190 protein-coding genes, 1 tRNA gene and 2 rRNA genes (1 of these 193 running past the window's edge) are annotated in these 189,723 nt (G+C 55.4%); 85 read left to right on the forward strand and 108 right to left on the reverse strand.

Annotated features, from left to right (window positions below; all coding sequences use genetic code 11):
* Positions 1–11: 11 nt before the first annotated feature.
* From lepA to AC0L7R_RS15280, 12 genes are all read right to left on the reverse strand, one after another.
* Positions 12–1,811 carry a translation elongation factor 4 gene (lepA, locus tag AC0L7R_RS15225; protein ID WP_348109060.1) on the reverse strand — a complete coding sequence of 600 codons (1,800 nt, stop codon included), beginning with the start codon at positions 1,809–1,811 and terminating at the stop codon, positions 12–14.
* 85 nt (positions 1,812–1,896) lie between these two features.
* On the reverse strand, positions 1,897–3,516 hold the full coding sequence (locus tag AC0L7R_RS15230) for a hypothetical protein (RefSeq protein ID WP_473657723.1): 1,620 nt from the start codon (positions 3,514–3,516) through the stop codon (positions 1,897–1,899).
* A gap of 84 nt (positions 3,517–3,600) precedes the next feature.
* Positions 3,601–5,028 carry an FAD-linked oxidase C-terminal domain-containing protein gene (locus tag AC0L7R_RS15235; RefSeq protein WP_473657724.1) on the reverse strand — a complete coding sequence of 476 codons (1,428 nt, stop codon included), beginning with the start codon at positions 5,026–5,028 and terminating at the stop codon, positions 3,601–3,603.
* A 1-nt stretch (position 5,029) separates the two neighbouring features.
* A complete protein-coding gene (locus tag AC0L7R_RS15240; RefSeq protein WP_473657725.1) occupies positions 5,030–5,725 on the reverse strand; it encodes an RraA family protein in 696 nt (231 codons plus the stop codon).
* A complete protein-coding gene (locus AC0L7R_RS15245) occupies positions 5,722–6,414 on the reverse strand; it encodes an alpha/beta fold hydrolase (RefSeq protein WP_473657726.1) in 693 nt (230 codons plus the stop codon). The genes AC0L7R_RS15240 and AC0L7R_RS15245 overlap by 4 nt, the downstream gene beginning before the upstream one ends.
* Positions 6,411–7,535: a cobalamin-independent methionine synthase II family protein gene (locus AC0L7R_RS15250; protein ID WP_473657727.1), complete on the reverse strand. Its 1,125-nt coding sequence runs from the start codon at positions 7,533–7,535 to the stop codon at positions 6,411–6,413. The genes AC0L7R_RS15245 and AC0L7R_RS15250 overlap by 4 nt, the downstream gene beginning before the upstream one ends.
* A 59-nt stretch (positions 7,536–7,594) precedes the next feature.
* The gene (locus AC0L7R_RS15255) at positions 7,595–8,560 is read right to left on the reverse strand and encodes a cupin domain-containing protein (RefSeq protein WP_473657728.1); all 966 of its coding nucleotides are present in this window, start codon (positions 8,558–8,560) and stop codon (positions 7,595–7,597) included.
* A gap of 50 nt (positions 8,561–8,610) precedes the next feature.
* Positions 8,611–9,594 carry an ester cyclase gene (locus AC0L7R_RS15260; RefSeq protein ID WP_473660437.1) on the reverse strand — a complete coding sequence of 328 codons (984 nt, stop codon included), beginning with the start codon at positions 9,592–9,594 and terminating at the stop codon, positions 8,611–8,613.
* Positions 9,594–10,613, reverse strand: coding sequence for a substrate-binding domain-containing protein (locus AC0L7R_RS15265; RefSeq protein ID WP_473657729.1), 1,020 nt, complete (start codon positions 10,611–10,613; stop codon positions 9,594–9,596). The genes AC0L7R_RS15260 and AC0L7R_RS15265 overlap by 1 nt, the downstream gene beginning before the upstream one ends.
* Positions 10,613–11,377 (reverse strand): SDR family oxidoreductase, encoded by a 765-nt coding sequence (locus AC0L7R_RS15270; RefSeq protein ID WP_473657730.1) that lies wholly within the window; start codon positions 11,375–11,377, stop codon positions 10,613–10,615. The genes AC0L7R_RS15265 and AC0L7R_RS15270 overlap by 1 nt, the downstream gene beginning before the upstream one ends.
* A 56-nt stretch (positions 11,378–11,433) precedes the next feature.
* On the reverse strand, positions 11,434–12,747 hold the full coding sequence (hisD, locus tag AC0L7R_RS15275) for a histidinol dehydrogenase (protein WP_473657732.1): 1,314 nt from the start codon (positions 12,745–12,747) through the stop codon (positions 11,434–11,436).
* On the reverse strand, positions 12,744–13,793 hold the full coding sequence (locus AC0L7R_RS15280) for a sn-glycerol-3-phosphate ABC transporter ATP-binding protein UgpC (protein ID WP_473657733.1): 1,050 nt from the start codon (positions 13,791–13,793) through the stop codon (positions 12,744–12,746). Before AC0L7R_RS15280 ends, hisD begins: the two co-directional genes overlap by 4 nt.
* Positions 13,794–14,061: 268 nt before the next feature.
* Between AC0L7R_RS15280 and AC0L7R_RS15285 the strand changes: the two genes are divergently transcribed.
* From AC0L7R_RS15285 to AC0L7R_RS15300, 4 genes are all read left to right on the forward strand, one after another.
* Positions 14,062–15,312: an extracellular solute-binding protein gene (locus tag AC0L7R_RS15285; RefSeq protein WP_473657734.1), complete on the forward strand. Its 1,251-nt coding sequence runs from the start codon at positions 14,062–14,064 to the stop codon at positions 15,310–15,312.
* Positions 15,313–15,390: 78 nt separating this feature from the next.
* Positions 15,391–16,413 carry an ABC transporter permease subunit gene (locus tag AC0L7R_RS15290; RefSeq protein ID WP_473657735.1) on the forward strand — a complete coding sequence of 341 codons (1,023 nt, stop codon included), beginning with the start codon at positions 15,391–15,393 and terminating at the stop codon, positions 16,411–16,413.
* 10 nt (positions 16,414–16,423) lie between these two features.
* Positions 16,424–17,302 carry an ABC transporter permease subunit gene (locus AC0L7R_RS15295; RefSeq protein ID WP_473657736.1) on the forward strand — a complete coding sequence of 293 codons (879 nt, stop codon included), beginning with the start codon at positions 16,424–16,426 and terminating at the stop codon, positions 17,300–17,302.
* A 3-nt stretch (positions 17,303–17,305) separates the two neighbouring features.
* Positions 17,306–18,325, forward strand: a complete 1,020-nt coding sequence (locus tag AC0L7R_RS15300) for an ester cyclase (RefSeq protein ID WP_473657738.1) — start codon at positions 17,306–17,308, stop codon at positions 18,323–18,325.
* Positions 18,326–18,400: 75 nt separating this feature from the next.
* Here AC0L7R_RS15300 and AC0L7R_RS15305 read toward each other — a convergent pair whose 3' ends face one another.
* The 10 genes from AC0L7R_RS15305 to coxB form a co-directional block, all read right to left on the reverse strand.
* Entirely contained in the window at positions 18,401–19,297 is an 897-nt protein-coding gene (locus tag AC0L7R_RS15305; RefSeq protein WP_473657739.1) for an alpha/beta fold hydrolase, read from the reverse strand.
* A 40-nt stretch (positions 19,298–19,337) separates the two neighbouring features.
* Positions 19,338–19,922: a GNAT family N-acetyltransferase gene (locus AC0L7R_RS15310; protein ID WP_348108631.1), complete on the reverse strand. Its 585-nt coding sequence runs from the start codon at positions 19,920–19,922 to the stop codon at positions 19,338–19,340.
* Complete coding sequence (locus tag AC0L7R_RS15315; RefSeq protein WP_247127422.1) at positions 19,922–21,190, reverse strand: M16 family metallopeptidase; 1,269 nt, start codon at positions 21,188–21,190, stop codon at positions 19,922–19,924. The genes AC0L7R_RS15310 and AC0L7R_RS15315 overlap by 1 nt, the downstream gene beginning before the upstream one ends.
* A complete protein-coding gene (gene thrC, locus AC0L7R_RS15320; protein WP_473657740.1) occupies positions 21,187–22,572 on the reverse strand; it encodes a threonine synthase in 1,386 nt (461 codons plus the stop codon). Before thrC ends, AC0L7R_RS15315 begins: the two co-directional genes overlap by 4 nt.
* A 1-nt stretch (position 22,573) precedes the next feature.
* Entirely contained in the window at positions 22,574–23,269 is a 696-nt protein-coding gene (locus AC0L7R_RS15325) for an SURF1 family cytochrome oxidase biogenesis protein (protein WP_473657741.1), read from the reverse strand.
* 91 nt (positions 23,270–23,360) lie between these two features.
* Positions 23,361–24,164 (reverse strand): cytochrome c oxidase subunit 3, encoded by an 804-nt coding sequence (locus tag AC0L7R_RS15330; protein WP_247127425.1) that lies wholly within the window; start codon positions 24,162–24,164, stop codon positions 23,361–23,363.
* 24 nt (positions 24,165–24,188) lie between these two features.
* Entirely contained in the window at positions 24,189–24,785 is a 597-nt protein-coding gene (locus tag AC0L7R_RS15335; protein ID WP_473657742.1) for a cytochrome c oxidase assembly protein, read from the reverse strand.
* On the reverse strand, positions 24,785–24,985 hold the full coding sequence (locus AC0L7R_RS15340; protein ID WP_473657743.1) for a hypothetical protein: 201 nt from the start codon (positions 24,983–24,985) through the stop codon (positions 24,785–24,787). The genes AC0L7R_RS15335 and AC0L7R_RS15340 overlap by 1 nt, the downstream gene beginning before the upstream one ends.
* The gene (gene cyoE, locus AC0L7R_RS15345) at positions 24,985–25,929 is read right to left on the reverse strand and encodes a heme o synthase (protein WP_473657744.1); all 945 of its coding nucleotides are present in this window, start codon (positions 25,927–25,929) and stop codon (positions 24,985–24,987) included. Before cyoE ends, AC0L7R_RS15340 begins: the two co-directional genes overlap by 1 nt.
* 66 nt (positions 25,930–25,995) lie before the next feature.
* Positions 25,996–26,826 (reverse strand): cytochrome c oxidase subunit II, encoded by an 831-nt coding sequence (coxB, locus tag AC0L7R_RS15350; protein ID WP_247127429.1) that lies wholly within the window; start codon positions 26,824–26,826, stop codon positions 25,996–25,998.
* A gap of 194 nt (positions 26,827–27,020) precedes the next feature.
* On the opposite strand from coxB, the gene tldD reads away from it, so the two are divergent.
* The 7 genes from tldD (at position 27,021) to AC0L7R_RS15385 (ending at position 35,024) form a co-directional block, all read left to right on the forward strand.
* The gene (gene tldD / locus AC0L7R_RS15355) at positions 27,021–28,442 is read left to right on the forward strand and encodes a metalloprotease TldD (protein WP_473657745.1); all 1,422 of its coding nucleotides are present in this window, start codon (positions 27,021–27,023) and stop codon (positions 28,440–28,442) included.
* Entirely contained in the window at positions 28,439–28,924 is a 486-nt protein-coding gene (locus AC0L7R_RS15360) for a hypothetical protein (protein WP_473657747.1), read from the forward strand. The genes tldD and AC0L7R_RS15360 overlap by 4 nt, the downstream gene beginning before the upstream one ends.
* Before the next feature lie 55 nt (positions 28,925–28,979).
* Complete coding sequence (gene dprA, locus AC0L7R_RS15365) at positions 28,980–30,140, forward strand: DNA-processing protein DprA (protein ID WP_473657748.1); 1,161 nt, start codon at positions 28,980–28,982, stop codon at positions 30,138–30,140.
* A 158-nt stretch (positions 30,141–30,298) separates the two neighbouring features.
* Positions 30,299–32,944, forward strand: coding sequence for a type I DNA topoisomerase (gene topA, locus AC0L7R_RS15370; RefSeq protein WP_348108640.1), 2,646 nt, complete (start codon positions 30,299–30,301; stop codon positions 32,942–32,944).
* Between the two features lie 110 nt (positions 32,945–33,054).
* Positions 33,055–33,597 carry a L,D-transpeptidase family protein gene (locus AC0L7R_RS15375; protein ID WP_473657749.1) on the forward strand — a complete coding sequence of 181 codons (543 nt, stop codon included), beginning with the start codon at positions 33,055–33,057 and terminating at the stop codon, positions 33,595–33,597.
* A 104-nt stretch (positions 33,598–33,701) separates the two neighbouring features.
* Positions 33,702–34,397 (forward strand): 3-oxoacid CoA-transferase subunit A, encoded by a 696-nt coding sequence (locus AC0L7R_RS15380; protein WP_473657751.1) that lies wholly within the window; start codon positions 33,702–33,704, stop codon positions 34,395–34,397.
* Between the two features lie 3 nt (positions 34,398–34,400).
* The gene (locus tag AC0L7R_RS15385; protein WP_473657752.1) at positions 34,401–35,024 is read left to right on the forward strand and encodes a 3-oxoacid CoA-transferase subunit B; all 624 of its coding nucleotides are present in this window, start codon (positions 34,401–34,403) and stop codon (positions 35,022–35,024) included.
* A 94-nt stretch (positions 35,025–35,118) separates the two neighbouring features.
* On the opposite strand, the gene AC0L7R_RS15390 is transcribed toward AC0L7R_RS15385, so the two are convergent.
* Entirely contained in the window at positions 35,119–35,940 is an 822-nt protein-coding gene (locus AC0L7R_RS15390) for a lytic transglycosylase domain-containing protein (RefSeq protein WP_247127437.1), read from the reverse strand.
* Positions 35,941–36,295: 355 nt separating this feature from the next.
* Here AC0L7R_RS15390 and AC0L7R_RS15395 point away from each other — a divergent pair, with 355 nt between their 5' ends.
* The 15 genes from AC0L7R_RS15395 to pdeM all read left to right on the forward strand — a co-directional run bounded on the left by AC0L7R_RS15395 (position 36,296) and on the right by pdeM (position 51,774).
* On the forward strand, positions 36,296–36,478 hold the full coding sequence (locus AC0L7R_RS15395; protein ID WP_247127438.1) for a Flp family type IVb pilin: 183 nt from the start codon (positions 36,296–36,298) through the stop codon (positions 36,476–36,478).
* 230 nt (positions 36,479–36,708) lie between these two features.
* Positions 36,709–36,873, forward strand: coding sequence for a hypothetical protein (locus tag AC0L7R_RS15400; RefSeq protein WP_473657753.1), 165 nt, complete (start codon positions 36,709–36,711; stop codon positions 36,871–36,873).
* A 95-nt stretch (positions 36,874–36,968) separates the two neighbouring features.
* A complete protein-coding gene (cpaB, locus tag AC0L7R_RS15405) occupies positions 36,969–37,841 on the forward strand; it encodes a Flp pilus assembly protein CpaB (protein WP_473657754.1) in 873 nt (290 codons plus the stop codon).
* A gap of 260 nt (positions 37,842–38,101) precedes the next feature.
* The gene (locus AC0L7R_RS15410) at positions 38,102–39,529 is read left to right on the forward strand and encodes a type II and III secretion system protein family protein (protein WP_247127441.1); all 1,428 of its coding nucleotides are present in this window, start codon (positions 38,102–38,104) and stop codon (positions 39,527–39,529) included.
* A 14-nt stretch (positions 39,530–39,543) separates the two neighbouring features.
* The gene (locus AC0L7R_RS15415) at positions 39,544–40,200 is read left to right on the forward strand and encodes an OmpA family protein (RefSeq protein WP_473657755.1); all 657 of its coding nucleotides are present in this window, start codon (positions 39,544–39,546) and stop codon (positions 40,198–40,200) included.
* Positions 40,201–40,476: 276 nt separating this feature from the next.
* Positions 40,477–41,724 carry a CpaE/TadZ family protein gene (locus AC0L7R_RS15420; RefSeq protein ID WP_247127443.1) on the forward strand — a complete coding sequence of 416 codons (1,248 nt, stop codon included), beginning with the start codon at positions 40,477–40,479 and terminating at the stop codon, positions 41,722–41,724.
* Between the two features lie 17 nt (positions 41,725–41,741).
* Positions 41,742–43,193, forward strand: a complete 1,452-nt coding sequence (locus AC0L7R_RS15425) for an ATPase, T2SS/T4P/T4SS family (protein WP_473657756.1) — start codon at positions 41,742–41,744, stop codon at positions 43,191–43,193.
* 5 nt (positions 43,194–43,198) lie between these two features.
* Entirely contained in the window at positions 43,199–44,164 is a 966-nt protein-coding gene (locus AC0L7R_RS15430; protein WP_247127445.1) for a type II secretion system F family protein, read from the forward strand.
* A 9-nt stretch (positions 44,165–44,173) separates the two neighbouring features.
* Positions 44,174–45,145 carry a type II secretion system F family protein gene (locus AC0L7R_RS15435; protein WP_247127446.1) on the forward strand — a complete coding sequence of 324 codons (972 nt, stop codon included), beginning with the start codon at positions 44,174–44,176 and terminating at the stop codon, positions 45,143–45,145.
* Between the two features lie 15 nt (positions 45,146–45,160).
* A complete protein-coding gene (locus tag AC0L7R_RS15440; protein ID WP_247127447.1) occupies positions 45,161–45,721 on the forward strand; it encodes a tetratricopeptide repeat protein in 561 nt (186 codons plus the stop codon).
* Between the two features lie 29 nt (positions 45,722–45,750).
* Positions 45,751–46,608: a tetratricopeptide repeat protein gene (locus AC0L7R_RS15445; RefSeq protein WP_473657757.1), complete on the forward strand. Its 858-nt coding sequence runs from the start codon at positions 45,751–45,753 to the stop codon at positions 46,606–46,608.
* Between the two features lie 12 nt (positions 46,609–46,620).
* Entirely contained in the window at positions 46,621–47,115 is a 495-nt protein-coding gene (locus AC0L7R_RS15450) for a prepilin peptidase (protein WP_473657758.1), read from the forward strand.
* A 125-nt stretch (positions 47,116–47,240) separates the two neighbouring features.
* Positions 47,241–48,551, forward strand: a complete 1,311-nt coding sequence (locus AC0L7R_RS15455; RefSeq protein WP_247127450.1) for a P-loop NTPase family protein — start codon at positions 47,241–47,243, stop codon at positions 48,549–48,551.
* A gap of 82 nt (positions 48,552–48,633) precedes the next feature.
* Positions 48,634–51,045, forward strand: coding sequence for a ligase-associated DNA damage response DEXH box helicase (locus AC0L7R_RS15460; protein ID WP_473657759.1), 2,412 nt, complete (start codon positions 48,634–48,636; stop codon positions 51,043–51,045).
* A gap of 39 nt (positions 51,046–51,084) precedes the next feature.
* Positions 51,085–51,774, forward strand: a complete 690-nt coding sequence (pdeM, locus tag AC0L7R_RS15465) for a ligase-associated DNA damage response endonuclease PdeM (RefSeq protein ID WP_473657760.1) — start codon at positions 51,085–51,087, stop codon at positions 51,772–51,774.
* Here the strand turns inward: pdeM and AC0L7R_RS15470 are convergent.
* The 17 genes from AC0L7R_RS15470 to ruvC form a co-directional block, all read right to left on the reverse strand.
* A complete protein-coding gene (locus tag AC0L7R_RS15470; RefSeq protein WP_473657762.1) occupies positions 51,689–52,369 on the reverse strand; it encodes a LytTR family transcriptional regulator DNA-binding domain-containing protein in 681 nt (226 codons plus the stop codon). The two genes, pdeM and AC0L7R_RS15470, sit on opposite strands and share 86 nt — an antisense overlap.
* 251 nt (positions 52,370–52,620) lie before the next feature.
* Positions 52,621–53,529 (reverse strand): bifunctional methylenetetrahydrofolate dehydrogenase/methenyltetrahydrofolate cyclohydrolase FolD, encoded by a 909-nt coding sequence (folD, locus tag AC0L7R_RS15475; protein ID WP_348394362.1) that lies wholly within the window; start codon positions 53,527–53,529, stop codon positions 52,621–52,623.
* A 117-nt stretch (positions 53,530–53,646) separates the two neighbouring features.
* On the reverse strand, positions 53,647–55,323 hold the full coding sequence (locus tag AC0L7R_RS15480) for a formate--tetrahydrofolate ligase (protein ID WP_473657763.1): 1,677 nt from the start codon (positions 55,321–55,323) through the stop codon (positions 53,647–53,649).
* Between the two features lie 139 nt (positions 55,324–55,462).
* Positions 55,463–56,065, reverse strand: a complete 603-nt coding sequence (locus tag AC0L7R_RS15485) for an MOSC domain-containing protein (RefSeq protein ID WP_473657764.1) — start codon at positions 56,063–56,065, stop codon at positions 55,463–55,465.
* Between the two features lie 98 nt (positions 56,066–56,163).
* Positions 56,164–58,083, reverse strand: coding sequence for an ATP-dependent zinc metalloprotease FtsH (gene ftsH / locus AC0L7R_RS15490; RefSeq protein WP_281501976.1), 1,920 nt, complete (start codon positions 58,081–58,083; stop codon positions 56,164–56,166).
* Positions 58,084–58,169: 86 nt separating this feature from the next.
* The gene (gene tilS / locus AC0L7R_RS15495; protein ID WP_473657765.1) at positions 58,170–59,396 is read right to left on the reverse strand and encodes a tRNA lysidine(34) synthetase TilS; all 1,227 of its coding nucleotides are present in this window, start codon (positions 59,394–59,396) and stop codon (positions 58,170–58,172) included.
* A 4-nt stretch (positions 59,397–59,400) separates the two neighbouring features.
* A complete protein-coding gene (locus tag AC0L7R_RS15500) occupies positions 59,401–60,219 on the reverse strand; it encodes a tol-pal system YbgF family protein (protein ID WP_473657766.1) in 819 nt (272 codons plus the stop codon).
* A gap of 10 nt (positions 60,220–60,229) precedes the next feature.
* Positions 60,230–60,769 carry a peptidoglycan-associated lipoprotein Pal gene (gene pal / locus AC0L7R_RS15505; RefSeq protein ID WP_473657767.1) on the reverse strand — a complete coding sequence of 180 codons (540 nt, stop codon included), beginning with the start codon at positions 60,767–60,769 and terminating at the stop codon, positions 60,230–60,232.
* 76 nt (positions 60,770–60,845) lie between these two features.
* On the reverse strand, positions 60,846–62,171 hold the full coding sequence (gene tolB / locus AC0L7R_RS15510) for a Tol-Pal system beta propeller repeat protein TolB (RefSeq protein ID WP_473657768.1): 1,326 nt from the start codon (positions 62,169–62,171) through the stop codon (positions 60,846–60,848).
* Between the two features lie 100 nt (positions 62,172–62,271).
* Positions 62,272–63,393 (reverse strand): energy transducer TonB, encoded by a 1,122-nt coding sequence (locus AC0L7R_RS15515; protein ID WP_473657769.1) that lies wholly within the window; start codon positions 63,391–63,393, stop codon positions 62,272–62,274.
* Between the two features lie 6 nt (positions 63,394–63,399).
* On the reverse strand, positions 63,400–63,867 hold the full coding sequence (locus AC0L7R_RS15520) for an ExbD/TolR family protein (RefSeq protein WP_247127462.1): 468 nt from the start codon (positions 63,865–63,867) through the stop codon (positions 63,400–63,402).
* A 1-nt stretch (position 63,868) separates the two neighbouring features.
* Positions 63,869–64,519 (reverse strand): protein TolQ, encoded by a 651-nt coding sequence (tolQ, locus tag AC0L7R_RS15525; protein ID WP_473660439.1) that lies wholly within the window; start codon positions 64,517–64,519, stop codon positions 63,869–63,871.
* 122 nt (positions 64,520–64,641) lie between these two features.
* Positions 64,642–65,028 carry a tol-pal system-associated acyl-CoA thioesterase gene (gene ybgC / locus AC0L7R_RS15530; RefSeq protein WP_473657770.1) on the reverse strand — a complete coding sequence of 129 codons (387 nt, stop codon included), beginning with the start codon at positions 65,026–65,028 and terminating at the stop codon, positions 64,642–64,644.
* Positions 65,025–65,648: a hypothetical protein gene (locus AC0L7R_RS15535; RefSeq protein ID WP_473657771.1), complete on the reverse strand. Its 624-nt coding sequence runs from the start codon at positions 65,646–65,648 to the stop codon at positions 65,025–65,027. Before AC0L7R_RS15535 ends, ybgC begins: the two co-directional genes overlap by 4 nt.
* A 72-nt stretch (positions 65,649–65,720) precedes the next feature.
* Entirely contained in the window at positions 65,721–66,740 is a 1,020-nt protein-coding gene (ruvB, locus tag AC0L7R_RS15540; RefSeq protein WP_247127466.1) for a Holliday junction branch migration DNA helicase RuvB, read from the reverse strand.
* A 9-nt stretch (positions 66,741–66,749) separates the two neighbouring features.
* Positions 66,750–67,409 carry a Holliday junction branch migration protein RuvA gene (ruvA, locus tag AC0L7R_RS15545; protein WP_473657772.1) on the reverse strand — a complete coding sequence of 220 codons (660 nt, stop codon included), beginning with the start codon at positions 67,407–67,409 and terminating at the stop codon, positions 66,750–66,752.
* Positions 67,406–67,912: a crossover junction endodeoxyribonuclease RuvC gene (gene ruvC / locus AC0L7R_RS15550; RefSeq protein WP_247127468.1), complete on the reverse strand. Its 507-nt coding sequence runs from the start codon at positions 67,910–67,912 to the stop codon at positions 67,406–67,408. Before ruvC ends, ruvA begins: the two co-directional genes overlap by 4 nt.
* Positions 67,913–68,258: 346 nt before the next feature.
* Here ruvC and AC0L7R_RS15555 point away from each other — a divergent pair, with 346 nt between their 5' ends.
* Positions 68,259–68,465, forward strand: coding sequence for a DUF1127 domain-containing protein (locus AC0L7R_RS15555; RefSeq protein ID WP_348394352.1), 207 nt, complete (start codon positions 68,259–68,261; stop codon positions 68,463–68,465).
* A gap of 120 nt (positions 68,466–68,585) precedes the next feature.
* Here AC0L7R_RS15555 and AC0L7R_RS15560 read toward each other — a convergent pair whose 3' ends face one another.
* The 5 genes from AC0L7R_RS15560 to AC0L7R_RS15580 all read right to left on the reverse strand — a co-directional run bounded on the left by AC0L7R_RS15560 (position 68,586) and on the right by AC0L7R_RS15580 (position 74,280).
* Positions 68,586–68,933, reverse strand: a complete 348-nt coding sequence (locus tag AC0L7R_RS15560) for a hypothetical protein (protein WP_247127470.1) — start codon at positions 68,931–68,933, stop codon at positions 68,586–68,588.
* Positions 68,934–69,033: 100 nt separating this feature from the next.
* A complete protein-coding gene (locus AC0L7R_RS15565) occupies positions 69,034–69,906 on the reverse strand; it encodes a 50S ribosomal protein L11 methyltransferase (RefSeq protein WP_473657773.1) in 873 nt (290 codons plus the stop codon).
* 108 nt (positions 69,907–70,014) lie between these two features.
* Positions 70,015–70,665 (reverse strand): peptide-methionine (S)-S-oxide reductase MsrA, encoded by a 651-nt coding sequence (msrA, locus tag AC0L7R_RS15570; RefSeq protein ID WP_473657775.1) that lies wholly within the window; start codon positions 70,663–70,665, stop codon positions 70,015–70,017.
* A 146-nt stretch (positions 70,666–70,811) separates the two neighbouring features.
* Complete coding sequence (locus AC0L7R_RS15575) at positions 70,812–72,038, reverse strand: MFS transporter (RefSeq protein ID WP_473657776.1); 1,227 nt, start codon at positions 72,036–72,038, stop codon at positions 70,812–70,814.
* A gap of 49 nt (positions 72,039–72,087) precedes the next feature.
* Complete coding sequence (locus AC0L7R_RS15580; protein ID WP_473657778.1) at positions 72,088–74,280, reverse strand: primosomal protein N'; 2,193 nt, start codon at positions 74,278–74,280, stop codon at positions 72,088–72,090.
* A 111-nt stretch (positions 74,281–74,391) separates the two neighbouring features.
* On the opposite strand from AC0L7R_RS15580, the gene fsa reads away from it, so the two are divergent.
* The 5 genes from fsa to AC0L7R_RS15605 all read left to right on the forward strand — a co-directional run bounded on the left by fsa (position 74,392) and on the right by AC0L7R_RS15605 (position 78,236).
* The gene (gene fsa / locus AC0L7R_RS15585; protein ID WP_247127475.1) at positions 74,392–75,045 is read left to right on the forward strand and encodes a fructose-6-phosphate aldolase; all 654 of its coding nucleotides are present in this window, start codon (positions 74,392–74,394) and stop codon (positions 75,043–75,045) included.
* Between the two features lie 71 nt (positions 75,046–75,116).
* Positions 75,117–75,665, forward strand: a complete 549-nt coding sequence (locus AC0L7R_RS15590; protein WP_473657780.1) for a histidine phosphatase family protein — start codon at positions 75,117–75,119, stop codon at positions 75,663–75,665.
* Between the two features lie 114 nt (positions 75,666–75,779).
* Positions 75,780–76,487 (forward strand): DUF484 family protein, encoded by a 708-nt coding sequence (locus AC0L7R_RS15595; RefSeq protein ID WP_247127477.1) that lies wholly within the window; start codon positions 75,780–75,782, stop codon positions 76,485–76,487.
* Positions 76,484–77,398, forward strand: a complete 915-nt coding sequence (locus AC0L7R_RS15600; RefSeq protein ID WP_473660441.1) for a tyrosine-type recombinase/integrase — start codon at positions 76,484–76,486, stop codon at positions 77,396–77,398. The genes AC0L7R_RS15595 and AC0L7R_RS15600 overlap by 4 nt, the downstream gene beginning before the upstream one ends.
* Before the next feature lie 142 nt (positions 77,399–77,540).
* Positions 77,541–78,236 carry a CDP-alcohol phosphatidyltransferase family protein gene (locus AC0L7R_RS15605; RefSeq protein ID WP_473657781.1) on the forward strand — a complete coding sequence of 232 codons (696 nt, stop codon included), beginning with the start codon at positions 77,541–77,543 and terminating at the stop codon, positions 78,234–78,236.
* A 40-nt stretch (positions 78,237–78,276) separates the two neighbouring features.
* Here AC0L7R_RS15605 and AC0L7R_RS15610 read toward each other — a convergent pair whose 3' ends face one another.
* Together AC0L7R_RS15610 and ileS are read right to left on the reverse strand one after the other, a co-directional pair.
* Complete coding sequence (locus AC0L7R_RS15610; RefSeq protein WP_473657783.1) at positions 78,277–78,717, reverse strand: methylated-DNA--[protein]-cysteine S-methyltransferase; 441 nt, start codon at positions 78,715–78,717, stop codon at positions 78,277–78,279.
* A gap of 22 nt (positions 78,718–78,739) precedes the next feature.
* The gene (gene ileS / locus AC0L7R_RS15615) at positions 78,740–81,730 is read right to left on the reverse strand and encodes an isoleucine--tRNA ligase (protein ID WP_473657785.1); all 2,991 of its coding nucleotides are present in this window, start codon (positions 81,728–81,730) and stop codon (positions 78,740–78,742) included.
* Between the two features lie 244 nt (positions 81,731–81,974).
* Between ileS and AC0L7R_RS15620 the strand changes: the two genes are divergently transcribed.
* On the forward strand, positions 81,975–83,174 hold the full coding sequence (locus AC0L7R_RS15620) for an FAD-dependent monooxygenase (protein WP_473657786.1): 1,200 nt from the start codon (positions 81,975–81,977) through the stop codon (positions 83,172–83,174).
* Here the strand turns inward: AC0L7R_RS15620 and AC0L7R_RS15625 are convergent.
* From AC0L7R_RS15625 to AC0L7R_RS15640, 4 genes are read right to left on the reverse strand one after another with little or no spacing between them, the layout of a single operon-like run.
* Positions 83,171–84,079: an extensin family protein gene (locus AC0L7R_RS15625; RefSeq protein ID WP_473657788.1), complete on the reverse strand. Its 909-nt coding sequence runs from the start codon at positions 84,077–84,079 to the stop codon at positions 83,171–83,173. The genes AC0L7R_RS15620 and AC0L7R_RS15625 overlap by 4 nt on opposite strands.
* The gene (locus AC0L7R_RS15630; RefSeq protein ID WP_473657789.1) at positions 84,076–84,999 is read right to left on the reverse strand and encodes a prephenate/arogenate dehydrogenase family protein; all 924 of its coding nucleotides are present in this window, start codon (positions 84,997–84,999) and stop codon (positions 84,076–84,078) included. The genes AC0L7R_RS15625 and AC0L7R_RS15630 overlap by 4 nt, the downstream gene beginning before the upstream one ends.
* Positions 84,999–86,084, reverse strand: coding sequence for a histidinol-phosphate transaminase (gene hisC / locus AC0L7R_RS15635; RefSeq protein ID WP_473657791.1), 1,086 nt, complete (start codon positions 86,082–86,084; stop codon positions 84,999–85,001). The genes AC0L7R_RS15630 and hisC overlap by 1 nt, the downstream gene beginning before the upstream one ends.
* 60 nt (positions 86,085–86,144) lie before the next feature.
* Positions 86,145–86,837: a rhomboid family intramembrane serine protease gene (locus AC0L7R_RS15640; RefSeq protein WP_247127485.1), complete on the reverse strand. Its 693-nt coding sequence runs from the start codon at positions 86,835–86,837 to the stop codon at positions 86,145–86,147.
* 91 nt (positions 86,838–86,928) lie between these two features.
* On the opposite strand from AC0L7R_RS15640, the gene trpS reads away from it, so the two are divergent.
* A complete protein-coding gene (gene trpS / locus AC0L7R_RS15645; RefSeq protein ID WP_247127486.1) occupies positions 86,929–87,951 on the forward strand; it encodes a tryptophan--tRNA ligase in 1,023 nt (340 codons plus the stop codon).
* Between the two features lie 64 nt (positions 87,952–88,015).
* Here the strand turns inward: trpS and AC0L7R_RS15650 are convergent, their stop codons facing one another.
* A complete protein-coding gene (locus AC0L7R_RS15650; protein ID WP_473657793.1) occupies positions 88,016–88,831 on the reverse strand; it encodes a PRC-barrel domain-containing protein in 816 nt (271 codons plus the stop codon).
* A 265-nt stretch (positions 88,832–89,096) separates the two neighbouring features.
* Between AC0L7R_RS15650 and AC0L7R_RS15655 the strand changes: the two genes are divergently transcribed.
* Positions 89,097–89,816 carry an SGNH/GDSL hydrolase family protein gene (locus tag AC0L7R_RS15655; protein WP_473657795.1) on the forward strand — a complete coding sequence of 240 codons (720 nt, stop codon included), beginning with the start codon at positions 89,097–89,099 and terminating at the stop codon, positions 89,814–89,816.
* Between the two features lie 17 nt (positions 89,817–89,833).
* Here the strand turns inward: AC0L7R_RS15655 and AC0L7R_RS15660 are convergent, their stop codons facing one another.
* Positions 89,834–90,289: a universal stress protein gene (locus AC0L7R_RS15660; RefSeq protein ID WP_247127489.1), complete on the reverse strand. Its 456-nt coding sequence runs from the start codon at positions 90,287–90,289 to the stop codon at positions 89,834–89,836.
* A 64-nt stretch (positions 90,290–90,353) separates the two neighbouring features.
* A complete protein-coding gene (locus AC0L7R_RS15665) occupies positions 90,354–91,211 on the reverse strand; it encodes a branched-chain amino acid aminotransferase (protein WP_473657796.1) in 858 nt (285 codons plus the stop codon).
* Between the two features lie 312 nt (positions 91,212–91,523).
* Between AC0L7R_RS15665 and AC0L7R_RS15670 the strand changes: the two genes are divergently transcribed.
* The 12 genes from AC0L7R_RS15670 (at position 91,524) to AC0L7R_RS15725 (ending at position 101,172) form a co-directional block, all read left to right on the forward strand.
* Positions 91,524–92,087 carry a NifU family protein gene (locus AC0L7R_RS15670; protein WP_247127491.1) on the forward strand — a complete coding sequence of 188 codons (564 nt, stop codon included), beginning with the start codon at positions 91,524–91,526 and terminating at the stop codon, positions 92,085–92,087.
* 3 nt (positions 92,088–92,090) lie between these two features.
* A complete protein-coding gene (locus AC0L7R_RS15675) occupies positions 92,091–92,372 on the forward strand; it encodes a DUF6958 family protein (protein ID WP_473657797.1) in 282 nt (93 codons plus the stop codon).
* Positions 92,369–92,953, forward strand: coding sequence for a tRNA (adenosine(37)-N6)-threonylcarbamoyltransferase complex dimerization subunit type 1 TsaB (tsaB, locus tag AC0L7R_RS15680; protein WP_473657799.1), 585 nt, complete (start codon positions 92,369–92,371; stop codon positions 92,951–92,953). The genes AC0L7R_RS15675 and tsaB overlap by 4 nt, the downstream gene beginning before the upstream one ends.
* A complete protein-coding gene (locus AC0L7R_RS15685) occupies positions 92,950–93,396 on the forward strand; it encodes a GNAT family N-acetyltransferase (RefSeq protein ID WP_473657800.1) in 447 nt (148 codons plus the stop codon). The genes tsaB and AC0L7R_RS15685 overlap by 4 nt, the downstream gene beginning before the upstream one ends.
* Before the next feature lie 155 nt (positions 93,397–93,551).
* A complete protein-coding gene (locus AC0L7R_RS15690; RefSeq protein ID WP_473657801.1) occupies positions 93,552–94,547 on the forward strand; it encodes a BMP family ABC transporter substrate-binding protein in 996 nt (331 codons plus the stop codon).
* A gap of 77 nt (positions 94,548–94,624) precedes the next feature.
* Entirely contained in the window at positions 94,625–94,978 is a 354-nt protein-coding gene (locus AC0L7R_RS15695) for a molecular chaperone GroEL (protein ID WP_247127496.1), read from the forward strand.
* Complete coding sequence (locus AC0L7R_RS15700) at positions 94,975–96,513, forward strand: ABC transporter ATP-binding protein (RefSeq protein WP_473657803.1); 1,539 nt, start codon at positions 94,975–94,977, stop codon at positions 96,511–96,513. The genes AC0L7R_RS15695 and AC0L7R_RS15700 overlap by 4 nt, the downstream gene beginning before the upstream one ends.
* Positions 96,513–97,613 carry an ABC transporter permease gene (locus AC0L7R_RS15705; RefSeq protein WP_348107844.1) on the forward strand — a complete coding sequence of 367 codons (1,101 nt, stop codon included), beginning with the start codon at positions 96,513–96,515 and terminating at the stop codon, positions 97,611–97,613. The genes AC0L7R_RS15700 and AC0L7R_RS15705 overlap by 1 nt, the downstream gene beginning before the upstream one ends.
* Before the next feature lie 3 nt (positions 97,614–97,616).
* Positions 97,617–98,585 carry an ABC transporter permease gene (locus tag AC0L7R_RS15710; RefSeq protein ID WP_247127499.1) on the forward strand — a complete coding sequence of 323 codons (969 nt, stop codon included), beginning with the start codon at positions 97,617–97,619 and terminating at the stop codon, positions 98,583–98,585.
* Complete coding sequence (locus tag AC0L7R_RS15715) at positions 98,569–99,378, forward strand: purine-nucleoside phosphorylase (protein ID WP_473657804.1); 810 nt, start codon at positions 98,569–98,571, stop codon at positions 99,376–99,378. Before AC0L7R_RS15710 ends, AC0L7R_RS15715 begins: the two co-directional genes overlap by 17 nt.
* Positions 99,379–99,505: 127 nt before the next feature.
* Complete coding sequence (locus AC0L7R_RS15720) at positions 99,506–100,420, forward strand: sulfite exporter TauE/SafE family protein (protein ID WP_473657805.1); 915 nt, start codon at positions 99,506–99,508, stop codon at positions 100,418–100,420.
* Between the two features lie 2 nt (positions 100,421–100,422).
* The gene (locus AC0L7R_RS15725) at positions 100,423–101,172 is read left to right on the forward strand and encodes a TIGR02186 family protein (protein WP_473660443.1); all 750 of its coding nucleotides are present in this window, start codon (positions 100,423–100,425) and stop codon (positions 101,170–101,172) included.
* A gap of 3 nt (positions 101,173–101,175) precedes the next feature.
* Here AC0L7R_RS15725 and AC0L7R_RS15730 read toward each other — a convergent pair whose 3' ends face one another.
* The 8 genes from AC0L7R_RS15730 to AC0L7R_RS15765 form a co-directional block, all read right to left on the reverse strand.
* Positions 101,176–101,892 (reverse strand): SDR family NAD(P)-dependent oxidoreductase, encoded by a 717-nt coding sequence (locus AC0L7R_RS15730; protein ID WP_473657806.1) that lies wholly within the window; start codon positions 101,890–101,892, stop codon positions 101,176–101,178.
* The gene (locus tag AC0L7R_RS15735; RefSeq protein WP_348107848.1) at positions 101,889–103,421 is read right to left on the reverse strand and encodes an ATP-dependent DNA helicase; all 1,533 of its coding nucleotides are present in this window, start codon (positions 103,419–103,421) and stop codon (positions 101,889–101,891) included. The genes AC0L7R_RS15730 and AC0L7R_RS15735 overlap by 4 nt, the downstream gene beginning before the upstream one ends.
* Before the next feature lie 39 nt (positions 103,422–103,460).
* On the reverse strand, positions 103,461–104,093 hold the full coding sequence (locus AC0L7R_RS15740; RefSeq protein ID WP_473657807.1) for an acyl-homoserine-lactone synthase: 633 nt from the start codon (positions 104,091–104,093) through the stop codon (positions 103,461–103,463).
* Positions 104,094–104,199: 106 nt separating this feature from the next.
* Positions 104,200–104,976 (reverse strand): helix-turn-helix transcriptional regulator, encoded by a 777-nt coding sequence (locus tag AC0L7R_RS15745; protein ID WP_247127505.1) that lies wholly within the window; start codon positions 104,974–104,976, stop codon positions 104,200–104,202.
* On the reverse strand, positions 104,936–105,133 hold the full coding sequence (locus tag AC0L7R_RS15750; RefSeq protein ID WP_247127506.1) for a hypothetical protein: 198 nt from the start codon (positions 105,131–105,133) through the stop codon (positions 104,936–104,938). Before AC0L7R_RS15750 ends, AC0L7R_RS15745 begins: the two co-directional genes overlap by 41 nt.
* A 189-nt stretch (positions 105,134–105,322) precedes the next feature.
* Positions 105,323–106,606, reverse strand: a complete 1,284-nt coding sequence (ccrA, locus tag AC0L7R_RS15755) for a crotonyl-CoA carboxylase/reductase (protein ID WP_473657808.1) — start codon at positions 106,604–106,606, stop codon at positions 105,323–105,325.
* A gap of 143 nt (positions 106,607–106,749) precedes the next feature.
* Entirely contained in the window at positions 106,750–107,115 is a 366-nt protein-coding gene (locus tag AC0L7R_RS15760; protein ID WP_247127508.1) for a hypothetical protein, read from the reverse strand.
* Positions 107,116–107,207: 92 nt separating this feature from the next.
* Positions 107,208–108,560, reverse strand: coding sequence for a 1-acyl-sn-glycerol-3-phosphate acyltransferase (locus AC0L7R_RS15765; protein WP_473657809.1), 1,353 nt, complete (start codon positions 108,558–108,560; stop codon positions 107,208–107,210).
* Between the two features lie 157 nt (positions 108,561–108,717).
* Here AC0L7R_RS15765 and AC0L7R_RS15770 point away from each other — a divergent pair, with 157 nt between their 5' ends.
* From AC0L7R_RS15770 to AC0L7R_RS15780, 3 genes are all read left to right on the forward strand, one after another.
* Positions 108,718–110,685: a methylmalonyl-CoA mutase family protein gene (locus AC0L7R_RS15770; protein WP_473657811.1), complete on the forward strand. Its 1,968-nt coding sequence runs from the start codon at positions 108,718–108,720 to the stop codon at positions 110,683–110,685.
* Between the two features lie 94 nt (positions 110,686–110,779).
* Positions 110,780–111,115, forward strand: coding sequence for an H-NS histone family protein (locus AC0L7R_RS15775; protein WP_247127511.1), 336 nt, complete (start codon positions 110,780–110,782; stop codon positions 111,113–111,115).
* 226 nt (positions 111,116–111,341) lie between these two features.
* Positions 111,342–111,926: a hypothetical protein gene (locus AC0L7R_RS15780; protein ID WP_473657813.1), complete on the forward strand. Its 585-nt coding sequence runs from the start codon at positions 111,342–111,344 to the stop codon at positions 111,924–111,926.
* On the opposite strand, the gene AC0L7R_RS15785 is transcribed toward AC0L7R_RS15780, so the two are convergent.
* The 11 genes from AC0L7R_RS15785 to AC0L7R_RS15835 all read right to left on the reverse strand — a co-directional run bounded on the left by AC0L7R_RS15785 (position 111,923) and on the right by AC0L7R_RS15835 (position 119,988).
* Complete coding sequence (locus AC0L7R_RS15785) at positions 111,923–112,771, reverse strand: DUF1989 domain-containing protein (protein ID WP_473657815.1); 849 nt, start codon at positions 112,769–112,771, stop codon at positions 111,923–111,925. The genes AC0L7R_RS15780 and AC0L7R_RS15785 overlap by 4 nt on opposite strands.
* Positions 112,772–112,874: 103 nt before the next feature.
* Positions 112,875–113,654, reverse strand: a complete 780-nt coding sequence (locus AC0L7R_RS15790) for a succinate dehydrogenase iron-sulfur subunit (RefSeq protein ID WP_348394345.1) — start codon at positions 113,652–113,654, stop codon at positions 112,875–112,877.
* A gap of 32 nt (positions 113,655–113,686) precedes the next feature.
* Positions 113,687–113,980, reverse strand: coding sequence for a hypothetical protein (locus tag AC0L7R_RS15795; RefSeq protein ID WP_473657816.1), 294 nt, complete (start codon positions 113,978–113,980; stop codon positions 113,687–113,689).
* Positions 113,977–114,402, reverse strand: a complete 426-nt coding sequence (locus tag AC0L7R_RS15800) for a hypothetical protein (protein ID WP_473657817.1) — start codon at positions 114,400–114,402, stop codon at positions 113,977–113,979. The genes AC0L7R_RS15795 and AC0L7R_RS15800 overlap by 4 nt, the downstream gene beginning before the upstream one ends.
* A gap of 155 nt (positions 114,403–114,557) precedes the next feature.
* A complete protein-coding gene (sdhA, locus tag AC0L7R_RS15805; protein ID WP_348109830.1) occupies positions 114,558–116,363 on the reverse strand; it encodes a succinate dehydrogenase flavoprotein subunit in 1,806 nt (601 codons plus the stop codon).
* Between the two features lie 18 nt (positions 116,364–116,381).
* Positions 116,382–116,753: a succinate dehydrogenase, hydrophobic membrane anchor protein gene (gene sdhD / locus AC0L7R_RS15810; RefSeq protein ID WP_473657819.1), complete on the reverse strand. Its 372-nt coding sequence runs from the start codon at positions 116,751–116,753 to the stop codon at positions 116,382–116,384.
* A 12-nt stretch (positions 116,754–116,765) separates the two neighbouring features.
* Positions 116,766–117,149, reverse strand: a complete 384-nt coding sequence (sdhC, locus tag AC0L7R_RS15815; RefSeq protein WP_247127519.1) for a succinate dehydrogenase, cytochrome b556 subunit — start codon at positions 117,147–117,149, stop codon at positions 116,766–116,768.
* Positions 117,150–117,368: 219 nt separating this feature from the next.
* Positions 117,369–118,397 (reverse strand): MaoC family dehydratase, encoded by a 1,029-nt coding sequence (locus tag AC0L7R_RS15820; protein WP_473657820.1) that lies wholly within the window; start codon positions 118,395–118,397, stop codon positions 117,369–117,371.
* Positions 118,397–118,600 carry a DUF1737 domain-containing protein gene (locus tag AC0L7R_RS15825; protein ID WP_348109826.1) on the reverse strand — a complete coding sequence of 68 codons (204 nt, stop codon included), beginning with the start codon at positions 118,598–118,600 and terminating at the stop codon, positions 118,397–118,399. Before AC0L7R_RS15825 ends, AC0L7R_RS15820 begins: the two co-directional genes overlap by 1 nt.
* A gap of 3 nt (positions 118,601–118,603) precedes the next feature.
* Positions 118,604–119,149, reverse strand: a complete 546-nt coding sequence (locus tag AC0L7R_RS15830) for an NnrU family protein (protein ID WP_473657821.1) — start codon at positions 119,147–119,149, stop codon at positions 118,604–118,606.
* Positions 119,146–119,988 (reverse strand): aldolase/citrate lyase family protein, encoded by an 843-nt coding sequence (locus tag AC0L7R_RS15835; protein ID WP_473657823.1) that lies wholly within the window; start codon positions 119,986–119,988, stop codon positions 119,146–119,148. The genes AC0L7R_RS15830 and AC0L7R_RS15835 overlap by 4 nt, the downstream gene beginning before the upstream one ends.
* 204 nt (positions 119,989–120,192) lie before the next feature.
* Here AC0L7R_RS15835 and AC0L7R_RS15840 point away from each other — a divergent pair, with 204 nt between their 5' ends.
* On the forward strand, positions 120,193–120,504 hold the full coding sequence (locus AC0L7R_RS15840) for a hypothetical protein (RefSeq protein ID WP_247127524.1): 312 nt from the start codon (positions 120,193–120,195) through the stop codon (positions 120,502–120,504).
* Here the strand turns inward: AC0L7R_RS15840 and AC0L7R_RS15845 are convergent.
* Positions 120,501–121,247: a TSUP family transporter gene (locus AC0L7R_RS15845; protein WP_473657824.1), complete on the reverse strand. Its 747-nt coding sequence runs from the start codon at positions 121,245–121,247 to the stop codon at positions 120,501–120,503. The genes AC0L7R_RS15840 and AC0L7R_RS15845 overlap by 4 nt on opposite strands.
* 99 nt (positions 121,248–121,346) lie before the next feature.
* On the opposite strand from AC0L7R_RS15845, the gene mdh reads away from it, so the two are divergent.
* The 12 genes from mdh to lpdA all read left to right on the forward strand — a co-directional run bounded on the left by mdh (position 121,347) and on the right by lpdA (position 133,049).
* Positions 121,347–122,309, forward strand: a complete 963-nt coding sequence (mdh, locus tag AC0L7R_RS15850; protein WP_348109818.1) for a malate dehydrogenase — start codon at positions 121,347–121,349, stop codon at positions 122,307–122,309.
* Between the two features lie 226 nt (positions 122,310–122,535).
* Positions 122,536–123,729, forward strand: a complete 1,194-nt coding sequence (gene sucC, locus AC0L7R_RS15855; RefSeq protein WP_247127527.1) for an ADP-forming succinate--CoA ligase subunit beta — start codon at positions 122,536–122,538, stop codon at positions 123,727–123,729.
* 115 nt (positions 123,730–123,844) lie between these two features.
* Positions 123,845–124,048 (forward strand): hypothetical protein, encoded by a 204-nt coding sequence (locus AC0L7R_RS15860; RefSeq protein WP_247127528.1) that lies wholly within the window; start codon positions 123,845–123,847, stop codon positions 124,046–124,048.
* Between the two features lie 155 nt (positions 124,049–124,203).
* Positions 124,204–124,410, forward strand: coding sequence for a hypothetical protein (locus tag AC0L7R_RS15865; RefSeq protein WP_348109816.1), 207 nt, complete (start codon positions 124,204–124,206; stop codon positions 124,408–124,410).
* 434 nt (positions 124,411–124,844) lie between these two features.
* Positions 124,845–125,036 carry a hypothetical protein gene (locus tag AC0L7R_RS15870; RefSeq protein ID WP_247127531.1) on the forward strand — a complete coding sequence of 64 codons (192 nt, stop codon included), beginning with the start codon at positions 124,845–124,847 and terminating at the stop codon, positions 125,034–125,036.
* On the forward strand, positions 125,033–125,533 hold the full coding sequence (locus tag AC0L7R_RS15875; RefSeq protein WP_473657826.1) for a hypothetical protein: 501 nt from the start codon (positions 125,033–125,035) through the stop codon (positions 125,531–125,533). The genes AC0L7R_RS15870 and AC0L7R_RS15875 overlap by 4 nt, the downstream gene beginning before the upstream one ends.
* 59 nt (positions 125,534–125,592) lie before the next feature.
* A complete protein-coding gene (sucD, locus tag AC0L7R_RS15880) occupies positions 125,593–126,477 on the forward strand; it encodes a succinate--CoA ligase subunit alpha (RefSeq protein WP_247127533.1) in 885 nt (294 codons plus the stop codon).
* 83 nt (positions 126,478–126,560) lie between these two features.
* The gene (locus tag AC0L7R_RS15885; RefSeq protein WP_473657827.1) at positions 126,561–129,521 is read left to right on the forward strand and encodes a 2-oxoglutarate dehydrogenase E1 component; all 2,961 of its coding nucleotides are present in this window, start codon (positions 126,561–126,563) and stop codon (positions 129,519–129,521) included.
* A complete protein-coding gene (odhB, locus tag AC0L7R_RS15890; protein ID WP_473657829.1) occupies positions 129,518–130,699 on the forward strand; it encodes a 2-oxoglutarate dehydrogenase complex dihydrolipoyllysine-residue succinyltransferase in 1,182 nt (393 codons plus the stop codon). Before AC0L7R_RS15885 ends, odhB begins: the two co-directional genes overlap by 4 nt.
* Positions 130,700–130,800: 101 nt before the next feature.
* On the forward strand, positions 130,801–131,193 hold the full coding sequence (locus AC0L7R_RS15895) for a hypothetical protein (RefSeq protein WP_473657830.1): 393 nt from the start codon (positions 130,801–130,803) through the stop codon (positions 131,191–131,193).
* 2 nt (positions 131,194–131,195) lie between these two features.
* Positions 131,196–131,588, forward strand: coding sequence for an MAPEG family protein (locus tag AC0L7R_RS15900; RefSeq protein ID WP_473657831.1), 393 nt, complete (start codon positions 131,196–131,198; stop codon positions 131,586–131,588).
* A gap of 72 nt (positions 131,589–131,660) precedes the next feature.
* Positions 131,661–133,049: a dihydrolipoyl dehydrogenase gene (gene lpdA, locus AC0L7R_RS15905; RefSeq protein WP_473657832.1), complete on the forward strand. Its 1,389-nt coding sequence runs from the start codon at positions 131,661–131,663 to the stop codon at positions 133,047–133,049.
* 1 nt (position 133,050) lies between these two features.
* Here the strand turns inward: lpdA and AC0L7R_RS15910 are convergent, their stop codons facing one another.
* Complete coding sequence (locus AC0L7R_RS15910; protein WP_473657833.1) at positions 133,051–134,076, reverse strand: sterol desaturase family protein; 1,026 nt, start codon at positions 134,074–134,076, stop codon at positions 133,051–133,053.
* Positions 134,077–134,256: 180 nt separating this feature from the next.
* Between AC0L7R_RS15910 and AC0L7R_RS15915 the strand changes: the two genes are divergently transcribed.
* Both AC0L7R_RS15915 and AC0L7R_RS15920 read left to right on the forward strand, forming a co-directional pair.
* Entirely contained in the window at positions 134,257–134,565 is a 309-nt protein-coding gene (locus AC0L7R_RS15915) for a hypothetical protein (RefSeq protein ID WP_473657835.1), read from the forward strand.
* A gap of 105 nt (positions 134,566–134,670) precedes the next feature.
* The gene (locus tag AC0L7R_RS15920) at positions 134,671–135,267 is read left to right on the forward strand and encodes a hypothetical protein (protein WP_473657836.1); all 597 of its coding nucleotides are present in this window, start codon (positions 134,671–134,673) and stop codon (positions 135,265–135,267) included.
* On the opposite strand, the gene AC0L7R_RS15925 is transcribed toward AC0L7R_RS15920, so the two are convergent.
* Complete coding sequence (locus tag AC0L7R_RS15925) at positions 135,264–135,911, reverse strand: GntR family transcriptional regulator (protein WP_348109839.1); 648 nt, start codon at positions 135,909–135,911, stop codon at positions 135,264–135,266. The genes AC0L7R_RS15920 and AC0L7R_RS15925 overlap by 4 nt on opposite strands.
* A 31-nt stretch (positions 135,912–135,942) precedes the next feature.
* Positions 135,943–136,632 carry a YgjP-like metallopeptidase domain-containing protein gene (locus tag AC0L7R_RS15930; RefSeq protein ID WP_473660445.1) on the reverse strand — a complete coding sequence of 230 codons (690 nt, stop codon included), beginning with the start codon at positions 136,630–136,632 and terminating at the stop codon, positions 135,943–135,945.
* 111 nt (positions 136,633–136,743) lie between these two features.
* On the opposite strand from AC0L7R_RS15930, the gene AC0L7R_RS15935 reads away from it, so the two are divergent.
* Both AC0L7R_RS15935 and AC0L7R_RS15940 read left to right on the forward strand, forming a co-directional pair.
* A complete protein-coding gene (locus tag AC0L7R_RS15935; RefSeq protein WP_247127542.1) occupies positions 136,744–137,082 on the forward strand; it encodes a TIGR02300 family protein in 339 nt (112 codons plus the stop codon).
* A gap of 118 nt (positions 137,083–137,200) precedes the next feature.
* Positions 137,201–137,276, forward strand: a tRNA-Ala gene (locus AC0L7R_RS15940).
* Positions 137,277–137,416: 140 nt separating this feature from the next.
* On the opposite strand, the gene AC0L7R_RS15945 is transcribed toward AC0L7R_RS15940, so the two are convergent.
* Both AC0L7R_RS15945 and AC0L7R_RS15950 read right to left on the reverse strand, forming a co-directional pair.
* Positions 137,417–138,520 carry a glycine cleavage T C-terminal barrel domain-containing protein gene (locus tag AC0L7R_RS15945; RefSeq protein WP_473657838.1) on the reverse strand — a complete coding sequence of 368 codons (1,104 nt, stop codon included), beginning with the start codon at positions 138,518–138,520 and terminating at the stop codon, positions 137,417–137,419.
* A 10-nt stretch (positions 138,521–138,530) separates the two neighbouring features.
* On the reverse strand, positions 138,531–139,004 hold the full coding sequence (locus AC0L7R_RS15950) for a MarR family transcriptional regulator (RefSeq protein ID WP_473657839.1): 474 nt from the start codon (positions 139,002–139,004) through the stop codon (positions 138,531–138,533).
* A 94-nt stretch (positions 139,005–139,098) separates the two neighbouring features.
* Between AC0L7R_RS15950 and panB the strand changes: the two genes are divergently transcribed.
* Together panB and AC0L7R_RS15960 are read left to right on the forward strand one after the other, a co-directional pair.
* Positions 139,099–139,965, forward strand: a complete 867-nt coding sequence (gene panB / locus AC0L7R_RS15955; RefSeq protein WP_473657841.1) for a 3-methyl-2-oxobutanoate hydroxymethyltransferase — start codon at positions 139,099–139,101, stop codon at positions 139,963–139,965.
* A complete protein-coding gene (locus AC0L7R_RS15960) occupies positions 139,962–141,050 on the forward strand; it encodes a Rieske 2Fe-2S domain-containing protein (RefSeq protein ID WP_473657842.1) in 1,089 nt (362 codons plus the stop codon). Before panB ends, AC0L7R_RS15960 begins: the two co-directional genes overlap by 4 nt.
* A 19-nt stretch (positions 141,051–141,069) precedes the next feature.
* Here AC0L7R_RS15960 and AC0L7R_RS15965 read toward each other — a convergent pair whose 3' ends face one another.
* Both AC0L7R_RS15965 and AC0L7R_RS15970 read right to left on the reverse strand, forming a co-directional pair.
* Entirely contained in the window at positions 141,070–141,507 is a 438-nt protein-coding gene (locus AC0L7R_RS15965; protein WP_473657843.1) for a PACE efflux transporter, read from the reverse strand.
* Positions 141,508–141,638: 131 nt separating this feature from the next.
* Positions 141,639–142,703, reverse strand: coding sequence for a pyridoxal-phosphate dependent enzyme (locus tag AC0L7R_RS15970; protein ID WP_473657844.1), 1,065 nt, complete (start codon positions 142,701–142,703; stop codon positions 141,639–141,641).
* 105 nt (positions 142,704–142,808) lie between these two features.
* On the opposite strand from AC0L7R_RS15970, the gene AC0L7R_RS15975 reads away from it, so the two are divergent.
* The gene (locus AC0L7R_RS15975; RefSeq protein WP_473657845.1) at positions 142,809–143,714 is read left to right on the forward strand and encodes a LysR substrate-binding domain-containing protein; all 906 of its coding nucleotides are present in this window, start codon (positions 142,809–142,811) and stop codon (positions 143,712–143,714) included.
* A gap of 25 nt (positions 143,715–143,739) precedes the next feature.
* Here the strand turns inward: AC0L7R_RS15975 and AC0L7R_RS15980 are convergent, their stop codons facing one another.
* Positions 143,740–144,111 carry a winged helix-turn-helix transcriptional regulator gene (locus tag AC0L7R_RS15980; protein WP_473657846.1) on the reverse strand — a complete coding sequence of 124 codons (372 nt, stop codon included), beginning with the start codon at positions 144,109–144,111 and terminating at the stop codon, positions 143,740–143,742.
* Between the two features lie 91 nt (positions 144,112–144,202).
* On the opposite strand from AC0L7R_RS15980, the gene AC0L7R_RS15985 reads away from it, so the two are divergent.
* Entirely contained in the window at positions 144,203–144,973 is a 771-nt protein-coding gene (locus tag AC0L7R_RS15985) for a nuclear transport factor 2 family protein (RefSeq protein WP_473657847.1), read from the forward strand.
* Between the two features lie 185 nt (positions 144,974–145,158).
* Here AC0L7R_RS15985 and rpsD read toward each other — a convergent pair whose 3' ends face one another.
* Positions 145,159–145,779 carry a 30S ribosomal protein S4 gene (gene rpsD, locus AC0L7R_RS15990; RefSeq protein WP_247127557.1) on the reverse strand — a complete coding sequence of 207 codons (621 nt, stop codon included), beginning with the start codon at positions 145,777–145,779 and terminating at the stop codon, positions 145,159–145,161.
* Between the two features lie 191 nt (positions 145,780–145,970).
* Between rpsD and AC0L7R_RS15995 the strand changes: the two genes are divergently transcribed.
* The 5 genes from AC0L7R_RS15995 to AC0L7R_RS16015 are packed head-to-tail and all read left to right on the forward strand — an operon-like array spanning position 145,971 to position 149,206.
* Positions 145,971–146,435: a DMT family transporter gene (locus AC0L7R_RS15995; protein WP_473657848.1), complete on the forward strand. Its 465-nt coding sequence runs from the start codon at positions 145,971–145,973 to the stop codon at positions 146,433–146,435.
* On the forward strand, positions 146,436–146,879 hold the full coding sequence (locus AC0L7R_RS16000; protein WP_473657849.1) for a DMT family transporter: 444 nt from the start codon (positions 146,436–146,438) through the stop codon (positions 146,877–146,879). It begins immediately after the preceding gene.
* 15 nt (positions 146,880–146,894) lie between these two features.
* The gene (gene ltnD / locus AC0L7R_RS16005) at positions 146,895–147,794 is read left to right on the forward strand and encodes an L-threonate dehydrogenase (RefSeq protein ID WP_473657850.1); all 900 of its coding nucleotides are present in this window, start codon (positions 146,895–146,897) and stop codon (positions 147,792–147,794) included.
* A gap of 3 nt (positions 147,795–147,797) precedes the next feature.
* The gene (otnC, locus tag AC0L7R_RS16010; RefSeq protein ID WP_473657851.1) at positions 147,798–148,445 is read left to right on the forward strand and encodes a 3-oxo-tetronate 4-phosphate decarboxylase; all 648 of its coding nucleotides are present in this window, start codon (positions 147,798–147,800) and stop codon (positions 148,443–148,445) included.
* A complete protein-coding gene (locus AC0L7R_RS16015; RefSeq protein ID WP_473657852.1) occupies positions 148,442–149,206 on the forward strand; it encodes a TIM barrel protein in 765 nt (254 codons plus the stop codon). The genes otnC and AC0L7R_RS16015 overlap by 4 nt, the downstream gene beginning before the upstream one ends.
* On the opposite strand, the gene AC0L7R_RS16020 is transcribed toward AC0L7R_RS16015, so the two are convergent.
* Genes AC0L7R_RS16020 through AC0L7R_RS16035 form a run of 4 tightly spaced genes read right to left on the reverse strand, consistent with a single transcriptional unit; the run spans position 149,180 to position 153,070 of the window.
* A complete protein-coding gene (locus AC0L7R_RS16020) occupies positions 149,180–149,989 on the reverse strand; it encodes an alpha/beta fold hydrolase (RefSeq protein ID WP_473657853.1) in 810 nt (269 codons plus the stop codon). The two genes, AC0L7R_RS16015 and AC0L7R_RS16020, sit on opposite strands and share 27 nt — an antisense overlap.
* Positions 149,964–150,560 carry an amino acid synthesis family protein gene (locus tag AC0L7R_RS16025; RefSeq protein ID WP_473657854.1) on the reverse strand — a complete coding sequence of 199 codons (597 nt, stop codon included), beginning with the start codon at positions 150,558–150,560 and terminating at the stop codon, positions 149,964–149,966. Before AC0L7R_RS16025 ends, AC0L7R_RS16020 begins: the two co-directional genes overlap by 26 nt.
* A gap of 1 nt (position 150,561) precedes the next feature.
* The gene (locus tag AC0L7R_RS16030; protein WP_473657855.1) at positions 150,562–151,596 is read right to left on the reverse strand and encodes an LLM class flavin-dependent oxidoreductase; all 1,035 of its coding nucleotides are present in this window, start codon (positions 151,594–151,596) and stop codon (positions 150,562–150,564) included.
* 4 nt (positions 151,597–151,600) lie between these two features.
* The gene (locus tag AC0L7R_RS16035) at positions 151,601–153,070 is read right to left on the reverse strand and encodes an aldehyde dehydrogenase family protein (RefSeq protein ID WP_473657856.1); all 1,470 of its coding nucleotides are present in this window, start codon (positions 153,068–153,070) and stop codon (positions 151,601–151,603) included.
* Positions 153,071–153,171: 101 nt separating this feature from the next.
* Here AC0L7R_RS16035 and AC0L7R_RS16040 point away from each other — a divergent pair, with 101 nt between their 5' ends.
* Positions 153,172–154,011, forward strand: a complete 840-nt coding sequence (locus AC0L7R_RS16040) for a LysR family transcriptional regulator (RefSeq protein ID WP_473657857.1) — start codon at positions 153,172–153,174, stop codon at positions 154,009–154,011.
* Between the two features lie 103 nt (positions 154,012–154,114).
* Positions 154,115–154,558, forward strand: a complete 444-nt coding sequence (locus AC0L7R_RS16045; protein WP_348109765.1) for a hypothetical protein — start codon at positions 154,115–154,117, stop codon at positions 154,556–154,558.
* Positions 154,559–154,594: 36 nt separating this feature from the next.
* On the opposite strand, the gene xylA is transcribed toward AC0L7R_RS16045, so the two are convergent.
* The 5 genes from xylA to xylF form a co-directional block, all read right to left on the reverse strand.
* Positions 154,595–155,896 (reverse strand): xylose isomerase, encoded by a 1,302-nt coding sequence (gene xylA / locus AC0L7R_RS16050; protein WP_473657859.1) that lies wholly within the window; start codon positions 155,894–155,896, stop codon positions 154,595–154,597.
* 2 nt (positions 155,897–155,898) lie between these two features.
* On the reverse strand, positions 155,899–157,335 hold the full coding sequence (gene xylB / locus AC0L7R_RS16055; protein WP_473657860.1) for a xylulokinase: 1,437 nt from the start codon (positions 157,333–157,335) through the stop codon (positions 155,899–155,901).
* Complete coding sequence (locus AC0L7R_RS16060; protein ID WP_247127571.1) at positions 157,332–158,078, reverse strand: ATP-binding cassette domain-containing protein; 747 nt, start codon at positions 158,076–158,078, stop codon at positions 157,332–157,334. The genes xylB and AC0L7R_RS16060 overlap by 4 nt, the downstream gene beginning before the upstream one ends.
* Positions 158,078–159,358, reverse strand: a complete 1,281-nt coding sequence (locus tag AC0L7R_RS16065) for an ABC transporter permease subunit (RefSeq protein ID WP_473657861.1) — start codon at positions 159,356–159,358, stop codon at positions 158,078–158,080. Before AC0L7R_RS16065 ends, AC0L7R_RS16060 begins: the two co-directional genes overlap by 1 nt.
* 127 nt (positions 159,359–159,485) lie before the next feature.
* Positions 159,486–160,520, reverse strand: coding sequence for a D-xylose ABC transporter substrate-binding protein (gene xylF, locus AC0L7R_RS16070; RefSeq protein ID WP_348109758.1), 1,035 nt, complete (start codon positions 160,518–160,520; stop codon positions 159,486–159,488).
* A gap of 220 nt (positions 160,521–160,740) precedes the next feature.
* Here xylF and AC0L7R_RS16075 point away from each other — a divergent pair, with 220 nt between their 5' ends.
* Both AC0L7R_RS16075 and AC0L7R_RS16080 read left to right on the forward strand, forming a co-directional pair.
* Positions 160,741–162,021 (forward strand): ROK family transcriptional regulator, encoded by a 1,281-nt coding sequence (locus AC0L7R_RS16075; protein WP_473657862.1) that lies wholly within the window; start codon positions 160,741–160,743, stop codon positions 162,019–162,021.
* Positions 162,018–163,493, forward strand: coding sequence for an FG-GAP-like repeat-containing protein (locus tag AC0L7R_RS16080; RefSeq protein WP_473657863.1), 1,476 nt, complete (start codon positions 162,018–162,020; stop codon positions 163,491–163,493). Before AC0L7R_RS16075 ends, AC0L7R_RS16080 begins: the two co-directional genes overlap by 4 nt.
* Here AC0L7R_RS16080 and AC0L7R_RS16085 read toward each other — a convergent pair.
* From AC0L7R_RS16085 to AC0L7R_RS16115, 7 genes are all read right to left on the reverse strand, one after another.
* Positions 163,490–164,818 (reverse strand): cytochrome c peroxidase, encoded by a 1,329-nt coding sequence (locus AC0L7R_RS16085; protein ID WP_473657864.1) that lies wholly within the window; start codon positions 164,816–164,818, stop codon positions 163,490–163,492. The genes AC0L7R_RS16080 and AC0L7R_RS16085 overlap by 4 nt on opposite strands.
* Positions 164,819–164,880: 62 nt before the next feature.
* Positions 164,881–165,720: an NAD-dependent epimerase/dehydratase family protein gene (locus AC0L7R_RS16090; protein WP_473657865.1), complete on the reverse strand. Its 840-nt coding sequence runs from the start codon at positions 165,718–165,720 to the stop codon at positions 164,881–164,883.
* Between the two features lie 11 nt (positions 165,721–165,731).
* The gene (locus AC0L7R_RS16095) at positions 165,732–166,508 is read right to left on the reverse strand and encodes an aldolase/citrate lyase family protein (protein WP_473657867.1); all 777 of its coding nucleotides are present in this window, start codon (positions 166,506–166,508) and stop codon (positions 165,732–165,734) included.
* On the reverse strand, positions 166,508–167,716 hold the full coding sequence (locus AC0L7R_RS16100) for an FAD-dependent oxidoreductase (RefSeq protein WP_473657868.1): 1,209 nt from the start codon (positions 167,714–167,716) through the stop codon (positions 166,508–166,510). Before AC0L7R_RS16100 ends, AC0L7R_RS16095 begins: the two co-directional genes overlap by 1 nt.
* Complete coding sequence (locus tag AC0L7R_RS16105; protein ID WP_473657869.1) at positions 167,716–169,422, reverse strand: hydantoinase B/oxoprolinase family protein; 1,707 nt, start codon at positions 169,420–169,422, stop codon at positions 167,716–167,718. The genes AC0L7R_RS16100 and AC0L7R_RS16105 overlap by 1 nt, the downstream gene beginning before the upstream one ends.
* A gap of 3 nt (positions 169,423–169,425) precedes the next feature.
* Entirely contained in the window at positions 169,426–171,498 is a 2,073-nt protein-coding gene (locus tag AC0L7R_RS16110; RefSeq protein WP_473657870.1) for a hydantoinase/oxoprolinase family protein, read from the reverse strand.
* A gap of 97 nt (positions 171,499–171,595) precedes the next feature.
* Positions 171,596–172,501 (reverse strand): LysR substrate-binding domain-containing protein, encoded by a 906-nt coding sequence (locus AC0L7R_RS16115; RefSeq protein WP_473657871.1) that lies wholly within the window; start codon positions 172,499–172,501, stop codon positions 171,596–171,598.
* A 324-nt stretch (positions 172,502–172,825) separates the two neighbouring features.
* Here AC0L7R_RS16115 and AC0L7R_RS16120 point away from each other — a divergent pair, with 324 nt between their 5' ends.
* From AC0L7R_RS16120 to AC0L7R_RS16130, 3 genes are read left to right on the forward strand one after another with little or no spacing between them, the layout of a single operon-like run.
* Complete coding sequence (locus AC0L7R_RS16120; protein WP_473657873.1) at positions 172,826–173,794, forward strand: NAD(P)-binding domain-containing protein; 969 nt, start codon at positions 172,826–172,828, stop codon at positions 173,792–173,794.
* A 17-nt stretch (positions 173,795–173,811) separates the two neighbouring features.
* Positions 173,812–174,540, forward strand: coding sequence for a class II aldolase/adducin family protein (locus AC0L7R_RS16125; RefSeq protein ID WP_473657874.1), 729 nt, complete (start codon positions 173,812–173,814; stop codon positions 174,538–174,540).
* Between the two features lie 30 nt (positions 174,541–174,570).
* Positions 174,571–175,680, forward strand: coding sequence for a TauD/TfdA family dioxygenase (locus AC0L7R_RS16130; protein WP_473657876.1), 1,110 nt, complete (start codon positions 174,571–174,573; stop codon positions 175,678–175,680).
* Positions 175,681–175,749: 69 nt separating this feature from the next.
* Here the strand turns inward: AC0L7R_RS16130 and AC0L7R_RS16135 are convergent, their stop codons facing one another.
* Genes AC0L7R_RS16135 through AC0L7R_RS16145 form a run of 3 tightly spaced genes read right to left on the reverse strand, consistent with a single transcriptional unit; the run spans position 175,750 to position 180,018 of the window.
* Positions 175,750–177,180, reverse strand: a complete 1,431-nt coding sequence (locus tag AC0L7R_RS16135; protein WP_473657877.1) for an aldehyde dehydrogenase family protein — start codon at positions 177,178–177,180, stop codon at positions 175,750–175,752.
* Positions 177,181–177,193: 13 nt separating this feature from the next.
* Positions 177,194–178,402, reverse strand: coding sequence for an enolase C-terminal domain-like protein (locus tag AC0L7R_RS16140; RefSeq protein WP_473657878.1), 1,209 nt, complete (start codon positions 178,400–178,402; stop codon positions 177,194–177,196).
* Positions 178,399–180,018, reverse strand: coding sequence for a GMC family oxidoreductase N-terminal domain-containing protein (locus tag AC0L7R_RS16145; protein WP_473657879.1), 1,620 nt, complete (start codon positions 180,016–180,018; stop codon positions 178,399–178,401). Before AC0L7R_RS16145 ends, AC0L7R_RS16140 begins: the two co-directional genes overlap by 4 nt.
* 161 nt (positions 180,019–180,179) lie before the next feature.
* On the opposite strand from AC0L7R_RS16145, the gene AC0L7R_RS16150 reads away from it, so the two are divergent.
* Complete coding sequence (locus tag AC0L7R_RS16150; RefSeq protein WP_473657880.1) at positions 180,180–181,055, forward strand: LysR substrate-binding domain-containing protein; 876 nt, start codon at positions 180,180–180,182, stop codon at positions 181,053–181,055.
* Positions 181,056–181,519: 464 nt separating this feature from the next.
* Here AC0L7R_RS16150 and AC0L7R_RS16155 read toward each other — a convergent pair whose 3' ends face one another.
* The 4 genes from AC0L7R_RS16155 to AC0L7R_RS16170 all read right to left on the reverse strand — a co-directional run bounded on the left by AC0L7R_RS16155 (position 181,520) and on the right by AC0L7R_RS16170 (position 185,495).
* On the reverse strand, positions 181,520–182,629 hold the full coding sequence (locus AC0L7R_RS16155) for a TniQ family protein (protein WP_473657881.1): 1,110 nt from the start codon (positions 182,627–182,629) through the stop codon (positions 181,520–181,522).
* A gap of 196 nt (positions 182,630–182,825) precedes the next feature.
* Positions 182,826–183,422: a TniB family NTP-binding protein gene (locus AC0L7R_RS16160; protein WP_473660447.1), complete on the reverse strand. Its 597-nt coding sequence runs from the start codon at positions 183,420–183,422 to the stop codon at positions 182,826–182,828.
* 177 nt (positions 183,423–183,599) lie between these two features.
* Entirely contained in the window at positions 183,600–184,271 is a 672-nt protein-coding gene (locus AC0L7R_RS16165; protein WP_473657882.1) for a hypothetical protein, read from the reverse strand.
* A gap of 94 nt (positions 184,272–184,365) precedes the next feature.
* Positions 184,366–185,495 (reverse strand): IS3 family transposase gene (locus tag AC0L7R_RS16170; protein WP_473660431.1). Its coding sequence is split into 2 segments (ribosomal slippage): positions 184,366–185,261 and positions 185,261–185,495, totalling 1,131 coding nucleotides; the frame shifts between segments, so codons are not numbered across the junction.
* Positions 185,496–185,632: 137 nt separating this feature from the next.
* On the opposite strand from AC0L7R_RS16170, the gene AC0L7R_RS16175 reads away from it, so the two are divergent.
* On the forward strand, positions 185,633–186,610 hold the full coding sequence (locus AC0L7R_RS16175) for a DUF2130 domain-containing protein (RefSeq protein WP_473657883.1): 978 nt from the start codon (positions 185,633–185,635) through the stop codon (positions 186,608–186,610).
* A 377-nt stretch (positions 186,611–186,987) separates the two neighbouring features.
* Here the strand turns inward: AC0L7R_RS16175 and rrf are convergent.
* Positions 186,988–187,102: ribosomal RNA gene (gene rrf / locus AC0L7R_RS16180) — 5S ribosomal RNA — on the reverse strand.
* A 101-nt stretch (positions 187,103–187,203) separates the two neighbouring features.
* Positions 187,204–189,723: ribosomal RNA gene (locus tag AC0L7R_RS16185) — 23S ribosomal RNA — on the reverse strand (it continues 320 nt past the right edge of the window).

Genomic DNA, 189,723 nt, shown 5'->3' on the forward strand with positions numbered 1-189,723 from the left:
ATAAACCCTCTTTAGCTATCCATCTTCAACGCAGAGATGAATGCCTCCTGTGGTATATCAACCTTACCGAATTGTCTCATCTTTTTCTTACCCGCCTTCTGTTTATCCAAAAGTTTACGTTTCCGCGATGCGTCGCCGCCGTAGCATTTGGCCGTCACGTCTTTGCGCAGCGCCGATAGGGTTTCGCGGGCGATGACTTTGCCGCCGATGGCCGCTTGGATCGGGATTTTGAACATGTGCCGCGGAATCAGGTCTTTGAGTTTCTCGACCATGGCCCGCCCACGCTGTTCCGCACGGTCGCGGTGCACCATCATGGACAGCGCGTCGACCGGTTCGTCGTTGACCAGAACGGACATTTTCACAAGGTTATCAGTCTCGTAGCCGGTGAGCACATAATCGAAGGACGCGTAACCTTTTGTTACCGATTTCAGGCGATCATAGAAGTCGAACACAACTTCATTGAGGGGCAGATCATAGACAACCATCGCACGCGACCCCGCGTAGGTCAGGTCCTGTTGGATGCCGCGCCGGTCTTGGCAGAGTTTCAGAACGTCCCCGAGGTAGTCGTCGGGCACGAGGATCGTCGCCTTGATCCGCGGTTCTTCGAGGTGATCGACTGTGGTGACGTCTGGCATATCAGCCGGATTGTGCAGATCGATCTGCGTCCCGTCCTTCATGTAGACGTGGTAGACAACTGACGGCGCAGTCGTGATCAGTTCGATGTCGTATTCACGCTCAATGCGGTCACGGATGACTTCGAGGTGCAGAAGCCCAAGGAAACCACAGCGGAAGCCGAAGCCGAGAGCGGCGGACGTTTCCATTTCGAACGAGAATGACGCGTCGTTAAGCGCGAGTTTGTCGATGGCGTCGCGCAGGTCTTCGAACTGGCTGCTGTCCACAGGGAACAGGCCACAGAACACGACAGGCTGCGCAGGCTGGAAGCCGGGCAGCGGTGTTTCGGTGCCTTTGCGTTCGGACGTGATGGTGTCACCCACCCGCGTGTCGCGCACCTGTTTGATGGACGCGGTGATAAAGCCGATTTCGCCGGGACCAAGCGTGTCGACGTTCTGCATTTCAGGCCGGAACACACCGATGCGGTCGATCTGGTGCAGGGTGTCATTGGACATGAAGCGGACTTTGTCGTTTTTCTTCATGCTGCCGTCGATGACGCGGACCAGAACGATGACGCCGAGGTAGCTGTCGTACCATGAATCGACGAGCATCGCCTTGAGCGGCGCATCTGGATCGCCTTTCGGCGCGGGCAGCTTTTGAACGATGGCTTCCAGCGTTTCGCGGATGCCGACGCCGGTCTTGGCGGAAACTTGGATCGCCTCAGATGCGTCCAACCCGATGACGTCTTCGATCTGCGTCGCGACCTTTTCGCATTCGGACGCTGGCAGGTCGATCTTGTTCAGGACGGGGACGATTTCATGATCCGCATCAAGGGCATGGTAGACGTTAGCCAGCGTCTGCGCCTCGACCCCTTGGGTGCTGTCCACGACCAGCAGCGACCCCTCAACCGCGCGCATGGACCGTGACACTTCGTAGGCGAAATCGACGTGGCCAGGCGTGTCGATCAGGTTCAGGACATAGTCCTGCCCGTCGTCCGCCGTGTAGTCGATGCGCACCGTGTTCGCCTTGATCGTAATGCCGCGTTCGCGTTCAATATCCATGCTGTCGAGCAGCTGGGCCTTCATATCGCGGGCAGCCACTGTGTTCGTCTCTTGGATGAGACGGTCAGCAAGCGTGGATTTGCCGTGGTCGATATGGGCAACAATTGAGAAATTGCGGATATTTTTCAGGTCGGTCATGGAGCGTCAGGCCTATCAAAGAGGGGTGGTTTTCCATGGCCTGTGATGGGGGAATTTGCAAGGGGGGATAAATGCGCTTCAGCCCCTATTCGGTCCCGAAAGTACGGTCAGGAATGACAAATTGGGACGTATCCACTGTAACCGGTTGATAAACCGTTTGTTCCAGCGTCGCGTTCGTACTTTGCTCACAAGACAGGCTTGATCTTTTTGCCATTTGCATGAAATCTTCGCCGATTTCGTCCAAATAGCTACCTAAACTATAGCTATCCGAGTATGGGGCGCATTCGTGTTTATAATGCTGCTGATCGTATTCGCAGAGGTGCTCATTCAGTCGCGCGACGCGTTTGGCTTCGCAAATCACTGTTGTGGTCACATCTTGATGTTCCGCCTCAGTGATTTCGTTCCGCGCCAGCTGAATATCCAAATTGCCAAGATACTGTCCCAATTGATTGACGTAGCCTGTCGATATCTCAGCGCGTTGCAAACCGTAGGCGATAGCGTTCGCCATGTAAGGTTGGCTTTCTTGAAATCCCTTGGCAATCAAGACTTGGGTTCCCAGATCAAACCACCGTTGGGCGTTATATGGTTGAGCGGCAACGCGACGTGCTTTCAAATCAAGGGTGTCCCGCTCTAGTTCGTCAGCTGGGCGGGCGCGACCAGACAAATTCGATGCCCTCTCGACCGCTTGCAGGAGCGTGTCATTGAACGGATCGTAAGCCAAATACGTGCTAGCCGTTTCACCTGCCTGTTTTATGATGTCCATCTCTAGCCAGCCCATTGGTGTGCCGCGAGTGTCAAAGACCCATCGCAGGTATCTCTGGGCCAATTCGGCATCTTTTGTAAATTTGGGTCCCTCTCTTTCTAGAAAAGCGCCGATTTCGTCCATGCGTTCGATGTGGTCTGCGGCAATGATCGCATTGTAGATTTCATATTCCAACTCGGGCGCTTCGATCTTAGACAAGACCCGCGCGGCCGCCATGCGGGAAGGTTCATCGAAAGAGTTGATCCAAATCAGCAGAGCGATGCATGTGTCAACTGTCAGCCATTCTTCAGCTGGGATTTGCGGAACATAGGTAATACACAGACGTTCGACACCTGATGTCCCCTCACCGCCCCATTGCGGCAAATGCATATATGCGGCACGCCTCACTGTTACAAAATTTGGCTCCAACGCCATTGTATTAGCAATAATTGCATCAATCTCTTCGGACCAGAATACTTGCATTGTACCGTTCAACATGATGACAGCATCAGACGCAGGCACATATCCCGGCGCCGCTGTGAACGCTTCATAGGCAAGGCGAAAGGCTTCTTCTCGGAGGTAATTGAAACGGGTTAGTGCCTCGGGATGAGTATTGATAGCAGTTCTCTCACCTCGAATTCCCCATGATAATTGTCTGATTTGGAAAGACACCACCACTTTCGCGTAGATGGATTCCGGCATCGCGTCCAACCAATCGTATGTAACCGCTAAGACCTCAGGATCCGAAACGATGAGCCAGGTGTTTAATGCCCGCAGGTGGTTCGGCCGCAATTCGCCGGATGAAACGCGCCGATGGGTCTGCGCAAACAAAGCTTCGAGACCCTCAATGTCGCCTTCGTGAACCAAATCCATCAATGCATCGCGTTCGAGAAATACAGGTTCAGATTCTTGAGCCAGACAAGGCGAAGCCAAAATCAAAAGGATGAACAATAGTCGCTTCATCAATACACCTCTTAGTTAAGGATAACTGTGATCGACTAGTGCGGCTTTTTTTCGACTAGACATCGTTGAATTTCGGGACGTGTTTTAGCCCTTATTGGGACCGTCTTGGGGCAAAACCGCCCCGGGATTCATGATGCCAACCGGGTCCAGCGCATTCTTGATGCTGCGCATCATTGCCAGCTTTACCGGATCACCATATTTTGCGAGGTCACCAACTTTTAACCGTCCTATGCCATGTTCGGCACTGACCGATCCGCCAAACGAATGGCACAGGTCATGGACGCAAGTTTTGACCGCCTCGCGGACATCTTCGTAGTCGGCACGGGTTTTCCCGGGCACAGGAAAGACGTTGTAATGCAGGTTGCCATCGCCCAAGTGGCCAAAGCAATTGATGCGGAAATCGCCGATCTTCGCGAGAGCAGGCGTGCCCTGATTGATAAAGTCGGGGATTGCTGAAAGGGGCACCGAGATATCATGCGAAGACACAGACCCAATCCGACGGTTTCCTTCCGGAATGTTTTCGCGGACGTCCCAAAACGCCTGCCGTTGTGCCGCTGATTGCGCGATGACACCGTCTGTGACCAGATCCTGCGCGAGCGCTGCTTCAAACAGGTTCATCAATGCATCATCAGGGGCCAGCCCTTTCGGCAGGCCGACGTCGATGAGCACCATCCAATCGGGTTGATCCGCGAACGGCGGCTTCACCTGCGGTCCGGTTTCCGACAAGAAATCAATCCCTTGGCGGTGAATCAGTTCAAACGCCGATAAGCCGTCACCAATGTGATCACCTGCCAACGCCAATAGATCAAGCGCGGCGGATGGGGAATTTACGGCCATAAATGCCGCCCCAGTCTGCGCCGGTTGCGGCACCATTTTGATCGCCGCGGCGGTGATGATCCCAAGCGTGCCTTCCGCCCCAATCAAAAGGTCGCGCAGATCGTAGCCAGTGTTATCTTTACGCAATCGCGTCAAACCGTGCCAGATTGATCCGTCCGGCCGCACGACTTCGAGCCCAAGACACAGCGCCCGCGCGTTCCCGTACCGCAAGACGTTCACACCACCCGCATTGGTCGCAAGCAGGCCACCGATCCTTGCGGAGCCTTCGGAAGCGAGCGACAACGGGAACAAGCGGCCCACGTCGTCGGCCGCCGCCTGAACATCGGCAAGGATGCAGCCCGCTTCGGCAATCAGGACGTTTTCGGTCGGGTAGTTCGCCCGAATCTTCGTCATCCGTTCAAGCGACAGAACAATCGGTGCCGGGCCTTCTTGCATCAATTGCCCGCCGACCAATCCGGTCCCGCCGCTATAGGGAACGACCCCGATGGCTGCGTCATTGCAAGCCTTGACGATATGCGCGACTTCTTCGGTCGTCGCTGGCGCCAGAACGATCCCCTGCCCTTTCCAACGTCCCCGCGGTTCGGTGAGATAGCTGTCAGATCCGTCTTTCACGGTCCCTTTTAAAAGGTTCAGGCTATCAACGAACGATTTGGTCGCGGGGTTTAGATTGGACATTTCAGGTGCGGGCCCTTTCGAAAGCCGCCCATGCGGCTTCAAACTTTTCAAAATCGAACCCGAGCTCTCTTGCGGGCCCAAGGACGAGGTGTTCCGTGTCCTGCATCTTTTGAATGGCATCGGCCAATTGATCAACCACTTCCGGCGGGATCACAACAGCACCGTGGCGATCCGCGTGGATCAAATCCCCCTGTTGCACGGTCAGTCCGAAGATGGTGACGGGCGTGCCAAGTTCAGTGACATGCACAAATCCGTGGCTAGGCCCGATGGACCCTGCGATGACGGGATAATCGTCCGCCATGTCCCCCAGATCCCGCATCACACCGTTAGTCAGCGTGCCTGATAGCCCAAATCCCTTGTGGATCGTCGTGTTCACTTCGCCCCAGAACGCGCCGATTGCATGTGGGAAATCAGTATCTTCAACGACAGCAACACTTGGCTTGCCGCCTTCCGCCATTGCTTTGTAGTACGCCATACGACGGGCCCGAATGACGTCCGGTGTCTCGGTTGGCGGTTTCACCGCTTGGATTTTTGCGGTGATGGCGTAGCCCACAATCGCAGGATCGTCGGGCGCAGAACTGATCATCGTTCCACGTGTAAAAGCGTTAAAGCCGCGTTGGCCCTGCGCCACTTCGATGGCGTTACAAACAGTGGGCGTGTCAACTGATCGCAGCAGGGTGAGAAGGTCGTCGTTCATGTATCCTCCAACCAGCGGCTCAACGCCGCCGTCGTTTCTTGGGGTTGTTCCAAAGTCGGCAAATGTCCTGCGTTTTCGATGACTTGCAGGACGCTGCTTGAGAGTAAGTCGTGCATAAGTTCATGTCTGTGGACCGGGCATAATGCATCTTCGCGTCCACACAGCACCAAAGCGGGGACTGACGCCGACCTTAGCGTTTCGGTTTGATCAGGACGCCTAGCAAGAGCCTTAGATTGGTTAATAAAGGTGGCGGGACCGAGAGACGCTGCCATGTCCATACACAGATCAAGGATTTTTGCGCGATGTGGACCGTTGGCCAGATAGTGCGGTTTCATCTCGTCACGTATGACGTCCAAAAGATGCCCGTCTTGTACTTTTTCAATCTGAAGCGCGCGTCGGGCGCGAATTGCATCCGCCTCTGCCAGCGGGTTGGTGTCGAGCAAGGCGATCCGGTCTACCCGAGACGGCGCCTGCCGCAGAACCTCCATCGCAACGATGCCGCCCATGGATAGGCCAGCTAGCGCGAACTTTTGCGGAGCCCCCTGTAAAATATGGGCCGCGCAGGCCGCGATGCTATCTGCAGAAAGAGGGGCCACGTGAACCGCGCGCTGCGCCGAGAATGTCGCGATTTGCCGCGCAAACAGCCGCGCATCGCACATCATTCCCGGCAGCAGCACAAGCGGCGTCATCCGACCAATGCCGCCCCATCTGACATTGCTTTCAGCTTTGCATAAGCGATATCTGGATCAATTGAACCAAACCCTGCGAATGTTCCAAATCCACAATCCGATCCGGCAATGACGCGATCAGACCCAACGATTTGTTGGAAACGTTCTAGGCGTTGCGCGACCAGTTCGGGATGTTCCACAAAGTTGGTCGTCGTATCGACCACACCCGGAACAAGGATTTTGGTGTCGGGGATGTCGGCCTTACGGTCGCGGAACGTCGTCCATTCGTGACCATGCCGCGGGTTGGACGTTTCGAACAAAACGTAATCGGCCTTCGCCGACATCAACGTGTCAAACATCGTATCCATCGGAATATCGCAAACGTGGGGACCTTCGTAATTGCCCCAACAGATGTGAATGCGGACCTTGTTGGACGGAATATCCTGCAGGGCATGATTCAGCGTTTCGACATGACCGGCCGCAATTTTTGTAAATTCCGCATCGGAAAGGTCGTTGAAAAGCATGTGCTTAGCAAGCGCGAGGTCAGGGCAATCAAGCTGCAGGTCGAGGCCCGACGCCACGATGGTTTCATATTCCGCCTTCATCGCATCGGCGAGCGCCGCCAAATAGGCTTCGCGAGACTTATAGTAATCATTTTGTAAGAAAAGAGAGATAACACCGGGGGATGCGGCGTTCATGAAGCCGCGATCGACGTTATGTTTCACCATCGCTGCTTTCAAGTTTGCAATATCTTTTTGAAGTTCGCCTTGCCCTTTTGATTTCACCTCCCCGACGCACATCGGTCGCGCATATTTCGGGGTCCCGCCATCGTCGGCGAGCCGTTTTAGGAATCCCGGAAATAGTTTGAGATCGCCTGGCGCATTGCGCGGACTGTCGCCGTCAAAACCCGTGTAGCGGTCTTTCACGTATGTCGCATAGCTGATCTTTGACGTCTCACCGTCGCTGACGATGTCGACGCCTGCTGCGACCTGCCGCGCAACTGTCGCGTCAACCGCTTCGGACATCGCCATATCGAACGCAGTTTGCTCGAATGGTTCGTTTTTTTCGCGCGCAAAAATGAAGTCTACCACTTTCTGGGTACGCGGTAGACTGCCAACGTGTGTCGTAAGAATACGAGCCATTTGTTATCCAAATATTTGTTATTGTTGCATTATAAATAGTGCATCGGTCAAAGCAGGTTCTACCCAAGCCATGTCGAACCGGCTGGATCGTCGTTCGAAAAAACACGGTACAAAGACGCCTCGCCTGTCATTGCCGGATACAAGGCATGTGGCGTGTTCGGTGGAATGGCGGCCGTATCGCCTGGATTTAGGCTGGTCGTACCACCCGCAAAATCCAAACGCCAATGCCCACGCATAGGCATCAAGACCGTGTGATGATGATGTGTTTGCAGTTCATCAGAAATCGAATTGCGCGACAACAGCTCTACCTCGAAACCAGGTTTGTCGGGCAATACGCCATCAGCGCCAATGACTTTGGCAGGTTGTTTGTCGGCGAACGCCATCAAATCCCAGTATCGCGCGACATGCCGCGGTACGACATCCAAGGTCGAAGGTTCGGGGAAATTGGCGAGCTCTGCCTCGGTCAAAACTGGCATCGGGTTTACACCATCGGGCAAAGACGCGCCTTTCTTGGTATCGTATAGCTGCCCGTTTTCGCCCAAGACGAGCCCATGTTCTGCTGCGTCTTCAATGACTTGCGGCGCCCATGTGACACCGCCGCCAGCGTCGTCGCCGCCAAGGATCGCCATTATCATCCCGTAGTCAGTCCCGATGTTTTCAAAACCTCTGAAAATACCGGTCGGAATGTTGATGATATCACCCTCTTCCAACACGACTTCGCCGGCTGTTCCCCAACGGCCCCAGAAGAACCGCCAACGGCCTTTCAGCACAAAAAACACCTCGGCCGTTGTATGGCTGTGCAAGGAATTGCGGCACTTTGGCGGCTGGCCAGCTGCACCGATATTGAAACCCGGCGTGTCCGCGATATGCACATGTTGGTCAGCGGATTCGGACACACCGCCGCCGATAATCGTGAAGTTTTCCTTCTGATCAGACCCCGGCGTGTGGGCGTCGATGAAGGCGGTCTTGCACGGGCGCAGATCGCCATAGCGCACGATGCGCGCTTCCATTTCAGCAGGCGTCATGATGTTTCCTCGCGACTATTTAATGAATGAAACCGTTTGAAAGTGTTCACTTACACGGACCCCATCAAAATTTGCTTCCAAATTGCAACTTCGTCATAAAGCGCAAACTCGCGGCGCAGCCCCACGCCATCCGTCCCGAATGGGCCAAACTCTGCGTGGCACATGCCCATGATATGAACTGGCGCGCCGGTCGGTTCGCCAAACGTCCCCCATCCGTCGTGGATGCCATCGAGCGACCACCGGACGGCTGCCCGTGGTGATAGCATGTCGGCGTCCATGCCGATCTGATGGTGGATTTTGAACGTCGCATTCGGGAAAGACGACCGCAGGCCAACCCAAAACGCGTCGCACCCTTCGCGCCCGATAGACGTCACAGCCCCGGCATATTCGCCGATCACAGCCCTGTCGTAATCCCTTGTAATCGTGTTGAAATCTTTATCCATGAGCCGTGTCAGGATGTCGGCGTAGCGTTGCCCCCAAGCGTTGTCATTTCCCGTGCCTTTGTAGTCACCAGCGATGTCGTTCGCAGGCGAAAAGACGGATCTCGCAAGGGCTGCGCCACCTTCTTTGTCGATCAAGCCTGCCGCAAAGGTTTTCGGATCGAACCCCAATTGACGGACCAAACCACCGTAATCGCGCACCAGCCATTCATCGTAGATCGTGTCATCTTTTGCTGCGCATTCCGCGATCACGCGCACAACCCATGATTTATTCGTGGCTTTCCCGAATTGGCCATCTCTTGTGTGCGTCGCCTTTGTCAAAAGCCTATGCGAAGACAGAAATCCGGCGTCTTCATCACCTGACCAGATCACATCTTCACCGAACAATTCGCGGTCAGGGAATTCATTGATCGTCGCCATTGTCGCGGCAATCGTCGCTTGGTTGCCCACTGATACGCCCATGGGCGTCCGTACTGGAATGTCGGGCGCGTAGTACCGATTGAGCGTTTCCACCCCGCGATCTTCCCAAATTTCTTTTGTTACACCAATGATATAATCGGGAAAATCTTTCCACTTGGCCTGAAAACCCTTCATCATATCGTTCCTTTTGGTGGGCGCGTTGTGCCGCGCTGAATAAGTGGGCCGTCAAAGACGATGCGGCTTGGCGCGATTTCACCTTCGCCGATTTGCCCGATGATCATTTCAACCGTTGCGTTGATCATACGGACCAAAGGTTGGCGGACCGTCGTCAAATTATAGGCCGGCCAAGCGGCAAGAGGCACGTCATCGAAACCGATGATTGCCACATCACGAGGCACGTCAAGGTTGAGTTCAAATCGACATGTATCAAGCACGGCAAAGGCCATATGATCGTTTCCGACAAAAATGGCATCGGGCGGTGTCGGGTTGTTCATCAGGTCGCGCGCTGCTTGTGCCGCAATCGCACGGTCGTATTTTCCGTCGATGATCGCCGTCGGTTCTAGATTGTAGCGCTGCAATCCTTCGATCAAGCCCTGTTGTCTATCGCGACCGGTCGATGACCCCGCCCAACCGGAAATGTGCGCGATGTTTTTATGGCCAGCCTCGACGAGGAAATCTGCAACTTTGCGCCCCGCTGCTACATTGTCCGATGTGACAGACCCAACGTCGGCGCCATCTTGGCTGCGGTTGAACATGACCACTGGAATGCCGGCAGCCTTGCAACGATCTGTTAAGTCGGACGACATGCCGACAGACGCGGTGATGATCCCATCTACCTGATAATCAAGCAGTTCTTGGATCACTTCATCAATTTCACGCTTGGTGTTCGAAGCTGTGAAGACAAGGACATGATAGCCCTGCTCCTGCAATGCATTGGACAGATGTTCCAACGCCAGCGGGTAAAATTGGTTATCAAGATACGCGACAACCAGACCGATGATGCGGCTTTTGCCGGTAATCATCGCGCGCGCCATCATGTTGGGTCTGTACCCCAATTCGACGGCTGCTTTCTTAACCTTTGCGACTGTTTTCGCGCTCGCCGATGCACCGGGGGTGAACACGCGGCTGACCGCTGATTGTGAAACGCCAGCCCGTTCTGCGACCTGTAAGGATGTGATCCGATCATGTTGCATCAGTCGGCTGTCCACCCGCCATCAATCAACAGATGCGTACCTGTCATCAACGCGGACGCGTCGGACGCCAAGTAAACAACGGGCCCCATGATATCTGTCACCTCACCTACGCGCCCTAATTTGATCTTTTCTTCCAGCCACTTAACCTTTTCCGGATCCTGAAACGTGGCTTCAGTCAAGGCCGTGCGGATAAACGTCGGACAGACGGTGTTCACGCGAATTCCCTTGGGGCCCCATTCAATCGCCATTGCTTTGGTGAAGCCTTCGACGCCGTGTTTTGTGCCGCAGTACACCGCCCGATCGATCCCACCGACATGCGCCATCTGCGATGTCACGTTAATCAATGACCCCGGCTTGCCCGCCGCGATAAGGCCTTTTGCGATGGCCTGCGTTAAGAAATACGCGCCCTTGAGGTTAAGCGCACTGACAGCATCAAAATCTTCTTCCGTCGTGTCGAGCGCTGGTCCGTGCCGCGCAAGTCCGGCCGAATTGACCAGAATATCAAATGGGCCGTGCTCTGCGACTTGGGCTTGTGTCGCGGGAATATCGGACACGTCCATCTTGAAGGATTGCGCGATTAGCCCTGCCGCTTGCATCGCCATAACCACGTTTTCAAGTTTATCGGTTGAACGGGCGGTCAATGTCACATCCGCGCCCGCCTGCCCCAGCGCCACCGCGCACGCCAATCCAATGCCGGACGACGCGCCAGCGACAAGCGCGCGCTTTCCAGAAAGGTTGAAAGATGGGGTCTGCGGCAGTTGCATGTCGTGATCCTTGTGTCGCTTTTGGCAAGACCACTGAAGGCCAGCACAAAGCAGAATTATTCGGCGGCGGTTCCGTACGGCACGTTTTTACCGCCATACCGACGGACGCGGACATTACATTGTTCCGCGTGCCCTACAAATCCTTCCAACATGCAGAGACGCGATCCGTAGGCACCAATTCGTGCTGCGGCTTCATCCGTCGTGATACGCTGGTAGCTGTGTGTTTTCAGGAACTTACCCACCCAAAGTCCGCCAGTGTATCGCCCCGCCTTTTTGGTGGGGAGCGTGTGGTTCGTTCCGATCACCTTGTCGCCGTTAGACACATTTGTGCGCGGCCCGAGGAACAAAGCACCGTAGCAGGTCATGTTATCGAGGAACCAATCGTCGCGATCCGTCATCACCTGAACATGTTCGGATGCGATGTCATCCGCGACGGCGAGCATTTCGTCGTAGGTGTCGCAGACGATCACCTCGCCATAGTCGTCCCACGATGTTTTTGCCGTTTCACGCGTTGGTAAGATTTCGAGGATACGGTCGATTTCAGCCAATGTGTCCTTGGCCAGTTTTTCAGAATTTGTGAGGAGAACAGCAGGTGAATTATACCCATGCTCCGCCTGCCCTAGCAGGTCAGTCGCGCAAAGTTCAGCGTCTGCGGCGGTTTCATCGGCAATAACCATGGTTTCGGTTGGTCCGGCGAACAGATCAATGCCTACGCGCCCGAAAAGCTGCCGCTTTGCTTCTGCGACGAAGGCATTTCCCGGCCCGACAATCATATGCACTGGATCAATGGTTTCCGTGCCAATGGCCATACCACCGACGGCCTGCATCCCACCTAGGACGTAGATTTCGTGCGCCCCGCCCATTTGCATGGCCGCGACAATCGCCGGATGGGGTGCGCCATTTTGCGGCGGCGCGGATGCCACGATCCGTGGGACACCCGCGACAGATGCTGTCAGAACCGACATATGGGCAGACGCGACCATTGGGAATTTGCCACCCGGCACGTAGCAACCCACTGATTGCACAGGGATATTCTTGTGCCCCAAGATGACACCCGGTTGGGTTTCAACTTCGATATCGGTCATGGATGCCCGTTGCGCTTCGGCGAAGGTACGGATTTGGGTTTGTGCGTATTTGATGTCCTCCATGTCGCGCGCGCTGACTTTGGACATCGCGGCTTCGATTTCGGATGGGGTCAAGCGGAACGAAGGGGGCGTGTAATTGTCGAACTTTGCCGACAGGTCACGAATGGCAGCGTCACCGCGCGTCTCGATATCCTTGAGCGTGGTTTCGACAATGCCCCGCACCTTTGCATCATCTTCTTGGCGTTCGGTTTCCGGCTTGCCCGTTTTTAGATTACGAATGGTCATGACAAACGGTCTCCTGTTGTCGCGTCGAACAAGTGACAGATTTCGGCAGGGATATTCGCGTGCACGGCATCGCCGATCTTTGTGCGGTAGTCCTTGCCAGATTTCACAGACAAGATTGTGCCGCCTGCCCGCATCGTGACCATTGTGGCTTCGCCCAACAGTTCGAGCGAATAAACCGTTGAATTTGCTTGTGCTTCGCCGTTGGCGACAGTCGCGTCCTCTGCACGGAAACCCAGTGTGACCGGACCCGAATGTTGCGGCGGCAGGCCCGTAATCACGACCTTATCCGCCGTAAATGTCCCGCCTTCCATAACGCCGTTGATCAGGTTCATCGCAGGTGATCCGATGAAGCCTGCGACGAATGTATTTGCGGGCTGATCGTAGATATCGGTCGGCGTGCCGACCTGTTGCACCACGCCTTTATTCATCACGACAACGCGGTCCGCGAGCGTCATCGCTTCGATCTGGTCGTGCGTCACGTAGATCGTCGTTGTTTTGAGTTCGTGGCTAAGGTTTTTGATCTGCGCCCGCGTCGACACCCGCAATTTGGCATCGAGGTTAGACAAGGGTTCGTCCATCAAAAACACGTTCGGTTCGCGCACAACGGCACGGGCAAGGGCCACGCGCTGTCGTTGACCGCCGGACAGTTCCGCAGGTTTGCGATGCAAGAATTCGTCAAGTTCAACCATGGCCGACGCGCGTTTGACCCGGTCGTCATGTTCGTTTTGTGGAATCCCGCGTACCTTCAACGGAAAGCGGATATTTTCGTAGACGTTCATATTCGGGTAAAGCGCATAAGATTGGAACACCATCGCCACGTCGCGATCTTTAGGTTCGAGATCATTGATCCGTTTGCCATCCACTAGGATATCGCCACCAGACGCGTCTTCTAATCCCGCGATCATCCGCATGGTCGTCGTCTTGCCGCAACCCGATGGCCCAAGCAGCACCAGAAACTCTTGATCGGCGATCGTCAGGTCAAATTCCTTCACGCCGACAAAGTCGCCCCAGCGCTTGGACACCTTTCGAAGTTGGATTTCTGCCATGATCGCCCCTCGCGATTGCATACGTTTGCAAAATCTTGGCGCGAATCTGGATGCGTGGCAAGACCCTTTTTTCATTGACGCAATTCTGCAGCGCGGCGAAACGAAATGTCTTGCCAAACCGCACATTGAGGAGGTTAACTTGCAAACGTATGCAATGCGGTCGCGATTCGATCACGGCCGATGACATATGACTTTGTGGTCGCACGGCCGCTTTTAAAATGCGCCGGACCAACCCGGCCACCACAGATCCAACCGGGAGTTTCTTGGAATGAAAATGTTAAAGACAGCACTGCTAGGGACCGCGATTGCCGCCGTCGCTGGTACATCTGCACTGGCCGACGGCCATGCCTGCGCCATTGATGCCGGACGCCTGAGCATCATCGGGAATGAATTCCCGGCCATCCAATCAGTATCCGCCGCCGCGCTTGAATGTGCCGCTGGCGCCGATGAAACCGCGTCCAACCTGACTGCAGACCACCAGACGCTGAACGTCGCTGGCATGTCTGGCAATCCGGCAGAATACACGTCTGCGATTGTAGCGAATTCGTCCATCGTGGCGCTGATCAACGAAGATGTCATTCAGCCGCTTGACGCATTGGTCGCTGAATACGGCGCAGATATCCCTGCCCATCAGTTGATCACAGTGGACGGCAAGATCATGGCCGTCGCATTTATGGCGAACGCCCAGCACCTTGTTTATCGCAAGGACGTGCTTGAGCAAATCGGCATGGACGCGCCCACATCTTACGAAGGCGTACTGGAAGCTGCCGAAAAAATCCGTGCCGAAGGCATCATGGAAAACCCTGTTGGGGGCGCATATGCGGCGGGTTGGAACCTCGCGCAGGAATTCACCAACATGTACATCGGAACCGGCGGTCAATTCTTTGAACCGGGCACCGCGAACGTATCCATCAACAACGCCCAAGGTGTTGAAGCGTTGGAAATGATGAAGGCGCTGACTGCCTACATGAACCCAGACTACCTGACGCACGATTCCAACGCGACATCCGCGGAATGGGAAGCGGGCAACGTGGCGTTGATGAACATGTGGGGCAGCCGGACAGGCGTTCTGATGGATGACGAAGGCGCGGAAGAAGTCGTTTATAGCAACACCGCTGTTGGCGGTCCGTTGACTGTTGGCGGCAGCGGCACGCCTGCGACGACACTGTGGTGGGACGGCTGGACTGTTGCAAAGAACATCAGCGACGCAGATGCGGCGGCCACGTTCCAAGCATTGGCACACGCCACATCACCTGCTTTGCTGAACGACGAAACCATGTCCCAAGCCGTATGGTTGATGGACGGATTTGAATCCCAGCCTGTGAACGAAGGCGTTTTGGCATCCGTTGCAGCTGGTTCAACACCGTACCCGATGGTGCCGTTCCAAGGTCTGCTGCACACAGCGCTTGGCGACAACATCGCTGATTTCTTGCAGGGCGACGAATCTGCAGAACAGACGCTTGCGGACATCGAAGCGGCCTACACAGCAGCTGCGACCGAGCAAGGTTTCTTGCAGTAAGACAATTCTCGTGGGGGGCTTTGCGGCCCCTCGCACACCTCATTTCCAAGATCATTTAGATGGCCGGGGGCCCTTGCCATGAAACATTCGTCTTTCTTCTGGTTTGTTTTGCCATCGGCCATCTTGATGCTCTTGTTTATCGCATCATCCGTCGTGTCCGTTGTGACCCAGTCACTTTATACGGCCCACGAACAGGTGATTATCGAGGTCGAAAACTGCGGCCCGTTTGGTTGCACCGTAGCCCAATCTGTAGACCAAGAGGCCACCCAAGCCCTGCGCGACGCTGAACCATTGGGCAAATGGGCAGGGCTCGACGTTTACAAGGACCGCAACCACCTTGCTGTCGAAGACGTAAAGACCGCGTGGATCGAATCCGACGGGTTGCCTGATTTCGCGAACGCCTTGATAAACCTGCCGTTCTACGACGCGCTGGCCTTCACCCTGACCTACACCGCCATTGTGACCCCGCTGACGTTGATCTTGGGCTTTGCCATCGCGGTTGCCATCAATTCGGTCGCAACAGCCCTGAAAGGCCCGACGATCTTTTTCTCGTTGTTGCCATTTATCGTGACCCCGCTGGTCGGGTCACTGGCGATCTTCTGGATGGTCGATGCGCGCGGTATTTTGGGCAGCGGGTTACAATGGCTGTCGGGTGATCCCACCCTATCGGTCAAGGCAAACACGACGCTGATGTGGATCATGTTGATGTTTTACGGGGTGTGGCATTCAGCGCCGTTCGCCTTTGTCGTCTACTACGCGGGCCTGCAAACGGTGAACCAAGACACCATCGAAGCCGCGATGATCGACGGGGCCAGCCGCTGGGAACGCATCCGCTACGTCGTGATCCCGCATCTGTTCCCGCTGACGACGTTCATTGCGTTGATCCAGTTGATGGACAATTTCAGGGTGTTCGAACCGATCATATCGTTCAGCGCTCAGGCCCACGCCCGATCACTTTCCATCGCGATTTTCAGCGACTTGGGGGGCGAAACACGATTGCTATCGTCCGCCGCGGCCACGTCTGTTTTGACGATCATTGGCGTTGCGATCCTGCTGTCGCCGGTGCTGGTCCGCACCTACCGCGACTTTGGCAAAGACTAAGGAGACGACCATGTCCACTGCAACCCGCCGTCCCCTGCCCGTCCAATTGATCGCGATGGGCTTCCTGATCATCTGGCTGATCATGGCCGCCTTCCCGTTCTTGTGGACCCTATGGGGATCATTCAAAGTCGAAGGTGATTTCTTTTCCAAGGCCGACTGGGCCCAATCGCTGACCGGTGAACTGACGCGGGTCGAAACTGGCGGGCCATTCACCGGCGACGGCTATCACGGGGCATGGGTGCAGGAAGAATTCTGGCGCGCCTCCTTTAACAGCCTGATCGTCTGTTTCTTTACGGTCACGATTTCGCTGACCTGCGGAACATTGGGCGGGTATGCCTTGTCGCGATCCACATATCGCTATGCGTTCTGGTTCCTATTGTTCGCGCTGATCTTTCGGGCGATGCCGCCGATCACGCTCGTGTCCGGCTACCTGCTGCCGTTTTTCGAATGGAACCTGTGGGGACGGTTATCGACAACCATCATCGTATTGGTCGCGATCAACCAGCCATTCACGCTGTGGATGCTGCATGCGTTCTTTAAAAACATCCCAAAGGATTTGGACGAATCTGCCATGGTGGACGGCTGTACACGGTTCCAAGCGTTCCGCCATGTCATCATCCCTGTCATGTGGCCGGGGGTCATTACAACGGGGCTGTTCAGCTTTTTGCTGGCCTATAACGACTTTGCCGTGACCTCTATGTTGCTGTCAAAAGAGAACCAAACGATGGTGCCGAAACTGGCGTCTTTCCTTGGGACAACCCAGACGAAGGGCAATGTCATGTTCGCAGTTGCGGCCGTTGTGTCGATCACCGCACCGCTGTTTGTGATGATCATGTTCTTCCAACGTCAGATCGTGTCCGGTTTGACCGCAGGCGCGGTGAAAGGCTGACCCATGTCGTTCCAAGAGACAAAGCAAGTCGTCCGCGACCACTACGCGGCGCTTGCATCCGCAACGCCCGAAACCGTCGCTGATCGACTGGCCGAGAACACGACGCCAGACTGGCACTGGCGCGGGATGCATCCATTTTACGAACATCACGGGGCCGCAGCAGTCGCTGCGAACTTCTATGAACCGTTTCTGTCCGCGATGACAAAGGTTCAACGGCGCGAAGACATCTTCTTCGCAGGCTTGAACATGATTGACGGGTACACATCCACATGGGTCACGTCGATGGGGCACCTGATGGGGCTTTTTGATGCGCCGTTTCTCGGGATACCGCCGACCCGCAAAATCGTCATGCTGCGCTACGCCGAATTCAACCGCGTCGAGAATGGCAAGATCGTCGAAACAGCGCTGTTTATTGACCTGCTACACCTGATGCAGCAGGCGGGCGTCTACCCACTGCCGCCGCAAACGGGCATGCACCTGATCCAACCCGGACCAATGACCCACGATGGTTTGCTATATGCCGACGCGCCGGAACAGGCTGGCAAGGACACGCTCGACCTGATCAATCGCATGATCGGTGATATCCAAGCCAATTCGAATAGCAAGGAAAATGCGGCACCTCGCGACGCGACCCCGCAGGAAGAACTAGCCCAATGCTGGCACGACGACATGCTGTGGTGGGGACCCGAAGGGATCGGTGCCACATACACGATCGACCGCTACATCGCACAGCACCAACGGCCTTTCCGCACCCAACTTGGGGAACGCGAATTCCACGGGCACATCGCGCGGCTGGCCGAGGGCAATTATGGCGGGTTCTTTGGATGGTCGAACCTGTCCGTGGTGCCGCTTGGCGGGTATATGGGCCTGCCCGGTGACGGCAAAACACGGGCGGAGATGCGGGTTGTCGATATCTATCGGCGCGACGGAGACAAATTGGCCGAGAACTGGATATTCATCGACATTCTGCATTTTCTTCATATGCAGGGGCTGAACGTCCTTGATCGCATGCAGACGGTGTAACTGCTTCTTTTGGTCATAAATATCTCGGGGGATTGGGGGCTGGCCCCCAAATCGATTTTTCACTAAAAATCGTAGCTACCGCACGACAGGTCGATCTTCGACAAAGGCACGCATGTCGTCAAAAACATCCGGTCGCGTAAAGAACAATAGATGCCCCTGTTCGGGATAGCCATAAATCGCGACGTCGCCGATTTTTTTGGAAAAATCGTAGGTCTGGCGCGTTGAAAAGACGCGGTCATTCAGACCAACAAAGAACGCGACGGGGATCCCGTTCAAATCCAAATCGTCGGGCACCTGAAATCCCGGCAGGCCCAAGGTATGCGCCAACGCCACTGCCGGATCGAGCTTGACGATGATCTTTTCGCCTGCCGCGATGTCGCGGGACAAGCGGTCTTCGAATGACGGATCGTCTAGGGCATCCGGGCCGTACAAAAGGCCCGCCCAGAACCGTTTCCACACAGTTTGCCGCCGTAGCGAACCAGTCGCGATCATCGCTTTGACAATATCTTCCACGCCGCGAAAAACGGTGCCCAACCCGCCGCCATGTTCCACAGCCGTCGACATCGCGGCCACGCGTACATCACGGTCGCCGGTAATCTGGGGCGCGGTTAACAAGGCGATTGGTCCGCCTGTCGAATACCCGATCAGCGCGACGTCCTTGTCTGGATAACTATTGGCAAATGCTGCGATCCGTTCTGCTACGGTCGCCGGATGGATCAAGTGATCGTTCGGCATCCCGTCCAACCCCGGAAAACGGTACATCGCGCGCGCATAACCTGCGTCATCCCAGCTTTCGGTCGCTTCAAAAATGTCGATCGACGCAAGCGCCCCTGGAATAAAGATCGCGATTTTGTCTGAACGGGCGATATCGTGGGCGTCGTACAAAAGCGGATCAATCGCGCTTTTGCGCGCTAAAGGCACCCCGCATGCGGTCACGCAGACCAACACCATCAAGATCAGGATCTTTTTCATGTCGCCACGCTACTCTTGTTCAGCAATTGGTCAACCACCCCTAACCGGCGTCGGTCTTCCCGCGCCGATCAAATCGCAGGTTCGCGTACAGAACATGGTTACGCCAGCGGCCGTTAATTTGAAGATAAGACTGCGCCACGCCTTCGTATTTGTATCCGCATTGTTCCAACAATGCGCGCGACGGCGTATTTTCGGGCAGGCATCCTGCTTCGATCCGGCTCAGATCGAGTGACACGAAGGCATAGTGCACCATCGCCTCAATCGCTTCGCGCATATAGCCCTGCCGCGCGAAGCGTTCTCCGATCCAGTATCCTGTGGTCCCTGCTTGCGCGGGCCCACGCCGGATATGATCCAGCGTAATCGCCCCCAGCAGCATCTGATCTTCGCGCCGTGTAATAAACATCGGGACCGCCGTGCCAGACGAGATTGACCTTTGCGCCCAATAGACACGGTTTGTGAAGGATTTGCGTGTCAGATGTTCAGGCGCCCACGTGGGTTCCCACGGCGTCAAAAAATCGCGGCTTTCCGCGCGCAATGCCGCCCATGGCCGAAAGTCGGCATGGGTCGGTGGGCGAAGTGTCAAACGCTCTGTCTCGAGCCGGACTTTCCGTTTGACGCCCAACATTACGCGGCAAGCCGTGCTTTGAGTGCCTCAAGCGTTGGTGCCGCTTCGGCGGGTCCATATAGCGCCATGGCCGCACCGGGGTTCGTGGCTAGATCACCTGCGAATGCTTTCACATCACCGGTTGTCACGCCGTCGATAAAGCCGATGGTTTCTTCCAAGGTCGGAATGCGATCCCAGATCGACATGAGCCGCGCCAGACGTTCTGCGCGGTTTGACGGGCTTTCGAGGCCCATCAAGAGGCCCGCTTTCATCTGCGCCCGTGCGCGCGCGACTTCTTCCGCGGTCATATCATCCGCTGCGCGTTTCATTTCGTCCATCGTGATATTGGCAAGCTGTTCGATTTGTTCGGCACTTGTGCCCGCGTAAATCGTGGTCAGGCCCGTATCTTCGTAGGCGCCTGCCTGCGCGAAGACCGTGTAGCACAGGCCCTGCTTTTCGCGCACCTCTTGGAACAGGCGCGATGACATACCGCCGCCCATCACCGATGAATAAATTTGTGCCGTGTAGATCGCGGGATCGCGGTAGTTCGGTCCTTCAAGCGCCAAAGCGAAGTGAACCTGTTCCAGATCTTTGATTTCACGCCGTTCACCGCCACCGAAGGCGGCCGGTTGGATCAGATTCGTGGGACGCTGGATTGGGGACAAGTGACCGAACAGCTGCTCTGCTTGCTTCACAATCGCGTCGTGATCAACGGCACCCGCCGCCGCGAGGATCATCTGGTTCGGTCCGTAATGTTCCCCGACAAAGGTATTCAAATCCTCGCGCGAGAAGCTAGAGACCCGTTCAGACGGCCCAAGGATCGTGCGACCCAGGGCCTGATCGGGATATGCCACCTCTTGCAGCCAATCGAAAACGATGTCGTCGGGCGTGTCGTAGGCTTGGCCGATTTCTTGCAGGATCACGCCGCGTTCGACTTCGATTTCAGATGGGTCGAAAACTGGGTTCAGCAGAATATCCGCGATCACATCCAGCCCAAGCGCCACGTCGTCTTCGAGAACACGCGCGTAATAGGCCGTCATTTCGCGCGACGTGTAAGCGTTGATGTAGCCGCCAACGTCTTCAATGGCTTCGGCAATTTGCAGGGCGCTGCGGGTTTTGGTCCCCTTGAACGCCATATGTTCCAGAAAATGCGCGATGCCGTTCTGTTCGATCCGTTCATGCCGCCCACCGGCTTGTACCCAAATCCCGATAGAGCTGGATTTCAGGCCCGGCATGCTTTCCGTGACGATCCGAAAACCGTTGGAAAGTGTGTGCAGTTCTATGCTCAAGATGTGATCCGTTCTTTGATGACCGCTTGCAGTGCGGAAAGGTCGTTGGCGCAACGTGTCACGCGTTCTGGGCGGTCATATAGGTCTGCCATGCGCGGCGGAAGGGGGGCCATCACGCCAGAGGCAGCTTTCACCGCATCGGGGAATTTCGCAGGATGCGCGGTGGCCAGTGTGATCATTGGTGTGGTGCCAAGATGGTCTTCGGCCACGTGGGTGCCGACAGCCGTGTGCGGGCACAACAATTCGCCGTGCTGCGCGAGGTATGTTTTGATCGTAGCGGAGGTTTCTTCTTCGGATGCGCGGCCCGATTTGAAGGTGTCTTTCAACATCTGATAGGCGCCTTGGCTGATCTGGAAACCACCCGTTTTCAGGTCTTCCATCTGGCCCGCAACGGCTGCGCCGTCTTGGTCGTAGGCGTAGAACAATGCGCGTTCAAAGTTCGACGACACTTGGATATCCATCGACGGGCTGATCGTCGGTTCAACGCCTTCTTTGGTGTAGCTGCCGGTTTCCAGCGTGCGGTGCAGGATATCGTTGCGGTTTGTCGCGACGACCAAGTCTTTGATCGGCAGGCCCATTTGTTGGGCGATGTAACCTGCAAAGATGTCGCCGAAGTTGCCTGTCGGCACGGTGAAGCTGATTTCACGGTGCGGCGCGCCAAGGGATACAGCGGAGGAGAAGTAGTAGACGACCTGCGCCAGAACGCGGCCCCAGTTGATGGAGTTCACGCCAGCCAGCTTCACGTCTTCGCGGAAAGCGAAATCGTTGAACATGTCTTTCACGGCGGCTTGGCAATCGTCGAAATCGCCATCGACGGCAATCGCATGAACGTTGGATTCCGACGGTGTTGTCATCTGCCGACGCTGCACTTCGGACACGCGTCCATGCGGGAACAGGATGAAGACGTCGACATTGTCGAGACCGCGGAACGCTTCGATTGCGGCTGAACCTGTGTCGCCAGACGTCGCACCCACGATGGTGACGCGGTCGCCCGAACGGGAAAGTGCGGCTTGGAACATTTGACCGATCAACTGCATCGCGAAGTCTTTGAACGCGAGCGTTGGACCGTGGAACAGTTCCAGCAGGAAGTGGTTCGGGGCGAGCTGGACCAACGGTGCTTTCGCGTCATGGCCAAAGCCCGCGTAAGCATTTTTGATCAGCTCGCGGAATTGATCGTCGCCGAATGTGTCGCCGATGAACGGGCGCATGACCGTATAGGCGATGTCTTCGTAAGATTGCCCGGCCATGTCTGCGATTTGGTCTGCCGTCAGCGTCGGGATGGTTTCGGGCAGATACAGCCCCCCATCACGGGCGAGGCCGGTCAACATGGCTTGTTCAAATGTCAGCACGGGCGCTGTGCCCCGTGTGGAAATATAACGCATTCTAGCGGTCCTCTTGGCGGATGCGGAAGATCAGATAGCCTGTCATGATGACCCAGACGAGGGCCAGCATGAACCATGTGATCGCGTAGTTCAGGTGGTCGTTCTTGATCACCCCAGAGTCAAGCGGAAGGGGCTGGAACGGATAGCTTTGCAGCGGCGTGACGAGATCGAGCAACTGCACGTCGCGCGCGACGATAAGGGTTTGTTCGGCGTTCAGGCCTGCAGCAATGGATGGCACGTCGCGGGTGAACCAAATGCCTTTAGGATCAGGGTCCGGCGTCCAGTCATCTTTGTCGTCGGGCCAATGCAGATTGCCAGTGACGTCGATCATATGGAATTTGGTGAACGGGTTGCCAAGTTGCGCAAGCGGCACCCATCCAAGGTCGACCATCACAGTGCGCCCGTCTTCGGTTTCCAGCGCGTCAACGTAACGATAGCCAGGTCCAAGTCCTTCGATGGTGACAAGAACATAAAGCGGCGTGCCTTTCAGGCGGCCTTGTGTCGAGACAGGTCGAAACTGATCTGTTGCGGGATCGGGATCAGCTGGGATCGCAACCGGATCGGATGCGATCGTGGCGTCAATCTCTGTCAGGATTCCCGTCTTCCACTGCAGTCGCTGCACCTGCCAGACACCAAGGCTAAGCAATATCGCGCACCCCGCGATGCCCAGTAGGATTGGAAAGAAAATCTTACGCAATTGTCAGCCTTTCAAAGCAAAACGCGCGAGGTGTGACCCCGCGCGTTTGTCTTATCTTTGATCGTGGTCGGGGTGAACCCCGATGTGGCGGTTAGCCGCCCCAGACGTAAACGGCTGCGAAGAGGAACAACCACACAACGTCAACGAAGTGCCAGTACCAAGCCGCGGCTTCGAACCCGAGGTGCTTTTCAGGAGTGAAGTGACCCTTTTGCAAGCGAACCAAGCAAACCAGCAGGAAGATCGTACCGATCAGAACGTGGAAGCCGTGGAAACCTGTCGCCATGAAGAAGTTCGCGCCGTAGATGTTGCCCGAGAAACCGAATGCCGCGTGGCTATATTCGTAGATCTGGAACACGGTGAAGATCGCGCCAAGAACAACGGCGAGGATCAAGCCCCACTTCATGTCTTCACGGTTGTTTTCATGGACCAAAGCGTGGTGTGCCCACGTCGCGGCCATACCGGAACACAGCAAGATCATCGTGTTGATCAACGGCAAATGCCAAGGGTCGAATGTTTCGATCCCGACTGGCGGCCAAACACCGTCAACGGCAGGCGACATCGGACCCATCGGGTACATCGCGTGTTTGAAGAAAGACCAGAACCACGCTGCAAAGAACATGACTTCGGACATGATGAACATGATCACGCCGTAACGCAGGCCAATGGCAACAACCGGCGTGTGATCAATGCCACCTTCGCCTTCGGCAACCACTTCGGACCACCATGCGTACATCACGTACAGAACAAGCGCGAGACCGATCAGGAACGCATATGGGCCGGAGCCGTGCATCCAAAAGACGCTGCCGCCCAACATGATGAAACCACCTACGCCGCCAAGCATTGGCCAGATAGAGGGGTTTAGAATGTGGTAATCGTGATTCTTTTCATGCGCCATGGCTGTCGTCCCTTGGGGTTCTTGCTAGTTCAATTCTATGGCGTCTTGCGCCGGTGTTGTCAAAGCTGCCTGTTCAAAAGTCTCAGGCAGATCAATCTGGTAAAAAGTGTAAGAAAGCGTGATCGTGTGGACATATTTGCCTTCACGGTCATCAACGATGGCCGGATCAACAAAGAAGCTGACCGGCATCATCACGGTTTCGCCCGGTTGCAGGACCTGTTCGGTGAAGCAGAAACATTCGATCTTGTCGAAAAATCCACCCGCTTCGTAAGGCGTCACGTTGTAGGCCGCCTGCCCCGCGATTGGCACGTCAAACGGGTTATGCGCTTCGTAGAAGGCCAGACCTGTTTCACCGATCCGAATTTCCATTTCACGTTGCGCGGGCTTGAATTCCCACGGCATGTCTTTTTCCAGTGACGCATCGAAACGGACTGTGATCGTTTGATCCAGAACGTCGCTTTGGTTGGCTTCGACAACATTCGTTGCGCCGCCAAAACCGGTCACACGGCAGAACCAATCGTAGAAAGGTACAGACGCCCAAGCGAGTGACCCCATCAGGATCACAACACCGCCAGCCTGAGCCGCCGTGCGTTGAGGACCTTTCAGCTTAGAAAATAACATTAATTACTCTCCTCTGCTGGGATGATCTGTGGCCGTGCCACGTGATCAAATTTCTCGAATTGTTTTGCGTCGCCCAACTGCAGGACTTTCACAACGGTCAGGCCAAAAACGATCGCAATCATACCGGCGAGCAACAGGCCAACGCCCATGTTGCGGCCTTTGCGGCGTTCGTGGATTTCGTGTTCGACTTTGATCGCCATCACACGCCACCAACGTTCAAACGCAGCGCCGCTTCAATCAGCAGGGCGACGAAGTGGGCAAAAAGGTAGTACAGCGACACCTTGAAGACCGACTTTTCAACCGCATAGTTGTCAGCGTCAGCCGCCACATCATCGCGTTTCCAGATGTCGTAGGCGCCTTTGAAGAACCACGCGTTCATGATCACCGCAACGGTCAAGTAGACCGGACCACCGATGGACGTGAAACCAAGACCAATCGCCACAGGTACCAGCAAAGCGGTGTAGGCAATCACATGTTTACGGGTGCTGTCGCGACCGTGTGTTTCGGTCAGCATAGGAACGCCCGCATCGCCGTAATCTGTCTTTACAAACAAGGCTAAGGCCCAGAAATGCGGTGGCGTCCACATGAAGATCAGCATGAACATCAGCACGGATTCGATGGTCACGGAACCAGTCGCAACCGCCCAGCCGATCATTGGAGGAAATGCGCCTGCAGCCCCGCCAATCACGATGTTCTGTGGTGTCGACCGTTTCAGCCACATTGAATAAACGACGGCGTAAAAGAAGATTGTGAAGGCCAGCAGACCAGCGGCAAGCGCGTTGGTCGCGAGCAACAGCAAGATGACGGAGAAGAAGGAAAGCGCGACGCCAATGCCCAGCGCTTCGCCCGGTGCGACTTTGCCAGCGGGAATCGGGCGTTTCGCTGTCCGTTTCATCACCGCGTCAATATCTGCGTCCCACCACATGTTCAGCGCGCCAGAGGCACCCGCCCCCACCGCGATGCACAACACACCGACAAATCCGATGAACGGATGCACCGGCACGGGCGACACCAGCAAACCGACCAATGCCGTGAAAACAACCAGCGACATGACACGCGGTTTCATCAAGGCATAGTAATCACCCATCGACGGCTCTTGGCTGGATGTGGTGTAGGTCGCTTCGTTCAGGCTCATGTCGCTCATGCGGATGTCCATTCAAAATTGCGATGTGGCGGGAAAGGTGCGCGACGGGCGCGCACCCGTTTTGATTTAAGCTGGGTTCTGTTCTTTCGCAGCAACCAACCATTCGTCGTAAGTTTCTTGGCTCACCACTTTGACAGTGATTGGCATGTACGCATGGTCTTTGCCGCACAGTTCGGAACACTGACCAAAGTAAATGCCTTCTTGTTCAGCAGCGAACCACAGCTGGGCCAGACGACCTGGAACCGCGTCTTGCTTCACGCCGAATGCCGGGATGGTCCAAGAATGGATCACGTCAGCACCAGTCACCTGCATCACAACAGTCGCGCCCACTGGCACAACAACGGCTGTGTCAGTCGCGAGAAGGTTTTGATCAGCGGTGTAACCATATTCTTCCAACTCGTCCTCGGCCAGCATGTAGCTGTCGAAGTAAACAGCTTCGTCAGTGTATTCGTAGCCCCAGTACCACTGGTAGCCTGTCACCTTGATGTTGATGTCCGCTGCAGGAATTTCCTGCTGCTTGAACAGAACAGGCAAAGAGAACGCACCGATGAAGACCAGAATGACAACTGGAATGATTGTCCATGCAACTTCCAAAGGAGAGTTATGTGTGAATGTAGACGGTGTCGGGTTTGATTTGCGGTTAAACCGGATGACGACCCACGCCAGCAGGCCCGTCACAAACAATGTGATGATCGTGATGATCACCAACAGCATGCCGTCCAACCACTGCAGATCGCGGGCCAATTCGGTTGCTGCTGGCTGGAAACCAGTCGCACCCGGCGTTGGCTGGCCGATGATGTCCAGTTCTTGAGTGACCTCTTGTGCAGAAGCCGCAGCACCCGCAAGAATCAGTCCTGCTGAGGCCCAAAGTGAAGTCGCGATAGTCTTCAGTCGCATGTCATGTCCTGTCTGTCTTGGCGCGCGTGGGCGCAATCGTCTAGCTCCGTCATGGGCGAACACCCTTAAGAAAGACGGAATCCCGTTGTAACCTGCCGCCCATGTCCCATATTTAAATGAACAACTCAAGAACCGCTGTTGCGGCAAACGGACGCTTTTGTCCTTTGATCCATCCACCGATAAGGAAAACCTGCATGTCCGCTGATCCGTTCCGCCCGTTTGATACAAATCTAGACCGCGACACTGCGCTTTCACTGCTACAAGACGCCACAGCTGGGGCTGACGACGGGGAACTGTTTCTGGAACGCCGACGGTCAGAGGTTCTGGCCTTTGACGATGGCCGCGTGAAAACCGCCAGTTTCGATGCATCCGAAGGATTCGGTCTGCGCGCCGTAAAAAGTGAAACCGCAGGCTATGCGCATTCCACCACGATTGACGAACACGCATTGAAGCGTGCGGTCAGCACTGCGCGGCTGGCGGTAGGCGATGGCGGCGGCACGATGGCCGATGGCCCTGTCGGCACCAATAAGAAGCTGTATTCTGACGAAGACCCGATGTTGCAGGCCACCTTCCCTGCGAAAATCGATGTCCTGCGCGAAATCGACGACTTTGCTCGCGCTTTGGACAAGCGCGTCGTGCAAGTGTCCGCCGTTCTGGCCGCGTCGCATCAGGAAGTTCTGATTCTGCGCCCTGATGGTGTGCTGGTCACTGATACACGCCCGATGTCGCGCCTGAATGTCAGCGTCATTGTCGAAGAAAACGGACAACGCGAAAGCGGCATGTCTGGTGGCGGTGGGCGTGCGGGCCTGATCGGCCTGATTTCCCGTGACAACTGGGAACCTGCCGTGCGTGAAGCGCTGCGGATCGCGCTTGTGAACCTTGACGCAGAGCCCGCCCCCGCTGGTGTTATGGATGTCGTGCTTGGGCCAGGTTGGCCCGGTATTTTGCTGCACGAAGCGATTGGTCACGGGTTAGAGGGCGATTTTAACCGCAAGGGATCAAGCGCCTTTGCAGGTCTTATGGGTCAGCAGATTGCATCCAAGGGCGTCACTGTGTTGGACGACGGGACAATTCCGGACCGGCGCGGGTCGATCACGGTCGACGACGAAGGCACGCCAAGTGCCAAGAACACGCTGATCGAAGACGGTGTTCTAGTTGGCTACATGCAGGACCGTCAAAATGCCCGCCTGATGGGGGTCGCCCCTACAGGGAATGGCCGTCGGGAAAGCTATGCCCACGCGCCAATGCCACGGATGACCAACACATATATGTTGTCCGGTCCCGACACGCCGGAATCGCTTGTCGCTGATTTGAAGGACGGGATTTACGCGGTCGGCTTTGGCGGTGGTCAGGTCGATATCACCAACGGCAAGTTCGTCTTTAGCTGCACCGAAGCCTATCGCGTTAAGAACGGCGTTGTCGGCGCACCAGTTAAGGGTGCCACGTTGATCGGTGACGGGGCGACAGCGTTGAAGCATATCCGCGGGATCGGCAACGACATGGCGCTTGATCCGGGTATCGGGAATTGCGGCAAAGCGGGCCAATGGGTGCCTGTTGGCGTTGGTCAACCAAGCCTGATGATTGGCGGGCTGACTGTTGGTGGCGCTGCGACGTGACCCAAATACGGGCTGCAAGCGCGCGTGAACCTGTGACGTGGGGCACGGTGCTGCTTGCAGCGCTGTTCACTTGGGTTGGGACGTCCGGCTGCGGGTGGGCGTTGATGACGATTGGATCGGCATTGGTCGAGCTTTTAGCGTTTGAGCCTGCGCAGGTCTCAGCGATCCTTCAAACCATTGATTTTGTGGCGGTCGTTGTCTTTGCTTTGATGTTGTCTGGCGTTGTCAGCTGGATACCGTTGATTGTCCTCACGCCAATTGTAAAAGCGCTGGCCAACGCCGATCATGATACACCGCTTGTCGGTGCTGGGATCGGGGTAGTGGCGGGTGCTGCGACAGCGCTTATCCTCTTTGGGAATGATTTTCCGGGAGATGAAATGGTTCTGCTCGGCATAGCAGTCGGGGCCATCATGGGGGCGACCAATATGGCGGTTTTGCGGTGGTTACGAAAGCGAACGACGAATGAGGCCCCCCAGAAATAGTGGGGCAAATTGCCTTAAATTGTTCATATCCCGTTAAGAAGTTGGCCGTAACACTATGGGTGTAGCAAACGGAGAACGGGACATTGGAGACGTGACACCTTCCACTCACCCCCCACTCCCACCCACCACGGAAGACGATTCTTTTCACCGTCTCCGTTTGCTGCGATCCCGACGCGTTGGCATCGCAACCTACCGCCGCCTGATCCGCGAACATGGCACGGCGGTGGACGCGTTACGGGCATTACCTGATGTCGCGCGTGCGGCAGGTGTGACGGATTACCAAATCTGCCCTGAAGGCGTGATCAACGCAGAACTGCGGGCGGGCAAAGCCGCAGGCGCCACGCTGTTAACGGAAGACCACCCTGATTACCCAGCCACGCTACTGGAAATCTCTGATGCGCCGCCGTTGTTATGGACGATCGGACAGACGGCGTTGCTACGGCGGCCGATGGTCGCACTTGTGGGCGCGCGCAACGCATCATCCTTGGGGACACGCATGGCCAAAGCGCTGGCAGCGGGGCTGTCTGAGGCGGGGATCGTTGTCGTTTCAGGGTTGGCGCGCGGCATCGACACCGCAGCGCACCTAAGCAGCTTACAGAACGGAACAATTGCGGTGCAGGCTGGCGGGGTCGATACAGTGTACCCCGTTGAGAACGCGAAACTCGCCAGCGACATCGCCAAAAAGGGGTTGCGGATTTCGGAAATGCCGATTGGCATGCAACCGCACGCCCGCCATTTCCCAACGCGAAACCGGATCATTTCCGGTTTATCGTCTGCTGTCGTAGTAGTCGAAGCCGCTGCAAAATCGGGCAGCTTGATCACCGCCCGCAATGCCTTGGATCAAGCGCGTGACGTTCTTGCGGTCCCCGGCCACCCTTTTGATGCGCGGGCGGCAGGGTGCAATATGTTGATCAGAGACGGTGCGCTTTTGGTACGATCGGCGCAAGATATCATTGACGCGATAGCAACGCTCGCCCCGCAGCAAGCAGATCTTCCGTTGGAAACGCCAATCGAAAAACCATCGCGCAGCTTGCGGGAAACAGCAGCGCTACATAGCCAAATCCTATCGCGTTTGGGACCATCGCCGGTCGCGGAAGATCAGCTTATCCGTGATCTTCAAACTGCGCCGACGACCATCGCACCCGTGATTATGGACCTCGAATTGGACGGCAAAATCACCCGTCATGCAGGCGGCCTTTTGGCACGTGTTGATTGACCTTCAGAATTCCCCCTAGATAAATTCAGCACTTTTCAACTACTTGATGGTCAAGAAAAAGGGATTGCGCTTGTCTCGAAACCTGCGCATTGACATTCAGTCATGCGCCCCCACATCTTGCGCAGACCTTGCGTAACTCGTTATTTGACAGGAATTTCATGCCAGTCGTCGTCGTCGAATCCCCTGCTAAGGCAAAGACAATCAACAAATATTTGGGCAACGACTATACCGTTCTTGCCTCTTTCGGGCATGTCCGTGACTTGCCGCCCAAAGACGGATCAGTCGATCCGGACGATGATTTTGCGATGAAATGGGAAATCGCAAGCGACAGCAAAAAGCATATTAAAGCGATTGTTGACGCGTTGAAGAACGACAACGAACTGATCCTCGCGACCGACCCCGACCGCGAAGGTGAAGCGATTTCGTGGCATTTGACCGAAGCGTTGACCGCAAAGAAAGCGATCAAAAAAGACACGCCAGTGTCCCGCGTTGTGTTTAACGCCATCACCAAAGCCGCCGTGACCGATGCGATGAAAAACCCGCGTCAGGTTGATGTACCTTTGGTCGACGCCTATCTCGCGCGCCGTGCTCTGGATTATTTGGTGGGCTTTAAGTTGTCGCCGGTATTGTGGCGCAAATTGCCAGGCGCAAAATCAGCGGGCCGCGTGCAATCTGTAACACTGCGGATCATCGTCGAACGCGAAATGGAAATCGAAGTTTTCCGCGCGCAAGAATACTGGTCTGTCAAAGCCGTGCTGCAAACGCCACGCGGTCAGACATTCGAAGCACGACTGACGACGCTTGCGGGCGACAAGCTCGATAAATTCTCGATTGAAAATGAAACGCAGGCGGAAATGGCCGTTCAGGCGATCAATTCACGCGATTTGGTCGTCAAATCTGTCGAGGCGAAACCCGGTTCGCGCAACCCGTCGCCCCCGTTTATGACGTCGACCTTGCAGCAAGAAGCGTCGCGCAAATTTGGCATGGGCGCCAAGCAAACGATGTCTGTTGCGCAACGTTTGTACGAGGCCGGTTTGATCACATACATGCGGACCGATGGCATCGACATGGCGCCCGAAGCGGTCGCTGGCGCACGCGACGCGATCAAGGCCAAATTCGGCGATAAATATCTACCCGAAAAGCCACGCGTCTATAAAAACAAAGCGAAGAACGCCCAAGAAGCGCACGAATGTGTGCGCCCGACTGATTTGATGGTCGACACGGCTGCTGCGAAAATCGTCGATTCGGATCAACGCAAGCTTTACGATCTGATCTATAAACGGACGATTGCGTCCCAGATGGAAGCCGCGAAATTCGAACGCACGGCGGTAGATATCGGCAGCGACGACGGTCAGGTTGTGCTGCGTGCCAACGGTCAAGTCATGGTGTTTGACGGGTTTATCGCCGTCTACGAAGAAGGTCGCGACGACGCGGTTGTCGATGATGATGACAAGCGTCTGCCGCAAATTCACGAAGGCGAAAAAGCTGTCAAAGAGACGGTCACGCCTGAGCAACATTTCACCCAACCGCCGCCCCGCTATACCGAGGCGACGCTGGTGAAGCGGATGGAAGAACTGGGTATCGGCCGCCCGTCGACTTACGCGTCCATTGTGACCACGATTCAGGATCGCGGGTATGTCGAGAAAGACAAGAACCGCCTGATTCCGCAGGATAAGGGGCGGTTGGTGACCGCGTTCCTATCGAACTATTTCCGCAAATATATCGGCTACGATTTCACCGCCGATCTGGAAAACCAGTTAGACGAGGTCAGCGCAGGCAACGGCGACTATAAGAAGGTTCTTGCGAACTTCTGGCGCGATTTCTCTGCCGCGATTGGCGAAACTTCAGAGCTGCGGATCACCGAAGTTCTTGAAAAAATTAATGAAGTTCTGGAACCGCATTTGTTCCCGCCTGAAGAAGACGGGTCCGATCCGCGTGCCTGTAAGAATTGCGGTGTTGGTCGGCTGTCGATGCGCACTGCGCGGTCGGGTGGTGCTTTCATCGGGTGTTCCAACTACCCCGAATGTCGTTACACACGTCCGTTTGGCCCGCCAAATCCGGAAGCAGAAGCATCCGCAATTCCGCCTGACGGGAAACTGTTGGGCGAAGATGCAGGTGATGAGATCCGTGTGTTTAAAGGCCGGTTTGGCCCGTATGTGCAGCGCGGTCCTGTGACCGAGGAGAACAAGAAACCGCCGCGGACAGGCGTGCCGGAGGGATGGAACCCCGAAGAGATCGACCTGGCAGACGCGGTAAAATTGCTGGAACTGCCCCGTTTGATCGGCGAACACCCTGAAGATGGCGTAAATGTATGGGCGAATTTAGGCCGGTACGGACCGTATCTGAAACATGCTGAAAACACGTCGTTTAGAGGCGGCACCAACGCAAATCTGCCCACGATTGACGACGTCTGGACTGTCGGCATGAACCACGCCGTGCAATTGTTGGCCGAAAAGAAAGCGTCACGTGGCAACCGCGGGAAAGCCGCGACACCGATCCGCGAGCTTGGCGATCACCCAGAGGCGGGCGGTCCGGTTAATATTTATGACGGCAAATACGGTCCTTACGTGAAATGGGAAAAGATCAACGCGACGATCCCTGACACGATTGATCCGGCTGATCTGACGTTGGCGCATGCGGTTGATTTGCTTGATGAACGGGCTGCGAAGTCTGGCAAAACCATCAAGAAGAAAGCCGCACCAAAAAAGAAGGCTGCTGCAAAGAAACCAGCCGCGAAGAAAAAGCCTGCAGCAAAAAAACCGGCGGCGAAGAAGCCCGCTGCGAAGAAAAAAGCAGCTGACTGAACATAAGGGGCCAGTGCGCTGGCCCCGCGCCTCTCGGGGATGTGACTGACAGTGCGTTGATCCTTTCCCGCGTTGTTCGTATCGCTTTGGAAAACAAAGCAGGATACAGCATGACCTCGACATTTTTGAACCGTCGCACGTTGATTGCCGGCGCTGCCGCTACACTGGCGACGCCCGCGTTGTCACAATCCGCGCCCCCAACGTCGCGCAATACCGCAAAATTCGTCGCGCAAAATTGGCAGGACCATTTTGATACGCTGGGTGTTGCGGCCATCGTTGCGGACACCCAAAGCCGCGCACTGCATTTCTGGAAGGGCGATGTATATCGTGTCTATCCAACGTCTGTTCCCGCCACGGATGAATTGACCAAACGCGGGTACACCGAAATCGTTCGCAAACGCGTAGGTCCGGATTGGACCCCGACAGCATCACAAAAGGAACGGTTCGGCTGGACATATATGCCGCCAGGTCCGGAAAACCCGCTGGGTACACATGCGATGTATCTGTCCTGGCCCGCCTATTTGATTCACGGGACACACGACACTCGCAAGATCGGTCGCCCGTCTTCTGACGGATGTATCGGACTATATAATGAACAAATCGCTGATCTTTTTGCAATTACGCCAGTTGGAACGCAGGTCCGCGTAATCTAGCCGGATTGCAACCGGTTGCAAAAATTTACGCTGCACCGCCGCATTTCATTGACTCCATGTTCACGTAACGGCATCAACGCTGTGAACAACGGGAGAGGCTTGGCATGAAGAAGATTTACCCCAACGCGGCGGCAGCCCTTGATGGGTTATTGCACGACGGGATGTTTATTGCGGCGGGCGGCTTTGGCCTTTGCGGTATTCCAGAACTGTTGCTTGATGCGATCAAAGACGCAGGCACGCAGGATTTGACGTTTGCGTCGAACAACGCGGGCGTTGATGATTTTGGCATCGGCATTCTGCTGCAGACCCGTCAGGTCAAGAAAATGATCTCGTCATACGTCGGTGAAAACGCCGAATTCATGCGTCAGTACTTGTCTGGCGAGCTTGAGCTAGAATTCAATCCGCAAGGCACATTGGCCGAACGGATGCGTGCCGGTGGCTGTGGAATTCCCGGGTTTTACACCAAGACTGGTGTGGGCACCGTGATTGCCGAGGGCAAAGAGCACAAAGACTTCAATGGTGAGACATACATCATGGAAAAAGGCATCTTTGCTGATCTGGCGATCGTCAAGGCATGGAAAGCGGACGAAACGGGGAACCTAATCTTCCGCAAGACTGCCCGCAACTTTAACCCGCCTGCTGCGATGTGCGGGAAAGTCTGCGTGGTTGAAGTCGAGGAAATCGTGCCAACCGGTTCGCTTGACCCCGATCACATCCATTTGCCGGGCATCTATGTGCACCGGATTATTCAGGGCGATCACGAAAAACGGATCGAACAACGTACAGTGCGGGAGGCTTGACCCATGTGGGATCGTAACCAAATGGCCGCACGCGCGGCACAAGAACTTGAAGACGGCACATATGTGAACCTTGGCATCGGGATTCCGACGCTGGTGTCCAATTACATCCCCGAGGGTGTCGAAGTGACGTTGCAGTCTGAAAACGGCATGCTGGGCATGGGCCCCTTTCCGTTGGAAGCTGATATCGACGCCGACCTGATTAACGCGGGTAAACAGACGATTACGGAACTGCCGCAAACGGCGTATTTCGATTCTTCGCAATCCTTTGGCATGATCCGCGGTGGCAAGATTGCGATGGCGATCTTGGGTGCGATGGAAGTTGCCGAGAACGGCGATCTTGCGAACTGGATGATTCCCGGCAAGCTGGTCAAAGGCATGGGCGGCGCGATGGATCTTGTTGCTGGCGTTGGTCGTGTTGTTGTTGTGATGGATCACACGAACAAACATGGTGACAGCAAGCTGCTGAAAGCTTGCTCCTTGCCGTTGACCGGCCAAGGCGTTGTTGATCGGATCATCACGAACCTTGGTGTGCTAGATGTTGTCGACGGCGGATTGCGGATCGTTGAATGCGCTGAAGGCGTAACAGAGGACGAACTTCGCGCCGCGACAGAAGCCGCCATCGTTTGAGACCTGTTATATAGTGACAAAGAAAAGGCCGGATCGCGTTATGTGATCCGGCCTTTTTTGCTTTCGGCGCAGTGCCAAACAGGTAAAGCCCTGTCTATCTGTTCGCGACCGCAAAGACGCATCCATCCGTCACAAGCTGCGGCGGCGTTTGACACAGCCCTTTTGCAACATTGAATGCGGCCAGCACCTTCGGCACGTAAGCCCGCGTTTCGGGATACGGCGGCACGCCGTTGTTATCGCGCACAGCGCCTTCGCCAGCGTTATATCCGGCAAGCACCAAAATCGGGTCTTTATCAAAGTGCTCCATGAGCCACGCAAGATACGCGACGCCTGCTTTGATATTTTCGGCTGGGTTCACGCGGTCTGTGACACCAAACCTTTCGGCCGTTGCTGGCATCAGCTGCATAAGACCAACGGCCCCAGCGTGGCTTTCTGCCTGCACCTTGCCCGCGCTTTCGATCGAAATGAGAGCAAGGACCAATGCAGGGGACACATCCGTTCCCACGGTTTCGCGCAAAATGGTTAAGCCGTGGGCCTGCGCGATGTCTTGTAATGTCTGCAAACGCGGGGCGGGCACGGAATTGCCGCCCGGAGGGTTGTTGATCAATTGCAGCGCAGGCTGCAAACGCCCCGGTCCGCTGTCAGAACGGGCAGGAGATATTGTCGACCAGAACCATTCCATCCCAGAACTGCGGGGCTGGGCCTGCGGTTGGGCCGATACGGCTGTGCCTGCCGCAGCAGGTGTCGTCGGCGCACGTGGTGTCACCTGTACCCGAATCCGGTTCGATGCACCTGCGGTTGGCACCGTGACACGGCGAAACGTAAAGTCTGGTTGTAGGCGCTTTATCTCAGCCACCACGGGCCCTGTCGCACAAACAAGTGCAAGCGCCGCTGCGAAAGCGGTTCGAATATACATTATGAATGTCCTGCCGACGTTTTTTATTCCTTCCAATCAAGCAACATTTGTTTTGTATTGCCAGCAAAACGCAAACAATTGCCTAATTCGATTTGGATTGGACGCAAATGCGCAACGAACGCGCAAGCGCAATACATAAAAATTGCCCTATAATTCGTATCAAAACATATACTTACGTATAAATCTCAAATTTTTTGGGGGCTGCGCAAAATTGCACCAACCAAGACAAACTCTCGCCGCATTCCAACGTCAAAACTTACTCATCCAAAGCGGGGATCGAGCCAACAAGAGGCCGGCAAGATACGATCCGCAGACGATAACTGAAAAACTAGCGACACCCTGAGGAGGGAATTTAATGCTTAACTTTATCAAGAACTTCCGCAACGACGAAGACGGCGCAGTAACAGTAGACTGGGTTGTTCTGACAGCTGCTATCGTTGCTCTCGGCCTGGTTGTCGGCAACGCAGTATCAACTGGCGCGTCTACAAAAGCGACTACAATCGTTTCTGAAATGACTTCTTCCGGTACAACTCCTTAATCTGGAGTTGACGTAGTCAGGGTCTACCTGACTTCGCCACAAGAATTGAGGCCACACTGCAATCGTAGTGTGGCCTTTCTTCGTTTTCAGGGGCTCCGTTTTTCCCAAAAATGTCGAAAATGCGAATGATTTCGAAACACCAAATCCCTGAAAATTCATAGGTTGGCCACGTTTGCGCCACATAAAGGGTTCAAGAAAGAAGCGGAAATTTAAGTGCGCGGAGCATCAAAATGTTAAAATCGATCAAATCCTTCTTGAGCAACGAAGACGGCGCAATTACTGTCGACTGGGTTGTTTTGACCGCAGCGGCTGTTGCGCTATGCTTGCTGGTATTGTCGACAATTCAAACCGGCGCACTGACGACTATCGCCGCTATGTGGGCAAGCGCCGGCTAACTTTACTGTCGGCTGCGCAGGTGACAAAACGCGCAAAGCGGGACTTCGGGCAAGAGTCCACTTTGTGATACAAATAAAACCTTGAGGTAAATGAAATGCGTGCAGTATTTGGTTTAGTCATGATCGTCGGGATGGGTCTCGCCGGTTTTGCTGTTTATATGGTGAACGGCTACGTCAGCGAAACGCAAAGCGAACGCGATCTGCTGTTGCAGCGTGCCGCTGAAGTTGTTCCGACCGTTGGCGTTTACGCAGTTACACGCCAAATGAAATATGGTGAGACGTTGACCGCTGATGACGTCGCCGTCATTCAATATGCAGAACCGTTCTTGCCTGAAGGCGTCTTTATGACCGAAGAAGAATTGTTCCCCGAAGGCGACGAAGAACTGCGTGTTGTGACCCGCCCGATGGAAATTAACGAACCCATTTTGGCTGTGAAAGTCACGGAACCAGGCGATATTGCAGGTATTACGTCCTTGTTGAGCCCCGGCATGCGCGCCTTTACGATCAGCGTTGATGTGCAGTCCGGTGTGTCCGGCTTCCTGCGTCCAGGCGACCGTGTTGACGTTTATTGGTCTGGCAGTCTGCGCACGGCTGGCGGTGAAAACGAAAACATCACGCAGCTGATCCTGTCATCTGTTGAACTGATCGCGATTGACCAGACATCCGATTCAAACCGCAGCGACGCTGCAATTGCCCGGACTGTGACTGTACAGGTTAGCCCTGCCAACGTGGCGGCCCTGACCCAAGCGAGCGCGACTGGTAAGCTGTCTTTGGCGCTGGTTGGTGCCGGTGATACGACGACGATCAGTTCCATTGCGATTGACCAAAGAACGCTACTTGGTGTCGAAGAGGAAGCACCCGAAGTTGTCGAAGAAGCACCTGTCGTAGTTGAAGCCCCAAAGCAGTGCTTCATCAAGCAACGCAGCGGTGGGCAGGTTGTCGAAGTCGAAATTCCTTGCACGAACTAAGCGCTGACGAGGACTAAAATTGACGGCGTCGCTGACATCAGCGGCGCCGTTTGCACATGAAATTCTGTGGCGCAGCGGCCACGATGCTTCGTTTTGGTGTAACAGACTAAAGGGTTTAACCCCATCTGTTGCCAGTTATCCACATAAGGACCAGCCTCCAACGCATTGATTATTGCAATAAATGCTCATCCAATGCATCGTCACACCACATCGGGCGCTAAGACCCATTTAACGAGGCGTGATCGGAGAGGCAGGTCACCATGACATATACGAACCTTATCAAGGCCGCGCTTGCGGGCTTGGCATTGTCGTTCGCGACAGTACCAACCTCAAGTGCAGCGGAAACACTACGCGTGTTGCGAGGAGCAACATCAAGTGCACTACAAGTGCCAATGAACCGCGCTGTGGTTGTAGAGAGCGACTCTGCATTTACCGAACTTTCTATCGCCAACCCCGGCATCGCGGACATCTCGTCCCTGTCGGACCGCACTATCTATGTGCTGGGCAAGGAACCGGGCCGCACGACATTGACACTATTGGGGGCCGATGGGCGCCTGATCACGAACGTCGAGGTCCACGTGACACCCGACATCGCAGAATTCAAAGAACGTCTGGAGCAAATCCTGCCCGGCGAACATATTGAAGTCCGCACAGCCAACGACGGCATTGTTCTTTCCGGCACCGTATCTTCGATTGCCCGTTTGGATCGCGCTCTTGAACTGGCGAACCGTTACGCACCAGAACGGGTTTCGAACCTGATGGTCGTTGGCGGCACACAACAGGTGATGTTGAAAGTCCGCTTTGCAGAAATGCAGCGGTCTGTATCCAAATCGCTTTCTTCGTCCCTCGCGGTTCAAGGCACGGGCCTTGGCGGTGATCTGGGCGTGTCAGCGGGTACAGGTAGCTTGAACAACTCTGGCGCAGTGGCCAGCACGTTCGGCGCGGCAATCCCTGCTGTGAACGAAAACAACGGGGCATTCCTGTTCGGGTTTAACGCAGGCGGCCTTGAAGTTGGCATTCTGCTGGAAGCCTTGGAAAGCCGCGGTGTTGTGCGCACATTGGCAGAACCAAACTTGACCGCACTCAGCGGCCAAGAGGCAAAGTTCCTTGCCGGTGGTGAGTATCCGGTTCCAACAACGCAGAGTGAAGGTGGCATCGCCGTTGAATATAAGCCGTTTGGTGTTGAACTGAACTTTATTCCACGGGTTATCGACCAAGACATCATCAACCTTGAATTGGTTGCCGCGGTATCTGCAATCGACCCATCAAACGGCGTTTCAGCTGGCGGGTTCTCGATCGACGCATTCACGCGCCGCGAGACATCAACAACTGTTGAAATGCGCGACGGCGAAAGCTTTGCCATCGCGGGTCTGTTGTCTGATGACTTTACCGATCTGAATGGTCAGGTGCCATGGCTGGGCGATGTGCCTGTGCTTGGGTCCCTGTTCCGGTCCGCAGAATATGCGCGCCGCCAAACAGAGCTGGTGATCATCGTGACGCCACATCTTGTGACACCAACACGCGGCGAAGCGCTTGCCTTGCCAACTGACCGTGTTCGCCCACCAACCGAGCGTGAATTGTTCCTGTTTGGCCGCGTTGCCGCAGGTGAAGCACCAACAGCCGGTGGCGCTGGTGAAGTTGCACGCCAAGACTTTAGCGGGTCTTACGGCTACGTGCTGGACGATTGAGAGGGAATGATCCAATGAAAATCTATCTGTCAGCCGTTGCAGCTCTCGCTTTGCTGGGTGCATGTGACCAAACATCAGGTGGGGCGTTTGATCGCCCGCTTGGATCCGAACTGGATAACGGCAACTTCGGTAATGCCACGATGAACAACCACCTGGTCCAAACAGGCCAGAACGGTTTGACCATCAACCTGCAGCGCCGCTTTGCGTCCGAAGTTGAATCAACTGTGAACTTTGCGTTCAATTCTGCCCAACTGGACGGTGCCGCACGTGCGACCCTGACCACGCAAGCAAACTGGATCAAACAGTTCCCAGAAGTCCGGTTTAAGGTCTTCGGCCACACCGATCTGGTTGGGTCTAACAGCTATAACCGTCGTCTTGGCTTGCGACGCGCACAAGCGGTTGTTTCGTTCCTTGCGTCACAGGGCATTAGCCGGTCTCGTTTGGAAGCTGTTGTATCCTTCGGTGAAGAACAGCCAGTTGTCGCGACACAAAGCATGGAACGTCGTAACCGTCGGACCATCACGGAAGTATCCGGTTTTGTTGACGGCGATGGCACAGAACTGAACGGCAAATACGCGCAGGTCATCTTCCGCGAATATGTCTCCAGTGCTGTCCCACCAACAGGCGTGACCGCAGCGCAATCCATCAGCGAAGGCGCCGACGGCGGCTAAACTGCGATCGCGACATACCAAATAGCCTCTCTATTTGATGATTTTTTGTTGGCGCGGCCCGTATGGGTCGCGTCAACAACGTTTAAAAATATCCATGATCGTTGCCAATTATCGCACAAAGGCGATCTTTTGGCCCAAATGTCGACACGTTTCGGGGCCAAAACCACATCATAGGGATTTCTCCGCATGCGATTTGTGCGGGCCGAATGATCAAGGGGGCCGGTACGAATCCTCCAAAGTCATCGGAAACATCCCGTAATGATGAGGATTTGAGTGATGAGCAGCGCAGTTTTGCAGCATGAACCACAGCCGATTGTTGCGTGTACAGTCAGCCGTGACGTCCAGATTTTCGATCTGCTGATCGAAGACATGGAAGCCGCACTGGGTGAACAATGGGGCGATCTGTCCTTTGACGACGCTATTCCTTTTCTGGCGCAGCCAGATGCCGCCTCCCTGAAATTTTTGACCATCGCGATGGACCACGAAGACGAGGACCGTCTCGCTTTGATCAGTCAGATTATTGCTGGCGCAAAGGCCCAAGGCATCAAGGTGATCCTCATCACCGAAGATGTGAGCCCTGCCGCATTGCACAATCTGCTGCGCGAAGGCGGCGACGAATTTGTCCCCTACCCGCTTCCTGAAAGCGAATTGGCCCGCGCGATTGAACGCGTCCTAACGCCAAAAGAAGTTATGGACGTTGATCCAGTTGAAGGCGAAGCGCCTCGCAAGAAGAAAATTGGCGGTGGCAAGAATGGTGTGATCATGCCGGTGCACGGATTGTCCGGTGGCATCGGCGCGACGACGATGGCCGTGAACCTTGCGTGGGAACTGGCGACGCTTGAAAAAGTGGATGCGCCAAAGGTCTGTTTGCTGGATTTCGATTTCCAGTTTGGCACAACAGCAACCTATCTCGACCTACCGCGCCGCGAGACCGTTGTGGAATTGCTGACCGATACAGAATCCATGGACAGCGAATCCTTCATGCAAGCGATGACGACATACGAAGACACGCTGCACGTTCTGACCGCCCCGTTCGACATGATCCCGCTTGATCTGGTTGGCCCAGAAGACATTCAACGCATCATGGATTTGGCGGCAAGCCACTTTGACTACGTTGTGATCGACATGCCATCGACGATGGTGGAATGGTCCCAGACTGTTCTGGATGCAGCCCACGTTTATTTCGGCATGATCGAATTGGACATGCGGTCTGCGCAGAACACCCTGCGTCTGAAGCGGGCCCTGCAGGCCGAAGATCTGCCGTTCGAAAAGATCCGCTTTGTGCTGAACCGCGCACCTGGATTTACCGATCTGAACGGTAAATCCCGGGTCAAACGTTTGGCCGACAGCCTTGGCATCAGCATCGAAGTTTTGATGCCCGATGGTGGCAAACCAGTTGCACAAAACGCGGACCACGGTCTGCCGTTGGGGGCTGGTCTTCCGAAGAATGCATTGCGCAAAGAAATCGCAAAACTCGCGAAATCGGTCCATGAAGTTGGTGCCGCCGAAGCCGTTGAAGGCTGAGGGGAAGGAACAAGACCATGTTTTCTAAGTATAAAAAACCAGGTGCAGGCGGCGATACCGCAAAGGCAGCAGCCAAACCGGCGCTCGCCGCAGTGCCTGATGCCGTTGTCGAAGAGGCACCTAAGAAGTCCTTAATGCGCGCCATGCCGATTAAGCCTGCGGGCGACGTCGTTGCTGCGGACAAAGAAAAGCGCCGCAAAGTACGGCTTGGTGAAATCAAGCTGGAATTGCACAAAGCGCTGCTTGATAACCTGAACCTTGCCGCGCTTGAAACCGCGTCCGAGGCCGATTTGCGTGCAGAGATTAACGCGATTGCGACTGAATCCCTTGAGGAAATGGGCATCGTTCTGAACCGTGAAGAACGCACAACCCTGTCGCAGGATTTGTTCTTTGAGGTGACGGGTCTTGGCCCGCTTGAAACGCTTCTGCAAGACGACACCGTGAACGATATTCTGGTGAACGGTCCGCAACAGGTGTTTGTGGAACGCGCTGGTAAGCTCGAATTGTCCGACGTGACCTTCAAAGATGAAAAGCACCTGCTGCGGATCATCGACAAAATCGTTTCTGCCGTTGGCCGTCGTGTTGATGAAAGTAACCCTTACGTCGATGCGCGTTTGCAGGACGGGTCGCGTTTCAACGCCATGGTCCCGCCAGTGGCCGTTGACGGGTCGCTCGTTTCCATTCGTAAGTTTAAGAAAGATAAGCTGGGCATTGACGATCTGGTCAAGTTCGGCGCCTTTACCGAAGAAATGGCCGCATATTTGCAGGCCGCTGTTGCCACACGTCTGAATGTGATCGTGTCAGGTGGTACGGGTTCCGGTAAAACGACGACGCTGAACGCGCTTTCATCTTTCATTGATAACAACGAACGTATCCTGACGATCGAGGATACTGCGGAACTTCAGCTGCAACAGACACACGTAGGTCGGATGGAATCCCGTCCGCCAAACGTTGAAGGCAAAGGCGAAGTGTCCCCGCGCGACTGTCTGAAAAACGCCCTTCGTATGCGTCCGGATCGGATCATCGTGGGTGAGACGCGTGGCGAAGAAGTTATCGACATGCTGCAGGCGATGAACACGGGCCACGACGGATCAATGACCACAATTCACGCCAACAACGCGCGCGATGGTATTTCCCGTCTGGAAAACATGATCGCGATGGCGGGTATCGAAATGCCGCTGAAAGCGGTGCGGTCCCAGATTTCATCTGCGGTGAACCTGATCGTGCAGGCGTCGCGTCTGCAAGATGGTTCGCGCCGGATGACATCCATCACAGAGATCACAGGCATGGAGGGCGACGTGATTTCTATGCAGGAAGTGTTCCGTTTCCAGCGTGTGGGTCTGACGCCCGATAACAAGATTATCGGCCACTTTACCGCGACCGGTGTGCGTTCCGCGTATTCCGACCGCTTTAAGCTGTGGGGCTACGATCTGCCGCCAGCTATCTTTGAACCCATGGTTGCGGAGTAAATCCAATGATTTCAGCACAACCCATTATCTATATCGTCATTTTCGCCGCTGTACTTTTCTTGGTGCAGGGTGCGTATCTGCTGATCTTCGGGAAATCCGTTCAACTGGATAACAAAGTGAACCGCCGTCTGGCTCTGCTTGAAAAAGGCGGCCAGCGCGAACAGGTGCTGGAACAGCTGCGTAAAGAAATGACGCAGCACATGAGATCGCAAAGCATCCCGCTTTATTCGATTTTGGCGTCCAAAGCCCAAAAAGCAAACATCGCGTTTTCACCGGTTCAGTTGATAATGGTGATGGCAGGCGCATCTGTCGCCGCATTTGTTGGCCTGACGTTCGCCACCGAAATCGAAACATTGACGCGAATCTTCGTGGCCGTCGGCATGGGTATCGGCGGGGTCTACATGTGGATCTCTAAAAAAGCGAACAAGCGCATGTCGATGATCGAAGAACAACTGCCGGAAGCAGTTGAGCTGATGGTCCGATCTTTGCGTGTTGGTCACCCGTTTTCCAGCGCGATCCAGATCGTTGCGAAAGAAATCGCTGATCCGCTTGGTACCGAAATGGGCATGATTTCCGATGAAGCGGCATATGGCCGCGACATGGGTGAAACGCTGAAAGCCATGGCAGAACGTCTGGACATGCAGGATATGCGCTTCCTCGCGGTTGCGGTGACGATCCAACAGCAATCCGGTGGTAACCTGGCTGAAATTCTGCACGGGTTGGCGCAGGTGATCCGCGCACGGTTCCGTCTGTTCCGCCGCGTGAAAGCGATTACGGCCGAGGCCCAATGGTCCGGCAAACTGCTATCCGCATTCCCGATTATGGCACTGATTGCGATCAACCTGATCAAGCCGGATTACTTTGACGAAGTGATGGAGACCGATGTGTTTATCCCTGCTTGTCTGATTGTTGCTGCGTTCTTGGTCACGAACATGATCGTGATGCGGGCGCTCGTGAATATTAAGGTCTGAGGTTACCCCATGGAATTCTTTAACAACGCCAAACTGATGGTTGAAGACATGCTCGGTCCATTTGGTCCGGTCATGCTGGTCGGTGCCCTTGGGTTCATGATGATCCTGATCACCCTGCCTATTCTGATGAAAAAGCAAGCCGACCCACTGGACCGACTAAAGGCCAACACGCGCACCGTGCAAAAGATGCCGGGCAAGCCTGAAAAGCTGCGTGCAGCGTCAGGTCGTGATAAACTGGAAAAGTACGCGAACTTCCTCGAACCACAGGACGAAGAAGAATTCAGCGCTGTGAAGCTGAAGCTGATGCAAGCCGGCTACCAAAGCAAAAACGCCGTGCGGATGTACCATTTTTCCCAGTTCGCACTGGGTGTGATCGGTCTGATCATCGGTGTGGTCTACGCCATGACCAATTCAGGCGACGAAACAACAACCCAAGATCTGTTGATCTGGGTTCTGATCCCGGGTGGTGCGTTCTACATGCTGCCAAAATACTGGGTCACACGCCGTCAAGCCATGCGCCACGAAGCAATCACCAACGGCTTTCCAGATAGTCTTGATATGATGCTGGTTTGCGTCGAAGCAGGCCAATCTTTGGATCAATCCATCATTCGCGTCGCCAACGAACTGAAGTCAGGCTTCCCTGATCTTGCTGGTGAATTCGAAGTGGTGAGCCACGAAATGAAAGCCGGTAAGGAAAAAGGCGCCGTGCTAAAAGACATGGCCGAACGGTGTGGTGTGCAGGATATCACCAGCTTTGTGACCGTGCTTGTGCAGTCCCAGCAGTTTGGTACGTCAATTGCCGACGCGTTGCGGGTCTATGCATCTGAAATGCGGGACAAACGTGTGATGCGTGCGGAAGAAGCCGCAAACAAACTGCCAACAAAGATGACATTGGCCACGATGATGTTGACGGTGCCGCCGCTTCTGGTCATTTTGATCGGACCATCGATCTACGGCATCTCCCAGAACTTGGGCGGCTAACTAAGGCAGGCACGCATGCACATCATAAAGGCCCTACTCATTTCGGGCTTAAGTTTTACAGCCGCCTGCACGTCAGGCGGCTTTGAACGTTCAGACGGCGACCCGTTTGCGCCGGGTGTTGCGGGTGAATCCGATATCGACGGGCTGATCGTCGGACACCGTTTGATGGCAGCCGGGCAGTTCGAACTGGCGCTGAACGCCTACACCCGCGCAGCAGCCCAACAAGGGTTGAACCCCGATACATTGTCCGCCCTTGGATCCGCGAACCTGCGATTGGGCCGACTTGGCCAAGCCGAACGGTGGCTACGCCGTGCCACCATCGAAGCACCTGAATTCGCGCCAGCATGGAACAATCTGGGCGTTATTCTGATGGAACAGGGCAAAACAGGCGAAGCAAGCGAGGCATTCCGTCGCGCTTTTGCCACGGATAACGGAAATTCGGACCAAATTCGGGACAACCTGCGCGCGGCGCTCGCAAAGTTAAACGACCCTTTCTATGCTCAATCACAAGAAAACCAACAATTTGAATTGGTGCGACGGGGTACAGGCGATTTCGCTCTCACAGCACCACTTTGAGGTAAGAGCAGTAAAAAGGACGCAAAAACATGCGCCACCCTATTCTTTTTCCGATGTGTATTGCCGCAATCGTGGCGCTGTCTGCGTGTGAAAAATCCGGCGATGCCGAAGTTCAACGCGCTTTGCAGGACCTGAACGTCGTTGACGAAACCAATTTGAACGATGTCTTCCTGACAGTCAGCGACCCCGACGAGGCGGTCAGCTACTTTTCCCGCGCCAACGAAAACGATCCGGGCCGGATTGATCTGATGCGTGGTCTTGCCAAATCTTACATCCGTGCGAAGCGCAGTTCTGAAGCCGTTTCTGCATGGGAAGCCGTGACAAGCCACGCTGACGCAGGCAACGAAGACCGCGTTGAGCTGGCTGATGCCTATATCCGCACAAACCAGTGGGACAAGGCAGCCGCCACGCTGAATTCTATTCCGCCGACCCACGAGACGTTCAAACGCTACCGTCTTGAAGCGATCATCGCTGACAGCAACGAACAGTGGGAAAAAGCGGACAGCTTTTATCAGACGGCCGTTGGCCTGACGACGACCCCTGCAAGTGTTTACAACAACTGGGGTTATTCCAACCTGACACGTGGATCTTACCGTGATGCGGAACGTCTGTTCACAGATGCCCTGCGTCATGATCCACAACTGTTTACCGCCAAAAACAACATCGTTCTGGCCCGCGGCGCACAGCGCAATTATGATCTACCTGTGATCCCGATGACCCAGACCGAACGTGCGCAATTGCTGCACACAATGGCGCTGACCGCGATCAAACAGAACGACATCACCATCGGCAAAGGCCTGTTGCGTGAAGCGATCGACACCCATCCACAGCACTTCGAGGAAGCAACGCGTGCCCTGCGCGCCCTCGAAGATAACGTCGCCAACTAAGGTTTTCACGACGTGGACGGTTTATCATCTTGGGCAGCGGCGTGGTTTCTCCTCGCCGCTGTTCCTATTTCAGGCTTTGTGATTTTCAGCGATCTGGCGCGGATGAAGATCCCGAACGTGGCCGTTGGCGCGCTCGTCGCTAGCTACGCCGTGCTTGGGCTGATTGCATTGCCGTTTGATCAATATCTTTGGCATTGGACCCATTTGCCCGTTCTTTTGCTGATCGGGATTATCTTGAACGCAGCGGGTGCTATGGGTGCTGGTGACGCGAAATTCATCGCAGCCGCTGGCCCGTTTATCGCCACAGCCGACATCCAGCTGATGATCCCACTGTTTTCGGCCTGCTTACTGGCAGGGTTCTTTGCGCACCGTTTGGCACGCATGTCCCCGATCCGCAAAGCGGTGCCCCATTGGGAAAGCTGGACAACTGGCAAACGGTTTCCGATGGGTTTTCCGCTGGGCATGACGCTAGTCATTTATCTGCTGATGGTGCTGGTCTTGCGCTAAGCAATCACAAATGCCACCGAAAACCAGTCATTTGTTCATCATTTCGCCATAATACCCGTGTTGTTTGAACCCTAATTCACCCCGCCCAAACGGGGTGTTTCGTGCAGTCAGACAGCAGGCCCATTATGAACGTACATACCCAATCCGTTATGGCACCCCCCGCCCCCAAAGGGCTGGCAGGGATGCAATTGCCCATGTCGATGATGCGCGACATCCTGATCAAGACCATGTTCCGGATGAACCTGAATCAGGTCAGCGAACTGAGCCCTGTGATCTGCTTGCCGATCCCGGTTGTGCAAGAACTGGTCGATATGGCGCGGTCCCAACTGCTGCTGGAAGCGACAGGCACCATGTCTGCCACCGCCGGCAACGAAATGGGGTATCAGCTGACGGATGCCGGTAAATCCCGCGCACTGGATGCGCTGTCGCAGTCTGAATATTTTGGCGCGATGCCTGTTCCGCTGGAAGTGTACCGCGATCAGGTGCAACGCCAATCCATTCGGAACATTCAGGTATCGCGTGACCGTCTGACGTCCGCGATGGGCCATCTGATCCTGCCTGACGCCTTGCTAGACCAACTTGGGCCAGCGGTTGGTGCGGGACGTTCCGTGCTGATGTACGGACCACCGGGCAACGGTAAGTCATCAATTTCAAACGGTATTCGGGATGCGCTTGGCGACAAGATCTACGTGCCGCGCGCCATCGAATATTCAGGTCAGGTGATCACTGTTTACGATCCCATCGTGCATAATGCCGCCGAAGACGATGCAGACGATCCGAATTCGCTGCGCCGGACATCGGGGCGTTTTGATACCCGCTACGTCAAATGCGAACGGCCTACCGTGATCACGGGTGGTGAACTTTCACTATCGATGCTCGATCTCGTCTATAATTCGACCGCGCGGACCTATCAGGCGCCTTTGCAGCTGAAATCCAGCGGCGGCATTTTCATCGTGGACGACCTTGGCCGTCAGGCTGAACCGCCGCAGGCATTGATTAACCGTTGGATCGTTCCGCTCGAAGAAAACAAAGATATTCTGGCCCTGCAATCCGGAGAAAAGTTCGAGGTGCCATTCGACACGCTCGTGATTTTCTCGACCAACTTCCACCCGAACAAGATCTTCGATAAAGCGGCTTTGCGCCGGATTTTCTATAAGATCAAAATCGACGGGCCGGATCAGGCGGATTTCTTGAAAATCTTCGCGATGGTCGCGCGTAAGCGTCGGATGCCGTTGGATGAAGACACGTTGATCCACCTGCTCAACAACCGCTATCCGGAAATCGGCAACGCCTATGCGAACTACCAGCCGATCTTCCTCATCGACCAGATGATCGCGATTTGTGACTTTGAAGGTATTCCTTATCAGATGACACCAAAACTGGTGGATCGTGCATGGGAAAACATGTTCGTCAAAGAAGAAGACATCATCCACTAACGACACGTCTTCATTTCGCGAAAACAATGCATTCCAGCGGCCGCCCCATTGCAGCCGCTGGCGTTTGCCATACCTTAAGCGCATGAGCGCACTGCCCCCCCAATTCACCAACTGGTTCGCGCAACGCGGTTGGTCGATCCATCCGCATCAGCAAGACATGTTGGACCGCAAAGACCTGCCCGCGTTAATGCTGATTGCCCCCACTGGCGGCGGCAAAACACTTGCCGGTTTCCTGCCCACTTTGGTGGAATTAGCGGACGGCGGGCACGACGGGTTGCACACGTTGTATGTGTCACCGTTGAAAGCCTTAGCCGCTGATATCAAACGTAATTTGCGCACGCCCGTTGATGAAATGGACCTGCCGATCCGCATTGAGGATCGGACGGGCGACACGTCTTACACGCAAAAGCGCAGGCAGCGCGCTGACCCGCCACATATCCTGTTAACCACGCCGGAAAGCCTTGCGCTGCTGACATCCTACGAAGATGCGCCGCGCATGTTTAAGGGTGTCCAACGCATTATCGTGGACGAAATTCACGCGCTCGCGGAAAGCAAACGCGGCGATCAACTGATGCTTGCCCTCTCCCGATTGCAAGCCATGTCGCCCGATCTGCGCCGCGTTGGTCTGTCCGCGACGGTCGAAGACCCTGCCGCGATTGCGCATGAACTGGCCTGCCATCCTGATCCCTGCCCCATCTTGCATGCTGATCCCGGCCCTGCCCCTGACATCCAGATGCTTGTCACCGAAGAACAACCCCCATGGACCGGTGGTGGCGGCAAATATGCGATCCCTGCCGTCTTGGATCAGGTCAAAAAACACAACACGACGCTGATCTTTCACAACACCCGCGCGCAGGCCGAAATCTTTTTCCACAATCTTTGGCTTGCGAATGAAGAGGCGCTACCGATTGGTATCCATCACGGATCATTGGATAAATCCCAACGCGAAAAGGTCGAAGCGGCCATGGTTGCCGGTAATTTGAAGGCGATTGTCTGCACCGGATCACTTGATCTGGGCATTGACTGGGGCGACGTCGATCTGGTGATCCAAGTTGGTGCGCCTAAGAATGTGAAACGTCTGGTGCAGCGGATCGGACGGGCCAACCACCGCTATAATGCGCCGTCCAAGGCGCTGCTTGTGCCCGCCAACAGGTTCGAAGTGGTTGAATGCGTTGCCGCGTTAGAGGCCGTGCACGCCCACGATCTGGACGGTGATCCAAAGGGCCCCGGTCCACGCGATGTTCTGTGCCAGCACATTCTGATCATCGCCTGTGCAGGGCCGTTCGATGTTGATGACCTGTACGCTGAGGTGAGGACCGTCGGCGCGTTTTCGGGCCTTTCGCGTCCCGATTTCGATGCCTGTTTCGATTTTTGCGCGACCGGCGGGTATGCACTGCGGGCCTACGACAAATGGCAGCGGCTGATGCAGCGGCCCGACGGCTTGTGGCAATTGCGCGATCCGCGTGCGGCACAGCGCATCCGCATGAACATCGGGACCATTCAGGATACCGAAACGCTGAAGGTCAAACTCAAAGGAAATTTCAAAGCGTTAGGCGAGATCGAAGAAAGCTTTGCCGCCACGCTAACACCCGGTGATACGTTCCTGATCGGCGGGCAGATTGTACGCTATGACAGTCTGAAAGAACTGACCGTGCAGGTCACACGCGACGCCGCCAAAACCCCCAAGATCGCGACATTCATGGGCACCAAATTCGCGACATCGACCCAATTGCAGGCCCGCATTCTGCGCATGTTTCAGCAGGAAAGTTGGCCACAGCTGCCCCTGCACACCGCCGAATGGCTGCATCTACAACGCGACATTTCCAAACTGCCCGAGGCGGATCGGATTCTGGTCGAAAGCATGTTTTTCGATGACCGCCACTATACATGTGTCTACGGTTTTGCGGGACGCAATGCGCAACAAACGCTTGGTCTGCTTCTGACGCAACGGATGGAACAGCTGGGTCTGCACCCCATGGGGTTTGTGGCGACCGATTATGCGACGCTGTTTTGGGGGCTTGATCCGGTCACCGACCCTGCCCCGCTGTTTGAGACGACGGCCATCACTGACGGGTTTGAAACGTGGCTGGGCGGCAATGCGGTGATGAAAAAAACGTTTCGCGGGGCCGCGACGATTGCTGGGCTGATCGAACGTAACCTGCCGCAAAAACGCAAAACTGGCAGGCAGGCGACCTTTTCCAGCGATATCCTGTATGACACGCTTTATAAGTACGACCCTGACCACCTGATCCTGCAAATCACACGGGAAGAGGCGCTGCGCGGGCTTGTCGATTTTGGCCGGATCGCCGAGATGATGGAAAGGACTGCGGGCCGCATTGACCATGTCATTCTGGATCGTGTGTCGCCATTGTCCGCGCCCATGTTGCTGGAACGGGGCAAGGTGATGGTCGCAGGTAGTGCGCAGGATAAGCTGTTGGAAGACACTGCCGCATTGCTGATGGAAAGCGCGGGGTTAAGCCAACTGCCCCAATAACGCTTGCCAATCGCACGCCAGCGCGGCACTTCCATCGCTATGACCGCCCATGTTTTCAACTTCGCTGACCTGACGTTCCATGCCGAAGCCACCGGTGCGCTCTGGATCCCTGACCATCGTACCTTGGTTGTCTCTGACCTGCATTTGGGTAAATCGGACAGGATCGCGCGCAGAACTGGCACTTTGATCCCGCCGTACGAAAACTTTGAAACGCTCAATCGGCTGGAAGCTGAGATCAACCGTCTTGATCCGCAGCAGATCGTTTGTTTGGGCGATAGTTTTGATGATCTTCTTGGGGTTGATGCGCTGGATGAGGTGAATCAAGCGACGCTGCTGCGCCTACAAGCGGGACGCACGTGGGTGTGGATCGAAGGGAACCACGATCCGGGGCCCGTGGATCTAGGCGGTAGCCATCTAAGCGAAATGACTATCGGCACGGTGGCTTTTCGCCATATCGCCAGCGACGCGGTGCCCGAAGTATCCGGCCACTATCACCCAAAACACGGTGTCCCGGGAATGGGGCGGCTGAGGCCCTGTTTCGTCTACGATACCCAGCGTCTGATCCTGCCCGCTTTTGGGGCATACACCGGTGGGCTAAAGGTGTCAGATGCCGCGATACGTCAGCTGTTTAGCAAACAGGCGATCACTGTGTTAACTGGGTCTCGCGCTGTTCCCGTGCCTCTGGGATTAGGCCGGCGGCAACAAGGACGGGGCGGTAGGTCCGGCTAATCGGAACGCGCACACCTGTTGTCAATTCCAACAATTCGCGGCGACCTTCGTAGATAATGCCTTTGACGTGCGCCTGACTGACCCAATGGGACCGGTGGGTGATATAGCCCATGACATCATCCATTTCGGCAATTGCGTCTGATAACCGCATCAATAGGCGCTGCTCGCTGCCGTCGGACAGGCCGACAAGCACATAATGATCGTTCACGGTGAGGCGGGTGATAGCGAATTCGTTCGAACAAATCCCTAACCGACTGAATAAACGTGGTGGCAGCGGGGCTTCTTCAACAGGTTCATCACGTGGATCAACAAAGACAGGTTCCGGATTAATCAGCGCAAACAGGGCTGTGCATGTCCCCGTGGTCAGCAAAACCCAAGACGACAAAATGGCCAGCGAAATATCGTCTGCGCCCCATGATACGGGACCCAAATTCAAAAAGGTGAAAAGAATGGGGGAAAAGACGCCGCTAAAAATGAGAAAATCAATTGTACGACTTTCGGCCAAAGACCGTCCTTCAAAGAAAGTCGCCGTCAAACTGTGGGTAACTGCTTTCGTGATATAAGCGCCGACAAAAACGGGGCCCCAAAAAAGCATTCGGGCCCCGACGCTTAAGTCCGAGAAACTGCCAAACGGTCCCGCGAATGAAAAGAAAATGCACCCGAAAACGACCATCGAAAAAATACGACCGTTCGTCAAAACTTTGGCAACTTGCCTTCCGAAATTTCGCAACACCTACCCCGTAACTAAAAAATCATACTGCACAATTATTGGTCACTAGGTTAAGTTCTCGTTTGACGATCTCCAAGTCTAAATAATGTTAGTCGCCAAATTATCGTTACGTAACTTTACGCAGTCAAACCTTCAGGCTCTGCTAAACCATTGGCACGACAGCATGCCGTCACGGTATTGGCCAGCAAACATGCGATCGTCATTGGTCCAACACCGCCCGGAACCGGCGTAATTGCACCTGCCACCGCAGCGCAGCTTTCGTAGTCAGCATCGCCAACCAAACGCGTCTTTGGTGTGCCATCGTCCTTAAGACCTGCATCAATACGGTTAATTCCAACGTCAATAACGGTTGCACCTTCCTTGATCCAATCACCCGGCACCATTTCAGGACGTCCGACCGCTGCGACAACAATGTCCGCCTGCTTTACAGTGCCGGCCAAATCTTTCGTGCGGCTGTGGGCGATGGTCACAGTGCAGCTATCATTCAGCAACAATTGCGCCATTGGTTTCCCGACAATATTTGACCGCCCGATGACAACAGCATTCAAACCGGACAAAGAACCGTGATGTTCGCGCAACATCATCAAGCAACCCAATGGCGTGCAAGGCACCATTGATTTCTGACCAGTACCAAGCAGACCAACATTTGAAATGTGAAAACCATCGACATCTTTTGCAGGATCAATTGAATTAATCACCAAATCACTGTCGAGGTGATCAGGCAAAGGCAATTGTACCAGAATACCGTGGACCGCTGGATCAGCATTCAAATCAGCAATCACTTTGAGCAGCGCTTCTTCCGTCGTATCGACATCCAATTTATGCTCGTAAGAATTCATCCCGACCTCAACGGTCATTTTGCCCTTTGAACGGACGTAGACTTGGCTAGCGGGATCTTCGCCAACCAGTACCACAGCCAGACCCGGCGTGATCCCGTTCACTTCTTTCAGGCGGGCAACATGCTCGCCTACTTGGCCGCGGACTTTGGCCGCAAAGGCTTTTCCGTCGATTACAGTCGCAGTCATGTCATACCTCAGTCTTAGGAAATGTAAGGCGCTTTTGGGGGATGTTTACCACGGTCGCAAGCACCTTTGGGATGGTGGGTGGGGCGTCGGCGCAGCCGCGCGTCGCCCCACCATTTTTTAAAACAGGCCTTCGATTTGGCCGTCAGCGTTCAAGTGAATCGCCTCCGCAGATGGAACACGTGGCAAGCCAGGCATCGTCATAATCTCACCGCAGATCACAACCACAAATCCCGCACCCGCACTCAAACGTACTTCGCGAACAGGAACAGAATGCCCGGTGGGCGCGCCGCGCACGGTCGGGTCTGTGGTGAATGAATACTGTGTTTTCGCCATGCAAATCGGCAGGTTACCGTATCCTTGATCTTCCCAGTCCTTCAACTGCGTCCTCAATTTTTGATCCATCAACACTTCATCGGCATGATAGATACGCTTTGCAATCGTATCGATTTTATCAAAAAGGCTCATGTCATCTGGGTAGATCGGCGCGAAATTCGAAATACCGGCCTCGGCGACCTCAGCAACCTTTTTCGCAAGGTCTTCAGACCCCTTTGATCCAAACTCCCAGTGCTGTGACAGCACCGCTTCGGACCCTTGTGTCGCGACATAGTCTTTGACGGCTTGGACTTCCGCATCCGTATCCGTGACAAAGTGGTTAATCGCGACAACAACCGGCACGCCGAACGATTTCAGGTTTCCGATATGGCGGCCAAGGTTGGCACACCCCGACTTCACTGCCTCAACATTCTCAGCGCCCAAATCTGCCTTTGCGACGCCGCCATTCATCTTCATGGCCCGGACCGTTGCAACAAGAACCACGCAATCCGGCGAAAGTCCCGCTTTGCGGCATTTGATGTTCAGGAATTTTTCTGCGCCCAAATCCGCGCCAAAGCCTGCTTCAGTCACAACGTAATCAGCAATTTTCAACGCCGTAGTCGTCGCCGTAACCGAATTGCAGCCATGTGCGATATTCGCAAACGGGCCACCGTGGACAAAAGCAGGATTATTCTCGAGCGTTTGCACAAGGTTTGGCTGCATTGCGTTTTTCAACAGGACAGTCATCGCCCCGTCAGCCTTGATATCACGACAGAAAACCGGAGATCGATCCCGACGATAGGCCACAATCATATCGCCCAAACGGTTTTGCAAATCTTCAAGGTTTTTGGCCAAGCACAAGATCGCCATCACTTCTGATGCAACCGTGATGTCAAACCCGCCTTCACGTGGGAAACCGTTTGCAACACCGCCAAGGTTTACGTTGATCTGACGCAGGGCCCGATCGTTCATGTCCAATACGCGACGCCAAGCAACGCGGCGAATGTCGATTTCTAGCGAATTGCCCCAGTAAACGTGGTTATCGAGCATCGCGGCCAACAGGTTATGTGCCGACGTAATCGCGTGGAAATCACCTGTAAAATGCAGGTTCATGTCTTCCATAGGGACGACCTGCGCCATCCCACCGCCAGCAGCCCCACCTTTCATACCAAAGTTTGGCCCAAGCGACGCCTCGCGGATACAGACAGCGGCCTTTTTGCCGATCCGGTTTAACCCATCTCCCAACCCGACAGTCGTCGTCGTCTTACCTTCGCCCGCAGGGGTCGGATTGATCGCGGTCACGAGGACAAGTTTACCGTTTGGCCGATCTTGGACGGAATCGATGAACGATTGACTAACTTTCGCTTTGTCGTGGCCGTAGGGCAGCAGATCGTCGCTGCTAATGCCTAACTTCGCGCCGATTTCTTGAATCGGTTGTTTGACTGCTTCGCGTGCAATCTCGATATCCGTCTTATAAGCCATGGTGCCTCCCTGATGCGCGGGCGACTGCCCGTGTTCTAAATCGCTTCTATCGATCGGCAAAGAAGATCAGCACCGCGATTGCGACATAACGCCTGCCGGAATCGTCGGTTTCATGGAGGATCGTTTCGGATTGGAAACCTTAGCCTTCAAAAAGGTCCGGTTGGGCCATCCACGCGCGTTGATCCGGGACATGTAAGGTCAACGTGTCGCCCAACCACAATGTGCCCTCGCGTTCGACCCAAGCCGTCACCCCGCGCATACCAGCAGCGGCCGCTTTGAACGCTTTCCCATGGCCCGGTTTCGCCGCCTCAATTGTCTTGGCGGGAAAGATGCAGGGCCTGTTTTGCATGTCGACGGTCAGGGTCACCCCGTCTTGCGACTGCAATCGTGATGATGGCGGCACATGCGAAAAATCCGGTATGCCGTCCACCACGATTGATGCGCCCAACCAAGCGGGATCAATCGCATCCAAACCCAACGCCGCTGCGATCTTTGCTAGTTCTGACGCGCACACGATGCTGATTTGACGGGTATTCCGGATTTCGGTGTCACGCGGGTATTGCGACAAAACACGACTGCACGATGGACGGGTTAACCCTGCATGAACTTCGTTCTCCGCACCGGCAAAGGTCAACGGCATGTCTTGCCGCGCGTTGGTTTGGATCTCCGGCGTTGCACGATTGGGCACCGACCCGAGCCACGTAATTTCACCTGAAAAAGATGTTGGGGTCAGTGCTGGCATTTGCTGTCTCCATTTTCGGACATGAAGACCAAGCCACTCAGAAAACACAACCCTTAGAAATGAAAACCCCGCCACTGGGGCGGGGTCAATTCGTTTGCTTAGACTGATGGTTCAGGTTCCATACCACCGTCGTTCGACTTTGGCTTTTTCGGCTTCGTCTTTGGAATTGCCGTCACTGAATTACCGTCACTTGGCGGCGTATCATCCGCATCATCACCGCGATTCAGCGCCTCACCAGCGATCACGCGTGTGATTTCATTGCCAGTAAGTGTTTCATATTCCAGCAGACCTTGCGCCAGCCGTTCCAGATCATCCGCTTTTTCAGTCAGGATCCGTTTTGCAGTTTCGTAGCCTTCATCGATAAAGCGGCGCACCTCTTCATCGATTGTCTTTTGGGTTTCGGCAGAATGGCTTGTCGCGCCTGCATAATTCCCAAGATGGCTTTGCTGTTCATTTGCGTAATCGATATGACCGATTTTTTCAGAGAACCCGAATTGGGTCACCATCGCACGGGCGATCTTTGACACCTGCTGGATGTCAGACGTCGCGCCGGACGTGACATTTTCCGGTCCAAAGATCAGTTCTTCTGCAACTTTACCGCCCATCGCCATCGCAATTTTGGAGGTGTATTTGGTGTAACTGACAGACAGCTGATCGCGCTCAGGCAATGACAACACCAAGCCCAACGCACGACCGCGTGGAATGATCGTGGCTTTGTGGATCGGGTCGTGCTGCGGAACGTTCAACCCGACAATCGCGTGTCCGGCTTCGTGGTATGCCGTCAATTTCTTTTCGTCTTCCGTCATGACCATCGACCGACGCTCTGCGCCCATCATGACCTTATCTTTGGCGGATTCGAAGTCGATCATTGTGACAAAGCGGCGACCGACACGCGCCGCCATCAAAGCGGATTCGTTGACCAGGTTCGCAAGATCAGCACCAGAGAAACCAGGCGTCCCCCGCGCAATGATGCGCAGATCAACGTCAGGACCAAGCGGAACCTTGCGAGCATGCACGCCCAAAATCTTTTCGCGACCTTTGATATCAGGGTTGGGTACCTGTACCTGACGGTCAAAACGGCCCGGACGCAGCAACGCCGGATCAAGAACATCAGGACGGTTGGTCGCCGCGACAATGATGATGCCTTCGTTTGCTTCGAACCCATCCATCTCCACCAGCAACTGGTTCAATGTCTGTTCACGTTCATCGTTTCCGCCGCCGTAACCAGCGCCACGGGACCGGCCAACCGCATCAATTTCGTCAATAAACACGATGCAAGGAGCGTTCTTTTTGCCCTGTTCGAACATGTCACGGACACGAGACGCACCCACACCAACGAACATTTCGACAAAGTCGGAACCAGAAATGGTGAAGAAAGGTACCCCAGCTTCGCCCGCAATTGCGCGCGCCAGCAGCGTTTTACCAGTCCCCGGAGGGCCCACCAGCAGCGCCCCCTTTGGAATTTTGCCGCCCAAACGAGAGAATTTCTGTGGATTGCGCAGGAATTCTACGATTTCTTCCAGCTCTTCTTTCGCTTCATCAATACCGGCAACATCGTCAAACGTGACGCGACCATGCTTCTCTGTCAGCAGCTTTGCCTTGGATTTCCCGAAACCCATCGCCCCGCCTTTGCCGCCACCTTGCATGCGATTCATGAAATAAATCCACACACCGATCAGCAAAGCAAAAGGCAACAAACCAATCAGGAAAGACTGAAGGCCTGACTGTTCCTGCGCCCGCGCGGCAACAGGAATATCGTTGGCGATCAGGAGGTCAGTAACCTCTGCGTCGCGCGGCATTATGGCCACATATTCCTGACCGTTCGTGCCACGGTAGCGGATTTGTTCACCATCAAGCGTGACCTGCGCCACAGAACCGCCTTCGACGGATGTGACAAATTCTGAATAGCTCTTCGTATTCGACATGCTTGAACTTTGCCCACCGGAAAACAGGCTAAACAAAGCCATCACCAGCAGAAAAAGAACGACCCAGAATACAAGATTGCGTGCGTTGCCCAAGGCGACACTCCTTACAAATCGGAAAATCGGCACCGACAGAGTCGGGCCTAAGCGTTAAAGGTAAAATAGACGTTCACGCCGAGACTTCAATGACCTGACCCCGAACTTGGCAAATCAGCGACAATCTGTAACGACCACGCATTCGAAAAACCCGCCAACGGGGCCGAAACAAGCGTGTCGCCGCGCCAAATCGCAGGGCTAGACCGCAACGATGCCCTTGGAAGGCGGGTTTGACGCCAGTTTGGGCAATCATCGACGGCATCACCCAACGCTGCGATGTGGATGTCGTCTGCATGTGGCCCGTCCAGCCGCCACCGACCGTCCCAGATTTCGTCCGTTTTAGCGACACGATGCTGCACTGCACGATATTCGCGCGCAAATCGGACCATGCCCCAGCCATATGATAGCTTGCAGCCCGCAACGGTCGCATCCTCACCGCGCTGCAGTCGCCGCAAAGCTTCGATTTGTTCAGTGCGGCGCGGCGCGGCTTCGCCACCGTTGAGTGTGCGCATGATAGCGAGCACCAATCGCCGCGCACCTTCTCGCCCAATCTTGGCGAGCACATCCTGCCGCAACAGGTAGTCCCCTTGATCCTCGATGACATGTTCCGTCAAAAGATCACGTGTCGAAAGATCCAGCATTTCCGTCGTTTGCGCCATGTTTTCAGCAACTTGTGAAAACGCGGTTAGCGGAATACCGGCTTCTTCCAATGGCCTAAGAAGTTGCCGGACCCTAATCCGTTGAAAACGGGGATCTTCGTTAGACGGATCATCAATCCAATTCTGGCCAGCGGTTCTTAATCCTTCTCGCAGTGAATCCCGCGACGTCCCCAAGAATGGCCGCAGGAACACAACGCCATGTTTGACGGTTCGCAATGGCATGCCTGACAGACCTTCGGGGCCTGCGCCGCGACCAAGCGCCATGAGAATCGTCTCGGACTGATCATCCAACGTATGTCCTAACAAAACGTGTTGAATGTCCTGTGACTGCGCCCAATCGGCCAACAGCCTATAGCGGGCATCGCGAGCGGCGGCTTGAAGGTTGCCAACTGCGCCCGCCCCCTGCCACGACAACGTCGTGTGATGGATACTTCGCGCGGCACACAACGTCGCGACGAATTCGCATTCGCTTGTCGCTTCTTTTCTTAGACCATGGTTAACCGACGCGGCATATATCCGCGTGGTGCTGTCTGAAAAAGCGGCATGCACCGCCAACAAAAGTGCAACGGAATCGCCCCCGCCCGAAACAGCGACGCCGATTTTCGGCAATTTCGAAAGAAGCTTTACGGTTTCTTCAGGAAGTTCAGGCAGCATGCCGTCACGAGCAACCCAAATTGCGCATTGCCGATTGTGATTCAAGGACGCTTGGATCGCCGGGGAAGCGCACACCAACCTCAGCGAGTGTTATGCAACCATCTTGAACCTGCCCCACAGCACCCAAAGCAACACCAAGCTTTAGCAACGCTTCAGGCGCGTATTGCCCCTGTGGATTACCAGAAAATGCCTGCAAATATGCACGTGCAGCGGCGGTCGTGTCACCAAGACCGTCAAGCGCTTTACCACGCAGCAATTCGGCTTGCTGACTTACTGGGCTGCCCGGGTAGGTCGCGCTGAAGGTCGCAAGGAGGTCAGCGGCGCTGCGAAAGTCACCTTGAGCGAGCGCCTCCTGCGCCCGCTCAAAATCAGCCTGTTCGCCAACTGCCAAAGCAGGGCCACCTGTCGCAGGGGCCGGTGTCGCCGCCGGAACATTCGCCCCGTTATCAACGCCACCCAAGGATGGCGTGTCGCCTAACTGCCCGATATCGCAACCTTCTTCGAGTTCACACAGACGAAATTCAAGATCACCGATGCGATTGGTCCCATCGACCGTAATACGGTTAACGCGAAATTCGAGTTCTTCGGTTTTGGACGTCAGACGCTGCAATTCCGCTTCGATTGCGTTCAGGCGATCAAGCGGAGTATTCCCTGCGATACCAGTCGTCAGGGCACCTGTCGTCGACAGTTCCCCTTTCAAGCCGTTGATATCGCTATAAAGCACAGAAAGTTGCTGGCGAATGTCCGCCAATGTCCCATCCTGTGCGAAAGCCGTCAAAGGCGCGATAGCAATAACAGTCGCGATAGTCAGAAAACGCCGCATTTTCTTTTCCTTAACTCGTGCCGCCAGCTGCGATCACAGTCACAGCACGGCGGTTCTGAGAATAACAGGCCTCGGATGCGCAAACCTCAATCGGGCGCTCTTTCCCGTAGGAAATCACCCGCAGGCGCGTCGATGGAACGCCTTGCGACACAAGGTATTCACGCACCGCGTTTGCACGACGGTTGCCAAGCGCAAGGTTATATTCCCGCGTGCCCTGCTCATCGGCGTGGCCTTCAATAATCGCCTGATAATCCGCGTTTGTTTTCAACCAGTTCGCTTGACCGTTCAATGTCTGCTGTCCAGCCGCAGTCAAGGTAGAGCTATCCACGACGAACAACACGCGATCGCCAATTGTCTGTGTAAAGTACAGCGGGCTCTGCGGATCATTCGCGCCGGTTGGCGCAACGGGTGCGACCAATGGCCCGCCCGCGTTTACACCCGCACCAGCGCCCGCATCCGCACCACCGTTGCCGCCAAAGCGATCAGGGTTCGTACATGCCGCAGTAGCCAAAATCAGCGTCGCCAGCGCAGCCTTCTTCAAAAATACCATATGCCCGTTCCTATTATTCTTGGTTTGTTGGCGCGATCTTAACATGTGTTTCGCATCATGTGAATCACGCTTTGTTTTATGGCTGTAATGGACCCCAGGTCGGGTCAGATGCGCCGCCTTGGACTGGTACGGCTTGTAAATTGCGTCCTGAAACATCGACAGAATACAGGGACGACGTGCCCCCGGCGCCTAATGTTTCGCGGAAGAACATGATAACGCGCCCGTTCGGTGACCATGTGGGGCCTTCGTCCAAAGGTGATGCGGTCAAAAGGCGTTCTTCGCTGCCGTCAGTACGCATCACGCCAATGTGGAACCGGCCTGCGTTTTGTTTTGTAAATGCGATCAGATCACCGCGTGGGGACCAAACGGGTGTGCCATAGCGGCCTTCACCAAAGGAAATACGCTGTGCGTCACCGCCGTTTGCGGACATGATATACAGCTGCGGCGCACCGGAACGGTCACTTTCAAACACGATCTGGCTGCCGTCGGGGCTGAACGACGGTGCCGTTTCAATCGACGGGGCAGAGGTCAAACGCGTGTGCGCGCCGCTGGCCAAATCCGTCCGGTAGAGATCCGTGTTGCCGCCATTCGCGAGACTGTAGATCACTTGTGTCCCGTCACGCGAAAAACGCGGCGAAAACGCCATTTCGCCTTCAGCGGTCGGAAGCTGCCGTTTTCCAACATTCGCTACGTCCAAAACGTTAATGCGCGGGAAGCCGGATTCGTAGGATGTATACAGGACCCGATCGCCTGTCGGACTGAAACGTGGCGCCAAAACAATCGCGCTGCTGTCCGTTAAGAATTGAACGTTCGCACCGTCATAATCCATGATCGCGAGCCGTTTGGCACGGTTATCTTTTGGCCCTGCTTCGGCCACATAAACCACGCGACTGTCGAAATATCCGCCTTCACCGGTGATACGCGAATAGGCTGCATCGGCCACTTTGTGGGCCATGCGCCGCCAGCCGGGCACGGTGCCTGCGAACTGCAATCCGCCGCCCAATTCAGCACCAGAGAACACATCATAAAGCCGGAATTTCACCGTCAGGTTCTGTCCGCTGACCGTCACAGCCCCTTTAATCAAGGCCTGCGCGTTGATGGCGCGCCAATCAGGATAAGACACAGGCTGCGAAAACGAAGCTTCCTGCGCGATAAAGGCAGACGACGGAATTTCGCGGAACAGACCCGTCCCGGTCAAGTCAGTCGCAACAAGGCGCGTGATATCTGCGGCGACTTGTGCGGCCTCCGGGTTTTCGGCCTCGAACGCGGGGACTGCGAACGGCAACGGCTCGATCACACCATCGGTAATGGTTAATCGCAACGGGCCATCTTGCGCCACAACGGGGGCCGCTAGCCCGCCGGACAAGGCCGCCGCTAGCAAGATGGTCAATAGTCGTTTCATGCTCTCGCCTCATTTTCGATAGGTGCGCCTGCACCTTCGTCTTAACTATTACACGCGTCACGGGGAAAAGGTTCCTGCCCCCCTGCGCAATTTCTTGCCGTTACCTTAATCGCATCCCTGAAGGGTCAAAGGTAATTTCAACATCTTTCCATTGGCCGTATTTGTCCGCTGGCAACTGGTATCCATTTGGATTTTGGCACCGCAGGATGGCACGCCGCGCCGCCTGAAATGCCGTGCTTTGTGCTGAACCATCACCACCGGACGCGGAAATCTGACGCACGTCGCCCTGAACCTTGCCCGCTTGATCAAGGCTGAATCCGACTACAAGCGTCACTCGTGCCGCCACTGATCCCGGGTCCACGTTCCAGCAACGGTTCACCGCGACACGGAAACCTTCACGTTCTGATCCGGTCATGGGCGGCCCCTGCGGGATATTCGGCGCGTCGCTGCTGCTGGCCGCATCCGCGAGCGCCGCTGCAACCGCATCATCCACTTCGGTCGCCACGTTGTCGCTTGATGCTGTCGATGTCTCTGCTGGTGTCACAGGCGCGGGCGTCGGACGGTTCGGGCGCACGTTGGGTCGCACGGATGTCTCGACCGCACCTGATGGCACGGCGTCCTCCAACACGATTTCTGTCGCGGCTTCCTCCGGTGCCGTTTCTTCGACCGCTTCTTCGACGACCTCTTCGGGTGTTTCTTGTTCGGGCGCTGCGCTTTCGGTTGCGACCTCTGCTACAGCCACGTCTTCCGGCGGCGGCGCAACCTGCGTTGGTGCGATGCGGTCCGCCTGACGCTGTTGCGGGCGTGGCGATGACGTCAAATCCGGCGCACCGGGTGGTGGCGTGTCTGGCACAGGCGGCAGTTCCGGGATCGCGTCGCTGACTACGGCGGGTTCAGCGGCAGGAACAGGTGCAGGCGGTGGTCTATCTTCAGCCGGTGTTTCCACGGCTTCAGGCTGGGCAGGCAGAGGGGCCGGATCATCGACCGCTTCGGGAGTCGGGGCTGCATCGTCGACCTCTGGCACCGGTGGCGCGGACGGGTCTGCGGTGCCCGGTTGCGGCGTCGTGGCCGCTACGATCTGCGCATATTCCTCGCCAGAAACGACCGACACCTCTGATACCTCGAAAGGCAAAGGTTCGGCGTTGAAGCCCCAACCGACTATCAGCCAGATCAGAAGTCCCGCGTGCCCTACGCCTGAAATGATGGTGCCCGGTGTCGCCATTTTGGCTTACTCGCTCGCGCCTGTTTGGGCCATGTCAGTCACCAAGCCGATGTTGGAAAAGCCACCCGCGTTCAAATCGCCCATGATTTCCGCGACCGCATTCCACGAATTCGCGCCATCGGCCCGCAGGAAGATGCGGTCAGATGTGCGTTCTGCGGCAATCGCAGACAATTTCGCGATCAATTCAGCGCGCGGCGTTTCCGTCGTCTGGATCAACGTGCGCCCATCCGCAGTGATTGTAACGGTCAGCGGTTCTTCGTCGTCGGACGGCAAAGCGTTCGCACTGGTTTCCGGCAATTCCACAGGAATACCTACCGTCATCAACGGGGCGGCCACCATAAAGATGATCAAAAGAACCAGCATCACATCCACAAAAGGCGTGATGTTGATCTCGGCCATCGGCTGGCCACGCGATGACCGGCGACGCCGTCTGCGGCCCCCGCCATCATCTGATTTCATGACACCAGCACCCATATCAGGAATCCAACTGACGGCTTAGGATCGTCGCGAATTCGTCAGCGAAGGCTTCGTAGCCAGCAGTGATCCGGTCGGCATCGGCACTGAGCTTGTTATAATAAATCACGGCAGGGATCGCGGCGAGCAGGCCAAGGCCAGTGGCCAAAAGCGCCTCTGCGATACCGGGTGCTACAACGGCAAGGTTCGTCGTTTGGGCTTCTGCGATTTCGATGAACGCGTTCATGATCCCCCAAACGGTCCCGAACAGGCCAACAAACGGGGCGGTCGATCCGGTCGTTGCAAGAACCGGCAGGCCCTTTGTCAGCTTTGCGGATTCTTTCGCAATCGCCACATCCATCGACCGGTCAATCCGCGCCTGAGCGCCCGCGATCAGGTTGCCGTCCTGCTTGTGCGATCTGCGCCATTCCAACATGCCAGCGGCAAAAATCTTTTCGCTTTGGCCGCGCGGGTTCGCACCGATCTGATCAAAAAGGGTATCCAGCGGTTCACCCGACCAGAACGCGCGGTCAAAAACCTCTGCTTCGCGCCGCGCTTTACGGTATTGAATGATCTTGTCCACGATCACAGCCCAGCACCACAAAGATGCGGCAATCAGCATGATCATAACCAATTTGACGGTAATCGTCGCGCGCGCAAACAGCGCCCACATTGTGAAGTCGTGTTCCATATACCTGCTCTGCCCTTAGGCCCGTTGTCGGGCTCTGTTGCAGATAGTGTTAGCGCATCGCGAAAACAAAATCCACGACGCAATTGATCACGAATTGTTGGCGTTTATGCCAATTGTGCGCGAAGTTCCGCCGGAAGCCGTACGGGACGTCCTTCATTTGTCATGCAAACGGCCGTGACATCCGCCTTGAACAGACATTGGTCGCCGCGCCAGACCGTCTGATCGAACACCCACCGCAGCGGGGATGTCGCCTTATGCGTGGTTTTGACTTCCAATCGGTCGCCAAGTTTCGCAGGCGCCAGATAGTCGGCCACCACGCGGGTCACGACGAAAACGTATCCGTCGGCCTTTAAGACATTTTGATCTACGCCCAACTCTTCGACGATTTCGGATCGGGCGCGTTCGATGAATTTGAGGTAGTTGGCATAGTAGACAACCCCACCCATATCCGTGTCTTCGTAGTAGACTTTGACAGGCAAAACATGGGTCATTGCACCATTCCAATTCTGGCGGACAGGCGCAAAGCATGGGACGGATCATGCGCAACGGCAGGCATAACCGGATCGTAGACCGCGCGGATGACGTTTGCGATTTCAGGACGCAGAACAGTTTGGTCATTCAGAACGGCCAAAGGCGATGTTTCCCGGAACGCCTGATCGGACCATAAAACAATGGTTTGAACCGCCTGCGAAAGTGCCAACGTATCGGCCGACACCTGTTCAAGATGCGCATCCATCCGCAGGAAAACAAAGGCCGCGCGAATGGCGCCGGCTTCGTCAAAGCGGAAAATCCGGTATTGGTTGGCGTCCGCCGCCTTCAGCCGCTCCACCAGCGGCACCAAATCCGGCACCAGCTTTTCCAGATGCGGCACCTCTGGCATCTCGTCCCAATCGCGACAGAAGAACACCATCAGGTTTGCACCCAATTCCATGTCCGTTTCATCCATCTTGTGGTTGGCAAGCGTCACGACAGCTTCGATCGCGCCTTTGAAAACGGCAAGCGTCGCGTCATCAACGCCAAACACCACTGGCACAATCGGACGGCCCCACCGCGCGCACAGATAGGTGTCATCAGCACGCGTAAACAACGCAGCAACTTGATCAGGTTCCATTTTCATCTGTCCTTAACAATTCTCGCTGGAGGGTCTTGGGTTTCGATTTTTCCAGAAAAACCGCGCATCCCGCTACCCGAACATATCCGTCTGCCCTTTGGGTGCATCTAGCCCTAAATGACGCCACGCGGCCTGCGCCAGCATCCGCCCGCGCGGGGTCCGTTGGATCAACCCTTTTTGCAGCAGATATGGTTCAATCACGTCTTCCAAACTATCGCGGCTTTCGCTTAACGCCGCCGATAGGGTTTCGACACCCACGGGGCCACCGCCATAGCTTTCCGCGATCAATCGCAGGTACCGACGGTCCGCGCTATCAAGGCCCAGGTTATCCACGCCAAGCCGTGTCAGCGCCATATCCGCGATTTCCTGCGTGACCGTTCCGTCGCCATCCACAACAGCGAAATCAACGACGCGGCGCAGTAGACGCCCCGCAATCCGCGGCGTGCCCCGCGCTCGTTTCGCGATCTCGCGCGCACCCAGATCCGCCGCAGGTGCGCCCATCAGGCGGGCACCACGCGTGACGATTTCGTGCAGTTCATCTTCGGTGTAAAATTCGAGCCGCGTCGGAATACCAAAACGATCCCGCAAAGGCGTCGTCAGCAGGCCCATCCGCGTTGTCGCACCGACCAGCGTAAAGGGCTGCAATTCGATCCGTACTGTCCGCGCAGCTGGTCCTTCGCCGATCACGAGATCAAGCTCGAAGTCCTCCAACGCTGGATAAAGCACCTCTTCAACAGCAGGATTGAGACGATGGATTTCGTCGATAAACAACACGTCGCGGGCTTCCAGATTGGTCAGGATCGCCGCCAAATCACCCGCCTTGGCCAAAACAGGGCCAGAGGTCATGCGGAAATTCACGCCTAATTCACGCGCCATAATCTGCGCGAGCGTCGTTTTCCCAAGGCCCGGCGGCCCATGAAACAACGCGTGATCCATCGCTTCGCCACGTTTCTTAGCGCTCTCGATAAACACCTTCAGGTTCGCGCGGGCATCACGCTGTCCGATGAATTCATCAAGCGTTTGCGGACGCAACGCGCGATCCGCATCTTCGGGCTGGCGGTCAGGGCGTAATGTGGGGTCCGGTTCTTGCATGGACACCCTTTACTCCTTCGGGGCCAGCAGCTTCAAGGCGGCGCGGATCAATCCAGCCGTCTGTAGATCAGGTTCAGCACCTAATGCCTCAGCGACCGCACTTGCCGCATCACCGGGCGCATAACCAAGATTGCCGAGCGCCGATAGCGCCTCTGGCTGTGCGGGATTTGCCTTTGGCGGTGCTGCCCGTTTCTTTTTCGGCGCCTCGACAGGCTCCAAAACCGCGTCGTCCAGATTTTCGGCCAAGGTGCCGCCCATTGCCATCACTGACGGCGCTTTGTCCTTCAAATCAAGGATCACCTTTTGCGCGGTCTTTGGGCCAACGCCCTTGGCCTTTGCAATCGCATTCCAATCGCCCAGCGCAATGGCGCGACTAACGCCTTCATCACCCAAGGTGCCCAAAATCGCCATCGACGCTTTCGCACCAATTCCTTGCACTGACATCAGCAGGCGGTGCCATTCCTTTTCTACCAGTGACGTAAAGCCGAAAAGTTGCAAATTCGTTTCTTGCACCAGTAGATCGGTGAACAACGCCACCGCTTCGCCATTCGCGGGCAATCCGGCTTTCACGCGGTCCGACACATAGACAACATAGCCCACGCCGCGCACGTCGATCAGCACGTGGTCCGCACCGCGATAGTCGATAATCCCTGAAATTTTCCCGATCATGCTGTGGCCTTTGCAATCGCGCGTGACAAATGGTTCGCCGATTGTTGATGGTGCGCGTGGCAAATGGCAATTGCCAATGCGTCAGCCGCATCGGGGCCAGCCAATTCGACCCCCGGCAATTGCAGGCGGACCATATGGTCAATCTGCGCCTTTGCAGCGTGGCCCACGCCAACAACGGCTTTCTTAACCGCGTTGGGGGCATATTCGCCAATCTCGAGCCCGGCCTTCGACGGAACCAACATCGCGATCCCGCGCGCTTGGCCCAGTTTCAGCGTGCCCACCGCGTCTTTGTTCACAAACGTCTGTTCAACGGCGGCAGTTTCTGGGCCGTAAGTGTGAATAACGTCCGTTAATTGTTCGTACAGCGACAACAACCGAAATCCCAAATCCTTGCCCGTCGAATGGGCAATTCCGTTGGCGACATGGGTCATGCGGCTGCCAGCCACGTCGATAATCCCCCAGCCCATGTTCCGCAGACCCGGATCAATCCCCAATACGCGCATCTGATTTCCTCATCCTGCTCGGTTTTTTGTTGTTTTTTCACCGATAGCACAAAAGGCGAACATATACCAAGCGGGAACTGAATTGACCAAATCCGACATGAGTTATGTCGCAATTGCAGCATGACCCATTTTGAAGATCAAAATGCGCCATCAGATTGCCAAAAAACGACATCAGCCGCTGCCCCATTTCGCCTTATTTCAAAGGGCGTAATGGCGAAACCTCGGGTATTCTGAAAACGCATATGACCTATGCAATAAAAGTCCCTAGTCAGACTCGGATAAGACTCCTAAGTGCGGCTTATCAGACATCACCGCTGCAACGCAGCACCAGCTAAGGAGCATGGCCATGGCCGCTTTTGACACCACCCGCCCAGTCGCCGTCCTGAACGCAGGCCGCTTTTCTAACATCTTCGCCTCCGTAATAGGCACTTTGGCAACTTGGAACGACGCGCGTATCACACGCAAAGCGCTGTCCAAACTGTCAGCACGTGAACTCGAAGATATCGGCCTGACTTACGCTGATCTGGACACTATTTCGACGATCACGCGCTAATTTCCCAACACTTGGGACAAGCAAAAAGGCCGGTTAGAGAAATCTAACCGGCCTTTCGTATGTGGGTGTTCAAAACAATGAACAGACTCGATACTGGCGGCATGCGCTGCCGGCCAGAAATTACCCGATAAACTTGTTAAGCAGCTCTGAAATCGCCAACGTCATAGGATCGGCAAACATGGCAAGTCCCCCGACTTGCTCAAACACTGTCCCTTCGGACAGGGCCGAAATGCGTTGGTTAAAATCAGCTTCCCCCAGCGCGTAATGCACGTACCCCTTAAACACAAACACCGCAAAAGTGAGCAGAACTAAACCACGCCACGGAAAACGGGGCGCGTAAAGCCGTGGCTTGGCAACAACCAACCCATCCGATTGCATCTTATGAACTACGCCAGCATTCGCCATGCGGTTATTCGTGCGCACAATTTTGCGCAGGCGTTTCTCAAATGGTGCATTAACATAAGCCATTACGACCTCACTCAAACATTAATCCCACCCTAATGGGTATACTCAAAAATTGACTCTGAAATGTGGCAACAATGGGGCAAAGCCCTGATTTACGAAGAAATTAAGTCTTTTTGGTGAACGTTAGCGTCGTCCATTCAACAATCACATCACGATGCAAAAGACTGTATCCATTTCCTTCATAAACGTTAACCACGTCATCAGCTTGTTCGTTCAAAATACCGGACAGAATCACATGTCCACCTGCGATTGTCGCTTTTGCCATGTCGGCAGAAAGGCCGATTAGTGGCCCTTTTAAGATGTTGGCGAAGATCAAATCGAACGGGGCCGCGTCTTTCAGCACCGGAGTTTCGAAACCGGGGGCCGTAACACAGTTCACCTGACCGTCCAGTTTGTTCGCCCGCACGTTCACTTCGGCTACATCAACGGCGACCGGATCGATGTCCGTGGCGATCACAACTTCTGGTACGACAGTTGCTGCGGCCATTGCCAAAACGGCGGTCCCACACCCGATGTCCGCGACCTTGCCAGATGTGAACCCTGCGTTGACCAGTCGGTCGAACGCCCGCAGACAGCCCAATGTCGTGCCGTGGTGCCCCGTGCCAAAAGCCATCGCCGCTTCGATCAGCAATGGCGTACAATCATCAGGCACTTTGTCCGCGTCATGTGACCCGTAGACGAAGAACCGGCCTGCGACGACCGGTGCCAGTTCGCGCCGCACATGTGCAACCCAATCGGTGTCGGGAACTTCGGACACGACAAACGGCTTCACGTCATACATCGTGGTTAACACAGCCATGCCAGCGACATCAGGTTGGTCGTCGAAATACGCGCCGACTTCCCATAGCCCGGACCCATCTTCGACCTCGAAAACGCCCACACCAGTTGGTTCAGGTGTCAGTGCTTCAAGCGCGTCGCCCAGTTTCGTCGCAAGCTCTTCGCCCATCAGTGTCGTTAGTGCAGAATAAGTGGTCATATTAGGTGCCCTTTGCGGTTTGCCCTCCGGTATGCCGTGGCGACAGGCAGGTCAAAACAAAAAAGCCTTCCCCGCAGGGAAGGCTTGTGATCGCTTATTGTGTTTTGCTTAGACCGCGACGCCAATTGGACAGGTCACGCCAGTGCCACCGATGCCACAATACCCGTCTGGGTTCTTTGACAAATACTGCTGGTGATAATCCTCAGCAAAATAGAATGTGGGTGCCGGCGTAATCTCTGTTGTGATCGCACCAAACCCTGCTTTGGATAGGCGCGGGGCAAAATCGGCCTTGCTGGCCTCTGCCGCTTTGGCCTGCGCATCAGTATAAGTGTAGATGCCTGACCGATATTGCGTGCCGCGATCATTACCTTGGCGCATCCCTTGGGTCGGATCATGGCCTTCCCAGAACACCTGCAACAACTGATCATATGAAATCACCGATGGATCATAGACAACCCGAACCACTTCGTTATGGCCGGTTTTGCCGGAACACACTTCTTCATAGGTCGCATTCGGGGTGAACCCGCCTGCGTAGCCCACCATCGTCGACGTCACGCCATCCAGCTGCCAGAACATCCGCTCAACGCCCCAGAAACAGCCCATGCCAAACATCGCGACCTCTTGGCCTTCTGGCACATCAGGTGTGATCGGCGTGCCAAAAACATGGTGCGCTTCAGCAGTCGGGATTGGCATCGCACGCCCCAGCAGGGCCGCATCAGCAGAGATCATTTCGGATTTGTCGCGGGTCATAAAGAACATGGCAATCTCCTGTTCGGGTTCGGGTAGTATATAGTGCGCGGTAGGCGACCTTTCCAGCAGCACACACAAGGGCGTGAATTTCAGCTTAAGACGCCGTGCGGAACTACGTTAAAAATCATTTAAAAACAACAGCTTCTCCGCGAAACTTAGGCAACGCGCGCCAAAGGTGTCTGCAACCGCGTCTCGTACCCCGGCACTGGATGGCGCGGGATCAACAATGCCAGCGCAAACGAAACGCTCGCCATGCAAGCCGCCAACACGAAAACCGCCGTTGGTGACGTCAGCCACAGATAGCCCAACGCTGCAGGCAGAAACACCGCCGCGATGTGGTTGATCGTAAACGCAACGGCTGCTGTCGGCGCAATGTCTTGGGGGTCCGCGATCTTTTGGAAATAGGTCTTTAACGCCAAGGCGAGCGCGAAAAAGATGTGATCCACAACGTAAAGCCCCGCCGCGACGATGACGCCCCAGCCAAAGTAGTAGACGCCGCCATAGGCCAAAAACACCACGATCAGTCCCGCATATTCGAACAATAGCGCACGGCGTTCGCCAAACACGCTGACCAAACGGCCCATCAACGGGGCAAAGACGATGTTGACCACAAGATTGATCAAATACAGTTGCGTGATCTCATGGACCTCTAGCCCGAAAAGCTCGACCATCATAAAGCCCGCGAAAACCACGAAAATTTGACGGCGCGCGCCCGACATGAACTGCAGCGCGTAATAAAGCCAGTAGCGGCGACGCAGGACGAAAGTCTTCAACTGCGGATGCGGGCTTTCGAATTGAGGATACGCGAAAAAGGCGAAAACCGCGACAAACGTAGTAAACCCGCCAGCGGCCATGTAAACAAAAGCGTAGCTTAGGTCGTAGGTCTTCCACGTGCCCACAATTAACAGATAGGCCACAAGCGTCGCGCCCGACCCAGCTGCGGTCAGCCAGCCCAACATCTGCGGTGCGCGTTTGATGTCGATCCATTGCAATTGCAGCGATTGGTTCACGGTTTCAAAATAGTGAAATCCGATCGACGACAGCATCGTGATCGTCAGAATCCCCGCCATCGACGGAAAATAGGCCGTGATCGCAGTCGCAACGCCCAACATCACAAGGGCCACAATCCCCAACACCTGTTCGCGCATGAACATGATCAACGCGATCACGCCAATCGCAAAGAAGCCAGGAATTTCGCGGACTGTGTGCAGCCAACCAATGTCAGAGCCGTCGAAATTCGCGACCTCAATGACAAAATTGTTCAGCAATGCAGACCATGTCGCAAAAGCAACCGGCAGCGCCATCGCAAACAGAAATAGCAGCGTCACAGGCCGCTGCCAGAATGGCAGGTGCCGGGCATCTTCAAGGCGGACGATATTCATGAGGCAGGCTTACGCCCCTTATACGGGATTGGAAAGCGCGGCTTACGCGTCAGTAAAAGCTTTGCGGATCGATATCTATGGCCATCCGCAATTCGCCGCGCAGTTTGAACTGACCAGCCCATTGCGCCAGTGCTTGTTGCAGCGGGGCGCTTTTCTCCGCCTTGACCAACAGCCGAACACGGTGCCGTCCGCGCACCCGTGCGATGGGTGCGGGCGCGGGGCCAAAAACCTGCGCGCCAATCCGGCGCAATGGCCCGTCTTGGCGTGCCATCGCGTTCCCCAGATCAAACACCTCTTCCGCCGTTGTGCCGCTAAGGATGATCCCCGCCATGCGTCCATATGGTGGCACGCCTGCGTCTTTGCGTTCATGCGCCTCGGCCGACCAGAATGCTTCTTCGTCGCCCGCCAAAATCGCACGGATGACGCCGTGTTCAGGCTGATACGTTTGCAGCAACGCCTCACCGGGGGTTTCGGCCCGTCCAGCACGCCCTGCAACCTGTCGCATCAGTTGGAACGTACGTTCGGCGGCACGCAGATCAGAACCTTGCAATCCAAGATCCGCATCAATGACCCCCACAAGCGTAAGCTTTGGAAAGTTATGGCCTTTTGCCACCAATTGCGTCCCGATGATGATGTCGGTGCCGCCCTGCGCGATTTCTTCGATATGCGCTTTCATGGCGCGGGCAGAGCCGTACAAATCAGACGACAAAATAGCGACGCGGGCATCCGGAAACAGGTCCGTAATTTCTTCGCCCATGCGTTCAACACCGGGGCCAACTGCGCTAAGTTTATCCTCAGCTTCGCAATGCGGACAGACGTTTGGCATCGGTTTGGTTTCACCACATTGGTGGCACATTAAGCGCTTGAGAAAGCGGTGTTCGACCATCCGCGCATCGCAATGATCGCAGCCAATTTGATGCCCGCAAGCACGGCACAGCGTGATTGGCGCGTAACCACGGCGGTTCAGGAAAACAAGCGATTGTTCCCCTTTTTCAATGCGTTGCGCAATGGCTTGGCGCAACGAAGGGGACACCCATTTGCCGCCTGGCAGGTCTTCGACACGCATGTCGATCGCGGACATTTTTGGCATGATCGCCGGGCCGTAACGCGATTTTAACTCAAACCGCTTATATTTGCCCTGATCCGCATTCGCCCAGCTTTCCAGACTTGGTGTGGCCGACGCCAAGACAACCTGCGCCCCGTTAATCGCCGCCCGCAAAACGGTCATATCGCGGGCATTATAAAGGACACCATCCTCTTGTTTGTATGACGTATCATGTTCTTCATCGACGACGATGAGACCCAGATTTTGGAACGGCAGGAACAACGCGGATCGCGCGCCCACGATCAGCTGTGCGTCCCCCTGCCCGACCATCCGCCAGCAGCGGCGGCGTTCGGTCATCGTCACACCGGAATGCCATTCGGCGGGTTTCATGCCGAACCGCGCTTCGACCCTGTTAATGAATTCGCCAGATAGCGCGATTTCGGGCAACAGCACCAATGCCTGACGCCCCATGCGCAGGCATTCGGCAACCGCTTCGAGGTAGACTTCGGTTTTGCCGGATCCTGTCACGCCCTTTAGTAGCGTCGTGCCATATTTATCGCTTCGCAGATCGGCGCGTAACGCATCCGCGCCTGCCACCTGATCGGGGCTCAATTCTTTGCCGCCGTAGTCCGGATCAAGCATCGGATAGGGCATGTCGCGAGGGGCGTCGACTTCGGCGACCGCACCCAATTTCACCAGCCCCTTCACCACAGAGGACCCAACACCCGCCATGTCGGCCAGTTCTTTTAGGGTAAACGACAGGCCACCATAATCGCGCAGAACTTCTAGCACCTTGGTGCGGGCCGCCGTCACGCGGTCGGGTTCTTGGTCGCCAAGACGGTAAACTTTACGCATCGACGGGGCATCACCCAATCCCGGTGCGCGGGTCGCGAGCCGCAGCATCGCGTGCAGCGGTGTCAGCGTGTAGTCGGCGGCGCGCGTCAGGAACTGCCGCATCTCGTCACGCATAGGCGCGACATCCAGCACCCGAATGACCGACCTTACCTTATTGTAATCAAAGTCACCCTTGCCCGGCCCCCAGACAACACCCAGCACTTTGCGCGGCCCCAACGGGACTTCAACGAATGCACCAAGGTGACAGCCACCTTCGGTCGCCTTGTAATCAAGGAACCTGTCCAGCGGCTGGGCCGTCAAAACGGCGACCAATTCACCTTCGTGGAAGAATTCTTGGCTCAAGCGTGATCCCCTTCGGGCGATTGGCAGTTGCGGTATGGGCTTTTCGCCCTGTCCGTTCTGAGGTAAACGCTGGCGCAACAAACGCCAACCCATTCCCCGGAGGGATTACAGATGAAGTTTTTCGTAGATACGGCTGAAATTGACGAGATCAAGGAACTGCACGCCCTTGGCATGGTTGACGGCGTGACAACCAACCCGTCCTTGATCGCCAAATCAGGCCGCGACATTCTGGAAGTCACGAAAGAGATTTGTGACATCGTATCTGGTCCTGTGTCCGCCGAGGTGGTCGCATTGGACGCGGAAACGATGCTGGCCGAAGGCCGCAAGTTGGCCAAAATCGCTGACAACATCGCCGTCAAAGTGCCACTGACATGGGCCGGTTTGCAGACTTGTAAGGCGCTGTCCGACGAAGGCACGATGGTTAACGTGACGCTGTGCTTCTCAGCGAACCAAGCGCTTTTGGCCGCCAAAGCCGGTGCGACATTCATCAGCCCATTCATCGGCCGCTTGGATGACATCAACTTAGACGGTCTCGAATTGATCGAAGATATTCGGACAATTTACGACAACTACGGCTTTGACACACAGATTCTTGCCGCCTCTATCCGGTCGGCGAACCATATGTCCGAATGCGCGAAAATTGGTGCGGATGTCTGCACTGCGCCTCCTAAAGTGATCAAAGCGATGGCAAACCACGTTCTGACGGACAAAGGATTGGCCGGTTTCATGGCTGATATCGAAAAAGCAGGTATCACAATCCTTTAAGAAATTGCCGATTTATGGTAAACGAATGGCGGCCTAAGGGTCGCCATTTTCGTTTTACCGGGGCCAAGTTGGTGTCAGCGCATATCTATCTTTATCGTCATGCTGCTGTCGATTTTGACAACACGGAACGCGTTGCGTTTCGTGATTTTCGCGCCTTGGTTGATGCATATAACGCGGCCCCTTTGGTCGCGTTCCTACCGACGCAACCGACCCCGCGTTGCGATTATATTTTCACCAGCAGTCTCAGACGCAGTCCGGATACCGCGATGGAAGTCTTTGGGTTCATGGATGTGAACGATCCGGTTTTCCGTGAAGCCGAATTGCCTGACCTTCCGGCGCTTCCGTTTAGTGCGAAGCCCAAAACCCTGTTTGCGATCTCACGTGTTCTTTGGTTTCTTGGTCGGCGCAAGAATTGCGAAAGCCGCGACCGGTTCTTTGCGCGTGTCGACCGCGCTGCAAAGCTAATGGTCAGGGCCACTGGCGATCATCCTTGTGTCGCGCTCATTGGTCATGGGGTTCTGAACCATTTTATGTCCCGCGCATTGCGCAAGCATAATTTCCGCTCGGACAAGCCTCTATCCCGAAGCTATGGTCACTATACCTTATTTGCCAGCGTCTAGCTGCGTATGTTGCACCGATACCCCGCTTTGTGCCGCAGTGTGAAAAAACCTATCCCAAGGCATCTTCGCTCTGCTATGTCTAAAAGAAAATAATACCGTAGCGAGCAGGTTCTAATGACAAGCATTCCCCTGATGGACGCGGATATCCGCGCCAAGATTATTTCCGATCCTGAAGCATTGCTTGAGGACAAAGACATCATGAGCGCCCTCGTGGCCGCAAACGAACAGACCATGGGCGGCAATATTGTCGATCTGCGTGGTATTGCGATGGAACGTCTTGAGGCCCGTCTGGATCGTCTTGAGGACACCCACCGTTCAGTGATCGCCGCCGCATATGAAAACCTGGCAGGCACAAACCAAATCCATCGCGCAGTTCTGCGGATGATGGACGCCACTGAATTCGAAGCCTTTTTGCAGGATTTGTCCGGTGACGTTGCCGATACATTGCGTGTTGATGTGATGCGTCTGGTGTTGGAAAGCGAAGATGCCGAACCGAACGCTGCCGTCGCCAAAGTTGGCGAAGTTTTGCAGGTCGTGCCTGTTGGTGAGATCGACGAATATATCACCCATGGCCGCAACATGTCCGTGCGCCAAGTGACCCTGCGCCAAGTGACGGCGGACGACACCAGCCTGTTTGGCGACAAAGCCAGCTACATCCGGTCAGAAGCCTGTTTGAAACTTGATTTTGGCCCGAACCGCCTGCCCGGCATGCTGGTGATGGGATCAGAAGATCCACATCAGTTCACCCCACAGCAGGGCACCGATTTGCTGACATTCTTTGGTGGCGTGTTCGAACGCGCGATGCGCCGGTGGCTGGCCTGATTTCGCCAGCTCTGTCACATGCGCTTGCGGCGTGGTTGGACCACTGCCGCGCCCTGAATGATGCCGCCGACAATACGCTAAAAGCCTATCAAACCGACGTGATGGGTTTTCTGGCATTCATGACGCAGCACAACGGCGAGACCCAAGGTCTTGGGCCACTTGCGAAGATCAGCGTCACCGATATGCGGGCGTGGATGGCGCATGAACGCAGCCGCGGTGTCGGTGCGAGGTCACTGGCGCGAGCGTTATCGGCCGTCAAAACCTTCTATCGATGGCTTGCGGAACGCGAAGGTTTTGAACCGACAGCCGTGCTATCCACCCGCAGCCCGAAATTCACCAAGAAACTGCCGCGTCCTTTGGCGATTGATGCCGCCTCTGCGATGATCGATACCGTCGAATTGCAGGCCAAAGACAGCTGGGTGGCAGCGCGCGACATGGCCGTTGTGACGCTGATGTACGGGTGCGGATTACGGATTTCCGAAGCCTTGGGCCTGACAGGTGCGTCGGTCCCACTGCCGGATACTTTGATGATCAAAGGCAAAGGCGGCAAGGAACGCATCGTGCCCGTGATTGATGCGGCAAAGGACGCAGTCGACACCTACCTGCGTTTGTCGCCTCACCCGATTGAACCAAGCGGCCCGTTGTTTCGCGGCACCCGAGGTGGCGCGCTTAATCCGCGTATCGTCCAAAAGGTTATGGAAAAGGCACGCCTGCAATTGGGTTTACCCGCAAGTGCGACGCCCCACGCGATGCGCCATAGCTTCGCAACCCATTTGCTTACTGCAGGTGGTGATTTGCGCGCCATTCAAGAACTGCTGGGCCACGCAAGCCTGTCGACCACCCAAGCCTATACGGCTGTCGATACCGCCCATCTGATGGACGTCTACAACCGCGCCCACCCGAAAGCCTGATACCTTTTCTTTTGGCCTTAAATATCTCGGGGGTATGGGGGCTGGCCCCCATGCAAACGCACTACACAGGAACTGACCATCTTGTTGTTCCTTATGCGGTCTTATTGTTGCCCCGACACAGAATTTCCTTCATGAACGCGGGATGACACTTTCACAAAAAGCTTTGGGCGTTCATTTACTGACGGCCTCCGGTGCGGTTTTCGCGATGCTTGCGATGCTCGCCGCTGTTGATCTGGACTGGTCGATGATGTTCCTGTGGCTCGTCGTGGCCTTTTTTGTGGACGGGATCGATGGTCCGCTGGCCCGCAAATACGACGTGAAGACCAACGCGCCTATCTTTGACGGCGTCTTATTGGATCTAATCATCGATTATCTGACTTATGTGTTTGTGCCCGCCTACGCGCTGTTTAAATCGGGGCTGCTGCCCGGCTGGACCGGTTGGGTGGCGATCATTGTCATCACATTTGCATCGGCCCTCTATTTTGCTGACACGCGCATGAAAACAAAAGACTATTCCTTTTCCGGCTTCCCCGGATGCTGGAACATGGTGGTTCTTGTTCTGTTTGCGATCCAGCCCAATTTCTACGTGAGCCTCGTGCTGGTTGCCGTCTTAGCCGCCGCAATGTTTTTTCCGGTCAAGTTTGTCCATCCGGTCCGCACTGCCCGTTGGCGTGTGGTCACCTTACCTGTGGCGATGGCGTGGACGGTGTTTGCCGGTTGGGCCGCATGGGTCAATTTCGACCCTGCGTCTTTGGCGCATTATGGTCTGATGCTGACGTCGATTTATCTGCTTGGGGCTGGTGCCATGCAGCAGGTGATCCACGGCAAAGACGGTTAAAAACCGCCGAGGTTCTGCTGCGGTCGATACGTGGCCTTTGCTACAAAAGAAGCGAACCGGCCCCTTCAAGTTGCAACAGCTTCACCTTTGTCTCGACCCCGCCTGCCCCTGAATATCCACCAAGACCTGTCGACGACAGAACGCGGTGGCAAGGGATTAGGATAGCGATCGGGTTCGCCCCGCAGGCTTGACCGATGGCCTGCGCCGGACGGTCGAGCTGTTTGGCAAGGTCGCCATAGGTCCGCGTTTCACCGTATGGGATGTCGCAAAGGGCTTGGCCGAATATCTTTTGGAAGTCAGAGACCTGCGGCGCAAAGGGTAAATCAAAATCCTGCCGTTTGCCGTCAAAATATTTGCTAAGTTGATCCAATGCCGCGATCAGCACCGGATGATCGTCATCGCGCAATGGTTTCACCCAATCAAGCGCCACAACAGCGTCGTTTTCCACGACAATAGTCAGCGGGCCGACCGGCGATTGCATGCCGGCCCGCAATTGATTTGCCTTACGCAAGTGCTGCGTCGCAGCGTCCGCAGACACCTGCGTGGCTGTGCGTGCCCACGTCTGGCAGGATTTTCCAGCAGCGTTGGCATTTGTCGCCGTCCGCCCGCGCGAACACGACTGCGACATCCGCTACATCGTCGTTTGTGAACGCATCCGCAGGGGCCGCATCGGTGCTGACCGTGATACCGGACGTGATGCACAGATCGTCAAAGGTCACTGTTTCCAGCACCTTAGCGACGTCTGCTGTCACATAGACGGTCGGCGCGGCCTCGAGCGATGCGCCGATGACTTTGTTGGTCCGTTCGACCTCTAGCGCGCCGGTCACAACGCGGCGCACTTGGCGCACAGTTGCCCACTTTTCAGCAAGTGCCGCGTCACGCCACGCCATTGGTGTTTCCGGCATGTCGGTTAGGTGGATTGAGACATCGTCGCCTTTGTGACGTTCCAGCCAGACCTCTTCCATCGTGAAGACAAGGATAGGTGCCAGCCATGTAGTCAGGCGGTGAAACAGGATGTCGAGCACGGTGCGTGATGCACGGCGGCGGTCTGTATCTCCATCGCAGTACAGCGCATCTTTGCGAACGTCGAAGTAGAACGCTGACAATTCAACCGTTGCGAAGGCGAAGACCGCTTGGAAAACACCTTGGAAATCGTAGGCGGCGTAGCCTTTGCGCACGGTCTCATCCAGTTCGGACAGACGGTGCAGCACCCAGCGTTCCAGCTCCGGCATATCCGCCGGTTCAACCCGATCCGCGTCGGTGAAATCGTTGAGCGATCCGAGCAAGAAGCGCATCGTGTTGCGCAAGCGGCGGTAGCTGTCGGACACCCCTTTCAGGATTTCATCACCGATCCGTTGGTCGTTTTCGTAGTCAACCTGCGCCACCCAAAGACGCAGGATATCCGCGCCATATTGGTCTGCCACAGTTTTGGGCGCAATGATGTTACCCAAGGATTTTGACATCTTCATGCCCTTGGAATCCAAGGTAAATCCGCAGGTCATCACACCGCGATATGGCGCACGACCAATCGTTCCGCAGCCTTGCAAGAGCGACGAATGGAACCAGCCACGGTGTTGGTCTGTGCCTTCGAGATACAGATCAGCAAGCCCGTCTTCGGACCCGTCTTCGCGGTCGCGCAGGGTGAAGGCGTGGGTTGAACCGGAATCGAACCACACGTCGAGCACGTCCATGACCTGATTGTAGTCATCAGGGTTCACGGTGCCGTCCAAGAACCGTTCTTTCGCCCCGTCCATGTACCACGCGTCTGCGCCTTCGTCTTCGAATGCGGCGGTGATGCGGCTGTTGACCTCATCGCTACGCAACAAGAAATCCGCGTCGGTCGGCAGCGCACCCTTTTTGGTGAAGCATGTCAGCGGCACACCCCATGCGCGTTGCCGCGACAGCACCCAGTCGGGACGATCAGAGATCATCGCATGCAGGCGGTTGCGTCCTTTTGGCGGTGTCCATGTCACCAGTTCGTCGATGGACCGCAACGCGCGCTCGCGGATCGTGGTGCCGTATGTGTCCTGACCGTCGCCAACCGTTTTATCCACGGCGGCAAACCATTGCGGCGTGTTGCGGTAGATGATCGGCGCTTTGGACCGCCATGAATGCGGGTAGCTGTGTTTGATTTTGCCACGCGCGAGCAGTCCGCCAACGGATGCCAGCTTCGAGATGACAGCGCCGTTTGCGTCGCCTTCCCAATCGCCCTTTTTAGCCTTGGCGCGCAGGATGCGTTTACCGCCGAAGAATGGCAGATCTTCGCGGAAAGATCCGTCGTCCATCACGTTATAGGTGATCATCTGCTCCAGCATGCCGAGGTCGCGGTAGAGTTCGAATTCCTCCATCCCGTGCGATGGTGCACAATGCACAAAACCGGTGCCTTCTTCATCGGTCACAAAGTCAGCAGCGCGGAAATCGCGCGGTTGGTCCCATTCGCCATTGCCGCCTTCGACGCCGTTCAGCGGGTGGCGTAGGGAAATCGTTGCAAGCTCTGCCGCATCAACGGACCGGATGCGCCGCCACATGTTTTCTTCCAGCCGTGCTTTGGTAAGCACGCCTGCAGCCAGCTTGTCAGCGAGGATGAACTTTTCGCCGATGGTGCACCAGCTTTCCTCGGGTGTGCCGATGACCTCGTAAAGGCCATAATCATAGTCGGCACCGTAAACGACCGCTTTGTTTGACGGGATCGTCCAAGGCGTGGTGGTCCAGATCACAACGCTGGTGTTCAGCAAATCCTCGGCGAGGTTCTGTTGAGTGCCTTCGAAATCGCCCGCTTCATCCAGCAGGGCCATATCGACGCCTTCGCCTTTGGCGCGGACAGCGAATTTCACCCAAATCGCGTGGCTTTCTTTGTCGTGGTATTCGACCTCAGCTTCGGCCAATGCCGTTTGCTCAACCGGCGACCACATGACGGGCTTGGAACCTTGGTACAGCGTCCCGTTCATCAAGAATTTCTGGAATTCTTCCGCGATCACACGTTCGGCGTGGAAATCCATCGTCAGATACGGGTTTTCCCATTTACCGGTGACGCCAAGGCGTTTGAATTCTTCGCGTTGGATGTCGACCCAACCCGCAGCGAAATCGCGGCATTCTTGGCGGAATTCAACGACAGGTACATCGTCCTTGTCGCGGCCTTTTTCGCGGTATTTTTCTTCGATCTTCCATTCGATTGGCAGGCCGTGGCAATCCCAACCGGGGATATAGCGTGCGTCTTTGCCCATCATCTGCTGGGATCGCACCACAAAGTCCTTGAGGATTTTGTTCAGCGCGTGACCGATGTGCAGGTGACCGTTCGCATACGGCGGGCCGTCGTGCAGGGTGAATGGTTCGCGTGTTTCTGCCTTCGCTTTGTCGCGCAGGCGGTCGTAAACGCCGATGGTGTTCCAGCGATCAAGCCATTCTGGTTCACGCTTTGGCAGACCAGCCCGCATCGGGAAGTCCGTTTTGGGCAGGTTCAGGGTCGATTTGTATTCAGGGGTGTCGGCGCACATGGGTGGCGTCCTTTGGATCATATCACGTCATAGGATGAGGGTCGGCGCGCGGTCGCAACACCTGAAGCCCGGCTCGTCTGGTGGTCAGACAGCCGGGTGAATAATTCGTATCTGGATCATCATGTGATGTCTCATAAAGCGGCTTATAAGGCGCTGTCCCGCGCGGGTAAAGAGGCGGCTTTGCCCCATGGTTTGCGCGGATTTATGCGGTTAGTGTGCCCGAAAGTCAGGTTAGAGGGTCACGATGAGTTCTGTTCAAAAGATTGCGGTTGTTGGTGCGGGGATCGGCGGGTTGGCGGCAGCGTCGATGTTGGCGGATCAGGGCCATGATGTGACGGTCTTTGACCAATTTGATACGCCGCGCCCAGTTGGGTCGGGTCTGGTGATCCAGCCGATTGGTCAGGCTGTGCTGGATTGTGTTGGTGCGGGTGATCTGGCGCGTGCGAAGGGCAATTTCATCAGCCGGATGTTGGGCCACGTGGAACCATCGGGGCGACGGGTGCTGGATGTTCATTACGATGCCAAACACAGGCTGCAGCGCGGTTTGGCCATCCACCGCGCGAGCCTGTTTGATGCGTTGTTTCAGGCCGCAAAGACCCGCGATATCGCATTGCAAAGCAGCGCCGAGATCAAGTCAGCCTCTGCTGGCGTTTTGACCACCGCCGATGGGCAACAATTTGGACCGTTTGATCTGGTTGTGGATAGCGCCGGTGCAGGATCCCCTTTGTCGCCGATTGTGTCGCGCCCCTTGGCTTATGGCGCGATTTGGGGCACCGTGGATTGGCCGGAAACGGATTTGCCGAACGATTACCTGAGCCAGTGCTATCGCCGCGCAGACCGGATGGTGGGTGTCTTGCCAATTGGGACATTACCGGGTGACGACAGCCCGAAGGCTGCGATTTTTTGGTCAATGCCGTCCGGCGCGCATGCCGATTGGGCGACGGGCGGCGTCGATGCATGGCGCGATGAGGCGACGACGTTGTGGCCTGCCTTTGCCCCTTTTGCCGCTCAGATCACGCAGACCGATCAAATGACGATGGCCCGCTACACTCATGGGACTTTGCGCAAACCCTACGGCAACGGTATCGTCCACATTGGTGATGCCGCGCACCGTGCCAGCCCGCAGTTGGGCCAAGGGGCGAATATGGCGTTGCTGGATGCTGTTGCCTTGGCCAAAGCCGTTTCCGTCGCAGGTGTTGCTGCCGCCCCTGCCCTATATGCAAAGGCCCGTCGTTGGCATGTTTGGGCGTTTCAGGCGATGTCGGCCGCGTTTACCCCGCAGTATCAATCGGACAGTACGTTCCTGCCGAAGTTGCGCGACCACGTGATGTTTCCGGTGTCACAAATTTGGTCAGCGCCGCATGTGTTGACGCAGATTGTGCGCGGGACGATCCTGCCGCCGATGGGCCGGCTCAGCCATGTCGGCAAGCCGGACTTTCGTTAACGGCAGTACGACCCAGATCGGTAGCTTGCAGTGTCAAAATGGAAATGGTCGCGGTGAAACCGATTTGCGTTGGGGCCAAGCACGGTGCCGAACGGCCCGCAGGCCGCTTGCCACATACGTCGCAAAGCATTGGAATCGCGTGATGAATTCCAACCTGTCAAAACAGTAATCTCGCGACCGCTTTTGAGACCGATACCCGCGATGTCGATTGCTTTGCCGAATGCATGTTCGGACAAACGGCCTGTTGAGGCCGCATTGCGATTACGGCAAGCGTAGTGCGAGACCACGCGCAAAGACGACGCCTGCCCGCCTGTCGCGGGTTGCGCGCCCGTCGTCACCCAGCGTTTCAGCGCTGATGCCGTGCGACAATCGATGGTCGCGGCTGGTTGCAAGGTCACACCAGCTACCGATCGCACGCGCACAGCGTTATCGATGCCACACCGTCCCCGACCGTTCACACGCCCGATAGCTTCGCCTTGGATCGCGGGGTCGCCGCAGACTTGACCGCGCCGGATGGCCGCGGCGCGTTGTTGCGCGGCACGTTCAATCGCAGCTGGGCGTTGCGTCGGGCGTTCGGACAAGGCGGGTGCCGTGGGGCTAAATGCAAAGAGATCTTGTTCCGCCCGCAATTGTGGATCAGTCGCAGCACCATGCGCTAAATCAGGGCGTTCATAGGGGCGCGCTGCCGGGCGTAACTCAGCGGATGGGACCGTGAGGCGCGGGGCCATGGCGATTACAGCGGGCGTGCGGGACAAGGGCCGGATGGCCGATAGATCAGGTTGAACAGGTGCTACAGGTGCAGTCGTTTGCGCTGTGGGCCGCGCGTTCGGGCGTTGCGTTGCGTCTTGCGCTAAGGCCGCGCTGCACCCGAGCGTGCACAGCAAAAGAGCCGCGCGAAAAATCAATCTTTCGTGCCCGGTGTCCGGCCAAAGTTCGGCTCTGACGTGTCTTGGCCCGCTTCAATAATCCCGCGCCGGATCGCCCGTGTGCGCGTGAAATAATCGTGCAGATGGTCGCCGTCGCCTTGCCGGATGGCCCGTTGTAATGCGAATAGCTCTTCGGTGAAGCGGCCCAGAATTTCCAGCGTCGCGTCTTTGTTCGTCAGAAACACATCCCGCCACATCGTTGGATCGGATGCTGCGATACGGGTGAAATCTCGAAAACCAGCCGCCGAAAATTTCACAACTTCGCTCTCGGTGACGCGGGCCAGATCGTCGGCGACGCCAACCATTGTGTAGGCGATCAGGTGGGGCGTGTGGCTGGTGACGGCCAAAACCAGATCGTGGTGGTCCGGCGTCATGGTTTCAACGTTTGCGCCTAGCGCTTCCCAGTATTGTGTGAGCTGGTCGACCTTGGCCGGATCGGAATTTTCGAGCGGTACAAGGATGTTCCAGCGGTTGTCAAACAACGTCGCAAAACCGGAATGCGGACCGGAATGTTCGGTCCCTGCCAGCGGGTGACCGGGTATAAAGTGAACACCGTCAGGGACATGCGGGTTCACAATGTCGATCACCGCTTGTTTGACCGACCCGACATCTGTCAGCGTCGCACCCTGTTTCAGATGCGGTCCGATGTCGGCCATAACGGCTTCCATCGCCCCAACGGGCACACACAGCACGACCAGATCAGCGTCTTTCACAGCTTCGATAGCCGTTTCAGTGATCCGGTCACACAGGTTTATTTCGCTCGCAATTGCGCGTGTTTCGGCGGACCGCGCGGTACCAACAATTTCGGTCACACATTTCGCGCGGCGCATCGCATGCGCCATTGATCCCGCGATCAGGCCAAGGCCGATCAGCGCGACCCGTTCGAAGATGACGGCCATTACCGCGCCCCTTTGTATTGCGCGATGCCGTGCACGACACGGCGGCAGGCGCTTTCATCGCCGACAGTGATCCGCAAGCAGTGCGGCAGTTTATACCCCGCGACACGGCGCACAAGGATGCCTTCGGATTTGAGGTGGTCGTCGCAAGCGTTGGCTTCCTGTTCGGACCCGAAACGCGCCAGAACAAAGTTGGCTGTGGATGTGTCACACGGCACGCCGATTTCGGCCAATGCGTTGGCCAGCCAATCGCGCCATTTGGCGTTCTCTGTCCGACATTTTTCGAGATAGTCGAGGTCGCGCACTGATGCTTCCGCCGCCGCAAGTGCCGCAGAAGACAGGTTGAACGGGCCGCGGATGCGGTTGAGCACGTCGATGATTTCTTTTGGGCCGTAACCCCAGCCAACGCGCAATCCGCCAAGGCCGTAAATCTTGGAAAACGTGCGGGTCATCACGACGTTGTCGCGGGCTTCGATAATGGATGCACCGCCATCATAGCCATCGACGAATTCTGCGTAGGCACCGTCGAGCACGAGGATGGTATGATCAGGCACGCCGTCAGCCAACCGCATCAGGTCGCCTTCGCCGATCATGGTGCTGGTCGGGTTGTTCGGGTTCGCGATGAAAACGATTTTGGTGTTTGCGTTACAGGCGTCAAGGATCGCATCCACGTCGGTCACGCGGTCGTTTTCTTTCACCTCAACCGGTGTCGCACCTGCCGCAAGCGTTGAAATGCGGTACATGGCAAAGCCGTGTTCGGTGTGGATGACTTCATCCCCCGGACCGGCGTAGCATTGGCACAGGAAGTGGATGATTTCGTCCGATCCGACGCCGCAAATCACGCGATCAGGGTCCACTTTCCAGGTCTCGCCAATCGCGCGACGCAGCGGGCCGTGGTCGGTGGACGGGTAGCGGTGCATGTCGTGGACCGACCGCGCCACTGCTTCTTTGGCAGCCGCTGATGGTCCAAGCGGGTTTTCGTTCGACGACAGTTTCAGCACGTTGGTCTGCCCGTCCACATGGGACGCACCGCCTACGTATAAAGCGATGTCCATAATCCCGCGCTTGGGCTTAATCTGGCTAGCCATTGTCGTTTTCCCCATTTCGTCTGGTGTTATTTAGCTGGCCTGCACGGCCCTGACCAGAGCTTATCCCCGCTGGCGCAGACGTGCGACCAACGCGCCCCAACCGCCCGGTACAAGGATGGTCGCGACGGCAAAGCCAAAGACGAAGCCGGCGAGTTCCGCGATCCACGACTGCCCGCCGCCAAACAACAGACCAAAGACCAATTGCAGCCCCAAAAGGAAGCCGATCAAACGGAAGGCCGTCAGTTGGTTCTGGCCCGTTTGGCCAAGGCGAAGCCACAAGATGTACGTGTATGATCCGATCAGCGCGAAGATCGCAGGATATGCCCCGAACAGCGGACTGGAATCGCGGGCGAGCAGGCAGAATATGACTGCCCCGAAGATCGATCCGCCAAAGAAGACGACCAGCGTTTTGATTGATCCGAACGCGTCCCCAACGAATTTGCCCAGCGCAAGCAAAAGCGCGATCGCAAACAACGCGTGGGTAAAGTCACCATGAACGAAGGGATAGGTCACAAAGCGCTGCACCAGATCGCGGCCGTAATCGCCACGGGTCGTGATCACTTCGAGCACGAGTGGCGAAATGCCGTAGTCCTGCAACGCGCCGATCCGCCAGCCGATGCCCGTAGGCCCACCGATGATGCCAGCAGCCGCAAGCGACAACGCCCCTTCGACGACAACCATGATCAAGGCCAGCACGATAATCGCTGGCGGTAACGGGTTCACGGGCGGTTCAAAATCCGGATCGCTATGCATGGTCGTCGTTCCCCAAGGCCTGTTGAAAGTCGTGTATCTGTCTGGCATGGGTATGCGACCTCATTTCAGATGGCCAGAGTGGACCCGTCACATGACACAAACACAATTCACACCCCGCGTTTTTTCGGGAATTAAACCGTCCGGCGGCCTTACGCTGGGCAATTACCTTGGCGCGATCAAACGGTTCGTGGGTATGCAAGGCGATATGCAGACGATTTACTGCGTTGTGGACATGCATGCGATTACCGTCTGGCAAGACCCTGCAGAGCTGGCAAATGCCACACGTGAAGTCGCGGCTGGTTATCTGGCGTCCGGTCTTGATCCGGCGCAATCGATCCTGTTCAATCAGTCAGCTGTGGCCGCCCACGCTGAATTAGGCTGGATTTTCAATTGCGTGGCCCGCGTCGGCTGGATGAACCGGATGACACAGTTCAAGGACAAGGCGGGTGCGAACGCTGAGAAGGTTTCGCTTGGCCTGTACGCATACCCTGCCCTGATGGCCGCCGATATTCTGTTGTATCACGCCACACATGTGCCGGTTGGTGAAGACCAGAAGCAGCATGTAGAATTGACACGCGATATTGCGAAGAAGTTTAACCACGACTTCAAAAACGACTTCTTCCCTGAGACAACCCCAGTGATCGAAGGCCCAGCCACACGGATCATGAACCTGCGCGATGGTACCAAGAAGATGTCGAAGTCCGGTGAATCGGACATGGAACGCATCAACATGACGGATGGCGCGGACCTGATCGCGAAGAAGTTCAAGAAAGCACGGACCGATCCTGATGCTTTGCCAGACACAATGGACGGTCTGAAAGACCGGCCCGAGGCAAAGAACCTCGTCGAGATTTACGCCGCTTTGGATGACCGTAGCGCCGATGATGTGATCACCGAATATGCAGGCGCCGGTTGGGGTAAATTCAAACCTGCGCTGGCGGATCTGGCTGTTGAAAAACTCAGCCCGATTTCCGGCGAAATGGCCCGTCTGATGGATGATCCAGCAGAGATCGACCGGATTTTGGCGGATGGCGCTGTAAAGGCGCGCGAAATCGCAGAGCCTATTTTACAGCAAACCTATGACATCGTCGGGCTGTTGCGGCCACAGCGCTAAGCTGGACACAAAAAACGGGGTGGGAGTTTCCCCCCACCCCGATCAGTTCACAATTCAGAAGGCATTACCCGTCGTATTCTGGCTGTGCTTCCAGCGCTTCTTGGGTGCTGTCGATATAGACGCGGAAGTCGTCACCGTCGTCAGAACGCGTGATGTTCAGCTCTTCCAGCGTCACCGCAACTGGGCGTTCGCCCATGCCAAGGAAACCACCAACGTCGATCACCGCGCGGCCAATCGTGCCGTCGTCGTTCAGGATCAGTTCGCTGATTTCACCCACATCTTCGTCGTTCAAGCCGTAAACGCGTGCACCTGTCAGGTCTTCCGTGGTCAGATCTTCGTTGCTAACGCGTGTGTACCCGTCACGTTCGATGTCCGGTGCCATCAGCATCGGACGGTCTGCGTCGTCCGTCATTGCGGCTTGGTCATCCGTCATTGTATCTTCATCGGCATCGCTACCGATGTAGGCTGGCGCGTCTTCGATTCCCGCAACGCTGGACTGTACGACAACAAAGTATTCATCGGCTTCTTCACCGTCACTGATAAACTTCAGCTCATCCATGCTGATTGAGACGTCTTTTTCGCCAATGCCGATAAAGCCACCGACGCCAACGATCACGTTTTGAACGTCACCAGCGCGGGACAGTACGATTTCATTGATCTCGCCAATGTCGTCCCATTCTTTTTCGCCGTCTGCTTCGACGGTCATTTCGGCGTTCACCTCGTTTTCGGATGCGTAAACACGTGCACCGATCAGATCAGAGGCATTGAGGTTGATAGCGGAGTCGAACTCCATGTCAGAAAACACGGCTGTCTGTCCGTCGGCGTATGCAGTCGTTCCAAGTACAAGTGCTGCGGCGGTCGTTGTAAGAAAGCGTTTCATCGTATTCTCCTCAGTAGTTATCCGCTGAATTCGTCAGCGGTTACGGCTAAGCAACGACAAGCCCGGCAGATCGTTCCAAGAAAATTTCATGATTTTTCGCGGAACCCAGAAACGCAAAATTTCCGTTTTCTCTGGCACCCTTAGTATATCGTGAACCCCATTTTCCGGCGCAATTGGCCCCGCATTTGCGCAGCTTTTCGGGAACCCAATCGCCGTTCTGAAGTTGCTCTTGCGAACCTACGAAACACTGCCTTGGAGAGAGAAGATGCTTGATGTCGTTGCCCGCTGTGCGCTGTCGCCTTACCTTGCTTGGCAGGCGTACAACGTCAGGAAATCCGCGCTGAAATTGCCGGATGCGTCGGGTGAACGGTCAGGCAAACGCGGCACTGGCCCTGATCTGCGGCTTTTAATTGTCGGTGACAGTTCAGCTGCGGGTGTCGGCGCCTCCCATCAGGAAGAAGCGTTATTGGGTCATATGCTGCGCCGATTAACGCAGACCAACACGGTAACATGGGCCGTGAACGCAAAGACAGGATCAACCACACCGGAAACGATGGACCGCGTGCGCGACATGCCTTCCGGGAAATACGATCTAATTTCGGTGTCATTGGGCGTGAACGACATCACAAGCCTCACCCCCGTTCATATTTGGATACGACGCTACGCAGAACTGTTGGCCCTGCTGGAAGAAAAGTTCGCGCCCGACGTGTTGTGCATCAATGGCATCCCAAAAATGCAGTACTTTCCGCTATTGCCGCAGCCGCTGCGCTGGATCGTTGGCGCCCAAGCCGCCCGTTATGATCGTGCGCTGCGCAAGATGGTGCAGCATCGTAGCAACTGTCGTTATGTAGAATTGGATTTTGAACCGGAGCCAAGCCTGATGAGCCCTGACGGCTACCACCCCGGTCCAAAGATTTACGCCGAATGGGGGCGCAAAGTGTACCGTTCGATCAGGAATGATGTGCGTCAGATGACGATCAACTGAGCTTCATCGCAGACGGCTTATGTGATGGCTTCCAGACGTTCTTTTGACATCTCGCCCGGGACGATCGTTAGCGGAACGGGCAAATCGCCCGCTTGGCGCGATAGCGACGTCACCAACGGACCCGGACCCTTTTTGTCCGCCCCCGCGCCAAGAACCAACACACCGACTTCCGAATCTTCGTTAATATAATCCAGCAATTCGTTGATCGGTTCACCTTCGCGGATGACCAATTCGGGGTCTACGTTTTGTTTGTCACGCATCCATTTGGCGAAGACTTCGAAATGGACTTCGATCCGTTCGCGTGCTTCGGCCCGCATGATTTCACCAACCCCGATCCAGTGGTTGAATTCATCAGGTGGAATGATTGACAGGACAGTAACGCCGCCGCCGGTATTTGCGGCCCGCATCGCTGCAAACCGCATTGCATTCAGACATTCACGGCTGTCGTCGAGCACCACTAAGAATTTCCGCATTGATGCCTCCCTCATGCGCCTTTGGTCAGAGTGTGCCGTAACCAAACCGCGCTGGCAATCGGTATCAGGCGGTTGCCGCCCAGTCCCAATACATATCTCTGACTTGTCGTGTGATCGGCCCTTGCTGGTATTGGACGTCATCAAAGGTGGTGACGGGGGTGACTTTGGACATATTGCCCGAGATGAAAACTTCGTCTGCAGCGCGGAAATCGTCGAAAGTCAGGATCGTTTCATACACTTCCATGCCCGCATCCCGCATATTAGACAGGTGTCGCGCCCGCGTAATGCCAGCTAGGAACGTTCCGTTGGGAATCGGCGTAAACGTGACCCCGTCGCGCACCATAAAGATGTTTGCCGTTGCTGTTTCTGCGACATTGCCCATGGCGTCCGCGACCAGCGCGTTTCCGAACCCTTTTGCCCGCGCTTCCATCAACATACGTGCGTTGTTGGGGTAAAGGCAGCCCGCTTTGGCGTTAACCACCGCGTTTTCCATAACCGGTCTGCGGAAGCGGGTGGTCGTGAGTGTCGTTGTGGCATTTGCGTGAAAGGGGATTTCTTCGAGGCAGATTGCGAAACCTGTCGCCCCTGGCGCTGGTGCAACGGCTGTCGGCCCACCATCCAGCGCCCAATACATTGGCCGGATATAGACCGCGGCGTCGGGCGCGAACATTTTCAGCCCTTCGCGCACGATTTGCACCATGTCGTCCGCTTGGACAGTTGGTGTGATCAATAGCGCCTCTGCTGATCGGTTCACCCGTGCGCAATGTGGTTCTAAATCCGGCGTTAACCCATTCACCAGCCGCGCCCCGTCGAACACAGTCGTCCCAAGCCACGACCCGTGGTCCGCCGCCCGCATGATCGGCACATCGCCATCATGCCATTGGCCTTCGAAGTAGGTTTTGATGTTGGTTCCGGTCGCCATGTTCTGCCCCTGTTTGTGCCAAAGCAGAGCGTAGGATGCAGATTGCGGTCGGTAAAGCCGAGACTTGTCACCGATACAAACGCGCCCGGCGGGGGAGCGCCGGGCGCAAATGGTCTGCTGCGATGTTTGTTGGGACGGGGTCGCAGCGGCCGACTATGGGGTATCGGTTGGATTAAGTGTCGCTGATTCTCATGACGGTTCTGTGAAACAGCCGGAATTGCCGCCGTCCTACCAACTTAGAATGATTCCAAACCCTTGACACATTGGCGGGTCGGGCGCATATCTGTGGTCCAACCGAAGGGACCGCACCTCATGTTTATTCAAACCGAATCCACACCGAACCCAGCCACGCTGAAGTTCTTGCCGGGTCAGTCCGTTCTCGAAGTTGGCACCGCTGATTTCCCAACACCCGAAGCCGGTGAAGCATCGCCGTTGGCCAAGCGCATTTTTGCGACTGGTGGCGTGACGGGTGTTTTCTTTGGTATGGACTTCGTGACTGTCACGAAAGCCGATGACGTTGAATGGGACCACATCAAACCCGGCATTCTGGGCGCGATCATGGAACATTACCAGTCTGGCGCATCTGTGATGGGGGCCGATCATCAGGTCACGTCCGGCCACGCCGAGCACACTGGTGAAGACGGTGAAATCGTTGGTCAGATCAAGGAATTGCTTGATACGCGCGTGCGCCCTGCTGTGGCCCAAGATGGTGGCGACATCACATTCCACGGTTTTGAACGCGGGATCGTGTACCTTCACATGCAAGGCGCCTGTGCCGGTTGCCCGTCATCCACACTGACGTTGAAGATGGGGATCGAGAACCTGTTGCGTCACTATATTCCTGAAGTCATCGAAGTTCGTCCAGTCGCGGCCTAAGCCATGACAAAGATCGCCGTCGAAAACGTCAATGTCCCCGGTCAAGTGACCAATGTGGATGCGGCCAAGTACACGGCGATGAAAGACGCAATGATGCGGGTGATGTCCAGCGATCCGATGACAGCCGCCCAAATTAAAGACGCGGCTAAGGCCCATTTACCAGACGATTTGTTTCCCGCCGGGGCCACATCTGGCTGGTGGGTGAAATGCGTGCAGCTTGATTTGGAAGCGAAATCTGTGCTGACGCGTCATGCCACCAAACCTTTGACGTGGTCGATCACATGACAACGCGGGTTCTGGCGTTTGATACGGCCAGTGCACATTGTGCTGCCTGCCTGATCGATGGTGACACAGTGGTTGTGCGTGTTGATCCGATGGCCAAAGGCCAAGCCGAACATCTGATGCCAATGCTCGAACAGGTTTTGTCGGAAAACGGGCTGACTTGGCAGGATCTCGACGCGATTGGTGTGGGCACTGGTCCGGGCAATTTTACGGGTATCCGGATTTCTGTATCTGCTGCGCGTGGATTGGCTTTGGGGCTTGGTATTCCTGCTGTGGGTGTGACCCATCTTGAGGCACAGGTGCATGGATTGCCCCGCCCCGTGGTCGCGCAAGTCAGCGCACCGCGTGATCAAGTTTACGTCCAAACCTTTGCCGATCTAATCAGCACGGCAGTTCTGGTCCCTGCAACGTCAGATATCGCGCAGGCCGCCTCGCCTATTGTGGCACCCGAGGCCATGATCAAGAACATCGCGTTGATTGCCCGCGACCGCGTACCAGACACAACCGATCGCCCCGCACCTTATTATGTCCGTGCCGCAGACGCGGCCCCGCCGCGCGACGCAGCCCCTGTTCTATTGCCATGACGCCCGGTGACCTGGCGCGTGTGCATGCAGCGGCCTTTACCCAAAGCCGCCCATGGACCGCGAAAGAGTTCGCGAGCCTGCTTGATTCCACGGGAGTGATTCTGCTGGGTGACGTGCGGTCATTTTTGCTAGGGCGGTTGATCGCCGGCGAAGCAGAGGTTCTGACCATCGCAACAGACCCTGATTTTCACCGCCAAGGCCACGCCCAGCGCAACCTTGCCACATTTTTGGACGACCTGCGCAGACAACAGGCGACGTCGGTCTTTCTAGAAGTCGCCGAAGACAATATTGCAGCTAAGACACTGTATGAAAACAATAGTTTCGAAAACGTCGGGATGCGCCCAAAATACTACGCCCGCCCCGATGGACATGCCGTTGCAGCATTGGTACTGCGCCGCACGCTGATTGGTGATCATTCCGCAAATGGTCTGATTAAAAATTGACCGGTTGGTCAAAAAAACATCCCTCGAATTGAAAAACCGGTTGACCCTAGCGGGCTGGCAATGCCTTATCGTGCGATAAACCAGCACAGACTGGTTTGACTTTTGGGGGAAAGTCGTTGGCCTTCCCTCCTCACAACGACTTGGGAGACACCATTATGACCCTTACAACGAAATTCTTGGGTGCTACGGCCGCTTTGGCACTGTCCGCTGGCGCAGTTTCTGCTGACCCAGCTGTTCTGTTCGATCTTGGCGGCAAGTTCGACAAATCCTTCAACGAATCTGCTTACAACGGCGCACAGCGCTGGGCCGAAGAAACCGGCGGTTCATACGCCGAAGTTGAAATTCAGTCCGACGCACAGCGCGAACAAGCGATCCGTCGTTTCGCTGAAACTGGCGCAAACCCAATCGTTATGGCTGGTTTCGCATGGGCATCCGCCCTTGGTGAAGTTGCTGGCGACTACCCAGACACCAAATTCCAAATCATCGATATGGTTGTAGACGCGCCAAACGTCCGTTCCATCGTGTTCGCTGAAGAGCAGGGTTCATACCTTGTTGGTATGCTGGCTGCGATGGCGTCCGAGACTGACACTGTTGGTTTCATCGGCGGCATGGACATCCCGTTGATCCGTAACTTCGCATGTGGCTACGCACAGGGCGTAAAAGCGGTTAACGCTGACGCGACTGTTGTTGCGAACATGACAGGTACAACACCTGCAGCATGGAATGACCCGGTTAAGGGTTCCGAGCTGACAAAAGCGCAAATCTCTCAGGGTGCTGACGTCGTTTACGCAGCCGCTGGCGGTACTGGCGTTGGTGTTCTGCAAACAGCTGCAGACGAAAACATCCTGTCCATCGGTGTTGATGCGAACCAGAACTACCTGCACTCCGGTCAGGTTCTGACATCCATGCTGAAGCGCGTTGATAACGCGGTTTATGACGCGATGACCGCTGGTACTGATCTTGAGCCAGGTTTCAACGTAATGGACTTGTCCAACGGTGGCGTTGGCTACGCAGTTGACGAGCATAACGAAGCGCTCATCACAGCAGAAATGACTGCAGCACTTGACGCGGCACAAGCTGCGATCGTGGCCGGCGAAATTTCTGTCCACAACTATAACTCTGACGAGACGTGCCCTGCGCTTGACTTCTAAGTCAGCCAAATAGGCCAAACGATTAGGGCCGCACCGTTTGATTATGGTGCGGCCCATCTCATTTCAGGAATATGCCGATGATCCCCCAAATAGATGCCTTTTTCACCGCATGGTCGATTGCCGACGATGCAACCAGAGACGCGCAGGTCGCGGATTCTCTTTCGGATGAAATTGTCTATGCGGACCCGCGCACGGCTGACCCTTTGACGACAGTAGCTGCCGTTCAGGCCTATGTCGGACAGTTTTCCAAGATGGCTCCGGGCATGCCTGTTGCCGTCATCAACACATCAACAACCCTGACTTACGCCCGTGCGACGGTCCAATTTGGTGAGGGCGATCAGTCCCAATTGGGTCAGTACACAGTTGATCTGGCCCCCGACGGCAAGATCACACGCATGGTAGGATTTGTAGGGATGGGGGCACCCGCATGACAAACGTAGCACCAGCCATTGAGCTGAAAGGCATTTCCAAGGCCTTTGGTCCCGTTCAAGCGAACAAAGACATTTCGATCAGCGTGATGCCCGGCACGGTCCACGGCATCATTGGCGAAAACGGCGCAGGGAAATCGACGCTGATGTCGATCCTGTTCGGGTTTTACAAAGCAGACGCTGGCGAGATTTTCATCAGCGGTACAAAAACCGCAATCCCTGACAGCCAAGCCGCGATTGCCGCTGGTATCGGGATGGTGTTCCAGCACTTTAAACTGGTCGAGAATTTCACGGTTCTAGAGAACGTGATTTTGGGTGCCGAGGATTCCGGACTGCTGAAACCGTCCCTGAACCGCGCCCGCAAAGAGCTGAAAGACCTCGCTGACGAATACGGTCTGAACGTCGAAGTAGACGCGTTGATCCAAGATATTGGCGTGGGCATGCAGCAGCGTGTCGAAATCCTGAAGGCCCTGTACCGCAAGGCAGACATCCTGATTTTGGACGAACCTACAGGCGTTTTGACCCCGGCTGAGGCCGATCAGTTGTTCCGTATTCTGGAGCGTCTGAAAGCCGAAGGTAAAACGATCATTCTGATCACGCACAAACTGCGCGAGATTATGGATACGACGGATACAGTGTCCGTGATGCGCCGTGGTGAAATGACCGCAACAGTGAAGACGTCTGAAACATCCCCGCAGGAACTGGCTGAATTGATGGTCGGCCGTAAGGTGTTGTTGCAGGTTGATAAGGTCCCTGCCCAACCGGGTGCAAATATCCTAGAGGTTAAGAACCTGAACGTGACCGACGATAAGGGCGTTCACCGCGTGAAAGACGTCAGTTTCAACGTCGCGGCGGGTGAAATCCTTGGGATCGCTGGTGTTGCAGGCAACGGTCAGTCCGAATTGCTTGAAGTGCTAGGCGGCTATGAAAAGGCTACTGGATCAATCACCGTGAACGGTGTCGAACTGGACCTGACAGGATCGAAATCTGACGGTCGGTCCCGCCGTGCACGTGGTATTGCCCACGTGCCAGAAGACCGCCAGCGCGAAGGTCTGATCATGGATTACGCCGCGTGGGAAAACACCGCGTTTGGCTATCATCACGACGAGAAATACCAGCGCTCTGGTCTGTTCATGGACAACAATGCGATCAAACAGGACACCATCGAAAAGATGGAACGGTTTGACGTGCGTCCACCTGATCCGAAACTGGCGGCCAAGAACTTCTCCGGCGGCAACCAACAGAAGATCGTTCTGGCCCGCGAGATTGAGCGCAATCCGGACCTGTTGCTGATCGGTCAACCCACGCGTGGTGTCGATATCGGCGCAATTGAATTTATTCACCAACAGATCGTTGCCCTGCGTGATCAGGGAAAGGCGATTTTGCTGGTGTCCGTAGAACTGGAAGAAATTCTGTCCCTGTCCGACCGCGTGGCCGTGATGTTTGACGGGATGATCATGGGCGAACGTTTGCCCGCTGAAACTGACGAAAAAGAACTGGGCCTGTTGATGGCCGGTATGACTGGGGATGTTGCGTAATGGATGTGATGCCAAAATGGGCCGAAGTGGTCCTTGTCCCGCTCATTTCATTGATTTTGGCCGCCTTTTTGTCGGCTTTGGTGATCCTCGCGATTGGTGAAAGCCCACTGGCTGCGCTGAAACTGATGATCGATGGCGCGTTGGGGTCGACTTATGGCTGGGGTTATACGTTGTATTACGCCACCAACTTTATGTTCACTGGTCTGGCCGTCGCCGTGGCGTTTCATGCCCGCATGTTCAACATTGGTGGTGAAGGTCAGGCTGTTCTGGGTGGCTTGGGCGTAGCACTTGTCTGCCTCTATATCCCGTGGCCACATTGGTCGATTGCACTGGTGGGTGCCAGCCTTGGTGCAGCCCTGTTTGGCGCCGCTTGGGCCGCGATCCCTGCGTTCTTGCAGGCGAAGCGCGGTAGCCACATCGTGATTACAACGATCATGTTCAACTTCATCGCGGCTGCGTTGCTGAACTACCTGTTGATTGGCGCGTTGAAGGTGAAAGGGTCGATGGAACCTGCAACGGCGAAGTTCGCCGAAAGCGCCCATCTGCCGTCATTCCAAGACATGTTCAGCTTTGGCGAAACAACCCTATTCCGTGGTGCGCCTGCGAACGTTTCATTCTTTGTCGCTGTTGCTGCGTGTTTCGCTGTCTGGGCGCTGATTTGGAAAACCCGTTTGGGTTATGAAATTCGTGCGTTTGGTCATTCAGAAAGTGCTGCGAAATACGCAGGGATCAGCCCGACGAAAATCATCATGGTTTCAATGATGATTTCCGGTGGTCTGGCTGGCATGATGGCGATCAACAACGTGATGGGTGAGGCCGAACGCCTTGTTCTGAATGCTGTCGAAGGTGCCGGTTTCATCGGGATCGCTGTGGCGTTGATGGGCCGGTCCCATCCGTTTGGCGTGTTCCTTGCTGCGATCCTGTTCGGGTTCTTGTACCAAGGCGGCGCAGAACTGGCTCTGTGGACATCGATCCCACGCGAATTGATCGTTGTGATCCAAGCGCTTGTGATCCTGTTTACCGGTGCGCTGGACAATATGGTCCGCAGCCCGCTTGAGAAAATGTTCCTCGCCATGCGGCGCAATAAGGCGGAGGCATAAGCCATGGATCTGTTAACTCTTCTTCAAATCCTCGATTCGACGATGCGCCTGTCCACGCCTTTGTTGCTGGCCTGTCTTGCGGGTCTGTTTTCCGAACGTGCGGGTATCTTTGACATTGGCCTTGAAGGCAAAATGCTGGCCGCCGCGTTCCTGTCTGCTGCTGTCGCCTATGTCAGCGGGTCGGTCTGGGTCGGCTTGTTGGCTGGTATCGCCGCATCCTTGGTGCTGTCTGCGATCCACGGCCTTGCGTCGATTACATTCCGTGGGAACCAGTTGATTTCCGGCGTTGCGATTAACTTCCTTGCCGCTGGTCTGACCGTTGTTGTCGCCCAAAGCTGGTTCAAACAAGGTGGCCGGACACCACAATTGACGGACGGCGCACGGTTTGAACCGATCACACTGCCATTCGCGGACGCGTTGCGTGACGTGCCCGTGCTTGGCCCCATCTATTACGAACTGATCTCTGGCCACACTGTGTTGGTCTACATCGCCCTGCTTTGCGTCCCTGCCACGTGGTGGTTGCTGTATCGCACCCGTTTTGGTCTGCGTCTGCGCGCTGTGGGTGAAAACCCTGCGGCTGTGGACACGGCTGGTGTGTCGGTTGTTGGTCTGCGTTATGCAGCTGTTGCGATCTGTGGCGTGCTGTGCGGCATTGCGGGTGCTTATTTGGCGACCGCGCTGCAAGCTGGCTTTGTGAAGGACATGAGCGCTGGTCGCGGGTATATCGCGCTGGCTGCGTTGATCTTCGCGAAATGGCGTCCATGGTATGCGCTTTATGCGACGTTGCTGTTCGGCTTCTTGCAGGCGTTGGCGCTGCGTCCTGACCTCATCGAAAGCATCCTGTCGTTCAAGGTGAACGGTCAGCTGCTGGACGTGCTGCCTTACATCCTTACCGTGATCATCCTTGCCGGTTTTGTCGGCAAAGCGATCCCACCTCGCGCTGGCGGAGAACCTTATGTCAAAGAACGCTAAATCCGTCGCGGACGTGATCCGCGCAAAGGCGGGCGACGCCCCTGTCAGCGTTGGCCTGATCCTTGGGTCAGGTCTGGCGCATATCGCTGATGAAGTGGACGGGGTTGCGATCCCTTACGCGGAACTGGACGGGTTTCCGCATGCGGGCGTGTCTGGTCACAAGGCCAGCCTGACTGTGGGCGATCTGGACGGTGTCCGTGTCGCTGTTTTCGGCGGGCGGTCGCACTATTACGAAAGCGGTCGCGGCGATGCGATGCGTCATCCATTAGAGGTTCTGAAGGAATTGGGCGCTGACACCTTGGTCGCAACCAACGCGGCCGGTTCCATGCATCAGGAAATGCCGACAGGGTCGATCATGTCGTTGTCGGATCACATCAACTTTTCCGGCCTGAACCCGTTGATCGGTGAACCGACTGACGCGCGATTTGTCCCGATGAAAGACGCCTACGACCCAAGCATCCGTGCGGCCATGCGCCATGCGGCCGACGCTGAAGGTGTGGATATGCATAGCGGCGTCTATGCGTGGTATTCGGGTCCATCATTTGAGACCGTGGCGGAAATTAAAGCGATCAAGATGCTGGGTGCCGATGCTGTTGGGATGTCTACCGTACCTGAGGTGATCCTTGCGCGGTTCTTGGGACTAAAGGCCGCTGCAATTTCGTGCATCACGAACATGGCCGCTGGCATGTCCGATGAAAACATCAGCCACGAACACACAAAAGCGATGGCGCCGATTGGCGCTGCAAAACTTGAAAAAGTGTTGCGCCGCTGGCTGCATGACAAGGCCAATTAGGCTGCACGATTAGGTCCAATCCCCTGCCAATGCCGCGTTTGCACAAAAATGTGTCGCGGGGGGTTTGACTTAATCCACCTAGTCGGGTCATGTGAATGCAGCGGACTTAAACGCTCGGAACAGCCCAATGCAAATATACCTTCCTATCGCCGAGGTTTCGGTGAACGCCTTCCTATTACTTGGACTAGGCGGCATTGTGGGTATTTTGTCGGGAATGTTCGGCGTTGGCGGCGGGTTCTTGATGACCCCCTTGCTGTTTTTCATTGGCATTCCTCCTGCTGTGGCCGTCGCCACAGAGGCGAACCAAATCGTTGCCTCATCGTTTTCGGGGGTGCTTGCCCATTTCAAGCGAAAGACCGTGGACCTCAGGATGGGGACGGTGCTGCTGATCGGTGGTTTGATTGGCGCAGCACTTGGTATCGTGGTGTTCAACTACCTGCGATCGCTCGGACAAGTCGATTTGCTGGTGCAGCTTTGCTACGTGGTTTTCCTTGGCATGATCGGGTCGCTGATGTTTGTCGAAAGCCTACGGGCGATCCGCAAATCCGGCAAAGGTGCCCCGCCAACGCGTCGTAAACACACATGGATTCATAACCTGCCATTCAAGATGAAGTTCCGGGTATCCGGGCTTTATATCTCTGTTATTCCGCCGCTTTTGGTTGGGATCACCGTTGGTATTCTTGCCGCGATTATGGGTGTTGGCGGTGGTTTCATCATGGTTCCGGCGATGATTTATCTGCTTGGCATGCCGACCAAAGTGGTTGTCGGCACATCCCTGTTTCAGATCATTTTTGTGACCGCGTTCACGACAATGCTGCACGCTACAACCAACTATACGGTTGATGTTGTTCTGGCCGTATTGCTGTTGGTCGGCGGCGTTGTTGGCGCGCAGATCGGCACGCGGATCGGCGTAAAGATGAAAGCCGAACAATTGCGTATTCTGCTGGCTATCATGGTGCTGTTGGTCTGCGGCAAGCTGGCCTTTGATTTGCTCGTCCAACCGTCAGAACTGTATTCTATTGGCGGCGGGGGTGGTCACTGATGCTGATCCGCCTACTGTCCTTGCTTTGCCTGCTATCCATGCCTGCCAAAGCCGAAGAAATCGTTCTGGGCCTGAGCCGCGATGAAGTCGCGATTACCGCGAATTTCGACGGATCAGACATCCTGATCTTTGGCGCGATCAAACGCGATGCACCTGCACCATCTGACGAAAAACTGGGTGTCATTATCACCGTTGCAGGGCCCGACGGCCCGGTCACTGTGCGCCGCAAGGCACGCAGGCTTGGTATCTGGGTAAACACGGATTCTGTGAATGTTGCAGTTGCGCCATCGTTCTATGCGGTCGCCACGAACATGCCATTGGCCGACGTTTTGAACGCTGAGGTCGATAGCAAAGCCCGTATCAGCATTGCGAATGCAATCCGGACATACGGGCAGATGGATGGCAAAGAAGTTGATTTCGAGGATGCGTTGATCCGCATTCGGGAAGATCAGCGTCTTTACCAAACACTGCCGGACGCCGTACTCGTCGAAGACGAAACCCTTTTCCGCACCAATATTTCGATGCCTGCAAACCTGACAGAAGGCGACTACCGCGCCGAGATTTACCTGACCCGTGGTGGCGATATCGTCGATGTTTATGTGACGGATATTCCGGTGAAGAAGGTCGGGCTGGAACGTTGGTTGTATAATCTCGCGCATGACAACGCGCTTCTGTACGGCTTGATGTCGCTGGCGATTGCGATCGCTGCTGGTTGGGGTGCCTCTGCCGTGTTTTCCGTGTTCAAACGGTAAAAACTATCCCCGACCGATGTAGGGCATCTTCGTCGCCATCAGCGTTTGGAACTGCACGTTTGCCTCGGGCGGCAACATCGCCATGTGATAGATCGCTGTGGCCACATCTTCCACGGCCATGCTTGGTAACGGATCAAGCCCCTCAGCCGCCCGCTTTTCTTCAAGCTGCTGCACAAGGTCGGTCCGCGCATTGCCAATATCGATTTGCCCGCACGCAATGTCATAAGGCCGCCCATCAAGGCTCAGCGTTTTGGTGAGCCCCGTGACCCCGTGTTTTGTCGTCGTGTAGCAGATCGACCCTTCACGCGGGCTATGCGCTGAGATCGAGCCGTTGTTGATGATCCGACCACCTTGCGGCATTTGCTTGCGCATCTGCCGGAAAGCCGCGCGCGCGCACAGAAACATGCCAGTGAGGTTCACATCGACCACGGACTGCCAATCGGCGAGGCTGATCTCGTCGATCGAGGTTTGTTTGCCGAACATGCCCGCATTATTGAACAACACATCAACCTGCCCGAAGGCGTCAAAAGCGGCGTCAACATCCGCCTCTTTTGTGACGTCACAGGGCAGCGCGACGGCGCTGTCGTAGGCCGCAGCAAGATCTTCCAGCGGTTCTGCGCGACGCGCGATCATGCCAACACGCCAGCCTTCGTCGAGAAACTTTTCAGCGGTCGCTTTGCCGATACCGCTGCTTGCGCCCGTGATAATGATGCTTTTCATGGTTCTCCCCCGCCCGTCAGTTCCAATGGTGCCGCTGGTGCGCGTAAGTCGTCCACACGCAGTTCACCCGATGGCTTGGCAAGACGGTTACGCACCACCCAGCGCAACTGGTTCTCCGCCCGCGTAATTGCAACGTATGTCAGGCGTTTCCAAAGCGGTTGGCCCGCCTCGACCCGTCCCATGCGGGCGGCAATTTCGATGTCGGGTGCGAAGACTTGCACCGTGTCCCATTGCGACCCCTGCGCTTTGTGGATCGTGACAGCCGCGCCGTGCAGGAACGTCGCCCCCATGCGTGCCGCGAACGGGATAAACGGTTCTTCGTCGCCCTCCTGTTCGATTTTCACGATAGACGCCGCCGAAATTTGCGGCTCTTCCGCCCCCATCACGTGCAAGCGCGAAAAGCCGGGTTTACGACCTGGCCCAAGATAAACGACCTGCGCGCCTTTGATCAGCCCGCGTGCTTCGAGGTCCAGCCGCTTCTTGCGGTGCTTCATCGGCAGTTCGATACCGTCACAGATCAGCGGCTCGCCTTCCAGCAGTTCGTCGCTGGGCGCGCCATATGCGGCGCGAAACGCGTGGATCAACCGGATGCGGGTTTTGTTGGTCCAGACCAGCACGGGCGACCGCGCCATCAGATCGGATTCAACCCGTTGGGCCATGACAACCCGTTCGTCTTTTTGCGCGGCTTCCGCGACCATTTTTTCGAAATGATAGAAATCCAGCATCGGGTCGGCCAGCGCATGTGCCAGATCAAGGATCGGGTTGCCTGCCGTCTGTCGATGGACCCGTTCAAGGCTTTTGACCTTCTTTTCGGGGAGCGTTTCGAACACCATACCGCCGGAGGATTGCACCGGTGGCAACTGTGCGGGATCGCCGAACAAGACGAGCGTCGGGAAAATCTCTTGCAGGTCTTCGAATTGTTTGGCGTCCAGCATCGAACTTTCGTCGATGAACCCGATATCGAGCGGTTCTTCGCGACGTTTCCAACCCGTGATGAAATCCGATCCGCGCAATCCGGCGGCAGCAAGCGCTGCTGGCACCGATTTGTTTGCCTCAAACGACGCAAAGGCACGGTCTAATGCGACGTCTGTCAGACCTTCAATTTCGGGTTTTTCGCCCGATCCAGCCAGCCATTCGGCGACCTTTTCGTATTCTGGGTCATAGACCGGTGTGTAAAGAATACGGTGAATTGTTGTCGCAGGCACACCGCGATTGCGCAAAACGGACGCGGCTTTGTTGGTCGGCGCGAGAATTGCCAACGTTCTGCGATCTTTGCGCTTTTTGCCTTCCCAGTCGCCTGAAATGACATCAACACCTGCCTCTTCCAACGCTTTGTAGAGCTTGGCCAACAACAGCGTTTTACCCGACCCTGCCTTGCCGATCACAGCCATCACAGATGACTTATCGGATGCAGGCGGCATCAGCAGGCTATCGTCCAGATGCACCCCCGATTGACGAAGGGTCTGAGCAACGGCATCCCAGGCTTCGGCCTGATCTTCTGAGAAGGTGACTTGGGTCGGCATATTCATGCGCCGACCCTATATGGCACGCGGCAAAGGTGCCAGCGATCAAGCGGCTTTCGGAAGGATTACGGGACGCCCCATCGACCGATGGAACCAGTGTTCGGACACGCCCGACGACACTGCCGCGCGGCGCAACACATGCACCCGATCAATCGGCCTGTATTGCCACAGCCCGACGCTGATCTGGTCGCGCCCTACGCCGCTTGACCCCAAGACTTCGGGACTAGACCCGATCATGCGATAAATGCGGATCATACGCGCATCAAAGACACCAAGCAGGTGCGTCAAATGAAACGCGCGCATCAATTCGCCACCGCCAAGCATAAGTGCCGCTGCAACACGTGACGGCACGCCATCGCGCAAGCAATATCGCGTGCATTCCCAAATCAGCGGGTCGTCGATCACGCGATCCCCCAGCAGGTCGCTAAAGTGGTCATTTACCATCGTCTGGCCGGACGATGGAATAAACCGCATAGACCCGCCATGCGTCCCGTCGGGCATCACCCAAATCACATACAGGGTATCGTCACGGTCGTATTCGTCGATTTCCCAGCCACGGTCATCAACGGTAACTTCCCATCCAAGACGTCGCTTAAATTGGTCCGCACGATCGCGGTGCATTGACGCCTGTAATTTGGCGTCCAGACCGATGTCCCGTCCATAAATATATCGCAGCATCTGCCGCATCCTAACCTGTCTATAAAAAGATGGTTAAGATTGCGACGTGCGGGTCTAGGAAGGATTACGGCACCGTACGCTGGTCGTTAAGAAATCATTGACGGCATTAATGACCGGAGTGCGTATCACGCCCCGGCCAACCGCCCACGGAATCGCGCGCAGCACCACCGACGATGATGTGCCCGTCTGCCAGCGCCTTGGCGACAGCGTGGATCGTATTGGACGCCCCGAGCTTGAACCGCGCGCTTTCGATATAGGCCCGCAACGTGTGTTCAGAGATCGACAGCATGTCCGCAACCTGCGCACGGCCATACCCCATCGCAAGGAACGTCAAGGCATCTACCTCGCGGGGGGAAAGAGGGCGGGTTGCTTCTGGCACGCGATTTTTCTCTAACTCCAACGCTTTTTGGTTCAAGAAATATGCGATCAAAACCAGATCGCGTTGATGTTCTGCGGTAAATGCTTCCCAGACGTCGTCCGAACAAGTGTGGGACACGCTAAACACCGCAAACTGTCCATTTGGCCCGCGCAGCGGGATCGAATACCCTTGGTTCCCAATACCGTGGGCGATTGCATCTACTTGGAATTGCCGGGCGGCTTTGCTCCGCCAGTCAAGGCGCTTCCAATTGACTGGATGAGCGCCCTGAAAACAGCCTATGACGACCGGATCGATACGAAGATATTCCTTATCTACGTAGTGTTGAACCCATTTGGGCGGATACGTCCCGAACCCATATTGATCACCATCAGCACTGACCCAGTGGTAAACCACATGGTCGATTTTGTAGTGATCACGTAAACCTAATGTCAGCCCATGAATTTCTTCAAGAGCCGTAACCTTCTCAAGCTTGCGTAAGAATTCGTCTAGGTTCAGTTTCTTCACTTCGTGCCAAATGCGGCACGCCCCTCTTGTCCGGGTCTATTTCAGCTTCTGCCACGACCGCGACCCGATCCAATTCTTCGGCTAGGTCGGGCAATTCGTTCTGCTGAGCAAAACTTTTCAAATCAACAATGACGTCAAGAATCCATTGGTGTCCCATGTTACAGCCTTTGCATTTAAGGTTAACAAATCGCTAACCCACAATACTTACCATCTTCAGGGCCCCCGCATCACCGGCGGTTTCGGCACCCCCATAAATAGCGGGCCGACTATCAAACAAGTATTTGAAAACATTAAGGGCGCAACCAAAATGGATGCGCCCCCTTTCGATTAACACAACTTATAGTTGTTATTCGGGTGCAATGCAATCCTCAAAGGTGCGCAGCCCCATTTTGGGAGATTGAACCAGCACGGCCATATTGCCGGGCTTGTGTTCATTCTTGCGCATCTTCGTATGAGCGGCCGGAATTTCGTTCCACTCAAAGCATTCAGACATACATGGATCCAGTCGACGTTCGACCATCAGGTGGTTCGCGGCGGACGCCTGCTTGAGGTTTGCGAAGTGGCTCCCCTGCAGGCGCTTCTGGTGCATCCACATGTATCTAACATCAAACGTACAATTGTACCCAGAAGTTCCCGCACAAATGACAACCATGCCACCTTTTTTTACAACGAGGCTCGAAACTGGGAAAGTTGCTTCGCCCGGATGTTCAAAAACCATGTCCACATTCACGCCTTTTCCGGTGATATCCCAGATGGCTTTGCCGAACTTACGCGCAGCTTTGAGCCATCCGTCATATTCGGGTGTGTTCACGGTAGGCAGTTGCCCCCAGCAATCGAAATCGTTCCGGTTGATCACACCTTTCGCCCCGAGCGACATCACAAAGTCACGTTTGCTTTCGTCGCTGATCACGCCGATTGCATTGGCCCCGGCCGTGTTGATCAACTGGATCGCATAGGACCCCAGACCGCCGGACGCGCCCCAAACCAGAACGTTCTGACCCGGTTTCAGGTCATGTGGTTCGTGACCGAACAACATCCGGTAAGCTGTCGCGAGCGTCAGTGTGTAGCACGCCGCTTCTTCCCACGTCAGGTGCTTGGGACGCGGCATCAGTTGCTGCGCTTGCACACATGTGAACTGTGCAAATGACCCGTCAGGGGTTTCATAGCCCCAAATCCGCTGAGACGGGGAATACATCGGGTCGCCACCGTTACAGTGTTCGTCGTCGCCGTCGTCTTGGTTGCAATGGATCACAACTTCATCGCCGACTTTCCAGCGCTTCACCTTGTCACCCACAGCCCAGACGATGCCAGAGGCATCCGAACCGGCGATGTGGTATTCCGCTTTGTGAACATCGAAAGGGCTAAGGGGTACGCCCAAACCAGCCCAAACACCGTTGTAATTAACGCCAGCGGCCATCACCATAACCAGCACTTCGTGGCTATCGGGCTTTGGTGTTGCGACTGTTTCGATTTCAAACGCTTTGTCTGGTTCGCCGTGACGTTCACGACGGATTGTCCATGCCTGCATCTGCTCTGGGACATGGCCCAAAGGTGGCATTTCACCGACTTCGTAAAGGTCTTTTTTCGGGGCTGCGTAGGCGTCTGCGCCTGCTGTCAAATCAAGGGCCATGGTGCGCTCCATCTCGCTTTATTCCTGTGTCAATGCCGCGCCGCAGAATCGGGCGTCTGACCTAGCAATAAGATCGGTAGCGAAACAAAGCAACACCATGGATGCATTTTTTGTAATTTAATTACTGCCGCATCGCAGAAACGTTAGGGAAACGAGACCAGCGATACGGTACAAACGTCGATATTGTTCTTCACAATGCTTGTTCCGTCTTGGAATTCGGCCCGCATATCGTAACCGCAGCTTGTCCGGCCATCTGCAAAATCAATGTTGCGCGACGTGCCCGCAGGGAACACTTCGGATCCCAGAATGTCTTCTTCCCAGCTGTTGGTCGTTGTCGGAGACCCGTAGAACCGCCAAATGGTCCGCCCTGTGTTGTTGCTCACCGTGACGACTTTGTTCGCGAGAATAACCGCCTGGCTGCCACCGCCGCCTGAAGAAACGTCTGCACATCCTGCAAGACCGCCCGCCACGATCCCAGCCGCAACCAATGATTTGAAATGAAACGCCATTAATGGGCCCTTTCTAAGATAATAAAATGTATACGTTATTAGGCACATTAACCCGGTTTCAGGCAAGACTGGATTCCCGTACCTGACGCGGTTCAGGACGGGAAATGGTGCTTAATTGAATTCGCGTAGTAGCCAAGCACATCAGCGCCATCAGCCTTAACGCGAACCCCGTCAGCATCACGTTCCAGCAAGTTGCGCAACACAAACCGCCCGAGTGTTTCATCCACAATCGCCGCGACATTCCGCTTCGGCAACGGCATCCGCTTTTCCTTCAATCCGTCCAGCATCCTGCCAACGGACGCTTCGAGATCGGAAATTGACGTAGCACCTTCCACAACGATGGCCCGCGCAACAAGGGGTGCTGCCAGAACTGGCACCACGGCCCTGATCCGAGACATCAGTTCTTGCGCGACTTCGCTGGTCAAATCCGATTGAACATCGAATTTCGACAGCGTCAGCGGTGCGCCAAATGCGACGGACGCTGTCCCGAAACCTTTGAATTGCCCCGTCAGGCGGCGCCAGAAGTAGGTCGAAACGCTGCTGATAACCGTCCATAGCGGCGGCCGAAAGCGGCGATTGCCCCCCTTGCCGGCCTTAATCAGGAACCGGTCTTCGAGAACTTGGTCGTAATTCAAGGCCACAGGAACGAAAATCACGTCCCGGTCCCCGTCTTCAAAACTTTCGACGATGTAGTTCAACAGGCCCAGCTTCGGATTACCGACCTCGCCGGTCAGGCTTAGCCCGCCTTCGGGGAACATTGCTTGGGTCACGCCACCATCGGTCGCCAGCTGGACGTATCTTGCAAGAACGCGACGGTACAAAGCCGTGCGTGACCGGCGGCGGATAAAGTATGCCCCCATCATGCGGATCACACCGGACAACGGCCAAACCCGCGCCCATTCGCCCACCGCATAAGACAACGCAGAGGCCCTGCTGACCAGATAAGTCACCAGAACATAGTCCATATTACTGCGATGGTTCATGACAAAGATCACTGTCGCGTCTTTATCCAAAGACTGTAGCGCGTCGCGGTCAAACGACCCAAGGCGGACCCGATACAACATGCGCGATAGCCATTTAGCGATGCGCATCCCGAAGGTAAAATAGACTGTCGCAGAGAAAGACGGAACGATTTCGCGGGCGTAATGCCGTGCTTTTTCAAAGGCCACGTTTTCCGGTACGTTATTTTCGCGAGCGTGGTCCACGATAGCTTGGGTAATCTCTGGATCGTACAGCAAACGCTGGATCATGTCGTAGCGTCGCGCCAGTTTGAAAGGCTCAATCGGACGTTCAAGCCGCGTGTTCAACTGCGCTATCAGCTTTTCGGCCCTGCGCCGGAAAAACCAACGCACAGATGGAAACAGGAAATGCGACGCAAACGTCACTGCGGCGAAAAGCACGATCAGAATGAACGCCCAAAGGGGCAGCGTCACAGGTTGCGTCATTGCGGGACATTGCCACGGGCGGCGGCCTAGGTAAATCCCACCGGTTCCTCAAGAAAAACGGGGATGCCGCAACGCAGCGAATTGACAGCGCCACAAAATGTCTCATATTAACCCCACAGCGAAACAATATTACCTGACCTGATTCCGGAGTAGCCTTATGTCGCAGACGCAGAAAACGAGACCATGGTTGTTCCGGACCTATGCAGGGCATTCGACAGCGGCGGCGTCTAATGCGCTTTATCGTGGCAATCTGGCGAAGGGCCAAACCGGTCTTTCGGTTGCTTTCGATCTACCGACACAAACCGGCTATGACAGCGATCACATTCTGGCAAAGGGCGAAGTTGGTAAGGTCGGCGTTCCTGTTTCCCATCTCGGGGACATGCGCGCGTTGTTCGACAATATCCCGCTCGAGCAAATGAATACGTCCATGACAATTAATGCGACCGCCCCTTGGTTGTTGTCGCTTTATATTGCGGTCGCTGAAGAACAGGGTGCGGATGTGTCTGCCCTGCAAGGCACCGTTCAGAACGATATCATCAAGGAATACCTGTCGCGCGGCACATATATTTGCCCGCCAGAACCATCCTTGCGGATGATTACCGATGTCGCGGCATATACCCGTGAACATTTGCCGAAATGGAACCCAATGAATGTGTGTTCCTATCATTTGCAAGAAGCAGGGGCGACGCCGGAAGAAGAATTGGCTTTCGCATTGGCAACCGCAACTGCCGTCTTGGATGATTTGAAAGACAAAGTTCCCGCAGAACATTTTCCAGCGATGGTTGGTCGCATTTCGTTTTTCGTGAACGCAGGCATTCGTTTTGTGACCGAGCTATGTAAAATGCGCGCATTTGTCGAACTGTGGGACGAGATTTGTCAGAAACGTTACGGCGTCGAAGATCCGAAATTCCGCCGTTTCCGTTATGGCGTGCAGGTCAATTCACTTGGCCTGACTGAACAGCAGCCTGAAAATAACGTTTACCGCATTCTGATCGAAATGCTTGCAGTGACCCTATCTAAGAACGCCCGTGCGCGTGCAGTTCAATTGCCCGCATGGAACGAAGCGCTTGGGCTACCCCGTCCATGGGACCAACAATGGTCGCTGCGCATGCAGCAGATTTTGGCGTATGAGACTGATTTGCTCGAATACGATGATCTGTTTGACGGTAATCCTGCAATTGATCGCAAAGTGAATGCGCTAAAAGACGGCGCACGTGCCGAACTGAAACAGATTGACGGTATGGGCGGCGCAGTAGGCGCAATTGGTTATATGAAATCCCGCCTCGTCGAATCCAATGCAACCCGTATTGGTGGAATTGAAACGGGTGATACAACCGTTGTGGGCGTCAATAAATGGCAGGCCGGTGAACCGTCACCGCTCACCGCTGGTGATGACGCAATTATGGTGTCCGATCCAAAAGCCGAAGCGGATCAACTTGCGCGTTTGGCCAAATGGAAATCAGATCGTGATGCAAATGCTGTTGATCAATCGCTTGCCGCTTTGCGCGCCGCCGCAATTGACGGCACGAATATCATGGGCCCTTCAATTGCCTGCGCAAAAGCCGGTGTCACAACGGGCGAATGGGCGGATGTCGTGCGCGACGTATTCGGCCAATACCGTGCACCTACAGGCGTCAGCAGCAATCCGTCAAATCGGACCGAAGGGTTAGATGACATTCGCGAACAGGTCGATTTGGTCAGCGCGGCACTTGGTCGTCGGATGAAGTTTCTTGTTGGAAAACCGGGACTTGACGGTCATTCAAACGGCGCCGAACAAATCGCTACCCGTGCGCGCGATTGCGGTATGGATATTGCCTACGACGGTATTCGCCTGACACCCGAAGACATTGTGTCAGCGGCCCGATCTGAAGACGCACATGTTATTGGGCTGTCGATCCTATCTGGATCTCATTTGCCATTGATTGCCGAAGTCATCTCACAATTAAAAGCTGCTGGCTTGGATCATATTCCAGTGATTGCGGGCGGAATTATTCCCGACGACGATGGGCTTAAATTGAAAGCAATTGGCGTCGCCAGAGTCTACACACCAAAGGATTTTGAATTAAACAAAATCATGTTCGATATCGTTGCTTTGGTCGACCCACGCAAAATTGCAGCGGAATAGACAACAGACATATTTTTCGTGTATGGCGGAAAGACATGTGTAAACCCCACGGGAGTCGGGGCGATTTATGCATGAATTTCTAACGGAGCTACCGATGAAAATTAACCTAAAGGGTATGTCTCGTAAGGAGCTCGAAAAGCTCCAAAAAGACGTGGACAAAGCGCTTGCGCGTATTGGTGACAAAGAACTGAAAGCGGTTCGGGACGAAGCCGCAAAACTTGCGGCCAAGCACGGCTATACGCTTGCTGACATAACGGGTGATGCACCTGTGAAAAAAGCACGTAAAGCAGCGGGGCCAAAAACAAAGGCACCTGCAAAATACGCGAACCCGTCTGATAAATCTCAGACATGGACCGGCAAAGGGCGTCAGCCTGTTTGGTACAAAGAAGCCGTTTCATCAGGCACTGCGCCTGAAGCTATGGAAATTTAAGTCTCGACAATATTACGAGTATTTTTCTGATAGGGTGGCTTGCGAGCCACCCTTTTCTTTTGCGCTCTCTGCACCTTTTGCGATTAGATCACAGCATGGCTTGAGCTTGCGAACAAAAAAACGCATCTTCGCGCCACGGTTCATCGCGGGGTCGGGCGGATCACTATGCGTCTTCGTCATACTGGCCCATGTTTGTGTAATTCATGTATGTAAGATTGATCTCGTTATGCGTTTTGCCAGATGGCCAGTTCTTACGACAGTTTTCATTGCGTCGTCATGCGGCCCCGCCGCCCAAAAAGGCGCATCAGACGGTTTCGAAACACCTGCCCCAAATGGTCAATTCCCCGTCGCTTTAGTCGAAACACAGTCAACCGTTTTGGATGACACCGTTTCATTGATTGCCGGCCGCGAAGAAGGCGTCGGGTTGCGCGCCTATGCCGGCATTATCCCCGACCAGCCAGTTCAATCCGACCTGACAGGAAATGCGACGTTCACTGGTCCCTATGCCGTCGCGTTTATTGAAGATATTGCGATTACCGACAATTTTGTCCGTGGCCGCAATTCTCTTTTGCGCGGAACGATCACATTAGATGCTGATCTGTCGACCCTTAGTTTTAGTGGCACCGATCAGGTGCTAACCGTCGATGCCCAGATCAAGGATGACAACGTTTTGGAAGGTCAGGTCACCGTACTCGGCGTCGCTGGAACGTTGCAGGGCGAGATCGGCGAAGATCGCGCATTCGGTGCATTTCATGGGGCGGATGAGACCCATTTGATGTCCGGCGGATTTGTCAGCTACCCCGCGCCTTAACGTCCGTGGCTGCGGTCATATCCGTTCTGTTCAGGTGAACTCCATTGCGATAGCGCTCCGTCAAGCGGCGCGATCACATCCATTTGCAACGGATAGCACGCTGCCGTGTCTGACGAATGTTCGGCGCTGCAATCGCCACCCGGACACGTGCTAAGCACGGCAAGCAGATCAATTTCCGCGAATAGATCAAGGTGGTCACCTGGTCGCACTGGGCTGGCCTTCATAAAATATTGCCCCGTGTCGCGCGTGAACCCCGTGCACATGAAGACGTTGAGAACATCGTGCACAAAAGGTTCCGCTTCACGCAGAGACATCCCAGTCGCATCCGCCAAGGCACGCGTCAGATTGGAATGGCAGCAATGGTGATACTGCGTCCCGTTCAGCAGGTTACCGGTATAAGGATCACAACGTGTTCCGATGACATCGTGCACGGACCCGCCGAAATCATCGACGCCGTACCAATCAAGCGTGTCATTGATCACAGTGGCCATGGGCCGCAATTGCGGGAAACTGGACCAAAGCCGGTCACCTGTGCTGACATGCGTGCCGTGCAATGCACGCGTTTTCCCCGAATAAAACCGCTCATTCAGGTCGTTGGCGTTGAAAAGATTCAAATCACCCACCTGCGGTCCATCCACGCTCGTGATCCGCAACATATGTCCTGCGGGCACACGAATTGCAGCGGCGTCGCGCGGGGCTGCGGTTTCGGTCGTGATAACAGGCGCCCCCGTGAAGGCCGCCTGATAATCGGCCAGTGGCGGTGGTGCCAGCGCATCCACAGGATAGCAGATCACGGGTTTGACGGCGCGACGCGTTTGGGCGTCAGATGGTGGGGTATGTGTCATGTGGTCAATCAATCGTACTCCGCGAACGTTAGCAATCGCAGATGATCCCACAAACAAAAAAGGCCCACCAAACTGGCGGGCCCTTCAAGACTATTTCGAAAAATTAGACGACGCGTTCGACCATCATGCCTTTGATGCTTGCAATCGCTTTGGCTGGGTTCAGACCCTTCGGGCAGGTCTTTGCGCAGTTCATGATCGTGTGGCAACGGTAGAGTTTGAACGGATCTTCCAATTCATCCAGACGTTCGCCAGTTGCTTCGTCACGGCTGTCGATGATCCAGCGGTAAGCATGCAACAGCGCTGCTGGCCCAAGATACCGATCGCCGTTCCACCAGTAAGATGGGCAGGATGTCGAACAACATGCGCACATCACGCATTCATACAGTCCATCCAGTTTTTCGCGGTCTTCAACAGACTGCTTCCATTCCTTCGCAGGACGGTTCGTCTTCGTTTCCAGCCACGGCATGATAGATGCATGCTGTGCATAGAAGTGGGTTAGATCGGGGATCAAATCCTTGATCACAGGCATGTGTGGCAACGGATAAATCTTCACGTCGCCTTCAACGTCATCCATGCCGTAGATGCAGGCCAGCGTGTTGATCCCGTCGATGTTCATCGCACAAGATCCGCAAATGCCTTCGCGGCAGGACCGGCGGAACGTCAGTGTCGGATCAATCTCGTTCTTGATCTTGATCAGTGCGTCCAGAACCATTGGACCGCATGTGTCCATATCCACGAAATACGTGTCCAAAGACGGGTTTTTGCCGTCCTCTTCGTTCCAACGATAAATCTGCACTTTGCGCAGGTTCGTCGCACCTTCAGGTTTTGGCCAAGTCTTGCCAGTCACCATGCGGCTGTTCTTAGGGAGTGTCAGTTGTACCATGTCTTCTCTCCTTCTGGGGCAGGCCCAGTCTTTTATCTATTGCGCAGAACAGGTGGCCGGATCGGCAATTCACCCGTGCGCTGAAACACACATCTTTCGTAGACCGCAACTGGGTCCAATCCACGCAGGAAATCAGACGTGACCCCTACGCTTGCATCTGCAAAACCGCCGGAACGGTTATTAAAACCAACTGTAGCTTCACCAGTCGGTCCTTGGGCATCGCGCGCCCTTTGTTCACACTGATCCGCGACAAGCGCCGGATCGGGCGGTGGCAATGCGCATCCTGCAAGTAAAGCGATCGATATGATGGACAACCGAAACTTCATCTGCCGACACAATACCCCGCACCGCCATACAGAACTGACGCGCCCGGTGGGCAATGTGCAGGTCTGCGCGGCGGCAGTGGTTCCAGACGTGGGCCAGTCTGGCCCAATTCCCTATTTTGCGCCGAATACGCATCGACGTTCGTGACACCCAACCGTTCCAAACAGGACCGATACCGCGCGTCAGCAACACCAGGCGCCGTTGTGAACGCTGCGAAGCTATACAAGAACCGCAGCATCAGCTCTTCAAAATCGACGGCCTCTTGGACGGTGCCCGTCTGGTTCGATTGACGTTCCCTTAGCCAGTCAGAATGGCATTCGGCCCGTGTTTGCGCCGGTGCGCCGCGCATGTCCGCCACCGAACACCCAGACAATATCAACGCAGCACAAACCGCACTAACTGTTCCAATTTGTGTAACGCCCATCACGCTATCCCCCCAGATATGGTGTGGTAATAAAGAAACTACACCATTCCTGTGGCAATACCGCCTGTGGGTCAAGCTGGAGGCCAACCTTACACATCATTAAAACGAACAATCCTTTACCTGATCACGTAAAACACACGCCGCCTGCGCGGGTATTAATATACCCGTGCTTTTGGTGCGATTTTCTTAAGGTCGATCCCACCTTCGTCGTGGTTTGTCAGCGGATCAAGGTGCACGGGACGTGTTGTCAGTGTGGTTTTCGCCCCATCGACAACGGCCAATGAGTGAACGCGCCAGTTCTTGTCGTCACGATCAGGGTAATCCTCGTGGGCATGCGCCCCGCGACTTTCCTTACGTGCTTCAGCAGCCACAATCGTCGCCAATGCGTTTGGCATCAGGTTCGTCAGCTCAAGCGTTTCCATCAAGTCAGAGTTCCACACAAGCGACCGGTCGGTCACTTTAATGTCGTCCATCTTGCCTGCGATACCTTCCATCGCGGTCACACCTTCGGCCAGCGTTTTGTCTGTCCGGAACACAGCCGCGTCTTTTTGCATCGCTTTTTGCATCTCAAGCCGCAGTTCGGCGGTCGATGTTTCGCCTTTCGCGTGGCGTAGCCCATCGAAACGGTCGAATGCGTAGTCCACGGATGCTTGGTTCAGCGTCGGGTTGGCAGAGTTCGGATCAACAACTTCACCAGCGCGGATCGCGGCGGCACGGCCAAAGACCACGAGGTCAATCAAAGAGTTAGACCCAAGACGGTTCGCACCATGCACAGATGCACAGCCCGCTTCACCAACAGCCATCAAGCCCGGCACGATTGCGTCGGGGTTGTCTTTGGTCGGGTTCAGCACCTCACCCATATAGTTCGTTGGAATACCGCCCATGTTATAGTGCACGGTCGGCAGAACAGGGATTGGTTCCTTCGTCAGATCAACACCAGCAAAAATGCGTGCAGATTCTGAAATACCCGGCAGACGCAGATCCAGCGTTTCTTTCGGCAGGTGGTTCAGGTGCAGGTGGATATGGTCACCATCTGCGCCAACACCGCGGCCTTCACGAATTTCCATCGTCATACAGCGGGACACAACATCGCGTGACGCGAGGTCTTTATATGTCGGTGCATAACGTTCCATGAAACGTTCGCCTTCGGAGTTGGTCAGATAACCCCCCTCGCCACGCGCACCTTCGGTGATCAAACAGCCAGCGCCATAAATCCCAGTCGGGTGGAACTGAACGAATTCCATATCCTGCAACGGTAGACCCTGACGGGCCACCATACCACCGCCATCACCCGTACAGGTGTGGGCAGAGGTCGCAGAGAAATAAGCACGGCCATAGCCACCAGTCGCCAGAACAACAGTCTTCGCGTTGAAGACGTGCATCGTGCCGTCGTCAAGTTTCCAAGCGATGACGCCTTGGCAGACGCCGTCTTCGGACATGATCAGGTCCATCGCGAAATATTCGATGTAGAACTCAGCCTGTTGCTTCAAAGACTGACCATACAATGTGTGCAAGATCGCGTGACCAGTCCGGTCAGCCGCAGCACAAGTACGTTGTACAGGTGGGCCTTCACCAAATTCAGTTGTGTGGCCACCAAATGGACGCTGGTAAATTTCGCCCTTTTCGGTCCGCGAGAATGGCACACCGTAGTGCTCCAACTCGTAAACAGCCTTCGGGGCTTCACGGGCGAGGTATTCCATCGCATCCGTATCGCCCAGCCAGTCAGACCCTTTCACAGTGTCATACATGTGCCATTGCCAGCTATCGGGGCCCATGTTGCCCAGCGACGCAGCGATCCCGCCTTGCGCCGCAACAGTGTGCGACCGCGTTGGGAAGACTTTGGAAATACAGGCCGTTTTCAGACCCTGTTCAGCAAGACCCAATGTCGCGCGCAGACCAGCACCACCGGCACCAACCACAATCGCGTCATAGTAATGGGTTTCATATTCGTAAGCAGCCATCAAAAATCTCCGGCAGAATTAAAGGGCAAGGCGCAGGATGGCGATCACGCCAAGCGCTGCGGCACCATAAGACAGACAAATCATCGCGATGATCAGCGCCTTGCGGGCGATACCATGGACGTAGTCTTCGATCAGGGTTTGAACACCTTTGCGGAAGTGGAAAAAGCTAACCACAAACGTCAGCGCTGCAATCGCGGCAGGCACGGGACGGGCGTAGTAGGCCACGACTTCCTCGTAGGTCGACCCCAAGGTCGCGCCAAAGGTGAAGATAAAGAGCGGGATCAGCACCACAAGCGCCACAGAGGACACCATCATTTTCCAGTGGTGGTCTGTGCCTGTTTTGGCAGAGCCCATGCCCACGACGCGTTTACGATCAGTTACAAATGCCATGTCAGTGATCCCTTACAATACGACGGCGCAGAAGATGGTCATCAGGACAGAGCCGATGATCATCAAGATGCCCATGGTTTCGGACTTTTCGACCTCAAGGCCATAGCCCATGTCCCAGATCAAGTGACGTATGCCGCCAAATGTGTGGTACCAGATCGCCCATGTGGACAGGAACAAGACCAGATCGCCGAACCAGCTGGTGACGAAACCGTTCGCGGTCGCAAAGGCCTCTGGCCCTGCTGCGGCGGCAACGAACCACCATGTGATCATCAACGCCGCGACGATGACGGCGTTGCCGGTCAAGCGGACGAAGATAGAGGTCATAGAAGTCATTTGCGGACGATAAATCGTCAAATGCGGTGACAGAGGGCGATTACCCCGGTTCACATCGGCCATGGCTGTTCCCTTTTGTGGCTAGCGCAGGCGGACTGCGCACAGGCTTTGAGGTGTTCTAGCAAGAATCTTAGCGCGGAGTCACGCAGAGGTATCCAAAGAAACTGTGAATAATTGTCCCATGCGGTGACTTTTTTCGATCTTGTGATCACAGCGGCAAAAAGTGTGATCACAAAATGGGACGGTGGGTGGGGCGTCGCTGAAAGCGCGCGTCACCAAACGTCACACCGGCATCAGCGCCCAATAATCCAGATCAAGCAGGACATCAGGCAGATATTTGCCGTCCTCGCCTTTCAATTCTCCCACTGCTCCTTTCGTCGCAACAAGCCGCAACCGGATTGCACCCACGCCAGGCGCGGATGTTTCGGCAGTATCAAGCACTTCGGACCAAGCCCGCACAGTGTCACCTGCAAAACAAGGATTCGCATGTGCACCACCATTCAGCGCCACGATCATCTGCGCATTCGCCAGCCCATTGAACGACAGCGCCCGCGCGAGCGAGATCACGTGACCGCCGTACATCAATCGCTGGCCATCAGGGCGGAATGTCGCGTCAAAATGCACTTTCGCTGTATTTTGCCACAACCGCGTCGCCATCATGTGTTCGGCTTCTTCAATCGTGACGCCGTCCACGTGGTCGATAATTTCGCCGACTTCATAGTCGCTTAGCTTATGTGGCTCACCCGCCAAGGCATAGTTATACCCCGTGAAATCAAGGCCCTTGGGGATGATCAAATCCGCAGGATCAACAACTTTCGTAAGCTCCGGGATGACCGCCGCGGGCGCTTCACCTTCGCCCCGCTTGCGCACCATGACCCAACGCACATAGGACAGCAGCAGTTCGTCATGCTGATTCCGCCCTTCGGTGCGCACCCAAACAACACCGGATTTCCCGTTAGAGTTCTGCTTGATCCCGATGACCTCTGACGTGGCTGTCACAGTATCGCCGGGCCACAAGGATGTGTGCCAGCGGCCTTCAGCATAGCCCAAGTTCGCGACCGCATTCAGAGACACGTCAGGCACTGTTTTCCCAAAAACCGTATGAAACGTGATCAGATCATCCAACGGGCTGAACGGCAGCCCGCAGTCCTGCGCGAACTTATCAGACGAATGCAGCGCATGCCGCGCGGGGTAAAGCGCGTGATACAGCGCCCTTTCACCCATCTTGATGGTGCGTGGTACCGCATGTGTGATCACATCACCAACGGCATAATCTTCGAAAAAGCGGCCTGCGTTCGTCTTGGGTGCCATTATTGCTGACCTAACTTCATATCTGGGCTGTAAGGCGTATCGACATCTTTGGTCACCGCCTGTCCGCAGCGCATGACGCCGTTGGCATGGTCGTAGGCATAGGTCGGGTCACCGTACAGTTCCCATCCTTTGGACAAGGCCAGTGATACTTTGTGACAAAATTCGGAACTGTCGTCTTCGGTGAGCAGGCGGTAGATTTTCATGTCTTATCCAAACGGGTTGTAGCCAAGAAGAATATGGATGGTCGCAACAACCAAGAAAACGACCACTGTGGCAATAACGGCGGTGATTTCTTTCTTGATCGGCACTTCGTGATACGGTCCGCGCGGTCCTTCTGCGCGGTTGATCACAAGCATTTCGGCAATTGCCCAAGCGGCCATGCCACCAAACAACAGGAAAGACGGGCTATCCCCGTTCACGAGGATATGCGCCACAGACCAGACCACGATGGCGGTCAATTGCGGATGCCTGATCGCCTTGGTGACGCGGGTTTTTGCACCTGACGCTGCGAACAGGTAGAAGGCGAAGAGCATCAGCAGGTTGTTGATACCCGTCATCGCCGCACTGCGGCCCCAGTAGAAGGTGCCATCGGCGACCTTATATCCGATCACCATCAATATAATGCCCACGACAGACCCCAAGGCGACAATGCCTTTGCCCTTGTCGCCAAATTTCGCCCGTTCTTTCGGGGCGATGCGTTTCCAGAAGTGAACACCTGACCAAAGGATCAGACCGGCAAGTATATAGATCATGAATTTTCCAACGTGGCGATTGCTGCGGCTTTCGCCAGCGTCGCCCGTGCGGTCACAACATGCAAGTTCTCGACGATCTTTCCGTCGACAACGGCGACCCCCTGCCCTTCGGCCTCTGCGGTCTCGAACGCGGCAATCTGGCGTTCGGCCAATGCGATTTCGTCCTGCGATGGCCCAAATGCCGCGTTGCAAATCGCAACTTGCGCCGGATGGATCAGCGTTTTGCCGTCAAAGCCCATGTCGCGCCCTTCGGCGCATTCGATCGCCAAGCCGTCGTCGTCTTTGAACGCGTTATAGACCCCATCAAGCGCAGTGATTCGATTTGCACGCGCCGCAAGCAGACAATGCTGCAGCGCCGTCATCATGGCCGGACGGGTGCGCGCATTCAGGTCCTTCGCAAGATCGTTTGTCCCCATAACAAAGCCCGCAAGGCGCGGATGTGCCGCAATGCTTTGTGCGTTCAGGATACCCAGCGGTGTTTCCATCATCGCCCAAATTGGCAGGTCCGGAATAAGCGCAGCCAGCGCATCTAGATCAGCGGGGCTATCGACCTTAGGCAGCAGCACAGCATCGCAATCCATATGCGCGACAGCGGCTGCATCGTCAGCCCCCCACTGCGTATCTAGCCCATTGATCCGAACAATCTTTTGACGCGGCCCGTACCCGCCCGCAGCCAAGGCGTTGGTTAGTGTTTCGCGCGCACCGACCTTCGCATCGGGCGCCACCGCGTCTTCGAGATCGAAGAGAATGATATCAACAGGCAGGCCCCGCGCCTTGTCCAAGGCGCGATCCTTTGATCCGGGAATATAGAGGGCGGAACGGGCTGGGCGGGTTTCCATCGAATCTTCCTTCGCAATAATGTTGCGCAAACATGACCGCAAACCACACAATCATTCAACCCGAAATGCGCCGCAGTGCAGCAAAAACTGTTGCGCAATGCACCGTCACGGAGAATTAACCCTTTCCGGTCATAGTTATCTCAATACTTCATCATTGCCGGACGCAGGGTTTGCGTCCCTCTCCCAGCATACAAGGTGAATACTATGAAACGTCATTTCTACCTGCTCTCATTTGGCATCGGCGCCATGATTTTAGCCACGGCGCAAGCCCATTCAGCACCCGCATGTGCGGACCACGCAGCCGTCGTATCACGGCTAGAAACCCTCTACGGCGAAGGTCGCCAAGCGATGGGGCTTGGGGCGAACAACACGGTCGTTGAGGTCTACGCATCTGCTGAAACTGGCAGTTGGACAATCACCGTGACCCAACCCGGTGGTCCGACGTGCCTTGTTGCAGCAGGTGAATCGTTTCAGCTTGAAACACCCGAACTGATTATCGACGGGAACGACGCTTAAATCCGCGTGAAGCCATCCCAGATCAACTTGATCGAAAGAAACAACAACGCCCAGATGATGATCCGGAAGAACAACTTTTCGGGCATCACCTTGACCAGTCGGAAACCGACAAACACCCCGATAATGGCAGGGATCATAAGACCGAATGCCATCTTTAGGTTATCGAGCGATAGCTGACCCAACGCATAATAAGGGATCAGTTTCACAATATTGATGTAGGCAAACGCCACGGTCACGGTGCCCGCGTATGTGATTTTATCCATACCCAACGGCAGCGCGTAGATCTGATAAGGCGTTGATCCTGAATGGCTGACGAAACTGGTAAAACCTGTAATCGTCCCCCAAAACAAACCTGGCTTCCATCGTGGTTCGACCGGTTCTGATGAGATCGGTTTGCGCAGAATCATGTTCAACGCAAACGACGCGCCGATGAGCCCGATCAGGATTGTGACTACGCCTTCCGACACATAAGCGGATGTCGCCCAGCCGATCAAAACGCCGATTGGCATCGCAACCATCATTATTTTCAGAACACGTGGATGAAACATCCGGCGATAGGCATAAAGCCCGCCCATGTCCGCCGCGATAAACACCGGCAGCAACAAACCCGCAGCTAGAATCGGCGACATAACAAGGGACATAAGCGGCACTGCCATGGCCGTAATGACCGGCACACCGCCTTTTCCCAACCCAACGCAAAAAGCGGCAAAAGTGGCCATGAACCAAAATGTTAACCCATCCATGTGACACCTGCTTTGGATTGCTGCACCGCCGCACACTTGCACCGCGCCGCGCAAAAGACTAGGCATCTCGCCAAATTCACACCTCAGAGGATACCTCTCATGGCTAGACCTAAAATTGCCCTTATCGGCGCTGGACAAATCGGCGGCACGCTTGCGCACCTCGCTGCGGTAAAAGAATTGGGCGACGTCGTCCTGTTCGACATCGCCGAAGGCGCACCACAAGGTAAAGCGCTCGACATTTCCGAATCTGGACCTGCGGGCAAGTTCGACGGGTCTTTCAAAGGGTCCAATGATTACGCTGACATCGCGGGCGCAGACGTCTGCATCGTGACTGCTGGTGTTGCACGTAAGCCGGGCATGTCCCGTGACGACCTGCTGGGCATCAACCTGAAGGTAATGAAATCCGTTGGCGAAGGCATCGCAGCCCACGCGCCGAACGCTTTCGTTATCTGCATCACGAACCCGCTTGATGCGATGGTTTGGGCGCTGCGCGAATTTTCCGGCCTGCCACACAACATGGTTTGCGGCATGGCAGGTGTGCTCGATTCCGCACGCTTCCGTCACTTCCTTGCCGAAGAATTCAACGTATCCATGCGCGACGTGACTGCGTTCGTTCTGGGCGGCCACGGCGACACGATGGTTCCGCTGACACGCTATTCCACAGTTGCGGGTATTCCATTGCCTGATCTGGTGGACATGGGTTGGACGACACAAGACAAACTGGACGCGATCGTTCAGCGGACACGCGATGGCGGTGCTGAAATCGTTGGCCTGTTGAAGACAGGTTCCGCGTTCTACGCGCCTGCGACATCCGGCATCGAAATGGCCGAAGCATACCTGAAAGACCAAAAGCGTCTGTTGCCATGCGCGGCAAACGTTGACGGCGCATACGGCCTGAACGGCATGTACGTTGGTGTGCCAACAGTGATCGGCGCTGGCGGCATCGAACGCGTCGTTGAGATCAAGATGAACAAAGAAGAGCAGGCGATGTTCGACAAATCTGTCGACGCCGTAAAAGGCTTGGTCGCTGCATGTAAAGGCATCGACGATTCGCTTGCTTAAGGGCTCGCACTAAAGAATTGATAAGGCGCCCCATCGTGGGCGCCTTTTTTTATGACCATTGCCAAAGCGAATCGGTTCGCTTCATTCATTCTTGGATTTGTGATCACACCCAAAAAGACTGTGATCACAAATGTCGCTTTTTTAGCGCTATCATTGTTTTGGCAGTTTTTTATTAAACAATCATGTGTTTCAGTCGGTCCAAACTCACCCCAACCGAGGGACAGACATGAACATCCACGAATACCAAGCCAAAGCCCTGCTGAAATCTTTTGGCGCACCCGTCAGTGACGGTCGTCCGGTTTTGAAAGCCGAAGATGCCAAAACAGCCGCTGGCGAACTGGATGGCCCGCTTTGGGTTGTTAAGGCACAAATCCACGCAGGTGGCCGCGGCAAGGGTTCGTTTAAAGAAGCCGACGCTGGCGACAAAGGCGGTGTACGCCTGACGAAATCTGCGACGGAAGCTGCAGAAGAAGCGAAGAAGATGCTCGGCCGCACATTGGTCACGCACCAGACTGGCCCAGCCGGTAAGCAAGTGAACCGCATCTACATCGAAGACGGTTCTGGCATTGAAACAGAAATGTACCTTGCCCTGCTCGTCGATCGTCAGACATCGCGCATCGGTTTTGTTGTATCGACCGAAGGCGGCATGGACATCGAAGAAGTTGCCGAAAACACACCTGAAAAGATCCTGAACTTCACAGTTGATCCTGCAACGGGCTACCAAGCCTACCACGGCCGTCGCGTCGCGTTTGCGCTGGGTTTGACTGGTCAGCAGGTCAAACAATGTGTTGGCCTGATGGGCATCCTTTACAAAGCATTTGTCGAAAAAGACATGGAAATGCTTGAGATCAACCCACTGATCGTCACTGACAAGGGCGACCTGAAAGTGCTGGACGCGAAGGTATCGTTCGACGGTAACGCTGTTTATCGCCACCAAGACATCGCTGCCCTGCGCGACGAAACAGAAGAAGATCCAAAAGAACTGGCCGCTTCTAAGTACGACCTGAACTACATCGCATTGGACGGTGAAATTGGGTGCATGGTGAACGGCGCGGGTCTTGCGATGGCCACAATGGACATCATCAAACTCTACGGCGCTGAACCTGCCAACTTCCTGGACGTTGGTGGCGGCGCGACAAAAGAAAAAGTAACTGAAGCGTTCAAGATCATCACATCCGATCCAAACGTCAAAGGCATCCTTGTGAACATCTTCGGCGGCATCATGCGCTGTGATGTGATCGCTGAAGGCGTTGTCGCCGCGGTGAAAGAAGTTGGCTTGAAAGTGCCACTGGTTGTCCGTCTTGAAGGGACAAACGTGGAAGAAGGCAAAGCGATCATCAACAATTCAGACGTTGATGTAATTGCGGCTGACGACCTGAAAGACGGGGCACAAAAAATCGTGTCTGCCGTCAAAGGCTGAGGCAGGATCAGGCAAGATCCAGAGCGGTGATCAGGGTGGGGCCTGATGTGACACGACGGTGTCAAAATATGATCAGATGCGGGACCCTAAACCGCACGACTTGGGAAGTCTTACGATGAAGTACATTTGCATATTCACCATGCTTACCGCTCTTGCTGCCTGTGATGCAGGTTTTGGCGCGAGCCGGATTGGCGACACAATTCTTGAAACCGGCACACTGAACTGCACAGAGGGATCACCTCAGGAGCAAGCTCTTGTGGTTGGTACGGAAGCTGATCCAGTGCGCTGCGGACCACAAACACAGCCAATCGTTCAATAAGTCTAAAAGTCTGTCTTTTAGACATTCAATCAAACTGAATAGGAGTGGATTTTAACCGAATTGAGACTGCAACATCTCGTCAACTTTTGAACCGTAGTCCCGTTTACAAGGCACAATACTGTGCCACTGGATCACGACTTCAAAGGAAGATTGTCATGTTAAAGCCAATGCTCGCACTGCTCACCCTCGCCGCAACAACCGCTTGTATGGATGTCGATGGCGCGGATGTATCCCGGAACTACACTGGCAGCTTGAATGGCTGCCCAGGATTGACCGGAATTAGCGCGCAGTATTCCCAATCCGTTGCAGGCATGCCTGTACGGTGCGGTCCGCAGTCCGCTTCGCCAGTGACTTTCCGCTAAATACACAACGTTCCGGCGCGCCGATAGCGCCGGAACAACCACCAAAAAGCAGCTTAGGCAGCACGACTAAAAACGAAAGGACAAGAAAAAACCAGAATTGGGCCAAAGTTTGGCTACATCGCCCCACCATTTCAATTTTAAGACAAAATCGAAACGAATGGTGGATGTAATCATGATCAAGCAATCAATTCTTGTTCTTTCAGCTCTAACTTTGACCGCATGCGTCGGGTCAGGAACAGAAACAGCAAACTTCGACAAACCAAGCACACAAGCTGCTTGCCCAGGTTTGACCGGCGTTAGCGCACAATATTCGGTCCAAATTGCAGGCATGCCTGTACGTTGTGGTCCACAAACAGAGAGCCCGGTTACCTTTCGATAAGGTTCGGGCCCCTTTGCCGCAAACCGCGGCGAGGGACGAACCAGAAGGGTGAAACATGCGGGGCACACCGATTAAACTGTTGGCGACAGGCTTCATGGCCTGTGGCCTTTTCGCATGCTCCAGCCCCGAACTCGTCGAACTACCAGTTCGTTCATCCCCCCAAGACCAAGCCCCCTATTCCCCTGACGTCGGCGATGCACCTTTGCGTGGCACTGCTGTGGCCATCGCATTGGCACCGGGAGAATGATGATGGTGCGCACATTTTCAATCACTTTGTTGATGGGATTGTCGAGCACTGCTTTCGCGCAGGACCTCGCAAACGCACCATGGACAGCCGACGAATTGAAGACGGTGTTCCATACCGCCTGCGTCGCGTCACAACCCGCTTTACTGGAACGCCGCACTGAAGACATGGCCGCATCCCTTGGGTATGCCACGGTCGACGGCGACGCTGATCTGACTGTGACGTCGGCCGATGCTGCGTTGACTATTTCCGTTGACGGCAACCCGATAGAAGCATCCTGCACGATGACCCTACCCGTCAACGCACATACGACTGATCCCGTTCAGATGCACGGCGCCCTTGGTGCGTTGTTTGCAGAACTGAACGCGGACGAACGCCCCAACGAAGAAATGATCAGCTCTGGTTTCAATTGGAACTGGGCATCTGACGACACTTACTACGACGCAATTCTCACACAAGATCAGGATCAATTGACCGTTTCCTTGACGGTCAGCCGCTAACCAAACCTGCGCCGGAAACGGGGCAATATCGATGACGACATAACAATTCGGAGGGCCCAATGGCCATTCTCGTAGACGAAAACACCAAAGTTATCTGCCAAGGCCTGACAGGGTCTCAGGGGACATTCCACTCCGAGCAAGCGATTGCATACGGCACCAAAATGGTTGGCGGCGTGACGCCAGGCAAAGGTGGTCAGACGCATCTGGACCTGCCGATCTTCAATTCTGTGCACGAAGCCAAATCCGTGACCGAAGCAAACGCGTCCGTAATCTACGTACCGCCGCCCTTCGCTGCGGATTCCATCCTCGAAGCGATCGACGCGGAAATGGAACTGATCATCTGTATCACTGAAGGCATTCCAGTGCTGGACATGATGCGTGTGAAACGTGCCCTTGAAGGCTCTGCCTCCCGTCTGATCGGGCCAAACTGCCCGGGCATCATCACACCTGACGCCTGCAAAATCGGCATTATGCCCGGCCACATTCACAAACGCGGGAGCGTGGGTGTTGTGTCCCGGTCCGGCACGCTAACTTACGAAGCAGTGAAACAGACATCTGACAGCGGTTTGGGCCAATCGACGGCCGTAGGCATCGGTGGTGACCCGATCAAAGGGACCGAGCATATCGATGTGCTCGACATGTTCCTCGACGATGATGAAACACACTCCATGATCATGATCGGTGAAATCGGCGGTTCTGCAGAAGAAGAAGCAGCCGAATTCCTGGCCGAGCAGCGCAAGAAGGGCCGCTGGAAACCAACCGCTGGCTTCATCGCTGGCCGCACAGCGCCTCCGGGCCGCCGTATGGGTCACGCTGGTGCGATTGTTGCCGGTGGTAAAGGCGACGCAGAAAGCAAGATCGAAGCGATGAAATCCGCAGGGATCGTCGTCGCAGACAGCCCGGCCACGCTTGGCGAAGCTGTGCTGGAAGCGATTGCGAAGTAAAAAAACGCAGGCGGGGGCAACCCCGCCTCACCCCTTTTCGAAGGGAACACCATGCCCGACCTAACCCCCAATGAGGTCCCCTCATGAACGACCAATCCCCCAACGACGTTTTCCACGCCTCTTCCTTCATGCAAGGGCATAACGCGGAATATATCGAACAGCTTTATGCCCGCTATGCCGACAATCCCGGTGCTGTCGACGAAAGCTGGCAGGCTTTCTTCCGGTCGCTTGGCGACGCACCTGCGGATGCCAAGGCAGAGGCCGCTGGCCCGTCTTGGGGTCGCACCGATTGGCCGCCCGTGCCAAACGACGATCTGACAGCAGCGCTCGACGGCCAATGGGCCGCCGAACCAGAGGCCGCTGGCAAAAAGATCAAAGGCAAAGCTGCCGAAAAGGGCGTTGGTCTGTCCGAAGAACAGGTGCGTTCCGCCGTTCTGGATTCCATCCGCGCGTTGATGATCATCCGCGCATACCGTATTCGCGGCCACCTCATTGCCGACCTCGACCCACTTGGCATGCGCGATAATGACCCGCATCCGGAACTTGATCCGGCGTCTTACGGTTTCACCGCCGCTGACATGGACCGCCCGATTTTTATCGACAATGTGCTGGGCCTTGAAATCGCGACGATGAACGAAATCATCGCGATTGTCCGCCGCACCTATTGCGGCACATTTGCCCTGCAGTACATGCATATTTCGAACCCTGATGAAGCGGGCTGGTTGAAAGAACGCATCGAAGGTTTGGGCAAGGAAATCAGCTTTACCCAAAACGGCCGGAAAGCGATCTTGAATTCCTTGGTGGAAGCCGAAGGTTTTGAAAAGTTCCTGCACGTCAAATACATGGGCACGAAGCGTTTTGGTCTGGATGGCGGCGAAAGCCTGATCCCTGCGATGGAACAGATCATCAAACGCGGTGGTCAATTGGGTCTCGAAGACATCGTGATCGGCATGCCGCACCGCGGTCGTTTGTCGGTCCTCGCCAATGTGATGGAAAAGCCGTACCGCGCGATTTTCAACGAATTCCAAGGTGGGTCCTTCAAACCTGAGGATGTCGATGGATCCGGCGATGTGAAGTACCACCTTGGTGCGTCATCTGATCGGTCTTTTGACGACAACACGGTCCACCTGTCCCTGACCGCGAACCCGTCCCACCTTGAGGCCGTGAACCCTGTTGTTCTCGGGAAAGTCCGCGCCAAGCAGGACCAAAAGAACGACGAAGACCGCACAAAAGTTATGGCGATCTTGCTGCACGGTGACGCGGCCTTTGCTGGCCAAGGTGTTGTCGCCGAAGGTTTCGGTTTGTCTGGTCTGAAAGGTCACAAAACCGGCGGCACGATGCATATCGTTGTGAACAACCAAATCGGTTTTACAACTGCTCCGCATTTCAGCCGGTCCAGCCCGTATCCGACAGACATCGCGCTGATGGTCGAAGCCCCGATTTTCCACGTGAACGGGGACGATCCAGAGGCAGTTGTGCACGCGGCCCGCGTCGCGACCGAATTCCGTCAGAAGTTCCACAAAGACGTCGTTCTCGACATCATCTGCTACCGCCGCTTTGGTCACAACGAAGGCGATGAGCCGATGTTCACCAACCCGGTGATGTACAAGAAGATCAAAAAGCAGAAGACCACGCTGACTTTGTATACCGAGCGTTTGGTCAAGGACGGCCTGATCCCGGAAGGCGAAATTGAAGACATGAAGGCCGCGTTCCAAGCGCACCTAAATGCCGAATTTGAAGCTGGCAAGGAATACAAACCGAACAAGGCCGATTGGCTCGACGGGAAATGGTCGCATCTCGATCGTCACAAAGACGACTACCAGCGCGGCGTGACCGCGATTGATGAGGCGACGTTTAAGGCTGTTGGTAAGGCGCTATCGACCGCACCGGAAAACTTCCCGCTGCATAAAACGGTTGCCCGTCTGCTGGATTCAAAAGCGAAAATGTTTGAGACCGGCGAAAACATTGACTGGGCCACCGGCGAAGCCTTGGCTTTCGGGTCGCTCCAGACCGAAGGCTACCCTGTTCGCTTGTCCGGTCAGGATTGTACGCGCGGCACGTTCAGCCACCGTCATTCCGGCCTGATCAATCAGGACAACGAAGATCGGTACTACCCGCTGAACAACATCCGCAAGGGTCAAGCCCAGTATGAAGTCATCGATTCCATGCTGTCGGAATACGCGGTGCTTGGGTTCGAATACGGCTATTCGCTGGCTGAACCAAATGCGCTGACGCTCTGGGAAGCCCAATTTGGTGATTTCGCCAACGGTGCACAGATCATGTTTGACCAGTTCATCAGTTCTGGTGAAAGCAAATGGTTGCGGATGTCCGGGCTCGTTTGTCTGTTACCACATGGATACGAAGGCCAAGGGCCCGAACATTCAAGCGCCCGTCTGGAACGTTTCCTGACGATGTGTGGTGGTGACAACTGGATCGTTGCGAACTGTACAACGCCTGCGAACTACTTTCACCTGCTGCGCCGCCAGCTGCACCGGACTTTCCGTAAGCCACTGATCTTGATGACACCAAAATCCTTGCTGCGTCACAAGTTGGCTGTTTCCAAAGCCGAAGAATTCACCACCGGATCATCGTTCCACCGTGTTCTTTGGGATGATGCCCAGCAGGGCAATTCGGACACGGAACTGGTTGCGGACGACAAGATCAAGAAGGTCGTGATGTGTTCCGGTAAGGTCTACTATGACCTGCTGGAAGAACGCGACGCGCGTGGCATCAAGGACGTTTATATCCTCCGGTTCGAACAGTTCTATCCGTTCCCTGCGCAGTCCGCGGTGAATGAACTCGAACGGTTCAAGAATGCCGAAATGGTTTGGTGTCAGGAAGAACCAAAGAACCAAGGTGCTTGGTCCTTTATGGAACCAAACATCGAATGGGTTCTGACCCGTATCAAAGCGAAAAACACCCGTCCGGCTTATGCCGGTCGTGCCGCCGCCGCATCCCCTGCGACCGGTTTGGCCAGCCAACACAAAGCACAGCAAACAGCCCTCGTTGACGATGCGCTGACGATTAAAGGATCAAAGAAATGAGCACCGAAGTTCGCGTCCCAACACTGGGTGAATCCGTGACAGAAGCCACGGTCGCCACATGGTTCAAACAACCCGGCGACACTGTCGCAGTTGATGAAATGCTGTGTGAATTGGAAACAGACAAGGTGACCGTTGAGGTGCCATCACCCATCGCCGGTACGTTGTCTGAAATCGTCGCTGCAGAAGGCGAAACTGTAGGCGTCGACGCCCTGCTGGCACAAATCAGCGAAGGCGACGCAGCCCCAGCGCCCGCTGCCAAGAAAGAAGAACCAAAGGCAGAAGCCGCACCAGCCCCGGCTGCTGCAACAAAAGACGTTGAAGACGCGCCATCCGCGAAAAAACTGATGGCCGAAAACAACCTGACAGACGTGCAGGGCACTGGCAAAGACGGCCGCGTGATGAAAGGCGACGTGCTGAACGCGCTGGCCACGCCTGCCCCTGCCGCCGCCCCACGTGCGTCAGTTGCTGCAGATCAGGCTGCGCGCGAAGAACGTGTGAAAATGACACGCCTGCGCCAGACCATCGCAAAGCGTCTGAAAGACAGCCAAAACACCGCCGCGATGCTGACCACCTACAACGAGGTCGACATGACCGAGGTGATGGCGCTGCGCAACGAATACAAAGACCTGTTCTTGAAGAAACACGGTGTGAAGCTTGGCTTCATGTCCTTCTTCACGAAGGCCTGCATTCACGCGCTGAACGAAGTGCCCGAAGTGAACGCTGAGATTGACGGCACCGACGTAGTCTACAAAAACTACGTCAACATGGGCATCGCCGCAGGTACGCCAACGGGTCTTGTTGTCCCAGTGATCAACGATGCCGATCAGATGTCCTTTGCGGGTATCGAAAAGGCAATCGGTGCGATGGGCGCAAAAGCCCGTGACGGCAAACTGTCCATGGCGGAAATGCAAGGCGGGACCTTCACGATCTCGAATGGCGGTGTCTACGGGTCGCTCATGTCGTCCCCAATCCTGAACCCACCACAGTCCGGCATCCTCGGCATGCACAAAATCCAGGACCGCCCGATGGCGATCAACGGTCAGGTCGTGATCCGTCCGATGATGTATCTGGCCCTGTCCTACGACCACCGGATCGTTGACGGCAAAGGTGCGGTGACGTTCCTTGTACGCGTGAAAGAAGCGCTTGAAGATCCACGACGTTTGTTGATGGATCTTTGATTGCCATATTCCAGAAGATTATTTTCTAATGATTAACGGCCCGGGTAGTTTCGATTACCCTGGCCAATTTCAAATAGAGTCCAGCACCGAAGGAGAAGTAAATGAATGCTCTTGAACGGAACGCTGTGGTAATTTCTGCGATTCTAAAGAAGTTGCTTGAATTGGGTATAAACTCAGAATTTGTAGTAGATACGGAATTCGATCTTTCTGATGATCTACGCAGAAATGTCACCCCATGTATGGAGTGGCTTTCAAATGAAGGACTTGTGCTTTGGGCAAATGAAGCGTGCACAGATAGCGCAGGTGCATGGATTGGTCCAAGTTTAACTAGTCGAGGAATCGCAATCATGGGCGCACAGATGAAAGTCGAAGACCAGACCGTTTCGGTTGCAGACTTTGTTAACGAGCCTAAGAACTTTGGCGGAAACTACTCAGCTATTGGGGACTTTTTGGGAAGTGCGCTCGGCGGCTTCACCAAGTCTATTGCATCTTAACCATGACCCCCGAACTCACCGTCCTCGCCCTTGCCGCCCTCCTACAAGCCGGGCAATTCATGCTCTATTCCGTCTTCGCGAATCTGCAGGTCGGCCCGAAAACGGCGATGGGTCCGCGTGATACGCATATTACGCTGACAGGCACCGCTGGTCGTTTGCAGCGCGCCATGAACAACCATTTCGAAGGGTTGATCTTTTTCACCATCGCCGTCGTTGTTGTCGTGCTTGGCGACAAGGCGACCGCATTCTCCGCAATTTGCGCGTGGACCTATCTGGGTGCCCGCGTCCTCTATGTTCCTGCCTACATATTTGGATGGGCCCCTTGGCGGTCGCTCATTTGGTTCGTAGGCTTCACCGCAACCATGCTGATGATCCTGTCAGCGCTTTTGTTCTAACATCGCGGTGCACGCGTTGTGCACGTATTGTGCACGCGTGTCACAGCCCAATTTCGCCCTAGGAGATCCCCCATGGCTAACTACGACGTCATCATCATCGGTTCAGGTCCCGGCGGCTATGTCTCCGCCATCCGTTGCGCCCAACTTGGTCTGAAAACGGCCATCGTCGAAGGTCGCGAAACGCTTGGCGGGACCTGCCTGAACATCGGCTGTATCCCATCCAAAGCATTGCTGCACGCCACCCACATGCTGCACGAAGCCGAACATAACTTCGGCGAAATGGGCCTGAAGGGCAAAGCCCCGTCTGTGGATTGGAAACAGATGCAGACCTACAAAGCCAACGTCATCGGTCAGAATACCGGCGGGGTTGAATTCCTGATGAAGAAGAACAAAATCGACTGGTTGAAAGGCTGGGGATCAATCCCTGAGGCGGGCAAGGTTAAAGTCGGTGACGACGTCCACGAGGCGAAAAACATCATCGTCGCCACAGGCTCTGAACCATCCACCCTGCCCGGTATCGAGGTCGATGAAAAGACTGTCGTGACATCTACCGGCGCGCTTGAGCTTGGCAAAATTCCAAAGAAATTGGTCGTGATCGGCGCGGGTGTCATCGGGCTGGAACTTGGGTCTGTTTATGCCCGCCTTGGTGCCGAAGTGACTGTAATCGAGTTCCTTGATGCGATCACACCGGGTATGGATTCCGAGGTTGCGAAGACATTCCAGAAACTGCTGATGAAGCAGGGTCTGAAGTTCACGCTGGGCGCTGCTGTTCAAGGTGTTGAGACCAAGAACACCAAAGCCAAAGTGACGTATAAACTGCGCAAAGACGATTCCGAGCACACAGTTGACGCTGACACCGTGCTGGTCGCCACAGGCCGTAAACCCTACACAACCGGTTTGGGACTGGATACGCTTGGCGTTGCGATGTCCGACCGTGGCCAGATCAAAACGGACGCGAAATATGCGACCAATGTGGCTGGTATCTATGCGATTGGCGATGCGATCGACGGTCCAATGTTGGCCCACAAAGCCGAAGACGAAGGCATGGCCGTGGCGGAAGGCATTGCTGGCCAAAAGCCCCATGTGAACTACGACGTAATCCCGGGCGTGATCTACACGCACCCAGAGGTTGGCAGCGTCGGCAAAACCGAAGAACAGCTGAAGGAAGAAGGCCGCGCGTACAAAGTCGGCAAATTCCCGTTCTTGGGCAACGGCCGCGCCAAGGCGAACTTTGCAGGCGACGGTTTTGTGAAAATGTTGGTGGATGCGTCATCCGACCGGATTTTGGGCGCCCATATCATCGGCCCGATGGCGGGCGATTTGATCCATGAAATCTGCGTTGCGATGGAATTTGGCGCGGCTGCCGAAGATATCGCACGCACATGCCACGCGCACCCAACTTATTCCGAAGCGGTGCGTGAAGCCGCCCTCGCCTGTGGCGACGGCGCGATCCACATGTAAATCAGTCTTTGCTGGCCCTTTTTGTGGGGCCAGCAACGCCCACATGTTTGCGCCACAAATCGCGAAACGGCAGCGTGTAAATCTTCCAAACGGATGTATATTCCGTTTCTTCCACACCATAGAGCCCGAATTTCACGTCCCGATCATCGTCGGGCATGTGGTAGGTTTTGAACAGCACGTCCCAGATCGGGAACATGAACGCGAAGTTCTTGTCGAGGTGATCAGGATGGCAGCTGTGGTGCACGTGATGGTGCGCGGGCGACGGGAACACCTTTGACCAGTTCCCTTTCCACCGTAGCCAGACATGCGAATGACGCAGGTGGTAGCCGCCGACGTTAAACAAGAAGAAGAACAGAGGCACGCCCAGCACCTCTGGCGGGCGCGGCACATATCCGAAGACAAGGGCGACGACGCCCATCAAAACGCCGTAACCAGCGCCGATTCCGATGCCATAAGCGATGTTATCAATCGGGTGTTCGCGGAAATTCGACAGCGGATGCATGACCTCTGGGCTATGGTGTACCTTGTGAAAATTCCACAAAAATGGGATCTTATGCTGCAGGTAATGGATAAAAAACCCGATGAAGTCCCCGACCGCGATCGCGATGATCAGGTAAGCCAACGAAATCGACATGCCCTTGACCGTCAGCACTTCGTTCCAATTGAAAGCGACCAGTTCGTTTGATCCGGTGATCAGCTGAAACGTGAACGCCAATGTGCCGGCTAGCAGTCCGATGTGGATCAATTTCATCGTCAGTTCGTTGATCACGAAGAAACGAAGATCAAGCCACGCCGATGCGTTGCTCCAGACTTTTTTCGGGAACAGGAACGCAAGGAACGACGGTGTATTGTCGCCATTGCGAGGCCATGTCTTGCGGTAGACGAACAGCGCAAACAAAGCGCTGGTCATCAGGTAAACCCAAAACAGACGGTGATCCGAGCTTGTTGGGTAAGCGATCACAGCCCAGAAGCGATCCGACAACGTCGTCGAAATCCGCTCGTACAATGCGAGTAGTGTGTCTGTCATGCCCTATGACCTGCTTTTGATATTTCTTCTTTTGTCATTAGAATCTTAAAAAATGGGCTCAAATACAACGAAAATGGGTCGATACCGCGCCAGCTCATAGATATGCGACCCATCAGACACGCACTGGCGCGATCGCATTGCATTTCATATCTATGATATGCCCAACGAAGGAACCTTGATGTGTCTCCCGAAGCTACCATTCTGATCATCAACGCGGCTTTGTTGGCCTTCGCATATCTGTGGGCCTACCCGAGCTTGCCGCACAAGAGCTGGAATGCCATCATGTGGCGCGACGTTGTTATTTCAGTCGCGGCCTTGGTTCTGGCTGGCGCATTATTTCTAGGGCGCGGTCTGGCTTTTGATATGATCCTATTCAGTACGAATTGGTTCATATTTTCTTTTGTGACCATGAGCTTAATGGAAATACCGTTGTTCATCTGGTTTGCCCGTAAACATGGTTTGCGTTTTGATGAAACGGATGAATCCTAACAGACAAGCGGGCAGAATTTGTCATACTCATGTCCGACTGCAACCACACGTTAACCACATTGCCGCGCTAACCTTGCTCAACTTAAACCTTTGTTGGACAGGCAAATGCAGCGTTTATTGATGGCTCTCCCGATCCTTATGCTCGTGGCAACACCTGCGTCTGCGGCAACTTTGACGACGCTTTGGGTGGTGACGAAATACGGCGGAATCGTTTTGGGGATCGTTCTGATTTTGTTTGTTGCGATGCGCAAACGCCCCCGTAAAGAGACAAAAATCGAAGTTCCATCACTGCCTGAAACACCAATGTTCTCGGAAACATTGCTTACGATGATGTTCCACACCGCGCGGCTGAGCGGCGACATCAGCCAGAACACGCTTCAGGTGTTGTTGCGGTCCTACAAACATTTGACCGGCAATACTGTCGGTCAGAAGATGATCACTGCGAAATATGCACAGACAACAGAAGCTGACGAACTGCTCGGAATTGTCGCGCCATTTTCCCGGATTGAGCGTGATACGATTATGAGAGCCTGCGTTGACGTCGCTGCCGCCGACGGTGCGTTGACGAGCGCCGAGCACGATTTTTTGATGGCGCTCAGCACGGCCTTGGGCCATGACGCTGCCGTCTTCCGTGATCAAATTCGCATGGCTTTGCATACCGATAGACCACGGACCATCGTCCCGACCGCGATGCCTGCTTAGGCTTTTAACATCCGCAGGCCTTGTGTTGCGTCTGTCCGGACTGACAATCGCAAACCGGGTTCATCCCCGGCCTTTAGTGCCGCAAGGATCAGTTTGTGGTGATAAGGCGGTTCCGTCCGATTGAGCCGCCCGTAAAGGGCACGCATCGTCGGGCCAAGTTGCAGCCACACTGTTTCCATCACCGCCAACATCGCGGGCGCTTGGGCCCGCAGGTAAAGCGTGCGGTGGAATTCGAGGTTCATGCGGATGTAACCGGATGCATCGTGCCGCGCGACCATCTGACTGACACCTTGGTTGATCGCCTCAAGCCGTTCGATCAGCGCGAAATGCGCCCGTGGCAAGGCACGACTGGCCAATTCCGGTTCGATCATCGCGCGCAGGGTCGCCAGTTCTTCGATCCGGTCGTTGGATAGTTCGGGTGTTGTTACACGCCCCGATGACGATAGCGACAAAGCCCCTTCCGCCACCAAACGCCGCACGGCTTCGCGCGCAGGCGTCATGGAGACATCAAAATCCTTCCCGATCCCCCGCAACGTCAGCGCCGCCCCAGGATCAATTTCACCGTGCATGATTTGGGTACGCAAAGCGCGATACACACGTTCGTGGGCAGCAGCGGTTGGATCTAGGGGACGTGGCGCAATCATGTGATCTTTGTGATCACAAAACCGGATCAGGTCAATCGCCGAACTGTACCCGATGCAATTGATCACCGTTTTCACGTAACCAGCGACGTGCCGGCATGTGATCCCCATACAGCCGTTCCACGACGGCCCAGAACGCAGGAGAGTGGTTCATCTCGGCCAAATGCGCGACTTCATGGGCGGCGACGTAATCCAGCACCTCTGGCGGGGCCATAATCAGCCGCCATGAATACATCAGCGTTCCCTTGGACGAACACGACCCCCACCGCGACCGCGTATCACGCAGCGATAATCGGGCGTAGGTTTTACCAATCTGCGCCGCATAACGATCCGACGCGGAGGCTAGCACATCACGCGCCTGCGCTTTTAACAGCGCTTGGGCTTTCTGGCCCGCAGTCTGTTCATTCGGGACATGCAATGCATCTTCGGTCAGCATCGCACGCTTGCTGCGCCCTACCACGACGGGGATCAACCGACCGGCAAAAGGGACCGTGCCGCCTGCTTCAACCACGTGTAATTCGCGGACTCGGGACAGATGCCCGCGCAGCCACGATTCGCGTTCTTCGAGGAATGCGACCGCCTCTGGCACCCGCGCGCGCTTGGGAATCGTCAGTGTGACGCGCCCATCCAGCCGCGACACCCGTAAAGACAGGCGCTTGGCGGTAGATGACCGGCGTAAAGCGACCTCAATCGGGGGGTTGCCATGCAGGGTATGGTGGCCCATATCCATAGTTCCGTTGTTGACCTGTGCCAAAGGCTTTGACACCACTCATTGCTTATGGCAGTTGGCAGCGATCCGCTGCAAGAGCACGACCAGATTTATAAGGAATAGCCAATGCCTAAGGAAGAGTGGGGCACGAAGCGCCTCTGCCCCGAGACCGGCAAACGCTTCTACGATTTGAACGCCACGCCGGTGATCAGCCCGTACACAGGGAAAGAAGTCCCTGTTGAGACTGGCAAGACACGGACGATGGTTGCTGATGCCGAAGATGCGCAGACCAAGAAAATGAACGCCAAAGACGCGGATCAAGACGATGATCTGGTGTTGGACGACGAAGACGCGGACGACGATGATGATGTCGATCTGGGCGATGACGTTCTGGAAGATGATGACGATGATACCGTATCATTGGAAGAATTGGCTGATGTAGCCACTGGCGACGACGACGATTAATTCGTCTCAGAAGATTTTCGTGATGGGCGAGATTTTTGATCTTGATCTCGCCCGCCACGCTGCATAGACAGCAGCACGCGACGCAAGTCGTTCCCATGTGGAAATATCCACATCTGATGGGGCCTTAGCTCAGCTGGGAGAGCGCCTGCATGGCATGCAGGAGGTCAGCGGTTCGATCCCGCTAGGCTCCACCAACATCCTCAAAATATGCGCGAACTTTGGTTGCCTTCGGGCAGAATAGCTTTGCCTTTTGCCGGACTGAATCAAGTCGGTAGCCGATGGCGGCCATTTGCAGGCCGCCGATTGGTTCGCGGGAAGAATCCCGTTCAGGACGCTAGAAAAACGGTAATTCGCAGAGCCTCGCGCGGTCGACGTACCCGCCACGCACGACGTCAACCTCATCACCGACGGTAAGGTCCGTATGGACCAATCCAAATCCGATCATCGCCCCCGCACGTGGCGACCATGCCCCGCAGGTCATGTGCCCAACACCCCTATCGCCCTGCTGAACCGCGTACCAAATCGCATGGCCGGGTCGGCGTTCGGGGTTATCGAAGACGATGCCTACCTGCTGGCGTTTAACACCTTCGGCCTTAATTCGCCGCAGCGCCTGTATACCGACCACCTCGTCATCAAGATCCAGATCAACATATTTGCCAAGGCGGACCTCGAACGGGTTGGTCTGGTCATCTGTGTCGCCACCGTAGGACAACAGCCCGCTTTCGATCCGTTCGATGGGGCTCGGGTTTCCGGGGCCGATCCCCCATGGTTCACCAGCTTCCTTGATGATGTTCCACAGATCGGTCCCGCGCGTGCCGTCGCGCAGATAGATTTCAAACCCGCCCTGTTTGGAATAGCCCGAACGCTGGATGATCAGCGGGATGCCGTTGATTTCTGCCGGGGCGAACCAGAAATATTTCAGCGCCCGCACCCAATCACCAAAGACGGACGCGACCACATATTCGGCTTTGGGGCCCTGAACCGCCATCGGAGAGACATCAGGCTCGCAAATGTCGACGGTTAACCCGCGTTCGGCTGCAATGGCCCGCGCCCACATGAGGATGTTGTTGTCCCCAATAGACAGCCAGAACCGGCCGTCTTCGTGTTTAAGCACAACGGGATCGTTAATCAGCACCCCGCGATGATCGCACATCGGCACATATTTGCCCTTTCCGACTTCGATCTTGGACAGGTCCCGCACTGACAAAAGTTGGACCAATCGGGCAGCATCTGGCCCTATGATTTCCACCTGCCGTTCGACGCTGACGTCCCATTGCGACACCCCGTTCATCAGACGGTCATATTCGGCATCTGCGTCGCCGTAGGACACCGGCATGAGCATGTTGTTGTAGGGGGAAAAGGCAGTCACGCCTTCCCCAATCGTCGCTTCGTAGAACGGTGACACGCGTAGACGGGTGTTTGGTCCGATTTCAGCCATTGAGGATGCCTCAGTCGTCAAGTTTTGCGGAATTAAGGGCCGCTTTTTTCAGGAGCGCCCCAAGGGTTGCGCGTTCGTCGGCGCTAAGCGCCGCCAAAACGTCATCTTGCCGGCGGCTCAAATAGCCGCTGATCTTTTCATGCAAAGCCCGACCGTTTGGGGTGATCTTGAGCTTTGATTGCCGTCCGTCCGACGGGTCAGGGGCGCGGTCCAAATATCCATCGTGCAACATGCGATGCACTGCACGACTGATCGTGTTGCGCGGGCGGCGTGATATGCGGGCCACGTCTTGTGCCGTGAGAACGTCAAAGTGCGATAGGCAAGCCAGCAGAATGTATTCAGCACGCACGAGGCCAAAGTCCCGTTTGATCTCGGCGTAGGCCGGGAACACGATGGCATTAGCCAAATAGGTGATGCGGTACGCCTCGGGATATTCGATCGTGTCGAATATCCGCGTCAGGTCTGTGTCGTTTGATCTATCCATGATCGGTTGCCCATTGCCAGTTACGCCTGTCCTAGCGCATATTGTTCCAAATGGAACAACAAATGCGACGATTCCATAGTCGCAAAAGGCTGAAATGACGCAGGACCGCAAAAAACTGACCTTACCGGAACTGGCCGAGAAGAAGGCTGCAGGCGAACGGTTGGTCATGGTCGCGGTTGGCGAAGTACTGACGGCCACGTGGGCCGGACGTGCCGGCGTTGATATTGTTGGTGTCGGCGACAGTCTGGGCATGACTTTGCATGGCCATGAAAATACGCTGGCGATGACCGTTGATCAGATGATCATGCACACGCAAGCCGTGCGGCGGGGTGCGCCAAACACCCTGTGTCTCGTGTCGATGCCCTATGGGTCCTACGCGACGCCTGACCTCGCCGTGACAAATGCCGTACGGATGATGAAGGAAAGCGGCGCGGACGCGTTGAAGCTGCAGTTGGGCCGTGAAGGCGCACACATTATCCGCGCGGTCGCCGATGCAGGCGTTCCGGTGATGAGCCATGTTGGACTGCTGCCCCACAAGGTTCATCAAATGGGCGGTTTTAAGATGCAGGGCCGGACGGCTGAGGCGGCGATGGACATTGTTGCGGATGCCCGCGCGATCGAGGCTGCCGGTGCGATAGGGCTTGAGATTGAGGCGATGCCTTATGAGGTCGGCAAGGCTGTGGATGACGCCGTGGACATCTTCACCTTTTCGATTGGTGCGGGCGCTGCTGGCACATGCCAGCTTCTGAACGGCTACGATCTGCTGGGTGCGTTCGATACGTTTAAGCCCAAGTTCGCCAAACGCTATGCCAACCTTGCCCAAGACGCGACCGATGCCTTCGCGGCTTATGCTGACGATGTGCGATCTGGCCGCTTTCCAGATGCCGATCACAGCTACCAAATGAAACCCGACGAAATCGCGCGTTTTGAGACGCTTTTGAATAGCGAGGATGCGACATGAAAGACGATGCCAACCGGACCAACGGCCAAACGATTCCCAACGGGATGCTTGAGGACAACTATCCCCGCAACATGTGGTGGGTGGCGGCGCACCGCGATGAGGTGACGACGAAACCGCTGGCGCGATGGCTGCTGGAAACACCTGTGGTGCTTTACCGGCTAGAGGATGGCACGCCCGCAGCGCTTTACGATCGCTGCCCGCATCGTTGGGCTCCGCTGTCTGAAGGACATGTTCGTGACGACAAGATCGTCTGCCCTTACCACGGGATGGAGTTCAATACCGCAGGGCGCTGCACCAAAGCACCGACGCAGCACATGAAACCCAAAACCGCCGAAATTCCGTCTTTTGCAGTGCGCGATGCCGGGGCTTATGTCTGGATTTGGCTGGGCGATCAGGATGCCATTGATTGTGACCCGCCAGAAGTCGGCTATCAGACAGACCCCGACTGGACGCCAGTGCATGGGTATTACGAGGTCGCAGCCAACTGGGTGCTGATCCGCGAGAATGTTTTGGACCTGACGCACATCGCCTTTCTGCATAAGAACACCTTCAAGCAGGACGATTGGATCACGGCGCCCGACACCTACATGGACGGCGAGACAATTTGCTACGAACAGGAATTCGACCTTGCGCCGCTGTCACCGCTGTTCTGCGCAGGCATGGGGCTGCCCGAAGACAAGCCGATCAAGCGGGTGCAAAAGGGACGAATGCCGTCACTGGCCATTTCGTTTTCGGACTGGAATGTGCATGACCCTAACCCAGATGCGGGCAAACGGTCCGATTTTATCGTGCGTGGCTGCCATATCGTGACACCTGCGCAGCGCGGTAAAACGCACTATTTCTGGATGGCCGCGTTTGACGTACCTTCGCTGACAGATGAGGTTGCCGAAAAGACACGCGCGAGCGTGACTGCCGCGTTTGACGAAGACAAACACCTGCTTGAAAAACTGCAAGCCAGCGTTGCCGCCGATCCACGCGGGCTCGACTTCTTAGAAGTGACGCTGGGGGCTGATGGCGCGGGGATCAAGGTTCGGCAAATCCTGAACAAAAAGCTTAAGGCCGAAGGGCGGTCGCTTTCGCGTTGATTGGGTGCGTAGCGCGCATTTAACGGGATCCAACCGGGAACTTCCGATCATAGACCAGCGAAAAGACATAGGTGTACCCAACGACGAAGGTTGTGACGACGATGTCCGTCGATATCGCCTGCAACATGCTGAAATCGAACCACCACATGTAGATCGGAATCGAAGTGATCAGCAGCGACATTTCGAAACCGACGGCATGCAGGATTCGGCCCATGGTCGAACGGTCGGACGCAACGCGGCCCGATTTGGCGTCAAACCTGTCAAAGAACCAATTATAGATCAGCCCCATCACCATTGCCTTTAGCACAAGAATGCACCCAAGCACGCCAACTTCGGCGATGCTCTTATCCAAGAGCAAGGCACCAGCGGGCACGAGAATTGCCATGAGGATAACTTCAAAGGCCACCGTGTATTGAACGCGTTCGCGCCCACTGCGCAAAGCCGTATTGTTAGCCATTTGCCTAGCTCCTGTTTTGTATTTCCACCCGCAACATGTCTGGCACGGCCCGCTGGTAGTTCAGTTGATCGCCGTTTGCGATCAAAGCGTCTTTGTCCGATGTGATTTGTGTCGTAGGGCGGTCGTTGTCGTTATTTTGTGTTGAATGGCGTCAGGGCGATGTCGCCGAATTGGCCCGCATAGGCATGAACCGCAGGCGAACCGCCAAGATGCATCAGCAGGATTTTCGCGTCCGACGCGAACCGGTTCTGTGCGGCCAGATCCAGAAGACCGCGGATCGCGCGGCCTTCGTAAACCGGATCGGCGATGAGCCCTTCTTTGGTAGCCATCAGGCGAATACCCTCTTTGATCCCATCATCGGCATAGCCGTAGTCGGCATCGTTTGAAGCAATCACCGTGACATCATTTTCCTCGACCAGCTCGGGCAATTCTAAGACCGCGAGGGCTTCGTTCGCTAACTCGCGGACCCGCCGCGTTTTGATTGCTGTCTCGCCGTCATCGGCGATCCCGATAATCTTGGTTGGGACGCCGAGCGCCTTGAAACCTGCAACCAGACCCGCCTGCGTGCTGCTCGATCCCGTCGTATGAACCAAGTGGTCGAAGAACACGCCCGTCTGCTGCATTTGCATCGCTAGTTCGATGGCGCAGTTCATGTACCCCATACTGCCAAGGGGGTGTTCCGATGCACCCCCAGGTATCAGGTAGGGTCGATGACCCTGCGCGCGTAAATGAGCCATGAATTCTTCCAGCGGTCCCTGATCTTCGATCGGGCGTTCGGTTTCGTCGATATACAGCTCTGCCCCCAACATATGGCTCAGCAGTATGTTGCCCACATGACGGTAGTTCGGGCCTGCGTCCTTGGTCCAAGCGCAATGCAGCAACGCGCATTTCATGCCCGCTTTGGCGGCTGCCGCTGCAGTCTGGCGGGTGTGGTTGGACTGGATTGCACCAACAGTCACCAGCATATCGCACCCTTTGCCCAGCGCGTCCCCTGTCAGAAATTCGAGTTTACGCGTTTTGTTTCCACCCCCTTCAAGTCCGGACAGATCATCGCGTTTCATCCACAATTCAGGACCGTTCAGCAGTTGGTCAAAATTGCGCAGTGGGTGCAACGGCGTTGGCAGTTGCGCCAACGCGAACCTAGGAAGGCCGGACAGGCGTGTAGTTAGATCAAGGATAAGGGATTCATCGAACATATCGAAACCTTTGGCCAGCATGAAGGGTGGTGCATTCCAAATTTTACTATCTGTTTTTCTGCTGCGATCCAGTTAGTATCTGTCTGAAAATCAGACAGGTTAAACATGCCAAATACAGGAACCCTTCGTGCTTTTGTCCATGCGGCTGACCTTGGATCGTTTTCAGCTGCGGCGCGGCGACTGGGCAAAGCCCATTCAGCAGTTTCGACCGCGATTGCGAATCTTGAAATTGATTGTGGCGTTCCGCTTTTTGATCGCAGCGGCCGCAGCCCTGTCCTGACACCTCAAGGACAGGCGCTATTGCCGCATGCACGCGGCGTTCTGCTGGGTACGACCGAATTCATAGCGATGGCAAATTCCATGGCCGAAGGGATCGAGACCCACGTGTCCCTTTCGGTCGAAAAAGGCATTAGTACAGAACCGCTTATGCCCTTGCTGCGTGCGTTCACAGAGCGGTTCAGTTCGGTTTCACTGGAAGTCACGACGCCCAGCTCCAACGATTCAGCCGACATGCTACGCAACGGCAGAACAGATATTGGCCTTATGGCGGAACAAGAGGGTTACCCGACTGGCCTGCAATTTCGCGGACTTGGCTATTCTAAACTGATCCCGGTCTGCGCACCTGACCATGCGTTGGCGCAGAACATTGACGCCTCTTATCGTGACCTACGGCGCCATAGACAAATCCTGCGCCACAAAGATCCGGTCAAAGGAACATCACAGCAAAACGAAAAGAAGAGCGCCGCAGTTTGGCACGTGGAAGATCCCGATTTGATCATCGACTTTGTCCGTGCCGGATTTGGTTGGGCCGAATTGCCACTATCGCTCGTCAAGCAACCGATTGAACGCAAAGAACTCGTTCGGCTCAATTATGCGTTTCAGCAAAACGACCTACTGGAAGGCATTGATCTGGTTTGGACAGAACGACGGGCATTGGGGGTCGCTGGGCAATGGCTGCGGGATGAAATGCTAAAGTTTCCTCAAACGACTTGGTTGGAAGAACCGTTCTAAGGCCCGCCGCTTCTAACCGCCGCATCTATTGTTTCGCGTCGAAGATCTCGCGCGAGGCTTGAACGTCTACATGGCGATGTGCCGCCCATTCGGTCAGGCCGCGCAGCAATGGCAATAGTTCTTCTCCGAGGTCGGTCAGTGTGTAACGCACCGCAACAGGTGGTCCCGGATCGACATCACGGCGCAGGTAGCCGTCGCGTTCCAAACTGCGCAGGTTCTCGGTCAGGACGCGCTGTGTGACGTCGCCAATCGTGCGTTTCAACTCACCGAAACGGAGCGTCCCGTCTTCCAAGGCTAGGACAATCAGCACCTGCCATTTGCCCGTGACTTTCGACAGCACCTGCCGGACCGGACAATTCGCAGCATCATCTTTGGTCAGCGCGGTTACGTTAAGCATACTTGGTTCCTAAATAGTGCGTAATTGATACTAGGTGCGAATTTGATACCAACATTTGCATAACGAATCAATTGTCATAAAGGAACAGAAAATGACACCTACAGACCTAGTTCTGGCTGCCGTCGCAGCTATCTTCGTAGACGCAGATGTTGATGCCGCCCGCGCGCTTGTTGCGCCTGACTATATTCAACACAACGTCGCCGTGCCGACTGGTGCGGACCCGATCCTTGGCTTCATTCCCGCATTGGAAGAAAGCGGGATCGCACTGACGACCCACCGCGTGATCACCGAGGGTGACATGGTTGTTTTGCACAACACTTACGATAACGCTCAGGCGCTTGGGGCTGAAACTATGGTGGCGTTTGATGTCTTCCGCGTGGCTGACGGCCAAGTGGTTGAACACTGGGACAATCTTCAGGTGCCCCCCGCCGCAACGGTTTCAGGACGTTCGATGACCGATGGACCGACCGAGGTCGTTGACCTTGAACAGACAGCTGCGAACAAGGCGCTGGTCGAAGGGTTTGTGAAGGATGTGCTGCAAGGTGGCGCGCCGGAACGCATTACGGACTATGTTTCGACCGAAACCTATTTGCAGCATAACCCAATGGTTGGTGACGGACTTGATGGTCTTGGTGCGGCCCTTGCGGCGATGGCAGAGGCCGGACAGGCAATGGCCTATGCGGAAACGCATATCGTGGTGGCGGAAGGCAACTTTGTCTTCGCGGCATCAGAAGGCACGATCGGCGAAACACCGACCGCGTTCTTTGATCTGTTCCGCGTCGAGAATGGCCTAATCGTGGAACATTGGGACACGGTTTCCGAAATTCCAGCAGATATGCCCCACGACAACGGCAAGTTCTGAATCACGACGGATGTGGCTTCGGATTTCCGGGGCCGCATCTGCCAAAGAAGATAGGTCAAGGATCAGACGACCTGCCTGATTTCGAAATAAAACGTCCCCAAGCAAAGGCGCGCTGGACCAGTCCCCCCAAACAAAAAAGGCCGTAGCGGATGCTACGGCCTTTCCAGAAATCGTATGAAGAACGATTAGTTCTTCGCGTAGAATTCGACCACGAGGTTTGGCTCCATCGCAACTGGGTAAGGAACGTCGCCCAGTGTTGGTGTGCGTGTGAATTCACAAGTCATTTTGTTGTGGTCAACAGCCATGTAATCAGGCACGTCGCGCTCTGGCAATTGGGATGCCACGAGAACGATTTCCAACTGACGGGACTTGTCGCGCACTGCGATCACGTCGCCTTCGGACACACGGTAAGAAGCAATGTTCACTTTCTTGCCGTTCACTGTCACGTGGCCGTGGTTCACGAACTGACGTGCTGCGAAGATTGTTGGAACAAACTTGGCGCGGTACACAACAGCGTCCAAACGACGCTCAAGCAAACCGATCAAGTTTTCACCAGTGTCGCCTTTTACACGCTCAGCTTCGGCGTAGATGCGGCGGAATTGCTTCTCTGTCAGGTCGCCGTAGTAACCTTTCAGTTTTTGCTTAGCACGCAGCTGGATACCGAAGTCGGACAATTTGCCCTTACGGCGCTGACCGTGCTGGCCGGGGCCGTATTCGCGACGGTTCACTGGGGACTTAGGACGACCCCAGATGTTTTCGCCCATACGGCGGTCAATTTTGTACTTGGCAGCGGTACGTTTAGTCATACGCTGATCTCCTTCGTTATATGCGCCCCGAAAGGCATGAAGGGCGTTGTCCTTTTTGCGGATTTTGCCGCAATGACAGGGTTCCTCTTGCGAGGTCCACCAACACCAATGAATGGGCGGCTTATAGAGGTGCGCCAGACAGAGTCAACGGCTACTTGCGCCCATCTGAAATTAGCGTCAGGTGTGGCGCCATGACTGACCAGAACACCCCCCGATTACTAGATTTTATTGGTGCATTTGCCACAGGCGGCCTGCTGACCTTGATGGTCTGGTTCAACGGCACATTGGCGGTCACCGGATCGCTTCTGTTTGCGTCTTGGGTCCCCCATGTGACCGGATCACTTTTGGCCATTATTGTATTGCTGGCGATGCGTCCGAAGAAGGCGAAACCAACGACCAAAGTTCCATGGTGGGCTTATCTTGGTGGCATATCGGGTGCTGTCACTGTCATGCTGACATCGGCCACGATGAATTCGGCACTGGCGATTTCGGGCACGATTGCTTTGGGTTTGGCTGGGCAGATGGTCTTTAGCCTTGTGGCTGACAAATGGGGAATGATGGGTCTGCCGCAGCGCAATCCGACCGCCCGCGACATGCTGGCGCTAGGGTTGATCATGGCTGGATCGGTCATTCTTATCTTCTTCGGGGGCGTATAGATGCTTGGTTTCGCAGCACTCGCCGTCTTGGGTGGCGCATTGGTATCGTTGAGCCGTCAGATCAACGGCAGCTTGTCGATGTACACATCCGCCCTGCATTCATCATATTGGAACCACGTGGTTGGGTTTGCCTTTATCACTGCAGTTGGGATCGCCTTTGGCGGCTTGTTCACGGGTGATCCGTGGGGTGCGCCATGGTGGGCCTATCTTGGCGGTCCGATCGGTTTTGTGTTCATCGCCGCATCCAGCTGGGCTGTGCTTAAGATTGGCGCTGCGCAAACGGCGATGTTGATTATTGCAGGTCAGATGATTTCCGGCGTCGCTGTCGATATCGCATTAGGCAGCGCGGGTAACACGACCACACGGATTATCGGGGTTGCACTTATTCTTGCGGGTATGCTTGTCGCCCGATCTGGTGCTAAACCTAAAGCCAATGGGACATAACGACGGAATACAACGATGATAGACACAACGGTTGCCGTGATCGGATTGGGGTCCATGGGATATGGCATCGCATCATCCGCCCGTAAAGCTGGCCTTCAAGTACACGGCTTTGACGTCAACGAAGCCCAAGTCGCAAGGTTCCAATCAGAAGGCGGCGCACCAGGCACGCTTGCCGAAGTGGCCCCGACCCTATCCGCTGCTGTGATTGTCGTCCTGAATGCCGCCCAAACCGAAACCGTCTTGTTCGGCGACGAAGGCATTGTGTCTAAAATGCAAGCGGGCAGCGTTGTGATCGCATGTGCGACTGTTCCTCCTGCCTTTGCCCGCGACATGGCCAAACGGTGTGCCGGACACAGTGTTCATTATCTGGACGCCCCGATTTCCGGTGGCTCTGTCAAAGCCGCGAACGGGGCGCTAAGCGTGATGGCCTCTGGCACGCCTGACGCTTTCCTGAGCGCAGCCCCCATTCTTGATGCGACCGCTGAAAAGGTCTTTCGTCTTGGTGATACCGCTGGCGCAGGTTCTGCGATGAAAGCGGTGAACCAGCTTCTGGCGGGTGTTCATATCGCCGCGATGGCCGAGGCCATGACGTTCGGGATAAGCCAAGGGGTCAGCGCCGAAGACTTCATGCAGGTGATCCCCGAATGTGCAGGTACGTCATGGATGCTGGAAAACCGTGGGCCGCATATTGTCGACGGCGATTACACGCCTCATTCCAGCGTGAACATTTGGCCAAAGGATCTGGGCATCGTGCTGGATATTGCGAAGGAAACGAGCTTTGACGCGCCAATTACCACTGCGGCACTGAAACAGTTCGCCGCAGCAGCGGAAGCAGGACTAGGTGGCGAAGATGACGCCGCAGTCGCCAAAGTTTACGCAGCCCAAGCCGGCCTTGATCTGCCGAAGGGCGGTTAAGCGATGTCGGACACCCAGCTTCGCGAACAGATGTGTCTGCTCGCCAAATCGCTATTTGACCGTGGTCTCACCGGCGGCAGTACGGGCAACATTTCGGCCCGCACCGACGACGGCGGACTCTTGGTATCCCCGACGGGCACCAGTTTTGGCAGACTTGATCCCGGTCAGTTGTCACGTTTCGACGCTAAGGGCGTCCTGATTGCGGGCGATCAACCAACCAAAGAAATGTCGCTGCACAGTGCGTTCTACGATACCCGCAGCAGCGCTGGTGCCGTTGTTCATTTGCATGCCTGTCATTCGGTTGCGTGGTCGATGATGCCTGATGCGGACCCCGATAATTTCCTGCCACCACTGACCCCTTACGCGATCATGAAGTTGGGGAAAGTAAAACTACTCCCGTTCTTTATGCCCGGTGATCCGGCGATGGGTGATGCAGTTCGCGGACTCGCAGGTAAACGGTCAGCGGTCATGCTGGCCAACCACGGCCCCGTCGTGGCTGGCAAAGACGTTGAGGCGGCGTGCAACGCGATTGAGGAACTCGAAGATACGGCAAGGCTGGCGATGATGATGCGCGGCATACCTGCGCGCGCGTTGACAGATGCCCAAGTCAAAGACCTTGTGACAAAGTTTGATGTGGAGTGGGACGATTGACGCAGTTTTCAGCGAACCTTGGCTTTCTGTGGACCGACCTCGCGCTTCCCGATGCTATTCACGCAGCGAAGGCTGCAGGATTTGACGCGGTTGAGTGCCATTGGCCTTATGCGGTTGATCCTGCGGATGTGAAAACAGCGCTTGATGCCACAGGTCTGCGGATGCTGGGTATAAATACGGATCGCGGCGACGTGGCAGGTGGTGACAACGGGTTGTCCGCCCTGCCCGACCGCATCCATGAAGCCCGCGCCGCGATTGATCAGGCGATTGCTTACGCCGTACAAATTGGATGCGGTGCCGTGCACGTCATGGCCGGATTTGCGGCCGGGAGCCCGGCACACGATTGCTTTGTGGCGAACCTGAAATACGCGGCGACACAGGCGGCAGCCCATGACATCACGATCCTGATTGAGCCGCTTAATCGCTATGATGCACCCGGCTATTTCCTGACTACCACGACGCAGGCGATAGCGATTATTGACGCTGTGAACGCACCCAATCTTAAGCTGATGTTCGACTGCTATCATGTTCAGTTGATGGAAGGTGATTTGACGCATCGACTGGCGTCCCTGTTGCCCAAGATCGGGCATATCCAATTCGCGGGCGTGCCCGCGCGTGGCAGACCGGATGAAGGTGAAGTCGCCTATAAACACGTGTTCAAGGCCATCGCGGACCTGGGATACACCGCGCCGCTGGGGGCAGAATACAAACCCGGTGGCGATACCGATCAAACCTTAGGTTGGATGGCTACGCTGCGCTAAAAATGCGCAAAGCGGGGCCGTAAATGCGGCTGGATCTTCCATTAGACCAAGGTGCTGAAGGCGCGGCACAATAATTGTCTGCGCGCCCGCAATTTCCGCCGCAATGTCGCGCGCCATCTGCGGGGTACTGCCGCTATCGTTTTCGCAGGTCATCACCAAAGCAGGCGCCGTGATCGGCGGCTTTGGGGCAATCAGTTCACGAACACCATTGGCCAGTACCCAAGCAGTTTGCGCATAGCATTCAGCGTCCACCTGTTCGCGCCAGTCACGCACATTTCGGGTTCCTTCCCCTGTCACCAGATAATCGGGCGTGAACCACCGCTTCAGCGCGGCGTCAAAGGTCGCAAACGCCCCTTGTTCGCGCACGGCTTTGGCCCGCGCTTCTACCGCATCCTGCGCTGCCGCACCCCGATTATGGGGCGAATTCATGATCACGAGCGACGCTATTTTGTCGGGAAAATCCAACGCATAGCGTCGATTGATCATGCCACCAATGGAAAACCCTACGATATGCGCTTGGGCCATCCCGACATGATCCATCAGATCCGCCAATTGTTGCGCAAACACCCGCAATGAAAGCGGTTCTTTCGCAGATCTGCTTTCACCGTGACCGTAAAGATCGTAGCGCAACACGCGACAGCCTGTCAGGGCTGGCAAGTGGCTGTCCCACAGTCGCCGCGATAGGCCAAGACCGTGGATCAACACGACTGTAGGCCCTTCGCCGCTTAGATCGAAAGCAGTTCCATCTGGCGCGACCTCAGACACCCGCCGGGTTCTCCACATCGCCGCCCATTTCCGCGATATCTTGATAGCGATTGCCGATCCGATGGTTCGGGTGCCCTCCAATCGACGCGCCAAGCGCCATGATGATTTCATCCTCTGCGGGCGCGTCCTGCACTGACACATGGATCGTTTGGTAATGCGACCGCTGCCCCCCATCATCCTTGTGCATCAGTGGAATCATCAACGACGTCCCAGCCGCCCCTCGCGTGTTCGAAAAGACCAAATAGGACTGCGCATTGACCGCGCGCCGGTAGGCATTCCCGAACCAAAGCGTGTGCGTTAACGCTTGGGCGTGTTCCAGTTCACCGCCCATACCAACGACGGACGCCTTCCCGTACCCTTCGACTTTGTCGCCTGCCACGTCCAGAATCATGTCTGTCAGAAGTTGCCCCATTTCCGGACCGACATCACGAATGACGGGGCGCAAATCTTCGACATGACCCTGCCCGAACCACGGGTTCTTGATGATTGCCATGGCGGTGATCAATTTTGTTGGAACAGGTGGCGCCTTCCAACCTTCAATGAATGTGGTCTGGATATTCGTAATGGTACGGCGAATTTCAGCGGGCATGTTATGCGAACTCCGGCATGACGTGATTGATAAACAGGTCCATGGATCGTTTCTGACGGTCCATATCGAGCCCCATGGAGGCGTAATAGATGAAGGAATCGACGCCTAGCGCCTCGTAAGCCTTCAGCTTGGCGATGACCTGTTCGGGCGTCCCCAACATCAGGTTCTCTTCGAGCATATCAGGATCAACCCGCACGTTTCCTTCCAATGCGGACAGCGGGACTTCTTCAGGGAAGCCGTTCACGACCTCGCCTTTTTGCATCATCAGGTTGCCGAACCGCCCCAAGACACGGCGCACTGCGTCCAAGGTGACCTGACGGTCGACGTCGTTATCGTAAAGCGCAGTATGGCGCATCAATGCAAAGGTTCCGAACCACGAACCGCCCGCCGCGGCGATGCTTTCATCAAGCTGCTGTTTATATTTCTCGGCCTCCGCCATGGGCAAGGTGAATGGCCAGCACATCACGTTGCAGTCGTTCGTAACGGCATAATCGAACGTGCCCGGCGACCGCGCGGCAACCCACATCGGAACGGAATCTTGCAAAGGCTTCGGACACGACGTTGCCGCCGGAAAATGCCAATGCGCGCCATTGTGGGTGACATCGCCTTTCCACAATTCCCGAACAAGCGGCAGCATTTCTTGTAGGTATTTGTGCCCGTCCTTTTGGCTGACACCCGGCTTCATTCGGTCAAATTCACGCTGATAGGCACCGGACCCAAGGCCCAATTCCAGCCGACCACCTGACAGCAGATCAACCATTGCCGCCTCTCCGGCCAGATTGATCGGATGCCAATAGGTCGCGTTCGCCACACCACATCCCAGCCGGATGTTTTCAGTGTGATCCGCCCACCATGTCATGATCTGGAACGGATTGGGCGCGATCGTCATTTCAAGCGCGTGGTGTTCGGCGGCCCATGCCACCTCGAACCCAGCCTGATCTGCCATTTTTACCATTTCAAGCGTATGATCCCGCACCGTCGTGATCGGTGTGTCTTCGGACATACGTTCGAGGTTGATTGCTAAATGAAACTTCATGGGGTCACCTCATTTTGAAAGGGTTGGCAATGGGATCGTCTGACAGGTTCATCCAGACTGTTTTGGGACGGGTGTAGGCGTAGACGGCTTGCATGCCTGCCTCGCGCCCGTAACCGCTTGACTTCACGCCACCAAAAGCCGCAATCGGACTAATCGCGCGATAGGTATTCACCCAAACGATCCCCGCCTTCACACGCTTGGACATGCGAATGGAACGGGCGCTGTCGCGTGTGAAAATACCCGCAGCAAGACCGTGCACCGTATCGTTGGCCATCGCGACGACCTGATCTTCGGATTTAAAGCGCTGCACGGTGAGAACCGGACCAAACAGTTCCGTATCGAGAATGGTCATCTCGGGGCTTGGGCACGCGATGATCGTGGGTTCAAAATAGAGCCCTGCCAAATCTGCGGGCTTGCCACCCGTTAGAACCTGTCCGCCTTGTTCAATCGCCAAAGCAATCTGGCGCTGGATGTGATCCATCTGGCCTTGGGTACAAAGCGGGCCCATTTCGGTGGCATCATCTTGCGGGTCACCGATGCAGATATTCTGCGCGATATGCACCAGTTTTTCGAGGAACTCGTCCGCGATATCATCATGTACAAACAGCCGTGATCCCGCGACGCAAGACTGCCCTGTCGCGCCGAAAATGCCGGCCACGCAGCCATTTACAGCATTTTCAATATTCGCGTCGTCAAATACGATGAACGGCGATTTACCACCAAGTTCCAGAGACACTTCTGCGAAATTTTCAGCCGAGTTACGCACGACTTGACGGGCTGCATTCGGCCCGCCTGTAAAAGCGATTTTTGCGACCTGTGGATGCGATGTCAGCGCTTTGCCGCAGGTTGCACCACCGGTCACGATGTTTACGACGCCATTGGGGATGCCGGCCTGCGCGACTAATTTGCCGAATTCCAACAAAGGCGCAGAGGCATGTTCAGACGCCTTAAGCACAATCGTATTTCCCGCCGCCAATGCGGGACCGATCTTGACCGCGCTGAGAAACATCTGACTGTTCCAAGGCACTACAGCAGCAATTACACCGATGGGTTCGCGTTCGGTGAAAACAAACATGTCTGGCTTATCAATAGGCAGCGTTTCGCCGTGAATTTTGTCCGCAGCGCCTGCGTAGAAGTGCAAATACTCAGCGATATAGGTCGCTTGCCATGCTGTTTCTTTGAACATCTTGCCGGTATCGGTTGTTTCGACCCGCCCGATAGATTCAGAATTTTCGGCCAATAGATCGCCCAACCGCCGCAAGCATTTCCCCCGTTCGGTCGCGGTCATTTGCCCCCAAGGCCCGTCCAATGCGGCGTCTGCGGCTTGCACTGCGAGGTCAACGTCCCGCGCCGTCGCTTCGGGTACGTTTGACCACACGTCGCCTGTCGCAGGATTTACGCTGTCGAACCGCGCGCCGTCAGCCGCATCACACCACGCGCCGTCAATTAGCATCTGATAAGTCGATATCGCCATCGCACAGTCCTTTTTTGAATTGGGCAAAGGCTATCCGAAGAAATGAAACCAAGATAACGAATAAATATGGACATTAAGTTCGAAAAATTCGAACTTAAGTGATGAACTTACAAGAATTACGCACCTTCCTGACCATCGTCGAAACCGGCAGCCTTGTCCGCGCATCAGAGGTGCTGAACGTCACGCAATCCACCGTGACCGCTCGTCTCAAGACGCTGGAAGATGCATTGGGACAAACCCTTTTGATCCGCAGTAAATCAGGGGCAACGCTGACGGCGGCTGGCCAACGGCTTTTTCGCTATGCCGACACGATCACCGAACTTTGGCAGCAGGCCCGACAAGAGGTGTCGTTACCCGCAGGGATGGCTGGCGTTTGCAATCTGGTATGCGATCACGACCTTTGGCCACATCTCGGGGATACGCTTTTTCGGCAGATTAAAGACACTGTACCTGATTTTGCGTTGACCGTTTGGCTGGGTAGTCAGGCGGATATCGCGGCATGGTTGGACAGTGGGAAGGCCGATTTGGCGTTGACCTACGGATCAGCCACATCAGCGCGGCAGGACCAAATCGCCTTATCGCCGGACCAGATCAAGCTTTTTGAAACACCACACGGCATCGCATCGGATTACGTCTTTGTTGAGGCAGGCACGGTTTTTGGACGCGATCACGCCGCAGCCTTTCCCGGTGACATCGGCACAAGGATCAGCTTCGGCAATGCGAACACAGGGCTTGATTATATCTTGCGCGAAGGCGGAAGCGCTTATTTGCCAGAGAGACTAGCAATGCCGTTCGTCGCGTCCGGTACGCTGACCCTGTCAGCCGATGCACCGATCTTCCAACGCGATATCTACCTGTCTTTCAACAAAGCCGCGCGTTGCAAATGGGACTGGTTTGATCGCGTCACCGCATCGTTCCGACAAAAGAACCCGACTGAATAGAACATGAAGTTCTGGGACGGCCCATGCGTTAGGTACCACGATAATCCTTCGTTAACGCCAATAACATAGAATTGCCCAAACGATCATAGACTGGGTCCAACACATGCAAGTGCGCCGTAAATCGAAGAAAGTCAGTCCACAGTACGAAGATGCCGGTCTATTCCAGAACACCGTTTGTCATGTGGACGTCGAACTGATCCCTGTCATGCGTAAGAATAATCGTGACGATGTGATCATTACGGGACTTGTGAAAGGTGATCTTGAAATTGCGGTGACGTTCGCCGGACGAAGGGCTACGGAAGCCGCTGCAATTATCGCGCGGCTGGAAGCCTTACGCGACGGACAGAAACACATGGCCGACGTCAAGAAAAGCCGACTGCCCATGAAGATCGAAGGCGCGTGGCGGCCGCAGTTTGTCGCCGATGACAGTGGTTTTGAAACGCGTACGTTCCATTTGATCGCCGCAAAATGGACGGTTCAGGGTGAAAAGGGAAAGCCCGTCGAATATGGCCAACCGCCCGCGCATGCGCAGCCCCCAACATTTTGACGCGCCCCACCCGATCTGGATGAGGCGCGCAATTTATCAAGTGTAGCGGTTCACGAGGTTTTCCAACCGCTCTTGACGGCCTGACCGCGGCGTTGGGTTGATCCCTTCAGACACCACACGGGACGTGATGCTATCTAGGTCAGAATTGAGCAGTGCTTTCCCGGCATCTGTTTCCCACCCCGCGTAACGTGCGTCACGGGCTGCTTCCAATTTCCCGTCGTCCAGCATTGCTGCAGCCGCTTTGAAACCTGCCGCGCAGGCGTCCATGCCGCCGACATGCGCGAGGATCAGATCCTCTGGATCAATTGACTGACGGCGCAGCTTGGCATCGAAGTTGGTCCCACCCGTTTTGAAACCACCCGCCCGCAGCACTTCGTAATAAGCCAACGTCATTTCAGGCACATTATTCGGGAACTGGTCGGTGTCCCAGCCAGATTGGTAATCGTTGCGGTTCATGTCGATGGACCCGAAGATGCCAAGCTCGCGCGCCAAAGCCAGTTCATGTTCAAACGAATGCCCTGCCAAAATCGCGTGGCCTTGTTCGATATTAACCTGCACTTCGCCTTCCAGACCAAAGTCTTTCAGGAAGCCGTAAACAGTCGCAACGTCGAAATCATACTGATGTTTTGTCGGCTCTTGCGGCTTGGGTTCGATCAGGATCGCGCCCTTGAACCCCATCTTGTGTTTGTAATCGACCACCATCTGCAACATGCGCCCAGCTTGCTGACGTTCGCGACCCATGTCGGTGTTCAGAAGCGTTTCGTACCCTTCGCGACCGCCCCAAAGCACATAGTTTTCACCACCCAATTTGATCGTCGCGTCCATGCAAGTTTTGATCGTCGCAGCCGAAAACGCAAATACGTCCGGATCTGGGTTCGTCGCCGCCCCCCCCATGAAACGACGGTGAGAGAACAGGTTCGCCGTGCCCCACAGCAGTTTCATGCCGGATGCATCCTGTTTTTCCGCGAAATAATCGACGATTGCTTCCAGATTGCGCGTGTTTTCCGCGAAATCAGCGCCTTCGGGCCGCACGTCCGCATCGTGGAAACAGTAGTAAGGCACGCCGAGGATATCGAACATCTCGAACGCCACATCGGCCTTCAGTTTTGCAAGTTCAAGCGTGTCACCAAACCAAGGGCGTTCAAATGTTTCGCCACCAAACGGGTCACCACCGGGCCATGCGAACGAATGCCAATAGGCGGCACCAAAACGCAAGTGATCTTCCATGCGATTACCCAAGACAACTTCGTCAGGGTTGTAGTGGCGGAAGGCAAAATCGTTGTCCGTCTTTGGACCTTCGTATTTGATTTTAGAGATGCCGTTGAAGAAGTCAGTCATGATTACAGGTCCTTAAGTACGGAATATGCTTTGCGATAGCGTGCGTGACCCGCTTTGAGGTCGTCGTGCAACGCAGGTGTTGGATCAATTGTGGTGGCGATGGGCGGCAGCGTGGCGATCTCTGGCCCCGCATCGGTCGACGCCATCATGCCAAGGCGTGCGGCCCCCAATGCAGCGCCAAAGTCGCCTGCCTCGGGTAATTGCAGTTGAATGTTCAGGGTCGTGGCAATCAGATCGAGCCAGTAGCGCGACCGCGTACCGCCGCCCATCGCCAACGCCGCCGTGATCGTGGTGCCGGTTGCGGCCAACGCATCTTGGCAGTCTGCAAAGGCATATGTGACGCCTTCCAGAACGGCACGCGCGGCCGCTTGCGCGTCGGTCGCTTGATCAAGATGCAGAAACTGACCGCGGATGTTTGCGTCATTATGCGGCGTGCGTTCGCCACCAAGGTAAGGAAGGAACAATGTGCGCGAGGGGGCCTGTATAGGCCCAAGGTCCCCCGTCAGTTGCGCCGCTGTTTGCCCTGTTAGACGCGATAACCATTCGAGCGCATCAGTCGCCGCTAAGATCACACCCATTTGGTGCCAAGTATCTGTTACAGCGTGACAAAACGTGTGTACAGCCGTCGCCGGATCAGGCCGGTAGCGGTCGTTTGCGGCGAACAAGACGCCGGATGTGCCGAGCGATACAAACGCCGTTCCGTCTTGCACAACGCCTGCCCCGATTGCGGCAGCGGCGTTATCCCCTGCCCCACCTGCGACGATGGCTTGTGGCAGGCCAGTTTGCGCGGCAATCTCGGCACGCAATTTGCCCGATGCGGCCGATCCTTCGACAAGACGCGGCATCTGTTCGCGGGTCAAATGGCAGGCCGAAAGCAGGTCGTTAGACCAGTCCCGTTTGCCCGTGTCCAGCCATGATGTACCCGCAGCATCGGACATTTCCGAGACGTATTCACCCGTCAAGAACAGGCGCAGGTAATCCTTTGGCAACAAAACCTTGGCAATCCGTGCAAAGATATTCGGTTCGTTTTCACGAACCCAGTCAACCTTTGGTGCCGTGAAACCCGGAAAGACGATGTTGCCTGTCAGATCGCGGAATGCGGGGGTGTTGTCCATTGCAGCTGCTTGCGCGTGGCTGCGTGTGTCATTCCACAACATGCAGGGCCGCAGGACTTCGTCGTCTTTGCCGATCAACGTCGCGCCGTGCATGTGTCCTGCCAGCCCGATCCCAGTCACATCGCTGCAATCATGCGCTGCCGCCAATGCGGACAGGGCCGTGATCGCCGCGTCGCACCAGCTTTGCGGGTCTTGTTCTGACCAGCCTGACTGAGTACGCGTGACCGTCAAAGGCACCGCATGTTCGCCCAAGATACGTTGATCTTCGTCGACCAGAATGGCCTTCAAAGACGACGTTCCAAGGTCGAGACCGATGAACTTCATGCTGCGGCCTTTGGGTTTTTGCCGAGGATGATCATCGAAAGAATGTCGTCTTCGGTGACGTCTTCGACCCGCTCTGCCCCGACCATCTGCCCGTTCTTCATCACGGCCACTCGGTCGCAAAGCTCCATCATTTCGCGGGTATCGTGCGAAATCAGGAAGATGCCGAGACCTTGCTTTTTCAGCTCTTGAATCAGCTCCGCCACCATGGCCGTTTCGTGTACGCCCAGCGCAGCTGTTGGTTCATCCATGATCAGGATTTTCGCGTTAAAATAGACCGCACGTGCAATCGCCACCGATTGGCGTTGACCGCCTGACAGCGCTGATACCGGTTCTTTCAACTTTTTGAAATTCGGGTTCAGGCGCGCCATGATTTTGCGGGTTTCCGCTTCCATCCGGTCGTCATCCACGAACCCGATGGCGTTTGTCAATTCCCGTCCCAAGAACAAATTTGACGCCGCATCTAGGTTATCGGCCAAAGCCAATGTCTGGTAAATCGTCTCGATAGAATTATCGCGGGCATCGCGCGGCGAATTGATCTGCACCTGCTTGCCGTTGATCCAGATCTCGCCGCTGTCCATTTTGTAGGCGCCGGAGAGCATCTTGATCAGCGTTGATTTACCCGCGCCGTTGTGCCCCAACAGCCCAACAACTTCGCCGGGATTCAATGTGATAGAGACATTGTCGACCGCCTGCACACCGCCAAAGGCAATCGATACGTTTTTCATTTCAACCAAAGGTGCCATTATTTCGCCCCCACGCGCTTACGATATTGGATGTCGATAAAGACGGCGAAGACCAGTACCGCGCCAACGACGATGTTTTGCAAGGGCGCATCGACCCCCACCATGGCCATGCCCGATTGCAGCGATTGCATGATCAGTGCGCCCAAGATGGCCCCGTAAATCGTGCCGATCCCGCCAGACAGCGCCGTGCCGCCGATAACCGCGGCCGCGATCACACGCAGTTCGTCCAGCGTACCAAGGTCGTTGGAATGGTTCGCCAAACGTGCCGAAGCAACGACGGCAGCGACAGCACAAAGTGCTCCCATCAAGGCGAAGATTTTGACCGTCAGCAAACGTGTGTTGATGCCAGACAGCTCTGCTGCGTCAGGGTTGCCGCCGGTCGCGAAGATGTACCGCCCAAAGCGAGTGCGCCGCGCGATGACAGTCATGATGGCCGCGATGCCGATCAACAAAAGGACTGAGATTGGCAAGCCGTAAACAGCGTTACAGCCTTCAGCGACCTCACAGCCATAACGCGACGGATCACGTGCAACGACGCGTTCCGGCACGGTGTAATTGGTCAGGATCGCGATGAACCCCGCGATGGCAGCGACACATATGCCTGCGATAGTAAGTTCAGCCCACATTGGTTTCACCGGAAAGCCATGCGTTGATTTCGTGTGACGCGACTTGAAAATTGCGAAGACCGTAAAGATGATCGCGGCAATCCCCAGCGCCCAGCTGAGAGGACCACCAAGCGTCCCGTTGATCCCCCCGAATGTCATGAAGGTTTTATCAAGCGGGCCGATCGTTTGGCCGCTGGTTTGGTACCAGCCGACGTTCCGCCAGATCAGAAAACCGCCAAGCGTGACGATAAATGCGGGGATGCCTTGATACCCAACGAGCCAGCCGTTGAATGCACCGATCAGCGCGCCCAAACCAATGCCGACGACGATTGCGATCCAAGGAATGGCCCAATGCCCAATTTCAAGAATTTCAGGCAGCCATCGCACTTGCGTCATCGCCATCAGCGCCGAACACGCGGCGAGGATCGCACCAACGGATAGGTCGATATGGCGCGTGACGATCACGAAAACCATACCGGTTGCCATGATACCAACACTGGCCGTTTGGATCGTCAGGTTGAAAATATTGCGCGGTGTCAGGAAACGCCCGCCAGTCAGGATATTAAAGGCCACTGCCACGACGATGAACGCGCCTATCATGCCTAAAAGACGCATGTCCAATTCTAAAGTTTTCGCAAAACTGCGCTTCTTTTGCGGTTCGGGTTGGTCTGACATAACGCTCGCTCCATCTGGGCCCACGCACAGTATAGTGGGGCCAACAGATTTCTGTAAATTTTGGTGGAAGGTGGTGAAAGCCTAGGGCCCGCGTCCAAGAACGCGGACCCCAGTCGGGAGGAACCCCTTAGTTACAAGGTGCTGGGCCGTCTGTGACGCCTTGGCACAATGCTTCTTGTGTGATCCAGCCTGCGTCAACGACAGCGGACAGGTTGGCCGCGGTCACAGGAACAGGCGCGAGGAACATTGCGTTCAGAGTCGTGCCTGCAGGTGACGTCCACTCCATGCCGCCTTCGATGGCGACCATGTCACCGTCTGCTGCGGCCAGTTCTGCCGCGATTGCGCCAGCTGCTGCACCAAGGGCGCGCGCGTCTTTCCAGACGGATACAGTTTGCGTACCCAGTGCGACGCGGTTCAGCGCAGCGTGGTCACCGTCTTGGCCGGACACAGGAATGCCTTCCATTCCTTGCGCAGTCAAAGCCGCAACAACACCACCAGCAGTACCGTCGTTCGACGCCACAACAGCATCAACGCCGTTGTCGTTTGCTGTCAGGATCTGTTCCATGTTGCGCTGTGCGTTCGCAGGCAACCAACCATCTGTGTAAGCTTCATCAACAATTGTGATGTCGCCCGCGTCGATCGCCGCTTGCAGCACTTCTTGCTGACCGCCACGCAGGAAGTCTGCGTTTGGATCGGTTGGTGACCCTTTGATCATGACGTAACGGCCTGAAGGCGCTGCTTCCAGAACGGCACGTGCCTGCATCCGGCCCACTTCGACGTTGTCGAATGTCAGGTAGAACGCGCGGCTGTCTTCGATCAAGCGGTCATAGCCTACGACAGGAATGCCTTCAGCGTCGGCTGCATCAACTGCTGGCCCAATGGCAGAGCTGTCTTGTGCGAGAATGATCAACGCATCAACGCCCTGTGCGATCAGGCTTTCAACGTCTGACAACTGCTTTGCAGAAGATGATTGCGCGTCTGCGGATACGTAGTTTGCACCAGCAGCTTCCAAAGCGCCCTTGATAGCGGCTTCGTCTGTCTTCCAGCGTTCTTCTTGGAAATTGGACCAGCTCACGCCGACTGTGATGCCATGGCCATCAGCGAATGCAGCAGAGCCGAAGCCTGCCACTGCGATTGCGGCTGCGATAACGTGTTTATGCATGTTTACCTCCCAGATAATGCATTCCTCACCGTGATGCGGCGAAGATTCGGACCTAGCGGTCCCGATACAGCAACGTCGCTTTATTTAATTTAGTTGTCAAAATAAAAATTTGATATGTTGCGTAAAATTTTCAAAATAGGTCTATGCTAATGTCATTTTTGCGGGCAAACTCGTGCAAACAGAAGCGAGAAAGCCCTCGTTTCTTTAAGGATTAAACTTTATGCGGATCGACTCAACGCTCGAATCTTACTTTGATGTCTCTACGCCGCAGGGAAACGGTTGCGGCCCAAGGTTGAAGTCAACCACGGGCGGAAAGCGGACTCTAAAACAACGTATTTTCGAATTTGTGCGGTCAAGCGGGCAGACGGCGCGCACAGACATTAGCCGCGCGCTGGACATTAGCCCCGGTTCGGCCACGACGCTAACGGCAGACTTGATCGAGGCGGGATACCTACGTGAAGTGGCCGGTCTGACGCGCGAAGCAGGGCGTGGACGCCCACCAGTCGCATTGGAAGTCGTGCAGGACGCCCATTATGTGATCGGAATTAAGTTATCCGACGAAAAAAACACTGCCGTTCTGGCTGATTTTGCCGGAAATATGGTGGCCGATTGCAGCCTTCCGAATGATCTTGGACGGCGGGACCTTGAGGCCCTGCTAGACGAAATCAGCGCGTTGATGGAAACGCTGCTAGAGGAATCCGGCAACGTCATGGCCGACGTCAAAGCAGTCGGGATTGGCGTCTCAGGGATCATCGATCACGAAGCCGGGACCGTTTTGTGGTCACCGTTGTTGCAACTGCGAGAGGTCGCACTGGGCGACGCCTTTATCGCTCGATTTGGCATTCCTGTGTCACTGGACAACGACGCCAACGTGCTCACGCTGGCGGAACTATGGTTTGGCGCAGGCCGCGACATGGATAACTTTGCCGTCGTGACGATTGAACACGGTGTCGGCATGGGGGTCGTGGTTAACAACCAGCTGTATCGCGGCGCGCAGGGCAAAGGCCTGGAATTGGGCCACACAAAGGTGCAACTTGATGGCGCGTTGTGCCGCTGTGGGCAGCGTGGTTGCCTCGAAGCGTATCTGGCCGACTACGCACTGGCCCGCGAAGCAGCAACTGCACTTGGTCGTTCGCTGGACACCGACCAAAGCCCGCAAGAGATGTTGGAAAACCTGTTCTTGAAAGCGAAGGCAGGCGACCTTGCCGCGCAGACAATATTTAACCGCGCTGGTCGGTATTTGTCCGCAGGCCTGTCCAACGTCATCCAGCTGTTCGATCCGCCGCTGATCATCCTGTCGGGTGAACGGATGCAGTACGATTACCTTTACGGCCAAGAAGTCATCGCAGAAATGCATTCGCTGACGTTATCCGAAGGCCGCACGCCATGTATGGTCGAAACCCATGCGTGGGGGGATTTGATTTGGGCGCGCGGCGCATCCGCGTTGGCGTTGTCTGCGATGACCGACCGGTTGTTCTCAAAAGAAACACAACCCGCATGATCCGGGCGACGATTGCGCTTTGCCTCATGGCTGGCATTGTCAGAGCCGATCCCATGTTCGAGGATCGTTCATCTGCACTGCCCCACCACGTCTATGACGGCGGCTGGGATCATTTTGTGGGCGGCGGCGTTGCTGTGTTTGACTGTAATAATGACGACTTGCCTGACATTTTCGCTGCGGGCGGGACCAACGCCGCGAAACTAGTCCGCAATGATGATGACTTTACCTTCACAGACTTGCCTCTGCCCCAATTGACGGGCGTCACCGGTGCCTATCCGCTGGATCTGGATAGCGACGGGATCATGGATCTATTTGTGCTGCGGGTCGAGGCAAATGTTGCTTTAAAAGGGGGACCCGATTGCACCTTTACCGACGCAACAGCCGCCTTCGGCATTCCGCAAACCGACCAATGGAGCACGGCATTTTCCGCATGGTGGGACGGCACGCGCCCGACGCTCGCGATTGGGAATTACGTCGATCAAACTGATCCTGACGGCCCGTTTGAGGCCTGCGACACGAACACTATCCTGCGCCCCACCGATGACGGATACCGACGCGAAGTCCTATCGCCCGGCTTCTGTCCGCTATCGATGCTGGCTGCGCGGGATGCCCGCGGCAAGCCGACGTTGCGTATTTCGAACGACCGTCATTACTACGTCAAAGGCGGCTTTGAACAAATGTGGGACATCGGCGAACAACGTTTTTTGGGCGCTGAGGATGGTTGGGAAAGTGTGTCGCTTTGGGGCATGGGTGTCGCGTCGCGCGACCTGAATGGCGATGGCCGGGACGAAGTGATGCTGACATCTATGGGTGATCAATTGCTGCAAATCGCTCAGCCGGATGGCACATATGCTGCCGCCCCTTACAGCATCGGGACCTACGCACAGCGCCCGCATATTGGCGATGACGGCAGGCCATCGACAGGCTGGCATGCTGAATTTGGCGACGTGGACAACGATGGTTTTCCGGATATTTTTATCGCGAAAGGCAACGTCGATCAGATGCCGGGGATGGCCACGCGTGATCCGAACAACCTGCTGATGCAAAACGCTGATGGGACTTTTGTTGAAAAGGCTAGTGGTGCGGGGATTGCAACCACGGATCGGTCACGCGGTGCGGCATTTGCTGATTTTGATAAGGACGGGCGGCTTGACCTGATTGTGACGAACAGGCGCGCGCCGCTGGAACTTTACCGGAATGTAACGCCGGGCACGGGCCATTGGTTGCGGGTGCGCCTAATTCAGGACGGCCCCAACCCCGATGCGATTGGTGCTACGGTCCGGTTTGAAACGGGTGACAGCACACAATCGCAGCAAAAAGTCGTGGGCGGTGGTCATGCCGGTGGCCAAGCGCTTCCCCTGCATTTTGGACTGGGTGTTGCCGACGCCGTAACGGTCATTGTGACTTGGCCCGACGGCGAAGAAACGTTTCTTCAGACCGACGTTGATAAAACCGTAACGATCCGTCGTTAATTTGGGGTCGGAACTGGCAAGCCGCTTGGCACGACTGACGGGCTACCAAGCCTTCCCGTCGTGGCGACCGGATCAGTCAAGGTGTCCAAGAAAGCAATCAAGGCGGTGATATCCGCGTCGGTAAGTTTGATGGACGGGGTCACGACTGCCTTTGCAATCTCGACCACCTGATCGGGATCATTCATGACGGTAAAGTCGTCCACATCAAACGCAGGCAAGACCGCTTGCGCAGCGTCGTAGTTTTCGAGCCCCGCGACCGGATTTGCATGGGCTGCGATAAAAACGTCTAAATCTTTGTGCCCCCCCGCGTGCCCGTAAGGTCCCGTCAAAGCGACATTGCGCAACGAAGGTGTACGAAACGCGTAGAAATCGGCAGGATCGCCAGTTACGCGAAAACGTCCTTCGTCGCGATGATGATCTTCGAATGTCGCAGATTTTCCGGGGCCGATTTGTGCCGCGCCCATTGCGTGGAAATCGTGATCCGTCAGGAACGGTCCGCTATGACATGACGCGCATCCAGCATCGCCATAGAACAAATCCATCCCGCGCGCAGCGGCGCCTATCAGTTCGCGTTCCCCACGCAGAACCGCGTCAAAAGGCGCTGTATCAGATCGCCATTCGTGCGCCATAAAGACGGCGATTGCGTTCGAAATATCTGTGAAAGCAATATCTTTTGGCCCATCAATGTGTGGATAGACCTGTGCCATCCGCTCTGCGTAGTCAGGGATGTCCGCGACCCGCCGCGCAATCATATCCCATGCGCCACCCTCACCCGCGATCAGGCCCTGCCGCACGGCGCGACCAATGTCATTTTCGCGATGCGATCCGGCCATTTCATCGCGACTAAGTACAGGAAACATCGTCTGCGCGGACAGGACTGAAGCAAAGCCCACGACCATATCCGCATCCATTGGCGTCCGAATACCACCCGGTTTGGTCGGGTCCGCCTCGAGTCTGCCATCATGAAACATCACCGTAAATTCATGTGCACCAAGATTGAACAACGCAGGGGCGTTACGGGGGATGCGTTCCTCGGGGATGTTATCGGGATCAAACTTCCGATCTGCGCCCAGCCCAATCCCGCCGTCACCGAATGACAAGGAAACGCCATCTGCAGTGCCCAAGGCCGGATGGTGACACGTCGCGCAAGCGACGGATTTATTCCCCGACAGGATCGGATCGTAGAATAGCAATTGCCCCAGTTTCGCTTCGGCCAAATCGATCGGCGCATAGTCATCATTCGTGACGGGGGCAGGCAGGTTTTGTGCTGTTGACGCAGTCGCCAGCGCCACAAAACAGACCGATAATTTCAACGCTAATCTCATGCGTGATTATCACATTTTTTACCCCCTTCGCCCAGTAAAATCCGGGCGAAAGGGGTAATAATTCAAGTCTTTTTCGTATCGTCGATGACGTTCATCCCGGCCAATCCGGAATTGCCTAGATCGACGCTGGCGAATGGCCCGCCATGACACATATGACCGACATCATGCGGGTCGAGCGGTTCCGCTTCGGCAAGTACTTGTTCCGCGAATTGTTCGGCGTTGTCTTTCGGGCGGTACCCCAAAAACGCGGCTTTTGCGTTGTCGACTGGTGCCCGGTCGTTGTTGGAAACACCGTAAATAATCGCGAAACCTGTCACAGGCGTGTCGATGCAGCGCGTCACCAGTTGGATCAGATCGTCGTAGGACAACCACGACCCCAATGCGCGCGGATTGTTGACCTGCGCGGCGGACAGGATGCGCATATGCACGCTTTCAAGGCCCCGTTTTTCCCAATACATGCGGCCCAAATCTTCGGTAAAGCATTTCGCCAAACCATAGAAGGTGTCAGGCCGATGCGGCACTTCGGTATCGATGAATTCGTTCTTTGGATACATGCCAACCGCGTGGATCGAACTGCCGTAGATCACACGCCGCACACCATGCTTGTGCGCCGCTTCCCACACATTGTAGGACCCAACAAAATTTGGACCAAGAAGCTGTTCGAACGGGCCTTCGTCGACAAAAGCGCCCATGTGGACAACCATGTCCGCGCCTTCGATCACGCCCATCATGTCATCAAAGCTGGCAAGGTCGGCCTTAATAAAGGTCTCTCCGACATAGAGCTTTCCAACATCATTGATGTCTGTCGAGACAAGTTCGTCGCACAACTTTGACAGCGGTTCGCGTAGGTACGACCCAAGGCGGCCAGCAGCCCCTGTAAGGACAAGTTTCTTTAGTTTCATTCTGGGCCTTTCTATGTGTTTATTTGCGCTTTTACAGTTACAAGCGCCGCATCTGTCGCTTTTGCCAGCAACGACGTATCCTGACCACAGGCAACGAATGTAAAGCCGTCGTTCAGCAGATTTGCCGCGAAATCCGGATCCATAACAAGCGTGCCGACAGGGACGCCTTTGTCCATCAGTTTACGTGCAGCGGGCATCACCAAATCCCATACGGCTGGGTCAAGCGGTTTGCCAAGTTTTCCAATATCAGCGGCGATATCACCGGGGCCAAAGAAGATGCCATCAACACCATCCACGGCAGCAATCTCTTCGGCCAAACTAATCGCATGGGCAGTTTCAAGCTGGATGATAACGGTCAATTCGTCATTGATGCGGTCGGTATAATCCGTGATCCGGCCGAATCCTGTTGCGCGCGTTGATCCTGAAATGCCACGGGTGCCATGCGGCGGGTAGCGCGTTGATGCGACTGCTTTTTCAGCCTCCTCAACCGACTGGATCATCGGAAACAGAAGTCCCCGCGCGCCCATATCGAGCAGGCGCTTCACGACGACGGGATCATTCCATTCGGGCCGAACGATTGCGGTGGTTTGCGTCGCGGCAAACGCCTGCATCTGGCCTGTAACCGTGAAGTAATCGCTTGGTGTATGTTCCATATCCAGCAACGCCCAATCAAAGCCAGCAGGCGCCACAACCTCGGCTGCAAATGCGCTAGACAGGCTTACCCAAATGCCGACTTGTTTTTGCTTCGCGGCGATGGCGTGGGTAAATGGGTTGGTGGGATAGCGCATCAAATCACTGCCTTTTCAACAAATTTACGGCCTTCAAGTACCCGTTCAAACCCAAACGGTGCCATATCGAGGCTACGGTATTCCCCGTATGCGAGCCATTCAGCGATGGCACGTCCCATCGCAGGGGATTGCTGCAAACCGTGCCCCGAAAATCCGTTCAAGAACACAAAATTCGTAATCTCTGGATGCGGACCAAGGACGGCATTCTGGTCGAGGGTGTTATAGGCATAGTGGCCTGCCCATTCTGTCACGACTTTGATCGCTTCGAATTGCGGTATCCGTGTCGCAATAATCGGCCAAACGTGGTTTTCCCAACGCCCGTGATCCATAGTGAAATCATCCGGATCAACGGCGATGTCATCTTCATCATCAGGCGGCCCACCGGCCAAATATGTTGTCGGTCCGTCCTGCCGCATGTGCACGCCAGACGGATCAATCGTCAAAGGAAGATCACGATCCAATGGTTTTTCAGCGCTAAATATCCATGTGAAACGCTTGCGAGGCTCGACAGGAAGTGAAATTCCCGCCATTTTCGCCATCAATGCAGCACGTGGTCCAGAGGTGTTTACCACTTGTCCACAGCTAATCACCTCACCCGTTTCGAGCGTCACAGACTGAACACGACCACCAGACACATCCATGCCAACGACACGGTTGCTGATGTATTCAACCCCGTTGTCTACTGCACCCCGCCGCCACCAATCAAATACGGAACCACCGTCCCAATACCCTTCGTCTTTCAGGTTGATAGACCCAAGCTGAATATCGTCCAACTGATAGAAAGGGTACCGCGCCTGAATTTCATCAGTTCCCAGCAGTTCAGTCTCGGCACCTGCTGCGATCTGGATTTTTTGGTTCTCGCGTAAGGTCGCGGTCAATTCATCATTGTCCGACAGATACATGTACCCGTAGTTCTGGATCGTCAGTTCGGGCACACGGGGGTCGTCCCCCATGTAACTACGCATATTTTTGACGAAATCAGCCGCAAATTGGGATATTTTGACGTTTAATTCATTCGAGAACTGTTGCCGCATGCAGCTGTTCGTGTGGGCCGTCGACGAATTTGCATAGGTGCGGTCCATCTCAACGACCAAGACTTTGCCCTGAAATCCGGCCATATTGCTTAGGAACCACGCCGTCGATGATCCCATCATGGCACCGCCAATGATAACAACGTCATAGTTTTTGTGCTGCGGTAATTGCGCCATTATAAGTCCTCTCCTCGTTGGACGGCCGCCTGAACGGACGCGATATCTGCCGCGCTTAATCCATAATCATCTGCCGCCGATGCCGCAGAAATATACCCGCGTGCCAAGTCCTTTTTGACCGCATCAACGGATCGGTCCTTGGCTTGACCGTAGCCAGCACCACCCGGAAACGCCATCATCACTTTACGCCCGTGTGGGACGAATTGTTTCCCCTTCCCGCGCATCGGCGTGCCGTCATCCTGCGCGATCGTGGTCGGCCCACCTGATGCGCCACCTCTGCGTCCACGCGCGGGATGATCGACACGATCAAACATAGCTTGGATGTCAAATTCGTGTCCCTCGCGGGCTCCAACTTCCATCATCTGCCCAAGACCACCACGTTGCTGTCCGGCACCGCCAGAATCGGGCCGTAATTCCTTGCGCCAAATTATCACCGGGCCCGCATGTTCAGTCGCTTCAATTGGCATGGTCATCACACCGGATGGAAAAGCCGTCGCGTTAAGCCCGTCAAAGGCAGGACGCGCGCCAGAACCGCCTGAATTGAATGTTAAAACTTCACGTCGCACAGCGTCATTCGGCGCTGGCGCATCCGTACGCGGCCGCAAAGAGACCTGGAAATTGCACAAGCATCCAGCCCCTTCAGCGGGCACCACACCCGGCAAGATTTTATCGAGCGCATTGTAAACCGTATCAGGCACAAAGTGACCGACGATATGGCGCAAGGCAACCGGCGCGGGATGCACTGCATTCACGATTGAATTGACCGGTGCGGCAATTTCAAAAGGGGCTAAGGACGCGGCATTGTTGGGTATTTCCGGCGCGATGGCACATTTCAGTGCGTAACAGGCGTAGGCCTTAGCGTAGACAAGCGGACAATTGATGCCCTTTTTGTCAAGTCCTGACGTCCCTTCGAAATCCGACAGAATGCGGTCTTTCGAAATCGTCAATTTTACCTTCAACGTGATGGGTGCGGCAAAGCCGTCCACGGTCATTTCACCTGTTGCTGTCGTCTGGGGTAAGGCGGCGATCCGTTCAATTGTTGCACGGCGCGAATTGTCCAGAATGAAGGCTGCGATCCCTGTCAAATCGGCAAGGTCAAATTCATCCATCATGTCGATCAATCGGCGATGCCCGATCTCGTTGCACGTGGCCAGCGCATACATGTCCCCGATCAGTTGATCCGGCTCGCGGACGTTGCCGCGCACGATGCGAACAAGCGTTTCATCCACGACACCGCGATCAGCAAACTTCATGATCGGGATGTACAGACCTTCTTCGTAGACGCTGGCGGCATCGGCCCCAAAACCACGACCGCCGATATCAACGATATGTGCGGTGCATGCGAAAAAGCCGACCAAATCGCCGCGATGAAAGGACGGCGTCACCATCGTGATGTCGTGCAAGTGGCCAGTGCCTTCCCACGGATCGTTTGTGATATAGACGTCGCCGTCATGAATATTATCGCGGCCAATCCGGCGGATGAAATGCGCAACGGCATCAGCCATGGCATTCACGTGTCCGGGTGTGCCCGTCACGGCTTGTGCCAGCATCTGCCCCTGCAGGTCATACACGCCGGCAGACAGATCACCCGCTTCGCGCACGGATGTGGAAAATGCTGTGCGTACAAGTGCTTGCGCCTGTTCTTCCACGACCGAAATCAGACGGTTCCACATGACTTGATAGGCGACGTTGGATGGGGCGCTCATGGTCTATCCTTTCACGCGTAGGTCGATGCAGCCGTCGGGTTGGCGGGTTGCAACACGCGATGACGGCACGATGATCGTGGTTTCGGCTTCGACAACCACGGCAGGGCCTGCGGACTGCTGTCCTGTCGTCATATCGCCCCGCGAAAACATGTCGGCGACGACGAAGTCGGCGACCGCGGGATCAAACATCTGCCGTTGACCCGCGACCTTTGCGGGTGTCGTCGCTTCTGCTTCGTCGACACGTCCGACGGGTTCAGGTGGTGTCGTTGCATTCACGGACCAGACCGTGATTTCGATATCCATACCAGCGACGGCCCGTCCGAATAACTTGGTGTAATCCGCAATAAAGCGCGCCTCGAATGTGGCGACGTCAGGGTTCATCGCTTGATCTTCCGTCAAGCTGATCGGGATTTCCCAGCCTTGGCCGGAATAGCGCATGTAGACTTTGAATTCCGAAATGATCGGGCTTTGCACATCGCAGTTTCGGACGAAACCTGTGGCTTCGGTTTTCAGATCAGACAGCAGCGTTGTGATTTTCGCGGGGTCGAAGTCCGTCAACCGCATGTAGACAGACCTGTTCGCCTCGAACGAAAACGGTGCGCGCAGAAACCCGATCGCCGATCCCACACCAGCCCCCGGCGGCACCAATAACCGATCAACACCCAGTTTTTCGCACAGCCGTCCCGCGTGCAACGGGGCCGCCCCGCCAAAGGCGATCATCGTGTAGTCTGACAGGTCTTCGCCGTTTTCGACCGCGTGGACCCTTGCCGCGTTTGCCATGTTTTCATCGACCACCTCGGCAACGCCGAAGGCCGCTTGCGCCGCGTCCATGTCCAACGTTTCGCCAATTTCCGTAACAAGGGCTGCAGCCGACGCGTCGCTGTGCAACTGAATTGATCCGCCTGCAAAGTTATCTGGATCCAGCTTACCCAAGACCAAATCCGCATCTGTCACCGCCGGTCTGGCTCCACCGCGACCATAGCATGCTGGCCCCGGTTCGGATCCCGCGCTTTCCGGGCCGACGCGAATCTGCCGCATCGCGTCCACATGCGCGAGCGATCCACCCCCTGCCCCGATTTCCACCATATCGATCACCGGGATCGAAATCGGCATCCCTGATCCTTTTTTGAATCGATAGGTTCGCGCGACTTCGAACACGCGGGATGTCTTGGGTGTTTGGTTTTTGATCAGGCAAATCTTGGCCGTCGTCCCGCCCATGTCGAAGGATAGCACCTTGTCCAAACCGTATCGCGCCGCAATGTGTGCCGCAAAAACAGCCCCGCCTGCCGGTCCTGATTCAACCAATCGGACAGGAAAATCGGCAGCGTTTTCCAGCGATATGATTCCGCCGCCTGAATGCATCAGGAAGATATTGCAGCCGACACCCTCATCCGCCAAACGCCCTTTCAAACGCCCCAAATAGGACTTCATCAACGGCTTGATGTAGGCGTTTGCAACGACCGTATTGAACCGTTCGTATTCGCGCATTTGTGGCGATACCTCGGACGACAGCGATATCATGACGTCCGGCAGCCGGTCGGCCAGCACGTCGCGCACCAGCTTTTCATGGCTGTCGTTCAGGTAGGAATGGATCAACCCGATGGCGACGCTTTCATACCCTGCCCGTGCAATCGCATCGACAACGGGTTCGATATCAGCGCGCGTCAGTGGCTTTAGCTCGGCCCCCGTCGCATCAACCCGCCCAGGCACGGTGTACCGCATCTGACGCGGCAAAAGCGGGTCCGGCAGCACGAGGTTCAAGTCATATTGTTCAAACCGGCTTTCCGTCCGCATCTCGATCACATCACGAAAGCCTTCGGTCGTGATCAGCGCAGTTTTCGCCCCACGCCGTTCGATCAAAGCATTGGTGGCAAGCGTCGTTCCATGAATGATCTGTGTCACGTCCGCAGGCGTCACGCCCGCCTTGCTACAGACCTGATGCATCCCATCGATGATCGCATTTTCAGGCGCAGCATAGGTCGTCAGAACCTTCGTGGAATAGCTTTCGCCATTGGCTTCCAGCACGACGTCCGTGAAGGTTCCGCCGATATCTACGCCCAATCTGACAGATGACATGCTGTTCGCCTTTATGCTGTGATGTCGTCATCCTAGCGGCGCACGCACGATATGTTCCAATTATTTCTGTGAATATCTATGATCAAAATTTATGATCTTATGTGTGATACGTCTCCGCAATCTGCAACGCGATTTGGGCGGCTTGGGCGACGTAACCTGCGACCTTGTCGGCATGGAACCGTGCTGCGACCTGCAGCGGCTTTGCCATCCAGTCAGCATCGATCACGACCAGCCGACCGGCCGCAATGTCGCGCTCGGCCATGGCAAGTGGGACAAGTGCGACCCCCATCCCTTCGACCGCCATTTGCAAGCACGATGATAGGCTGCTGGACGGCACAAACCGCGCCTTGGCGATGCCCGTTTTGTCAGCATGTTCTGTCAGTTCGACAAAAGACTGCGTGTGCCGCGCATGGGTCAATACATTGAACGCAGTCAGGTCTGCGACCGTTTGCTTGCCAGGCAGTGCGGCAGCAATCGTGGGGTCGGCCACCCAACCGTAAAGATAGTCACCAAGCGCGATGGTGCCGGACACGGGCAACGCGAACGGTGCCGTTTGAATAGTTAAATCAAGCGTATGGCTGCTAAGCGCCCGATCCAGATTGCGCGACAAATCAACGGTCAATTCAACCGATATCCCGGGGTATGTTTCCTTGAGTTTGCGCAGATAGGGATGCAACCACGTCCCCGCAATCAGTTCTGTCACGCCGAGCCTTAGGCGATCTTGCATCAAATCAGGACGTTCGGCGATGGTAATCAAATCTTCGGATTGGCGCAGCACGCGGCGGGCGGCTTGCACGATTTCTTCACCCTTTTCAGTCAGCCGCACGGACCCCGCATCCCGCTGCATCAAAATCGTACCTAGCGTCGTCTCAAGCCCAGCGATGCGTGCTGAAATGTTCGGCTGGGTCGTATTCAGGTGCGCAGCCGCTTTGCGAAAGCTGCCAAGGTCGGCGACCCAAACGAGCGCCTCAAGCTGCTTCAAAGTAAAGATGTGTCCAATCATACGTCTATGCATTGCCGATCAACGCCCAGTCGTAAAACGAAAACAGCGGCGTCACAGAAAAAACATTACCCTATTGTCGACGTTCTCAGCGCGCCAGCACGCAGCATCGCCGTCGGGAATCTTCGATGGATTTTTTTTGTTTTTGGCGCTTAGTACATTTTGGAAAAGTGTGCACATAACAGCGCAAAATTGGGTTGTCCTTTTGGGCGGTAGATACGCTTAAGTAAAACGGACCCAAAGCCATTGAATCCGTTGCTTTATATCCGCCCACCCGTCATCGAAAACTGGAGGCTTATGAAGCAGCGGTTCAGGGATTGAAACGATATGAGGATGGGATTTGTAGGGCTTGGGAATGTTGGTAGCAAACTTGCGGGCAGTTTGCTGCGCAATGGGTTTGATCTGACGGTTTGTGATCTCAACCCCGAACTGGTGGCCGGATTTGTCGCCCAAGGCGCAAAAGCTGCGGAAAGCCCTGCGGAACTGATGCAATCCTGCGATGCTGTCATCACCTGTTTGCCATCCCCACAGGCCTGCGCGGCAGTGGTCGAAGCGATGTTGCCGCATGTCGACGACACCAAGATATGGATGGAAATGTCCACCACAGAAGTCTCAGAAGTGAAACGCCTCGCGGCGCTTGTGGCCGAAAAAGGCGGTTCTGCCATCGAATGCCCTGTCTCGGGCGGGTGCCATCGCGCCGATACGGGCAATATCTCGATCTTTGCAGGCTGTGATCGCGCGACGTTCGAACGGATGCTGCCAACTCTGACGACCCTTGGTCGTCGTGTTCTGCATACCGGTGAGATCGGGTCGGCATCGACGCTGAAGGTGATGACAAATTATCTTGCCACCGCCAACTTGCTGACCTGTTGCGAAGCGCTGGTGACGATGAAGGCCGCGGGCATCGATATGAACACGACCTATGAGGCGATGAAAATCAGCTCTGGGACATCCTTTGTGCATGAAACCGAAAGCCAGTTGATCTTGAATGGATCGCGCGACGTGTCCTTTACGATGGACCTTGTGAAAAAGGACATTGGCCTGTTCCAATCTCTGGCTGAGGCCGCAAATGTGCCGCTGGAAATCAGCCCCCTGTTGGTTGAGATTTTTGATGACGGGATTGCAAAATACGGCGAACGGGAACTGTCGCCGAATATCATTCGCCGCCTCGAAGATGCCACCGGTCTGAAGATCACAGCACCCGGTTTCCCGACTGAGCTGGTCGATGACGAACCCGAGGAGGCCGGCTACGAGGTTATCCCGACGGGCCTGTCAAAACCTGTGTTGGCGCGCTGACCATGGGGGGCGCAAACATGGAACACTGGGCCGAACGGACCGACCTTGCCGCGAGTTTTCAATGGGCCGCCCGCCTGAACATGCACGAAGGGGTGGCCAATCACTTCAGCCTCGCGGTGAATGAGGACGGCACGCAGTTCTTGATCAATCCCAATCAGGTGCATTTCTCGAACATCCGCGCGTCCGACTTGCTGATGCTCGATGCCAATGACCCTGACGTGTTGACCGGCCCCAATGCGCCCGATCCCACCGCATGGGGTCTACATGCATCGATCCACCGGCAATGCCCGCATGCGCGGTGTGTGATGCACACACATTCCATTTGGGCGACCGTATTGGCCTGTCTGGACGACAGCACTCTGCTGCCGATCGATCAAAATACTGCGACTTTCTACAATCGTTATGTTGTCGATGATGCCTTTGGCGGACTTGCGTTCGAGGACGAAGGTATCCGTTGTGCGAAAATGCTGTCTGATCCAGCCAAGAAAGTCATGGTAATGGGCAATCACGGTGTTCTCGTGGTTGGGACGTCGGTCGCAGACACGTTCAACCGCCTTTATTATTTCGAACGCGCCGCCGAGACCTTTATTCGTGCACTACAGACAGGCCAAAAACTGCGAGTTCTGTCCGATGAAATTGCGGAGAAAACGGCCCGTGAACTTGATGATTACCCCGGTCAGGCCGAAGCGCATCTGCGCGAAATCCGACGACGTTTGGATGCAGAAAACAACATCTACGCTCAGTAACCAACGACCTCTAAAAATGAGATAGAGATTATGACTCAGACACAGTTTGATCTTCAAGAGACCGGAGTGGTGATCCCGCTTTCCAATGGTCCCAAATACTTCAATTATTACTGGCTGCGCGACGCGAGCACGTCGAGCATTGACCCACAAACCCGTGAGAGGGTGTTTGATGTGTCCCAGCTCGCAAGTGCGCCAAAGGCAAAGTCACTGGCCTTTCGGGAAGACGCGCTGGTGATCGATTGGGAAACAGAAGACACCCCTAGCGAAGTTCCTATTCATCTTCTTGAAGACATTGCCACCACGGGTCGTCCCGCTGATGTAGCCGCCTTGCCGCGGCGCGTTTGGTATAATGACCACCTGCCCAAGATCAAACGTGTCGCGCAGGCAGAGGTTATCGACACAGCCGCAGGCCGCGTAGCCCTGACGCGGGCTCTTATCGAAGACGGGATCGCCATCGTCACGGACATGGAGCCGACGGAGGAAAGCCTTCCCAAATTGGTCGAGGCAATCGGCCCAGTTACACCGTCAGGTGAAGGCCTATTCTTTAACGTTCGCGTTGAAATCAACCCAACCAATCTGGCGTTCACGGCTGGTCCGCTTGAGATGCACACCGACCTTCCCGGTGAGGAAGCAGCACCCGGCGTTCAGTTCCTGCACTGCATCGAAAATACCGTTGATGGGGGGGCATCCCTGTTCTTGGATGGTATCGCCGTCGCCATGGCGCTGAAAGAGGAAGATCCGGCCGCATTTGACCTGCTCGCGTCCCACAAAATTCCGTTCTTCTACCGCCATGAAAAGATTGATTATCTTTCCCACCAACGGGTCATTGAAACCGATCAGGATGGGAACGTGACAGGGGTGACGATTTCCCAGCACCTGCAGGACAACATGGACCTGCCGCAAGAGCTGTTGGATATCTATTATCCCGCGTTCATCAAGTTCATCCGCATGATGCAAGACGACCGTTTCGTGATGAAATTCCGGTCCGAGGCGGGCAATTGCATTGTCTTTGACAATCACCGCATCGTGCATGGCCGCGAAGGCTATGTTGCCGAAAGCGGAAGCCGCCATTTGCGCGGCTGTTATACCGACCGTGCTGCAATGCGCAGCACCTATCGGATCGCGGCCAAAGCGCTGTAAGTTCGGTTATTATCAATAGAAAACGGCGCGGAAATCTCCGCGCCGTTTTTTGTTTGTCAGGGCTTGGCCTTATAGCGCGAAGGGCGGACGCACCTTCACCTCGAGGTAATCCTCAAGGCCAAACACGCCGCCTTCGCGCCCGTTGCCAGACTGTTTATAGCCCCCGAACGGAGACCCGTAATCCGGCCCGCGCCCGTTGATTTGGATCGTCCCTGCACGCAGACGACGCACGACGCGTGATACGCGCGCCTCATCGCCGGATTGCACATAGGCGGCCAGACCGTAATCAGTATCGTTGGCCATCGTGATCGCGTCTTCTTCGCTGTCAAAAGGCGTGATCACCAGCACAGGGCCAAAGATTTCCTCGCGGGAAATGCGCATATCGTGGTTAACATCATAAAAGATCGTAGGCTTCACGAACCAGCCGTCTTCAAGACCATCGGGCTTGCCCAGACCGCCGACCAGCAGCTTGGCCCCCTCATCGATCCCAACTTGGATCATGGCCTGCACACGATCGTATTGGATCTTGTCAAACAAGGGGCCGATGTGATCGCCGGGCTGAGCAGGATCGCCGACCTTTTGTGCTTCCCCTGCCGTTTTGGCGAGTTTTAGAACCTCGTCGTAACAGCTGCGCTCTACAAGAAGGCGAGTGGGCGCATTGCAAGACTGGCCCGTGTTGTAAAAACAGCCCTCGACACTTTCGGTGACACGTTTGGGCAGGTCAGCATCCGCGAACACAAGGTTGGGTGATTTACCGCCAAGCTCAAGCGTGACACGTTTGATATCGCTGGCGGCGTCGCGTGACACGGCAGTGCCCGCGCGGGTCGATCCGGTGAAGGACATCATGTCGATATCGGGGTGTTGCGACATGGCGGAGCCAACGCTAGGGCCATCCCCCTGCACAAGATTGAAGACACCGGCGGGGTATCCGGCGGCTTCAACAATTTCGGCGTAGATTTGCGCGGAAATCGGTGTGTGCTCTGACGGTTTCAGTACACAGGTCGCGCCCGTCGCAAGCGCTGGTATGACCTTAAGCGCGATCTGGTTGATCGGCCAGTTCCAAGGTGTGATCAAGCCGCAAACGCCGATCGGTTCGCGGGTGATGATGTCGCCGTTTGGCAAGATCTCTTCGTCTTCCATCGCCTCAAGCGCCTTGATGAAATCATCAAGGTGGCCAAGTCCGGAATCGGCCTGCACCTCAAGCGACATCGTCGCAGGTGCGCCCATTTCAGCAGTCATCGCGGCGGCGAGGTCGCCAAGTCGGGCTTTGGTTTCGACGCGCAGCTTGTGCAAAAGCGCAAGGCGCTCTTCTTTCGTCGTCATTGAGTACGTCTCAAACGCGCGTTTGGCGGCGGCCACAGCACGGTCGACATCGGTGCTGTTGCCCATGCTCACCGTGCCGATTTGCGCAGCGGTGGCGGGGTTCATGATCGGCATTGTGGCATCAGACGCCGGATCAACCCAAGCGCCATCAATGTAGAATTTATCAAGTGTCAGCATAAGGTTTCCTGTCTCAGGGTGTGATAGGTGTTTGCGCCATTTCAAGGTGAAGCTTTGTCCCCTCGTATGGCATTGTTGCGATGGCAGCATCGTCAAGTTCCAACCCCAAACCGGGGGTGGTTGGCGGAATAATATAGCCGTTGTCCCATGTGATCCCGCCTGTCACGGCAGACATATACGGCCCATCAAAAGTTCCAATGCTTTCAAGGATCAGAAAATTCGGGGTGCAGGTGGCGATTTGAATGTTGGCCGCCGCGACGATGGGTCCACAATAAAGGTGCGGCGCGATCTGGGCCGACCGCGTTTCCGCCATCGACGCGATCTTCTTGGCCTCCAGAAGGCCGCCGACACGTCCCAGATTAATTTGCAGGATCGACGCGGCGCTAACCTCGAGCATTCTGGCGAACTCGTGCTTGGTGCACAGCCGTTCACCGGCCGCCACGGGGATGGATGTAAATGCGGCGACCTGTGCCATATCAGCAGGGTTTTCGGGCGGAATAGGTTCTTCGAACCACAACGGATCGAACGGTTCAATCGCGCGGGCCATACGTTTCGCGCCCGATACCGTGAACTGCCCATGGGTGCCGAACAATAGGTCCGCGCGTGTCCCAACAGCCGCGCGGATTTCGCGGCAGAACGCGGCACTTAGCGCGATATTATCCAGACCAGGCTGGCGACCATCATAGATAGAAAACGGCCCCGCGGGGTCGAATTTTAGGGCGGTAAAACCTTGGCCTGCCATCCCAAGCGCTACTTCGGCGGCGATGGCGGGATCATTGTAGGCATTAGGCGTGTCAGGGTCAGGATACACATCGCCGCTGGCGGGATAGATGTAGGAATAGCTGCGCAAACGATCATTCACGCGCCCGCCAAGCAGCTCATAAACTGGTTTGTCTGCGGCTTTCCCAACAATATCCCAACATGCCATTTCCAAGCCGCTGAACACGCCCATCACGCTGACATCTGGCCGTTGGGTGAACCCCGCACCGTAGGATTTGCGAAACAACGCCTCGATGTGGTGGGGGTCTGCGCCGTCAAAATGACGGTCGAACATATCACGAGCCATGGCGCAGCAGATGTCGGGCCCAAAGGTCGCGTTGTAGATTTCACCAACGCCTGTAATACCGCAAGTGGTCGTTATGCGGACAAAGATAAAGTACCGACCACCATGGCGCGGCGGCGGGTTGCCCACCACAAAGGTTTCAAGGTTCGTAAGTTTCACGAGGCATCCTCCAGGATCAGATCGGCGGCACGCATGGCCAGCATCATTGTTGGGGCGTTGGTATTTCCAGACGTAATATTTGGGAAAGCCGAGGCATCCACGACACGTACACCCCCTACCCCATGCACCCGCAAACGGGCATCCAGAACCGACGTCTGATCATCGCGCCCCATCCGACAAGTGCAGGTGGGGTGATAGACGGTCGACGCGCGTTGTTTGAAATCAGCCAGCAAGCCATCGTCGTCCAGCGCCATCAGATCGGGCGCCTTGGCCCGCAATGTGACGGCCTTGAGGCTGTCGGCCGCTGCAAATCTCTGCAGGACTTTACCTGCTTGAATGGCAGCGCTTTTATCTACGTCCGTCGAGAGGGAATTAGGCTGGATGCTGGGGGCAACGCGTGGATCGGGCGACACGATCTCGATGCGGCCCCTACTGGTCGGGCGACAGGGCTGAGCGGAGATTTGAAACCCGGGGGTACGGTCAAGTACCGCTTTGCCCGAGGGCGTCATCGCAAAGGAAGCCGGATTAAAATACATCTGCATGTCCGGGAAGCGATTGTCGGGGGAAGAACGGACAAACCCACCAACCTGATTGACCGGTACGGACAGTGGGCCTGATCGCGTCAGCAGATATTTCGCCCCCATCATCAGCTTACGCAGCATCCCGCCCAACTGCGTGTTGAGCGTCGGTTCGGTTGCGGCGAATTGATAGGAAACAGCCAAATGGTCCTGCAATCCGTGTCCAACTTCCGGCAGGTCGCGCACGACCGAAATACCGTGGGATTTCAGCAATGCGGCCGGACCAATACCGGACAGTTGCAGTAGTTTCGGTGAATTGATCGCACCAGCACACAGGATGACCTCTTTGCGTGCAGTAATCTGACGGGTCTGTCCCCCGCGCACGAAGGCCGCCCCAGTGACCTTTCCGCCCGCCACCGATAGGCGGGTGACATCGGCATCGCGGATGATCGCCAAATTCTGACGCCGCTTTGCGGATCGCAAAAACGCATCCGCCGCAGACCACCGAAAACCGCCGCGCACCGTGCTGCGATAATAGCCTATGCCCTCAGCCCCATCCGTGTTCAGGTCGTCGACCACTTCGTAACCGACATCGCGGCCTGCGTTCAAAAAGGTATCCGAAAACGGCATCATTCGGTCTGACAGGTCCGACACCCAGACCGGGCCCGTACCACGGGTGCTGCGGCCGGTCGGTGTAAGTTCGCTGTGGGTTTCCATGCGGTCAAACACTGCACGCACGTTGTCCCAGTGCCAGCCCGTGGCGCCCGCCTGCGACCAATCATCGAAATCCTGCGGCAGACCTCTTATGTAGGTCATCGCGTTTATCGAACTCGACCCGCCGATGACCCGCCCTCTGGGCCAACTGATCGAACGGGCGTTCAGTCCTTCGTCCGCCTCGGTGCGATATCCCCAATTCAATTTCGGGTTTGCGACGTTAATGGCATAGCCCAACGGAACCTTAACCCAGAACCGCGCATCGCTCCCCCCGCTTTCGAGCAGTGCAACCGTGAACTTACCGCTCTCGGATAGCCGGTTCGCCAACACGCAACCGGCAGATCCCGCGCCCACAATGACGTAATCAAATTCACAGGTATCCAAGGTCTACGCCCGCCTTTCTAAGAGCCGCCAAAAAAGCGGACCAGAGACGCCTGCGCAAACAAACAAACTTGCGGCTTAGGCCTAAATTTGATTGTGCATGCAGGGTTGATTGGCAATACAGATGCAGGCAACTGTGGCAGAAGAACGATTGGGATATCGCCATGAGACGCCTTCCGCATGTGACTTGGCTGAGCACCTTTGAAGCTGCCGCGCGGCATGGATCTTTTGCCGCCGCTGCGGATGAGTTAAATCTCACGCCCGCAGCAGTCAGCCAGCATATCAAGCTGCTCGAAGAAACGCTCGAGATGAAGTTGTTCAAAAGGCTACCGAAAGGCGTCGAGTTGACAGACATCGGGCAGGCCTACGCCCAACCTGTACGACAATCCTTTGTCGATCTTCAAACCGCGACAGATGGGCTGTTCCAAACCAAGAAACAAACGACACTGCATGTCCGTGCGTCAATCTCGTTCGGTGTGATCGTTCTGGCCCCCAGATTGCACGAGTTTCGCGCCTTGCACCCCGAGATCAACGTCGTGGTCTCGACCACCGTGTGGTCGGACCGGCTGAATGACGCGACGATTGATGTGGATGTTCGCTATGGCAATGGCGATTGGCCAGAACGGGATATTTGGCAGCTCAGACGCGGTCAGGCGTCTCTAATCTGCAGCCCTCAGGTTGCCGATGCGCTACAAAGGGATCCGACCCAACTTAAGGCCGCAGACATTGTTAGTATTGTCGGTTCCGAAAACGACTGGCCGCGTATGTTCGGCGAATTAGGGCTGAAAAGCGTGGTGCCTTCGACTTGGCTGTCAGTTGAATCCTCGCTGCTTGCGCTCGAAAGTGTCACAGCAGGGCGCGGTATCGCAATTGTCGATACTTTGTTCACAAAGAACTACGTCAATCGAGGCGATTTAGTTGTTCCCTTCGAAGAAGCCGTCCCCACCAGCCAGAACTTCTATCTGGTCGCCTCCCCAGATCGCAAAATCCGGTCTGCAGTCGCATGCTTTCACGATTGGATCGGCTCTATTGTAAGGTAAAAGAGCTAGAAGCCATCTTATTGTTATCTTGATCAGCTGATTTACGATCGCACCGAGGCTCAGTTTGCCGACCCTGATCATTGAAGTAAAATTGGCACATTGGCTAAATTCAGTTCTTGGAAAGAATTTAGCCGATGGCAATTTCATGAGTACAGATTGGCACCCGCTAGGGCCAAATTGCAATATTCATGGGCATAGCTGTGGACCCCCCATAACTTGGCCACCTTCTGAAACATCATATTGTTTTCATTTAGTAATTTATACCCATCGGCGGCCAAAATGACCACTTACACATATCAAATGGCTATCGAAAGTTTCAAAAAAGCCGCCCGAAGGGGGCATTTTCAATGATCTAGGAACATCTTCTTCAAATAATGACATTCAGGACATCCAGGATCGAATCTCATCGGAAGCACTGTCAGGCGGATTTGCGATACAGGCCATAATCTCAGCTGGCGCAACCATCAACCCGCTGAAACCATGTTTGCCCGCTCAATGAGAGGTTTCGCCAGTGCATAATCAGCTACGACATTGCGAGCGCCGTCGAAAACGCCCGCCAACCGCAAGATCTTTGTCAGCGTCTTCGAATGCAGGCCCTCTGCTGACGCAATTAAGGTTACGCTGGCGAGACGCGGAGCAGTGACGTGCTTTCCCAAAAGAAATTGCCCCGGCACCAACGGCACATTTTCGATAATGACCTCCCGTACGATATCGCGGATCGGCCCAAGGTCCTTTGAGAGGCGGCTGGCAAACAGCCACCCATAAAGCATGCCAAATGAATTTCTCGGACTCGGATGACCATTCATTTTGACTGCGGACAGGAGTTTCTTGCGCAGGAAATCGCGGATAGCAGCATCACCATCCAGCACCAAGCGCCAAGCAGCCCGACCAGCCGTGTCCCACATATCCTCAGTCATTTCGGCAGCCTTCTGATCTGGGCCAAACGTCATCAACCCACCCAACATCTCAGCTGCGCGACAGGCCTGATCAATCGCTTGTCCATCCAACCAAGCTGGGCCGGACACCCCCTCGAAACGATCTTCGAGGTAGCTCTGCAATGGAGATGGTTGCCGTACCAGACTACTGCAGGCCGCCGACATAGCGCCATGCATCGCCTGAACCTCGTGCAGCATGTCAGTCCATCTGCCGATCCGCACATCGGTCAAAGCGATACTGTGTTTGCGGCAAGCCCGGACAGGCCCCAACCGCCAGTGTAGGCGGTGCCGCATGACTGCATTAGGCCAGGTTTGCCCATCGCAGTCCTCATTCAGGCAGAGCGGGCAGAACCGTGTTACGACGCCGGTCGTTAGCTCAGCCGAAAACTCCATATCGCGAAGCCTGTAACGCCTCTTGCCCATAGCCGTTATGGTGACAGGGGCTGGGTCCTGCCCGGCCCTCGCACAGAGCCGTTCGACAGCCTCCGATTTACCACAGGCAAGGTCTGCAGCAGGGATCTCAAGAGCATTGAGGAACGGGACGACGCGGCCTCCCGTACGGAAGGCCGCTTGGCGTGATGCCCATGACATTGGCGTTTCATCATGTTGAAGCGGAAGATGAGGAAATAAAGTCGACATATCCTTCACCCCTTCCGTTTCCGACGCGATCTCGGCGCCTGCACGCCATCCTCCGCATCGGGGTCCAAAACATGATAAGCCTCGGCATAAAAGACGTTCTGAGACGCTGAGCAGGCCTCATTCATTGCATAAACTGATGCGAAATGGTCGATGGACAGGAACGCATCATCGCATTCGATCGCGAATTCCATAGCCATCAGCAAAAGCTCAATGGCGCGTCCAAAGCGATACCGTGTGCGTGGAAAATGCGCCCGATCAGTTCCGCCTCAACCGGCGGCTCCAATCCAACCCGCCCGCAGTAATCGGCCATCACAGCGCGAAACATGTCGCCATGAACCGTCTCGACTAACTCGGGAAGGACCATCGCCGTAAAACGGCGTTTGACTTGCGGGTCCGTACGGATGACTTCAGCCAACTCTTCTGTACCGGACAAGACGACCGCGACCGCGTTGTCGCCCTGCATAAGAGATTTTAACGCGCGTAGGATGAGTTTACGGTCCGCGCAGAAAAGGTCCTGCGCTTCGTCGATCCAAACGACTGCAGTGCCCAGCATGCTGAGCCTGTGCCGAAACATCTGCCAAAGAGACCATGCCTCGCGACGGAGATTTGCACCTTCGAACCCGGAAACTTCCAGCAAAGCCAACACCATGCTCTTGAAAGTTGCAGGACTGGGAACTGGGCATGCAAACAGTGGACGTGTATTGGCGGTGTCCTCCAATACCTGACCAACCTTGGTCAAAGTCCGGTCCATGAGGTGTGATTTCCCGCTCCCGGGCGCACCCACTAGCATCATCCCGCGGGTCTCACCGGTCCCGGTAAGTTGTCGAGCTTTAGCAACAAGGCTGCCTTCCTCATCGCGCTGCAGAAGACGACTAATGTGCCGGGACGCGTCGGCATCCCAATCAAGACCGATGTAGAAGGCCACGTACGGCTTCCAATGCCGCTTCCTTGGATACGAAATCTCTCATGATTAGTCCTCCTCGACGGTGAAGCTGGATGGTTTGGCAGGCAGGTCACCGGCTTTGGCACCCCTACTTTTCTTGGATGCGCGATGGTCCAGTGGAACGCCGGTCTGCTCCTCGAAACTTGGGATGTGATGGCCCAACTCAGCTTTCTGCTGAGCTGGTTCCTTGCGTTCGAAGAATTCGATACCGGCCAGTAAATTACTTTCCACTTTCGACATACGCTCCTCAGACCAGTTCTGAAGGTTCAGACCAGAAGCGAGCTTTGCCTGCTCATTGCGCTCATGAAAGCTCAATCTCACATTTTCATGGTTGTGTTTGATCGACGGTTTTTCAAGTGAGAGATAACCGCGCACCTCTTTCATCATCAATCCAATGGCTTCCGGGCCCATGCGACTGGAGCGGTTCCCGCGACCATCAATCCGATCAACAAGCCCCCCACGACCAAACTTGTTCATCGCGGCAATCCAGCGGCGCAATGTCCGAGGAGATGGGCATTCACTGAGGTCCTCAGCCTTCGTAAGCTCTTGCTTTTTGGAAGCATTTAGATTGTCTGCCAGCTTAGAAGCCCGACCAATAAGCGCATACTCGTTGGCCTTGATGCACTCGTCGGTAAACTTCAGCAATCCTTCACTGTGCATGTCGAGCGCAGCCTGACCAAATTCTTCTCTTTTGGTCATGCCGATCTTACTGCCGCCAACGAGACCACAGGTTGACGTAGTTACTTGCAACTAGCTGGACCTGTCACGCTTTAGTGCCGCCCGAGGTACTTGTTTAAGCCACTTTCCGTTCGAATTCGACGGGGCTTTTCCAACCCAGTGCTGAGTGCCGACGGCGTGGGTTGTAGAAGCCATTGATGTATTCGAAGATTGCCATCTCAGCCTGCCGCCGTTTTTCCCATGATCGCCGCCAGATCAGCTCGGCCTTGATGGTTTTGAAGAAGGTCTCGACTGCTGCATTGTCATAGCAATTACCCTTCCCAGACATCGACACCATGAACCCATGCTGGCGCAGGATCTTCTGATAATCGTGAGAACAATATTGCGACCCACGATCTGTGTGATGGATGCAGCCTTTCGGCGGTGATCTGAAGGCTATGGCCATGTTCAGCGCACGGATCGCCAGGTCGCGCTTCATACGATTGCTTACCGCCCAGCCAATGATACGGCGTGAATGTAGGTCAAGGATCACCGCAAGATAAAGCCAGCCCTCTCGGGTCCAAACATAGCTGATATCGCCCGCCCATTTCTGGTTCGGTTGGTCAGCCACAAAATCCTGATCCAGCAGGTTTGGCGCAATATTGAACTTGTGATCGCTGTCGGTGGTCACCTTGTGTTTGCGGGTTCTGACAACGGATATGCCGTTCTGGCGCATCAAACGGGCCACACGGCGATGACCGACGTTCAGGCCGATCTCCTTCAACTCTTCGGTCATTCGAGGTCTGCCGTAGCTGCCAAGACTGAGACGCGATTGTTCTTTGATATGTGCCAGCGTCACCAGATCAAACCGCTGTCTGCGGCTTGCAGGTCGGCTGCGGAAGGTACGTAAACCGCGGGGACTGACAGCCATTACACGACACATCAGATCAATGGAAAACGCAGATCGGTGTTCTTCGATGAACTTAAACCTCACGGCTTTTGGCTCGCAAAGAAAACCGTGGCCTTTTTTAACACTTCCCTTTCCTCCTTGAGAATCCGGTTCTCACGCCGAAGCCGGTCATTCTCTTGGGCAAGGCTTAAATCCTCTTTCGATACCACATCCGTATCTCGGTGGGCTGTGATCCATTTGTTCAGCGTCGACATCCCGACACCTAGATCATCCGCCACCTGTTTCCACGTAAGCCCGCTGGTCAGTGCGATCCGCACTGCATCTTGGCGGAATTCGTCCGTCCGTTTCAGTCTAATAGTCAGTCTCCTTTGGTGCAGTAAATGCTATCAAAGGAGCGGCATCAAACCGCGACAGGTCCAAGATCACACCGGTGCTGGAGACGCATTCAGTTCCGTGGTAGATGAAACGTTCTCCAAATTGTTAAGGTGAACGCATGTCCGAGTTGAAGATCCAGTGTCCGAAGTGTTCCAACGAAATCGAACTGACTGAGCAATTGGCAGGCCCAATGCTGGCTGATTTACGGGCATCGTTCAACGATGAGTTGGCCAAGCGAGAGACGCAAGCAACCAAGGCGTTGGCTGCTGCACAAACGCAGGCCAAGGACATTGCTAAAGCCGAGAGCTCTGTTGAGCAGGCGGCCTTACAAGACCGAATCAAGGCGCAAGATGAAAAGCTGAAAGTGGCGCAGGCTGCCCAAACCGCCGCGCTGAAACGTGAGCAAGAGCTTAAGGATAAAGAAGCCGAGATGGAGCTGAAGTTGCAAAAGATGCTCGCAGCGGTACGCCCGGCTTTGGCTGAGAAATTATCCCGCGAGGCAGACGAAAAGGCCGGATTGAAACTGGCTGAGCAAGCGCAGGTAATGGAAGGCATGAAGCGCCAGATCGAAGCACTTAAGCAGAAGTCCGAACAGGGATCGATGCAGACTCAAGGCGAAGCGGCTGAAATCGTTCTTGAGGAAACCTTAGGCGCGGCGTTTCCGATCGACGGGTTTGTGCCGGTGGCTAAAGGGGTCAGTGGGGCGGATGTGCGCCAAGATGTGACTGGGCCAAACGGTGTTGCGGGCAGTATTCTGTGGGAAAGCAAACGCACGAAGAACTGGACAGCCGGTTGGCTTGCTAAATTGCGCGATGACCAAAGGGCGTCCGGATGTGAGGTTGCAGTGATAACGTCCTATGCCTTGCCCGAGGGGGTTGATAGCTTCGGTATGGTCGACGGCATCTGGGTCTGTGCGCCGCGTTTTGCGGTACCGCTGGCGACATCGCTGCGTCAGACATTGGTTTCACTTGCACGAGTCAAATTTCCTAACGTACTGTCGCCAACCACGATCTCGAACGAGCGATCTATCTTTGAGGGTTTGCCAAGTCGATTTTTTGCGTCAGTCGACATCCACATACATCTCGCTGGCCGTTAGTCGCGCCGCTTGTTTTACCTATTATTTATTCGTGAGATTTTTGGATTAATCGTCGAGAGATGCGGGTGGCTTCTTATTGGATTTGGCAGTGACTTACTCTCCCACGCCTTAAGACGCAGTACTATCCGCCGACCGACAGGCGTTTGCTTGCCAAACGCCGTAAGGGGGCGCAGCGGCACTTAACTGCCGAGTTCGGGATGTGATCGGGTGTTTTGTCCCTTTCAAAAAACCACTGTGTTTTTTGAAGGCGTAGGAAGGTTACTTTGCTTGCAAAGTGACAGCTACTCAGACGTTATGACCACTGTCGTGTTTTCGAGTTTGATTGTTGGATTGGTATTTTTATCGTTGAGAGATACTTTTTTGACGTTGCTCATTAGATTTGGCAGTGACTTACTCTCCCACGCCTTAAGACGCAGTACCATCAGCGCAGCGGCACTTAACTGCCGAGTTCGGGATGGGATCGGGTGTTTTGCTCGCGCTATGACCACCAAATCAAATGAACAACGTCAGAGAGTTCCAAGTCGCGTACGACTGCATGGTTGTGTGTGTATGTATCATGATTTTAATTCAGTAAAGTCAGACTATTACTGGATCAAATCAAGCCTATCGGACCATTAGTACCAGTCAACTGAACGCATTGCTGCGCTTACATCTCTGGCCTATCGACGAGGTGGTCTACCTCGGTCCTCAGGGATACCTTGTTTTGAGGGGGGCTTCCCGCTTAGATGCCTTCAGCGGTTATCCTGTCCGATCATAGCTACCCTGCACTGCCGTTGGCACGACAACAGGTCCACCAGTGGATCGTTCACCCCGGTCCTCTCGTACTAGGGGCAACTCCTCTCAAGTATCCTACACCCACGGAAGATAGGGACCGAACTGTCTCACGACGTTCTAAACCCAGCTCACGTACCTCTTTAAACGGCGAACAGCCGTACCCTTGGGACCTGCTCCAGCCCCAGGATGAGATGAGCCGACATCGAGGTGCCAAACGGTGCCGTCGATATGGACTCTTGGGCACCATCAGCCTGTTATCCCCAGCGTACCTTTTATCCGTTGAGCGATGGCCCTTCCACTCGGGACCACCGGATCACTATGGCCGTCTTTCGACTCTGCTCGACTTGTCAGTCTCGCAGTCAGGCTGGCTTCTGCCATTGCACTCAACGAGCGATTTCCGACCGCTCTGAGCCAACCTTCGCGCGCCTCCGTTACAATTTGGGAGGCGACCGCCCCAGTCAAACTACCCACCACGCAGGGTCCCGGATCCGGATAACGGACCGCGGTTAGACATCAAACAGAATAAGGGTGGTATCTCAAGGGAGGCTCCACCGAGACTAGCGTCCCGGTTTCAAAGCCTACCACCTATCCTGCACATACTGTGTCTGATGCCAATGCGAAGCTATAGTAAAGGTGCATGGGGTCTTTCCGTCTAACCGCGGGGAGCCTGCATCTTGACAGGCAATTCAATTTCGCTGAGTCCACATTTGAGACAGCGGGGAAGTCGTTACGCCATTCGTGCAGGTCGGAACTTACCCGACAAGGAATTTCGCTACCTTAGGACCGTTATAGTTACGGCCGCCGTTTACCTGGGCTTCAATTCGGAGCTTGCACTCCTCCTTTTAACCTTCAGGCACCGGGCAGGCGTCAGACCCTATACGTCGTCTTGCGACTTCGCAGAGCCCTGTGTTTTTAGTAAACAGTCGCCACCCCCTGGTTTGTGCCCCCGGCAAAAACTTGCGTTCTCACCGGGCCTCCTTCTCGCGAACTTACGGAGGTATTTTGCCGAGTTCCTTAAATGTGGTTCTCTCAAGCGCCTTGGTATTCTCTACCAGTCCACCTGTGTTGGTTTAGGGTACGATCTCATGGAGGGCTATTTCCAGGAACCTCTCAACGGCCTCCCCAATCCGATAAGGGGAAACAATCTTCGAGATCCGTCACATCCTCCTGGCCCAGGAATATTAACCTGGTTCCCATCGACTACGCCTTTCGGCCTCGCCTTAGGGGTCGGCTTACCCTGCTCAGATTAGCTTTAAGCAGGAACCCTTGGACTTTCGGCGAGGGAGTCTCTCACTCCCTTTGTCGCTACTCATGTCATCATTCTCACTAGTGATCTCTCCACCGGATCCCTCACAGGCCGGCTTCACAGAAAGCACCATAACGATCACAACACCCAAAGGTGCTGATATCGTCAGGTACTATGTCACACTACGCTCTGCTACCATGCACTATGTGCATCCTAGACTTCGGCTCATGGCTTGAGCCCCGTTACATCTTCGCCGCAGGACAACTTATTTAGACCAGTGAGCTGTTACGCTATCTTTAAAGGATGGCTGCTTCTAAGCCAACCTCCTGGTTGTTTTGGTCGTCCCACCTGCTTTCCCACTTAGCCATGAATTAGGGGCCTTAGTCGTAGGTCAGGGTTGTTTCCCTCTCCACAACGGACGTTAGCACCCGCTGTGTGTCTGCCGGATATTACTCCTCGGTATTCGGAGTTTGGTTAGGATCAGTAAGACGGTGAGTCCCCATTACCCATCCAGTGCTCTACCCCCGAGGGTATTCGTCCGACGCTCTACCTAAATAGATTTCGCAGAGAACCAGCTATCTCCGAGTTTGATTGGCCTTTCACCCCTAGGCACACCTCATCCCGACCTTTTTCAACAGGTGTGGGTTCGGACCTCCAGTTAGTGTTACCTAACCTTCATCCTGGACATGCCTAGATCACTCGGTTTCGGGTCTGATCCATCTAACTCATGCGCCCTATTAAGACTCGCTTTCGCTGCGCCTACACCTAACGGCTTAAGCTTGCTAGATAGACCAAGTCGATGACCCATTATACAAAAGGTACGCTGTCAGGCCGCATGGGCCCTCCAACTGATTGTAGGCGTTCGGTTTCAGGTACTGTTTCACTCCCCTCGTCGGGGTGCTTTTCACCTTTCCCTCACGGTACTGGTTCGCTATCGGTCAGTAAGGAGTACTTAGCCTTCGAAGGTGGTCCTCCGATGTTCAGACAGAATTTCACGTGTTCCGCCCTACTTAATACGTCCTATCATGCTTCTTATACGGGACTATCACCCACTATGGTTGCGCATTCCAACGCATTCTAATCACACTCAAGG

The sequence above is a fragment of the Yoonia sp. D2-7 genome (assembly GCF_055809435.1).

Coding starts and splice junctions, on each gene's coding strand:
- lepA (WP_348109060.1), bottom strand. CDS start 1,811: ATGACCGACCTGAAAAATATCCGCAATTTCTCAATTGTTGCCCATATC.
- AC0L7R_RS15230 (WP_473657723.1), bottom strand. CDS start 3,516: ATGAAGCGACTATTGTTCATCCTTTTGATTTTGGCTTCGCCTTGTCTG.
- AC0L7R_RS15235 (WP_473657724.1), bottom strand. CDS start 5,028: ATGTCCAATCTAAACCCCGCGACCAAATCGTTCGTTGATAGCCTGAAC.
- AC0L7R_RS15240 (WP_473657725.1), bottom strand. CDS start 5,725: ATGAACGACGACCTTCTCACCCTGCTGCGATCAGTTGACACGCCCACT.
- AC0L7R_RS15245 (WP_473657726.1), bottom strand. CDS start 6,414: ATGACGCCGCTTGTGCTGCTGCCGGGAATGATGTGCGATGCGCGGCTG.
- AC0L7R_RS15250 (WP_473657727.1), bottom strand. CDS start 7,535: ATGGCTCGTATTCTTACGACACACGTTGGCAGTCTACCGCGTACCCAG.
- AC0L7R_RS15255 (WP_473657728.1), bottom strand. CDS start 8,560: ATGACGCCTGCTGAAATGGAAGCGCGCATCGTGCGCTATGGCGATCTG.
- AC0L7R_RS15260 (WP_473660437.1), bottom strand. CDS start 9,594: ATGAAGGGTTTTCAGGCCAAGTGGAAAGATTTTCCCGATTATATCATT.
- AC0L7R_RS15265 (WP_473657729.1), bottom strand. CDS start 10,613: ATGCAACATGATCGGATCACATCCTTACAGGTCGCAGAACGGGCTGGC.
- AC0L7R_RS15270 (WP_473657730.1), bottom strand. CDS start 11,377: ATGCAACTGCCGCAGACCCCATCTTTCAACCTTTCTGGAAAGCGCGCG.
- hisD (WP_473657732.1), bottom strand. CDS start 12,747: ATGACCATTCGTAATCTAAAAACGGGCAAGCCGGAAACCGAACGCCAA.
- AC0L7R_RS15280 (WP_473657733.1), bottom strand. CDS start 13,793: ATGGCAGAAATCCAACTTCGAAAGGTGTCCAAGCGCTGGGGCGACTTT.
- AC0L7R_RS15285 (WP_473657734.1), top strand. CDS start 14,062: ATGAAAATGTTAAAGACAGCACTGCTAGGGACCGCGATTGCCGCCGTC.
- AC0L7R_RS15290 (WP_473657735.1), top strand. CDS start 15,391: ATGAAACATTCGTCTTTCTTCTGGTTTGTTTTGCCATCGGCCATCTTG.
- AC0L7R_RS15295 (WP_473657736.1), top strand. CDS start 16,424: ATGTCCACTGCAACCCGCCGTCCCCTGCCCGTCCAATTGATCGCGATG.
- AC0L7R_RS15300 (WP_473657738.1), top strand. CDS start 17,306: ATGTCGTTCCAAGAGACAAAGCAAGTCGTCCGCGACCACTACGCGGCG.
- AC0L7R_RS15305 (WP_473657739.1), bottom strand. CDS start 19,297: ATGAAAAAGATCCTGATCTTGATGGTGTTGGTCTGCGTGACCGCATGC.
- AC0L7R_RS15310 (WP_348108631.1), bottom strand. CDS start 19,922: ATGTTGGGCGTCAAACGGAAAGTCCGGCTCGAGACAGAGCGTTTGACA.
- thrC (WP_473657740.1), bottom strand. CDS start 22,572: ATGCGTTATATTTCCACACGGGGCACAGCGCCCGTGCTGACATTTGAA.
- AC0L7R_RS15330 (WP_247127425.1), bottom strand. CDS start 24,164: ATGGCGCATGAAAAGAATCACGATTACCACATTCTAAACCCCTCTATC.
- AC0L7R_RS15335 (WP_473657742.1), bottom strand. CDS start 24,785: ATGTTATTTTCTAAGCTGAAAGGTCCTCAACGCACGGCGGCTCAGGCT.
- AC0L7R_RS15340 (WP_473657743.1), bottom strand. CDS start 24,985: ATGGCGATCAAAGTCGAACACGAAATCCACGAACGCCGCAAAGGCCGC.
- cyoE (WP_473657744.1), bottom strand. CDS start 25,929: ATGAGCGACATGAGCCTGAACGAAGCGACCTACACCACATCCAGCCAA.
- coxB (WP_247127429.1), bottom strand. CDS start 26,826: ATGCGACTGAAGACTATCGCGACTTCACTTTGGGCCTCAGCAGGACTG.
- tldD (WP_473657745.1), top strand. CDS start 27,021: ATGTCCGCTGATCCGTTCCGCCCGTTTGATACAAATCTAGACCGCGAC.
- dprA (WP_473657748.1), top strand. CDS start 28,980: ATGGGTGTAGCAAACGGAGAACGGGACATTGGAGACGTGACACCTTCC.
- topA (WP_348108640.1), top strand. CDS start 30,299: ATGCCAGTCGTCGTCGTCGAATCCCCTGCTAAGGCAAAGACAATCAAC.
- AC0L7R_RS15375 (WP_473657749.1), top strand. CDS start 33,055: ATGACCTCGACATTTTTGAACCGTCGCACGTTGATTGCCGGCGCTGCC.
- AC0L7R_RS15380 (WP_473657751.1), top strand. CDS start 33,702: ATGAAGAAGATTTACCCCAACGCGGCGGCAGCCCTTGATGGGTTATTG.
- AC0L7R_RS15385 (WP_473657752.1), top strand. CDS start 34,401: ATGTGGGATCGTAACCAAATGGCCGCACGCGCGGCACAAGAACTTGAA.
- AC0L7R_RS15390 (WP_247127437.1), bottom strand. CDS start 35,940: ATGTATATTCGAACCGCTTTCGCAGCGGCGCTTGCACTTGTTTGTGCG.
- AC0L7R_RS15395 (WP_247127438.1), top strand. CDS start 36,296: ATGCTTAACTTTATCAAGAACTTCCGCAACGACGAAGACGGCGCAGTA.
- AC0L7R_RS15400 (WP_473657753.1), top strand. CDS start 36,709: ATGTTAAAATCGATCAAATCCTTCTTGAGCAACGAAGACGGCGCAATT.
- cpaB (WP_473657754.1), top strand. CDS start 36,969: ATGCGTGCAGTATTTGGTTTAGTCATGATCGTCGGGATGGGTCTCGCC.
- AC0L7R_RS15410 (WP_247127441.1), top strand. CDS start 38,102: ATGACATATACGAACCTTATCAAGGCCGCGCTTGCGGGCTTGGCATTG.
- AC0L7R_RS15415 (WP_473657755.1), top strand. CDS start 39,544: ATGAAAATCTATCTGTCAGCCGTTGCAGCTCTCGCTTTGCTGGGTGCA.
- AC0L7R_RS15420 (WP_247127443.1), top strand. CDS start 40,477: ATGAGCAGCGCAGTTTTGCAGCATGAACCACAGCCGATTGTTGCGTGT.
- AC0L7R_RS15425 (WP_473657756.1), top strand. CDS start 41,742: ATGTTTTCTAAGTATAAAAAACCAGGTGCAGGCGGCGATACCGCAAAG.
- AC0L7R_RS15430 (WP_247127445.1), top strand. CDS start 43,199: ATGATTTCAGCACAACCCATTATCTATATCGTCATTTTCGCCGCTGTA.
- AC0L7R_RS15435 (WP_247127446.1), top strand. CDS start 44,174: ATGGAATTCTTTAACAACGCCAAACTGATGGTTGAAGACATGCTCGGT.
- AC0L7R_RS15440 (WP_247127447.1), top strand. CDS start 45,161: ATGCACATCATAAAGGCCCTACTCATTTCGGGCTTAAGTTTTACAGCC.
- AC0L7R_RS15445 (WP_473657757.1), top strand. CDS start 45,751: ATGCGCCACCCTATTCTTTTTCCGATGTGTATTGCCGCAATCGTGGCG.
- AC0L7R_RS15455 (WP_247127450.1), top strand. CDS start 47,241: ATGAACGTACATACCCAATCCGTTATGGCACCCCCCGCCCCCAAAGGG.
- AC0L7R_RS15460 (WP_473657759.1), top strand. CDS start 48,634: ATGAGCGCACTGCCCCCCCAATTCACCAACTGGTTCGCGCAACGCGGT.
- pdeM (WP_473657760.1), top strand. CDS start 51,085: ATGACCGCCCATGTTTTCAACTTCGCTGACCTGACGTTCCATGCCGAA.
- AC0L7R_RS15470 (WP_473657762.1), bottom strand. CDS start 52,369: ATGCTTTTTTGGGGCCCCGTTTTTGTCGGCGCTTATATCACGAAAGCA.
- folD (WP_348394362.1), bottom strand. CDS start 53,529: ATGACTGCGACTGTAATCGACGGAAAAGCCTTTGCGGCCAAAGTCCGC.
- AC0L7R_RS15480 (WP_473657763.1), bottom strand. CDS start 55,323: ATGGCTTATAAGACGGATATCGAGATTGCACGCGAAGCAGTCAAACAA.
- AC0L7R_RS15485 (WP_473657764.1), bottom strand. CDS start 56,065: ATGCCAGCACTGACCCCAACATCTTTTTCAGGTGAAATTACGTGGCTC.
- tilS (WP_473657765.1), bottom strand. CDS start 59,396: ATGCTGCCTGAACTTCCTGAAGAAACCGTAAAGCTTCTTTCGAAATTG.
- AC0L7R_RS15500 (WP_473657766.1), bottom strand. CDS start 60,219: ATGCGGCGTTTTCTGACTATCGCGACTGTTATTGCTATCGCGCCTTTG.
- pal (WP_473657767.1), bottom strand. CDS start 60,769: ATGGTATTTTTGAAGAAGGCTGCGCTGGCGACGCTGATTTTGGCTACT.
- tolB (WP_473657768.1), bottom strand. CDS start 62,171: ATGAAACGACTATTGACCATCTTGCTAGCGGCGGCCTTGTCCGGCGGG.
- AC0L7R_RS15515 (WP_473657769.1), bottom strand. CDS start 63,393: ATGGCGACACCGGGCACCATCATTTCAGGCGTAGGGCACGCGGGACTT.
- AC0L7R_RS15520 (WP_247127462.1), bottom strand. CDS start 63,867: ATGGGTGCTGGTGTCATGAAATCAGATGATGGCGGGGGCCGCAGACGG.
- tolQ (WP_473660439.1), bottom strand. CDS start 64,519: ATGTGGGCGCTGTTTGCGCGCGCGACGATTACCGTCAAATTGGTTATG.
- ybgC (WP_473657770.1), bottom strand. CDS start 65,028: ATGACCCATGTTTTGCCTGTCAAAGTCTACTACGAAGACACGGATATG.
- AC0L7R_RS15535 (WP_473657771.1), bottom strand. CDS start 65,648: ATGGAACCTGATCAAGTTGCTGCGTTGTTTACGCGTGCTGATGACACC.
- ruvB (WP_247127466.1), bottom strand. CDS start 66,740: ATGCAAGAACCGGACCCCACATTACGCCCTGACCGCCAGCCCGAAGAT.
- ruvA (WP_473657772.1), bottom strand. CDS start 67,409: ATGATCGGGAAAATTTCAGGGATTATCGACTATCGCGGTGCGGACCAC.
- ruvC (WP_247127468.1), bottom strand. CDS start 67,912: ATGCGCGTATTGGGGATTGATCCGGGTCTGCGGAACATGGGCTGGGGG.
- AC0L7R_RS15555 (WP_348394352.1), top strand. CDS start 68,259: ATGGCCGCTTTTGACACCACCCGCCCAGTCGCCGTCCTGAACGCAGGC.
- AC0L7R_RS15560 (WP_247127470.1), bottom strand. CDS start 68,933: ATGGCTTATGTTAATGCACCATTTGAGAAACGCCTGCGCAAAATTGTG.
- AC0L7R_RS15565 (WP_473657773.1), bottom strand. CDS start 69,906: ATGACCACTTATTCTGCACTAACGACACTGATGGGCGAAGAGCTTGCG.
- msrA (WP_473657775.1), bottom strand. CDS start 70,665: ATGTTCTTTATGACCCGCGACAAATCCGAAATGATCTCTGCTGATGCG.
- AC0L7R_RS15575 (WP_473657776.1), bottom strand. CDS start 72,038: ATGAATATCGTCCGCCTTGAAGATGCCCGGCACCTGCCATTCTGGCAG.
- fsa (WP_247127475.1), top strand. CDS start 74,392: ATGAAGTTTTTCGTAGATACGGCTGAAATTGACGAGATCAAGGAACTG.
- AC0L7R_RS15595 (WP_247127477.1), top strand. CDS start 75,780: ATGACAAGCATTCCCCTGATGGACGCGGATATCCGCGCCAAGATTATT.
- AC0L7R_RS15605 (WP_473657781.1), top strand. CDS start 77,541: ATGACACTTTCACAAAAAGCTTTGGGCGTTCATTTACTGACGGCCTCC.
- AC0L7R_RS15610 (WP_473657783.1), bottom strand. CDS start 78,717: ATGCAATCGCCGGTCGGCCCGCTGACTATTGTCGTGGAAAACGACGCT.
- ileS (WP_473657785.1), bottom strand. CDS start 81,730: ATGTGCGCCGACACCCCTGAATACAAATCGACCCTGAACCTGCCCAAA.
- AC0L7R_RS15620 (WP_473657786.1), top strand. CDS start 81,975: ATGAGTTCTGTTCAAAAGATTGCGGTTGTTGGTGCGGGGATCGGCGGG.
- AC0L7R_RS15630 (WP_473657789.1), bottom strand. CDS start 84,999: ATGGCCGTCATCTTCGAACGGGTCGCGCTGATCGGCCTTGGCCTGATC.
- hisC (WP_473657791.1), bottom strand. CDS start 86,084: ATGGCTAGCCAGATTAAGCCCAAGCGCGGGATTATGGACATCGCTTTA.
- AC0L7R_RS15640 (WP_247127485.1), bottom strand. CDS start 86,837: ATGCATAGCGATCCGGATTTTGAACCGCCCGTGAACCCGTTACCGCCA.
- trpS (WP_247127486.1), top strand. CDS start 86,929: ATGACACAAACACAATTCACACCCCGCGTTTTTTCGGGAATTAAACCG.
- AC0L7R_RS15650 (WP_473657793.1), bottom strand. CDS start 88,831: ATGAAACGCTTTCTTACAACGACCGCCGCAGCACTTGTACTTGGAACG.
- AC0L7R_RS15655 (WP_473657795.1), top strand. CDS start 89,097: ATGCTTGATGTCGTTGCCCGCTGTGCGCTGTCGCCTTACCTTGCTTGG.
- AC0L7R_RS15660 (WP_247127489.1), bottom strand. CDS start 90,289: ATGCGGAAATTCTTAGTGGTGCTCGACGACAGCCGTGAATGTCTGAAT.
- AC0L7R_RS15665 (WP_473657796.1), bottom strand. CDS start 91,211: ATGGCGACCGGAACCAACATCAAAACCTACTTCGAAGGCCAATGGCAT.
- AC0L7R_RS15670 (WP_247127491.1), top strand. CDS start 91,524: ATGTTTATTCAAACCGAATCCACACCGAACCCAGCCACGCTGAAGTTC.
- AC0L7R_RS15675 (WP_473657797.1), top strand. CDS start 92,091: ATGACAAAGATCGCCGTCGAAAACGTCAATGTCCCCGGTCAAGTGACC.
- tsaB (WP_473657799.1), top strand. CDS start 92,369: ATGACAACGCGGGTTCTGGCGTTTGATACGGCCAGTGCACATTGTGCT.
- AC0L7R_RS15685 (WP_473657800.1), top strand. CDS start 92,950: ATGACGCCCGGTGACCTGGCGCGTGTGCATGCAGCGGCCTTTACCCAA.
- AC0L7R_RS15690 (WP_473657801.1), top strand. CDS start 93,552: ATGACCCTTACAACGAAATTCTTGGGTGCTACGGCCGCTTTGGCACTG.
- AC0L7R_RS15695 (WP_247127496.1), top strand. CDS start 94,625: ATGATCCCCCAAATAGATGCCTTTTTCACCGCATGGTCGATTGCCGAC.
- AC0L7R_RS15700 (WP_473657803.1), top strand. CDS start 94,975: ATGACAAACGTAGCACCAGCCATTGAGCTGAAAGGCATTTCCAAGGCC.
- AC0L7R_RS15705 (WP_348107844.1), top strand. CDS start 96,513: ATGGATGTGATGCCAAAATGGGCCGAAGTGGTCCTTGTCCCGCTCATT.
- AC0L7R_RS15710 (WP_247127499.1), top strand. CDS start 97,617: ATGGATCTGTTAACTCTTCTTCAAATCCTCGATTCGACGATGCGCCTG.
- AC0L7R_RS15715 (WP_473657804.1), top strand. CDS start 98,569: ATGTCAAAGAACGCTAAATCCGTCGCGGACGTGATCCGCGCAAAGGCG.
- AC0L7R_RS15720 (WP_473657805.1), top strand. CDS start 99,506: ATGCAAATATACCTTCCTATCGCCGAGGTTTCGGTGAACGCCTTCCTA.
- AC0L7R_RS15730 (WP_473657806.1), bottom strand. CDS start 101,892: ATGAAAAGCATCATTATCACGGGCGCAAGCAGCGGTATCGGCAAAGCG.
- AC0L7R_RS15735 (WP_348107848.1), bottom strand. CDS start 103,421: ATGAATATGCCGACCCAAGTCACCTTCTCAGAAGATCAGGCCGAAGCC.
- AC0L7R_RS15740 (WP_473657807.1), bottom strand. CDS start 104,093: ATGCTGCGATATATTTATGGACGGGACATCGGTCTGGACGCCAAATTA.
- AC0L7R_RS15750 (WP_247127506.1), bottom strand. CDS start 105,133: ATGGGACACCAATGGATTCTTGACGTCATTGTTGATTTGAAAAGTTTT.
- ccrA (WP_473657808.1), bottom strand. CDS start 106,606: ATGGCCCTTGATTTGACAGCAGGCGCAGACGCCTACGCAGCCCCGAAA.
- AC0L7R_RS15760 (WP_247127508.1), bottom strand. CDS start 107,115: ATGGCGTTTCATTTCAAATCATTGGTTGCGGCTGGGATCGTGGCGGGC.
- AC0L7R_RS15765 (WP_473657809.1), bottom strand. CDS start 108,560: ATGACGCAACCTGTGACGCTGCCCCTTTGGGCGTTCATTCTGATCGTG.
- AC0L7R_RS15770 (WP_473657811.1), top strand. CDS start 108,718: ATGTCGCAGACGCAGAAAACGAGACCATGGTTGTTCCGGACCTATGCA.
- AC0L7R_RS15775 (WP_247127511.1), top strand. CDS start 110,780: ATGAAAATTAACCTAAAGGGTATGTCTCGTAAGGAGCTCGAAAAGCTC.
- AC0L7R_RS15780 (WP_473657813.1), top strand. CDS start 111,342: ATGCGTTTTGCCAGATGGCCAGTTCTTACGACAGTTTTCATTGCGTCG.
- AC0L7R_RS15785 (WP_473657815.1), bottom strand. CDS start 112,771: ATGACACATACCCCACCATCTGACGCCCAAACGCGTCGCGCCGTCAAA.
- AC0L7R_RS15790 (WP_348394345.1), bottom strand. CDS start 113,654: ATGGTACAACTGACACTCCCTAAGAACAGCCGCATGGTGACTGGCAAG.
- AC0L7R_RS15795 (WP_473657816.1), bottom strand. CDS start 113,980: ATGAAGTTTCGGTTGTCCATCATATCGATCGCTTTACTTGCAGGATGC.
- AC0L7R_RS15800 (WP_473657817.1), bottom strand. CDS start 114,402: ATGGGCGTTACACAAATTGGAACAGTTAGTGCGGTTTGTGCTGCGTTG.
- sdhA (WP_348109830.1), bottom strand. CDS start 116,363: ATGGCTGCTTACGAATATGAAACCCATTACTATGACGCGATTGTGGTT.
- sdhD (WP_473657819.1), bottom strand. CDS start 116,753: ATGGCATTTGTAACTGATCGTAAACGCGTCGTGGGCATGGGCTCTGCC.
- sdhC (WP_247127519.1), bottom strand. CDS start 117,149: ATGGCCGATGTGAACCGGGGTAATCGCCCTCTGTCACCGCATTTGACG.
- AC0L7R_RS15820 (WP_473657820.1), bottom strand. CDS start 118,397: ATGGCACCCAAGACGAACGCAGGCCGCTTTTTCGAAGATTATGCCGTT.
- AC0L7R_RS15825 (WP_348109826.1), bottom strand. CDS start 118,600: ATGAAAATCTACCGCCTGCTCACCGAAGACGACAGTTCCGAATTTTGT.
- AC0L7R_RS15830 (WP_473657821.1), bottom strand. CDS start 119,149: ATGATCTATATACTTGCCGGTCTGATCCTTTGGTCAGGTGTTCACTTC.
- AC0L7R_RS15835 (WP_473657823.1), bottom strand. CDS start 119,988: ATGGAAACCCGCCCAGCCCGTTCCGCCCTCTATATTCCCGGATCAAAG.
- AC0L7R_RS15840 (WP_247127524.1), top strand. CDS start 120,193: ATGAAACGTCATTTCTACCTGCTCTCATTTGGCATCGGCGCCATGATT.
- AC0L7R_RS15845 (WP_473657824.1), bottom strand. CDS start 121,247: ATGGATGGGTTAACATTTTGGTTCATGGCCACTTTTGCCGCTTTTTGC.
- mdh (WP_348109818.1), top strand. CDS start 121,347: ATGGCTAGACCTAAAATTGCCCTTATCGGCGCTGGACAAATCGGCGGC.
- sucC (WP_247127527.1), top strand. CDS start 122,536: ATGAACATCCACGAATACCAAGCCAAAGCCCTGCTGAAATCTTTTGGC.
- AC0L7R_RS15860 (WP_247127528.1), top strand. CDS start 123,845: ATGAAGTACATTTGCATATTCACCATGCTTACCGCTCTTGCTGCCTGT.
- AC0L7R_RS15865 (WP_348109816.1), top strand. CDS start 124,204: ATGTTAAAGCCAATGCTCGCACTGCTCACCCTCGCCGCAACAACCGCT.
- AC0L7R_RS15870 (WP_247127531.1), top strand. CDS start 124,845: ATGCGGGGCACACCGATTAAACTGTTGGCGACAGGCTTCATGGCCTGT.
- AC0L7R_RS15875 (WP_473657826.1), top strand. CDS start 125,033: ATGATGATGGTGCGCACATTTTCAATCACTTTGTTGATGGGATTGTCG.
- sucD (WP_247127533.1), top strand. CDS start 125,593: ATGGCCATTCTCGTAGACGAAAACACCAAAGTTATCTGCCAAGGCCTG.
- AC0L7R_RS15885 (WP_473657827.1), top strand. CDS start 126,561: ATGAACGACCAATCCCCCAACGACGTTTTCCACGCCTCTTCCTTCATG.
- odhB (WP_473657829.1), top strand. CDS start 129,518: ATGAGCACCGAAGTTCGCGTCCCAACACTGGGTGAATCCGTGACAGAA.
- AC0L7R_RS15895 (WP_473657830.1), top strand. CDS start 130,801: ATGAATGCTCTTGAACGGAACGCTGTGGTAATTTCTGCGATTCTAAAG.
- AC0L7R_RS15900 (WP_473657831.1), top strand. CDS start 131,196: ATGACCCCCGAACTCACCGTCCTCGCCCTTGCCGCCCTCCTACAAGCC.
- lpdA (WP_473657832.1), top strand. CDS start 131,661: ATGGCTAACTACGACGTCATCATCATCGGTTCAGGTCCCGGCGGCTAT.
- AC0L7R_RS15910 (WP_473657833.1), bottom strand. CDS start 134,076: ATGACAGACACACTACTCGCATTGTACGAGCGGATTTCGACGACGTTG.
- AC0L7R_RS15920 (WP_473657836.1), top strand. CDS start 134,671: ATGCAGCGTTTATTGATGGCTCTCCCGATCCTTATGCTCGTGGCAACA.
- AC0L7R_RS15925 (WP_348109839.1), bottom strand. CDS start 135,911: ATGATTGCGCCACGTCCCCTAGATCCAACCGCTGCTGCCCACGAACGT.
- AC0L7R_RS15930 (WP_473660445.1), bottom strand. CDS start 136,632: ATGGGCCACCATACCCTGCATGGCAACCCCCCGATTGAGGTCGCTTTA.
- AC0L7R_RS15935 (WP_247127542.1), top strand. CDS start 136,744: ATGCCTAAGGAAGAGTGGGGCACGAAGCGCCTCTGCCCCGAGACCGGC.
- AC0L7R_RS15945 (WP_473657838.1), bottom strand. CDS start 138,520: ATGGCTGAAATCGGACCAAACACCCGTCTACGCGTGTCACCGTTCTAC.
- AC0L7R_RS15950 (WP_473657839.1), bottom strand. CDS start 139,004: ATGGATAGATCAAACGACACAGACCTGACGCGGATATTCGACACGATC.
- panB (WP_473657841.1), top strand. CDS start 139,099: ATGACGCAGGACCGCAAAAAACTGACCTTACCGGAACTGGCCGAGAAG.
- AC0L7R_RS15960 (WP_473657842.1), top strand. CDS start 139,962: ATGAAAGACGATGCCAACCGGACCAACGGCCAAACGATTCCCAACGGG.
- AC0L7R_RS15965 (WP_473657843.1), bottom strand. CDS start 141,507: ATGGCTAACAATACGGCTTTGCGCAGTGGGCGCGAACGCGTTCAATAC.
- AC0L7R_RS15970 (WP_473657844.1), bottom strand. CDS start 142,703: ATGTTCGATGAATCCCTTATCCTTGATCTAACTACACGCCTGTCCGGC.
- AC0L7R_RS15975 (WP_473657845.1), top strand. CDS start 142,809: ATGCCAAATACAGGAACCCTTCGTGCTTTTGTCCATGCGGCTGACCTT.
- AC0L7R_RS15980 (WP_473657846.1), bottom strand. CDS start 144,111: ATGCTTAACGTAACCGCGCTGACCAAAGATGATGCTGCGAATTGTCCG.
- AC0L7R_RS15985 (WP_473657847.1), top strand. CDS start 144,203: ATGACACCTACAGACCTAGTTCTGGCTGCCGTCGCAGCTATCTTCGTA.
- rpsD (WP_247127557.1), bottom strand. CDS start 145,779: ATGACTAAACGTACCGCTGCCAAGTACAAAATTGACCGCCGTATGGGC.
- AC0L7R_RS15995 (WP_473657848.1), top strand. CDS start 145,971: ATGACTGACCAGAACACCCCCCGATTACTAGATTTTATTGGTGCATTT.
- AC0L7R_RS16000 (WP_473657849.1), top strand. CDS start 146,436: ATGCTTGGTTTCGCAGCACTCGCCGTCTTGGGTGGCGCATTGGTATCG.
- ltnD (WP_473657850.1), top strand. CDS start 146,895: ATGATAGACACAACGGTTGCCGTGATCGGATTGGGGTCCATGGGATAT.
- otnC (WP_473657851.1), top strand. CDS start 147,798: ATGTCGGACACCCAGCTTCGCGAACAGATGTGTCTGCTCGCCAAATCG.
- AC0L7R_RS16020 (WP_473657853.1), bottom strand. CDS start 149,989: ATGTGGAGAACCCGGCGGGTGTCTGAGGTCGCGCCAGATGGAACTGCT.
- AC0L7R_RS16025 (WP_473657854.1), bottom strand. CDS start 150,560: ATGCCCGCTGAAATTCGCCGTACCATTACGAATATCCAGACCACATTC.
- AC0L7R_RS16030 (WP_473657855.1), bottom strand. CDS start 151,596: ATGAAGTTTCATTTAGCAATCAACCTCGAACGTATGTCCGAAGACACA.
- AC0L7R_RS16035 (WP_473657856.1), bottom strand. CDS start 153,070: ATGGCGATATCGACTTATCAGATGCTAATTGACGGCGCGTGGTGTGAT.
- AC0L7R_RS16040 (WP_473657857.1), top strand. CDS start 153,172: ATGAACTTACAAGAATTACGCACCTTCCTGACCATCGTCGAAACCGGC.
- AC0L7R_RS16045 (WP_348109765.1), top strand. CDS start 154,115: ATGCAAGTGCGCCGTAAATCGAAGAAAGTCAGTCCACAGTACGAAGAT.
- xylA (WP_473657859.1), bottom strand. CDS start 155,896: ATGACTGACTTCTTCAACGGCATCTCTAAAATCAAATACGAAGGTCCA.
- xylB (WP_473657860.1), bottom strand. CDS start 157,335: ATGAAGTTCATCGGTCTCGACCTTGGAACGTCGTCTTTGAAGGCCATT.
- AC0L7R_RS16060 (WP_247127571.1), bottom strand. CDS start 158,078: ATGGCACCTTTGGTTGAAATGAAAAACGTATCGATTGCCTTTGGCGGT.
- AC0L7R_RS16065 (WP_473657861.1), bottom strand. CDS start 159,358: ATGTCAGACCAACCCGAACCGCAAAAGAAGCGCAGTTTTGCGAAAACT.
- xylF (WP_348109758.1), bottom strand. CDS start 160,520: ATGCATAAACACGTTATCGCAGCCGCAATCGCAGTGGCAGGCTTCGGC.
- AC0L7R_RS16075 (WP_473657862.1), top strand. CDS start 160,741: ATGCGGATCGACTCAACGCTCGAATCTTACTTTGATGTCTCTACGCCG.
- AC0L7R_RS16080 (WP_473657863.1), top strand. CDS start 162,018: ATGATCCGGGCGACGATTGCGCTTTGCCTCATGGCTGGCATTGTCAGA.
- AC0L7R_RS16085 (WP_473657864.1), bottom strand. CDS start 164,818: ATGAGATTAGCGTTGAAATTATCGGTCTGTTTTGTGGCGCTGGCGACT.
- AC0L7R_RS16090 (WP_473657865.1), bottom strand. CDS start 165,720: ATGAAACTAAAGAAACTTGTCCTTACAGGGGCTGCTGGCCGCCTTGGG.
- AC0L7R_RS16095 (WP_473657867.1), bottom strand. CDS start 166,508: ATGCGCTATCCCACCAACCCATTTACCCACGCCATCGCCGCGAAGCAA.
- AC0L7R_RS16100 (WP_473657868.1), bottom strand. CDS start 167,716: ATGGCGCAATTACCGCAGCACAAAAACTATGACGTTGTTATCATTGGC.
- AC0L7R_RS16105 (WP_473657869.1), bottom strand. CDS start 169,422: ATGAGCGCCCCATCCAACGTCGCCTATCAAGTCATGTGGAACCGTCTG.
- AC0L7R_RS16110 (WP_473657870.1), bottom strand. CDS start 171,498: ATGTCATCTGTCAGATTGGGCGTAGATATCGGCGGAACCTTCACGGAC.
- AC0L7R_RS16115 (WP_473657871.1), bottom strand. CDS start 172,501: ATGATTGGACACATCTTTACTTTGAAGCAGCTTGAGGCGCTCGTTTGG.
- AC0L7R_RS16120 (WP_473657873.1), top strand. CDS start 172,826: ATGAGGATGGGATTTGTAGGGCTTGGGAATGTTGGTAGCAAACTTGCG.
- AC0L7R_RS16125 (WP_473657874.1), top strand. CDS start 173,812: ATGGAACACTGGGCCGAACGGACCGACCTTGCCGCGAGTTTTCAATGG.
- AC0L7R_RS16130 (WP_473657876.1), top strand. CDS start 174,571: ATGACTCAGACACAGTTTGATCTTCAAGAGACCGGAGTGGTGATCCCG.
- AC0L7R_RS16135 (WP_473657877.1), bottom strand. CDS start 177,180: ATGCTGACACTTGATAAATTCTACATTGATGGCGCTTGGGTTGATCCG.
- AC0L7R_RS16150 (WP_473657880.1), top strand. CDS start 180,180: ATGAGACGCCTTCCGCATGTGACTTGGCTGAGCACCTTTGAAGCTGCC.
- AC0L7R_RS16155 (WP_473657881.1), bottom strand. CDS start 182,629: ATGTCGACTTTATTTCCTCATCTTCCGCTTCAACATGATGAAACGCCA.
- AC0L7R_RS16160 (WP_473660447.1), bottom strand. CDS start 183,422: ATGATGCTAGTGGGTGCGCCCGGGAGCGGGAAATCACACCTCATGGAC.
- AC0L7R_RS16165 (WP_473657882.1), bottom strand. CDS start 184,271: ATGACCAAAAGAGAAGAATTTGGTCAGGCTGCGCTCGACATGCACAGT.
- AC0L7R_RS16175 (WP_473657883.1), top strand. CDS start 185,633: ATGTCCGAGTTGAAGATCCAGTGTCCGAAGTGTTCCAACGAAATCGAA.